This is a genomic window from Clostridium sp. SY8519 (genome assembly GCF_000270305.1).
Lineage (GTDB): Bacteria > Bacillota > Clostridia > Lachnospirales > Lachnospiraceae > SY8519.
Window position 1 is genome coordinate 677,501 of sequence record NC_015737.1, and the last position, 230,686, is coordinate 908,186.

Sequence of the window (230,686 nt, forward strand, 5' to 3'; positions counted from 1 at the left end):
AAAGAGCTGAAACCGGGCGACGCGCCTACTGCTGTATTCATGCTCACCGATGACGACAAACCGCTGGCAGCTTACGAATACTGCAACCTGCACGGGTTCTGGAAAGCAGATGTCTGAATCCAGGCATCGGTTCCCTGACCTCTGACAAAAAGAGACCGGAAGCGGATATCCCTCTTCCCGGGTGCTGTGCGAACTTATTGCATCCGGGCCGTCGGCCATCCTCTTCCGGTCATTTTTCTGTGCCGGTTTTCTTATTCCGGCATCCCGTGCCCCCGTTTCTTCTTTTCCGGTCTTTTCTTCCAATCTATTCTTCCGGCTTTTCTTCTGTGCAGATATTCTCGTGCAGCACGCGGGCCGGATTCCCTGCCGCCACCACATGATCCGGAATATCCCGGGTCACCACGGATCCGGCTCCGATGATCACATTATCTCCTATGGTCACCCCGGGCAGTATCGTCACATGTCCGCCGATCCACACGTTATTCCCGATGCGTACCGGTCTGCCGGTCATATAATCTCTGGCACGCAGCTCCGGATCCCTGTGATGCACCGCGGTATATATTCCGCACTGCGGGCCGATCAGGCAGTTATCGCCGATACGAATTTCAGCCACATCCAGGAACACACAGTCAAAATTAACGAAAAATTTCTTCCCCACATGAAGATTAAATCCGTAATCGCAGTAAAACGGCGGTTTAATGAAAATATCATCCCCGCAGGTACCAAAAATCTCTTTCAAAATCTTTCTGCGCGTCTCCGGCTCTTCTTCACTGGTGCGATTATACGCGCTGCACAGGCTTCTGCAGTGCTTTTTCGCTCCATTTATCTCTTCTCCTGAATTGAAAAACCACTCTCCTGCCAGCATTTTCTCCATTTCACTTTTTCTGTCTGCCATAGTTCCTCCTTGCGCGCCGGCACGATCTCCCGCACACTCCTCCGGGCTTTCTCTGAGGCTTGCTTCCGTCATCGGATGCTTCTTCCGGCGCTTTTGCATAACACAGTATAAAAAAAATAACCCCTGACCGCAAGCAGTGTCTTTTGGAAACACTGTTTGTGATCAGGGGCATTACTCAGAAGTATTCTGTCTCATCCACGTCGGCCATTCCGGTCGATGCCGGCAAAAACACAGCCTACTCCGCTTCCGCCAGCAGATCGCTGACCAGCGCAGGAACCTGCGCAAAATCAGCTTCTTCCGGATTCCACAGAGACCGCACGTTTGCCTCCGATACCCGGAATCCCGCTTCTGCCAGCTTAGCCTGCAGCAGTTTTACGCTTTCTCCGCTCCAGCCGTAGCATCCGAAGGCCGCTGCCTTCTTGTTCTTAAATTTCAGCTGTTTCAGGAACTCCAGCCATCCGGCAACAGAAGACAGATAACTGTTGGAAACCGTCGGGGATCCGACCGCTATCGCCTTCGATTTAAACACTTCTGTCATGACCTCATTTTTATCGGACTTGGCAATATTAAATACTTTCACCACTGTATCCGGACTCTGTCTGTGGATTTCATCCGCAATGGCATGGGCAATTTTTGCCGTGCCTTCCCACATGGTATCATAGGCCACCGTCACCTGGTTTTCCTGATAAGCATCCGCCCAGGCCGCGTATTTCTCCACGATCTGCATGGGATCGGTCCGCCAGATAGCTCCGTGGGAAGGGGCGATCATTTCAATATTCAGGCCAAATCCGCCGATCTCTTTGAGTTTTTTCGCCAGAATCGGCGCAAACGGATTCAGAATATTGGCAAAATACTTCATGGCTTCTTTGTTCAGCAGGCAGGAATCCGCCTTGTCGTTAAACAGTTCCTCCACTGCATAATGCTGGCCAAAGGCGTCATTGGAGAACAGAATATTGTCCCCGGTCAGGAAGGTTGCCATGGAATCCGGCCAGTGGAGCATCCGCATCTCCACAAACACCAGTTTCTTTCCGTTGCCGATGTCGATGCTGTCTCCTGTCTTTACCACATGGAAATCCCAGCCCCGTTTGCCATACTGTCCTTCGATGCTCTTTACCGCATTTGCCGTACAGTAAATGGGCGTGTCCGGAATCTCATCCATCAGCGCGGTAAGAGACCCGGAATGGTCACATTCCCCATGGTTTGCCACGATAAAATCGATCTTGTTCAAATCCACTTCTTTTTTCAGATTTTCCACAAAATCAAACCGGTGGGGAATCCATACGGTATCCACCAGCACAGTCTTCTCTTCTTCAATCAGATACGCGTTCTGGCTGGATCCGTTCAGGATCGAATAATCATCCCCGTGAAAGCTCTCCAGTTCCCAGTCCAGATATCCCACCCAGCTGACATTGCCTTTGACCTGTTTTCTCATGCCGTCTCTCCTCGCTTATGCCTCTTCAATGGCTCCTACCGGACATCCGTCCATTGCTTCTGCCGCAGCGTCTTCTTCTCCTGCAGGAACTTCTCCTTCGATGGCTACAGCCACACCTTCATCTGTCATGGAAAAAACTGCCGGGCAGGTGCCTGCGCACAGTCCGCATCCGATACAGTCTTCATTTACTCTGTACTTCATCATTTGCCTCCTTTGACTCAATAATGATACTAATGATTCTGCTCTATTCTGCGCGATTCCACCGGCGGTAGCTCTGTGAAGTGCCCTTACTCTGCGCCTTTCACTGCGGGACACCCGTGGTTTTCGCTGCACGGAACGAGGTTTGCGTTGCCGTTTCCCTTCGTTCTCATTCATCATACACAAACATTTCCCTTGATTCCGTATCTGCAGATACACTTTTTAGAATTTTTTTGTGTATAATAAAAATACAAGGAATCATGCCGCAAAGGAGGATCGGAAGCATGGATTATTTTTCACTAGAAAAAAGCGCGCTGTTTCGCGGATTTTCTGCCGCTGAACTCAGAACTGCCCTGGAATACGCGCCCCACCACATACAATGTTACGATAAGGAAGAGATTATCTTCGGCCAGCTGGAACGGGCCGACCGGCTCGGCATCGTCCTGGAGGGGCGGGTGCAGGCGCAGAAAGCTTTTCCAAACGGCAGCCAGATCAATGTCTCAATCCGCACGCCGGGTGAGATGCTGGGCCCCGCCGCAGTATTTTCAGCCAGCCGCAGATACCCCTGTGACGTCATCGCCCTGGAGCCGACAACCATCATGATGTTTCACCGAAAAGACTTCCTGCTTCTGATGCAGAAGGATCTGCGCATCCTGGAAAATTTTGTAACAGAAATCTCCTCTGCCACTTATATGCTTCAGCAGCGGCTGGAACTGTTTTCCTACAATGGCATCGCCCAGAAAGCCGCTTTCTGGCTTCTGATCCAGCACAGAAAAAGCGGAAAAACCGTTCTGCCCATCCCGGAATCTGTCACCAAATGGGCCATGCTGATGAATGTGTCCCGCCCTTCCCTGCACCGGGAGCTGAAGAAAATGGAAAACGCAGGGCTCATCCGCTGTTCCACGCACAGTATCGAGCTCCTGGACCCGGAGGGGCTGCAGGAATTGTTAAGCAGGTGAAACCCAAAAAAGTCCACCCGGAACACTCCGGGTGGACTCTGATGTCTGTATTTCTCTCTTATTATCGTTTGGAGAACTGAGGCGCACGACGCGCACCTTTGAGACCGTATTTCTTTCTCTCTTTCATACGAGGGTCACGGGTCAGATAGCCGGCTTTCTTCAGAACCGGTCTGTACTCTGCGTCTGCCTCCAGAAGCGCACGGGCGATTCCGTGACGGATCGCGCCTGCCTGTCCGGTATAGCCGCCGCCCTTTACATTGACCAGGACGTCAAATTTGTCTGCGGTATCTGTGGCTACCAGCGGCTGACGAACGATTACCTTCAGGGTCTCAAGACCGAGGTATTCGTCGATGTCTCTTTTATTGATTGTGATTTTGCCTGTACCAGGTACCAGGTAAACTCTTGCTACAGATTTTTTTCTTCTGCCTGTTCCGTAATATCTTGCAGTATTCGCCATGTCTATTTACCTCCTCACCGATTAAAATGTGATTGCTTCAGGTTTCTGAGCAGCATGTTTGTGGTCCGGTCCGGCATATACAAACAGCTTCTTGTACATCTGACGGCCCAGGGGTCCCTTCGGAAGCATGCCTTTTACTGCAAAGCCTACAACTCGTTCCGGATGTTTTTCCAGCATTTCCTTTAAAGTTGTCTCTTTCATACCGCCGACATATTCAGAATGACGGTAGTAAATTTTCTGGTTTAATTTTTTACCGGTTGTTTTGATCTTTTCTGCATTAACTACAATCACATAATCGCCGGTGTCAACGTTCGGAGTATACTCCGGTTTGTTCTTGCCTCTTAAAATCTTGGCAATTTCAGAAGAAAGACGGCCTAATGTCTGTCCCTCAGCATCTACTACATACCATTTTCTCTCGATTTTGTTTGGATTAGCCATGAATGTTGAGTTATTCATTGATAATTCCTCCTTGGAATAGCTGCAGTTCTCTGATATGAATGTCCGGACATATCCCGTCCCTGCAATCTGTTCGATATTTGCAAAGTGAATCGATTGTTTCATCGATCCCGTGTCTGCATCCCGCAGTGTCCGATGCTTGTGGAGAACATCGGATGCCTCCGGGCAGGCGGGTCCCAACCGCCTGTTCTATAAGAAAAGAATGCTTTTCATTGCATAAAAAGCACTCCGACACTTCGTCAGACTTAGATATTATAAAAGGTTCCCTCTTTCCTGTCAACCGTTTTTTTTCCCCAGCGGACTTTTCCCGCGGCGTATGCCGCCCGCTTCTGCGCATCCATACTACTCGCTCTTTTTCTTTTCCAACGGACGGCAGAGCGATGCCCGCTGCACCGCGCCGTCCCCGTAGCGTTTCCGGATCTGGTCCATGGCCCGGTCCAGTTTCTGTCTTTTTTCCACTTCCGCCGTATCAAAGAGGGACAGCTGTCTGCCCTCTTCCTTTCCGACCAGGCGGCCGGTGCCGATTCCAAGCAGGCGCACCGGCGAGCCGTCCCAGCTTTCCGCAAAGAGTTCACAGGCATTCCGGTAAATCACATCCGTTACATTGGTGGCATCCGTCAGGATCCGCTGGTGTACCGATCCGGTAAAATCCGAATACCGCAGGATCACAGACAGTTCCCCGGCCTGCACGTCTGCCTTTCGCAGCCGCCGGGCCAGCTTTTCCGCGATTTTCAGCAAAAACATATGGGCCGTTTCCGTATCCGTCACATCAAAGGGCGTGGTCATTTCATTGCTGTACCCCTTGCGCTCTGCCGGCCTGCCGATTCTGGAAGCGTCCTGTCCGTTGGCAAATTTCCACAGAACGGTTCCGTGTTTTTTCAGGGCGCCCCGCAGAATCGCCTCGTCCGTCCGGGCCAGTTCGCCGATGGTATGGATCCCCAGGGTCCGCAGTTTCTTTTCTGTGGATTTTCCCACGAAAAAGAGATCCCGTACCGGAAGGGGCCACATTTTTTCCTGTATCTCCTCGGGAAAAAGCGTATGCACCTTATCCGGCTTTTCAAAATCACTGGCCATCTTGGCCAGCAGACGGTTGCTGGATATTCCTACATTTACCGTGAATCCCAGCGTATCACGGATCTCGTTTTTGATGCGGTACGCCGCCTGAACCGGCGGCCCGAACAGCGCCCGGGTGCCGGTCATATCCATAAAAGCTTCATCGACGGAAAATTTCAGCACATCCGGCGAATACTTGTGCAGAATCTCATGAAAAGCGGCCGAGCACCGCTGATACAGCGCAAAATCCGGCGGCACAAGAATCAGGTTCGGACACTTGCGCAGTGCCTGGGCAACCGGTTCTCCCGTCGTGACGCCATAGGCTTTGGCCGGTATGGATTTTGCCAGAATAATCCCGTGACGCATCTCCCGGTCCCCTCCAATGGCAGCTGGAACTGTTCGCAGATCCGGCCCGGGTATCCCGTTTTGTATCCGGCGCATGGACTCCCAGCTGAGGTAGGCGCTGTTTACATCAATATGAAAGATCACCCGATCCATGCCGTGTCACTCCTCTGCTTCCTGCGGATAGTCAATTCCGATCATTGTCAGCCCCTGGGGCGGCGCGGTAGGACCCGCTTTTTCCCTGTCACAGGCTGCCAGAATGCCGGGAACCGCATCAGCTGCCATCTGTCCGCTGCCTACCCGGATCAGTGTTCCCGCAATAATGCGGACCATGTTATAAAGAAATCCGCTGCCGCTTACCCGGATGGTCACCACATCCTCCCGCCGGTCGACCCGGCAGGAATACAGGGTGCGCACCGTCGTCTCCACCTGGGCATGCACCGAACAGAAGGAGCGGAAATCATGAGTGCCTTCCAGCGCTGCCGCTGCCTGCCTCATGGCCTCCAGATCCAGGGGGCGGTAATAAAAATACGTATTCAGACGCCGGTTCGGATCCGGATATCTGCGGTTTAAGATCCGGTATTCATAGGTTTTCACACTTTCACAGTGTCTGGGATGCCAGTCTCCGGGCACACAGCAGGAGTCCGTCACCGCGATGTCCTCCGGCAGGCGCTGGTTCAGTGCCACCGCGTATTTGTCTGCCGGCATTTTCGCCTCCGTGTCAAAGACGGCGATATTTCCCTGGGAATGGACGCCTGCGTCCGTTCTGCTGGCGCCGGTCAGTCTCACATCCTGTCCCAGCAGACTCTTCAGTGCTTTCTGCAGCTCTCCTTCAATGGTCGGCCCGTTCTTCTGAATCTGCCAGCCGCAGTAATTTGTTCCGTCATAGGCTACTTTCAGCCGAATTCTCTTCATTCTTCGGTTTTCCTTTTCTTTCTTTACACAGGAAACGGCAGATCCCGGATCCGGAGCGCGATCATCACGCCCAGCGCAGCCAGAATGCAGCCGTATCCGATATAGTCACGCCGGGCATACTGCAGCGGATGCAGCTTCGTTCTTCCTGTTCCGCCGTGATAGCAGCGCGCTTCCATGGCCAGGGAGAGATCCTGGGCGCGCTGGAAAGCCGAGACAAACAGGGGTACCAGAATCGGCAGCATCCCCCGGGCGCGCCGGATCAGATTTCCTTCCTGAAAATCCGCGCAGCGTGCCAGCTGGGCTTTTTTGATTTTTTCCGCTTCATCCCCCAGAATCGGGATAAACCGCAGCGCAATGGACATCATCATGGCAATTTCATGAATCGGCGCGCCCAGGGCCGCAAATCCATGCAGCCCCGCTTCCATGCCGTCTGTCAGTTTGTTCGGCGATGTGGTCAGTGTCATTACCGAAGTCCCCACAACCAGAAGCACCAGACGTATGGAATAAAATACGGAATTGTGAATACTCAGGGGCGTAATCCGCAGAATACCAAACTGCCAGACCGCTGTGCCCCCCTGGGAAAACACCAGGTTGCATCCGGCTGTAATGGCGATTAAGGGCCAGATCGCCCGGATTCCCCGGAGATAACGCCGGGCCGGAACGCCGGATATTCCCATCAGCAGAACGGTAGCCGCTGCCAGAAAAAGGAATCCGATGATTCCGTGAAACAGAAACACACAGACAATATATAAAATTGCGCCTGCCAGTTTCACCCGCGGGTCCAGCCGGTGCAGCACCGTCTGTCCCGGATAATACTGGCCGATTGTAATATCTTTTAACATACTTCCATCCTACTGCCTGCCCAGCGCGGCAAGCACCGCTTCCTTTACCTCATCGAACCTGGTAAGGCCGGGATCCACCGGTACGCCAAGTTCTGCCAGCTCCCGCGCCAGATATTCCGCTTCCGGCAGGGCCAGATGAATCGCCTCCAGCTCCTCTTTATGGGAGAATACCTCCTTCGGCGTGCCGTCAAAAAGCAGGCGTCCTTCCTGCAGCACGGCTGCCCGCTCCGCGTATTCCGCCACGTCTTCCATGCTGTGGGACACCAGGACAATGGTCATTCCGCCCGCGTGGAGGCGGGTCAGCATGGCAAATAATTCTCTGCGCCCCTTAGGATCCAGTCCCGCCGTCGGTTCATCCATTACCAGTATTTTCGGATTCATGGCAAGCACCCCTGCAATCGCCGCCCGTCGTTTCTCCCCGCCGGAAAGTTCGAAGGGAGAGATTTCCCAGTATTGTTCCGGCAGATTTGCCAGGCGCAGCCCTTCCCTGGCGCGCTGCAGCGCCTCCTCTTCGGAAGCGCCCAGATTTTTCGGTCCGAAGGCCGCGTCTTTCAAAACGGTAGCCTCAAACAGCTGATATTCCGGATACTGAAATACCATGCCGATCATCTCCCGCAGACGGCGCATGGAGAAGTCTTTTCCATGGATATCCCTGCCGTCACAGAGCACCTGTCCGCCAGTGGGAAGCAGCAGTCCGCCGAGAATCTGCAGCAGGGTGGATTTGCCGGACCCGGTCTGCCCGATCAGGCACAGAAAGGTACCGTCTTCCACGGAAAGGCTGATGTCTGTCAAAGCCTGCTTTTCATAGGGGCCTCCCGCATCATACACATAATCCACATGTCTGAGTTCCAGTGCCATCCTCAATTCCTTTCTGCGGCAATCGCTTCCGCCAGTTCCTGTCGGGTTAAAACCGCCTCCGGCAGCGGTATTCCCGCCTGCCGCAGTTCGTATGCCAGGCGGGTCACCGGCGGAACATCCAGTCCCAGGGCAAGCAGGGCGTCCACCTGCGCGAAGATTTCCCGGGGGCTCCCGGACATGCAGACCTTTCCCTGATCCATCACGTAAATGCAGTCCGCCTCCACCACTTCTTCCATGTAATGTGTGATCCAGAGCACGGTAACCCCTTCTTCCCGGTTCAGCCGCCGGGCTGTCTCCAGGACCTCTTTCCGGCCGTTGGGATCCAGCATTGCCGTGGATTCATCAAAGATCATGCAGTCCGGCCGCATCGCCATGACCCCTGCAATGGCAACCCGCTGTTTCTGCCCGCCGGACAGCAGATTCGGCGAGTGCATCCGGTAGGCTTCCATATCCACCGTGCCCAGCGCCTCCGTGACTCTCCGGGCAATTTCTTCCGTGGGCAGTCCGATATTTTCCGGCCCGAAGGCAACATCCTCTTCCACTACTCCCGCAACCAGCTGATTGTCCGGATTCTGAAAAATCATACCCGCGTTCTGACGGATCTCCCACAGACAGGAATCGTCGGCGGTATCCATCCCATTCACAGTCAGCCGGCCGCTGTCCGGCTGCAGCAGCACATTCACATGTCTGGCAAAGGTGGATTTCCCCGATCCGTTGTGTCCGAGGACTGCCGCAAAGCTTCCCTGTTCCACCTTCAGGTTCACGCCGTCCAGCGCATGTACTTCTTCGATTACGTTTCCTTCTTCGTTCCGCCGCACAAAACGGTGGGTTACATTTTCCGCTTCAATATACGCCATCCTGGTTTCCTGTTCTGCTTTCTGTTCGGCACCCGGTTTCCTGTTCTGCTTTCTGCCCGAAAGCTCCTGTCAAAAGTAAACCTGTTCATACAATCTAATTAACAGTAATACCGTAAACCGATTCCGCTGTCAACCCCCTGTCCGGCCGCAAATCCTCCTTCTGTCCCGAATCCGCGCCTCCGGCAGGCGCGCAAAATGCCGCAGCCGGATTCGTTCTGTCCGTACTGCGGCATTTGTGTATTTTATTCAATATAATCTTCAAACCGGGTCAGATGCCCCTGCAGATTCATCTGGGAAAAATGATTCTGCCGCAGCGCCTCGTAAAGGACAATGGACACGGAATTGGACAGATTCAGCGAACGGGTATCCCCCATCATGGGGATCCGTATGCACTGCGCCCGGTGGTGCGCCAGGATTTCTTCCGGAATACCGCCGCTCTCCTTGCCGAACATGAGATAACAGTCCTCTTCATAGGACACCTCCGTATAGACATTCTGCCCTTTGGTGGTGGCCATATAAATTCTGGCTCCCGGATTCCGGTCCAGAAATTCCTGATAATTCACATATCGGGTGACATCCAGATCCTGCCAGTAGTCCATGCCGGCCCGCTTCAGCTCTTTTGCGTTGATGCGGAACCCCAGCGGCTCAATCAGATGCAGCCTGGTTCCTGTGGCTACACAGGTTCTGCCGATATTTCCTGTATTAAACGGGATCTCCGGCTCATACAGTACAACGTTTAAATGTGCCACGCTTATGCCTCCCGCAGTCTCCCTATAAAGGATTCAATCCGATCCAGCGCTTCCTTCAGGTTGTCCATGGAATACGCGTAGGAAATACGCAGAAAGCCTTCGCCGCAGTCGCCGAAGGCGGTGCCGGGCACAACTGCCACTTTCTCTTCTTCCAGCAGTTTTAACGCAAAATCATCGGAAGACATGCCGAATTCTTTGATACAAGGGAAGGTATAGAAAGCGCCGTAGGGCTCAAAGCACTCCAGTCCCATCTTTTTGAAGCGATGCAGCAGATAACGGCGGCGGCCGTTGTATTCGTCCCGCATATGCGCCACATCCTCGTCTCCGTCCCGCAAAGCGGCAACTGCCGCATACTGGCTGGTCGTCGGCGCGCACATAATGGCGAACTGATGGATCTTTAGCATCTGGCTGATGATCACTTCCGGTCCGCAGGCATAGCCGATTCTCCAGCCGGTCATGGCATGGGATTTGGACAGACCGTTAATATAAATCGTGCGGTCCTTCATGCCCGGCATGGAGGCAATGGATACATGTCCTGTGCCTGTATAGGTAAGCTCGGAATAAATCTCATCGGTAATGACAAAGAGGTCATTGGCTACGATCACGTCATAGATGGCATCCAGGTCCTTCTGTTCCATAACAGCCCCCGTCGGGTTGTTCGGGAAGGGAAGCACCAGGATCTTGGTCTTCGGTGTGATGGCATTTTCCAGCTCTTCCCGGGTCAGACGGAACTCGTTCTCCGCTTTCAGCTCAATGGGTACGGGTACAGCTCCCGCTAGTTTGGCGCAGGGCAGGTAGGACACATAGCTCGGCTGGGGAATCAGCACTTCATCCCCCGGATCCACCATGGCGCGCAGCGCCAGGTCAATGGCTTCGCTTCCGCCGACCGTGACAAAAATCTCATCCGAATAGTTATAGCTCAGGTTGTACTTTCTCTGAAGAAACGCCGCAATTTCCTGTTTCAGTTCTTTCAGGCCGGAATTGGAGGTATAGAAGGTCTTTCCCTGTTCCAGGGAATAGATTCCCTCGTCCCGTACAAACCAGGGCGTATCAAAATCCGGTTCGCCGACGCCCAGAGAAATCGCGTCCTTCATCTCGGTAACAATATCGAAGAACTTGCGGATCCCCGAAGGCTGTATCTCTGTTACTACTTTTGATAATGGGTTTCTCATGGGGTCATCAACATCCTTTCATCTTTTTTCCTGCCTACCATAACCGTGCCATGGTCTTTGTACTTCTTTAAAATAAAGTTGGTCTTGGTTCCGGTAATGCTGTCCATGGGGGACAGTTTTTCGGACACAAACATGGCTACTTCCCGCAGGCTTTTGCCCTCAATGGTAATCAGCAGGTCAAAGCTTCCGGAGATCAGGTAAACTGCCTTGACTTCCGGATAGTTGTAGATCCGCTCCGCAATGCTGTCAAACCCCTGACCCCGCTGGGGCGTGCAGCTGACTTCAATCAGTCCGGTGACCTGTTCGATGTTGGTTTTGTCCCAGTTAATCAGTGTATGGAAACCTACGATGATATTTTCTTCTTCCATCGCTTTGATTTCATTGGCTACGATTATTTCATCCTCTCCCAGAATGACAGCCAGTTCGTCAATGCCTACACGGCTGTTTTTTTCCAGATAAGACAGGATCTTCTCTCTGATCATTGACATATGCTTCTTCTCCTTATGCTGCTGTTATACGACTTTGTAAATTTCGTCTGTTTTCGGAGGTTCCAGAAATCTGCGCTCGTCTTCCTGCTCCAGAATCCGGTCATTTCCATCGGTTATCTTACCCACAACTGCTGCCGGAATGCCGGCTTTTTCCAGCGCGCGTACCAGTCCGGTGCCATCTGGTGCCGCCATCAGCATGCTGCCGCTGGAGATCAATTCATAGGGGTTGATATGGAAAAATTCGCAGATTTCCACCGATTCCTGACGGATCGGGATTTTTTTGAAATCGATTTCAAGTCCGACGCCCGATGCCTCCGCAACTTCCCAGAGGGCACCGAAGATGCCTCCTTCCGTTACGTCATGCATCGCATGGACGCCAGACTTCACCGCGATCGCGGCCTCCGGCACAACCGAAAGATACCGGTCAAAGCCTTTGGCTGTATTGATCAGATCCGCAGGATAGCGGGTCAGAAGTTCCGCTTCCTTCTCCTTGGCAAGGATGGACGTCCCCTCTAAGGCAATCCATTTGGTGATCACCACATCATCTCCGGGTACCGCGCCGCCGCTTTTGAGCAGTTTGTCTTTCGGCGCTTTGCCCACACCTGTCACGGAGATCAGCGGCTGATTCACCGCCCGGGTGACTTCGGTGTGTCCGCCCATAATCTGCACCTGATAGCGGGCACATTCTTCCTCCATCTGCCGCACCATGGCACGGATCTCCGCTTCCTCTGTCTCAGGCGGAAGCAGCATCGTCATCAGCAGGCCTACCGGTTCCGCGCCGGCTGACGCAATATCATTCAGAGTCACTAATACGGAAAGTTTGCCGATATCTGTCACCGTACCTGTAATCGGGTCTGTGGACAGCACAAATACTTCTCCCTCTGCCAGCTCAACTGCCGCGCAGTCCTCTCCGACGGCCGCGCCGGAGAGCACCTCCGCTCGTGTCGTATGCAGCTGTCGGAAAATGGAGCGTTTCAGCACGCTTTCCGGTAATTTGCCAATTTTCATCTCTGTCTCTTTTCTTTCTCTGCGGTTTCTGCCGCCGGTTCCGGCTGTCAGGCAGCCTTCTTGCCGGAAGCTTTTCCGCTGCCGGCAGATTTTTTCCCGGAGGAGCCGCTGCCGGAGGTCTTCTTTTCAGACGTCCCTTTGCCGGAAGTCTTCTTTTCCGAATTCCCCTTGCTGCCCGATGTCTTCTTTCCGGAATCTGCCGATTTGGAATCTTTTTTGCTGTCTGCCGGTTTTTTGCCGGCATCTTTGTCTGTTTTTTTCTTCGGATCAGTGTCCGGTTTCTGTACCGGCGCGTTTCTCCAGCGAGCTGCCGCCGCCCTGGCCGCGGACAGGCTCTGGGAGCCTACGGCCGCCCGCATGGCACTGCTGGCCTGGGGATTGGCGGAGGCTGTTCCCACTGCGTACGTGGACGGGGTCGAACGGTAGGTGGTGGAATTGAACTGCGTTCTGCTCGTTACCTTTCCGTTGACTTTGACCACTTTCCATAAACGGGCCGTGGCGCCGGAGCTTCCTCCGGATGTCAGGGAAACGGACCCCACCGGCGCGCCGCTGGCAACCAGCTTTGTGGCCGAAGGAATGGTTCCGGTGATCTGGCTTTCAAAGGACACCCTGCGGTTCTTCGGCCGTGTCTCCACCCCGTATACAGTGAAGGTAATCCTGGAACCGTCTGTTTTTCCGGAAATGTATACCGGATTCTTCTGATTGTTCCGGAATTTCATATCTTTGGATGTGCCTGCGATGGCCGCGTCCGCGGAAGCGTCCACATAATGCACCCGCATGGAATGGCCCGAGCGTTCCACAATCTCCAGCTCCGCGCGGATCACCGCGTTGTATAAAGTCGTGGACACCTGGCAGATCCCGCCGCCTACGGAGTCCACGGTTGTACCGTTTTCGAAGGCGTGGGCGATCTCATATCCGTTTTCTTTGGTAAAGGGCTGACAGGCCGCATAGACGGAAAAAGTTTCGCCCGGTTCCAGGAGGGTTCCGTTGATCTTTTTCGCCCCGTTGGCCAGGTTTGCCTTTCTTCCGGAGGGAGAAGACGAATAATCTGTGGAAAACGTTCCCAGCACGTCTTTGATTTTGCTCAGTTCTTCCCGGGAACCCCTGGGCTGTATGGTGACGGTTTTCAGCTCGATGGAAGGATTTTCCCTCCACCCTTTCGCGAAGCAGGCATCCACCGCCTGTACGGATCCGTCCGTATCCACGGACCAGCCCTTCTTCCCGCCGGCCACTGTCAGACGGCCTTTTTTCTCCACAAGGCGGTAGTTCACGGCCTTGCTGGTCAGGCGGCTGCCTGCCCGGTCAATCACGCGCTCCACCCGGTCGGGATCGGAAGCCAGCACGATGGGATATGTCTTTTTCCCGTCCTTCAGGCTGCGGATCTGGCGAAACCGTGTGAACAGACTGCCGGTTTTGCCATAGGACACCGCCTGTTTTACCACATCTGTATTCTTCCAGGACAGTCCCAGCTCCCCGGCTGTCGTCTTTATCTGCCTGCTGCCGGCCTGCAGCGTCACCGGTTCCTCCTGCAGTCCGTCCACATAAGTCCGGATCCTGCGCTCTGCCTCCTGTTCCGAAGTGCCTGCGGAAACCACGCGGCCAATCGCCACATGCTGACTGAGTCTGCCGCTTTCGCCGCTGTGCCTGTGTACATAGGAAGCCATGCCGCCTATACAGGCAGCGCCGGCCGCCGCTGCGGCAAGAACCACGCCAAGTACTGCTTTAGTGCTTTTTTTCATCTATTCTCCCGTATTTTGCATGAATCTGGTCAATCATCCGGGAAGCTTCGCTTCTGGTCAGATGATCAAGGTCCATATTAGTGTTTATTTTATGATACATTATCAGATGATTCAAGTCCCTTTTTTGCGGCGGCGTAATTGGCGTCTGCTTTTTAACCGCGTAACAGAGCGGCTTCGGCATAAAAATATCCGGATCTTCTGTTCCGTACTGTTCCTTCAGCCGCAGATAGATCCGTGCGCTGGCCATGGCGTCATCCAGCGCCCGGTGCTGCCGCTGCGGATGCAGGGAAAAATACTCCTCCAGCGCGCCAAGCGTTTTTTTCTGTTCTGCCGGAAGCAGGCGGCGGGCCAGTTTCAGCGTATCAATGCCTGTTCGTTCAAATGTCAGTCCCTGGTTGACCGCTGCCTGCTTCAGAAACGCGTAGTCAAAGATCAGATTGTGCCCGATCAGCGTACATTCTCCGGCAAATTCCAGAAATTCGCGGATTACCTCCTCCTGCTCCGGCGCCTCCGCCAGCATCCTGTCCGTAATCCCCGTCAGTTCTGTAATCTTCGTCTCCAGCCTGCGGTGCGCATTGAGGAAACTGGAAAACGTCTCTGTCAGTGTCCCGTTTTTCACGCGCACCGCGCCGATTTCGATGATTCTGTCTCTCGTTACACGCAGGCCGGTCATTTCCAGATCCACCGCGATATATTCTTCCTCTGTCCGTCCCATTCGTCCCTCTTTCCTTTACTGAAAGCTCTCACAGGCCAGAAAAACCGGGGGACCGAATCCCCCGGTTTTCCGGTCTGCCGGCAGTCCTCATCCCAGCAGCGGGCCGCCAAGCAGCACTTCCAGCGCATTGCGTATCAGAATTCCGTCTTTGGTCTTGCCGTTGTCTCCGCGGAACACAACGACCGCCTTCGGATAATTATCCCTTATCTTGCGCAGAGGCGCCAGAATCTGACTCTCTCTTTCACCAGTCAGATCTTCTGCCACCTGAATGTAATTTTTTTCTTCTCCCCGGGTTGCGATGAAATTCACTTCCTGGGATCCGATTTTTCCGTTGCACACCTTGTATCCCCTGCGGATCAGCTCAAAAAACACCTTATTTTCCAAAAGGCCCTTTCTGTCCTGTTCGCGGATTTTGCGGAGATAATTGTGGAGTCCGGCATCCGCGATATAATACTTGCTGAGTGTCTTTAAATACCGTTCTCCCGGTATGTCATACCGCCTGGATTCATAAAACAGATGGGCGTGCAGCAGCGCCTCGATGTAGATTTCCAGGGTTTTTGTGGCGTGCTTTTTCGGTCTGCTCCCGTCTTCGCTCTCTCTGGCAGCGTTCAGGTATTTGCCCACACCGGTGGCAGAGATATTGTGCCCGATATTGGCCGCCAGCACCGTAATAATGTTCCGCAGCAGAATTGGATCTGTGATTACGCGGCGCGCGCTCTGCTTCTCCAGTTCCTGAATATCACGCACTACAATGGTAGAATAAGCCCCCTCCAGCACGACTCTCGCCTTATCAACATCCAGCCCCAGGTCAACAAGCAGAGGAAACCCGCCGTACTTGATATACAGATAGTAGACCTCTTCCAGGTCATACAGCAGGTCATTGGTACCGCTGAACCTGCGTTCCTGCAGCGGCGCATCCGGATTCATGTCCCGGAAGCCGTGGGACTCGATAAATTCACCGAAGGACAGGGGCAGCACAGAGATCTCCTCATACAGGGCTTCTTCCTGCACCGCCTGCAGCTGGCCGGAATAGATGCTTTTATTGGAAGAAGCCAGGAAAATATCATAGGACGGATCTTCGGTCAGCACATTCACCGCCTCTTCCCAGCCGCGCACATGCTGGATTTCATCCAGCAGAAGAATCATATTCTCTTGCTTCTGCCGCGTAATATACTGGATCAGCTCCTTTGCCGACATGGCCGGAAAATCAATAGACTCAAAATTAATCCGTATGACCCGGGTCTTTTCCTGCCCATGCTCTGCCAGATACTGTTCCAGCAGACGCAGCACGCAGGTCTTTCCGCATCCGCGGGGTCCGGTGATAACCTTCAGCTTCCCGTTGCCCAGGCTGGCAATCAATCGTTTTGTGTAACTTTCCCTTTCCCGCAGTATAAATTCTTTCATCGCAATCCCCCACTGCTCCGTTGAAAAAATAAAATCTGTAACCTACTCGCTTTTGTGAATGTTTTTTGTTTATAATCAAAGTTATTAACATTCAAGTCATAAATTCTTATGTTAATTTCAAAACAATCTGGGATAATCAAAAATTTATATCCGATTTTTCTCATTTTTTACCTGGAGATTAATTTAATAATAAATGATTTTCCCATAAACTTCAACTGTCGCCGCTCCCGCAGCAAAGTTTCTCCTGTGAATTGGTCAAAAAAACGAACCGGCCAGCAAACCGCTGTCCGGTCCGATTGTTCAGAATTTTTCTTCTATACTCTTTTCCAGTCAGCGAACCTTAATCTGATCCACTGCCTCACGGATTTCGTCATCATTCATTTCCAGCATATCCGGAATTTCGATGATGCCTCCCTTTTCGGCTGCTTCCATTACTTTGGCATACAGGAGCACGGACAGCGCATGCGGCATCTGAATTCCCACCGGGAACAGTCCGCCGGATTCTGTCTGGATCACTACCTGGTCCATCTTTTTCGGTTCCAGAATGCAGCCGGTGCAGTTCATAAAAAACTGCAGCGGTTTATTTCCGTCTATCACAGTAAAAGTTTTCATAAAAAAGCCCCTTTCGGTATACAAAGAATTTTCCTGTCCGGTAGACAAGTATAGGACTTTTTCTGAAAAATGCAACTGGTTACTGTCCGGTCATTCTGTTTCCTTCCGAACATCTCCCTGCCCCGGTTTCTCCCTGATGATCTGCTTCGGAGCGGATCCCGTCCACCAGAATACCCACCACCTGATCCAGTGCTTCCTGGTAAGTAATCCCGTTCTGCACCAGTACGTCCTGCTGAAAAAAACGTTCCAGAGAGCTTTCCATCATGGTCTTGAATACCGGAATCGAAAACCTGCGCAGTACCCCGGACTCCATGCCTTCTTCCAGAAGGCGGATGGTTTCCTCCCAGTCATTTTCCAGGCGTTCCGTCAGATGACGGTAGATTTCCGGATATTTGTCCCGGAGGATATAGAGCTTCTGAAAGTTCAGACTGCGGTACCGTTCCGGCATGGCGCCTAGGAGCCGCCGAATCCGTTCCGCCGGATCGAGATCCGGATCCTGCAGTACCTGCTGTTCACTGGTTTTAATGGAATCAAACAGATAATCCACGGCCTCGTGATACAGGGTCATCTTGTCTTTCAATACAACATACAGGGTCTTTTTACTCATTTTCAGGGATCTTGCCAGCTGGTCCATGGTAAATTTCACACCGTATTCCTGAAACAGGCCGATGGCCGCCTCAATGATTTTCGCCTTCTGTGCATCCATGTCTTTTTCTCCCGCGCAGAAACTGAGCCGAGCTTTCCGGTTTCCTCATTTATGTTAGCATTCCCTCCGGCTTTTCGCAAGAATGCACCGGCTTCGCCCGCTTCTCAGATTTCCTCCGGTTTCGCCTTGTTCCCCGGCTTGACATCTGCCCTGTGCTGTTCTACTCTGAAAAAAAGCAAGGAAAGGAATCCGAATTATGAACCCACCTGTTATGGCAGACTGGCGAAATTCCAGCCTGTTTCTGGATATTCCGGATGCTGAACTCAAAAAAGCATGGTCTGCACTCCATGCCTTGGAAAAAAACTACGCAAAAGATGCCGTAATCTACTCCGCCGGCGATACGGTATCATCACTGGGGCTGGTGCTGTACGGGAGCGTCCGGATCGAATCCATGGATCTTCTGGGCAACCGGCGCATCCTCAGCCATATCCGTCCCGGTGATGTCTTTGCCGAAACCTATGCGTTCCAGGGGGACCTGCCCCTTTTAACAGACGCGGTAGCCAACGAGGACTGCCGGATTTTATTCCTGGAGACCAGCCGGAAAACCCTGTCCCGCTACCACGGCCAAATCTGGCACGAACGGCTGCTGATGAACCTGCTTGCCATTTCCAATCAGAAAAACTTCCATCTGGCCGCCCGCAGTTTCCACACGTCCCCTCACAACATCCGGGACCGGGTGATCGCGTTTCTGTCTTCCCAGGCGGTATCCAGCCACAGCAGTGAATTTGATATCCCTTTTGACCGGCAGCAGATGGCGGATTATCTGAATCTGGACCGCAGTGCCCTCTCCAAGGAGCTGGGACGCATGCGCAGAGATGGCCTGATTGATTTCCGCAAAAATCACTTCCGGATTCTGCGCATTCCTCACGCTGACTAGGCTTCCGGCTGCCGGTTTTCACCTCAGGACAGGATTCCGGCAGCCGGATTTCGCTTGGACCGGGCTTTCGGAAACTGGATTTCGCTTGGACCAGATGTTCCGGACGCCGGACTTCACTCGAATCAGGATTCCGGCAGCCAGATTTCCCCGGAATTTCCCGGAACCGTCAGACAGAGCCTTCCCTGTTCCGATCCTGCCGCCGTACCCCACAGCGCGCCGCGATACCGGCCAAAGCCCAGATCCGGAACATTGATTTCTGCCGGCGCATCATCGTTATTCACGGTTACCAGCACCGCTTCCCCGTCCAGATACCGGGCAAAAGCATACTGGCGATTCGTCAGATAAAGCTCCTGATACTCTCCGTAGGACAGCGCCCGGTTCTGCCGGCGGATCCGTCCCAGGGCCGCAATCAGCGCCGTGCACGGATTCTCCCGGACCGCATCCGCGTAATCGGACAGATTCAGCGCCGGACGCAGGGCGTCATCCGAATCCGGTCCCTTGCATCCTTCCAGGCCGAATTCTGTTCCGTAATAAACTGCCGGCACACCGGGCAGTGTGTATACCAGAATCTGTACCGGCGTGTAATGCGCCTGATTGTGAAGCATCGACATGATTCGATTGAAATCATGGTTATCCGAGAAATTATACAGTCCCAGTCCGGCAGTCCTGCTTCCTCCCATATCATACAGACGTTTCACGTTATGGGCGATTTCAAAATAATTGTGATCATTATGCGCAGAATACAGCGCTTTGTGCAGGACAAAATTGGTCACCGCGTGGAGATGTTCCGGATTGGCCCACCGGATATACTCTCCGCCAATGACCTCTCCCATCAGCCAGAAGTCCGGCCGGATCTGGTCTGCCTGCATTCTGAGTTCATGCATAAAGCCGAAATCCAGTACATTCGCCGCGTCCAGCCGCAGTCCGTCGATCGCAAACGTATCCACCCAGAACTGCACCGTCTCCTTGTGATAGCGAACCACCTCCGGATTGCACTGGTTCAGTTTGGGCAGCAAATTGTATCCGCCCCAGTTTTCATAGCTGAATCCGTCCCCGTACTCATTATTTCCGGAAAAATCCACATTTCGGTACCAGTCCCGGTACCTGGACGCTTCACGGTTTTTCTTCAGATCCTGAAACGCAAAAAACTCTCTGCCCGTATGATTGAATACGGCATCCAGAATCACCCGGATTCCCCGGCTGTGGCACTCTCTGACAAAAAGCGCCAGATCCTCATTGGTTCCCAGCCGTCTGTCCACTTTCCGGTAATCCGTGGTCTCATACCCATGTCCCACAGATTCAAGCAGCGGCCCGATGTACAGCGCGCTGCACCCGATTTCCACCATATGATCCAGCCAGGGAATGAGCGTCAGCAGCCGATGCTCCACCGGTCCTCCCTGATTCTGCTTCGGAGCCCCCGTAAGCCCCAGCGGGTAAATATGATAAAAAACAGCCTCTTCATACCATGCCATAATTCTGACTTCCTTCCTGTATGTTCTGATCGGCGTCTGCCGATTTCCTTCGTCTCTCTGATCCGGTCCGACTGACCGGTTAAAATTATAACATATTCTGGCGGCAGAATGTCTGTTTCCTTTCTTTTCACAGGTTCCGAAAAAAACACGCCGGCTTCTTCAGAAGAAACCGGCGTGTCCCCGTATCTTTACTCAAACTTATAAGTAAACAGCATATCCAGCACCTCATCCAGCAGCCAGCACCTGTCGTTTTTCACAATCTCATAGGGAAGCAGAAGTGTAAGGAACCTGTCATAGGCCGGTCCTTCCTGCTCATTCTCCCTGCGGAACATTTCCAGCGACGCAATGGACGCCGCCATCTCCTGTCCTTCCACCACATACAGATACGGCACGCCGGCAAACGCGTCCATCATATTTGCAACATCCGCGCCCTCATCCATGGAATAAATGGTATGGGTCACACCATTTAACGCAGTGAAATGGTACAGCGGCGCGCCGGCCCACTCCCGCTTGATTTCAATCAATTTGGTGATGTATCTCTGATCCGGGTAGGTCAGTACCACCGGATATTCCTGCACGCCGGTGTCTTCGATCGCCTCGATAATCTCCGGGTCCGCTTCCATATCTATGGCCATATGATTCCGGATCTTTCCTTCTATGTAATCGTCCACAGACGCCGTGCCGATCAGTCCGATCTGCGTCTCATTCCCGGAAGATACCTCGTAAATAAAAAAAGACGGCCGGTGGTACTGATACAGCTCTCCGCTCCGAATTTTCTCATTTACATTGTCCATGTCCAGATCGGTGACTACCGCCACATTGTCCTTATCCGGACGAAATGCCCTTACTGCCTTGATATCTGCCATGCTAAACTACCTCTTTCTGATACTCAGGTTTCCCGTTTATCTCTCTGCAAGGATATTATATACAATTTCATGGCAGATCGTTCTGTTCTGTTACGTCCTGTTTCATGCAGTATTTGCATAACTGTGCCGGCTGACTGCCGCGTTTCCGGTTCGTCAGCTGATCACAGGCACCCAGTCGGTCCACACACTGCCGGGACGCATCCCCTTGTTCCGATACCGCCGGCACTGCGGCTCCACCTGAATCATGGTCTGGGTCCCGGGAATTCCGGAAATCCCGGTGATATAATAGATGCTTCTGTCTTCTTTCCAGGCATCCAGCAGGTGCCTGGTGCTGAATCCGTTCTGCTTCAGGTATTCGGTAATTTCTGAGGTGTCCGTGTACTCCATCTTTTCCTCCCGTATCTGCAGTCTGCCGGCTTTCTCCGCCGTCCGGGCAGATCTGACGTATTTCAGCCGGAAACATATTCCGCCCCGGTTTTTTTCCTGCAACAGCGTATCACAGATTTTTTTCTGATTGCAGTCTTGACTTTTCACCGGTCCATGCATTATCTTATCCACTGCACGCGGTTCGGATCCTGTGGAACTCCATGTACAATGTGTCCATTTTCCGGATATCTTTCAGGACAGTCTGGCCCTTTTTCCTTTGCATTTTTTCATGCACAATAAAGGTGGCAGCTTCTGTCTGCCACAGCAACCCGTAAACAATCAAATTCCCGTGAGGTGATGTACATCCATGACAAAAGCAAAGACTGCCGGAACCGCCGCACTGCTGGTATCCGCTTTTTTCTGGGCAACTGCATATATTTTTGTCAAACAGCTGATTGCTGATATCCCACCCTGTTTTCTGCTGGCTGTCCGTTATGCCATCGCTGCCGCCATCATGCTGGCGGCCTATCTGCCGAAACGCAGGCTCCTGACCTGGAAAATGGTGCTTTCCGGTACGATTATGGGGATTTTTCTTTTCGGGGAATTCTTTACCTTTACCGTAGGGCTTCAGTATACCACTACCTCCCGTTCTTCCCTGCTGATCGCCTCCTATATCATCCTGCTTCCCCTGGCCTACTGGCTCATCCGGCGCAGGCGCCCCGCCCGGATTGATGTCCTGACCGCTGTGGTCTGCATGGTGGGCGTATGCTTTATCGTAGGAGGCAATCTGGGCGGATTCCAGATCGGTGATATCTACTGCCTGGCCTGCGCGATGTGCTATGCCATCTACATTGTAGTATCCGCCAAATACTCCCGGGAGTATGATACCGGTCTGCTGAATGCCATCCAGATCACCGTCACCGCGGTCCTCTCCATCTTCTGCTCACTGATTGTAGGGGATTATCACGGCGGCATCACCCTGCCTGCGTTTGGCGGACTGGTCTATCTGGCTGTCGTCTGCACCATTCTCCCCTTCTTCCTGTGCCTTTTCGGCATGAAACGTGTTTCTACCACAGCCAGCGGGATCCTTCTTTCTTTTGAGAGTGTCTTTGCCGCCGTCATGGGCGTCCTTCTTCTGCATGAACTGTTCTACTGGCAGCTGGGGGTGGGCGCCGGCATTGTCGTCTTTTCCTTCTTTCTGCCGGCAGTTATCCGCAAGGCAAAACCAAGGCTGTAATCCCCGGATCCGGCCTGACGCAAACACAGTTCACGCATCAGCCGGGCGCAGCCAGAGGGCTGACTCCTGTCAGAATTCCCTCCGGCTGCGCCCGGTTTTTACTGCATATTACTGATCTGCCGGCGGTCTCATTCCTCCTTTTTCTGAAAACTTCCGGTACAGACTGCCTGCCCGCCGATCATCACATGAATCCCATCCACCCGGCTTTCTGCCCTGCCCCAGAGATGTCCCAGCCGATGCATATGCTCCCCCTGGAGAATGCGCACCTGCGTGTCTGCCGCAAGGAATCCCCTGCTGTACAGCAGGGCGGTCAGTCCGGCATTGGCCGTGCCTGTGGCGCATTCTTCCGCAATTCCGTACAGAGGTGCGAAATTGCTGCAGCGGATCTTCCTCTCCTGCAGTTCTTCGATACAGCTCATATGCACCCCTACTGCCTGCAGCCGCCGGGAGATTTCACACACCGCCTCCGCGTCCTGCTCTGCCCGCAGCAGCGTCTCCTGATCCCGGACAATCATATGAATGTCCGGAATCCCTGCTGTAATCTTCTGCACCGGCAGCCGGTCTGCGTCTGCCAGATCTTCCGGCGTCAGTCCGTATGCCCGGCACAGTTCCGCCGTCTGTTCCCCTGTCAGCACTTCCTCCGGCTGCGGCATACCGAAATCGATCCAGATACGGTCCGGTTCTGCCAGAACCCGGTAACTTGCCTCCTGTGTTTCCAAAATCCACCGGCCCGGCGCCAGTATGCCCCGTTCCAGAAGCAGCGCAAAGGAAGCAACGGTTGCGTGGCCGCACATTTCGATCTCCCGCAGCGGGGTAAAATAGCGGATCCGAACGGTATTCGAACCAACGGACTGTACAAAGGCGGTTTCCGAATAATTCAGCTCTGCCGCCAGCCGCTGCATCGCCTCTTCCCTGAGGCCGCTGCCGCAAACCACAGGAGGCGCCGGATCTCCCGGCGCCTCCTGCAGTACAACGCCAGCCGCATTCCCCTCATCCGGAGCAGATGCAAATGCCTGCATTGTATAAACGTATGTCATTTTCTCTCCATCCATTCTCAGTCATCCGCTCTGCGGATCACTGCGTCTTTCCACATTTTTCTTCTGTATCCGGCCAGACCGTTATTCTTTCACATCTGCAGCCGGAACTTTTTCCTTGCCCACGACTTTACGGATAACAACCAGAACACCCAGCATAATTGCAACTGCAATGATCAGAGAAATCACCGGATTCTTCAGCAGTGCCGCGATCACATAGCAGATTGCGGATACCGCTGCTACTGTCAGCGCGTACGGCAGCTGTGTATTGACATGATTGATATGATTGGACTGCGCTCCCGCGCTGGCCATAATCGTGGTATCAGAGATCGGTGAGCAGTGGTCGCCGCATACCGCGCCTGCCATGCAGGCAGAGATGCCGATGACCAGCATTCTGTGATCGGTTGCCTGGAATACGGCTACTACGATCGGAATCAGGATACCGAACGTACCCCAGGAAGTACCGGTAGCGAATGCCAGACCTACGGCTACGGCAAAGATGATTGCCGGAAGCATCATCTGCATGCCTGCTGCCGAATGAGCCATCATACCTGCCACAAATTCCTTTGCGCCCAGAATATCTGTAATGGCTTTCAGGGACCATGCGAAGGTCAGGATCAGGATCGCCGGAACCATTGCCTTAAAACCTGCCGGCATACATTCCATGCATTCCTTGAAGGTCAGGGAACGGCGGCACAGGTAATAAATCAGGGTGATAATCAATGCCACGAAGCTTCCCATGGAAAGTCCCACGGACGCGTCACAGTTGGAGAACGCTTCGATTACAGATACACCGTCAAAGATACCGCCGGTATAAAGCATTCCGATGATACAGCAGATGATCAGCATGATAATCGGGAAAAGCATATCCATCACGTGGCCGCGTTCCGGATCTTTTGCCTGAACTTCTTCAAACTTCTCCTCGCCTGTGGTAAACAGATCGCCTTTGATGGCATTATCTTCATGCAGACGCATCGGACCATAGTCAAACCGCCACAGGGTAATGGCAATCATCATAACGATTGTCAGCAGTGCGTAATAGTTGTAGGGAATCGCGGATACAAACAGGCTGAATCCGTCTTCTCCCTCTACAAAGCCGGTAACTGCCGCTGCCCAGGAAGAAATCGGAGAAATGATGCAGACCGGTGCTGCTGTGGCGTCAATCAGGTATGCCAGTTTCGCTCTGGATACCTGATGTTTATCCGTAACCGGACGCATAACCGATCCTACCGTCAGGCAGTTGAAATAGTCATCAATAAAGATCAGGCAGCCCAGAAGCACGGTGGTCAGCTGCGCGCCGATCCTGGTCTTTATCTTCTTTGATGCCCAGCGCCCGAACGCCGCCGAGCCGCCGGTCTTGTTCATCAGGGCCACCACCATGCCCAGAATCACCAGGAAAATCAGAATACCAACATTGTAGGAATCCGACAGCACTTTTACAAAACCGCCGGAAAAAATAGTGGTCATCGTTCCTTCAAAGCGGAAATTGGATGCCAGCAGACCGCCGACAATGACACCGATACACAGGGAACTGTATACTTCCTTTGTGATCAGCGCCAGCGCAATTGCCACAATGGGCGGCACCAGTGACCAGAATGTGGCATACAGATGCGGCTTGGGCGCTGCCTCTTCCGTGGCTGCCATCGCAATGGCCGGACACAGCACAACAACCGCCAGAGCCGCCAGAAGCATGTAAAGCTTCCAGTTACGCCATATCGCGGGTTTTCCTGAGTTGGATTTTTTCCTTTTCATACATGACTCCCCTCTTTTGTGAGGATTGGGCAGAGACACTCCCCTTCTGTCCGCTCCCCTGCCTGCGTCTTACATTTCAATTCCCTTTCTGGCAGCGACCCCCTGGTCATACGGATGCCGGATCTTGGCGAAATGCGTCACATAATCGGCCAGCGCAAGCAGCTGATCCGACGGATTCCGACCGGTCATAACGACCTCCATGTCCTGTGGCCTGCTTCTGAGGAAGCGGCAGACCTCTTCTTCCTCTACCATTCCAAGATTGCACGCGTCAATGATCTCGTCCAGTACCAGCAGACGCGCCTGCTGTTTCCCGGCTTCCTCTGTAACGTCTCTGAAATGGTCTCGGTAATGCTGTCTGGCCTGTCCTTTTTCCTCATCGGTCATCTGAAATGTAAAACCATAGTGATTGGAATTTTCAAAAACAGTCACTTCCGGTATGTTTCGGAGAACCTGAAGTTCGCTGGAGGTATTGCCTTTCAGGAACTGGCTGAACAGGACTTTCTGACCGCTGCCGGCGCACCGGACCGCCAGTCCGACTGCCGCTGTGGTCTTGCCTTTGCCGTCTCCTTCATAGATATGAACATATCCTTTCATACTCTGCCTCCCGCTGTCTGCACGGCCTTCCTGCCTGCTGCTTCCGGCAGGCAGGAGCCGCGCTGTCTTCTATGCCTCCGGCCACCCTCTGTGACCGTTTTTTAATGAAACCCTCGTCTGACCATCTCCGTCACAGCAAAGGTCGCCACATCATCCGCGAATTTGCCTGCGCCGAATCCGGCGTCATAGCCCAGTTCCTTGGCCAGCTCATGCGTAATGCGCGCGCCGCCGCAGATCAGGACAAATTTGTCGCGAAGTTCTTCTGCTTCCAGCAGTTCCACCAGGTTTGTCAGATTCTTCACATGAATATCCTTCTGTGTAACCGTCTGGGATACTAACAGTACATCTGCGTGAAGCTCCTTCGCTTTTTCGATAAATTCCTCATTCGGCACCTGACTGCCCAGATTGTAGGCGTCGATCATTTCGTAGCGTTCCAGGCCGTAATGCCCCGCGAATCCCTTGCGGTTCATAATGGCATCAATTCCTACGGTATGCGCGTCTGTCCCCGTGGAGGCCCCCACTACTACGATCTTTCTGCCGAAATGCTCCCGGATAAAGTCATCCACCTCTTCCATGCCCATGGTCTCTTCTTCCACCGTCTGCACATGGATATTGGTATAGTCTACGGTGTGCACACAGCTCCCGTATACGATATAGAAGGTAAATTCCTGATCCAGGGTACCCTTGTAAGTAACGTTGATATCTTCCAGCCCCATCTGACGTGCCAGCTGTCTGGCGGCTTCTTCTCCTCTTTCGTCATTTTTTACCGGAAGTGTAAAACTGAGCTGCACTTTGCCATCGTTCATGGTGTCGCCGTAAGGTTTGATTTTCGTAAGATCCAGGGTTTTGTCAAAATCCGCCCGGTTCATATTATACAATCCGCTGCTCATACTCAAACCTCCTTTTTCATAAGTGCGATAAACGGGTTAAAGTATGCGTGATCCTTTACCACGACGCCATCCAGCCCCTTGCCGCCGTCCATGGGACGCCTGATATCCGCAAAGGTACCTTTTTCCAGTGTGGCGAACATTCCCTGCTGTTCGATCTGCGCCAGCAGGTCCGCTGCTTTGCGGAGCACTTCCTGTGCTCTGGACTGTATGATGCCGCCTTCCCGGAATGTGATCTCACTGCCGAAATCCTTCATGGTTCGGAAAATATACTGCGCGTTTTCGATGGCCAGCGCCCGGTCAGACATAAACGGCGTATGAATCGCCTCTGTCATCATACCAAGTAAATGAATCTTCTGTCCAGTCATAATCGTCACCATGTTGAATAATGCGTCCTGAATATGGCCGCGGAAGATATTTCCGGTCATAAATTTGGTCGGAGGCATGTATTTCAGCGGTGCGTCCGGGAAAATCTCCCGTGCCATCTGCGCCTGTGCCAGTTCCAGCAGGAATGCGTCTTCCACTTCCGGAGACATTTCAAACGCATGTCCCAGGCCCTGCTGCTGCGGCGGAAGTCCCGCCTCCAGCGCAAACTGCTCATTCAGGAACTGGGAAGCCAGCACGGTATGGGCTTCTTCAATAGCGTCTGCCGTGGTCAGATAATTATCTTCGCCGGTATTGATGATCACGCCGGCGTATCCGTTGATTACACGGGAAAAATACTGGTCAATCAGCGTCCGCTGCATATTGATGTCACGGAACAAAATGCCGTACAGCGCGTCATTCAGCATGACGTCTAAGCGTTCCATCGCGCCCATGGCGGCGATTTCCGGCATGCAGAGTCCGGAGCAGTAATTGCACAGCCGGATATAACGGTGCTGCTCTTCCCCTACTTTGTCCAGCGCTTCCCGCATCAGGCGGAAATTTTCCTGTGTGGCGTAAGTTCCTCCGAATCCCTCGGTGGTAGCGCCGTAGGGCACATAATCCAGAAGGCTCTGTCCCGTGGTGCGGATGACCGCGATAATGTCCGCGCCCTGTTTGGCCGCTGCCACAGCCTGGGTGATATCTTCGTAAATATTGCCTGTAGCAACGATCAGATACAGGTACGGACCTTCTTTGTCACCAAAAGAATCCAGATAATCATTTCTTTTCTTTACATTGGCTGCGATGCGTTCTGTCATGGCTTCTGCCACCGGCTGCACGGCTGCGCGGATTTCTTCTTCCGGATGCAGCGGCAGTTTGGTCAGATCCACTTCCCCGGCATCTACTTTTTCCGCAATCTGCTGCGGAGACAGTGACAGTTCTGCCATGGCATTGCCGAGATAAAAAGCGGCGCCGGTGGACAGCGCGTTACGCTCTGCCAGATGATCCACCACCACGTTCGGCAGCGGGACATCCACTTCATTCACTCCGTCAATCCCCAGGAGCCGGCATACGGCACGCTCTACTGTCACCGTTGTATGGTCATCGATGAATGCCTGTACATCCACGGCCACATTGTGGGCACTGGCGCGGGCCTGATCGATGAGCTCCTGATTTAACCCTAATTTACTCATATCTGTCATACTCCTTTCGCGTATCGCTCCTGAGTATCCGTTTTTCTGTCAGACTTTTTCACTAGTCCTGCGGAAACGCGCCAGGTCAGCCGGTTCAATGGTCATGGCCAGTCCCTGCTCCAGTGCGGCAACCCCTACCACATGGGCCTTCTGCTCCCCGCGGCATACCGGGCAGTTGCACTTGTTCTCATAATGTGTCGGTTCTGTGTAGGTCGTGATCACACCCTCGTAGTTTCGAAGGATCACTTTACCAGGTGTCTGGGAAATCACGTAATCCGGCATTACAGGAATCTTGCCGCCGCCGCCGGGAGCGTCTACTACGAAGGTCGGTACCGCAAATCCGGATGTGTGTCCCCGCAGAGCCTCCGCGATCTCGATTCCTTTGGATACCGGTGTGCGGAAATGCTCCAGCCCCTGGGACAGATCGCACTGATAAATGTAGTACGGACGCACACGGATGCGTACCAGCTCGTGCATCAGTTTCATCATTACGTGCACACAGTCATTGATGCCTGCCAGAAGCACGCTCTGATTGCCCAGCGGAATACCGGCGTCCGCCAGTCTCGCGCAGGCTGCCGCGCTCTCTTCTGTGATTTCACGCGGATGATTGAAATGGGTATTCAGCCAGATGGGATGATATTTCTTTAACATATTCACCAGTTCCGGTGTGATCCGCTGCGGGCATACCACCGGTGTCCGGGAGCCGATCCGCACAATTTCCACATGCGGAATCTTCCGCAGTTCGGAAATGATATATTCCAGCTTATTGTCATTGATCATCAGGGCGTCGCCGCCGGATAAAAGCACGTCTCTGACTTCCGGATGACGGCGGATATAATCCAGACATTTTTCGATCTGATTGTCCGGCACGCTGCAGTCATGCTGACCGGCAAATCTTCTTCTGGTGCAGTGTCTGCAGTACATGGAGCACTGGTCCGTAATCAGAAACAGGACGCGGTCCGGATAGCGGTGGGTAAGTCCCGGTACCGGAGAATCCGTGTCTTCATGCAGCGGATCGGTCAGATCCGCGTCGGATACATGCAGTTCCTTTTTCGTCGGAATCGCCTGTTTTCGGATCGGATCATCCGGATCATCCAGATCAATCAGTGACAGATAATACGGTGTAATCGCCATACGCAGAGTTTTCAGACACTCATGGATCCCCTCTTCTTCCTCCTGTGTCAGATTCATGTATTTTTTCAGATCATCTACCGTGGTAATCCGGTTGCGCAGCTGCCATTTCCAGTCATTCCACTCCACATCCGGAACATCTGCAAATAATCCGTTTTCTCTGCTTTTTCTCATAAAAATCCCCTTTCCTTCTCCTGTTTTTTATTCGTTCTGCTTTCCCCCGCAGCATCACAGGAACAGCTGCCGTTTCCCTGTTACGCGGTTCCCGTGATGCTGTGAAGGATCCCCCTCTGCCGGCTGCCGCCGGCCGGAATTATACGTATTTCCGGTCAAAAATCTCCCGGATTGCCGCATTTTCCCTCAGTTCCTGCAGTGTAATCTCCGCATGGCCTTTGGTATATCCGTTTCCGATGATCATGGTAATGTCTTTTCCTACGCCCTCTGCCCCCAGCGCCGCTTTGGTAAAGCTGGTTGCCATGGAGAAGAAATATACCACACCCCCGTCATGCACCGGAAGAATCGCTGACATTTCACAGTTGTTTACATTGACACAGCAGATGGCCACGTCATATTCTCTGCCGCCGTTGGCTGCCAGCGCCTTTTCCAGCACGTCCACCGGAAGCGCCGCGCTGGCCTGAAACGCCTCATGGCAGACGCCGATGGATTTCAGTTCATCAATTCCGTCCTGACTGTAATCCATGGCAACTACCCTGCCGGTAGGGCCGACACGCTTCATGGCTTCGTAGCAGCACAGCATGCCGGATTTGCCTGCTCCGCCCAGGATCAGGACACTCTGCCCGGACTGCACCAGTTTGGCGGTCTGTGCCGGCGCGCCTGCCACATCCAGCGCTGCCAGTGCCAGCGGCTCGCTGATATCCTCCGGCAGCTTGGCGTACAACGCGCTTTCAAACAATACGGCCTGTCCCACGATATCCACCCGGTCGATCTCCGGATGAATGGCTTTGATTTCGTCAATTCTTAACGGCGTCATGGACAGAGATACCAGAGACGCGATCTTATCCCCCTCTTTCAGATCGATATCCAGATCTTCCCCAATGTAAGATACCGTTCCGATAAACATGCCGCCGGATCCGGTGACCGGATTCTGCATTTTGCCTTTTTCTGCCACAATATCCAGGATCATGGTTTTGATCCGTTCCAGATCATGGTCACAGGCCTCTTCGATCTGTGTAAAGGACGCCGAATCGATATTCAGTGAAATCACGTCACAGATAATCTCGTTGCTGTAACGTTTTGTCATATCGTTATCGATTTTTGCCGCAGCCTGTGTCAGCACACCCTGCGGTTCAATCACTCTGTGAATTCCGTATTTATTCCCCTTTAATTCTGCCATTTTCAAGCTTCTCCTTTCCTGTTATCGCGGCAAAAGCCCTAAGATCTCCCTGGCTTCCGCCGGAGACGCCACTGCGCGGCCCAGTTCTTTTGCGATTCGTACCACTTTCTCAACCATGGCGCCGTTGGATTCGGCAAGAACCCCCTTTTCCAGATATACATTATCCTCAAATCCCACGCGCACATGGCCGCCCATCAGAATTCCCATGGTGATCATCGGATACTCTGCCTTGCCGACACCGGATACCGTCCAGGTGGAACCGGCCGGAATGCTTTCTGCCATAAACAGCAGATCCCTGGGTTCTCCTGAAATTCCCCCGTTGACCCCCATAACAAAATCAAAATGCATCGGCGCCTGGATAAAGCCTTTGCGGTGCAGGCGGATGGCCATATCCACCATGCCCTTGTCAAACACCTCCAGCTCCGGCTTAATCCCGTATTCCTTCATATTTTCCGCAAACGCGCGGATCATATTCTCGGTATTTACAAAGATCTCATCTCCGCCGAAATTGCAGGTACCGCAGTCCAGCGTCGCCATTTCCGGTCGCAGCGCCGTCGGAGCCAGCCGCTCTTCGTTGCTCATCCCCACTGCGCCGCCGGTGGATGGCTGAATAATCACATCCGGACACAGGCCGCGGATCGCTTCCATGCATTCCGCAAACCGCTCTCTGCTCTGAGTCGGCGTGCCGTCGTCTTCCCGCACATGCAGATGGATGATGGAAGCGCCTGCGTCATACGCGCTTTTTGCTTCCCGCGCAATCTCCTCCACGGTATAAGGAACCGCCGGATTATGTTCTTTGGTAACTTCCGCGCCGCAGATACAAGCGGTTATGATCAGCTTCTCCATAGGTTTTCCCCTCTTTTCCTTCTTTCGTTCTTTTGCCCTTTTTCCTTTCCCTCTCCTTTTTCTGTTCCGCTCTTTACTTTTTGCCCCTCTGTCTGTCCTTCAGCACCACACAGGTACCGCTGGCCCTGCATACCACAATCGGTTCCTCCAGCACATCACAGGCGGAATCGTTGATATCCGGACGGGGCGCAATCACTTTGCGGGCTTCAAATACCATCTTTCTGGAAGAGTTTCCTGTCTCAACGATCTCTCCCACTGCCTCGATATAATCTCCGGCATATACCGGCGCAAGAAACTCCACATTGTCATATGCTTTAAACAGTCCTTCGTCACCATCATTCATGATCAGAAGTTCTGTTGCCACATCGCCGAACAGGCCCAGCATCCGGGCGCCGTCCACCAGATTGCCTCCGTAGTGCGCGTCATGGGCACTCATTCTCAGTCGAATCATGGATTTCATCTTCTTTTTTCCTCCTTCATTTCCTTCATAATTTTCCTGTTATCAGAATCTTTGCGTTTTGTTTGAAATTATTTTATCAATTTCACGTTTTTTTCACATCTGCCAAAGTGGCTCAATATTGTATTTGAAAATGGACACTTTGGATAATCTTGCACGATTTTACTCTTTTAACGTGATACTGAGAAAAACCAGAGACGCGTGCACTGCCCTCATCCCGGATTTCTGCACAGTTTTCCAGACCTCTCCCTCGCTGGTTCCATGCCACGCCGGACGTGCCAAAAAAAGTGCCCTGCCGCCTGATTTTTCCATCAGACGGCAGGGCACTTTTCCGGGAATCCTCAGATTCCGTAATAATCATAAATCAGCATGGAAAGACTCAGAAACAGCCGGGAATAATAATCCTCATAATCCATTCCGGTCAGATCCCAGATGACCTGCAGACGGTTCTGCAGGGTGTGCCGGTGCACAAATAGGCGCTTGGCTGTTTTGGTGATATTGCCCTGTTCCTCGATCAGCACACGGAGTGTATGCAGGTAGTCGCCTTCTCCTTCCCTGTCCTTGCGCAGCAGGATCTGCAGCACTTCATTGCTCCGCGCGAAAATCTGATTGTCCCGGTACAGATCCGAAAACCGGCGCAGGAAGTCCACATGCTGATAGCGGCACACCCCACGCAGGGCACGGATCCCATGGAACATCTCGAAAATTTTCGTGCAGTGGCGAAAACTCACTTCCAGATCCCCCAGTTCCCGGACTTCATCCATTGCGGCAAACAGCTGGAGTTCCCGATTATCGGAAAGTTCTGTCAAAAGCACCTGCAGACTGCTGCCCATCACTTTCAGCTGTTCGGCGTTTTCCAGTGCCACGCAATACACGGCCTGTCCTCCGGATGCCGAATCTCCGATGAAGGTGCTGCTGTTCTGCATCAGAACGGTACGGATCCTGCTATAGGCCTCCTTTAGCTCAATCGTATCCTCCACGTATACATTTGCCGCGGAAACCGCCGTAAGCCAGATGATCTCATTGGAAAGATCCCGGTTCTTCCTGGCGTACAGGCAGCGTTCCCGGATAAAGGGCAGAAAATACCTGCTGTCCAAAAAACTATGATTGTCCAGCACAGTATCTTTGCTGATTTCGGTAATCAGGGTGCGCAGCACCTCGGAAAAACTGTATTTTGCCGGCAGTTCCAGAATCGGAAAATGATACTTGCGGCCGGCCTCCAGAAGATAGACCGGCACGGATTCCTGATAATAGCCGGTCTGAATCATCATCCCCACCACACCCCGGGACTTCATGCGTGGAATCAGGTTCTGATGCTGGCGGAAATCCCCCAGGTCATACCCGGTGGTCAGCAGCAGTTCCCCCGGCTGTACCATATCCGTGGAATCCAGGATTTCCTGCACATTGACCCAGCCGATCAGATTGCCCGCGCTCTCCCGCCCGGTCATAAGAACCGTACCTGGGAAAAAGTTTCGTTCAATGATGTCTTTGATGCTAAGCGCCATGCCCTTCTTCTCCTTCCGGTCCGGCGGCCGTGTTTCAGTCTGGCTGCCCTGTCCGGACCTGTTTCTTATATTCTGCCTCTTCCGTCCCTCCCGGGGAAGCAGTCTGCCGGTTCCGCCTTCTGCGGCTCTTCCAGACGGTCCATCACCGCATCCTGCAGGCCAAGCAGCCGGCAGATGCGAAAGGCGTCTTTCGGGCAGTCCGCTTCCCGCTCCACACGGAAAATGCCGTAATTCATGTGTTCCGCGATCACAGATACGGCGCGTTCCTCGCCGGCGGCCGCAATTTCTCTGCTCACCTGCCCCATATCCATATCACGCAGCCCCGCCACCTGATAATGCACCCGGGCATATTCCGCCACATGATCAAAATGGGTCACCAGAAGGGCGATCACCTTACATTCATTCAGATACCTCGTAACGGCACGCACCAGCGCGGCTCCTTCTTCCGGATTGGTCCCCCGCGCGAACTCGTCCATAATCAGGAAGCAAAACTGATCCGGGATACGGTCAATCATCTGTTTGACTTGCACAATCTGCGCGCCAAAGCTGGACAGCCCCCGTTTCACCGACTGGGTTTCCTCTGAAATAATCATGATATTGTCAAACAGCGGAATCCGCGCTTCCTTCGCATAAACATAAAAACCGCAGAGTGCCAGCCAGGTATTCAGGGCAATGGTCTGCAGCGCCACACTCTTTCCTCCCATGTTGGCGCCGGTGATCACCCCTGTTCCATACTCCAGCGCAATAGACAGCGGCGTAAATTCCAGCCCCTTCTCCCGCAGGACAGAGGCTACCCACGGATTTTCCGCGGTCCGGATCATCAGATGGCGCTCTGTAATCTCAGGGCATACACAATGTCTGCCGAATCCGGCTGCCCGCTGCTTTTCAAACAGCAGATCCAGCCGTCCCGTCATATCCGCGTTGGCCTGTATGGCATCAAAATACGGAAGCAGCGCATCGGTAAGCCGCTGCCGAACCGCGGCTTCTTCCGCCTCTTCCCGGATCACTTCCCGGGTACGGGCCTCCCGCAGTTCTTCCCAGCGCGCCCCATCCTGCCGCGCGGTCTCCATCTGACGCTCCAGCTGCCGCTTGCGCGTGCGAATCTCCGCAAGTTCCGGGGAATAACTGTCATAGACCGCAAAGGAGGGGATGCGTCTTCCGTCCGGATCCAGCAGATCCAGCGCTTCCCGGGTGTCTTTGTAACAGATTCCGCGGATTCCCGTCCTGCGCGTCAGCTGCCCCGCCAGTCTGCCTGCCTTGTCGGAATACAGCAGAAAATTCTTCAGTTCAAACAGTTCCAGATCTGACAGCACCATTTCCCGCCCTTTGCGCAGTGCCGGACGGATGTCTTTCATCTGCATAAAAGCCCGCTGAATCTCTGTCTTCAGGCTCCGGATCTCCTGTCCGTGTGTAATCAGACAGGTCAGATTGTACAGCTCTTCTTCCAGCTGGGCCTTCTGCTCCCGCGGATAGGGTTCCATCCGCCGTACCCGCTCCTGTCCGTAAGGGGAGGAGGGACTTAACCGGTTCAGAATATACTGAACTCCCATGGCTGTCTTCTGTTCCATACTGAGTTCCATTGCTTTATGCCTCCTTTCTCACATCATAAACAGGGATTTCCGGAATCGCCTGCTGTACCTGCGCCAGAAATCTGCCGCTGTCATAATGATGCCCATACGCGGAGTAAGGATTGACCGTAACTGCTGCCAGGTGAATCCGGGTTTGTACCGAAAAGTCCAATCCTTTTCGTTTCAGCGCCTCATAGGTCTCCCGGGACAGCAGGATCCGGCTGCCGTCCTTTACCACCATCTGCCGCCCCGAAAGATCCGGATTGGAACGGAGCAGCGGCCGGATCATCGCATCCGTCAGACCGCCCTGCACATAAATTCTCTGGGGCGCGTCCGTATCCCCTCTGCGGCCCCACAGTTCCTCCGGCGTCCGGCTGCCCTTTTCCTCCACGGTGCCGTCTTCCCGTATGGGAAAATATTTGCCCGTACGGCCCCGGATCTCCTCCGAAATCCGCAGTTCTGTCTGGGGCAGGGACAGGAGTTCACAGGTATACGCGGTATCCGCCACGGTCTTTTTCATGTCCTGGCTGTATGACGCGCCGGTACACAGAATCGCCGCGTCGCTGACCTGACGGGTGGAAATACTCTTGCGTTCCAGCGCTCCGTCCACCAGGATCTTTCCGCCGCCCTGTACACCGCGCAGATACTCCCGGATCTGCGCCATCTGGGACGTAAGGGACGGTCCGGCCGCCTGCACAAATCCGTCGCTGTGCGCACGCAGCACCACCACTTCCCCCAGCGGCGTGCAGATGCCTGTCGTATGCAGAATCTCCCGGGTCACATCGCAGAACTTCAGAAGATCTGCCGCTGTGGCTACCAGTGTTCCCCGATATACAAAAATGCCCGGTTTCACCGTATCTGTCACCAGATCGCTGCTCTCCCCATCCCTTCCGATGGATGTCAGCGCCACCGGAATCCGCGCTTCATGCAGTTCTCGGATCATCCGGTTCATTGAGGTGGTTTTGCCGGCATTTTTACACATTCCGATGAAAGCCACCGTCTCATAAGATGCAATCTGTCTGCTGAACTCTCCCATTTTTTCCTCCTGCTGCCGGATCTGCGGGACGCTGTCGGCCGTCCCTTTTTCTTTGGATTCCGTGATGCTTCCGACCGGTTTTCCCTTCGGATTCCGTGATGCTTCCGACCGGTTTTTCCTTCGGATTCTGCCGCAATTATCCTTGCGCCTCTCCCTTCGGCTTCTGTCACAGTTCCCCTTCGGCCTTTTCCTTCGGCTCCCGTTCAGCTTTCTGTCCTGTCCCCTGAAGAGATTTCCCCTCTCCTGCCGGATCCGGTGTCTTTCTGCCGCGCAGCATACGTTCCAGCGGCAGTTGGGACAGCAGAATGCCAAGGAACATCAGAGCACAGCCCGTCAGTTCCCGCAGCGTCAGTGCCTGTCCCAGAATGATCCAGCCAAACACCGCGCTGAATACACTCTCCAGGCTCATCAGAAGGCTCGCTACCGTCGGATTCAGATCCTTCTGCCCGATGGTCTGCAGCGTATAGCCCGCCGCGCTGCTCAAAAGTCCCACATACAGCAATGCCGGCAGCGCCCGCAGCACCGCGTCGGTTCCCGGACGTTCCAGAATCAGCATTGCCGCTGTGGCAAATATGGCTTCAAAGAAAAACTGAAGTGCCGAAAGCCGCACCGCGTCGGTGCGCGAGACAAAACGGCCAATCCCGATAATCTGCAGCGCAAACAGCACCGCGCTGAGCAGGGTCATTGCATCGCCATACCCCAGTGTCATTCTTCCCCGCATACACAGCAGATACAGCCCGGCTACACTCAGTATGACGCAGATCCAGATTTTCAGTCCCTGGCCTCTGCGAAAGACAAACAGACTGATCAGCGGAACCAGTACAACATACAATGCGGTAATAAAGCCGGATTTTGCAGTCGTGGTATGTGCAATCCCGATCTGCTGTGCCGCGCCGGCGGCAAACAGCAGAAATCCGCAGAGCAGTCCGCCGGTCCAGAGGGTCTTCCTGTGTCTGGCACGCTCCCGGTCCGGTACGGCCGCCGCTTCCGGGCTGCCTGCCTTCCCGTCTGCACTCCCCGGCTGTCTGCTGCTTCGTTTTTTCAGCTGATCCGTAAGAGCGATCACCGGCAGCATGGCTGCCACAGCAATCCAGCTCCTGCCTGCCAGAAATGTATACGCATCCACATATTCCGCGCCGATACTCTGTGCCGAAAATGCCGACCCCCAGATAACCGCCGCCGCCAGCAGGCAAAGAACACCGATCAGTTCCTTCTTCTGTCTTCTTCTGTTCCTGTTCATATTCTCCTCCATCTCTTCCCTGAACGCCGAAATCACGCCTCCGAACAGGTAAAAAATGCAAAAAAATCCCCTGCATCCAATCAGGCAATTCTTCATTGTCTGGTAACATGCAAAGATTCTGAAAAAAATATATACCAGCGGCAGCGGGAGAAACGCCCACTCCCTGTCTGCTGCTGTCATACGAAAAATATGCTGAATATGCTCAGCGCACCCGCAGCGCGATACCGAATCCGGCCGCAATCTCTCTGCAGCGCGCGATATCCTCCTGGGGAATGACCCCCACGACCGACATTGCCACATGGGGAACATACTGCTGTACACGCCGGGTATACCGAAGCAGTGCCTCATAAGCTGCCGGGCCGAACTTCGGGTGGCACAGCGCATCATACTTCTGTGCCGTACACTGATTCAGACTGACGGACACGGTGTCCACAAGCCCCTCCAGCAGGGGCGCGGTATCTTTCCCGTGGATCAGATCGCTTAATCCGTTGGTATTGATCCGGATCTGAAGCCCGGACTTCTCTCTGACATATGCGGCGGTCTCCAAAAGCTCTTCCAGCCGCTCGGTCGGTTCGCCATAACCGCAGAATACAAGCTCACGAAACGGTGTGGTGTCCCAGGCATCAAACAGGGTGCGGATCTCCGCCGCAGACGGCTCTCTTTTCAGCCAAAGCGACTCCGCGCTTCCCAGCCCTTCTGTCTCATTGCGGACACAGAACTCACACCGGCAGGGGCAGCGGTTCGTAATATTTGCGTACAGCCCGTCCCCGTAGCTGTAGAATACTGTGCCGATCTCTTCCTGCAAACTCATACAGATTCCCCCTTTGATTCTGTCTCTGTTTCCATCGATTCCGCAGCAGCTGCCGCCGGTTATTTTCTGCTGTATTCCGTCAGGAATTCCTGCTATCAGTGTATCACACTGTATACCGGATGTACACTTTTTTCGCAGGACTTCCCCGGCAGGCTTCCACGGCAGCCTGCCTCCGGTTTCATTCTTCCGGCTGCCGGATGTCCTCGATATTTTCAATGTCTTCCAGCCGGATCCTGCGGCCGCGGCGGCAGAGCAGCAGCCCCTGCCGGATATCGATTTTCTGTATATCCACCGCTTCTGTCACGGAACTGCCGCCCGCTTTCCTCGCATCCTGCTGAAACCAGGTAATCTCCGCCCGTACATAAGCTGCCGCGGATCCCTGCTCCAGCAGAAACCGTATCTGCTGCAGACAGCGATCCAGTTCTTCTTTGCGGCTGTCCGTCAGCTCCGGAGGCGCTTCTGTCAGACGTGCGGTCTCCCGGATGGCATCTTCATATCCGGTCAGCGCGGCAAATGGCAGGAACTGCGCGGCACGGTTTTTCCGCGTCATCTGCGGATGCGCCGCCGACCTGTGATGCGGCAGGCGCAGAATTCCCTCATAGCGGTCTGTTCTGCCCATAAACTCCTTCTTTCTGAAATTCCGGCACCTGGAAAAAATTCCGGTTATGCCTTATGTCCGCCGATCTGTTCATTTCTCTGAATCGCAGTGGCCCCTTCTTCCAGGTTCATCCCTTTCAGGATTGCGTTTTTTCCGAATTTTCTGCGAATCTCAAGAGACGCCAGCTGCAGCCGGTGTTCCCGGTCTCTGGCCCTGTCTTCCGCTTCCCGCTCCCGGCGCTTCTGTTCATAATCCGTAAACAGATCCAGCTGTTCATAATCTGCTTTCCCGCCGGCCTCTGCCTCATCCAGCACATGGCCGGCAGTCAGACAGACTCTTCGAATCAGACGCCGGGGATCCACGATCCGGTCATACAGTCCCAGCACCGCTTCTGTCAGTTCCCGGGAAGAGGAAGTCCGGTGCTGCAGACGGGCTGTTCCATGCGCATGCCAGGGCGCGCCCGATCGGCGCTTTCCCGCCGAAACAGCGCCGACAGCAGCTGCCCGCGGGGCAGACAGTTCCGCTGCAGATGACACAGCCGGCGGCTCCGCACGGTCATAGCCGATATACAAAACCGCCTGGTCCGTCACCAGGCCATGCTCCACCAGATCCAGCGCCAGCTGATCTGTCATCTCCTGAACCACAAGGCGCCCTTTTTCCCAGGCATACGGGCAGGGCAGCACCTGACCGGAACCCATGCTCTTCCTTTCCGGACGGTAGGCTTTGATATCCGCCATGGTACAGGACTCCCAGCCCCAGGCATGATCAATCAGCAGCTCCGCATTCACCCCAAACAGCCGATACAGCAGCTCCTCATTGTGGTACTGATCGGCTGTTCCCAGCGAACAGCGGGCGATATCCCCCATAGTATACAGACCGTTTGCTTCCAGCTTTTTCGCATAACCGCGGCCCACACGCCAGAAATCCGTCAGCGGACGGTGGCCCCAGAGCCGCCTCCGGTACGACATCTCGTCCAGCTCCGCGATCCGCACGCCGTCCGCATCCGGAGGCATATGCTTCGCCACAATATCCATGGCAATCTTGCCGAGGTAAAGATTTGTGCCGATTCCTGCCGTGGCTGTGATGCCCGTCTCCCGCAGCACATCCCGGATCATCGTCATGGCAAGCTCACGGGGTGTCATGGCATAGACCAGGAGATAATCCGAAATATCCATGAAAACCTCATCAATGGAATAGACATGGATATCCTCCGGCGCAATATACTTCAGATAAATCTGGTAAATTCTCGTGCTGTACTGCAGATACAGCGCCATGCGCGGAGGGGCCGTCACATAGTCCAGCGCCAGGGTCCGGTCTGCCTTCAGCTGATCCGCGTCAATGGAACTGCCGGAAAAGGAACCGCCTCCCAGCTGTTTCTTCCGGACTGCGTTCAGTTCCTTTACCTGTCGTACCACCTGAAACAGCCGGGGCCGTCCGGGTATGCCCCAGGCTTTCAGTGACGGCGATACGGCCAGACAGATGGTCTTCTCCGTCCGCGCGGGATCCGCCACTACCAGATTGGCCGTCAGCGGATTCAGCTGGCGCTCCACACATTCCACTGAAGCATAGAACGACTTCAGATCAATACAGAGATATGTTCTGCTCACAATATACGCCTCCCGGGGTCTGTATGCCGCCGGAGCCGCTGCGCCTCCTGCCGCAGGCTCTCCGGTATTTCCACAGACAGATGTTCTGCCTCACCTGCCTTCTGTCCCCTATTATAGAAGAACATATGTTCTCTTTTCAAGCTTTTCTGTGAAACAGCATAAAAAAAGAATACTGTTTTTTTACAGTACTCCTTTCACAAAAATCTCAATTCCGATAAACAGAAGGATACATCCGCCCAGGACAGACGCTTTTCCGGACAGCCGTGTACCGAAAATCCGACCCACAGATACACCGCCGACACAGATCACAAAAGTCACCGCCGCAATGATCAGAGACGCGGTCAGCGCCTCCCACCCGCCGTAACCGGCAATCGTAAATCCGACCGAAAGCGCATCGATGGAAGTGGCCACTCCCTGCAGAAGCAGCACTCCTGCCGTCAGCTTCCGGCTGACCGTCTCTCCTTCTTCCCGGCCGGCACGGATGCCGTCTGCCAGCATCTTTCCGCCGATTCCGGCCAGAAGGAGCAGCGCGATCCATGGAATAAATTTCTGAAACATCTGAAAATAAGCGGCAATCGTATGCACGCAGAACCAGCCGATCATCGGCATCAGAAACTGAAATCCGGCAAAGGTTCCTGCTATGACGCACTGTGTCCGCCGGCGCATCTTCGGCTGATGCAGTCCATTGGCCGCAGATACGGAAAAGGCGTCCATGGCAAGTCCCACGCCCAGTACGGCGCTGTTGATCAGAAATACTTCATCCATCTGTCCTTTGTTCCCCCGATCCTGTCATTGAATTCTGATTATAGAATCCGGCAAACCCCTTAGTCAAGGCTGACTGCAGGCGCCGGCGCCTCCCTCCTCCCGGACACGCCGTATGCTTCTCCAAGGGGTTCGCCATATGCTTCTGCTTGTGCATCCCGCCGGATTCTTCTATAATTAAGAAACAGAAATGGAAAGAACGAAACGAGGAGAGCATATACATTGGAAAATCGAACTTATGAAGAATGGATGAATCCGGGACACACAGACGAAATCCGAATCAAAAGCATCCGGATCGGCGACTGCATGGAATACGGCATCGGCTTCGGCCCGGATGCCGCCGAAATGAAAGTGGATGTGCAGGGGCGCAGCTATTACATCGGCTTAAGTGTCTACGCCCTGTCCGTCACCTTCACCATCTGTCCGGATGAAAGCCAGATCCGGATCCTGTGCGGCGCGGACGACAGCGAAGATCCGATTCAGGAACTGAAAGACAAGGGCGGCTACCTCTTTTTTATCCGCCGTTTTGCAGATTATCACGCGCTGGAATCCTTCAGTTTTTTCCCTGCTTTCCAGATTTTGCGGCACATCTGCAACCATGTGGATGACGACGCTGTCGTGGATCCCTATATTGCGTACGCGGAAGGCAAACTGCTCTCCGAGGTGGAGCTTCCGGATCTGCCGGATACAGACTGGGAGATCGAAAAACACGACGCCCGCTTTATGCGCTGAACAAAAAAAGGAAGGACTGAAACGCCGTCCTTCTCTGACCGACCCCGGATCTCTGGACATCCGGGGTCTTTTTCAGCTGTTTCTGCGGCTGACATACGCAATCGCCCGCAGCAGCACGTCCCGGTCTTCCGGAATCCGGATCCGTTCCGCGGCTTCCTCCAGCGGCACCCAGGCCGCATCCTCTACTTCCAGCGGAATCAAAGGCGTCTCTGTCCTTTCTGCAGTACCCGCAAAAAAAGTCACTTTTCGGGGAACCGGCCCATAGATACTGGGAACCGTTTCCGCAAATTCCGTGTCCACCCGGGCACGTACCCCCGTCTCTTCCAGGATTTCCCGCACAGCCGCGTCTTTTTCTGATTCACCGAAAAATCTGCGCCCTTTCGGAAAGGACCAGCTTTTCCTCCCTTGAATCATCAGCACCCGGGCGCCGTCTTCCGAGAAAACCACTGCACCGTAAGAGTTTTGCTCTTCCCGGTTCCCTGCCTCTTTCTCCAGGGCATGATACCAGTCTCCCAGACGCCGGGGCAGAGCGTTTCTGTTCTCTTCTGTCACCGGCACCAGCTCAGTCTCCCGCATGCGGACGATTTCCTGCAGAAACGGCGCATCCGCCTGCTGCAGAACCCCCAGCACCGGAAGTCCGCAGGTCAGCACACGTTTCACCGATGCCTGAAATTCCGGCACATCCGCCTCATGGGGGCCAAGCTCATCCATCAGCACCAGTCGGCGGCTCCCTCCGGGCAGCCCGCTGTATCGCGCTGTTTCTTCCGTGTGTGCCTCTTTCCTGTCTGCCGGTCTGCTGCCCGCGATTCTGTCCAGGACCCCGCAGCCCAGACGAATAAAGCGTTCCCGTATCTGCTCCGGCCGGTCAGCTTCTGCAGCGCTGCATGCGCCCGGCTTTCCGCACCGAAACAGATAATTGGTCCGGGACGGTTCTTCTTTCGCATCTGCTGAGAGCAGATGGGCGGTACGCACGCCCGGAATCACCCCGGACGCCAGTACCGTGCGAAATCCTTCCGGCCGGAGGCCTTCCTGCTCCAGAAACCGACGGATCGCGGTGGTCTTTCCGATTTTTTTCCTGCCTGTCAGAAACAGCAGCTGTTTCATTCTGCTTCCTCCCGATCGCTCACTCTGTCCCGCAGAAGCTCCCTGGCCTGCTGGAAAACCGCTTCTTCCGGCGCATGCATTCCCTTATTTCCGAGAATCAGATGCCTATCACCGGACGGAAACTTCTGATAAAAATTGAAATTCGGCGTAATCCCCGCCTTGTGGTAAGCCAGATAAAGTCCGCAGCCGGCATCATTGGACGAAAACCGATCCGCGGCAATCAGCACCCCGCCTGCAGCCAGCACACGCGCAAGTCTCCGCGCGTATTTCATATAGGCCCGCTGCCACACCCTGCATCTGTCCGGATAACTGTCCGCCGCTGCCAAACCGTCCGGTTCTCCCCTCATTTCATGGGAAAGCCCGGACACAACCACTGTGTCGCACAGATTCTTTTCTTCGATTCCGCAGATATCCTCACAGACAAACCGGATATTCGGAAGCTCCAGGCTGTGTGCCAGCTTTCTGGCGGCAGCAATGACTGCGGGATCTCTGTCGACTCCCAAAACAAACGCGTGGGGAAATACACGGGCCAGATAACAGCTCAGTACTCCCGTACCGCAGCCGATATCCATAATATCCGTTCCGATCCAGTTCCTGTGGCTGTCAATCCAGGCAGTCATCTGCGCGTAATAGTCCCGGGCATCCTTTGCTTCCGGAATGATTTTACTTACCTGATTCAGATATTCATTTCTGCTGTGCATCTGCTCCTCCTTTGACCGATGTGCGGTTTCGCTCTGTTCTGATGATTCGGTTCAGAGGTCATTGTAGCACGTCCCCGCAGGAGTACTCATGCAGGATATTCCTTCACTGATGCAAACACTGATGCAGCGGCCGGGCGGTGTCTCCCGGCTTCTGTCCCGGCCGAAACAGATTTCCGGCGGATCAGCCCACCAGCTTTTCCGCCAGGAGTACTGCGCACACGCCCAGCACAAGGCTCAGACACATATAAATCAGCGCGGTCGAAATCCTTCCGCTGCGGATCAGCTCAAAGCTCTCCAGAGAAAAAGTGGAAAACGTGGTAAATCCGCCGCAGATCCCGGTTTTCGCAAACAGCACCCATTTGGAACCCGGCAGGCTGTATTTTACCACAAGCACGGTAACCAGGCCGATCGCAAAAGCTCCAATCAGATTAATCAAAAACGTGCCCAGCGGAAATCCGCTTTCCTGCCTGGGAATCACTGCTCCCAGCAAAAAACGGCAAACTGCTCCAATTGCGCCGCCTGCTCCGACGGCAAGTACTTCATTCATATCTTACGATCCATCTCTTTCCCGCGCCCTGGTTCCGGACTGCTGTTTTCCGCAGCCGCCTGTTTCTGCCACAGGCCCTGTTCCGGCTTCTGTTCTCCGCGGCCTGCCCGTTTCCGTCGCAGGTCCTATTCCGGCTTCTGTCCTCCGCGGCCTGCCTGTTCCTGCTGTGCCCGCCGGCTCCGGCGCGTCTGTTCATATTCTTTCAGTGTGCGGATCACCTGCCCGGACAGCGGAAGCAGCGCGGTCATATTGAAGATGGTCATCAGGCCAATCCCCACATCACCAAGATCCCACACAAAAGTATACGCTGCCAGACCACCGATGAAAAGCATCGCCAGTGCTAAAATCTTGTACAAGGTCTGGGAAATCCAGTTGTCCCCGAACAGATATGCCACATTGGAACGGGCGTAATACAATACACCGATAAAGGTTGAAAAACTGAACAGGAACAGCACCGCCGAAATAAATACAATGCCCGCGCTGCCGAAATGATAGCCCATGGCCGCCTGCAGCAGTTCCATTCCCTGCAGTCCGTCCGTCAGATGCTGCGGCACGGTCAGCATCAGCATGGCGGTGCAGCTGCAGATGACAATGGTGTCAATAAACACGCCCAGGCCCTGCAGGAGTCCTGCTTTCACCGGATGATCCACATCTGCCGCGGCCGCCGCGCAGGGCGCGGATCCGGAACCGGCTTCATTGGAAAACAGGCCCCGTTTGATTCCGTTTAACAAAGCGCCGCTGAGGCTTCCGCCGGCAACCTGGCGAAAACCGAAGGCCTCCGAAAAAATCCTTTCGAATACCCGGGGCATCACGCCGATATTCCGCACAATCACATAGATGGTCAGCGCGAAATAAAAGGCTGCCATAATCGGCACAATCACATCCAGCACATGCACCGTCATATTCTTACGCAGTACAATCAGCGCCGCCAGACCGGTAATCACAATGGTGGTCAGAAGCGGCGGCACAGAAAACGCATTGGAAAATGCCGAGGTCACCGAGTTGCTTACCACCTGGCTGATTCCGCACCAGCAGAGAAGACCGGAGGCCGCAAAACAGACTGCCAGGATACTTTTTTTCTTTTTGGTGATTTTGGTATAAAAATCGTGGATATAGTACGCCGGACCGCCGCGGTATCCGCCGTACAGCGGATCTTTCGTTTTATGCATCTGCGCCAGGGTCCCTTCCGCAAAGGCTGTCGCGGAACCGATCATCGCCGTCACCCACATCCAGAACACCGCGCCGGCGCCGCCGACGGAAAGCGCTGCCACGACACCCACTAAATTGCCCATGCCTACGCGGGTGGCCGTGGATACAATCAGCGCCTCCAGGCCGGAAATGGACCGTTTCTCTCCCTGCCTGCGCTCCACTGATACCCGCAGCATTTCCGGAAACAGCCGGAAGGGCAGCCCCCGGGTACGGATGGTAAAGAAAATACCTGCCGGAATCAGAATCAAAATCAGCAGAGTAATCCCGATGGAATCTCCCCCCGGCAGCGGAATGCGAAACAAGTCGCCCCACAGGAAATTGTATACGATACTCAGTAATTTCATAATAAAAATCCCCCTCATTTACAATCAGTCTTCTGTTCCCCTGAAAATCCCTTTATTTTCGTGCTTTAAAGTCTAACACTTTAACTTTGAAAAGTAAACGAAAAAACACAGGAATCCCGGAAACAACAGTGGCCTGCCTGCGGTTTTCCATAAACAACGGCCGCTATCTATGCTATAATCGACAGGTAAAACCAACGATTGAAGAACCACAGGGGGAAGTATCCATGCCAGTATTTGATTTCAGCAATTCCGGTCCCGAGGACTCCGGCAGCAGCCAGTCCGTCTGCACCTATACCGTATTCCGTTCCAGTGAGCATACTGCTTCTCCGGAACAGCCGCTCCTGATACTCGACAATTCCGCCCAGGCCTGGGAGCACCATTCCAGCGGGATCTTCACCAATCCGGTGAAGCGCACCTCCTTTGAATTTGACCGGGAAGGGGGAACCGTCAGCGCGGACATTCTCCGGATTGACGCCCGTTTCACCAGTCTGCTCCGGTGGCTGGGCGAAAATCATATCCATGTCCGCCTTTCCGGCGAAAACCGTCCGGAGGGATTCGCCGTCTACAAAATCCGGGAGACCGCCTTCGGCAACACCAGCAAACTGTCCGCCGAGGACGGATTCCTCCAGTTTATGATCGAGCGGCTCTCCGCCAGTGACGCTCCTGCAGAGGAAACCGGCAGCGAAGAGGAAGATCCGCTGGGCGGCGATGACATGAAGCTGACCAGTATTCAGAGCATCACGGATTTTATCCACTGCGCCGGCCGTACCCTTCCGGACAATATCCGTCTGTGGGCCCGCCGGAATCTCGCCGTTGCCCGCTCCCACGAAGTCACCGCTGAAGAAAGACGGCACGCCCAGCGCGCCCTTTCCATCATGATGAATATCCAGTGGAAAAATAACTATTTTGAATCCATCGACCCCCGGGAGGCGCGGCGGATCCTGGACGAAGAGCTCTATGGCATGGAACAGGTCAAACAGCGGATTATCGAAACCATCATCCAGATCAACCGCACCCACACCCTTCCGGCTTACGGACTTTTGATCGCCGGTCCCGCCGGTACCGGCAAATCGCAGATCGCCTACGCGGTTGCCCGCATTCTGAAGATGCCCTGGACCACACTGGACATGAGTTCCATCAACGACCCGGAACAGCTCACCGGCAGTTCCCGTATTTACAGCAACGCCAAGCCGGGGATTATCATGGAGGCCTTCTCCGCCGCCGGAGAATCCAACCTGGTCTTCATTATCAACGAGCTGGACAAGGCAGCTTCCGGCAAAGGAAACGGCAACCCGGCCGATGTCCTGCTGACTCTGCTGGACAACCTGGGCTTTACGGACAATTACATGGAATGCATGATTCCCACGGCCGGGGTCTACCCCATCGCCACCGCCAATGACAAAAGCATGATCAGCGCGCCGCTGATGTCCCGTTTCGCCGTTATTGACATCCCGGACTACACGCCGGAGGAAAAGAAGATCATTTTCACGGATTACGCCCTCCCGAAAGTGCTGAAGCGTCTGAATCTGAAACCGGAAGAATGCGTCATCGGGCATGAGGCCCTGGACGCTGTCATTGACCGTTACCGCGACACCACCGGAATCCGCGACCTGGAGCAGGCCGCCGAACATCTGGCAGCCAACGCCCTGTATCAGATTGAAGTAAACGGTGTCTCTGCCGTGCATTTCACCGCCGAAGAGGTGCGTGCCCTGCTGGGCTGACCGTATGCCCCCCACGGATTCCGACAGCCCTGCTGCTTCCCGCTCCTGTCGGTTTGCCGAACTGCACCCGACGCGGCAGCACTGCCGTTTCCCGTCCCGCCGGTTCGCCGCGCTGACACCGGGTGCGGCAGAATTTCCGCTTCCCGCCCTGCCGGTTCGCCGGACGGCGCCGGACGCGGCAAAAAAACCGGCGCGTGAACGGGTCATCTCCGTACACGCGCCGGTTTTCTCTGTCTTTTTCCGGATCTTCCGGCATGGAAGCTCTGCATCGCTACTGATTGGACTCTTTAATATAGCGGTCCAGTACATCCACTGCCTTTCCGCTGTCAATCAGCTCTGCGGCCAGTTTCACCCCATCTCCGATATTCTCTGCTTTTCCCGCAAGATACAGCGCGGCTCCCGCATTCATCAGCACCGCGTTTCTCTTTGCTCCCGTGATCTCACCGCTCAGAATTTTCCGGGTAATTTCCGCATTTTCCTCCGGATCGCCGCCGGCCAGATCCGCCTTGTCGCAGCGGCTCAGGCCGAAATCCTCCGAGCAGATTTCGTAGGAAGAAAATTCCCCGTTTTTTAATTCACACACAGTGGTCGGCGCGCTGACGGAAATCTCATCCATTTTATCCTGTCCGTAGACCACCAGCGCCCGTTTCGCTCCCAGGGATTTCAGCACCCGGGCAATCAGCTCCACCAGATATTCATCATAGACCCCCAGAAGAAAATATTCCGGATTTGCCGGATTGGTCAGCGGTCCCAGAATATTGAACACCGTACGGAATCCCAGCTCCTTGCGGATGGCTCCCACATAGCGCATGGCCGCGTGATACTTCTGGGCAAACATAAAGCAGAATCCGGCATCCTTGAGCAGCCGCAGGCATTTCTCCGGATCTGTGTCCAGATTGGCTCCCAGCGCTTCCAGGCAGTCCGCCGTCCCGCATTTGGAAGAAGCGGCCCGGTTACCGTGTTTTGCCACTTTTACGCCGCCGGCGGCAATGACCATCGCGGAAGTCGTGGAAATATTGAAGGTATTGGCGCCGTCTCCGCCGGTGCCGACAATTTCCAGGACATCCATGCCCGGATGGGGCACCGGTGTCGCATGGGCACGCATGGATGCCGCGCAGCCGGAAATCTCATCAATGGTTTCCGCTTTGGAGCTTTTTGTGGACAGAGCCGCCAGAAACGCCGCATTCTGGGTCGGTGTGGAGATTCCGCCCATAATCTCATCCATGGCCGTGCGGGCCTCTTCATAGCTCAGATCTTCTTTGTTAACGATTTTGACAATTGCTTCTTTTATCATGGGGCCAATTAATTCCTTTCACTTTAACGTATTAGCACAGAAAATTATTTTAATATTTTACGCTTTTCCCTCCGGGCTGTCAACGAAACGCCGCTGCTCTCTTTCCGGCAGCCAGCAGCAGTCAATCGCCGGGCACTGTCCGCTCCGCGGCACAGGTTTCACAGCCCGGCGACAGGTCAGCGCTGCCGTCGAATCCGCCTTACTCGCTCCGCAGCACTGCCGACAGGTCAGCGCAGCCGCCAAATCTGCGTTACTCGCTCCGCAGCACTGCCGACAGGTCAACGCTGCCGCCGAATCCATGTTACTCGCTCCGCAGCGCAGTCACCGGATCACTTTTGGCTGCCCGCCGGGCCGGCAGCAGGCCGCTGGCCACGTTCAGTCCAATGCTCAGCGCCACCAACAGCACCGCTGACAGCGGCGTCATTCTGGCAGAAATATCCGGCTGATGAATCACCGTATGGATCACATAATTTGCCGGAAACAGCAGAAGCCTGGCGATTCCGACGCCGATTCCCCCCGCCAGCAGACCGGTGATAAAAGTTTCCGCGTTGAACACCTCGGAAATATTAAACCGGGAGGCGCCGATGGCCCGCAGAATCCCGATTTCCTTGCGGCGCTCAATGACGCTGATGTGGGTAATCACACCGATCATAATCGAAGAAACCACCAGGGAGATGCCCACCAGCGCGATCAGTGCCGTGCTGACGGTGTCCACCAGGTCCGTTACGGTAGAAAGAAAGGTTCCGGACAGATCGTTATACGTCAGCACTTTTGCCTCCTGGCCGCTGTCTTCCATCCGCTGATTATAGGCCTGTATCACAGACTGAATCTTTCCTTTGTTTTTAAAATCCTTCGGATAGATGGTAATGCTCTTGGGATCGCTGTCTCCGGCGTAACCCAGGGTATTCAGATTTTTCTCATAGGATTCTGTGGTATCCGACAGCATGGAGCGTACCAGATCCTTCAGTTCCTCCTGTGTCAGGTTCAGTTTTACCGCTTTTTTCAGCATGGCGGAATCTATGGAAACCAGATCCGCAAAGTCCGCCTGCTTAACCGCAGAAGCGATCTCTTTCCGGATTTGTGCTACGATTTCGGCGGAGGCCTGTTTCATGGCGCCTCGAATCTGCCGTTCCAGTTCCCGCTTCACCTGAGCGGTGATCCGGCCGCTCTGCCGCTCAAATTCTTTTTCCATTCCCCGGGTATCAATCTGCTTTTCGGCAAAATTCTCCATGATTTTCCGGGCTGAATCCGACTGCAGATAATCCGCGAAAGATTCGGAAGCATCCTGTGCGTCCGGCAGCAGTTTTTTCTCCGCATAATCGGCAAATCCGTCCGCCAGCTTTCCAGCCAGTTCATTGATTTTTTTCTCTGAAACAGAAATGGACGACGGATCCTTCACGGCCGCCTCTGCATTTTCCCTTACCACATCCTGTACAAATGCGGCAAGCGCCTTCTTCGCGCCGGAAGATTTCAGATAATCCCGAAACACGTTCCGCGCTTTATCAGCGGAAACTGTCAGCCTGCTTCCTTCTTTCGCTGCGTAGTCCTTCAGCAGCTGTTTCGTCAGATTTTCGATTTTGTCCCGGGTTATGGAAGCGGTCAGCGCGCCGAAGATCTTCTTTAAATCCTTCCGGGATAAAGAGACGGAATCCGCCAGTGCCTTCCGGTCCACATACCGGCTGAGATCCAGGTCTTTTTCGCTCAGTCCCTGCAGCTGACTGCCGGAAAAATTCATCCTGGAAGTATTGAGGGAAAACGCTTTTTTGAAGGTATCCATATCGATGCGAAACAGATGGCGGATCTCCGGTTTGTCCTTCTGTTTCTCCGCTCCGAAGGGTTTTCCGGTAAAAATATTGATCTTCGGCGTCTTTTTCTGCGCGGCCACCGCTTTGCTGCCTGCCGCCCGCCGGCGGCACCACTGGGTCAGATCATGGGTGTAATAAATGCCGGTATTCAGCAGCGCGTCCCTGCTGCCGCTTTTAAGCTGCGCCACCCCCGCGATCCGGATCGTCTGCCCGTGCTTCAGAATCCTGCGGCGCTGCTTCATACTGTCAGAGCGATCCGTCCAGATCCCGTTCTTTTTATCATAGACATAACCGTCACTGGCACTGGCCGCCCGAAAGGTAATTCCCATAAAATCCTGATAGGTATAGGTTTTATTCTCTTTCTTCTGAACCACATTTTTTCCCACCGCGATCTCATGGATGATTTCCTCCAGTTCCCCCGCGTTTTTCAGTCCCAGCGCATACAGCGCCGTATCGGTAATACTGCCGTCCTGTGCCAGCACTACCACACATTCGTTTTTGTTTTTCGGCCAGCGGCCCGCCTTCAGTTCGTACTGGCTGCTGTACAGACTGCTGTTCTGCGGCAGCTCATAAAATGCCAGCAGATTCACCATGGAGATTTCCATGGCGCTGACACCGATGGAATCCAGAGAGGAGATTGCCTGTTCCGGCAGCACCCGGCGGATCTTTGAGCCGCTGCCGCGGTAAATCTGCGGCGTCACATCATAGGTGTATTCAATGGCCCGCGCATAGGATTCCAGCCCGCTGGCGCCGCTGTCGATATAGGCTTTGAAGGATTTCAGGTCATTGGAGCCCAGACCGCCGGCAAACCGGCGGACGATCGGATTCTCTGTCACCCGGTTCTCCCGGCCCTGATCCACCTGATCCTGTCCCATAAAGGAAGAAATATAGCTGGAATAATTGATGCTGCTTTTGCTCAGCGTCACCGGATACTGCAGAACCGTACCCTCCTCAATGTCTCCGATGTAGGCATTCACCCCGTTTGACAGCGCCAGAATCAGCGCGATCCCGATGATTCCGATGGAACCGGCAATCGATACCAGGATGGTTCTGCCTTTTTTGGTCCGCAGATTGTTAAAAGAAAGGGCCAGTGCCGTTAAAAAGGACATGGACGCGTGTTTTTTTCTGCGTCCGGGCACCCGTCCCCCGTTTCTGTCTGTTTCCGCCGCTCTCTCCTGCCCCGGCAATAACACCGCTTCCGGCGATCTCTCCTGTCCCGGAAAATAGGGGTGCGTATCGCTCTGAATCTTTCCGTCCTTGATCTGTACAATCCGTGTGGCGTACTGTTCCGCCAGTTCGCCGTTATGGGTGACCATGATCACCAGACGGTCTCTGGACACTTCCTTTAACAGCTCCATGACCTGCAGGCTGGTTTCGCTGTCCAGCGCGCCGGTGGGTTCATCCGCCAGGAGAATCGAGGGATCATTCACCAGCGCCCGGGCAATGGCCACCCGCTGCATCTGGCCGCCGCTGAGCTGATGGGGTTTTTTATGCGTCTGATCGCCCAGTCCGACCCGTTCCAGCGCCTCGGCTGCCCGCCGTTTCCGTTCATTTCCCGGGATTCCGGATATGGTCAGGGCCAGCTCTACATTGGCGAGAATGCTCTGATGCATGATCAGATTGTAATTCTGAAAGACAAATCCGATGGTGTGATTGCGGTAGGTGTCCCAGTCCCTGGCCTTATATCCCCGGGTGGAACGCCCGCCAAGCAGAAGATCCCCGCTGTCATAGCGGTCCAGGCCGCCGATCATATTCAGCAGTGTGGTTTTTCCCGATCCGCTGGGACCCAGCACTGCCACAAATTCATGATCCCGCAGATTCAGACTGACGTGATCCAGCGCAGTCTGTGTCAGTTCTCCGGTTGTGTACTGTTTGCATAAGTCTCTGATCTGAAGCATGGCACTCACCTTTTTCCTCGAAAAACGACTGTCAAAACCGCCCGTTTCTTTACTTCTGATTGTAGACCTTTTACCCGGATTTGCAACCGAATTTGCCCGGCGGGACAGACAGCTCCCCGCCTTCCCGCAAAACCGTAAAAAGCGTCTGTCCTGTGTCCCGCCGGGCTGTTCCGGCTGCTTTCTGCCGCCGGAGGGCTGTCCGCCCGCCGGCTTTGTACACGGCCGCTGCTTCTGCTGCCGCTGTTACTTTCTCTGTTTTTCTCCCGGCATCTGCCATGCATGGTGATCCGTATGCAGAAGCTTATGGGAACGTTCGCTCAGCGGTGCGCCCAGATAATCCGCGTAAATCTTCCGGATCGACGGATTTTCATGGGAAAACCGCAGGTCTGTCTTCCGGTCAAAGGCATACAGAATCGGAGCCCGGGAAGCCGCCATCTCTTTTCCGTCATAGAAGGGCTGTCCGCCGCCGCCGACGCAGCCGCCCGGGCAGGCCATAACTTCTACAAAATCATAGGAAACCCGTCCCTTTTTCATCGCCTTCAGCAGACGGTCCGCATTGCCCAGCCCGTTGACCACGGCAATCTTTAATGGAATACCGGAAATCTCGAATTCCGCTTCTTTCCATCCGTCCATTCCCCGTACCGCGCAGAAAGCGTCCGGATCCGGATTTTCCCCGGTTGCCAGATAATAGGCAGAGCGCAGCGCCGCCTCCATCACACCGCCGGTCGCGCCGAAGATATTGCCGGCGCCGGACCCGAATCCCATCGGATCATCCAGCGGCACTTCTTCCAGCAGTTCCGGTTTGACATGCTGGGAACGGATCAGACGGACCAGTTCCCGGTTGGTCAGCACCACATCCACATCCGGATCCCCGCAGGCGTCATTCATAACCGGGATGTCGCTCTCCTGCTTTTTCGCCAGGCAGGGCATGATGGAAATGGAGAAGATCTTCTTCGGATCCAGTCCCTTTAACTGCGCCACATAGCTCTTGATCACGGCGCCAAACATCTGCTGCGGCGATTTCGCCGTGGACAGGTGATCCGTATACTCCGGATAATGGCTCTTTAAAAAACGCACCCAGCCCGGACAGCAGCTGGTAAACATCGGGAAGTCCCGTCTGCCTCCTTTGAGCCGTTCCAGGAATTCGGAGCCTTCCTCCATAATGGTAAGGTCTGCCGAAAAGTCGGTGTCAAAGACATAGTCAAATCCCAGAAACTTCAGTGTGGCGGACAGCCGCTCCATGCTGGCCTCCTCCGGAGAAAGTCCCAGCATTTCCCCCCAGGCGGCACGGATGGACGGCGCGATCTGAACCACCGTGGTGATCTCCGGATCATCCACCGCATTCACCAGACGGCCAATATCATCCCGCTCTTTCAGGGCGCCTACCGGACAGTGGGTAATACACTGGCCGCACAGCGCGCAGTCCGAATCCTCCAGGCTGTATACACCGCGCACATCCACCGCGGAACGGGCACCGGTCCCCACAATATCCCAGATCTGCGTGGCCTGGATCTTGTCACACACCTGCACACAGCGCATGCACTGAATGCATTTGGTGTAATCCCGGATCAGCGGGAAGGTCTCACTTCCTCTCTGCTCCGGAATATGCTTCTCAAAGGGCATCTCCTGGATATTCAGCTCCTTGGCCAGCTTCTGCAGGGAACAGTCTGTACTGCGGACACAGGTGGTGCAGTGGTCATTATGTTCTGACAGGATCAGCTGCACATTGGTCCGTCTGGTTTCCCGCGCTTTTTTGCTGGTGGTATGAATCACCATGCCGTCTTCCAGTATATTGTTGCATGCCGTAAACAGCTTTTCATGGCCTTCCACTTCCACCACACAGACTCTGCAGGCGCCCACTTCATTGATATCTTTCAGGAAACACAAAGTCGGGATCATAATTCCCACACTTGCCGCGGCGTCGAGGATCGTGGTCTTCTCCGGCACCTGTACCTTCTTCCCATCTATGACTGCATTTACCATTCCTGTTCCTTGCCTCCTTTTAAAATTCCGTATCCGAAGTGATCACAGTGCAGACACCGGCCGGACTCCTGATAAGCCTCTTCCTCCGACATCGCGCACTCCATCAGGCAGAAATCGTGAATCCGCTCCGCTGCCGGCCGCTCTGTCATCTCCACTCTGCCACGGGGATCATTGTCATTGAGCTGAATCACCGGCAGGTCGATTTCACACCGGATCTCGTGGTCATAGCCCAGATACTCATCAATATTGGCCGCTGCCACTTTGCCGCCGGCAATGGCCTGAATAACAGTGGCCGGTCCGGTCACACAGTCTCCGCCGGCAAAGATGCCTTCCGCATCCTTGACATCCGCGGAATCCAGCGCGTCAATTGTCCCTCGGTGCACCGGAATGCCGAATTCCTGGAAGGCGCTGGAGTCAATACCCTGGCCGATGGCCACCAGCACCCGGTCGCAGGCCCAGCGCTCTTCTGCGCTGTCTGCCGCTTCCGGCGCCGGGCGTCCGCCCCGGATGGCCCCTACTTTCTGCGGCTGTACCCAGAGGGCAGCCACCCTGCCTTCCGCGTCTTTTTCAATCCGCATCGGCGCGTTCAGTCCGCAGATCTCCACACCGTCCGCGATGGCGCCTTCCACCTCTTCTTCCAGCGCCGTCATATCCGCTTTTCTTCTGCGATAGGCCACGCGGACAGACTTCGCACCCAGACGGACCGCGGAGCGGGCCACATCCATAGCCACATTTCCGCCGCCGATGACTACGATATCCAGACCGGTAAAGTCCATGGGCATGCTGTCTCCAATAGAACGCAGCATTTCCACCGCGGAGATCACACCGGCCGCGTCTTCCCCTTCAATTCCGATCTTTCTGTCCTGATGCGCGCCGATGGACAGATACAGCGCGTCATTCTGTTCCTTCAGCTCCGCCAGAGAAATATCCCTGCCGATTCGAACGTCTGTCACCACCTGGAAGCCGGTGCTCTGAAGCGTCTCAATCTCCCGGTCCAGAATTTCCCGCGGCAGCCGGTAGGCCGGTATCCCGTAGCGCAGCATGCCGCCCAGCTGTTTTCTCTGTTCGTATACAGTAACCGTATGCCCCATCAAAGACAGATAATAGGCCGCGGACAAACCGGCGGGGCCTCCGCCTACCACAGCCACCTTTTTCCCGGTAGCTTCCGCCCGTTCCGGGATCACCGGATCTCCTTCCTGTTCCACCGCATAGCGTTTCAGACCGCGGATATTCAGGGCATCATCCACCATGGAACGGCGGCAGCGCGCCTCGCAGGGATGCTCACAGATCAGGCCGCACACCGCCGGAAACGGATTGTCCTGACGGATCAGCTGCACTGCTTCCGCGTATCTGCCCGCATGGATCAGGGAAATATATCCGGGCACATTGACGTGGGCAGGACAGAGGGACTGGCACGGCACCGGCTCCCGGCTCATCAGGGAACATCTGCCCTTCTGAATATGCTCCACAAAATCCTCCCGGAATCCCCTGACGCCCTTCAGCGCCATCCGGGCCGCCTCATAGCCGATGGCACAGTCTGCGCTGCAGAAGATCACCATGGCAGTCTTTTCGATCATGGCCAGTGTCTCCATGGTCCCTTTGCGGTTCAGCACCTGATTCACCAGTTCCTCCAGGCGCTGCAGCCCCACCCGGCAGGGAATGCATTTGCCGCAGGACTGGGCATGACTCATATGCAGAAACGCGGAAGTCAGTTCCACCGGACACAGTCCCGGCTGACTGGCCACAATCCGTCGTTCCAGATCTTTGTACAGTTCTTCCACTGTCTCCTGTGCCTTGTTCTTTGTCACAATTGTTAATCTGCTCATACGTGTGTTCTTTGCTCCTTCTCCTACTTTGTTGTTTTTTTGTCAATACATTATTTTTCTGTATAAATCAGGGAACGCCGAATCAGCGTTCCCCGATTGCTTCAGTAAAAGTTCTGAAAAAAAGTAAGGATGGTAAACTTTTTTGAGGATGGTAACTTTTTTTTCATTACTCTTTCTCTTTACAGGTTTTATTCTATGTTTCCCGCTCTGAAAAAGGAAATTCTGTTTGTGTATAACCGTCCGCACAATCCGCATAATCACTTAGCCCTAGCCGCTTGCCCCCCTTCCCTGCCCCTTGTTATACTGAAGACACCGGGAAGAAACTACCCTGCAGAAAGAAAACAACCCGTCATAATACTTATGGAGGATCAAAATGAAAACAGTTCATACCGTTACCGGTCCGGTTCCTGTATCCGAACTCGGGTCCGCGCTCATGCATGAGCATTTTCTTTACGGATACTGCGGCTACCAGGGAGACAGCACTTTGGGCGCCTTTCATGAAGACGAAGCCTTCCGCATCTGTCTGAAAGCAGCCGAAACGGCAAAATCCTACGGCATCAAAACCATCGTGGATGCCACCACCAATGAATGCGGCAGAAATGTGCGCTTTTTAAAACGCATCGCGGAAGCCGCTGATATCCATATTATCTGCTCCACCGGATTTTACTTTGAGCAGGAAAGCGCCTACGGCTACTGGAAATTCCGCAGTGCCTTCGCCAACATTGAAGATGAGATCGCGGAAATGATGATTACCGAACTTACCGAGGGCATTGAAGGCACCGGCATCCGGGCCGGCGTGATTAAGCTGGCTTCCAGCTTTCAGAAAATCACGCCCATGGAACAGCACTTTTTCCGTGCCGCTGCCCGTGCGCAGAAAGAAACCGGCTGTGTCATCATCACCCACACCCAGCAGGGCACCATGGGACCGGATCAGGCCCGCCTTCTGCTGGAAAACGGCGCCGATCCCGCCAAAATCGCCATCGGCCATATGTGCGGCAATCTGGACGTCGAGTATCATAAGCAGGTGCTTTCCCAGGGTGTATATGTCAACCTGGACCGCTTCGGCCTGGAAGGCGAACTTTTCCACACCCCGACGGACAGCCAGCGCGTGGACCTGATCGAGGCACTCATCGCTGCCGGCTATGAAGATAAGATTCTTCTGGGTCATGACAGCGTCAATGTCCAGCTGGGCCGTCCGAACATCATGACCGGCTTTATGAAGGAAGCCCTGAAAAACGCCAATATCGGCGATATCGGCCACCGGGTCATTCCGGATATGAAACGACGCGGTTTTACCGACGCCCGCATCCGCAAACTGCTGGAAGACAATCCCCAGCGTCTGTTCCAGGCCTGATCCGGCCGATTCCCGCAGCTGTCCGGCAGACAGCTGCTTTCTCTGTAACGGAATAACAATCAAGGAGGACAATCCATGAGCAGAAAAGCCATCTTCTGGTTTTCACTGTGGACCAGTGCATTTTCCGCACTCTTTTACTTTTTCTACAATTTCCTGCCCTTCGGTGTGGGATGGATGATGTTTGTCTGCCTGGGCGTATTCTTCGGCATGGGATTAAAGCCGAAAGATACCCCTGCGCTGCTTCTTTCTTCCTACTGCGGCATCGCCTGGGGATTATTTGATTTTCTTCTGATTTCCCTCTTTGCCCGCATGGGTATGAACGGCCAGGCATCCACGTTCCTGTCCATCGTCATCGGCACTACCATTACCATGTGCATTCACTTAGGGCCTCTGGGCAATACGCCGCTGCGGCATATGCCCATCATTTTCGCCGGGGTCTGCCTGACCTTTTCCCAGAATGGGAAAAATATTCTCGGTCTGGTGGTTACCTTTGCCTTCGGCCTGGCGCTCTGTGCGGTATGCTTTGCCGGACAGGCAGTATTTGTAAAAAAATTCCCGCTGGAACAGCAGGAACCGGCAGGATAAAAGATAAAGTGTTCGCTGTCTGCAGACAGATGCCCGGAGCACAGGAAAACGGCTCCGGGCATCTGTTTTTTATTGTTTTTCTATTTCTTTTCTGAAGGCTGACCGCCTCCATGCTTCCGGCGGATCCGGACGCAGAGCGCGGATCCTGCGCCAAGGGCCAGGAAAAAGATTCCGCATCCGATCTGACGGTTCGGCGTAATGCGCACTTTCTCTCCCTGATAGTCCACGTCCTGCTTCTGCAGGTCGGAGACATACGATTCATATTCCTTTTCCGTGCGGAACACCTGCCGGAAAGACTGGTTTTCTCCCTGGGTAACCGAATAAAACGTTCCGCGCGGCATAACCGCGGCGCAGATCAGCAGAGCTGCTGCAATCAGAAACGCCGCCACTGAATAGCGGAACCCGATTTTTTTCCTGACTGCCCGGACAGTTCCGAATACAATCATAAAAACAGCCGCTGCCGCTGAAAGAATGAGGCCGATCGCGTTTGCAATTAAAAAATTAAACATTGGTTATCCTCCCGTTGGTATTTCTACGTTTTTTATTATAAATAGACACATAAAAAATATACACAAAATCAGTATGCCTGGAATCCCTATCTGTATACTAAAATAAAAAAAGCATGGATATCAGTGATCGGGAAGTAACCGTCGGAAAACGCAGAGTTCGTGTATACTATCGTATAGAAGAATCCGGCAAACAGCGCCTTACTGATTTATTAGAAGACTATCGCAAAACTGCAAATGGAATCGAAAAAATCCTGTCCCGTTCACTTACCGATTACGAGGAAAACAAAGATGATAACTGAATAGATATCTGCCCTTGTCAACTACCCACGACCTAAAGGTCATGGGCTTGTAACTGCCCAGTCGTACTAACGACTTGCGTCTCCGACCTTTAACCCCAATAGATATTACTATCTAAAGTGGCGTTACATCATGGGGTGGCTGACAGCACCCTTTACGGTAGAGCTTGCTCTGCCGTAACTACGATTTTGTAGTTGTTGTTTGTACCAGGTACTAAAACTTCCCATGCAGTACAAACGTGGTGAACCTTAGTATATTTTACATAATGCTAGGATTTCACATTAAAACCTCATATATACTTTTCAAAGGACAAAGAGTGCCTCGTTCTGAGCCGGAACTAACGGTTTTCTCTTAAAATGGCTCAATATTATTATAACACAACAAGGCTCCTCCCACCACCTGAAGGTAGTGGGTTTCCGCCTATGGATACTGTCAAGTAATCGTTGGCAACCCACTCATACATTTCAACCGTACGTTCCGTCTTTATAAGGTGTGTATGAAAACACGCTGTGTTTTCTGCTCGCTGCATGCGCTTTTTCGCCCAGGCTCCTGCGCGAACTCGCCCTTTGGGCTCAAACATGCGCCCGCCTTCGCTGCTAGCATGCAGCTCCCTACGAAAGCCTCGCTATCGTTTTTCATTGCACACCATTATAACTTCCGGAACTGTTTAAAATCCTGCCATGGCCAAAAGTTTTCCCCGTTCCCCGGATGTCTTCCCTTCTAACGCAGTCATATGGCCAATAACCGGGTATTCGTATCCCTTTCCGATCTTCTTCCTGATCTGGCCTGCCTGCAGGATATCTCCTTTGATTTCTTCCAGTTTCTCTTTTTCAAATATCGGTATTCTCAGCTGCTCCGTTACTTCATAAAGCTTTCCGGAACATTTCTTCGCCAGGATCTTTGCCAGATGGTTACCGCCCTTGATGCTCCAGCTGGTATGGTTATGCTTCATTCTCCTGGCTATGACGCTCCAGATATGGTTCTCCATCGTCCCCATTTTTCTATAAATAAGTCCTTCCGGGCTTTCCGGGATTTCCAGCCCACGCTCCTGATATGGCAGTAGGCCATCCCTGTTGGAACGGAAGTAGCTGATCACTTCTTCCACCTTCTTTATGGATTCATCATCGTCCAGGCTGTCACGATATATTTCAAGATAAGCAAAAGTTTCCGCCACCTTATTCTCACGCAGCATTTCCATAACATCATGGATTGCTTTTGCATGGGGCAGGTTTTTCCGGATACTCTGGTTTCTGTGAAACGGATCCAGCTGGAACACCGTTTCCTTATCCTGCGTTTTCTTGATCCAGGAAGCTCCGTCACCATTCAGGAAGCGTAACTGAACCTCATCGAGGTTATACTCGGCAGCGATCATCGCCTCTCTTTTTTTCTGGAATTCGGAAGCCTTCTCAAATCCGGCAGTCACAACTTTTCCATCAAGAGAGTAGCGGTCGTTTCCCTCCGCTTTCCAACCATCATAGGCGATTGCTGCTTTCATTTCCGCTTTTGGGAAATGCCGTTTTTCTCGATCTTTTCCCTGAAGATTCAGCCATACACCATCAGCTTCTTCAAACAACACTGGAACTTCTTTTTCGCCTTTTACTTCTTGTTTCTTATTAGCTGCAACAAGTTCCCTCTCATCATTTTCCAGTTTTTCTCCAAGAGTCTGTATGATATTCCACACACCGGTATGGCTGATGGGGAGCCCTGTCATGTCGGAAACTTTGTTGGCACAATTCCGATAGGACATCTCTGTGATGGATGAAACCATGAGTTCCACACAATTCTCTGAAACCAGGCCGACACGGTTCATCTTCAGATTTTCATCCAACAGATAGACATAGTGATTTTCACCATACTCATCCCTGGTCCTGTACACATACCTGTCATAAGGCACGTCTCCATAGACCGTTTTGATAGATGTGTGGCGCGTCCCTTTGTCACGGAGTTCGGATGTATCTCTGCTGTCATGCAGGTATTTATCATACTGCTGGAGTATCTCTTGGGTCAGTGCGACGCCAAGGTCGCAAACAAATCTGAAAATCTCCTGCTCTAATTCCTTGAAAGTTACGCCCTTTTCCTCTATCATAGTATTCATCATACAGATCCTTTCGTATGTATTCTTAGCAAAATAAATACTAATGGTTTTCTGTATGATATGGAAGGGGCTTCGGCCTCTTCTTTTTGTTTTTGCCAACTAAAATTTTACTCTATGCCGCCTATGACAAACGAAAGGAGTTAATTTATGAAAAAACCGAAACAGGGACCGCCGCCCCACGACAGTCCCTGTTTCGGTTTTGAGAAATAGGTATATGTTATATATAGTAAAAGGTTGGATAATTACATGATTTACTGTGCCTTTGCTGCCTGCTCGTCAATCTCTTTTTCCATGCCGCCCACAGCAGCCACCACTTTGACACCGATGAGCATCAGTCCTCCGGCCAGGGCGATCAGCGCGAACACTACATACGGCACGGTATAGCCGCCGAATGCGGAGCGGAGGATTGCCAGCAGTACGAAGGAGCAGGATCTGACGATACCCACAATCATGTTCAGTACACTGTAGCAGATCGGGAAGTCTCTTCTTCCGTATACCAGCGCTGCCATAGACGGAGCGAAGTTGCCGTTGCCGCCAATGCCTGCGCCCAGCATTACGATGCCGATGACCATGATGATATTATTCGGGGACAGCAGCAGCAGAATGCCGATGCAGTACCAGATGCCGAAGAGAATCGATGCCTTCTTTGTACCGACCTTCTGATCGACAATTCCCCAGATGATCGAGCCTACCACGCCGATTACCGCAGCAATGGTAATGATATTCAGGGATGTCTGCAGGCTGTAGTGTTTTACGGTCATGAAGTAACCGGCAAGCTGAGACATGATTCCCACGGTTGCCAGGCCGAAGAACCCATAGGCGATTCCAAAGATCCAGGTCTTGGGATTTTTCAGCGCTTCGCCGTATCCAATCTCACTGCTTCCCTCCAGCGCTTTTTCTTCTTTCTGAATCAGCTTGGCGATCTCCGGATCATTGTCCGGATAGCATCCTGCTTTTTCCGGTGTGTCCTTGATAAAGATCGCGGTCAGAATACCAACGATAATAATCACACAGCCCATGATCGTAATTGCCACGGCAATGTTGGAACGGCTGCTGAGCTGATTTAAGATCTGGCTGATCAGCGCGCTGGCCAGATTCATACCGATGGTTGTAAAGCCCATGATGACACCCTTTTTGGTGGGGAACCAGTTGGTGCAGATGGACAGACCCAGGGTCAGGGCAAATGCATTGATCAGTGCCACCATGGCAACCAGGAACACTGCGTACAGCGCGATGGTCGGGGCGTTGCCGTAGCAGATCGTGGCAGCGCCGGCTGCAAACATGGTAATGACCATGACACGTTTCAGTCCGAACTTCTTCGCCAGTCCGCCGAAGATTACAACAATGAATAAAGCGATAATCGATGCCGGTGTGGAAATCGACAGGACCGCGTTGGGATCCCAGCCGCGGTAAGCGGCGATCTGCGGAACGATGATATTCAGTCCGTCTACTGTCATACCGGTCATAAAGAAGAACCATACGACCTGGTAGATCACTACGGTCCATCCCTTCCGACCGAAGTTGTACATTCCGGTAGAAGGCTTTGTATTTCCAAATGTTGGTGTTTTGTCAGCCATTATATTTCTCCTCCTGAATCAGATTCTCCCAAATTCCGATTTACTGTTTTGGCAGCGGGCTCGCAATGACCAGCATCGTTGCCGGATAATTCTGCTTATTCAGAATCTGCTTGCCTTCACCTGCCGCAAAATGCATGGATTCATGTTTCTTCAGAACGGTGATCTCCTCCCCGTTCTTATCCATAATGGTCATTTCGCCTTCAAGAATGAAATATACCAGTTCTACCGGCGGCTCTACATACTCGGTTCCGCCGCCCGGAAGGAAATGGGACATCCCCAGTGAGAACGCATTGCATCCGTTATCGGCGCCATGCAGACGAATTGCCCGCATGTCAAAATGTCCCGGCGCGTTATAAGCAAGGGACTTATTCACCTCAACTTTGTTCATTCCGTAAATCTCCTCTCAATCTTCGTTAGATCAACCACTTTTTCATCAGAAACGAATACAAGAATGCAAGGCCTTCATAAACACTCATATCTTTTCTTTACAGATATTCTAGCAATACGGGTTACCAAACGGAAATGCCGACTGAATCACTGGTTATAATCAAAACGCATAACCGTTTCTCCAAATTTTTCAGGTGATATTGTGCATTTTAAACAAAGCGCTTGCGTATCATCCGAAAAAAACAGCGGTATGAACGATGGTTCCGTTCAGACCGCTGTTTCCTATCAGTTATTATCTCTTCTCTGTTTTGTTACAGTTTGTGATGCAGTTTCAGGATATCGATGAGCATCTCATCCCGGTATTTGCTGCAGTGCGCATTGTCATGGCCGATATAATCCGGGAAATTCTTCATCATTTCATCGACTGATGCCTGGGCGATTTCGCCGTATTCCTTGTTCGGCATATGTTTCCAGTCTGCCATATCTGCCAGCCATTTGTCTCCGCCGTCTCCAAGCATCTCCATCATGCCTTTCAGTCCGCCCGGATTGCCCAGCTGCATGATCATGTTATGGCCGAAGATGGCCCAGCGGATACCGGGGCCGTATACCAGGGCCTTATCCGCGTCTTCCGCGGTGCAGACGCCGCGCATAACCAGGTCAATCATCTCACGGTATACTGCCAGCTGCAGACGGTTGGCAATAAAGCCCGGGCACTCTTTATTCAGTACTACTGCTTCCTTGCCGATGGACTGGTAAAAATCTTTGGCCAGCTGCAGATTCTCTTTGGATGTTTTCGGGGAATATGTCATTTCCACCAGCGGAATCAGATGGGGCGGATTGTAGGGATGACCGCCGACACAGCGTTCCGGATGCACTGCATTTGCCACAATATCAGAGATCAGCAGGCCGGAGGTGCTGCTGGCATAGATTGCGTCTGCCGGGCAGGCTGCCTCGATCTGGGCCAGTACCGACTGTTTGATCGGCAGACGTTCCGGTCCGTTTTCCTGAATGAACTGTACATCTGCCACTGCCTCTTCCAGTGTCGGATAGGTGGTGACACGATCCAGAATCGCCTGGCGGTCCGCCTCTTCCAGGGCGCCGTTTCCCACCAGTGTATCAATATTGCTGTTCATCTTGTCCTTTGCGGCATGCATAACGTCTTCCACCACATCAAACAGATGCACTTCCTTGCCTTTCATGGCAAACAGGAGCGCCCAGCTCGCGCCGATGACGCCGCATCCGATCACAGCTACTTTTTTAATATCTTTTGCTTCCATGCTTCCGATCCTTTCTTTCGTTTTTCAGCCACACGAATTGTAACGCTTACAGCAGCTCAAAGATACCGGCCGCGCCCATGCCGCCGCCGATGCACATGGTTACCAGCCCGTATCTGCCGTTGTTGTCCTGCAGATAATCCAGGGCTTTGCAGGTTAAGAACGCGCCTGTGGCGCCCATGGGATGACCCAGTGCCATCGCGCCGCCGTAGGGGTTTACTTTCTTCGGATCCATCTTCAGCTCACGGATGCAGGGAATTGCCTGTGCCGCAAATGCCTCATTCAGCTCGATGACATCCATGTCATCAATGGTCAGTCCTGCCCGTTCCAGCGCTTTCGGCACTGCGTGAATCGGGCCCAGTCCCATCATTGTGGCATCGCAGCCGGACACTGCGAAAGATACCAGCTTCGCGATGGGTTTCGCGCCGCATTTTTCTGCTTTTTCCTTTTCCATCAGCACCACAAAGGCTGCCGCATCGGAAGTCTGGGAAGAAGTAGCCGCTGTTACTGTGCCGCCTTTTTCCTCCGGAATGAAGCAGGTCTTTAATGTGGACAGTTTTTCCAGATTCGTTCCCTTCCGGATTCCCTCGTCTTCTGTCACAGTTTTTTCATTGCCGTTTTCATCTTTTACCGTCACCGGGATAATGGAAGGCGCCAGCTTGCCTGCTTCCTGGGCTGCTGCTGCCTTGGCATGGGATTCCACTGCCATCTGATCCATTTCTTCCCGTTTGATTCCGTATTTCTTAACAATGTTCTCAGCAGTAATTCCCATGGCCATATACGCGCCCGGCGCATGCTCATTCAGCCACGGATCCTGATATTCTTCCGGATACGGTTCAAAGGTATCGCTCATGTCTTCCACACCGCCGGCAATGATCACATCTCCCTGATTCATGGCGATGGCGTTGTTTCCGGTGGCGATGGCCTGCAGTCCTGAGGAGCAGAACCGGTTGATGGTATGCCCTGCCACATTCTCCGGAAGTTCCGCCCGGGCCACTACGCTCTTGGCAATGTTCATGGATGTGGTCTTGTGCTGTACCGCGCATCCCATGATTACGTCTTCGATATCCGCCGGATCCAGTCCCTCTACCCGGTCAATCACACCTTTCAGTACCTGCGCGGAATACTCAATGGGATGGGTATCCTTAAAAGATCCTTTGAATGCTCTGCATACCGCGGAACGGCCATACCCCACAATTACTGCTTCTCTGCTCATAAAAAAAGCTCCTCCTTCTATCTTCTCTTTATGAATCATTGATCTGCAAATACGGATCGTAGTTACAGAAAGTTTTTCTATAATGAATCCTATCACACCCCATTTTTTTGTTGAAATACTCCTTCCACGGGCTGTTATACCAAAACAGCATAACAGATCCCTTCGATTAGAACTCTGTATGTTTCTGTGCTATAATAAGTCATTGTGAAAGAATGAACGAAAGTGTCTGCGACAGACCGAACAAAAGTTGGAGGAATCACTTTATGGATGTTAATCGACTAAAGGAGTTTATCGTTCTGGCCGACTGTCTGAATTACAGCAAGGCAGCCAACCAGCTTTACCTGACTCAGCCGGTTTTAAGCAGGCATATTCACGACCTGGAAGAGACGTTCGGCGCCCAGCTGTTCGTCCGGGACACACACAAAGTGGAGCTGACCGACATCGGCAGGCTTGCGGCCGACGAGCTCAGCAATGTAGTCAGTGCCTACGACGCTGCCATCCACAAGATCAAACAGGCCAGCGCTACCGCCAACGGCTCCATCCGGGTAGGGTTCCTCGGTCAGGCAGTGAAGCCTTTCATCACACAGTTTACCCATTATTTCAAAGACCGGCATCCCCTGATAAAAACGGACTATCTGGCTTCCAACCTGGATCTGCTGATCGACGCAGTCAATAATGATGAGCTGGATCTGGCCTTTATCACACACCTGGATACCACGATGTTCAAAAATCTGGCCTACCGGCATGTGATGGATGACAAGCTCTGTGTCATCGTTCCCGTAGCCCACCGGCTCTACAACCGGGACAGCGTCTCCATCCGGGACCTGGACAACGAGCCCATGATCGCCTTCAACCCGGAGACCAATCCCCATACGGCGCTGTTTCACGAAAAACTGTTCAAAAAATTCAACTCCAGGCTGAATGTGGTGCACACGGTCAGCAATGTGGACTCCGGTCTGTTTTACACCAGTGTAGGATCCGGCTGTTTCATCATTCCCCGGCACCTGTCCGACCTGGCCAATGATATCCGTGTGATTCCCATCAGTGATCCGGATGCTGTGATTTCCCTGCATCTGATCTGGAAGAAAAGCAACACCAAGGATACGCTCCACCTCTTCATCAATGAATTTACCACCTTTTTCCGGGAGCAGGGAGAAGACCTGGCGGAACAGGCGGAAGCGTCATCCCTGTAACAAAAGAACAAACCGCCGGCTGCGGCAGAAGGAACTTCCGGGTACCCGTTTTACTGAGTTTTCAGTATATAAAGGGGCCCGGCAGATGCTCCTTTGCGGCAGCCGGCGGTTTTTTACTGACCTGTTATGGTTTTTCTCTTTTTTCCGGTTTACTCTTCCGGATCGATAAATTCATCGGAATCCATATAGGCCACGGCCTCCATGCCGGCGATTCGTCCGGAGTTAATCGCGTAGGACATGGTGGAACCCGGATTGTAGAAGCAGTAAGAGTCCGCGAATACGGTAGCGGTATCATTGCCGCAGGCATACAGCCCCGGAATCGGATCGAAGTCATCCTTCAGCACTTCCATATTTTCATTGACTTCCAGGCCGCCCAGGGAACCGTAGCCGGACGGAAAATGCCGCGCCACATAATACGGTGCTTTCAGGAGCGGTTTCAGGAACCGGTGATCCTTGGTAAATTCCCAGTCATAGCCCCGCTGGGAGCCGTTGCACATTTGATTGTATTCCTCAATGGTCTTTACCAGGTTTTTGTAATTGATTCCTGTGGTTTCACACAGCTCTTCTATAGTGTCAAATTTCCAGAAGTTCGTCTGTCCGGATTCCTGGTCATCCATTCCTTCGTGAAGAGCCGCCAGACCGGTGGCTTCAATCCCCTTGTGGTTCAGATACAGATCCAGCTCCTCGTCCCACTTGTCCATGGTTTTGATCCCGTGATGGTACGTGATATAATCCAGCCCGTGGGCTTTGTAATAATCCACGATCGTGGAATCGATAATGGTGAATCCGGTATGCCCCTTCTGCTGCAGCAGGGCGTTGCCGGTATAGGTGGTGTTGTCCATAATCTCTTCATTGATGAACCGCTTGCCCTGCAGGTTCACCATCAGGTTCGGCTGCCGCATGGTCTCTGAGAGGGTTTTGAATATGTCTGTCGTACCCGGCGTATTATAAGTAACCTCCATATTGATCTTCGCCTGTTTCGCGCCGATCTTCCAGGCCATATTCAGGCCATCGCCGTCGATTCCTGGAATACGGAAGGTAAACATATCCTTGCCCCATTTCCATCCCATATACTTGTAGATCATATCCACATTGTTCCCAATGCCGCCAGTCGCCACAATGACCGCGTTGCAGAGGCATTCGATTTCCTCTCCGTTCTCATCCACCGCACGGACGCCGCGCACCTGTCCTTTGGATCCGACTAAAATCTCTTTGACCGGTGTATTGAAATAGATTTCCGCGCCGATTTCACCGGCATATTCTGTCAGGATCCGGTTCATAATGGAGGCGGAGCGCTCCGAGGGTTTATTGGATCCCGGCGCCTTTACCATATGCTGGGTGCAGTGGGAATTTTTGAAATATTTGTATACACCGAGGAACTCCACCCCTTTGTCCTGCAGCCATGTAATGGTATCCGCGGACTGTTCAAACCAGCGGCGCACCAGCCGGGCGTTGGAACGCCAGTGGACATATTCCATGAAGAAACGGAAGGCGTCATCCTTGGTAAAATCATTGACCATCGCCTCTTTCTGCAGCTGTGACTCAAAGGCCAGCATGGCCATACCCATATTGGCCGCCCCGCCGCTTGTGCCTGATTTTTCAAAAGCTACCGCCACACCGCCTCCGGTGGCGTTTAAGGATTCCTGGGCCTGTGTCACGGCCGCCAGCCCTGACATGCCGCAGGCGATTACTGCTACATCTGCTTCCATCTGTTTCATGCGTTTGTCCTCCTTCTGCGTCTTCTTACACCGCCTTCCGGTACTGCCACAGCCGGTGTTTCTTTGATACACCCCTGGCATACCCGGTAGTTACATTTTTTTCTTGTTACATGCATGCGCCAGTCTTCCGGATGCTTTTTCAGCAGTGCCAGAATCTCCCGAGCCGCGTTTTCCGATAATACGCAGTCCGCGCATGTCCCGATGACCTGCAGCAGTTCCTCCAGCATCGGCAGATCATCCGAAGAGCCTGCGCCGTTTGCGATATCCCGCAGGATCAGCAGAATCTGCCGCATACCGTCCCTGCACATCACACCCTTGCCGCATCCGGCTTCCACGGTCCGTTCCGCGATCTGCCGCGCCAGATCCACCGGACAGATTCCCGTACCCTGCGCGGCTCCCGGCTCCGCCGTCTGCCGGCCGGCTGCACCGGCCTGGGCCAGCAGGTCCTGGAGCACAGCATCGCTTTGATTGCAGATTTTATCCACGTCTGTTTCCTCCCTTCTGATATTCGGTCCACAGTTTTACGGGATGCAGATCACAGCGCAGATCACACTGCAGGCAGCGTTCTGCCTCACAGACCGCCTGGCTGTCCGTAAAGGCCCGTTCCGTCTCTCCGCTGTTCAGACGGTCGCCGCATGCCACCGCGTCCGGATGTTCCCGTTTCCGGAAAGCAAATCCTTCTTCCCTGCCAATCTCCGGATTATGGGGTTCCCGCTGATACAGGACTTCTTCGATATCGCCGTTTCCGCCCAGATACCGGTCACATTCCGATGCTGCCTCCCGGGCGCCGGCAATGGCTTCGATCACCGACCGGGTGCCGGTTACCACGTCTCCGGCCGCAAACACCTGCTCCTGCATGGTCTGATGGGTGCCTTCCCGAAGTATCGGATAGCCGTAAGCATTCAGTTCTACGCCAAACCCTTCCGGAATATCTGTTTTCTGTCCCATTGCAAAAATCACCAGATCTCCGGGTTCCAGCGCTTCGGTACCCGGAATCTGCTCCACCCGGAGGCCCTCCGGCTCGAAGGAAAATCCGGAGATTTCCGCATAACGCAGACCTTCCAGGGCCTCCGGTGTTCCTGCCAGTTCCAGATTCACGGTGGAATTGTGCAGCACAATTCCCTCTTCCGTGCCCTGAAGGATCTCTTCCTCATCCGCAAGCATTTCCTCTCTGCTTTCCAGGCAGAACATGGACACTTCCGCGCCCAGACGCACGGCCGTCCTTGCCGCGTCAAAGGCTACATTTCCGCCGCCCAGCACGATGACCTTTTTTCCCGCACAGTCTGCGGAATCTGCGCCTTCCGCAGCCTGATACAGGAATTCTGCCGCAGTGATCGTATGGCCCTTTTCCGCTCCGGGAAGGGGCGCCTGCTTTCCCACCGGGGTTCCCATGGCCAGAACCACCGCGTCACAGGATGCTTTCAGTTCATCCAGGCATTCGATCCGCACCCCGGTCCGCAGTTTCACCCCGCTGTGGAGAATATCCCTGATTTCCGCCTGCACCTCCTCCCGGGGAAGCCGGTAGGCCGGGATTCCATACTGGAGATATCCGCCGGCCGATGCGTGCTGCTCGTATACCGTCACGTCATGCCCCTGCTTGCGCAGATACAGCGCAGCGGTCATTCCTGCCGGTCCGCCGCCCACCACGGCCACTTTCTTTCCGGTATCCGGATTCTGCCGAACGTTCGTTTTCCATGTTTCCTCTTTGGCTGCATTTACCGCGTAGCGCTTGATATTGCGGATGGACAGCGGATCGTTCAGGCCGTTCCGTTTGCAGGCAGCCTCACAGCGGCGGGTGCAGACGCGGCCCAGCGCTTTGGGAAAGGGAAGCTTTTCGTGAATCACAGCAGATGCCTCTTCTGCCCGGCCGGCTGCCGTCAGGCGCAGATATTCCGCAATGTCCGTATGGGCCGGACACTCTGCCCGGCAGGGCACCAGTCCGGTTCTGCCCGGAAGTGTTTTGTCAAAAACGCCCTCCGCGTCCTGCAGCGCGCCGGTGGGGCAGACTTCCACGCAGGCGCTGCAGAACCTGCAGTTCGCTTCCGCCAGCGCCCGGTCTTCCTCGGTTCCCACATAGATTTCCGCGTTTCCCTCTGCCTTGTTCAGCTTCAGGATCCCCACGCCCCGCACATCCCGGCAAACTCTGACACAGCGCTCACACTGAATGCAACGTTCCATTTCGCGGATGATCAGCGGGTTATTTGTATTGATTTTCGTAGTGGTCTTCGTGACCTCACGCATTCTGCCATGGACAGAATTGGTATACTGCATCATTGCCTGAAGCTCACATTTCAGATACATCTTGCAGGACGTACAGTCATGGGGATGCCCCGCCAGCATAAATTCCATGACCACCCGGCGGATATGCTCCAGATTCTCACTCTTTGTCGTAACTTCCATGCCCTCCTGCACCGGAAGCGTACAGGAAGTCACAACGCCTTCCTGCCCAGCGACTTCCACCACGCAGAGCTTGCAGGCCCCGATGCTTTCCAGATCCGGGTGGGAACAGATATGGGGAATATAGATTCCGGCCTGCAGCGCGGCTTTCAGGACAGAGGTCCCTTCTTCCGCCGTTACCGGAATTCCGTCAACGGTTACCGATACTTCCATCGAACAGCTCCTTTCTCCTTTTTTGCTGTCTGACTGCAGAAAAAAAGAAGGCATACTTTACAGACTGACGCCGCTGCCCCCGGTCTTGCTGAAAGACCGCGGAATCGCTGTGTCAGCCGGTAAAAGCAGCCCCGCTCTTTTCTGCTGTAAAATTGTCCTTCCGGCTGAGACGGCCGGTTTGCCGCTGTCTTTTTACTCTTCCATGACAGCGATGTCATCCGGAATGATCAGCTTCGGTTCTACCTGTTCCTGAATCTGTTCCGGCGTAATGCCCTGGCGCACTTCCCGCAGCACCAGTCCCTCCGGCGTCACATCGATAACGCACTGTTCCGTCACGATGTGATCCACGCAGTGCAGCGCTGTCAGCGGAAAGCTGCAGGTATTGACGATTTTCGGTTTTCCCTGTTTTGTCGTCAGTTCCATGGCCACAATGACCTGCTTGGCCCCGTTGCACAGATCCATGGCGCCGCCCATGCCAAACGCGCGCCCCGGACTTGCCCAGTTGGCCAGATCGCCCTGCTCGGATACCTGCAGACCGCCCAGTACCGTAGCCGCCAGACGGCCGCTGCGGATAATCGCGAAGGAATATGCGGTATCAAATACCGATGCGCCCGGCATCGGCACAAAGGGTCTGGAGCTGGCGTCTGCCGAACGGTCCGTCACCATCACATCGGTAGCGGTGTCACCCACACCGATCAGCCCGTTTTCTGTCTGAAACATGACGCCTTTTTCCGTATAGTCCGAACACAGACTGGGGATTCCCACGCCCAGATTGACCACATCACCGACCTTAAAATATTTTGCTGCGCGTTTTGCGATAAAAGCTCTGTTATCCATGATGTATCCCTCCTTTACGCCAGAATCATATCTACAAAAATACCGGGTACCCGCACTTCATCCGGCGCGATCTCAGAGATATCGCACAGATGATCGCACTCTACGATGGAAAGATCCGCCGCGGTCGCCACAATCGGGTGGGAAGCTGTGCCGGTGCCCCGGTAAGCCAGGTTGCCGATGACATCCGCCCGCCGGCACCGGGTAATCGCGATATCCGCCCGCAGCGGCTCTTCCAGCAAATACTGCTCGCCGTTTACCGTAATGATCTGCTTGCCTTCTTCCACTACCGTACCCAGTCCGGTTTTGGTCAGCACGCCGCCCAGTCCGGCGCCGCCGCAGCGCAGCCGTTCCATAAATGAGCCCATGGGCGCCAGTTCCGCCTGAATCACACCATTCATGATTTTCTCAGACGTTTCCGGATTGGTTCCCACATGTGTGGTTACCAGCCGGTCGATTCTGCCTTCATGCACCAGCCTTCCCACGCCTTTGTTCGGGTCGCCGGTGTCAATGGAATACACCGTCAGATGCTTTGCGCCGCTTTCAATAATGCACTCAATCAGACGCCAGGGATAATTGCATCCGGCCTGGCCGCCGATGGCAATCGTCTGCCCGTCCTTAAAACAGGAGATGATCTCTTCCCGTGTTTTTACTTTTCCTTTATCCGCACATCGATCCATATACTGCTCCTCGTTTCTCCTATTCCGCCTGTTTTTTTGTTTCTCTGTTTGAAAAAAGGGCTGTTGCAGTACAACAGCCCTATCATACGCATACTTACCGATTTGCGCCCATCATGATGTAGCTACCAGGCCGCCATCCGGGTAGATGGTGGTTGCAGTTACCATATCGGATGCTGATGATCCCAGGAACAGTGCCGGTCCGACTACATCGATTTCGTAACCGATACGCTCTGCCGGAAGAGATGCAGCAATACCGTTACGTACCTTTTCATCCGGAGGCAGAAGGCCTACCATCATAGGGGTATATGTGATTGTCGGTCCAATCGCGTTAACCTGGATGTTCGGACGAAGGTCTACCGCAAATGCCTTTGTCAGCATTTCAACCGCGCCTTTGGTGGTATTGTAAGCTACATTTCCCATACCGCCGTTGGCTACCACACGGATTCCGCGGACAGAACCGAAGTTGATGATCTTTCCATAACCATCTGCCGGTGTTTCCTTGCCGTGCTCGAAATCTTTCTCGTCATAGACTTTGCCGTCTTCTGTATTGTGTTCTTTCATCCAGTTGCCGAAGTAACGGTTGGTGTACATTAAAGATGTGATGTTTGTATTCAGCATTGCTTTCCAGAACTCGGTATCAATCTCCCAGGAGAACATCTTCTTGTTGATTCCCTGCGCGTTTACCAGAATGTCGCATCCGCCGATTCCTTCTTCGCTGACTGCATAGTCACGGGCAGCGATAACTTCTTCTTCCACACCTGCGTCGCATGCGTAATAGGTTACTTTTACGCCGTCCGCAGCTTTGGCTTTGATTTCCTCTACTGCTTTCTTTAACGCTTCTTCCCGACGGGACATAATGATTACGTCTGCGCCGTTTGCAGCGTAGCCTTCTGCGATTGCTTTGCCGAATCCGCCGGCGCCGCCGAAGATTACCGCTTTTTTGCCGGCAATATCAAACATTTTTGTTAAATCACCATCATATACTTTTGGCATGATTGTTCCTTCTTTCTATAAAAAAGCTGTTTCACAATAAAGCACTATGGGTATCTGCAGATTTTTATTTATCTGCCGGTTTCGGACGATACGGTTTGATCGTCTTTAATTCAAACGGGTTTTCTGCTTTTCCGGCTTCTACGTCCTTGAACCACTCAAACGGTTTGGTACGGAATCCGGCCCAGCTTTCCCGTGTCGGAGGCTGCTGCATCCAGTCGTTCTGATATCTCCAATCATTTGTCTGGCTGATGTACTTCTCATCCTGCTGGCCGGCGTTGGTATCACCCATCTCGCCTGCAGCCACACGCAGAAGAGAACCGTACTGCTCACTTACAGTATGCAGTTTCAGATCTTCTACGAAGAGTTTCTTCAGCGGGCGTTTTGCCAGGTTGGACATGATGGTACGGTTCTCGTACGGCATGGTCTTCCACATCCGGGCGATTTCCCAGGCACGGTCCAGTACAGTTCCCTTCGGAACGACTTCGCTGACCATACCCCAGTCAAGCATCTGCTGAGCGGTCCACTGACGTGCGGTCATTGTGTAGTAATTGCCGCGCTTGGTTCCGAAGAAATGCTGTGCCATCAGGCCCATGCCGTCGCCGGGTACCAGTCCGCCGTGTGCGTGGGGAACTTCCATCCAGGTATCTTCGCTTGCCAGTGTCACATCGCACAGCATTGCGGAATCCCAGTGGAATCCGGGTCCCGGAATCGCGCCGATGGTGGGTACATCCAGGTCGAATACCATGTTTTTGATCAGGTTGGTGTCATCAAAGTACTGATGCTGGAAACGCTCTTTCGGAAGTTCGGAGTAGGTCTCCCATCCGTTGGGGTCCGATTCTGTCATCCAGCTGTCGCCCAGATGGGTGAAAATGATGATCTCATTTTTGTAATCCAGAGAAATCACTCTGGTCAGCTGGCTGCAGGCACGGTGGGACATGCCGCTGTGGCACATCTGATGGTCATTGGTCTTCCATGTTACCTGAAGGATTCCGTCTTCCCTGTAAAGGTCCGCGAAATCCTTGAACCACTCTTTGTACTCTTCCAGTTCCGGAAGCTTCACATAATCTGCTAAAGGTTTGTTTGCCATGTTCCCTCTCCTTGTTTCTATAAAAAAAGTATTACTTTAGTTCCCGCTGTTTAGAATTTGTACCAGTCCGGTTCGTTGCTGTGTTCAAATTCATAGGGGTTTTTGATCTCTCCCCGCTGAACTTTCTCCCACCATTCGCCGGCCCGTTTCGGCATGCCGCGCCACAGTTCTTTTGTCATCGGCTGTTCCATATCTTTGGTGGCATAGCGATAATCATTCACACGGCTGATATATTTCTCATCCTGCTGGCTGGAATTTTCATCTCCCAGATCTCCGGCTGCCACGCGGAGCATGGAGCCATACTGTTCGCTGACGGTGTGGAGCTTCAGGTCTTCCACGAAGAGTTTCTTCAGCGGACGTTTCGCCAGGTTGGACATGATGGTACGGTTTTCATACGGCATGGTCTTCCACATCCGGGCGATTTCCCAGGCCCGCTCCACTGCCTGCCCTTTCTTCACCACTTCGCTGACCATTCCGTAATCCAGCATATCCTGCGCGGTAAACTGGCGGGTGGTCATCATGTAGTAGTTGCCCCGTTTGGTTCCGAAATAGTGCTGTGCCATCAGGCCCATGCCGTCTCCCGGTACCAGTCCGCCCTGTGCGTGGGGCACTTCCATCTTGGTGTCTTCTGTGCAGATGGTCACATCGCACAGCATTGCGGAATCCCAGTGGAATCCGGGTCCCGGAATCGCGCCGATGGTGGGTACATCCAGGTCAAACACCATGTTTTTGATCAGGTTGGTATCATCAAAGTACTGATGCTGGAAACGCTCTCTCGGAAGCTTGGAATAAGTCTCCCATCCGTTGGCATCCGATTCGATCATCCAGTTGTCACCGATATGTGTGAAAATGATGATCTCGTTTTTGTAATCCAGGGAAAGTACTCTGGTCAGCTGGCTGCAGGCACGATGGGACATGCCACTGTGGTGCATCGGTCCGTCATTGGTTTTCCATGTCACCTGAACGATACCGTCTTCCCGCTTCAGATCCGCGAAATCCCTGAACCACTCTTTGTATTCATCAAATTCAGGCAGTTTCACGTAGTCAGCTAAAGGCTTCGCCATAAGTGTTCCTCCTTGCTTTCACATTTACTCATTGTCAGAAAAAACGCTCTTTTTGAATTGATTATTGGTCATTTCTTAACCTGAGCACAGTATAGCATCAGCAAGATGTACAAGTGAAATTCCCCTTTGCCGCCTTGTTATGTCGAAACCGTATAACACGGTTTTCCGAAATGGCATAACCGGCATGTTTTTCGTTTCCGGTTCTTTCCGCCGGGTCCTCCGCAGTATAATAACAGCCCCCTGCCGGAAACATCCGCCGACAGAAGGCTGCTTATTCATATCCCTCTGTTTTTCCGTCTACAGGCTGGTGGCGCCCATATCCGCGATAACCGCGCTTCCGGAAATCATGCCGGAATACTCGGAAGCCAGAAACAGGGCGATGGCCGCCACTTCCTCTGCTGTGCCGAGACGGCGCTGGGGAATTCCTTTCAGGGCCTTTGCCAGAAATTCCGGATTGTCAAACATCGCCGCGTTAATATCCGTCTTTACATAGCCCGGGCAGATTGCCGTCGTGGTAATCTGATACCGGCTCCACTCCAGGGCCATGGTCTTTGTCAGATTCAGCACCGCTGCCTTGGATGCGCAGTAGGTAGACACCTGATTGGTGCCTTTCAGTCCGCCGATGGAAGCGATCTGGATGATACGCCCGCCGGTTCCCTGTTCTGCCATAAGTTTCGCCGCCTCTTTGGAAGCGAAAAACACGCTGCGCAAATTGGTGTCCATGACACGGTCGTAGTCCTCTTCTTCCATTTCAAAAATCGGCTTGGTCACCGCGATGCCGGCGCAGTTTACCAGAATATCCAGATGCTCATACTGCTCCACAACGGTCCGCATCAGCCGCCGGATATCCGCCACTTTGCTTACATCTGCCGCTACGCCAAGGGCGCTGCCGCCATGATTTCTGATCTCTGCCGCCACTTCCTCGCACTGATCCTGGTGTCTGCTGGTCACCACAACAGAAGCGCCGAATCCCGCGAACATCAGCGCGATGGCGTATCCGATCCCTTTGGTGCCCCCGGTAATCACTGCCACTTTCCCGTCCAGGCGGTAATCCGGCAGTTTCAGAGGCCATTTTGCCCCGTTCACAGGGATCAGCCCATGCTCTTTGCAGCAAAATACGTGGTGCCGTATTTTTCAGCTGCTTCTGCCTTCGCTGCTTCCAGCTGCTCGACCGTTACTTCTTCCAGTGCTTTTACCACTGCCGCGTGATCCAGCGGTTTCAGTCCGAGCATTTCCCGGGCTTCCGCGGAGGTAGCCACTTCATTGCCGAACGCCTTGACTGCTTTCGCTGCGCGTTCTACCAGCATCAGGTTCGTAGCCAGGATCTTCTTGCCGTCTTTATCCTTGCCGTATACCACGTTGTCTTCCATACCGATGCGGACATGTCCGCCGTTTGCCAGGGCAGAGAACATAACCGGCAGATGGCCTCTTCCGATTCCAAATGCGGACCAGGTCACTTCCTGCGGCAGATTACCTTCGGACTGCAGTCTCTGAATATAGGACAGCATCTCCTGTACGTCTCTGGGCTGCGCGTCCATACCGCCGACTACACCCAGGCAAAGCTGGAAATGAAGCGGCGCCTTGACGATGCCTTTCTTCCAGTACACGCCTACCGCACGGATCATGCCCAGATCAAAGACCTCAAACTCCGGCTTGATATTTCTCTCCTGATACAGTTTGCCCAGTGTGGTCAGGAATGTGGGAGAATTGCTGAAAATGCCTCCCGGGATTCCCCAGTTAAAGGAACCCGCGTCAAAGGTACCCATCTCGATTCCCGGCACATTTGCGTGATGCAGCATACGTACCGCATTTCCGTAAGGGGAATCATCCGATACCCGGTTATCACCGGAGGATGTGCAGTTGATGATCACATCGCAGTCCGGATACTTGGTGCGGATCAGTTTGATGGTCTGGTAAAACTTCACCGGATCCATCACGCCTGCGCCCTGGTCATCTCTCATGTGCAGATGTACGATGGCCGCGCCTGCTTTCCAGCATGCGTATGCTTCATCCGCTATCTCTTCCGGAGTCTCCGGAACATCATATCCATGGGGTGTAATCGCGCCGGTCAGCGCTGCTGTAAGAATCGTTTTTGCCATAATAAAATCTCCTTTCCAATACAGACTGCAGCTGGTGTTTCCTGCCTTCTCTTTCTTTATCCTACCGATTCATCCAGGCTTTTTCAATAGCTCAAACCCTAGTGTTTATGCGGGTTTCCGGCTTCGTTATGTCGAAAAAACATAACCGCGCGCACAGATGCATAACCACGTTTGCAAAACACATAACCCCATGGGTCTGCCGCCTGTGTGTCCCGGCAAAATCCATGCTATACTGAACAAAAAAAGCGGCGGCGCCGGATGTGTCCGGCCCCGCCGCGGTTTCAGAAAACTGCGCAGGAAAGAGAGGTTTGTTATGGAAGCTGTCACAGAATACAAAATGAAAAAAGGAACTGTTCTGGCCACAGTCAACGGATTTGTCGGAGAAGAAGATTTTTACCGGATGCACGATATCATAAAATCCACGCTCCAGCCGGAAGACTCCGGTTACAGCGTGGATTCCATGTGTATCGGCGGGTATTTTCAAAAAGACGGGATCAGTGTGCGCACCAGCAGCGAAAGTCCCTATGATACCCTCAGTTTTTTCTATGATCCCAGAGTTCTGTCGGTTGCCGCATCTATTGTGATACGACCGTAACTATTACAGTTTTTAACTCGCATAACGGTGAACACCCCCGTGTGCAAAGCACTTCTCAGTAGCATAACGATGAACACCCCTGTGCAAAATGTCTGCACACCCTGCATAACGATAGCAGTGTGCATCGTTAGGAGTGTATGAACTCGCCTTATCACAAAGAACCTACTTGGATTCATATTCCTCTTCATATCTCCACACAAAACTTCCGGCATGCTTCTGTTTTCCCTTTGCAGCATCCCGAATACTTTTAGAATTAATTCCTGTTTTTCTTACGGCCTCGGCCACAGATTCAAAACGCGCAATAACGTTCATATCATCATCCAACTGTAATATTGGCCGCCCGGTTTGCTTATTATCCTGTTCTTTCCCATTTGACTTTTCAGAATTCAAGTCAGCCTGCTTCTGCTTTTTCTCAAGACGTTCCTTGGCATTTTGCTCTTTTTCTCTTCGCTTCAATAACATCTTAATAGCAGTATCTCTGCGTGCGACCATCCGGCTGATATTTGTTCCTTGCTTACTTTCACGTGCAATTCCTTCATCCAAAATATCAATTTCATTATCATAATCTTTGAGTTTATGATATGCCTTCGCATATGATTCAAATAATACCGGAGCACAGTAACCTTGGAAGCGCGCTTTATCGAACAATTCGATTGATGCTTCAATATTACCTGCCTTCCTAAGTTCATCTCCTTTCTCCCAAAACGGAAAACCTTGATCAAATCCTTTGTCCCAATTATCTAAATTCCTAATCTCTGAAAGGCTGGTTCTGTTGTTTACCGGATGTATTTCCACTGAATCTCTGTCAATATTTTCTGCATTTACAGCGACATTTTGAACCTGGTAATCTTTACTGCGTACAACATCGAGGATGTCATTCACATCGTCCATGGACATCGCATTATTCATAATTGGGCCATTCTTATATTCGCCAATAAAACTCCTGTTGTATTTCAAATAGTCCAACGCAGACTTTGAAATAGCTTTGTATTCCTTGAAAATGTAATCGCCTAAAACTTCTATATCAAGCGGAGAAGAGAAAAACACTCTGACATAGTCAGAACCGCCCTCGGTCATTGTGCACGGCTCCTTTGCAAAGCTTTTAGTCGCCTTCAAATTGTTTGCAACAATAATGTATTTTCCTTTTTTTGCAAATTTGAATTTTATGATGTTGTAAAGATAGCATACGTCAACGTACCCGCTGCTGTTTTTATAAAAGCCTAGCAGATCTATATTGCCATTTCTTGATGCAATAATATTTTGGATTACTGCGCATACTTCCTTTTCCTCATCGGAAGGTCTGGATTTCTCCATTGCGATTCTGTTCTTTTCCTGTTCATCCCTTTTGACTCCCAGCAAATTCCAAAGAAGGGATCCGCATATCTCGGCATCGCTTTCAGCTCTGTGCGCGTTTTGATTAACCAGATCAAAATGTGCTGCCACAGTATTCTGCTTATAATTTTCCAATCCCTTAACCATGTTTCTGGACAATGACAATGTGTCAATATAGTATATTTCGGCATCGTACCCAAGTCGCTCGAGCGTCTCCGATAAAAAGTCCATATCAAATCTTGCATTGTGAGCGCAGATAGCTGTCGTCCCGGTCAAAGCATCCCCTAAAAATTCAATCAGCTTAGCGTAAACTTCTCTTTCCAAAGGCGCATTTGCAATCATCTGATCCGTAATATGATTTACTGCTGTTGCTGCCGATGGAATTCTGACCATCGCATTTACCAGCGTTCCAAACTTATCAACTGGAATTCCGTTTTCAAATATCACGGCTCCCACTTCTATTATTCGATCTCTTTCTGCACTTAAGCCTGTGGTTTCCACATCAAAAGCAATATATCTCTGCTCTATTGCGTTCCAAGCGCTATCATCCATTTGAACTTTATGGGCAGACACGAGGCCCCGTTTGGTAAAAGCGGGTTTTCTTTCATTTACCGGAGTGCTTCCCATTGCTGGTGATTGTTGAGAAACACTTGCCTCTTTAGCCTTGTTTTTTCGACCGAATAATTTGTCCAATAATCCCATTCTGTTTTTCTCCTCAACTTTCAATCTATTGATAAACTGTTGTCATCGCATAAATCAATGTCTTGTTAAACGGCATCAAGTCAATGTTATGAACAGATATATTTTAAAACATTTATACTATCACGCGCAACGAAAACACCGCAGTTCTTTCGAACTGCGGCAACTCTGAAAGTATATGCTTACGCTTCAATTTCCGTTCCGTTCCGGAATGTGACGCTGATCTTCCCGTCCCTGTGAACCGTGACGTATTCCACCATGCTTCCCCAGAGAGCGTCATCAAACTCCGCGATTACGCCTTTCCGTGATTTCAATTCCCGGATGAATTCCGCCAGACGCTCGCTCTGCGTCTCCTTCTTCCGAATCCTGTCCGTCACTTCATCGTATCTTTGCTTCTTCTCATCGTACCTTCGGACGAGATCGTCGTACTTCTTCTGATAATCATTCTGATTCTGTGCGATGCGGGCATTCTCCGCAACAAGACTGTCCGTCATTTCCACGATTACGGAAAGCTCGTTTTCCAGACGGTTCTTCTCTTCCTGCAGGCTGCCTGTGTCGCACAGGGTCTTCCGGATCAGCTGCGCGTTTGCCAGGATCTCTTTCTTCTCCTTCACCAGCTTGTTATACGCCGAAACAAACGCCGCTTTCACATCTTCCTTTGTCACGAAAGGCGTCTGGCATTTTTCGCCTTCGTACTTGCTGTTGCAGCGGTAGACCTCTTTCCGATATTTGTCTCTGGAATGCCAGACCTTGGATCCGTACCACCCGCCGCAGTCTGCACATTTTATCTTGCTGGAAAAGATACTGATTCCGCTGTACCTTGACCGGCCGTGTTTCCGCCGTTCCAGTTCCGTCTGCACCAGGTCGAAAACCTGCGGAGAAATAATCGCCTCGTGGTTTCCCTCCACGTAGTACTGCGGTACTTCTCCCTCGTTCTTTTTCATCTTCTTCTGCAGAAAATCAACGGTGAACTCTTTTTGAAGAAGCGCGTCTCCCTTGTATTTCTCGTTGGAAAGCATCCGGCGAACCGTCGACTGGTTCCAGACGTCCTTTCCGCTCGGAGTTTTGATGCCCCGGTTCGTCAGTTCCTTCGCGATGGCGTTCGGCGTAAGACCTTCCAAAAACAGCCGGAAAATCAGACGGACCGTCTTCGCCTGCTCCTGATTCACCACAATCTTCCCGGTCTCTTTGTCCTTGTCCAGCCCGAGAAACCGGCTGTAGGCAAAGCTGACTTTTCCGTCCGCCATTCTTTTCCGCTGTCCCCAGGTGACGTTTTCCGAAATCGACCGGCTCTCTTCCTGCGCAAGGCTCGACATGATGGTGATCAGAAGCTCGCCCTTGGAGTCCAGCGTCCAGATGTTCTCTTTTTCAAAATAACATTCCACGCCTTTTTCCTTCAGCTCGCGGATGGTTGTCAGACTATCCACCGTGTTCCTCGCGAACCGGCTAACGGACTTGGTGACGATCAGATCAATCTTTCCGTCCAGGGCGTCGCTGATCATATGTCGGAAGCCCTCGCGCTTTTTCGTGTTGGTTGCGCTGATGCCCTCGTCCGTGTAAATTCCGGCGAACTCCCAGTCCTCGTGACCTTTGATGTAATTCGTATAGTAATCGACCTGCGCCGCATAACTTGTCGTCTGGTCTTCATGATCCGTGGACACCCTTGCGTAGCCCGCCACTCGCCGTTTCGTCTTGCTGTTGATCGGTGCGGCGGTGAACCTACTGATGGTGGCCGGAATTTTCTTTACCTGTCTTGACAATCCGTATCACCTCTCTTCTCTGATTCCCTCGCCGTGCGAAGTTCCGCCTTTTCAGCTTCCGTATGCCGATATGTTTTTCTCTTTTCCCGGTAAGTCCGCTCTTCGGTTCTTCCGTCTTTAAAACAGAAAATGACCGTTCCGTGATCAATCATGGCGTGATCCAGTTTCTCATCCATGATGGTTTCGTCAAACTCCGGTATTCCGAGAACTTCAGCCGTAAGCTGCTTCATGGTTTCAACCCTGATCGATTTGTTTCCGCAGGATGAACTGTGCGGGCAGCGAAGATAGGAGCCGTCCGTCCCGTCCCTGTAGGCTTTAGTCTGACGGCGGTAGTTCATTCCGCACGCGGCGCATTTTACAAATCCGGTAAATCCGCCGCCTTTCACAATTCGAGTCCTGCGGTTTCGTCTCCGCTCACTGACCTGCCGTCTCATCTCTTTCGTCCAGCAGTCTTTATGACTTGTATTCTCCCATCTGCGTTCAATGATCCGCCCGTCCTTCATGCGGAATTTCAGAAGACCCTGCTCGGGAACGTCGATGCGGTCCACCTTTTCGGAAAACACCTTCTCGCTGAATTTCTCCAGCCCCAGCACGGCTGCGCATTCACGTTTCAGATACCGTTCCGGAATGCTGCCGCGAACCGGACACTGACTGTTCTTTTTCCCTTTCGAACCGCAGATCCAGTAAACAAGGTCATCGCCAAGTTCGGACTGGTTTGCCCTGTTCTTTCTTTTGTGTCTCGTATAGCTTTTTCCGCAGTGCGGGCATTTGATTTTCCCGGTAAAACTGGTGATGTTCAGGCTCTTGTTCGCAAGCGGTCCGAGTTCTCTGCGCCGCGCAATCTCATCCTGCACGTACCGCCAGGTTTCCATGTCAATGATCGCTTCGTGCGTGTTCTCGATGAAATACTGCGGAAGCTCGCCTTTATTCTTTTTCCTTTTCTTTGTGATCGGATCTTCAACGTATTCCTTCTGAAGAAGGGTATTCCCGGTGTAGGTGATATTGGTAAGGATATGATGTATCTGGGAATCATGCATCACATTCCCTCTCACGGAACGAATTCCTTCCGCATCCAGTTCCCGCTCGGTTTCAAGCCTTGACTTCCCGTCCAAAAAGTTCCGGTAGATCCGCTTGACGACCGCAGCTTCTTCCGGCACGACCTTAAGCGTGTCTCCTGCCCAGCGGTATCCGAGAATGGGAAGCTTTGCCGTTGGGATGCCCTTCTCCATCCGCTTCTTAACGCTCCACTTCACGTTCTCCGATATGCTCCTGCTTTCCTCCTGCGCAAAAGAGGCAAGTATTGTGAGCATCAGCTCCCCGTCGCCGCTCATGGAACTGATGCGTTCCTTTTCAAACCGCACCTCCACGCCGATGTCTTTCAGATGTCTTACCGTTTCCAGAAGATCAACGGTGTTCCTGGCGAACCGCTGGATGGACTTTGTGAGGATGATATCGATCCCGCCGTTCTCTGCGTCTAGAATCATCCGCTGAAATTCCGTCCTTTTTACAATCCCCGTTCCGGAGATGCCGTCGTCGGCGTAAACCCCGGCGTATTCCCAGTCCGGGTTCTTCTGAATCAGCGAACTGTAATAGCTGATCTGTGCGGACAGGGAATGATGCAGCCGCTCAGTTTCCATCGAAACCCTGGCGTAGGCGGCAACCTTTTTCTTCTCTTTCATAACAGGCACCGCCTGCCTGATCTTTGTTATTTTCGCCATTGTATCAACTCCTTTCCGCTACCATACATCCCTCTGAACCGGCGTTAAGTCAACGATCATTCCGAAAATAATACGCCGAAAACAGGCTTGTATTTTTCAAGAAATACGGCATTTATTCGCTGGTATTCCTCCCCGGAAATCAGACCGTTTTCCAGCATTTCCCGAGCGATGCGCATGGTCGTCTGGTACAGTTTTTCCGCCCTGAATTCCTTATCGCCCATTTCCGTGCCCTCCAAATCGGTCCTTGATGTAGCATTCGTGGCTGCAGTACTTTCTTCTGCTGTCGCCGTAGAGATGAAATTCCTTTCCGCAGGTCGGACACACAAAATAGTAGACCTTCTTACGTTTCACCTGGTCAAGATGGCTGTTCCACCAGGCGTTTCTGCACTTGTCGCAGCAGAAGCGTTTTCTCTTCCGCTTTGCGATCTGCCGGATTTCCCTTCCGCAGTTCTCACAGTGCGTTACTTCTCCCGTGTATTCGACGGCCGGCTTCGGCTTTTCCGCGATCTCGTCCGCGTTTCTCCTGCAATAGGACTTCACGGTATTCAGCGGAATCTCCAGCTCCTTTGCGATCCTGCCGTACCCGTATCCTTTCCGGCGAAGTGTCCTGATTTTGGATTTCTGATTTTCCGTCATTTTCATCCGCTCCTTTCCGGGGACTCATCCTTTCCCCTGTTCCTTGGCGAAAAAATCAACCCCCTTCGTGATGCGGGTAATTCTTTCAACAGCTATGTAGCCGAAGAGCCGGAATTTCCGATTTCGGCGCAAAAAAAGAAAGCCTGACCGCACTCCGTCATGGGAATGCAATCAGGCTCAGAGGTTTTCCGGTATTCAGTTGATTCTTTCCGCTTTCCGCTTCAGGAGCGTCATCAGTTCGTCCGGACTCGTGTTGTTCCATTTGGTATCGTTTTTGATCTGAGTCCCGATATGAGAAATAGAGAAAGCGCTAGTGAATCTTATTTCACCAGAAGATTCACTTTCTTCTGCACGGCATCGTAGTCATATCCGGCTTTCTTGAGCTTCCGTTTCCGGGCATTACCGTTTCCCCACTTTCCGGCGATTACTTCCCGGGCAATTTCATCCACAGATTTCTTCTTGGCAGAAGCACTCTTATCGTACTTCGGTCTGGCATATCCTCGGATATATCCCCAGCCGACCGGGATGGTGCGGTAACCGACCGCGTTCTTGTGATTTCCTTCGATCACTGTAATCTTCCCATTCTTCACTTTAGTCACAATTCCGATGTGAGTGGAGCTTCCGTCATTCGGCTGCGCATGATCGTTCCAGTTATACAGGATGATATCTCCGCGCTTCGGCGTGATTGTTCCGTCCTCCTGCCAGATGCCTTTTTTCTTAAAAATTGCCACATGCTTTTCGCAGCTGATTTCCGTTCCGATGAGGTCGGTCATTTCCGCCTTGATTGCGGCAGCGGAAACAGCAGCATCGCACCATGCGTCCGTATATTTCATCCTGTAGCCGCGGGCGAGCGGCTTATGGCTGTTGTAGATATCGATGATCTTTTTGTATTTCCCATTCTTCTCAGAGTATCCAAGCCATCCCTCCATCACGGAAATGATGGCGTCCGCGGTCTTCTTCCCATTCTTGGCTTCTACCTTCTCGGCCTTTGTACCTGTATTCTTATCCGCATCCGGCTTCGGATATCCGTTCAGACCTTTCTTTCTGATAATGGCCGGATAATCCACATAGGAAAGATCCATGTCCGCGTTTCCGCTGATGCCGGACACCTTTCCACCGGAAGAATACTGCCAGATTCCGTACTTACCTCCGTAGGTACATTTGCTCGCGTACTGTGCGACCCAATGCGCAAAGGAACCGAGTTTCGAATCATCCAGCCGATCCTGAAATCCGGAGTAAGCGGATGCGTAGATTCCGGCATAGTAATCGGCCGCCTCCAGCTCCCTGCAGAAAGCAATCGCGGCCTTTGTGGTTCCGGATTTCTTCGATGCCGGCTGCGCCTCGCAGTCAAAGTAGACCGGGTATTCCAGCTTCTTTCCCTTAAGCATTTGGATGAATCTCTTCGCGTCTGCTTTGCCTGCCTCCGCTGTCACGCACTTCGGCCCCGCAAAGTAGTACGCACCAACCGCGATGCCGTTTTTCTTCGCGCCTTTGTAGTTCGCTTCCCACCGGCTGTCCGTGTAGAAGCCGTCATCCGAGCCGCCGGCCTTGATGATGGCAAATTTTATGCCTGCGGCTTTTACCTTCGCCCAGTTGATATTTCCCTGCCAGTGGCTGACATCAATTCCTTTAATCTCCATTTACTTATCCTCATTGTCTGCTCTGTCGTGGAGCTGTTCCAGTACGTCTCTCAATTTCTTCGGAATCGGAAGACCGAGATGCCCAGCGTTTTCCAGAAGCGATACGCCTTCGTTTGAGATGTAGAAGAAGATCACCGCTGTCCGTACAACTGATCCCGATTTCACAACGTAGATGTCGATCAAATTCGCAATACCGACAAGCAAAAAAATAAGGACCTTTCTGCAGATCCCTTTAAATCCTACGGCGAATGAGAGCCTGTGATCCTCAAGTGCACACATCACACCGGTGATATAATCAATGACCACGCATGCGATCAATAAATAGATCAAGCCGTCACATCCTCCCAAGTAGTATCCGATCCAACCGCCAAGGCCGGTCAGGACAAGCTGATTGATTCCCCAGAATTCCTTCATAAGTTGCTCCTTTCTGTTAAGCCGTCCGTTTCCAGACATAAACGACAAGATACGGCGGCATGTTGTTATGCGAGACTCCGCCGCCTGCACTTCCTGTGGTAAAGGAATGCGTATGTGAACCGGCGCTTGCGGTTTTCGATCCATGCGTATAATTCTCGGAACTTTTTGAACGCGGGAGCTTGTAACCGCTACCCGAAAGACCTCCCGAGTAGCCTTCTGCACCGGTGTCTCCATCGGTGGTAAGATGCACATACTTACCGGACCCGTAGCTGTGACTGTGAGACCCATCGCTGTCTGTACTTCCGCTGTGCTGATGGGAAGGAATTTCAGAGATGTTAAGCGTATGAAAAGCTTCACCTCCGGTGTCTCCTGCGGAATAACCTCCTCCTGCCGCAAGCAGGAATCTTCCTTCAATCATCTCCCATGTTCCGCCAAAGAGAGTTGCGGGCGATGTGCTGTTTACCGACATATAAATGGAGCCGACCGGATAGATAAGATTGGCAATACCGGTAATATCGGAAGGTGTGATGTTATCCGCACGGAAGTTACCGAAACCGCAGTACAGCTCATCACTGTTTGCCGCGGTTCCGCCGAAGGCAACACCTGTTCCGTCTGTCCGGACGTCCATGATGTAATATTTTGAGAAAATCCGGACTTTTGTGGATTGCGCTTTTGTATATCCGTCTTCGATCGCGCCATAGATGTCCCATGCGTAATCAATTGACAGAGAGACTTCGCAACTTAAATCGCTGAAAGCAGCGCTTGACGGCGATAGACTTTCCGAAAGCTTTGTCCATTCTGTTGCGCTGGTTTCTTTCGCATAGAAAGTAATCGTTCTTGATGCGCTGACTGAAGCAGACTGACCGTTAACCAGGAGAGTAACATTGTCCGGATTGTCAGATGTTCCGTTACGATATGCAACAAGAGTCAGCGCGCATGCTGTTTCTGCTACAGTGACAGGGTAGGTATCTCGAAAAATAGCGGTATTCCCATTCATTTCATAAAATGTGAAATGGGTCAGATTCTTTCCGCAGTCTTTGAATACACTGGTTGGGACAGTAATGATTGCGCTGGTGCCTGTAAATGTTGTTGTGTATCTTAGCACGCCATCCGGATCGTAGAACTCCAACTTGTAGGCGGATGATTTTGAAAACTGGAAATCTCCGCTTTTTCCGTAGGTCAGCTCTGACGGATAACTGTTGAGGGAAGCAAAAGTTACGTAGGTCAGCTCTGTTGCCGACATGAGGTCCGGTTTAGTGGTAATACTATATGAGGATCCCATAATTTCGCTGCTTTTCTTTTCGCTATAGGAAAGTGACGCGTTGGCGTAATCCGAGATATCGTCATATCCGGTCTTTGTGCCTGTCAATGTCAGAAGGCATTTCATGCTGGTTCCGATTGTCACAGTCTTTGATATGCTCGTGCCGGCGGCATAGATTTCTGCGGTGACAGAACGGCTTTTCGATGAAGATCCATAGAGACTGTATTTTAACGTTGCAACAGTTTTTCCATCCGCTAAGGCAACGCCGGTGACTTCGCACAAGAGATAACTGCTTTTGGAAAGTGTTCCCGCACCGTCCGCTAAGAAGCCGATGTGCGAAAGCATTAATTTTCTACTATACAAGGCCATAGAGATTCCCCCTTAATTCAGCTGAAGTGTCAGATTTCCGTTTTCCCGGTTGGTAAATGTAAATTTTCCGATCTGAAGCAGCGGGGTGGCTCCCCCGAGGCTTGCGCGAATCGAACCGTCCGCATCGATGATGTCGAAGCTGTCGGTATCAATCCGGGCATGTGTCTGATTGGTTTCCCCAATCACCGCTTCTTTTCCGAAAGATGCGAAACGCACGGATTTTGTCCGGCTGACGGTGCCGGAAGTGTTCGTATAGGTGATAAGGTTTACATCGAAACTTCCGTCTGTGTTGACCAGTGCGGCCGGCACTATTACGGAATTTCCATCCGTCAGCGTGGAAGCATCCGGTACCATGCCGCATTCAATGCCATCGTCGGTCTTTCGAATCAGTGATGAAAATTTAACATTCACCTTATTGGCTGCATTCCGGGCACTAGCAGCATCCGTCTTTGCCTGATCTGCCTGAGCGGCAGCCTGTTTTGCTGCAGTACCCGCAGTTCCGGCGGCGTTAGCGGCATTTTCCGCAGCGCTTCCTGCTTTGTCTGCGAGATTTTTTGCGCCGTCTGCCGTTCCCTGCGCCCGAACAGCGGTGACTTTCGCCTCCTTCGCATGCTCTTTTGCGTCGTTTGCTGCAGTATCATCTGTCGGCGGAGAGGAAAGGTTACCAGTGATCCATGCTGACCCGCCGGATACGCGAAGAGTGACGGTGTCGCCAACCTTTGCATCAATCGATCTCTGTACCGGCGTCTCGCTGATGCCGCCCGGGATATGTACCCATGCGATGTCATCTTCTGCTTTTGTTACGGTTGCCTGCGTGTCATAGGGCTTTGTGCTATGTCCCTGATAGGTGAAAGCTTCTTTTAAATTACGCTGCGCAATGTGCTGTTTTATGTTCATACTTCAATCACTTCCTCTGATGTTTTCCCGGCAAAGCCGAGCGTGATGTTCTGGCTTCTAATTTCGAATGTCCCGCTGATCTTTTCCTCCGGGTAATTCAGCCGAATCAAATCACCGGGAAAGATGTCCGGTACATAGCGTCGGTCATACGAAATCGTTCTCGATGGCATCTGTTCTTCCTTAAGCCTTCGCTTTGCGTAAGAGAGAAGCGTTTCTCCCTCCCGGAGCGTGCAGTTGGTTTCTTCCATCCAGATTTCCCGGCCGCGAGAAGCAATGGAGTACCTGCTCTCCGGATCTTCATCCCTTGCCACCGCATAATCGGAGCCGGAGACCGCCCGAAACACATTCGGACAGGAATACCAGTCGTACTGATCGGTGACGGACGGCTCTAAGATGTCAAAAGAAGCCGCGTCAAAGGTGACTGCGACTTCCGTGCTTTTCGGCTGAATGGTAATGTTTCCGTTTCCATGTATCCGGATCTTCCATCCGGTGGCGGTGAGGATCTTGCTCGCCATGGAAAGATTCGTCTCGCCGTCCTCGGCGACAATGGCGGAGGACAGGGCCGATGCGTTCTCCGCTGCCGTTACCGGAGCTGCCCCGACGGAAAGAAGATCCTTCACAAGCTTTGCGCCGTTTCCGTTCTTTGGCGCGTACCAGCCTCTTGGAAGCAGCCGGTCCGCGGCAGGCTTTAATACCGAGTAGCAGGACGCCGGATAGCTTTCCCGCTTCCCGGTGAGTTTCCGTTCCGGAGCTGTGGTAAGACCGGTAAACAACGGAATGCGGGACTCCGAGGAATATTCCTGTCTGGCGTTCATCCATACCCGAACCCAAACCTCGCCGTCCTCTGGGACTTCCGTCAGGTCCAGATCTGCAGACTCCATCAGAAGATCTGTATTTCTTGTGATCGTTCCTGCTGTCAGCCTGTGATGAGAAATGTCTCTCCAGGAAACCGGATCGACGATTGTAAGGTCATACGACGCGGTAAATCCTTTTGAATAATCCATCTCATACCTCCTCCTGCAGTTCCTTCCATTCCGATAACGTCATACCGTCGAATCCTTCCGCTTCGACCTTCTTGATATCCAGTGAAAACGAAACGGAAAGCGAATTGTATTCCCGGCTTTCACTGACTTCGACATCCGCGGCAAAGCTTGATCCGTCGGAGGTTCTGACGTGGCAGATGCCGGCGTAGTCTGCGAGCCTTCGCATGGTCTGAATCAGGTCGCTGTCTTGAATCCGGATGATATCCGTGCTGACAGAAAGATCGCGGGTGACGCCTTCGTTCCAGTCTCCGGTGATCGAGCCGCCAAGGTACCTTGTCCGCTCGAAATCCTTCTCCCAGGAGTGATCAAGCTTCACATTATATGGGAGAACCGCCCGATCTCCGTCAAAGTCAATGACGAGAGCCGTTTCATGTAAGACATCTCCATCCTCGTCGCTGTAGTCCGTCCACGCCGGGATATTTTCCGCTGTGATGTAATCGCCGTTTGCTGTTCGCATCACGACACGATGTCCGCAGCTGTCTCCGAAGGCCGGATACGGATCGACGTAGGTTTCTTCAAACACCGCGTCGGAAACAATCAGCTCCGGCTTGTCCGAGGACAGCCGGTAAATATCGCAGACATCGGTATCCAGCGCACCTTCGGGTTTGATCGGTGTGATGCTTGCGATCAGATTATTCTTATCTACAGACACAGAAGCCGTAGGAATCAAAGCCTGATGCGCCCAGTGAACTTCAAATGGGAGATAAGCGGTATCGAACCTGCCGAGTCCGTCTTTCACAGTAGCCACGATCTTCCAGCCGGACGGAGAGATCGAAAAGTGCGGAAGCGGAATGTGCGGCATCGAGATACTGAAGTGAAACAATCCTTTGATCCGGTTCACAATACCGCGGATTACGGAAAGCGCGGTCTGAATCGGATGCACCATCGCGTTCTTTACGGCGTTAAACACTGAGGCCGTCACCGACCGTATTGCGTGCCAGCCGCGGGACACCACGTTCCTGACTGCGTTCACAACAGATGAAATTACCGCCTTGATCCGGTTCCAAACGGACTTCGTCACGGAGAGCACGCCGTGAAATACGCTGCTGGTGACGGATTTGATGCCGTTCCACGCCCGGGTCACGATGGATTTGATCGCGCCGGTGACCGAACTGAAAATTCCCTTGATGGCATTCCAGACTGTACGAATAACAACCCGGATCCCGTTCATGATTGTGGTAATTACGATCTTGATCGCTTTAAATACAGTCTTCGCTATGGTCAGGTAGATATCGAAGTACGCTCGAAAGACTGCCGCAATCGCAGTAAGCACGGTAACAAAGAACTTCTTGATTCCGCTCCAGACAGTGGTGATTACGGATTTGATTGTTTTCATCACCGAGGTGATGATCTTTGAAACTGCAGTGAATACCTTTTGCGCAGTCGCCTTGATCTTGTCCCAGTTTTTATATAACAGAACGCCGACCACGATCGCAGCAGCAATCGCGGCAATCACCAGTCCAATAGGACTGGTCAGAAAACCGATTGCTTTTCCCATCACACCAGCCATGCCGCCTGCATCAGAAAATGCCTTTGACAGTTTTCCGCCCAGCGTGATCATCTTTCCGATGCCGCCGCTGATGGTTCCAATTGCCATTCCAATTTTGCTGATGCCGACCAGAAGAGGGCCGACGAGGGCAGCGATCACGGCGATCTTTACGATCATCTGCTGGGCCCCTGGAGAGAGCGTCTGAAACCATGTGTTGAACGCCTGCAGCTTCTGATTTAACGTATCAAGCATGGCACATATAGCAAGTGATATCTTGCGGAATTTGAAGTATTTATCCGAAGACTTTTTGTACGAACAAAAGCCCCTGGTCGAGGCTTTCCGGCAGTTTCCTTTAGCAGTTTGCCGCGGCTCCGGCTGCTTTCCTTGCGTTCGTCTGTGCGATCTCCGCCTGTTCAAAGGCTTCGAATTCCTCGTCGGTAAGTTTGCCGTCTGCCAGGCCCCACAGTGCTTCGTGCGCCTGCATCGCGCAGTCCGCTGCCGTCTTCGCGGTATCCGCCATGTTCCAGGCGGAAGTCTTTCTTCCTTCTCTAGCGAACCGCTCTGCGGCCTTCATGTAACGTTCTGCTGTTTTTGCGCTTGCTCTGCATCCCTGCGCCGCTTCTGCTCTTGTTTCGTAAAGCTTCATTTTTATTATCCGCCTTTCTAGCGAAAGGCACCGATGGGGTTATGAAAACCGAGGTGCTTTCGCTCTTTCTACTTTTCTCAATTCCTGATATCCTTTTCTTGCAAGACCGGTACACTACAGAGCACGCCGAGGTGAGTGGCGGGGCGGTATAGCGGCCTACCCCGCATTTTTATATGTTGCCGGTCATCCTTAAGGCATCAATGAATGGCGCATTCCGTAGCCCGTAAACTTATCTCTTTCGAAGTTGTCTCGATTTTGCCGGATGACCAGTCACTACCGCTCTTGCATCTACAAAATATCAGGAGGTGTTTTATTGGCTTTTAAAATTTTTCGTTTCAATTGTTGTGGACTTGACATCCACAAAACCTGGATCTTTGCCTGCATCGGCATCACCGATCCCAATGGTCGGACAGTGTATAAAGAAAAAAGATTTTCTTCTTTCTCCAGAGGTCTGCGGGATCTTGCCGCATGGCTTGCCTCTTATAACTGTACGGACGTGTGCATGGAATCAACCGGCAAGTACTGGATTCCGGTATTCAATATCCTTGAAAAGACATGCCATGCTGTTGAATAGCAGCAATTGTAATGCTGATGCGCAATGATTGAAGCGCGCGGGTCCAGGCCTGGTTCCCGTTACGGCGGTTTACGCCCGGGACCCGGAAGGCGTTCCCGCCTGCATCAAAAAAGGAGGCGTACGAACGCCTCCTTTTTTGATGCGCAGCAGAATTACTCGCCCGCTTTTTGTACAGACACTTTGACGGTCAGCTTGACCTTAGGATCCGATTTCAGCCGGAACGTAATGGCAGCAGTTCCGGGCTTTACTGCCTTGATCAGTCCATGTTTATTCACCGATGCGACGGAAGGTTTGCTGCTTTTCCAGGTAAACGATGAATTATCAATGTGGGCATCGGACCAGGTATGAGGGCCGCTGTAATTCACCCATAATTCCAGGGAATGATCCCATGAGGGGTTTCCGGTATAAAGAGTGACGTTTTTGGTAGTACAGCTGAAATATTTCTTCTTCAGATCGCTTTTTTTGGTCGATATCGATTTGGTATATTTTTTTACGGAAGAAGACTTCAGCTTCTTCTTTACTGATGTCCGGCTGATCTCCAGAGTATATGACTGCTGATAACTGTACCAAGGATATAATTTGCCATTGAAAAGACTATCCTGCATGTATACTGCGCCGATGCCGATGCTGCGGGCACCGGGAAGCAGAATTCCCTTCTTGTGAGACGGAGAATCCATCCACTCATCCACAATCTCCTTGGCGCTGATCGAGCCATAGGTCGTTTCAAGGCAGTCCTCATAATTGATCCGTTTGTTGACCGTGTGTGCATACCTTCCGTCGGGACGCCTGTGCGGACTCGTGTAGGGAACCATAATATTCAGCTCCGCACCGCGGGTGACGGCAGCCTCGGTCAGTTCCGTATCGAGTTTTAAGGCAGAGAGATGGTGCTGTTTCCGGTACTTGTTTACATACTTCAGGATTTCCTGCGCCCTTCCGTTATCCTGAGCGACTTTTATCTTCAGTTTCCCGGTTCCTGCGGCCCATGCCGTGGTTGTGGTCCCCGGAATGCCGCACAGGATGACTGCGCTCCATACTGCGGCAGCTAAGCAGACAAGAATTCGGTGCCATCGTTTTTTCGCTGAAATCTCCATTCCTTATCCCCCTTATCGTAGAGCATTTCCCCGTGAGCCAGATCTCTCCTCCCGAAAAAACAAAAATGCAGAGGAGAAATCTGTTCCAGTTCCCATTTTACCACAGGATTAGAAAGGAAAGGAACTTTATTATGTGATTTCTACCTTTTTTACAGATTTAATCATAAAAATCGCTTATTCACCGTATCCAATTATGCTTAAGGAAGCTAATGATTCGAGCTGTCCGTGGTTGCAGCTTTGGATATCCAGACAGCGGCCGAACGTATGATTCAGTAAAGCAAGGCAATCCGATCCCTCCGGACGAAAGAGCCAGTCATATACCATCTTGCAGATTTCATTGATATTTTTCTTAAAGGAGGCAAAAAACGGGCTGATCTCGGCAACGATATCCCCTAATTGCGAGGAATGAATCCGTGCTGTCGGTGCATAAAACAGATCGTAATTCCGTTTCCATGCGGAAACAAGAACCCGGTTTTTGGAGATTCGATGCAGCTGCTTTTTTATCTGCTCAGAATATGATCCATAATCCTTTTCGGTAAGTTCAGCAATGTAGATGTGGTGCTGCTCTGTATGGGCAAAGGTTCGGTCAATGGAGGAATTGCTCAGCGAGCACAGGTAATGTTCGATCTTGCTATAGTCATCTGAATAATTCTCCTGTGCAAGCCGCTGAAGCTTGTTCCAGAGAAAGTCCTGATAATCATTGAATGGTTCGGAATTTAAGAAGGATCCCCATAAATATTTGTTCGTAAGAGAAACATCATAGGAATCAAAGTGATCCAGCACGGAAGTCTTTGAAGAATCGGGGATGCCAGCGCTGCTTACCAGATCCAGGATGTCTGAGACGGATGGATGCAAAGGAGATTTTGACAGGATGTAATTCAGGCTGTTAATGGTTGTCTGCATCAGACTGAGCTCATTGCGGAGCTTTTTGAGGTGAATGCTGAGATAGTAATTGATGGTTGCCGGATTCGCCATAATGGAACGTATATCAGCAATTGAAACACCGGCATTCCGCAGACAGCGAACGGTCTGCAGCTTCCGGCAGTCTTCTTCTGTAAAAATAAAATAGCCGTTATGCTTGTTCGATACCGGAGAGATCAGACCTTCCTGAATGTAATAATGAATCGATCTTTTGCTGATGCCCGTTTTACTGCAAACTTCTGAGATTTTCACGGAAATGCCTCACAATATGACGTTTCATGGATCATAGTCTACTAACGAAAAGCATACAGTAACTGTACACTTTTTCCGTGAGAATTTCAATGAATCAAGGAAAATGAAGCAGATAAGAGCCAAGACAGGGCGCTGCGAGACGGCCTGGGCCATGAGAAAAGGGCAATTGACTGTCACATTATGTCACGTGTTACAGTGATGGTAATCAAATATGTCTGCATTTCTTGGAAATGAGGAGGTATTACCATGTATGACAAATTGTTTGAGCCGATAAAAATACGTGGCATGGAGATGAAAAACAGAATTATCTTTCCGGCCACAGGAACAAAATTTTCAGGCAATGCCAGCTATGTGACCGACCAGCATATCGCTTATCATGCAGCAAGAGCAAAAGGCGGCAGCGGACTGAATATTGTAGAGGTTGCCAGTGTTCATACCCCGAGTGCTCCGCGGCATTTTCTGTCTATCTCTGAAGACAAGTATATTCCTGGCCTCAAGAAGCTGGCAGATGCCATTCACACAGCGGGCGGCAAGGCAGGGATTCAGCTCTGGCAGGGCAGTCTTGCCGTGGGGCTCGATAAGACGGCACAGATTCTGGTTCCCAGTGATATGCCGGTCAGCCCGGAGATTACTTTGCCTGGAATGACTCTGGAACAAATCCACGAAGTGATCGAGTGCTATGGGAAAGCGGCGGAGAGAGCAGTCAAGGCAGGATATGATTGCATTGAATTTCATTGCGCACACAATTATCTTCCTCATACCTTCCTTTCGGGCGGAATCAATCATCGTACCGATGAATATGGCGGTAGTTTTGAAAATCGTGCCAGATTTCCTCTGGAAGCCATAAAGGCGATCCGTTCCCATATGCCGGATGATATGCCGCTTTTCATGAGAATTGATGCACACGATGATTTCCTGCCGGGTGGACTTACCATTGAGGAGGTCATTGAATTCTGCAAGCTGGCGGGTAAGGAAGGTGTGGACGTTCTGAATGTTTCCCGAGGGAATGTCATTACTCCGGCCAATATGTATGAAATACCGCCGCTTGACATTCCCAAGGGCTTCAATATTGAAAATGCAGCCAGAATCAGAAAAGAGACGGGGATGCTGACCATCGGTGTCGGACGCCTGAATGAGCCGGATATCGCGGAGAAAGTACTGGAAGAAGATAAGGTAGACATGGTAGTGATGGGCCGCGCCCAGTATGCAGACCCTGAATTTGTGAATAAGGTCCGCGAAGGAAGAACAGATGAGATCACCTATTGTGTCGGCTGTGATCAGGGATGTCTGGATGCTTTTGCCAATCCGGACTGCGCTCATGTTACCTGTCTGATGAATCCGGCAGTGGGAAGAGAAAAGGAATTCGAGATCAAGAAGACAGATCATCCCGAGACGGTGCTTATTGCCGGAGGCGGTATCGCCGGACTGAAGGCAGCGATTACCCTGAAGCAGCGCGGGCACAATCCGATCCTCTGCGAGGCCACCGATACCCTGGGCGGACAGTTCCGTACCGCGGGAATGGCGCCCAGAAAAGGGGAGATGAAGGCAGCAGTTGAGCGTATGGCGAAGCAGGCTGCGGCGCTGGGAGTCGATATTCGTCTGAACACAAAAGTAACTCCGGAAATGATTGCCGAGATCAAGCCTCATACGGTATTCAATGCAATTGGATCCGAGCCGCTGATTCCGGAATTTCCCGGAGTAGATAAGCCGTTTGTCACGAATTCACATGATGTACTTGATGGAAAATCAGAAGTGAATGGCAATATTGTCGTGATTGGCGGCGGAATGGTCGGTATGGAGGTCGCCGAATATCTGGAAGCAAGAGGGAATAAGGTGACCATTCTTGAGATGCTCCCGCAGATCTGTGCAGACCTTGGCATGGCGAGAAAGTATTATCTTGACGTCCATCTGCCGAAGCTGAACATCACTCCGGTCACAGAAGTAGCCGTTACCGCGATAGAAGATGGAAAGGTGGTCGGGAAGAAGGGGGATAAGACGATAGAATTCCCCTGTGACTATGCGGTCATTGCTGTCGGCTCCAGATCCAGGGATGGCAAAGCTCTGGAAGAGGCGGCTTATGCCAATGGCTGCGGGTATATGGTCATCGGTGATGCGGGAAGAGCAAGGAGGGCACTTAATGCCACAAAAGAGGCAATGGAGGCAGCCTTCACTTTTGATCAACCAGAGGTGCATGCGGATGTCACCAAGCCGAATAAAGTGGTCTTTATGACCGGAGCATCAGGCATTATGGGGCAGGAGACGCTGAAACAGCTCCTCGCCAGAAATACCCGGTTTACGGTAAAAGCACTGGTAAGGCCTTCGGAGAAGAACAGGAAATTGATGAAGAAGTACGCCTGCCCTACGCTTCAGATTATCTGGGGTGACATGGCAAACTACGAAGACATCAAAAAGGGTGTGGATGGTGCCGATTATGTCATCCACATTGGAGCAATGGTCTCCCCTGCAGCAGACAAATATCCGGAGAAGACTCTCTATACCAATATCGGGTCGACTCTGAATATTATCAAGGCCATTAAAGAGCAGCCTGACCCTGACAAGGTACACTTTGCTTATATCGGAACCGTTGCGGAAACGGGCTGCCGCATCTATCCCATCCACTGGGGAAGAGTCGGAGACCCCATTAATCCGTCCATATTTGATTATTATGCTCTTTCCAAGGTATTCTCGGAACTTGCTGTCTTCGAATCCGGGCTGAAGCATTGGGTATCGATTCGGCAGACCGGCCAGCATCCCAGCGCAGAGGGCGCCGGGGAAGAGCCGATCATCTGGCATCAGGCGCCGAACAATGTGCTTGAGTGGAGCACTTCGATCGAATCCGGAATCTGCATGGCAAATCTGTGCGAAGACTGGGTTCCGGAGAGCTTCTGGAGAAAAGGGTATAACCTCAGCAGCGGCAAAGAGTACAGGCTGGCAACGTGGGAACTCATGGATATCAATCTGAAACCTTTTGGAATCGGACTGAAGGATGTCATGGATGTCAGAATGATGGCACCGTATAATTTCCATGGTCATTATTTCAGAAGAAGAAGTCGCAAAAGTACAGGGATGGATCCGCGCCGTGGCGGATGCCATGCACCGGGACCCGCAGGAATAGGCGGTCCCGGCGCCGGATCTTTCCCTTTTTCTTTTCCGGATCAGTCCCGGTCGGAAGTCAGATGCCAGATATCTTCGTTGTACTGCGCAATGGTACGGTCGGAAGAAAAGAACCCTGCGTTGGCGATATTCACCAGTGTTCTCCGGGCCCATTCCCGCTTCTTTGCGTAATCACGGATGGCCTGTTCCTTCACCTTGCAGTATTCCGCGAAATCCGGGAAGGTCATGAACCAGTCTTTGCCCACCAGTTCATGGAACAGACGGTTCAGATTCTCCGCGTCCCCGGTTTCCAGCATTTCCGGACCGGTCAGAAAATCTACGGCTTCCTTCAGCCGTTCATCCGCCTGGTAATAGTCTCTGGCGCAGTAATCCCCCTTGGCATAGTGGGCAATTACTTCATCGGAACTTAAGCCGAAGGTATAGATATTCTCCGGTCCCACAAAGTCCGCGATCTCCACATTGGCTCCGTCCATGGTTCCGATGGTAAGGGCGCCGTTGATCATATATTTCATATTTCCGGTGCCGGACGCTTCCTTGGACGCCAGGGAAATCTGCTCAGACAGATCAGCTGCGGGAATCAGATTCTGGGCCGCCGTCACGTTATAATTTTCAATCATCACTACATTCAGGTACTTCCGCACTTCCGGATCCCGCGCAATGATATGGCTCATGCACAGAATCGCATGGATGATATCTTTAGCAATCGTGTAAGCCGGAGCCGCTTTGGCGCCGAAAATTACAGTCACCGGCTGTTCCGGTTTTTCTCCGGCCTTGATGTCCAGGTATCTGCGGATAATCCACAAAAGGTTTAACTGCTGCCGTTTGTACTCATGCAGACGCTTGGACTGCACGTCAAACAGCGTGTCCGGATTCACTTCCGCTCCCTGATGGTTTCGGATCCAGTCCGCGAACTGCTGCTTTTTCTGCTGTTTTACCTCGGTCAGCTGATCCAGGAACTCTGTATTATCCTGCAGATCCAGCAGTTTTTTCAGTTCGGAGGAATCATGCATCCAGCTGTGTCCGATGCGCTCCGTGATCCGCGCGCTCAGTTCCGGATTGCAGACGCGCACCCAACGGCGGAAAGTAATGCCGTTGGTCTTGTTATTGAATTTCTCCGGATAGATCCGGTAAAACGGCGCCAGCTCGCTTTCCTTCAGAATGTTGGTATGCAGTTCTGCCACACCGTTGACCGAATGGCTAAAATGAATGTCAATATTTGCCATATGTACATTCTGGTTTTCGTCAATGATCTGTACAAAAGAATCTTCGTATTTGCTCCGCACCCGCGCGTCCAGCGCTTCAATCACCGGGATCAGATGGGGTACCGCTTTCTCCAGATAATGCTTCGGCCAAGTCTCCAGCGCTTCGGCCAGAATCGTGTGGTTCGTATATCCGCAGACATCTGTCACGATCTGCACTGCCTCATCCATATCGATGCCCCGCTCTGTCAGCAGGCGGATCAGTTCCGGAATCACCATGGTCGGATGGGTATCGTTGATCTGTACTGCCGCGTAATCCGCCAGATCATGGAGGTTGCTTCCCCGCTCCTCACATTCTTCCAGCATCAGCTGTGCCGCGTTGCTGACCATGAAATACTCCTGGTATACCCGCAGCAGACGGCCCTGCTCATCACTGTCATCCGGATAAAGGAACAGCGTGATATTTTTGGCAATGGATTCCTTGTCGAAGGCAATGCCGTCCTTGATGCTGCGCTCATCTACGGAATCCACATCAAAGAGGCGCAGGCGGCCGCATTTGCCGTGATAACCGGTCACCGCGATCTCATACATGACGGATTCCAGTGAAAATCCGCCAAACGGCACCCGGTATTTCCGGTCGGTCCGGCGCATCCAGTTCTCTCTGCCCCATTTCAGCCAGTAATCCGGCGTCTCATACTGCTTGTGGTTCAGGAATGACTGGCGGAACAGTCCGCAGTGATATGCCAGGCCCACGCCGTCCGCCGGGAGCCCCAGAGTCGCCAGACTGTCCAGGAAGCAGGCAGCCAGACGGCCCAGTCCGCCGTTGCCCAGCGAGGGTTCGTATTCAAATTCTTCCAGTTCTTCCAGACTTCTCCCCGCTGCCTGCAGCTCGCTGCTGACCTGATCATACAGCTGCAGGTTGATCAGATTGTTGGACAGCAGTTTTCCGATCAGGAATTCCGCTGAAATATAGTACAGTTTCTTTTTTCCGGTATTGTATCCTCTGACTGTTGCCGCATCTACCGTCAGTTCCAGCAGCGCGTTAAACAGCTCCAGATCGGTACATTCCGCAATCGGTTTCTTCGTATAAAATTCAATTCTGTTTAATTCCGACATAGCAGTTCTCCTTTTTTACAGTTTGTCGGTTACACCTGTAGTATAATCGGAAGTATACCGCATTTTCTTGCAAAAAACGCCTGTAAAATAGTACAATACTATCATGACACAGGATCTGACCTGCATGCGGCAGCATCTGCAGGAGCCGGGAAAGGAAATCCGCCATGACCTTAGAAGAATTCAGCCAGTACCGGGAAACCCAGCTGCATGAGCAGCCCGGTTTTGCCTACAACACCTATCTGTGCACCATCCCCCTGGATTTTCCCCGGGTGCGTCTGCACTGGCACGAACAGACAGAACTGATTTACATAAAAAAAGGATCCGGCACCGTTTCCGTGAACCTGATCCCTTATCCCGTCAGCGCCGGCTGCATCGTCCCCGTGATGCCCGGGGAGCTGCATGCCATTGAAGGCAGCGCCGACGGTCCGATGGAATACGAAAATATCATCTTTTCCCTGTCCATTCTGGACAGTACCGCGGAAAATGACTGGTGCCGCCAGCATATCCTGGATCCGATCCGGCGGGCATCCCTGCAGATTCCGCGGCCGCTGCGCCCCGGAACTGATTTTCACACAGAGGTGGCCCGGGCGCTGGATACGGCAGACCTCGCCTGCGCCAGACGGGATCCGGGCTTTTCTCTGATTGTAAAAAGCCAGCTTTTTCTGATGCTGCACGCCTTTTACCAGTATCGCATTCCCGCTGCTGTGCCGGAGGCATCTTCCGCCCGCACCCGGGTGCTGAAGGATGTGCTGGAATGGATCCGCCTGCATTACAGCGAGCCGGTCACCGTGACCGACGCGGCGAAGGCCGCCGGATACAGTCCCTCCCACTTTATGCGGGTCTTTAAGGCAGAAACCGGTCAGACCTTTATCTCTTATCTGACCGATTACCGCCTGACTGCGGCTTCCTACTATCTGACGGAAACCAGGGATCCCATCGGCGCCATTGCCAGCCGCTGCGGGTTTGACAATTTCTCCTATTTCATCCGCCTCTTCCGGAAACGCTATGGCGTCTCTCCCAGGGATTACCGGAAATAGTCCGTTTATTCCGGAACGATTTCGATCCAGTAGCCGTCCGGATCCTTGATGAAATAGATTCCCATCTCCGGATTTTCAAAGCAGATGCACCCCATCGCTTCGTGATGTCTGTGGGACGCCTCCATATCTTCACTGGTAAGCGCCAGGTGGAAGCACTCCTCCCCCAGGTCATAGGGTTCTGTGCGGCCCTTGTTCCAGGTGATTTCCAGCCGGAATCCGGTCTTTCCGTCGCCCAGGTACAGATTCGTAAAGGATCCGTCCGGCGCGTCAAAACGTTCCACCGGTTTCAGTCCCAGCGCCTCCTGATAAAAGGCCACTGTTTTGTCCAGGTCTCTTACGGTAAATTTCACATGGTTAAAATACATTTGTGTACTCCTTTCTGGTTTCCTCTTTTTCTTCTAAATCTTTTGCTTTTTCGAACCTTTCCCATCGTTCGTTATGCCAGCAGCCGAAACCAGCGGTTTTTGCTTTCCAGCATTCCTTCATCCTTCATGCCCCGGATCTCACGGGTCATGGCAGCCCGGTCCACCCGCAGATATTCCGCCAGCTTGCTTAAAGTCATGGGAATCCGGAATTCCTCATCGCCTGCGATATCTTCCATCATACGCACATACTTCAGATAACACAATATTTTCTCCCTTGTATTGCGCTGATTCAGCACAGACAGGTGAAACGACATTTCCTGGGTCTTCTGTGCGGTCATGATAAACAGATTGCTGATCATCTGTGTGTGATGGCTGCAGACATGTTCGCAGGGGGTAATCACATGCTCATAATCCAGAAAAATCACCCTGCAGTCTTCCTCCGCGGTTACGATATACTCATAGTTTGTCAGCGGCAGCGTAAACATCTCCCCGAATACATCTCCCTGCTGAAACCCTTCCAGCTGAAACATCTCACCGTCTGCGCCCAAAACTTCCAGCCGCGCGGCGCCCGTTTCCAGAATGCCGATGTGCATCGGCTGATTTGACGCGTCCGGATAGCTCAGGATCACCGAGCCCCGCTGATACTGCTTTTTCTTCGGGAGAAAGCAGGGAATGATCTGCTCTAAAGATTCTTTGCTGATGTCGTCCAGAAATTCCCGTCGCTTCATACCGTTCCTCCTTCGCTGCTCCGTGCTCCGCACTCCCTCCCCCGCTCCATCCTCTGGCTGGGGCTTTTTCTCTAAATTAATTACACGGGATGCTCCGTGCTCCGCACTCCCGCATCCCTCCCACCATTCGGATTCCGCGGGGCCCCTTCCCCGCTTCTTCCTCATGGTGGGGCGCACCTTGTATACTTTGTCCAGCTTCATGCAAGCATGAGCTGGACAAAGTATACAGGTGCTGTAATTAATTTATATCATATTGATGCAAATATCACAACTTCTGTTTTTCTGACAACTTATAATCCTGTCATAGCATTTACAAATGATATTTATTATTGCCCGGCAATTAAGCACTTTATCTTTATTATTTTTTATTATTAAGGAGGTAATTGTTATGCTGTTTCAGACTTCCAAAGAACACGAAGCTCTCCGCGCAGAAATACGCGCTTTCGCGGAAAAGGAAATCGCCCCCATCGCGTTCCGCCTGGACAAGGAAAATGAATTTCCCACAGAACAGGTGAAACAGATGGCCGAACACGGCTGGATGGGTCTTCCTTATCCGAAGGAATACGGCGGCGCCGGCGCCGATGTCATCAGCTATGCCATCGCAGTGGAAGAACTGGCCCGCGTAGACGGCGGCACCGGTGTCATCCTCTCCGCCCACACGTCTCTCGGCACCTATCCAATTGCCGCATACGGCACAGAAGAACAGAAGAAAAAGTATCTGGTTCCCCTTGCCAGCGGACAGAAACTGGGCGCCTTCGGCCTGACCGAGGAAAATGCCGGTTCTGACGCCGGCGGCACGGAAACCACTGCCATCGACAAGGGAGACCATTACCTCTTAAACGGAGGAAAAATCTTTATCACCAATGCGCCGAAAGCAGATATCTATGTGGTATTTGCCGTTACCACACCGGATATCGGCACCCGCGGCATCTCTGCCTTCATCGTAGAAAAAGGATGGAAGGGATTTGAATTCGGCGATCACTATGACAAGCTTGGTATCCGCTCTTCCTCTACCGCGGAGCTGATCTTTAATAATGTAAAAGTTCCGAAGGAAAACCTTCTGGGCAAAGAAGGCCAGGGATTCAAGATCGCCATGTCCACCCTGGACGGCGGACGCATCGGCATTGCCGCACAGGCACTTGGTATTGCCCAGGGCGCATATGACAAGGCGCTGGAATATGCCAAAGAGCGTGTGCAGTTCGGCGAACCCATCGGCGTGCACCAGGGCATTTCCTTCAAACTGGCGGATATGGCAACCAAGCTTCAGGCGGCGCGTTTCCTGATCTATTCCGCTGCGGAACTGAAAGAAAATCATGAACGTTACGGCATGGAAGCCGCTATGGCCAAAATGTATGCCTCCGACGCTGCTGTGGAAATCACAAACGACGCCCTGCAGATCTTCGGCGGCTCCGGCTACCTGAAAGGCATGGAAGTGGAACGCGCGTTCCGGGATGCCAAAATCACCACCATCTATGAAGGGACCAACGAAATTCAGCGCGTGGTCATTGCCGCGAACCTGCTGGGAAAAATCAGCAAAAACACCGGCGGCGGCTCCCGCAGCGTAATGAAAAAACCGGCGCCTGTTACCGGCATCCGCAAAAACAGGATCTTTACCGAAGGCGAAGCCGCGGATAAGGTCAATGATCTGGTGGCGGCCCTCAAAAGTGATGGCTACGATTTTTCCGTCGGTATTCCGGCAGATACGCCAATCCCGCAGGCAGAACGGGTGGTCTCCGCAGGAAAGGGAATCGGAGACAAAGCCAATATGAAACTCATCGAAGATCTGGCCCATGCGGCAGGCGCTGCCATCGGTTCTTCCCGGCCGGTTGCCGAGACACTGCAGTATGTTCCGTTAAACCGCTATGTTGGTATGTCCGGCCAGAAATTCACCGGAAATCTGTATATCGCCTGCGGAATTTCCGGCGCGAAACAGCACTTAAAGGGCATCAAAGACGCCTCCACCATTGTGGCCATCAATAAAAACGGCAACGCGCCGATTTTCAAGAACTGTGACTACGGCATTGTCGGAGATGTAAACGAAATCCTTCCGCTGCTGACCAAAGCCCTGGGCACCGGCAAGAAAGCCCCGGCAGGCAAGATGATCAAGATGAAACGTCCGCTGCCGCCGAAACCGGAACCCATCGGCCCGCGCTACATCTGCTCCGGATGCGCATACGAGTACATTCCGGAACTGGGCGACGAAGAAGCCGACATCGCTCCCGGCACCCTCTTTAAAGATCTTCCGGCTGACTGGGTATGCCCGGAATGCGCAGAAGACAAAGACCACTTTATCGAAGCCGGCATCCGCGGCCTGTAAGCAGCGCCCGGTATACACCATTTGACTGTCCCGGCTCACGGGATACAGAAAGGAGTCATCTATGTACAACGTACGAAAAATCACTGATGATATCTACTGGTGCGGCGCCAACGATCACCGCCTGCACTTATTTGAAAATATTCACCCGATTCCCCAGGGCGTATCCTATAACTGTTACCTGCTACTGGATGAGCATCCGACCTTATTCGACACCGTCGACTGGTCTGCCTGCCGGCAGATGATCGAAAACCTCCAGTATCTGCTGGGCGACCGGCCGCTGGAATATCTGGTCATCAACCACCTGGAGCCGGATCATGCGGCATGTATCGAGGAAATTCTCCTGATCTGGCCGGATGTCCAGCTGATCTCTACAGAAAAAGGATTCATGCTGGCCCGTCAGTTCGGTTTCTCCGTAGACCGGCAGACCTGCCATACGGTCAAAGAAGGTGACACCTTCAGCTTCGGCAAACACACCGTTACCTTCGTGGAGGCACCTATGGTACACTGGCCGGAACCCATGGTTACCCTGGATCTGACCGACGGGGTGCTCTTCTCGGCAGACGCGTTCGGTTCCTTCATCGCCAACGACGGCAAAATGTTCGCGGACGAAGTGAACTATGACCGGGATTACATCGACGAAGCCCGCCGTTATCTGGTCAATATTGTAGGAAAATACGGTCCCCATGTGCAGCTGCTGCTGGGCAAAGCAGCCTCTGTACTGGATAAAATCAAGATCATCGCTCCGCTGCACGGCCTCTGCTGGCGCAAAGATCTGATGTACTTTATCAATAAATACGACCTCTGGTCACGCTACGAACCGGAAGAAAAAGGTGTTCTTATTGTATATGCCTCCATGTACGGCAACACGGAATCCGCTGCGCAGGCTCTGGCTTCCCGCCTCTGTGAAAAAGGCGTCACCAACGTAAAAGTATGCGATGTATCCAACACCCATGTCTCCTACCTGATTTCCGATGCATTCAAATACTCCCATCTGGTTCTGGCATCCGTCACCTATAATCTGAACATCTATCCGGTTATGTTCGATTTCCTTGACGAAATGCGCATGCTGAACCTGCAGAACCGCACGGTAGCCATTGTGGAAAACGGCTCCTGGGCCTGCAAATCCGGTGATTTGATGCAGAAATATATCGATGAAAATATGAAAAATATGACAATTCTAAATGAGCGTCTTTCCCTGGCTTCCACCCTGTCTGCGGACAAATCCACGGAACTGGAACAGCTGGCAGATGCCATCGTGGAATCTGTTCAGGCAGAATAACATCTGTCTTCTCTGTTTCGGCCGGCCTCGTTCTTACAGACGGGACCGGCCGGAATTTTTTGCATGACAGGCCTTCCGGTTCCCATGCTTTCAGCATAAGATTCTGCCGTTTACGCCGTAATTTTCCCCTTTTTCACTTTTTGTTCTACTTTTTATAGAATAATTAGCACATTTATATTGACTGACTGGAAAAAATGCGCTAGTATAAAATCAAACAAAAAATCCTATTGATTTTTTGCAATTCCCGGCTGATGAGTTCTGTACATGAGTCACGATTGCAGAAAGAGAGCAGACTGCCGCTTTACTGATCATCAGAGGGTTGGCAGTTTTTCTGTTCTCCGATCTACAGATTTCCGCCGGTACGCGTTTTTCTGTATCTGCATCCGCCGGCAGTTTTCTGCCCGTACCAAAGGTGCTCATCCCGGACAGCTTCCGGAAGACAGATGCCCTGCGGACAGCAGTTCTGCCACAGACTCCCTGCAGATGAAAGGACGGTGAATACCTATGACACGCAATCTGTACGATGTACTGGGCATTTCCAAAAATGCTTCAGACAATGATATAAAAAAAGCTTACCGCAAACTGGCCCGCAAATACCATCCGGATGCAAACCCCGGAGACAGGCAGGCCGAGGCCCGTTTCAAGGAGATCGGCGAGGCCTATTCCATTCTTTCCGATCCGGAAAAGAAGAAACTCTACGACCGGTTCGGTTCCGCACCCTTTGAATATGGAGGCGATCCGAAGGACTATGAGAAAACCCATTCCGGCTTCTTCCACGGCGGAGCCGACGGCACCTATGGCAGCAGCGGATTCGGCAATGGCGGCACACGGTTCTATTCCTCCGGCCCTGACGGAAACGGCGGCTACCGCACCTTCCACTTTGAAGGCGGTGATGCCGAGGACATCTTCGGAGATCTCTTCGGCAATATGTTCCATGGGAATAACGGGCGCCACGACCGCAGCTGGTCTTACCGCGCCAGCAGCCAGGGACCGGACTTTGACCAGTTCCGCTCCGGCTTCCGGAACGCAGGTCAACCGCAGTCCTATGATCTTCATTCGGATCTTACGGTTTCCTTCGATGAATCTGTCTTCGGCTGCAGCAAAAAGCTGCGCTTCCAGACGGAACAGGGGCCGCAGATCCTGGAAGTCACGGTTCCGGCAGGAATCCAGGACGGCAAGTCCATCCGCCTGCGGGGCAAAGGCCGCCGCAGGAGCAACGGCAGCTACGGAGACCTGCTGCTGAAAGTCCACGTAGAGGAAAAGGCCGGCTACACCCGGAAGGGCAGCGACATTTACACCTCTGCCCGGATTCCATTTACCACAGCTGTTTTCGGCGGGGAGGCTTCCCTTCCTACCGTATACGGACCGGTCAAATGCAAGATTCCGGCAGGGATTCAGTCCGGCAATAAAATCCGCCTGAAAAACAAAGGCACACCGGTACCGGGCAAACCGCTGGAACACGGCGATGAATATGTCACCATTGAGATCGATGTACCGAAGAACCTGACCCCTGAACAGAGGCGCATTCTCCGTGAATTCCAGAATGCCAGTGTTCCGACTGCTTAAGCGCTGACGCGCAGGAAGCAGCTGCGCGTTTTATAAAAGAAGCGTATCCCGCACTCCCTTTTCTGCCGAGGCAGAAAGGGCTGCGGGATACGCTTCTTTTTGTGACAAAGTATCAGGCTGTATCGCAATCAGAGAAACTTCCAGATACGGCCCTTCGGTCGCTTATTGTGATTCCGGCGTGTCCCCGGATTTTTCCTTCAGGCGCAGACCCTGCGACAGAAACAGTCCGGAAATCGTCAGGACAATTCCCACACCCGACCAGAACGTAATCCGCTCATGCAGCACAATCACTGCCGCCAGCACCGTCACAACAGGAATCAGATAAATATAGACGCTGGTTTTTACCGCTCCCAGCCGGATTACCGCGTAATTCCAGGAAACAAAGCAGAGGGCAGACGCGCCTACCCCCAGGAAGATCAGATTTCCCAGAACCACCGGCTCAGACAGGGCCGAAAGATTGGGATGAAAGCCGAAGATCTTCAAAAAAGGCAGCATAAACAGGATTCCGTAAAGAAACATCCTGCGGGTCGCCTGGACGGTGGGATATCCGAAATCCCCAATGATCCGGCTGACCACAGAGTAACAGGCCCACACCATCGTGGAAAGGATCACAAGCAGATCCCCGGCCAGATGGAAGCCCATTGCCGCCCCCTGAAAGGTAATCAGTCCGATCCCGAAAATGGCCACCGCAAAACCAATAAAAAATCCCGGCCGTCTGGCAGTAGGATCCTTTAAGATAAACAGAGCAAAGATTGCGGTAAAAAACGGAGATACCGCACCGATCACGCCCACATTGGAAGCAGAAGTCATGGTCAACGCGATATTTTCCAGCAGGTAATACATGCAGACGCCGGTCAGGCCCGCCAGCGCAAAATACAGTTCATGTTTCCTGCACTGCAGTTTCAGCCGTTTCGGGCGAAGCAGAAACAGAACGCCCAGCGCTATGACATAACGCAGCAGCAGAATCTCCACCGGCTGAAATTCCTTCAGCAGGATTTTCGTCGAAATATAAGTCGTACCCCACAGCAGAATCGTGACCAGCGCAGCGAGATGGCCTTTCCGCAGATCTCTGTTTGTTTGCAGTTGCATATCTGTTCCCTTTCTGTATTCCATCAAAAAACGGCAGCCAGAATAGCCTGACTGCCGGTAGGTGCTCACCCTTATGCGGGATTATATCATGTTTTTCTTTGTCAGACAACCGGAAAGTGGCCGCCCCGACGTCTGCCTGCGCATACTGCGGACTGTAATATGCCGCACAGGCTGCTTTCCTGTAAAAATCTGCGCATTCCTGTAATACTTACAGCTGCGGGCCGGCGGAAATCAATGCCTTGCCTGCTTCGTTGCCCTCGTATTTGTGGAAATTCCGGATAAATCTGCCTGCCAGATCTTTTGCCTTGGCATTCCACTCGTCCGGGCCGGCGTAAGTGTCTCTCGGATCCAGGATTCTGCTGTCTACTCCCGGCAGCTCCGTCGGTACTTCAAAGTTAAAGTACGGGATCTGCTTGGTCGGCGCCTTCAGCACATCCCCATTTAAAATCGCGTCAATGATTCCGCGGGTGTCCTTGATGGAAATCCGCTTTCCGGTTCCGTTCCATCCTGTATTTACCAAGTATGCGCGGGCACCGCTGACTTTCATCTTTTTCACCAGCTCCTGCGCGTACTTTGTCGGATGCAGCTCCAGGAATGCCTGTCCGAAGCATGCGGAAAAGGTAGGCGTCGGCTCGGTAATGCCCCGTTCCGTACCTGCCAGCTTTGCGGTAAATCCGGACAGGAAATAGTACTGGGTCTGCTCCGGTGTCAGAATGGAAATCGGAGGCAGCACGCCAAAGGCGTCCGCAGACAGGAAAATGACATTTTCTGCCGCAGGGCCGTGGGAGATGGGTTTTACGATTTTTTCGATATGGTCAATCGGATAGGATACACGGGTATTCTCTGTCACGGACTTGTCCGCGAAATCGATTTTCCCGTCAGCGTCCAGTGTGACATTCTCCAGCAGCGCATTCCGCCGGATGGCGCCATAGATATCCGGTTCCGCGTCTTTGTCCAGATTGATGACCTTGGCGTAGCATCCGCCCTCAAAGTTGAAGACTCCGCTGTCATCCCAGCCATGCTCATCATCCCCGATCAGCAGACGCTTGGGATCTGTGGAAAGGGTGGTTTTGCCTGTACCGGACAGACCGAAGAAAATAGCCGTATTTTCGCCATTCAGGTCTGTGTTGGCGGAGCAGTGCATGGATGCCACGCCCTTCAGCGGCAGGTAATAATTCATCATGGAGAACATACCCTTCTTCATTTCTCCGCCGTACCAGGTATTGATGATGACCTGCTCATGGCTGGAAATATTAAATACCACTGCCGTTTCGGAATTCAGTCCCAGTTCCTTATAATTCTCCACCTTTGCCTTGGACGCGTTATATACCACAAAATCCGGTGTAAATGACGCTTCCTCCTCCGGTGTGGGCTGAATAAACATATTTTTTACGAAATGGGCCTGCCATGCCACTTCCATAATAAACCGGATCCCCATGCGGGTATCTTTGTTGGCTCCGCAGAATCCGTCCACTACATACAGCTTCTTATTGGAAAGTTCTTCTCTGGCAATCTCTTTGACCGCCGCCCAGGTCTCTTCCGATGCGGGATGATTGTCATTCGGATATTCCTCGGAAGTCCACCATACGGTGTCCTTGGAATTTTCATCCATAACAATAAATTTATCCTTTGGCGAACGGCCGGTATAAATACCTGTCATGACATTGACTGCTCCCAGCTCACTGACCTGTCCTTTGTCATATCCGGTCAGCTCCGGCCTGGTCTCCTCTTCAAACAACTGCTCGTAAGACGGATTATATACAATCTCTGTTGTCCCGGTAATTCCATACTGGCTCAAATCGATGTTGCCCATTTCCTTAAAAACCTCCTGGCTGTTCATTATTTTGTATTAATACCCTATAGTTTACCTTAATTTTGTGCAATTGTCATTAAATCATTTTAAAATCCGATGTATTTTTCATCATTATGTCATTTTTTTAACAGACTTTTTCGGAATTTCTTTTCTTCCCCGCACATCTTCATCAAAAAATGCTGTTTTTGTATTTTTATACAACGAATGCCGCTGTACAAACACCAATGATCAGCATTCTGCGTCCCGCGCATCCATCGCGCCGATCAGCCCTTCGATCCATTCCCTTCTCTGCAGCGCATTCCGCCATTCAGCCGGGATATTTTCCCCGCCGTAATAAAGCCCCGCCGGACCTCCGGCCACCGCGGCTGTCGTATCCGTGTCATCGCCCAGATTCACGGCCTTCAGCAGACAGGAGCGGAAGGAATCTGTCGTAAGCAGACACCACACTGCCGCCTCTATGGTATCAATCACATAGCCGCTGCTTAAAATCTTCTCTTCCGGGATCTTTTCCGCTGCATCCAGGCTGCGAATCCGCGCAAAGTGTTTCAGTTCCTCCTGGTTCTCCGGATTTTTGTCATAATACCGGAAACCGGCATCCAGTCCCGCCTGCAGAAGTTCTTTCAGGCTGCCCTTTTCCCGGTTTTGCACAATGCTTCGTACCATAAAATAATAGAGTCCGCTCGCAATCCCCGCCCTGCGGTGTCCATGGGTCAGTGCCGTCACCTGCTGCACCGTTTGCAGTGCCTGCTCCTCATCCAGTTCCTTCTTCTGCTCCTGCCGGATCAGAAACAGACATACCGGAAGGATCCGCATCAGCGCCCCGTTGCCGTTTGCATGCTCATCGGTCCTGCCGCAGGTATGCCAGTCCCCGCTTTTCTGATATGCCTCGATCGCCTCACTGCAGGTGCGGCCGATATCAAAGGCCCTGCCGAAGGGTGTATAGCTTCCCTGCGCTTTCCAGGCCGCAAAACAATCCATGATATCCTTCGGGACTGCTGCCTGCCTGTTCCGCAGACTGTCCAGCGTGGCCAGCGCCATACTGCTGTCATCCGTCCACGTGCCCGGAGGCATCTGGTAGGTGCCGTATCCTTCCATGGCAGTTACGCCGCCTCTTTCCCGCAATTCCTCCCGGGTGCAGAATTCTGCCGGACAGCCCAGCGCGTCTCCCGTCACCAGTCCCATCATTCCATCGTACCAAATGCTTCTCATCATCCCTGTCACCTCACATATAGCTGCTCGTTTTTCCGAAACAGTTCTCCTTTCCTCCGGAAGAGGTGCTCTTTTCCTTCCGGAACAGGTGCCTTTCTTTCGGAACAAATGCCTTTCCTTCCCGGGAATCAGACGGCTGCTTCCCGGATGCTCCGGTTCCAGTATAGCACATCTTAAGAAAATCCTGTCTTCCCGGTCTTTCCGCCGGCGCATTCTGAATCACCTGTACAGGGTTTCTTGTTCTTTCCTGCTGCACATGGTACAATTTTTGAACAGTATTTCAGGAGGTTTTTCATCATTATGGCAGACTATATTATGGCGCTTGATGCCGGCACTACCAGCAGCCGCTGTATTCTCTTCGACCGCTCCGGCCGGGAGTGCGGTATGGCACAGCAGGAATTCAACCAGATTTTTCCCCAGCCCGGCTGGGTCGAGCACGACCCGAATGAAATCTGGCAGACCCAGCTGTCGGTTGCCCGGAAAGCCATGAATCAAATGCACATCACATTCCGGGATATTGCCGCCATCGGCATTGCCAACCAGCGGGAAACGGTCATCCTGTGGGATCGGCGCACCGGCCAGCCTGTCTGCAACGCAATCGTCTGGCAGTGCCGCCGCACGGCTGATGATGTGGAACGAATCAAAACAGAACATCCGGAATACCCGCAGATCTTCCGGGATAAAACCGGACTGATTCTGGATCCTTATTTTTCCGGCACCAAAATCCGCTGGATCCTGGATCATGTCGACGGAGCCCTGGAAAAAGCGCAGCGCGGAGACCTCTGTTTCGGCACCGTAGACAGCTGGCTGATCTACAAGCTCACCAAAGGCCGGGTGCATGTGACTGATTATTCCAATGCTTCCCGCACACTTCTTTTTAATATTCACACCCTGTCCTGGGATGAAGAACTCTGTAATATTCTGGAAATCCCCGCTTCGATCCTGCCGGAGGTCAAACCCTCCAGCTGTATATACGGAGAAACGGACCCGGAATTCTTCGGCGGACCGATCCCCATTGCCGGCGCTGCCGGTGACCAGCAGGCCGCCCTGTTCGGCCAGAACTGCCTGCGCCCCGGAGAGGCAAAAAACACCTACGGCACCGGATGCTTTACTCTGATGAACATTGGAAACATTCCGCTGCTCTCCGCCAGCGGTCTGCTGACTACCATTGCCTGGGGACTGAACAATGAAATCACCTACGCCCTGGAAGGCTCGGTCTATGTGGCCGGAGCCGCCATCCAGTGGCTGCGGGACGAAATGGATCTCATCGATTCCTCTTCCGACTCCGAATACTTTGCCACCCGTGTTCCGGACACCAACGGCTGTTATGTGGTCCCCGCATTTACCGGCCTGGGCGCGCCTTACTGGGATCCTTACGCCCGCGGCGTCATCACCGGGCTCACCCGCGGCGTCAGCAAATGCCATCTGATCCGCGCCACCCTGGAATCCATTGCGTTTCAAAGCTATGACGTGCTCCATACCATGGAGGCTGACGCCGGCATTCGGCTCCGCACCCTGAAAGTGGACGGCGGCGCTTCCAGGAACAACTTCCTGATGCAGTTTCAGGCAGACATCGCGAATACCGAAATCCAGCGCCCCAGATGTGTGGAAACTACCGCGCTGGGAGCTGCCTGTCTGGCCGGTCTTGCTGTTTCACACTGGTCCTGTACGGAAGAAATCACCGACAACTGGACCCTGGACCGGGCTTTCCTGCCGCAGATGTCTTCCGACCGGCGCCGCCGGGAGCTGGCAGGCTGGAAAAAAGCTGTATCCGCCTCCCGGGGGTGGGCAAGGGAATACTGATTTTACGGGAACTGCGTCTCCGAACATCCAAATAAACCGCCGGATCTGAATATCCAGCAGAAGCACTGGAACTTCAGGCACCGGCGGTATCTCTGATTGGATCGGATATATTTTAGGTCATGATCAAATATAACGAATTGGTAAGGCAAGCAGGTTTTCTCGTAAATAGGTCTTTTTCGCAATTAAGCAGAGTATTATGCCCATTCCTCTTTTTTTATCCGGTATCTTATCAAGCACTTGATTTGTTGCCCCCATGCTTGCCTTTGGATTTCCAGACATTTTTATTTCAACAGGATACAGCACTCCATTTTCTTCAATAATCAAATCGATTTCATTTTCTCCGGATGCCCGTCTGTCTTTACCTCTATAGATAGAAAATATAAAACCGATAATATATGTCGTACACATACCTCCGGCTAATCCCCAGCCTGATTGTGTTTTAGTCGAGCTGCCGCAGCATAGCAAGCGACTGTTGCATATTGACACTTTCGATTAGTCGCTGCATGTCTAATCGACATCTCTATCCAAAAAACCTCACACGTTCCCCTATCTCTTCCTTTGCTTTCGGATCCGGCTCCGCCGCAATCCCGCCAAACGGCATCTGCGCAATCAGTTTCCAGCTGTCCGGCACGTCAAACATCTCCTTAACCACCGCGTCAATGACCGGATTGTAATGCTGCAGATTCGCGCCGATCCCATTCTCCCGCAGCGCAGTCCAGATGCTGAACTGAAGCATGCCGTTTGCCTGGTTTGCCCAGACCGGGAAATTGTCCGCATAGGCCGGCACCTGCTCCTGCATTGCTTTTACCACATCCTCATCGCAGAAATAGAGAATGGTTCCGGCTGCTGCCTTAAACCCGTCAATCTTTTCTCTTGCAACCTTTCCGCCGAACACATCATAGATCCGGTCCCACAGCTCATCCTGTCTGCTTCCCAGTGCAGTGACGATCCGGGCGCTCTTCATGTTAAAAGAGTCCGGCACCAGTTCCGTCACACGCTCCAGCAGCTGTTTTACCTCATCTGCTGATACCGGGAGTTCCTTATTCAGCTGATAATAACTTCTTCTTTTTTCTAATCCATCGGATAAATGCATCGTTGGTCTCCTTTCCATTGCGGATTGTCATTGCTATTCGTTTCCTTTCATTATACAGGAAAATTTTTTCCGGTGTCTGCGGTTTTTCCGGCAGTTTCATCCGTTTTTTGCAATTCTGTTGTTATTTTTGTACTTATTTTCTTTTGCTGTTTTTCCAGCTCCGGCAATTTTTTTCTGTTTTTTTGTAAATATCTGCGCCGCTTCTGTCTGCCTGCTGCTCCCTTTGGATTTTTTCAGCCGAACCGCCCGTGATTTTTCCTTCTCCTGCGCCTGCGTGCCCGGAAATTTCTGCCAATCCGCATAAATATTCTTCCAATGCGGCACAGCTCCTTTTTCTATAATTGAAAGAAATAAGGGTTCTGAAAGAAATGATAAAAGCGGAATTGGAGGTAAGAGAAATGAACTCAATGGAACGTGTATTGAAAGCACTGAATCACGAAGAAGCGGACCGTGTGCCGGTATACCCCCTGCTGGCCGGTGTATCCCGCCACCTGATCGGCGTAAACTGCAAGGAATGGTCCACGGACGCAGAGCTCTGCGTAAAAGGACTTTTAAAAGCAAAGGAAGATTTTGATCTGGACTGTATCGTTACCCTGATCGACCTTTCCCTGGAATGCGATGCCTGGGGACAGGAACTGGTGTATCCGGACAATGAGCCGGCGCACCCGAATTACAAAAATCAGGTCATTGCCACAGAAGACGACTATGACAAAATTCAGTATGTGGACTATCGGAATTCCGAGCGTATGATGATGCATATCGAAGTCTGCCGCCGGCTGGTGGAAGAAGCGAAAGGCGAGTATCCGGTCATCGCCTTTGTTTTCGGCCCGCTGGGCATCCTGTCCATGCTGCGCAATCAGGAAGAGATGTATGTGGACTGCATCGAACAGCCGGAAACGGTATACGCAGCCACCGGGCGGATTTCCCAGACCCTGAAAGACTACTGCCATGCCATCATGGAAACCGGTGTCCAGGGCATCATGTTTGACACGCTGTTTGCATCCGGTTCCATCATGAGCAAAGAAATGTGGGACGAGCTGGAAGGCGACTGGATTGAAGAGCTTTCCAACCAGGTGCGGGAAGACGGCGGTCTGGTCATGATCCACAACTGCGGCGGAAATATCTATTTTGACGCCCAGATCAAACGGATGCAGCCAGCGGCCATCTCGTTCCTCTATCCGCCGGATGACTGCGCGGACCTGGCAGAAACAAAAGAAAAATACGGCGATGTCACCACGCTGATCGGTGCCGTGGCTCCTACCACAGTCACTGTGGGCAGTCCGGAATCCATCGATGCGGAATGCCGCGGGAATATCGACGCCATGGCAAAAGGCGGCGGCTTCATGCTTGCCACCGGCTGTGAACTGATCTCTCCGGATGCTTTTGCAGGCGCCCGGCAGATGGTGGAAATCGCAAAAACCTACGGTGTGTATCAGCACTGACCCCTGTGAAACGGGCCGCTCCTTTATCAGCGGCCCGTTTTGCCGCATCTGGGCAGATGCGGTCCGTCATGCTTTTTTCTCCTGCCCGTCGGCCGAAGATTCAAAATCACCACTGAAGAGAGAATGAGAACCATTCCGATAAATCTTCCTGCTCCGGCCGGTTCATGATAGGCCAGAATTCCCAGGCAGGTGGCAACGACCGGCTCGATGGCTGCGATCACGGATGCCTGGCCTGCGTCAATCCGCTTCAGACCAGACGTATAGGAAAGAAACGGCAGAACGGTGCACAACACACCGATTCCCAGGGACTGAAGCAGAAGATCCGGCTGCAGAAATATCCCTTCCCGTTTTTTCACAGGAAGAAACGGCAGAGATCCGGCTGCAGCAAAAATGAACGTATAGACTGTGATTGTCAGCGAATGATACTGCCGCATCATCAGATGCTGGCAATTCCGGTTCCGAGAAAAAGCCATAGATCCTTCCGATGAATCTTCAGCATGGATTTATCACGGATCAGGACCAGTATGAGAAATACAGCCGCCGCGAAAGCGGCCTTTTAATTGTCAATACTTTTATTATATTAAATTTCAATTTGTCTTTCGCTGTGCTACAAAGGGATCTGTCTGCCGTCTGCAGGGGAGGAATCTTCAACTGCTCATCTCCTCCTTGAGCCTTTCCTCTGCCTTTGCTACAATGCAGTTAACCGCACAGTTTTCCCAACACAGGAAATACGGTTTACCGGAGGTTCCCATGACACTGACTCAGTTAAAATATATCGTAACCATCGCCGGCGCAGGCACCATCAGCGAAGCCGCCAAACAGCTTTTCATTGCCCAGCCCAGCCTGACCGCTGCCGTAAAAGATCTGGAAAAAGAACTGGGCATCACCATTTTTCACCGAACCAATAAGGGTGTTCTTCTTACCGCAGAAGGAGAAGAATTCCTCGGCTACGCCCGTCAGGTCATAGAACAGACCAGCCTGCTGGAAGAGCGATACTTCGGCACCGGGCCGGTCCGCCGGCAGTTCTGCGTATCCACACAGCACTATTCTTTTGCTGTGGAAGCCTTTGTGGATCTGCTGAAGCAATACGGCAGTGACGAATATGAATTTCACATCCGGGAAACCCAGACCTACGAACTGATCGAAGATGTGGCAAAATTCCGCAGCGAAATCGGCGTCCTGTACCTGAACCGCTTTAATGAGACCATCCTGCGCAAAACCCTGCGGGAAAATGGTCTGAGCTTCCACCGGCTTTTCGTGGCAAAACCCCATGTCTTTGTGGGATCCGCCAGTCCCCTGGCGCAAAAAGCCCTTGTTACCCTTGAAGATCTCTCCCCCTACCCCAGACTCTCCTATGAGCAAGGGGAGCACAATTCCTTTTACTTTTCTGAAGAGATTCTCAGTACACTGGAAAGCAGGCAGGACATCATGGTTTCCGACCGCGCCACACTGTTCAATCTTCTGATCGGCCTGAACGGCTACACCATCTGCAGCGGTGTCATCAATGAAGAACTGAACGGAAAAAATATCACCGCCATCCCTCTTGCGGTGGATGACTACATGGAAATCGGCTATCTCACCCACCGAAAAGCCGGTGTCGGAAGCATTGGAAAAAAATATATCGAAGCGCTGAAACGGTATGCACCGCAGGATCTTTCCGGCGTGTCCTCTGACCGCAGATAAAACTGTCTGTTTTTGTTTTTGCCATAGTCTTATCCTATATCAAACCACATTTTTCTCATATTTTACAATCCGCCTCCCGCCCGATATCCTGTATACGTACTTGAAAACACCATATTTCTTTCAGGAAGAAACCTTGCTTTTCATAAAAAAATATTTCATTTGCGGGAGGATTTACTATGAGCAATTTATATACACCATTTCGTTATGACCAGGTTGGCAGTTTTCTCCGACCGGAAAAAGTAAAGATCGCGAAACAGCAGTTTGCCGATGGCCGGATCAGCCGGCAGGAACTGGATGCCATCCTGGATGACGCCATCCTGGATCTGGTCGAAAAGCAGAAGCAGGTCGGCTATCACGTAATCACCGACGGCGAATTCCGCCGGACATACTGGCATCTGGATTTTATGTGGGGATTTGAAGGCGTCGGACATGCCAAAAACGGCTCCGGCGTTCAGTTCAATGCGGAACTGGCAGAAATAGAGGATACCTACCTGACCGGACGAATCAAGGCAAAACCCCATCCCTTTGTAGACTATTTCCGCTATCTGAAGCAGTTTGAAAATGAAACCACCGTAGCCAAATATACCATTCCGGCCCCGGCGCAGACATTCCAGCAGATGATTATTCCGGCCAACTATGAAACCACACGCAGATTCTACCCCGATGATGAAACCCTGATTCAGGACATCGGGCTGGCGTATCAGGATGTGATTCATCAGTTTTATCAGGCCGGCTGCCGCAATCTGCAGTTTGACGACTGTACCTGGGGCGCAGTGGTCGGTGACGCGGCAAAACAGCGCTATCGCTCTCTGGGACTGGATATCGAAAACGTCAAAGCAAAGCTGCTCCAGGTCAACAATCTGGCCTTGGAGGCAAAACCCGCAGACATGGTGATCAATTCCCATATCTGCCGCGGCAACTACCATTCTACCTTTTTCACCAGCGGTCCTTACGATTCCGTTGCTGACTACGTGTTCGCGCAGGAGCATGTCGATGCCCTTTATCTGGAATACGATGATGCGCGTTCCGGCGGATTTGCTCCCCTTGCAAAAGTCAGCCCGGACAAGAAAGTGGTCCTTGGTCTGATCACCACAAAATCCCCGAAACTGGAAAAGAAGGAAGACGTCATCGCGCGGATCCACGAAGCGGCAAAATACATTCCGCTGGATCGTCTGTACCTCAGTCCGCAGTGCGGTTTCGCATCCTGTGAGATCGGAAATAAACTGACGGAAGAAGAACAGTGGGCAAAACTCCGTCTGGTGCGGGAAATTGCAGAGGAAGTCTGGGGATAACAACGCAATAACGCTTCTGCGAAAAATCACCCGCCATAAGGACGAAACTTTTCTACGTCCTTATGGCGGGTGACATGTTTCAGGCAATCTCCCGGCATTTTCCGGGTATTCTCCTATCATTTTCCGGTACTTTCCGGGCATTTCCCGATTATTTTCCGGTACTTTTCCCGGCAGTTCCTCTTCGATCCCATTTTCCCGCTCTCTCTTTTTCCTCTTCAGAAAAAGTGAAAAAGCGCGGCAGATTTACTTCAGTTCCTGCTGCATTTTGGGAAACAGAAGATTATTTTCGCAGTCCACGTGTTTCTTGATATGGGCAAAAAGCTCCGCCATTTTACGGTAAAACGCCTGAATTTCCTCCGGATCCTTCTGGTCCGGCAGAAAATATTCTGCTGCCTGATTCATTTCCTCGATTTTTCTTTCTGCTTCGCCATGTTCCAGTTCCATCTGCGCCGTCAGGAGTTCCACCCGACCGGAATCGGTACCCGCCGTCAGTGGAAACACTTCCGCCTCTTCTATCGCAAAATGCTCCGTAAGCATCGATCTTAATTCCACAAACAGCGCATACACATGATGATACTGTTCTTTCCGCTGTTTTCGCGGAGGCACCTGCTGCCATGCATCATCAATGGACGCAAGCATTTCCCGCTCCGGCTGGTGATACTGTTCTATGATGTATTCTGTCAATCTGCTCCCGCTCATGCTGCGCAGGCGTTCTTCCTCTGCCCCTGCTTCCGCATACTGTTTCTTTAAATGAGCGATCATTTCACCTGTAATCATCTGTTTTTCCCTCCACAGCTATTTTCACATCACGGAGATTCTGCTCCTCGGGCTTAGTATAGCAGAGTCAGAGGATGCTGTTTGTTGCGGAGGGCACATAATATTTCTGTCATTCTGAGAAATATTTATTTCAAGATATTCCTCCCAGGCATCCGACTGCCATAAGCGATTTCGCATCAGTTACTCCTCCACAAGCTCATGCTGTACAGTATCGCCTTTCCTTACATCTTGGATCCTGCGCTTTAACTCTGCTGCCTCTGCAGGTGTAAAGCCATTCTCGTCTCGAAGTGAAAAGCTCATACTCTGATCACGAACAGCCTGCTTTACGAGGGCAAGGGTTGCGGAAGACATTGTCAGACCGAGGGACTCACAGAGAGCGCTGTATGCCTCTCTGGTCTGCCGATCCATCTTAAATGTGAAATTTGTCATCTCAGCGGCGGAGTTTTCGTTTCGCTTTTCCTGCCATGCGACGCAGCTTCGTAAGTATCCTACTTTCGTATTTTATTTTCTCAATTTTAGTTTTCTCAAATGTTTCCTGCTCATCGAGCGAAATCACCGTTTCCGGAGGATCCGGCGGCGTATCCGGATATTCTGCCAGAATATCATTCACATTCGGAAGAATCGGCTGATGCTCACGCTGTTCCAGTGTATGAATCGCGCCCAGTATGTAATCTGCGGATCTCATTCTCTGCTCTTGTAATATTGCTTCCACAGCGTCATAATCGATATCTTCCATCTGCATGGCACGGTCCCTATCACTGTCCCGTTCTGCGGACAGCAGACGTCTCCAGCTCAACTGAAACAGCTCAAGAACGGAATCTATTTTATCGCCGGAACGATCGCCGGCAAAAAACTGCTTATGCATGAGAATCGAAAAACAGCACGCGTGGAAAGAATTGGTAAAAATATACTCCGCGTGATCCAGATACCAGAGCCATTCTTCAATTCCAATGTCATACACCACGGAATGCCTTACTCCTTCGACCAAATCCGCATGATCCAGATACTGCCCCAGCTCTATGACCTGCAGGTCATTTTTTAACGCAAACTCACATGCTTCACGGACAAGTTCGGTCGGGCGCTCCATCACAATATAGATGAGAAGGTATTTCTTCTCTGGCATATGCACCGGCTCCGGCGGAAACATCATTTCCCGGTAGTAAGAGACATCATTCAAGAGCACCGGATCCAGAACCAGAGGAATCTCCGCCCCTGTAATTCGGCTGATATATTCCTGAAAACTTTTTTCACGTGCTGAAAGAAAATCAAAATCAGAGATCAGTTTCAGGAATTCCTTTTCCTGCGCAATGGTGTATCCTGTTGCTCCGCGGCTCGGGGAATATGCTATTTTTTTCTTTCCCTTCATGGCGTTCAATGCCAGGAAGAATCCTTTTTCAAAACCGGTTACCTTATTGCGCTTCCAGATGACGTCTGTTGCGCAGATATAGCAGTCAAAGCCCGTATCTTCCTGATTCAGCGTTTTATGTGTATAACATTTCGGAGTTTTTTTTGTGTAATACTTCTTCTCAAACGCTTTGAACCGATCGTGCCGTTTTTCCTGCAGATAGAACAGATCTTTCCATTCCTTCAGCGCAGTCAGCTGGCGTTCTTTATTTTTGTATGGATTTTCGATGTAAAAGAAAAGCGGATGCCGGATGTCAAATTTTCCGTAATAACGGGGCTGATAGTCAATGATTGTGGTCTCGATCCCGTGTTTTTCCAGAAAATGCTGGAACGCGACGGTATGAATCGGAGATGCAAAATTTAATACACGCGTATGCATACTGATTGAAATTAATCCAATCTTCATTTGTGTCCTCGCTGAGCAGTTAAAATTGAGCAAGCCGGCATAACATTCGCAGAACGTCTCCGTTTCCCCGCTTATCCGGTTTGTTTATGCCATTAGTAATCCAAAAGGCTTTTGCGCAGTTATGCGGCAGTTTTCCGTTTTTTGCCATGTTATGATCTGCTAAGAATATAAATCCCATCTGTGAACAAACTGTGATCAGCGTGTAAGAAATTCATATCCTGAAGTTTACAGTCTGTAAACAAATTGTGATTAACTTGTAAAAATTCATACCCTGAAGTTTTCTGTAACCCGGCCTGTCAAAATCTTTTCCTGACTGCCGGTCAATGAAAATGGATTTTTCATCAATTCCAGCTTCTTTTAAGGCTGAAATCTGTCTGGCCAGATTCTGATCCTTACTGGATACTCTGGCATATCCGAACTTATGCACTGTTTTCACGCTCAAAATGCTTCTGCCCTCCCTGTCGTTTTTCCTGAAATATCTGATTTCCTTCGATTCCATATCTTTATGTTACCTTCCTGTTTGTCAAGAAAGCAAAGCGCAGAGGGGAAGCACAGAAAAAAATATCCCGCACCCTTTGCATAGCAAAGGATACGGGATATTCTCAATTTCTCAGGAGTCCGTGCTGTCTGTTTTATCTGCTGCCAAAATGTTCCTTCGCAAACTCCATATCCTGTACAAACTCCGCCGTACCGACATAGTTTCCTTCTGCGTCCCGTACAGCCATATACTTCACCAGCATCGTGCGTCCGCCCTTTTCCATCCATACCGGCACGCAGTCCTGTCTGCCGTTCCGGAAATCCTCTATGATCTGGCGAACCATCGGTTCGATCTTCGGCGGATGGCAGGAAAACACCTCACGGTCGATCGCCATTCCGGGACGTTTGAACACTTTCGGTCCTTCGTTAAAGAATCGATTGATGTTATCCGCATCGACAAAAGTGATCTCCATGGGAATCGTATTCAGAAGGGCCGTCAGCTGTTCCACGGTCATGTGCCCTCCGGGCATCACAACCTCGCCCGCATACGAAGGCGCATCCGAACGGGTTTTTTCTGCGTCATCCCATACCTCGCTTTCCACACCGAAGCACACGGCATAATCTTTCGCGTCACGGTAAATACTCTTCCACTCTTCTTCCGTAAAGTTGTCCGCACAGATCGGGAATAAAATATTCTTCTCTTTATAGACCATTTCTTCCGCACGTTTCAGTACGGCTTCCACTCTGGCCTTCCATGCATCTCCGCGCTCCTCTTCGTTTTCCAATGTCCGCAGCTCGTCGCGGATTTCATCATCCACGGTCCACATCACATCGGAAGGGCCGGAGATATCGTATTTTACCTTAAGCAGCGGATAAAGCAGATCGCCCTTCTTTGCGTAATGAATGGAAAGTTCACGGATTTTCGAAAGCAGCGATGCATCCTCTGTTGACCGGAATGTATCCAGCAGCGCAGCAAATGCCTGATTTTCTCTTGTCAGCGTCTGCAGCGGATGGCCGGAAATTTCCTCCAGGGCAGCCGCCCGCGCATTTCTGGCATCGGAGGGTTCCTGTCGGCCGGTTTTCTGCTTCTGGTCCTGTTCTGTTTCCCGGCTCTGTTCGCTTTCTGTTCCCTGTTTCTGATTCTGCCTCTGCAGCGACTGTTCCACCGCCTTTTCCGCATTGGCAATCTGCTCTTCGCGGGTCGCTCCGTGAAACAGCGCCGAGTGAATATCGCAGAGTTTCTGCACTTCGGAAAGAGGTGTGCCTTCCTTCATTAATTCCTGTTCGGCTTTCATAATCTCCGCCGCATCCACCTGTTCGAATTCCCGCACAAAATCTGTGCGGACACTCTCCAGGTCTTCCCCTGCTCCAAGGCGGCGCAGATAGGCTTTCAGCTGTCCGGTACGGTCATCCGCTTCCGCTGCCGGCTGTGTCTCACCGACAGCTTCGGACATGCTGTTTTCAGGAAATTCTCCGGTCAGCTCAAACCCGTTTTTCATCAGTGCCGCTGCAATATCTGCCATGGAGATATTTTTCATTTTGGCGCCTTTCGGAATCGTCATGATTTTTCCTACCGAGTGAAGCACAGGTTTCTTTGTAATCTCAGTGAAGCCGAGCTCTGCCATAAGATCAATCAGTTCCGGGTATTCTTTCGTCAGTTCAAAAACGGTGCGTGTCAAATCTATTTTTTTGGTCATATCTGTAATTCCTCCTTGCTTTTACGGGAAGTTTAACATAACGCATCTGTAAATTATGTGGTAATAACCACATTTTATTTTTTTATCCGCAAATCAAGTCGGTCCATTCAGAATCTGTTCTTTCTGTCCGAGCAGAATCTGTCATTTTGAAAGGGCTTTTCAAAGAATTTTCTCCGGATAGATCCAGAACAAATATATCAGGGATCAGTTCCCCGCCCTCACACAAAGCCATGTACCGCGCGCATCTGCCTGGATATCCGTAAATCCGGCCTGTGAAAGAAGTTTCCTCAGCAGATCTGCATCATACAGTCTCATGCCGTCAATTATTTTTGAGAACTTTACCGCTTCCTTATCATGTCCGTTGGATTCGTTGCAGATAAAGAAAATCCCGTCTGACTTCAAAACCTTGCGTATGCCTTCAAATGTTGTCTCAGGTTCCGGCCAAAAATATACGGTCTCGAAAGCCGTCACAAGATCGAAGGTACCCGCAGCAAAAGGAAGGGCGCTGACATCACCCTGCAGGATTTCACAGCGTTCGTCCCGGATTGCCTTCCGATTCACTTTTCTGGATTCCGCTGCGCTCACTTCGGAATAATCCAGGCCTGTGACATGACCGTTCGGCACTTTCTCCAGCAGGCGGCGCACATTTGCGCCTCCGCCGCAGCCTGCATCCAGAATCCGCGCATCCGGAGCAATATTCAGATGGTCTAGCCCCCATTCCGCCAGCTTTGCATGGGATCCTCCATTCATCCCTTTTACCATCAGTTTTCCGCCGAATCCGACCGGCTTTCTGGTATTCTGAAAAAATGACATGCCTTGTACCTCCTATTCATTAGTTTCAACTAACTTCATGGTGATTTTTTAGAGAAACCCATTAAGAGTTTCTCCTTAACACAGAAGTATTCTGCATTGTATTTAAGCTTAGTTTTCCGTTAGTTCATTAACTATCTCTTTAACTGTCTCATATTTTACCAATGAGCAAGTGAAAGCGCAAGCTCTCTGTAACAGTTCCTGCGTGTTCTGCTGATGGTATATTGCAAATAAATGGGCAGCTCCTTCATGGAACTGCCCATTCAATGTCAAAATATGCGATTGCTTTTTGTTTTCTATGGCAAAACGGCATCTTTTAATACAGCTTTGCTCCCGCCGGAATATGATCATCCACCAGAAGCAGATGCAGTTTTTCTTCGCCCTCTTCCTCATGAACCGCGGAAAGCAGCATACCGCAGGAGTCAACCCCCATCATGGCTCTCGGCGGAAGGTTCACGATGGCAATGGCCGTTTTCCCAACCAGTTCTTCCGGTTCATAGAATGCATGGATCCCGCTTAAAATTGTGCGTTCCGTGCCGGTTCCGTCATCCAGGGTGAACTGCAGAAGCTTCTTGGATTTCGGTACTGCCACGCAGTCTTTGATCTTGACCGCACGGAAATCGCTCTTGCTGAAGGTGTCAAAATCCACCATCTCCTCAAACAGTGGTTCCACTTTTACCTTGGAAAAGTCAATGACTTCCGGCTTCTCCTCTGCCGGATTGGCAAGGAATCCCTTTGCCTTGGAAGCCTTTGTATCGCTGTCCAGGGACTTCATCGTGGGGAAGAGCAGCACGTCACGAATGGCCGGTGAATCCGTCAGCAGCATCACAAGACGATCAATTCCATAGCCGATACCGCCTGTCGGAGGCATGCCGATTTCCAGTGCGTTCAGGAAATCTTCATCGGTATGCTGCGCTTCTTCGTCGCCTGCTTCTGCCAGGGCATCCTGGGCCTTGAAACGTTCTCTCTGGTCGATGGGATCGTTCAGCTCGGAATAGGCATTGGCCATCTCCCGTCCGTAGATAAAGAGCTCAAAACGCTCTACCAGAGAAGGATCTGACGGTTTCTTCTTGGTCAGCGGTGAAATTTCGATGGGATGATCCATGATAAATACGGGCTGGATCAGATTTTCCTCACAAAATTCTTCAAAGAACAGGCTGATAATATCTCCGCGCACGTGATGCGCTTCAAATTCCACGCCTTTTTCTTTGGCGATGGCTCTGGCTTCTTCGTCTGTCTGAATGGTATTGAAATCCACGCCGGCGTATTTTTTCACTGCATCGATCATAGTCAGACGTTCGAAGGGTTTGCCCAGATCAATAGCAGTTCCGTTGTATGTAATAGTCGTGGTGCCGCATACTTTTTCTGCCAGATAACGGAACATCTTCTCGGTCAGATCCATCATGCCGTTGTAATCCGTGTATGCCTGATACAGTTCCATCAGGGTAAATTCCGGGTTGTGGCGGGTATCAACACCCTCATTCCGAAACACACGGCCGATTTCATAGACACGCTCCAGTCCGCCGACAATCAGACGTTTCAGATACAGCTCCAGAGAAATGCGGAGCTTCACGTCTTCATTCAGTGCGTTATAATGGGTCTCAAAAGGTCTGGCTGCCGCGCCGCCCGCATTGGACACCAGCATCGGAGTCTCCACCTCCATGAAATCCATGCCGTCTAAGAAATTACGGATTTCTTTGATAATCTGAGAACGCTTGATAAAGGTATCGCGCACGTCTGGATTCATGATCAGGTCTACATATCTCTGCCGATAACGGGTATCGGTATCGGTCAGGCCGTGGAACTTCTCCGGCAGCACCTGAAGACTTTTGGCCAGAAGTGTCACCTCTGACGCATGTACGGAGATCTCACCGGTCTTTGTTTTGAAGACAGTTCCCCGGATGCCGATAATATCGCCGATATCGTATTTTTTGAAATCTGCGTAGGATTCTTCTCCGATTTCATCCCGGGCAACATATGCCTGAATATCGCCCTGTTTGTCACGAACATTGCAGAATGAAGCCTTGCCCATGACACGCTTGAACATCATGCGGCCGGCAACGGATACTTCCCTGCCCTCCAGCTCATCGTAACGGTCTTTAATCTCCTGGCTGTGATGGGTCTGGTCATACTTTGTGATTACAAAAGGATCCTTCCCTGCCTGCTGCAGATTCGCGAATTTTTCACGGCGGTTTTTCAGGATCTGGTTCAGATCCTGTGGCTGTCCATTGTTCTTTGCCATCTCTCGATCTCCTTCTTTAATGAATATTGTTCCGTTCCTGCCTCTGGTCCTGTCAGTGGATTTATTTTAACAGATTGCAGCAGGATATGCAAAATCAAGCACGCCTTTTGGCGTGCCTGAAAGATCTGTCTTATACTCTCTGGATATCCAGAACTTTGTACTGAAATACACCGCCGGGTGTTTCCACATTTACCATATCGCCTACCCGGCTTCCCAGCAGCGCGTTGCCTACGGGAGATTCGTTGGAGATACGGCCCTTCAGACTGTTGGCCTCGGTTGATCCGACCAGCTGATAATCCAGCTCTTCGTTGAATTCCACATCCAGGATTCTGACCTTGCAGCCTACGGATACGGTGTCTGTGTCACCGCTGTCTTCGATGACTTCCACATTCTTCAGCATAGCTTCCAGCTCATCGATCCGGGCTTCGATATCACGCTGCTCATCTTTTGCCGCATCATACTCCGCGTTCTCGGATAAGTCGCCCTGTTCCCGGGCTTCCTTGATCTTCTGAGCGATTTCTTTACGTTTTACATTTTTCAGGGTGCTGAGTTCTTCTTCTCTTTCCTTCAGACCCTGTGCTGTTAATAATGTCTTTTCTGCCATGTTACGGTTTCCTCCGAATCACATTTCTGTCTGCCTGCAAACATCTGCCTCACACGGGATACACCCGTCACGGCTTCATCTATCAACAATTTCAACATTATAGTCGTTTCAAATATTAATGTCAACCAACTCCGGCAGTTTCAGCGGTTTGCACGAAGCAGAAGGTCCTCCAGTTCCTGAATGGTCTCCACTTCATTCATTTTTCCCCTGAGCCGGGAGGCGTTTCGGCAGCCGCTGAGGTACCAGCCTGCGTGTTTGCGCATTTCACGGATGCCGATATAGTCTCCCTTTTCCCGGATCAGCATACGGGCATGCCGCAGCAGCATGGCGCTGATTTCCTCATATCCGGGCTTGGGCAGATCTTCGCCGGTCTCCAGTTTGTGCAGAATCTGGCGGAAAATCCATGGATTTCCCTGTGCGCCCCTGCCGATCATGAATCCGTCGCAGCCGGTCTGCTCCTTCATAGCCAGTACATCATCCGCGGACAGAAGGTCGCCGTTGCCGATCACCGGAATGGATACCGCTTCCTTTACCTGCCGGATAATATCCCAGTCCGCCCGGCCGGAATAATACTGCATCCGTGTCCTGCCATGCACCGCCACGGCAGCCACGCCGCATTGCTCGGCTATTTTCGCGATTTCCACGGCGTTTACATGCTCGTCGTCAAATCCTTTCCGGAATTTGACGGTTACCGGTTTGCGGCTGGCCTTCACCAGCGCTGTCAGAATCCGTTCCGCCAGTTTCGGATCCCGCATCAGGCCGGATCCTTCCCCATTGTTGACCACCTTCGGCACCGGGCACCCCATGTTGAAGTCCAGAATGTCAAAGGGCCGGTCCTGAATCTGCGCCGCGATCAGCCCCAGAATCTCCGGATCGGAGCCGAACAGCTGCAGCGAAACAGGATGTTCCCGCGGATCAATCGCCATCAGTTCTTCTGTTTTTTTGTTTTTATAATAAATGGCCTTGGCGCTCACCATTTCCGTGCACAGAAGGCCTGCGCCCTGCTCCTTGCAGAGCAGGCGGAAGGGAAGATCTGTCACTCCCGCCATGGGCGCGAGTATCAGGTTATTGTCCAGCGTAACATTTCCTATTTTCATAATGGTTGCTTCTGCCTCTTTCCAGCGGTGCGCGGCAGTCTGCCTGCGTACCCGCAGACAAAAGCACAGCCTCCTGTGCTGTGCTGTCTTCTCGTTTTTGGTTATCTGCTGTGCTGCCTGCTCTGCTTTTGGTCCTGGTTATCTGCTGTGCTGTCTTTTCTGCTTTTGGTTTATTTCTGCTTTTCGTAGATCATCCGCATGCCCTTCAGCGTAAGCATCGGATCATAGATATCAATGGCATCCGTTTCCTTTTCAATCAGAACCCCGAGACCGCCGGTGGCTACCACTGTGATATTGTCGAAACCGGCTTCTTTTTTCATCCGGTTGATGATGTATTCACTCTGGCCGATCTGTCCGTATACCAGGCCGGCCTGCATGCTGGCGATGGTATCCTTGGCAAGGATTTTGCGGGGTTTTTTGATTTCGAATTCCGGAAGTTTTGCCGTTAACGACCACATCGCCTGTGCGGATGAGCTGATGCCCGGCGCGGTAACCCCGGCAATAAACGAACCGTCCGCGTCCACCAGATCAAAGGTAGTGGCTGTGCCGTAATCCACAACAATCACCGGCCCGCCGTACAGGCCGTATGCCGCTGCCGCGTCTACGATACGGTCGGCGCCGATGGCGCGGGGATTCTTGGTGGCAACCCGAATGCCTGTTTTGATGCCGGCTTCCACAATAATCGGCTGGGAATGGAAATATTTGACACAGGCACTGGTCAGAGAGTGCATGGCATTCGGCACAACGGATGCCACAATGATGGCATCGATGGTTTTTACCTTTACCTGATTGTGCTCCAGCAGATCGCAGATAATCATGCCGTATTCATCTGAAGTACGGGGCTGTTTTGTGGTCATGCGGAATGTGGTCACCAGTTCCTCGCCGTTGAACACTCCCACTGTAATGTTCGTGTTGCCGATATCGATTGTCAGTAACATATCTTTCTTTTCCTCCCGGCCCGTATGGTTCTCTCCGGCGCAGGCATACTGCTCTGCAGCCTCTCCCCCGGGAGCGGGCCTGTTTTATTTATTGATCCTGCAGAAGGTCTTCCGGCGGCACTTCACCCATACAAAACACGCGGTAGTACAGTTCCAGGCCTTCCAGAAGTTCCTTTCTGTCCCGTTGGATCTGCTTGATCTTCAGCACACTTCCGATCTCATCATAAAGAAGGTCTTCCTCATTGGCTGAAGTCTCCAGTTCCAGTGTGCCTTCCGGTGTAAAATACAGGGTAAGGATCCCGCCTACATCCTCTGTGAATAAGACACACATGATCTGCAGTTCTTCGCGGATCCCCTCCGGCAGCCGTTCAAACTCCGGATTCAGATAATATTTTTTATTATATGCACTGGCCGCGCACAATACAACCTTTTCTTTCATCGAATTGTTTTTGTATCCTCTCTGATACGATGATCTGTTTTGATTCGTTTCCTCTGCGGAAATTCGTTTTTCTCCACGTTTGTAAATATTTACACATATCCGTAAATTCCACGGACCGATACTTCCCCGGAAAACACTTCTCTGGTACCGTTTTCCGTCTCCACCAGCAGATCGCCCCGGGTATTAATGCCCCGGGCAACACCGGTATAAGCTCCGTGGGGATCCAGCACCCGCACTTCCCTGCCGCAGTTTAACAGATAACTGTTGTACTCTTCCTGAAGCGCGCGCAGGTCTTCATTCCGCAGAAAACGTTCATAATACTCTTCAAATGCCTCCAGCACGTTGCTGATCAGTTCCGCGCGGCTGACTTTTTTCCCGGTTTCCCGATAGATGGAAGTTGCTGTATCCTTCAGGTCTTCTGAAAAAGCCTCATCCAGCACATTGATCCCGTCTCCGATTACGATATGGTTGATGCAGTCCGGTTCCGCGCTCATCTCAGTCAGGATGCCGCAGATCTTGCGGCCGTCGGAAACCACATCATTGGGCCATTTGATTCCGCAGGAGAGTCCTGCTGTCTTCCAGATTCCCCGGCGGATCGCCATGGCCATCACCAGCGTAAGCATCGACGCGTTCACCGGGGACAGGTCCGGACGAATCAGCAGGCTCATCCAGACACCTGTGCCCCTGGGGGATATCCAAGGTCTGCCCCGTCGGCCCCTGCCTGCGGTCTGCACTTCCGCAATCACCAGCGTCCCATGGGGTGCGCCGGACTCTGCCAGTCGTTTGGCTTCGTTGTTGGTGGAATCGATTTCCGCGCAGACATACAGTTCACGTCCCGCCCAGGCCGTATGCAGATGGGATTCCACCTGTGCTTTCGTCAAAAGATCCGGTTCGCCCAGAATCCGATAGCCTTTATTTCGGACTGCCTCGATTTCATACCCCTCTTCTTCCAGGCCGCGGATTGCCTTCCATACGGCAGTCCGGGACACTCCGAGCTGTTCGCTGATATACTGGCCGGATACAAAATCCGCGCCGAAAAGCAGCTTCAGTACTTTCTCCTTCATACAATCTTTCGCTCTCTTTCCATCTCTCCGGCAAATACAGATGTTCTCTCCGCAAACACAGGGCGGGAAGGTCTCTGACCTTCCCACCCTGCATATTCGTCAGATCGCCCGGATGCCGACCCGAACGGCGCATCCTCTGCCCTTTCGGCTGTCGGCAGCTGTTGTGTGCTCTCCGTTATTCGCCTAATGTCGCAAGCATGACTGCCTTGATGGTATGCATACGGTTCTCTGCCTCATCAAATACAATCGACTGCTCGCTTTCAAAGACTTCGTCCGTGACTTCCATCTCTTTCAGTCCGTATTTTTCGGCAATCTGCGCACCGATTCCGGTATTGCAGTCATGGAACGCCGGCAGACAGTGCATGAATTTCACCTGCGGACCGGCTGCGTCCATCAGTTCCCGGTTCACCTGGTACGGGAGCAGATCCTCGATTCGCTCCTTCCATACTTCATCCGGCTCGCCCATGGACACCCAGACATCTGTATAAATCACATCCGCGCCTTTGACACCTGCTTTGGCGTCTTCTGTCAGTGTAATGCTGCCGCCGTTTTCCGCCGCAATCTGCTCACACTGCGCCACCAGCGCCGGATCCGGGAAATATTTTTTATTGCTGCAGGCCACAAAATCCATGCCCAGCTTGGCGCTGACTACCATCAGGGAATTGGCCATATTATAACGGGCATCTCCCATATAGGCAAGTTTGATCCCTTTGATTTTTCCAAAATGCTCCCGGATCGTCAGCACATCCGCCAGCATCTGTGTCGGGTGAAATTCGTTGGTCAGACCGTTCCATACCGGCACGCCCGCGTATTTGGCCAGTTCTTCCACAATATCCTGTCCGAATCCGCGGTATTCGATTCCGTCATAAATACGCCCCAGTACTCTGGCAGTGTCCGCAATGCTTTCTTTCTTGCCGATCTGAGAGGCACTGGGATCCAGGAATGTGGCATGCATGCCCAGATCATAGGCAGCCACCTCAAAGGAGCAGCGGGTCCGGGTACTGGTTTTTTCAAAAATCAGGGCGATATTCTTACCCTTTAACGTATCATGCGGAATTCCTTTTTTCTTTTTATCTTTCAGATCTGCGGCCAGATCAATGAACTGCATGATCTCCTCCGGCGTAAAATCCAGAAGTTTCAGAAAATTTCTGCCTTTTAAGTCTGACATGGTTACTTATCTCTCCTTTTTACTCTGTTACATTTTTACTGTCTGCGGCCACTTCCACCACAGATTTTGCAAGGCCCGCAATCCCCTGGATCTCGGACGGTATAATAATCTTGGATGCCTTGCCGTCTGCCGCCCGCGCAAATGCCTCCAGGCTTTTCAGGCGGAGCACGCTCTCATCCGGCGCGGCTTCTTTCAGTGCCCGCAGTCCGTCTGCATTGGCCTGCTGAATCCGGACAATGGCTTCTGCCTGACCTTCCGCCTCTTTGACTGTCGCTTCTTTCTTCGCTTCTGCCCGCAGGATTGCGGCCTGTTTCTCTGCTTCCGCATCCAGGATCGCGGATTCTTTCTTTCCTTCTGCCACAAGAATGGTAGACTTTTTCTCGCCCTCCGCCCTGAGAATCGCTTCTCTTCGTTCACGTTCGGCTTTCATCTGTTTTTCCATGGCATCCTGAATGGCCTGCGGCGGGATGATGTTTTTCAGTTCCACCCGGTTGACCTTGATGCCCCAGGGATCCGTGGCCACATCCAGTGTGGAACGCATCTTTGTGTTGATGGTTTCACGGGAAGTCAGGGTTTCATCCAGTTCCAGGTCGCCGATGATATTCCGCAGCGTGGTGGCTGTCAGGTTTTCAATCGCTACGATGGGGCTTTCCACACCATAGGCATACAGCTTCGGATCCGTGATCTGATAAAAGACCACCGTATCAATCCGCATGGTGACATTATCCTTTGTGATCACCGGCTGCGGTGCGAAATCCACCACCTGTTCCTTCAGAAGCACTCTCTTGGCTACCCGGTCGATAATCGGTGTTTTAAAATGAATGCCCACATCCCAGGTGCCCTGATAGGCTCCCAGACGTTCCACCACATAAGCATGGGCCTGCGGCACAATCTTAATGCATGAAACCAGGATGGCTACAATAATGATTACTATGATCAGAATGATGATTGGCATAAGCGGCTACCTCCTGTCCCTTGTGCGTGTCTCTAACCGGCAGTTGGATTCTGATGTTCTGCTCTGCAGACCTTCAGTGTCACTCCTTCGACTGCCTGAACTCTGATTTCTGTGTTTTTCTCAATGATGTCGTTCTCGTCTGCGGACGCGGCTGCCCAGTCCATGCCGCGCACTTCCACACGGCCCTTTCCCTGGATATTGTTAATATCTTCCTTTACCACGCCCTTCATTCCGATCAGACTGTCAACATTTGTGGCGGTGCGCCTGCGGTTGAACCGTTTCAGTGCCAGAGGCCGGAACAGCACCAGCAGCACGACAGACACCCCTGCAAACAGCAGGATCTGCACGGCGATCAGCACATGGGCTGCCGCACAGATCAGTGCCACAGCTGCCCCGCCGGCGAACCAGATGGTGGTCAGGCCGACGGTGGCAAATTCGGCAATCAGCAGGATCACCAGAACAGCCAGCCAGAACCATACCGGATTGGCATCCGCTCCAATAATTCCTCCCATATCTCCTCCTTTCTGCGGCATCTGTCTTATGCTCCGCATGGCTGTCCGTATCCTCCGGAACCACCCGGATAACCGGATCCTTCCTGTTACAGACGTTTCCTAAGGGCTTCGCCCATTTCCTCATAGCCCGGCTTGCCAAGAAGGGCAAACATATTTTTCTTATAGCTCTCCACGCCCGGCTGGTTGAAGGGGTTGACTGCCAGCAGATATCCGCTGACTCCTACAGCAAACTCGAAGAAATAGAACAGTTCTCCCAGCGCGTGTTCATCCATCTGCGGAATCTGAACCACAAGGTTCGGTGTATTTCCGTCCGTATGGGCCATAAGTGTTCCCTGCATTGCGCAGGTATTGACGAAATTCATGCCTTTGCCGGCCAGATAGTTCAGCCCGTCCAGATCCTTCTCTTCTTTTTTGATCTGCACATCCACACCCGGATCCTGGACATTCAGCACAGTTTCAAACAGGATCCGGCTGCCGTCCTGGATATACTGCCCCATGGAATGGAGGTCTGTGGTCAGATCTACCGATGCCGGGAAAATTCCCTTCTGATCTTTGCCTTCGCTTTCGCCGTATAACTGTTTCCACCATTCCGATACATAGTGCAGGCGGGGCTCGTAATTAGCCAGAATCTCCACCTGTTTTCCTTTGCGGTAGAGTATATTGCGCACTGCGGCGTACTGCAGGGCGTCATTTTCCTCAAAGGCATGGTTCAGCGCCCGCTCCCGTCCGCTGGCCGCGCCTTCCATCAGCTTCGTGATATCTGCGCCGCTGACTGCGATGGGCAGAAGGCCTACTGCAGTCAGTACAGAGAATCTGCCGCCGATATCATCCGGCACGACAAAGGTTTCATATCCTTCTTCGTCTGCCAGGCCCTTCAATGCGCCCCGGGCCCGGTCCGTCGTCGCGTAAATGCGGGATGCCGCCTCTTTTTTGCCGTATTTTTCTTCCAGAAGTTCCTTGAAAATCCGGAAAGCCACTGCCGGTTCTGTGGTGGTTCCGGACTTGGAAATCACATTAACCGAAAAATCCCTGTCTCCGATCACCCGGATCAGATTGCTCAGATAAGAAGCGGAAATACTGTTGCCCGCGAAATAAATCTCTGGCGCGTTCCGCTCTTCCTTCGGCAGATTGTTATAGAAATCCGGCCGCAGGAAATCGATTGCGGCACGGGCGCCCAGATAAGAGCCGCCGATTCCGATCACTACCAGTACTTCCGAATCTCTGCGGATTTTTTCTGCTGCAGCCTGGATCCTGCTGAACTCTTCCTTATCGTAATTTACCGGAAGATCGATCCAGCCAATGAAATCATTTCCCGCGCCGCGGCCGGATACCAGAAGCTCCTTTGCCGCTTCCACGGTATTTTTCATATATGTTACTTCCTCTTCGCGGATAAATGGTGCAGTTTTTGAATAGTCAAATGTCACATGTTTCATAATACGCTCTCCATTCCGTCGCCAGACGCCGGCGACCTGTTACTGCCTTCTCCTTATCCATCAGTATAGCAAAAAAACATTGGCAAGGACAGAATAAACTTCTGTGTTTCTTTTTCTGCGCTTTTTCTTGATGTACCGAATCCATAAGAGTATAATTTTTCAAAGAAACTGATCAGTCCCGGCACAGTACCTTCCGGGCAAAGGAGAATGTCTGCTATGAAAAAAATCATATTAACCGGCGGCGGCACAGCCGGACACGTCACACCGAATATCGCGCTGATTCCCCGTCTGAAAGAACTGGGATATAAAATCTATTACATCGGTTCCTACACCGGTATGGAAAAAAAGCTCATTGAAGACCTCGGCATCCGCTACTACGGCATCTCATCCGGCAAACTGCGGCGCTATCTGGATCTGAAAAATATTTCGGATCCCTTCCGGGTGGTGAAAGGCTATGCCCAGGCACGTACCCTGATGCGCAAGATCCGCCCGGACGTGGTATTCTCCAAAGGCGGCTTTGTCAGTGTTCCCGTGGTTCTGGCCGCCAAACACAAACACATTCCGGTGATTATCCACGAATCTGACCTGACACCGGGACTGGCCAACAAACTGGCTATTCCGGCCGCAAGCAAGATCTGCTGCAATTTCCCGGAAACCATCCCCCATCTGCCGGAAGGACGCGCCGTACTCAGCGGATCCCCCATCCGCCAGGAGCTGCTGGAAGGCAGCAAAGAGCGCGCCTGCCAGTTCACCGGTCTCACCAGCCGCAAACCGGTGATCCTGATCATCGGCGGCAGCCTGGGATCCGTATTCTTAAACAATACCGTCCGCCGCAATCTGCCGGAACTGCTGAAAAACTTCCAGATCATACACCTCTGCGGCAAAGGCAACCTGGATCCTTCCATCCGCTTCGAAGGATATGTGCAGTATGAATATATCACCGATGAGCTGGCAGACCTGATGGCCCTGGCCGATCTGGTGATTTCCCGGGCCGGCGCCAATGCCATCTGCGAACTGCTGGCTCTCCATAAACCGAATATTCTGATTCCGCTGTCCAAAAACGCCAGCCGCGGTGACCAGATTCTGAATGCCCGCTCCTTTGAAAAGCAGGGATTCAGCTATGTGATTGAAGAGGAAGACCTGACCGACAACAGCTTCCTGCGCGCAGTTTCAGAAGTATGGAACGAACGGGAAGCCTATCGTGTACGCATGGCCAACAGCCGTCAGCTTGACGCGATTACCACGATCACCGACCTGATCGAAGAAGAGGCGGCCAAAGGCAGGAAAAAGAAATAACATAAGTAAACAGCCGGGCATGAAACCCGGCTGTACCGTTATTTTTTCTGCGAAAATATCCATGCTCCCGTGCATTCCTGTCTGGAAGCCTCTGCCGGCAATCAGCACAAATGAGAAATACCGCTGATAATTCTCCGCATCAGCTTCGTCCGCTGGAACGGCGTCATCAGATAGTATCCGTCCACATAAGGCGCAATCTCTTCCGCGATCCGGCAGGAAATCTCACAGGCCAGATTTTCCGCCTCTTCCCTGTCCTTACCGACATAACGCGCGATAATTTCCTCCGATACATGGATTCCGTTGACTTCACTTTCCATAAACCGGGCATTGCGTTCACTGACAACCGGAATAATTCCGCCCAGTATTTTGCCGGATAGTTCTTCATGGGCACGGATCAGATTTTCCTTCGCCTCTTCCGAAAGCACCGGCTGGGTCAGAAATCCGACCATCCCTGCTTCCTCTTTCTTTTTTGCCCGCTTCAGCTCGCTGTCAAAATTCACAGCGTTGATATTCAGCGCGCCAAAGACACGGAACGGATCTTCAAACAGCTCTTCGTTCAGCGACTGCAGATACGCCGCCATCTTTACGGAATTAAACTGAAAGACAGAGGGAATCTCTTCCCGCTGCGCAGTGGGGATCGGATCCCCGGTAATTATGAGCACATTGCGGATCTGTTCCGCATGCGCTGCTAAAAGCAGGGCTTTCGCCGCATTGATATTCCGGTCCCGACAGGTCATATGGGGAAGCACATCCAGATTCAGCTCCCGTTTCACTTTACAGGCAAGCAGTGTACTGTCCATCCTGGCCTGGGCGATCGGGCAGTCTGCAATGGTCATGGCATCTGCGCCTGCCTCCTTCAGGTCTCTGGCGCAGCCCATGAATTTCTCCAGATTGGTGTCTTTTGGTGAATCCAGCTCAACCGCGATCACCTTTTTCCCCTGACTGATTTTTTCAAAGAACGGATTTTCCGCCCGGACTGCCGGCTCCTTTGCCGTCCCGTGCGCCGGCTGGCGCAGGAGTTTCGGAACGCGCTGACCGGACAGACGGCCTACCACCAGTTCCATATGTTTCGGTGTGGTACCACAGCATCCGCCGATGATACGAACTCCGCTGCTTACGAAATCCGCAGTCTGTGACGCGAAATATTCCGCGTTGCCGTCATAAAACGTACGGTTGCCCCGCATCGTCGGATATCCCGCATTTGGCATGGCGAACAGTTTCATGTCTGTTCCGCCCAGTCTGCCCAGCAGTTCTCCCATATGCCTGGAGCCGCAGACGCAGTTGAGTCCCACCACATCGCAGAGCCCAGTGTCGCTGATTTCTGTCATCAGTTTCTTAAAATAGAATCCTTCTCTGGTATAACCATCCGGAAATGCCGCATAGGATACCAGAATAAACGCGTCCGGCACCCGCTCCCGGATAAACTGCAGGGCTTCCGGAATCCCTTCATTGCTGCAGTTGGTTTCCATCAGAAAATTCTGCGCGCCGCAGCGGATAAAGATCTCCGCCGCCTGACAGAAGGCTTCTGCCCGTTCCGGCGCGTCATTTCCCGGTGCCGGTCCGAGATCCGCGAATACATATGCCTTTCCGGCAGCAGCCTCCTGTGCCAGACGGTACCCTTCTTTAATCACTGCCTCCTGATCGGCTTTTCCGAGATTTTCCGGATAAGCGCCGAAGGTATTTGTTTTCAGGGCTCTGCACCCTGCCTCCAGATACTCCCGATGGATTGTGAGCACCCGCTCCGGATGATTGATATTCGCTGTTTCGCAGGGAAGTTTCTCTTCGGGATACTTCTCTGTGTAATAGGTGCCGAAAGCCCCGTCAAAGACAAGCACTTCCTGTTCAATGGATTCTCTGATGTTCAAAACTCTTCTCCTCCGTACGCAGATTACCTGCTATACATTTCCCACATATACATAAGTCAGATACTGCTCCGCAATTTCCGCATAATGATACAGCAGACGAATCGGCGTAGGCTGCGTCTGTTTCGACTGATACATGGGGAAAAAGCGGTTCACATGCAGCGGCATATTCGGATCCGCGGATGCGATCCACCGGCACATTTCCCGGAATTCATCCTCCGAATCATTCAGTCCCGGCACAAGAAGGAAGGTCAGCTCCACATGGGACCGGGTTCTGGCCAAAGCAATAAACTGTTTCACCGGTTCCAGCGAACCGCCGAGCCGTGCGTATCCCTCTTCTGAAAAACATTTCAGGTCAATATTCATGGCATCGATCCAGGGCAGAAGCTTCTTTAAGATCTCCCGGGACGCGCTGCCGTTTGTCACCAATACATTATACATGCCTTCCTCATGAATCAGCCGGGCAGTTTCCAGCACATATTCATACCCGATGGTCGGTTCATTGTATGTATAGGCAATCCCGATATTGCCATATTTTCGCAGGCGCAGAGCTTCCTCCAGCAAATCCTGCGGTTCTTTTCGAAAAGTTACTGTTTCCGCCTCCTGCTCCGATGCCATGGAAATTCTGTAATTCTGACAGAATTCACAGCGCAGATTGCATCCGAAACTTCCCACGGACAGAATTTTGCTGCCGGGATGGAACCGGTTCAGCGGTTTTTTCTCAATCGGATCCAGCTGCATGGCAGTCAGATCCCCGTAACTGATGGACACGATCTCGCCCGCAATATTTTTACGGGCCAGACAGCGTCCTGTCTGACCCTCCGCAAGACTGCAGGCATGCATGCATACCCGGCAGGTTTTTTTATCCGATCCAAACAGTGTCATGTCCGATCCCCCTATACGTGGCGGACCACCTCAAACCGATAGATATCCACCGGTGTCCCCGGCATAATGTTTGCCTTTTGCTGCGCGATTTCCAGCTGCTCCTGCACGCTGTCCACGCCGGCAAGATTCGGCAGCAGGAGTCCCTGGGACATTCCGTCGCTGACAATCACGCCGTATCGTTTTTCATCCAGTTCCTCCGGTCCCTTCACATGCTCCAAGGGTCCCAGCACATCCACACTGTAGAAAATGGCCGGCAGCTCCTCTCTGGTCACCCGGTCAAACCGCATGTCATAAGCGCCTGCGCTGATGGCATTCTCGATAATCTCCTGCGCCACATTGCCGCGTACCGGTGTGGCCGTTCCGATGCATCCCCGCAGTTCTCCATTCATATGGAGAGAAACAAAGGCGCCGGCTCTTGTATGCAGCAGCTCCTCATCCAGATCTTCACTGACCGGAAGAAGTGTTCCCTCTTTGACATAAGTCTCCAGCGCCTGCTTTGCCAGACGGACATAGGGATCTTTTTCCCGGGGATCAAAGGCACATACACCGTAGCCCACACCAAAAGGGCCTTCGTAAGACAGTTTTCTGGCAGTCACTGCAGTATCCTGCAGCATGCCTGCAAGAATCAGGAAGGTACGGTGTCCGCATTCCGCTGCTTTCCGGCAGAATTCCGGAGACAGGTTCTGCAGGTCCTCCAGTTTTCCGCCGGTGAAAATCTCCATGACTTTCCGGTCGTATTCCGGGGCTTCCGCAGCATACCCGTAAGGGCCTTCCTGTTTCAGCTTATGGGACAGATCGCCGCTGGCGATTACCACTGTCCGCCGTTCCAGCTCTTCACACATGTCCCGGATGCAGGCGCCCAGCGCCATATGCCGGTCATAGGACAGCCCGGAAATTCCGATACGCACTACTTTATATTCACTATATTTCTGATTGATAAAATACAGCGGAATCATGGTTCCATGATCCAGTGCACTGTGCTGCTGGCCATCTGTACCTGCCGGAATTCCCAGCTCCTGCGCGTGTCTGCAGATCGCGTCCCGCAGCTCGGTATCATATTCCGCATGCACCTTTACCTGCGGCGCCCCGAACTGTCCGAAATTCCCGTCTCCGGATTCTCCCGGCGCAATGTGAAAATAGTCTCCGTACATCTCCACATGGGAAGAAATCAGTACAATGGTGTCCGGACGGATGGCCGCCACTTCTTCGGCCACCTGCTGATAGGCGGCGATTGTGTCTGCAATACCCTGTTCTCTGCCTTTGCCCACTTCCGGTATGATCAACGGCGGATGCGGCACCGCGTAGCCCTCTGTTACAAAATTACTCATAATTTACAATAGCCCTCTCTTCATTCCTGCCTGGCAGTTATTTGTTCATATCCAGAAGATCACGGATTTCATCAAACTGTGCCTCTGTAAAACTCTCATGGTTCCAGCAGAGCTTTTCTCCGTTTCCGTCATTCTCGTATCGCGGAATCAGGTGCAGATGAAAATGGAATACAGTCTGTCCCGCAATTTCCCCGTTGTTCTGCACCAGATTAAAACCATCTGCATGCAGACGCTCTTTCATCACAGCCGCCAGTTTCTTTGCCAGAACAAATGCTTTGGCCGCCACCTCGTCCGGCAGTTCAAAAAGATTCGCATAATGATCCTTTGGAAGAATCAGCGCGTGCCCTTTCGTCGCCGGATCCGCGTCCAGAATTACGTTAAAAGTGTCATCCTGATAAATGGAACGGGTCGGGATCTCTCCGTTTGCCAGTTTACAGAAAATACAGTTGTCGTCTTTCATATTTGTGTACGTACGCGCTGTGCGCGTACTTCCTCCTCTCTGCGGTCACTTTCTGTAAGAAGGCTCTGCCTGCCTTACTGTCTTTTTCTATTCAGTATAGGAGTTTCTCCGGGAAACATCAAGACCGCGGGGCGCCATCAAAATTCCCAGCAAAAAGCCGAAAATCAGGCCGCCGATATGAGCGGCGTTATCCACATCCGCAGTCGTAAATCCATAATACAGGCTGAGCGCAAGCATGATCAGGAAACGGCGCAGATCCATATCGCGGAACCGGCCGTGGTTGCGCAGGATAATCCAGAGCAGTGCGCCGATGATGCCGAAAATGGCGCCGGAAGCGCCCCCGGATACCGCCGGGCTGTCCTGCTGAAGCATCCACCAGGAGGACGCCAGGCTGCTGAAAACGCAGACCGCCGCATAAAACACCGCATATTTTATCCTGCCAAAGGCTTTCTCCAGATAGGAGCCCAGGCAGAACAGCATGACCATGTTGTTCACCAGATGACTGATTCCGAAATGCAGAAAGGACGATGTAAGCAGACGGTACCACTCTCCGCTGTCAAAGACCGCATCCGGATACATAGCGCCGTGCAGATACATAAATGCTCCATCCTCGGTGTCTCCAAGAACAGATAAAATCAGGAATATCACTGCATTAAGCAGGACAATTCCCGTATTCACCGGCGTCAGGTAGGGATATTTCTCCCGCGGGCGCTGTCTGATCTGATTGTTTCTTTCCTCATACATGAGTGCAGAGTAACACGCAAATCGCCTCCTGTCAAACGGAATCCGGCCGCCCTTTCCTTAGGCCGTCACAGTTCCCCTTTCATCACAAATACTTCCGTACCGAACATCAGCCGGTCGTTCTTTTTCACCGGTACCGGCGTGTGAAAGGGAATCAGATCGCCGTTCAGCCGTGTTCCATTGGTGCTGTTCATGTCCTGCACACAGATCCCCTGCTCCGGATCAAGTATAATCCGGGCATGGACCCGGCTGACTGTTTCCGCCTGCAGAATACCATCTGCCCCGCCGACCCGTTTGCCGATCAGGTAGGGGAAATGATCCACACACAGATCCTGCTCTTCCCCGTTTCCCCGATAAATCAGGCGAATCTCCCGGCTGTGTTCCGGCTGCTGCACAAGTTCTGTCACCGCCTCCTCAGAGAACGGCTTTTCCTCTGCCATTGGAAACTTTCCGCAGTCTCCTTCTGCTGAACTCTCATACATCCCATAGACAGTTCCGAAAAAGCCGTCTGCCGGTCCGGATCCGTAAATCGGTGCTTTTTCCTCTGAAACAAATCGGCCGCGCCGTTCCCTTCTGCTTCCCCTTTTGTCTGCTTTCTGTCCTCTTTTTTCCGTTTTCTGCGGTTCGCTGGTCTCTCTCTGTCTGATCCGGTGAATCCGCTCCGCAATCCCGTTGCCCGTGATCCGATCCCGGCGTTCCTCCTGTCCCGTGATTCCGCTTTCCCTTATCTGGTCCTGACGTTCTGTCTGCCCCGAGGCTCTGTATCTCCTTTTCTGCCTCTGGCTTTCCCCTTTTCCCAAATCCGTGTCCATATATTCTCCGCTCCCGGACGGAATCTGTTCTTTTTCTCGAAATGACGGAACCTGTTCTTTTTCCCGAAATACGGTTCGATACCGATCCGTTTTTCTGTTTTCCTTCTGCTCTTCTGCGGCTGCGCCGCATCCACGGATACAGCCAAACAATTCCTCTCTTCCGCAGCTGCCGTCCGCACACAGTTCATACAGCTGGTAGGCCATGCGCACACCGGCCTGATCCGAATGATCCAGATGATTCAGCAGAAGCTCCAGCAGCGGAGCCATTCCTTCCGCGTTTTCCTTCTGATAGCCCGGAATGAGACAAAAACGCATATCCTTGCTGCGCCGGTCAAAGAAAATCAATTCCGGGCGAAAACAAACCGCCCTTTCTTCCAGCATATAGTTCTCCAGCGTAAGCTTCAGTTCCGCCAGACTGCAGATCATACGCTTTACCAGATCCGCCCGGACCGGGCCGTTCTGCAGCACGGTTTCCATTGCCTGCAGGCCGGTAATGTCATACCAGTATTTCTTCTTCCCGTTTTCGCTGATTGGCCGAAAAGGAATCAGTCCGCGGATTTCGTTATTCTGAAGCATCTCCCACTCATATACCGCATACGGATACTCCGCCTCTGCCATAACCAGGTAACTGTGGGAAGCGGTTCTTTCGTATTCTATCTTCACAGCTCAGCTGACACCTCCTTTTCATTCCTGCTTCCGGTTCCCGGATGCTCCCTCTCCGTCTGCTGCTCCGGACGCCTGTTTCACCAGATCCTTCCTTGCCTGGCTGCTGCGAAACAGCTTTACCGAATCTATCTTCTGTGCCTGCCGGATGTCCGCTGACGCCTCCTCCACCTGTCCGTACATACCAATAGACAGATGCAGTACCCAGCACATCAGAAGAATCAGAACCGGCATCAGAATCGCAGCCTCAACAGTCAGGCTCCCGGAAACATGCCCCCTTTTTTTCTGCAAAATATCCTATCCTCCTATCCAGGCTGCCAGCACACACCAGGCGTGTACGCCGCACAGACACGGAATAAACGGAATCCGGTCCTGCAGCCTCTTCTTTTTCCGCAGCAGCAGCATTCCTCCTGCTGCTGCGCCCGCCAGCGCAGCTCCGCATAACAGTCCCAGGCTGCGCGCCGTTCCCAGATAGATGCCGCAGATCCCCAGCACCAGTCCGTCACCGGCCGCGATTTTTCCCCTGCTGATCCAGGAAGCCAGCAGCAGTATGCCACCGATGCCCGCTCCGCCGGCCAGTTCTTCCGGGGAAAAGGGCGCAGCCGCCAGATACCATGCGGTTCCGCATCCGGCTGCCGCCGCGGCAGCCCAAAGATTCACCGTCTGCTCCTTCCAGTCCTCCCATGCCAGGAGGATCAGCCAGACCAGCAGTACCGTCAGACGAAGGCTCTGTTCCATAGGTCTCCTCCACATCTCATTTTCCATATTTATTTGCCGCAGCACCCTTTGCAGGCATGCCGCGCTCCTGTTTCACCGGACCGGACTTTGAAAATATTCCGGGACAGATGTCTGCATTCCGGATCTCCGTGATATTCTGTCCCGTAATCTGTAATATACACTGCGGCGCTCCCCTTCTTCACACAGCCGCAGCGGTAATATCTGCCGCCGTCCTTATTGCGGAGGCCGGATACCTGCTCCCTGCTGACCGTCCGGACCGTGAGATCAAGATAGCGGCAGGAAAGGGACTTGTGATATGCGGATCCATACTGCGTGACATACATCCAGCCGCTGTCTGCTCCATTATCCGCTTCCTCCGAATTTCCGGTCCATTTTCTGGCGCGTACTCTGACTTTTACCGGCAGTCTGCGGATCTTCCAAAATGAAATCGGCAGTTTGACAAAATATTCTGCCTGCAGATCTACATAATCCCCGCTGAAATCACTTCCCCGGTAGGAAATCCCCTGGATGCCGCCTGCGATACAGTCTGTCCAGCAGCCTTCTGTCCGCAGATAACGGCCCGTCGCAGCCCGTACCGCGGCAAGAGACGCGGCCTGCACCAAAAAATCCCCTTCGCCGCCCTGCTCTTTTTTCTGCTGCCGGCCTTCTGCAGTATTTCCCGATTCAGCAGATTTTGCGCTCGTTTCCGCGGATGCATCTCCAGTCTTCTGCGGGCCGTATACCGCAGCCACCCGCCGGGCTGACACATGCAACGCCTCTGTCACTTCCTGTTCCGTCTGCAGCAGTGGAAACAATCCCAGCCACACCAGCATGGCAAACAAAAACAACGGAAATGCCATCGCGGCCTCCACCGTAAGACTTCCGCGGATTCTTCTTTTGCCTCTTTTCATCTGTCTTCCTTCTTCCGCCCCTTCTCCCTGAAACTTTGTTTTTGTCCTCTGATCATTTTTTCTTTTCCAGTATGCATCCTGAAGATACAGCTCCGTGCCTTTGTGCAGTTTCGTCCGGGCTAAAGACGATATTTTTTTCTGATACTGCAGGACATTGAGAGAGATTTTTCTGCTTTTGATTCATGAAAAGATAAACAAGTAAGAATTATGGCCGTTCCGGCCATCTGGCGTACTTCCGACCATACGCCGATCAATTATGTGCTGTGCTGCACAAAAGCACGGAGCTGTATCCTCAGCTAAGATAGGAGAGTTCTCTCTGATTTCGGAATTTATAGATCCCGGGGCTGTTCTGTCCGATCCACACGTACTGCCAGAAAACCGGACGCGCTTCATACACAAAGCGCTCCTCCATGCGGCTGACCATATGGTCCATCTGCACCTGTTCTCTGCCTTCGATCAAATCCATGCACCGGTAAGTAAGCGCCTCCTCCTTTTTCGTCCACAGCAGCAGAAACAAAAACTGCGAATAATCCATCTTCCGGTTCCATCCCCGATCTCCGGATGCGCCTGTCTGCCCTGTGCTGTGTCCGGATGTTCCGGCCGCTGCCGACGGCTCTCCGCCAATCTGGTACAGATCTGTCTTCCAGTCCGTCCCTGTCTTGATCGGCGCGATCTTCCCTCCGCTCATCAGAATCCTGACATCGCTGATGGATTCCGCATAGGCCCAGGCCAGAAGTATTCCGTGTTTGACCGGTTCTTCCAGTACCGGCAGCATCGCCGCGGAAGAAATTGCCAGCGCCAGGCTCTGCGCCTCTGCCAGACGCTTCGCGTCCCTTAAAAGGAACATATAGTTTACGCCCTCCCGCATCAGCAAAAGCTGACGCACTGCGGATTTCAGATTTTTTTCATCTGACGCTTTTCCGGACAGGAGATACTCCATTTCATAGTCCAGGGCGCCTGCTCCCGTAACTGCGGAAGCTGACGGAAACTTCTGGCTGAGGTACATCCGGAACAGTATGCGGTCCGTCATCCGGCCGGCGGAGGACGTTCCGTAATTTCCGCTGCTGCGCCCGCGATGCGATACCAGCGTCTCTGTGCGGATCATCTTCTGTGATATTTTCTGATCCGGCATTACCAGAGCCAGCACCCCATGTTTTTTCATTTTCTTCATCCAGGTAATCGGATTCTTCTGAAGCAGTCTTTTTCTCTCCCTCTCTGACATTGCCGGCATCTTCTGGCCGCTTCCTGCCGTTTTTTTCTCATCTGCGGCTGCAGTATCCCCAGGTGTGAAATCGTCAGAAGAAGAGCTGCCAGCCCCTTTCTGCTGATCACGGATTCTGCGCAGAGTCTGATCCGCCTCCTGTTCCATCGCCTGCATCTCTGTTTCGGATTTTCCCCGAAACTCCCCGGACTCCAGAAGTTCCCTCAGCTGTTCTATCGTTTTCTGCGGCAGCGTCTGTTTTGCCTGCAGCACTGCCTGCCGGCGAAACGGCGCCCCGCCGTCATCGGTGATCAGCTCATATCTGCTTACATTTGCCTCTGCCAGCCGCAGTTTCATCAGATAATAATTGCCGGAGGCTTTTCCCGGTTCTTCATAATTGCCGGCGATCAGCGCCTTCTGGCGTTCTGTCAGGGAAGCCACGCCGGCCGGCTGTCCGGACGGAGCCTCCCGGCAGAGTATCCCGTAATCCTTCCAAAGTCCCGGATGATATTCTGCCAGCAGGCCGTCCGCTGCCTGCATGGTACAGAGTTCCGCGCCGCTTTTCAGGCTGCTTACCCTGGCCAGCTCAAGAAACGCGAACACCGCCGACAGAAACAGGGTCAGGCTCAGCACAAGAAATACTGTTACACTGCCCTTAACAGAGCCGGCGCCGGAGGATTTTCTTCTTTTCACAGTCCTCCTGCCTTTTTGTTGATTCCGGAAAATGTCTTGTTCACCAGCGCTGTCAGCTGATTTTTAAATATGATAATCAATCCGATCAACACCACCAGAATTAATATAATCTCCACGACTCCGATTCCGCTTTCCTCTGTGAAAAAACGTCTGATTTCAGCACTTCTCTTCTTCATAAACTGCTCCTTTCCCCTTTCCGTATCTATTTCTCCGATTACGCGCCTGTACCGGGTCACAGATTCTGAGACGCAGGCACAAGTACAGTTACCAGAACAGTCACAAACATCAGAAGCATCGGCCCCAGCAGGCGGCTTCCTGCTTCTTCCCCCTGCCGTCTGGCGTTTGTCTGGCGAAGCGCCAGGGCTTCCCTGGCTTCCTGCTCCAGAATCCCACAAATATCCCTGGTTCCCTTTTCAATATTCTGCGAAAGCAGGGAGGCGAATCTCCGGTAGCACTGCAGGCCGATCCGATTGCCGAACCGCTCATAGCTTTCCCGCTCGCCCCGTCCGTCACAAATCTCCCGATAGGTCACGGTCATTTCCTCCAGGTACCGCTTCTCCTCTGTCTGGTGCGTCTGTATCAGGCAGCGGTAACTGCGCACCATTTTTTCCCAGGCACCGAAAACCGTCATCCCGCTGCCGAGAAGCAGTGACATCTGATCCACCATCTGCGGGTACTCCCGCTGAAACTGCGTATCCCGCTGTTTCTTTGCTTTTCTTTCCTGTTCCATGCTTCTGAACCTGAATGCGAATACCATCGCGGTCCCCAGCAGCGGAAACAGGATCCATCGGGAACTGTTTTCCTGACTCCAAGTGATCCGGTGTCCGTTTACCTGTGCCGGCAGACGGACAAATGATTTCTGCCTGTCATTCTGTTCCCGGGCTGCCGCGGAGGCCCGGACTTCCTCTTCCAGCTGCCTGCGGGTGGACTGTTCCCCTTTCACCAGCAGCAGCTGTTTCCGCTCCAGCAGGCGCCAGTCTTCATAGGAAAATTCCGCTGTCAGTGTCACCGGCCTGCCTTTTTTTGTCAGTTCCCCGGTCTGCACTTCTCCCTGGGCATTGATTGCCGAAAGATCATCGAAGGAATAAGTCACCTGAACCATTCCGTCCTGCAGCTGATCCGGAAGATTTAAATCCTGCGACACTTTCTCCGGAGATTCATTGCTGCCCAGATATTCTCCCTGCCAGGTGTCCCTGGCCTGTTTTAACAGTTCCATGGCTGCAGATTCATCCAGCACCTGCGGATGAATCTGCAGCGTCATTTCCTTCTTTTTCCCGCCGTCAATCTGATAAAAAATTCGCTGTTCCCGGCTGTCACCCCCCGGTGCGTCTCTCGCAATTCCCTTTCCGGGAAAATCCCCGGCTGTCTGCCGTTCGGAAACTGCCGCCGCTGCCCCAAGCGCCAGAAACAGTAGGAAAATAAAAACTCCCTGCTTCCGGCTCCTTCCTTTTCTGTCTTTGACCACCGCAGTTCCTCCCCTCTTACACCTGGATATCCACAATCCGTCTGGCCCATTCCGCCGCTGCCAGATAACCGGTCAGACATCCGGTCATGGCAACGGTCCCGATGGCCGTATGATACAGTACCTGCGCATACTCCGGTGAACTTACTGTGAGAAACAGCAGAATTCCCGGCACCAGCACCAGCAGCATTTTCTGTTCCAGTTTTCTGGCAGTGACCACCGTCTGAATCTCGGTCAGGATTTCCTTCTTTTCCCTCATCCGCCGCAGCGTAACACGGATCATTTCCGTCAGATCCCCGCCGCTGCGTCTGGCATAGCGAAACATCTCCGCAAAGCTGCAGATGTCCTCAATCCCTGTCTCATAGGCGAATTCCAAAAGCAGCCGTTCCAGCGGCTCATTCATCCGTACCTGTTTATTCATTCTGGCAAATACCTGTGTCATAAATCCGGATGGTCCGCACACTTTCTCCAGCTCTTTCTGTGCTTCCACCCAGGCCATTTCCACTGAATATCCCGCGGCCAGGGCTGCGGAAACCGCTTCCATCCCTGTGTGAAATTCCTCCGCGATCACTGCCTGCCTCCGGCTGCCGCGAAACTGTTTCCGCACTTTTCCGATATATGGAATCAGCACAATGCCCCAGAGCAGCCCGAACACCGACCGGTAAAACAGAAATGCCGCCCCTGCGGAGGCGCCGGCTGCCAGAAGCAGATCTCTAATCCTTTCCCTGTTCCACTGCGCGGAATGCCTCTTCCAGCCCTTTGGCCCTGAGTTTTTCTCTGTGAAGGAGCCTGCCCTGCTGTTCCCACGTTCCGTATATTTTTCCATGACGCTCCCCTTTCTCCGTAAAATGCAGCAGCGGGTGCAGCACAATCTCTCCCTGCTCCATTCCCGCAATCTCCTGCACATCCAGCAGTTTTCTGCTGTGATCCCGCAGCCGGCCAAGATGCACCATCAGATCCAGCCCGTGGCTGATCTGCCCGCGGACGGCCGGGATGGGCAGCTCCAGGCCCCCCATCAGTGTCATTGTTTCCAGCCTCGAAAGCATATCCGCTACACTGTTGCCGTGCCCGGTGCTCATGCTTCCGCTGTGTCTTGTATTCGCATCTTTACAACAGAATTTTTCTTACGTCTTTTGAATTTGAACGGTTGGCTCCAACCCGGAGAAATCCCTTAAACACGGCAACGATAACAGTTTTCTGTTATCTGATGTCCGTCTAGGAGGGATTTAATTGCTATCTTCTACAGCAACTATTCTTAAAGAAGCTCCACACATTTATCAAAATATTGTCTGGTCCTTTGATCAATTCCAATTCATTGTAAATAGTATCCTCTCACTGTCAGGCATGATTTATGTAAAAGGCAGGGAAGAATACACAATGATAAAAGGTGTAAAGGGTCCGGAAATCTTTCGGATAAAATCAATTTATCCGAAAACACCACTGCCCGAAAGCCCAGTAAAATCAAGGCCTGAAGGGGGTGGTGTAAATTCGGGTATCCCCATGGGGAATACCAGTTTTACACCAAAATGTTCCATGCTTCCCTCTGGAAAGATCGTTGCCTCCCGCAAACCGTTTCTCCTGCCGTTTGATCAACAGGTAAACAATGGTATTGGCTCTGATATTGAGTCTTTTCAAGCCATCCAGTCGGATGCCCTTTGTATCAATATCGGTTTCGATACGGAATTTGAGGATGACAGTCGCAACACATCCGGTACTCAGGACTGGGAAAAGGACCGCCGTGTCCTTTCTCTTCAGGCGTCTGTACAAATTGGCAGCACTCTGATCCGGTATTTCTTTCTCGTGGATCCGAGATACCAGACCGTTACAAAAGACGGCGGTAGGATCCCAATGGCTTACATGCTTTCAGATATATTAAACGATCTTCAGCAGTCATACTTTCCTGATCTTCCGAAGATACACCGTAATAACATTCCGAAAAAAACGCTTCCTCGTGATGGATATACTTTTAAACTCGTTGACTATAAGGCTCCTGTCATCAAAGCCATTACAATACCAATCACTTTGATCTGTCACACAGGAAAAGCTGATATATCTGTCTTTCGCCGTTCTAAATACGATATCAATCTGTATCCGAAACTTGCGGAGATCCAGGGTGGTTGGTGTACGACGGAGCATTGCTATTTCAGAGCTGGAGCCGATCCCAAAAACGATTATTACTGGATCTGCGACTTAACCGTACGGGATACGCTATCGCTTACGCCTGCTGAAAACAAGAGCCTTTGTGCTATTGGCAAGGTCATCGGACATCCGAAGGTGGATCTTCCCGAAGGGGCTATTGAGCATATGGCTGACTTCGCTGTCCATGATCCCTGCTACTACTACGAATATGCGATGAACGACGCCGATCTGGTTGTTGGATTCTGTTCTTCTCTTTTTGGCTGTAACAGGAAACTGCCTATAACACTCTCATCCGCAGCGGCGTCTTCAATGAAAAAATATATGAAACAGTATTTCGGAGTCGGAAACCAGGCAGAATTCGATCTTATCTACAGGGGGCTGATGATGTTAGATGAAGGTATTATTCCCTCAAAAGATGATGTACTAAAATTTTTGAAAGCTACACGTTACGTCCCAATCAATGTGGACAGCCGTCTTTTCAACGAATTCTCGGAAGAAGCTTATACAGGTGGTTTCAACGCTTCCTTCTTTTTAGGATGGATTACTGACAAAACTACCGATTTTGACCTGAAAAATGCTTATCCGACTGCAATGGCAAATGTCGTTGATGTGGATTGGACAAAACCTTTACGGGATCTTCCCCGTGAATACTATCTGACCCGGCAGGATGTGACCAGTCCTCTCATTCCCATGGTGGCCTATGTGGATTTTGAGTTTCCCGAAGATTGTTACTGTCCCGGCATTCCCGTCCCTGCAAGAGGCCTTAAGATCTATCCCACCACCGGATACAACGTATATGCCTGCGGTGTCGATATCTACCTGGCTCTTCAAATGGGTGCAAAGGTAAAGTGCCACCGAGGTTTCGTTGCCCAGATACTTGAACGCGAAGATGGTGCTTCCAGATCTCTCGCTTATGCTGTCAGCCGTCTCGTCCGTGACAGGGCAATTGCCAAGAAGACTTACCCTGACGATCCTCTGGTAGAAAAATCTCTTAAGACAATGGTCAACAGCTGTTATGGCAAGACTGCTCAGAATGTTAGTCCCAAAACCCGGTATAACGCCAAGAAGATGGGACGCGTTGATGCTGAACCATCTGCTGTAACAAGTCCGTACCATGCCTGTTATACAACAGCTCTTGTCAGGGCGATGCTCATTGGATGCATCAACCAGCTTCACGATATGGGCTATCACGTATACAGTGTGACAACAGATGGATTTATCACAGATGCTCCTGAGGATGTCCTTGTTGGAATTGATGCCTACGGTTTCTCTCGCATCTTTCAGGAAGGCAGATACACCCTGAATGGTACCCGTGCCGATATTAAAGAAAATCACGTCTGGGAAGCAAAGCATTACAACGATACTTTTCTTAATATCACAACCCGCGGTAATGTAGCGGTCAACGACAAGGGCGTTCTTGCTCATAACTCCTATACGACTGGCGAGGTCAAAGACAGCCGTGCAGACAGGGATGCTTACCTTATCGCCGTTCTTTCCCGGGAAGGCCGGATAAAATGCAAGACGAAGGTCTGGACAGAGTTTGCTGAGATTGTAGAAAGAAAGCACGATTTCCATGTTACTGAGATTATACGTGAGCTTTCCATGAATTTTGATTATAAACGCTGCCCCATTGTAAGCACTGCCGTTGATACCCCGGTCCATTACGAAGCGGTAAACGGCCAGATTATTGATACCGTCATTGCGGAATTTGACACCCGTCCCTTTAGGGATGTTGAAGAATTCCTGAATTATCGGGACTGCATGAAACACGAAGACTGCGTCAAAGTCGTAAAAGACCTGAAACGCGTGAAGGCCAAATCAACGATCGTAACAGATGGGTATCTCGGGAACGATCCCGACTGGACTATCCTCCGCAGCATCATCATGGGATACAGGAAAAAGATCTATGACATTCCTGCTCTGGATGGTCTCAAAGGAAAAGACAGATATGCCCTGATCAATTCCTGGAATATCTCCGAAAAGCAGTTTACCAAAGATGACTGGACGAACTGCGGAAGGTCTTCTCTTCAGGCAAAAATGCTTTCCTACGAATACGTAAAAGATACTCTGGCAAGAATTAATGAAATGCCTGTTTCCATTGATAACAGTGAAACAGCTTCATCTATCACAGGAGGTAACCATAATGATTGATTTTGATAATAATACAAGTATCACGTTGTCTTCTAATGAATCCTTTCCGGTGGAAACGGTCTCACCGGAAGAAGTTCCAACCGATCGCAAAACTGTCGGAAAATACAGCCAGGAAGAGTTTCGGTCTCTTCCTATTAACGTGCAACTGGAGCTTTGCACCAAGTACTTAATCGAGACACCAGCCGATTCCTATGACGCCGATAACATGTTTCAATTCTCCAGGACGACACTGAAAAACATGTGTGAGCACGATCTGGGTTTTAAGAAGGTATATATCGCTACTGATGCTTCTTCTGGTTCTGATGGTTCACCAGATGGTGATGTTCTTTATATCGACTTTGAGCAACGTGAGACCGTTGCCCGCAAGTACAACTTAAGCAAAGACACAGCGGATCTGTTGGACCAGCTGTTGACCGATCGATCCGGTCGTTCTATCGGAAACCAAGCGAAATCCCGGATCGTTGATGCCCTATTACAAAAAGTAATAAAAGAAAAATTGGACTTAAAGACAGCCGGAAAGTTTTCTGTTGTCATCAAGCCCTCCGAGCCAAGGCGCCTGCTTTAAGTCTGGTACTCGGATCAATAATTGTGTTTGTTCTCCTATTTTAATAACGAAGAAACCCGGTTATTGATCCCTCGGAAAGAACAACTGACCTATTTATTGTATTGCCAGAATGTTTAAAAGTTTTGTCTGTTGTTCCTTCCGTTGTACCGTACAACAACATTTGTTGTACCAGTGTCTGGTCTAAACAATTTGTTGTTTATCTCCTCCACTGGTCGAAAAGTTATATTTGTTGTCCGGTACATTTGTCCAACAGCTCCTGCTCTTGTCTCCCGTGCTTATACAAAAGCTGACGCTTTTCTCCAAGCACACGAGCCAACAGCCGTTCCTGTTGTCCAAGCCGTTCGCCAGCAGTGGCTTCACGGCAAAACCATGCAGAGCCCATCCCGGGACGCCGAAGCTCCTAAGCCCGGTCTGTTCTCTACAGCAAGCTACCGATAGTGGATAGCCTTCGGCTCTCCCCTATCGTACACTCACAGCCTTTCAGGCTGTTCGCTTAGCTTGCAAGGGCTCTGCCCCTTGACCCCGGCGGAGGGCTCCCGCCTCCGACACCTCCGGGCACATGATTTCGATCAGTCAGTTTCAAAGACGTCCCCCGGACCTCTTCTCGCTTCCCGATCTTGTCATTAGGGACCTCCGGCCCCTGCACCCCGGGCCGCTCCCGGCAAAAGATCCACCGTATCTTTTCTCCGGATCGCTTGGGGACACCCCTGCACCCCGTTTCATTTTCACAATTTCTGAAAGGAGAACCAACGTGAGAAAAAGAAATTGTTCCCTTCTCCTCCGCGCCACACCAGCTGAGAGAGACACCATAAAACAAAAAGCTGTGGATGCCGGTATATCGCTACAGCAATATATGCTGCAGTCCTCTCTGTATGGAAAATCCCCATCCGCGGAGGAAATAGAAGAATTAAAAACATTGTCGAAAATCCTGGCAGATTATGATCTCCAGTTAAAGGGGATCGGCACAAATATAAATCAAACAGCCTATGTCGCCAATTGCAGCGGTAAAACGCCTGACGCGGAAGAACTAACACGTCTGGGCGTGGAAGTACAAAATATCCGAAAGGAGTGTGGCAAATTATGGCTATTACTAAGATCATTACTGGCCGGCAAGGTGCGATGAAAACCCACGGCTCTCTTCGCAATTGTATCAGGTACGTTAGCCGACCGGATAAAGTCAAGGATCATTATATTGCAATGACCGGACCTGCCCCCGAAGTTCTTACAGAGGATTCTGTCTACAGATCATTCCTTGCTGAAAAGAAGATGTGGGAAAAAGATAGTGGGAGAATGTACCGCCATACCGTCCTCAGCTTCCATCGAGACGAACCAATCACACCGGAAACCGCTTTTGAAATCGGAAAGGTCTGGGCGGAAGAAGCATATCCCGGCTTTCAAACACTGGTAAGCGTCCATCAGGATAAGGAACACACACACATCCATCTGGTCACGAACTCTGTCTCCTATATCGACGGGCTCAAACTAAGCCAGAGCAAAGCTGATCTATACAAGATGCGGAATTTAACGGACCGCCTCTGCAAAGAACACAACTTATCCATTACCCGCAAGGGGCATCACTTCGATGGCCGTGAAATAGAACGTGGAGAGATCCACAGCTACAACAAGGACGCTTATAACCTGATTGCCCACAATCCGGGGAAGAGCTACCTGGTCAGCTGCGCACAGACCGCTATGGCTTCCCTGGAAGGCTGCACCAGTCGGGAAGAATACTGTACGCGGATGCAGGAACAGGGGTGGACTGTAAACTGGTCCGACAAACGTAAATATATTACCTACCAGGATCAGGACGGGCACAAAGTGCGTGACCGCAAAATCAATAAAACTTTTAATCTGGACGTCGGAAAGGAGGGGTTAAGTCATGAATTTGAACGAAATTGTGAACTCCAGCGCGCCGAGCAACGAGTCGAAGACGCCGAACTCGAACGATATTATGAGAGACTCGAAGCTGAAGAATTTGATCAGGAAGCAGGACGAGACTATTCAGGTTCTTCAGAAAGAGATCAAAGATCTGAGAAATCAAAAACAGCAACAATCATCCGAAATTCAGATGCTGCAGAACAAAGTGCAGAGTCAGAGCGACAAGATCGTGAAGCTGAACGAATCCGACAAGATTTTGAAAGACAACGAGCTGCTGAAGAAGCAGAACGAAAAGCTAAAGCAAGAAGCAGAGACCGCTCGGAACGAAGCAGATAGTACGCAGCAATGGTATTATTCCAAGGCTCGTGCTTTAACAGAAAAAGAAAATACTGTGGAACGGTTAAAACGGGAGCAGGAATACGAAATCCTGCGTCATGCGCAGGAGATCGCCGACCGGCAGGTTTTCCAGATCAAAGACGAGCTGGAATCCGAGCACCAAAAAGCACTGCGTGAATTCAAGGAAAAGGCAGCTTCCCTCAAAGAGGAAAATGACGAGACAGTGAAGTCTGCATCTTTTATTCTTGTAACGGCTGTACTGGCTATTATCACCGCCATATTCGTGTCAGATACAATGATTGCTGATATTATTACCGCTTGCAAAATACTCTTCCACCCTGTCTTAGTGACCGGATATAAAGCCTTGATGGAAATTTCAGGTGTCCGAAATATTGTACTCTTTGCGCTGTCTGCTGGATTGTATATTGTTGTAATCAGTTTCTTGTATGAATTCTTTAAGCAAAATATCGAGCTCTTTAAGCCATACTTTGACGATGTGACACTGTTTCTGACCACGGCGTTTTTTCTCTTGTCTGAGTTGATCATGACAACCTTCCACTTCGCTAATATCATCGGCATTTGGGCACTGGCCTGTGCCGTCTATCTCACGCTCCGGATCATTATCACGGAACGGAAAAAGAAGAAACAATCATATTAATTAAGAATATACGATGTACAACAAAAGGAGACGAATATGACAAAAACAAAGATGAATGTTATTATCGCGGCGAAAGAAGAGCTGGCAGAAGTTGAAGCACAGCTGGCATATGCCGACAGCCTGCCTGACAGTATCTTTAAACAGCGATACCATCAGCAGCTGCAGATTATAAGAAACAAATTAACGAATACCATTTCAAAGTGCCAGAGATCTGACCCGGCTTAATCGGGCGTGTGAATAATTCTCTGTAAATAAGATTTTCTATGATAATTATTGAGGGCTGGACGGCAGAACCTGCTGTTCAGCCCTTGGTTACTATCTAACAGAAATCCACAGGCATGTCAAGGGCACCCGACTCCGTCAGGCGTGCATTTCAACCTTTACCTGCCAACGGATTTTTGTTATTCAGGCATCCGTTCCGGATACATGATCGATAATTCTCCGCGGACTCTGCCCCAGTTCCGGATCGGCATCGTCCATTTTTTGCATATTTCGAAGGATGATAAATATAAAGCTTTTAGCAAGGCTTGGGAACTCGGGAAAACGCTGCGCTGCCGGTTCAGTCGGCGGAACGACGAATTTAAGGATTCGATCGCATTTGTCGTATAGAAAGCCATCCGCACGTCTTTCGAAAATTTAAAAATAGGCGAAATCGCATCCCAGTTTTCATGCCAGCGGTTCATGGCATGGGGATACTGACCGGACCATTTTTCTGTTACGCGGTCAACCTGCTCCAGCGCGGCCTTTTCATCCGCAGCTGTATAAATCGTCTTTAGGTCCTTGGCAAATGCTTTCATGTCCTTGTTCGCGACATATTTCAACGTATTACGCACCATATGGACAATACAGCGCTGCTGTTCTGTTTGAGGAAAGGCAGTGCTGATGGCATCCTTAATTCCCGTCAGACCATCGGAACAAAGGATCAAGATATCCTGTATCCCACGGTTTTTTAAGCTATTTAATACACTCAGCCAGTATTTGCTGCTTTCATTTTCGCCAATCACAATCGTTAGGATTTCTTTTTTGCCTTCATCATTGATTCCCAAGACAACATAGGCAGCAAGTTTTCGTATCACGCCGTCATCACGAACAGAAAAATGAACCGCATCAATAAAAACGATCGGATATACTGCGGAGAGCGGCCGGTTCTGCCATTCTTCAATTTTGGGCAGCAACTTGTCGGTAATATCAGAGACCATGCCTTCACTCACCTCGAAGCCATAAATGTCTTCGATCGTATCCGAAATCTGACGTGTGGACATTCCCTTTGCGTACATGGATATGATTTTTTCATCGATTGACGAAATATCTTTTTTACGTTTCGGAAGGACTTTAGGGGAAAAGGTGCTTTGCCGGTCCTGTGGGACATCTACCTCAAACTCACCATATTTACTGCGGACGCCTTTGGACTTTGTTCCGTTTCGATAATTTGGTTCGGAAGAACGCTCATACTTTTCGTAGCCAAGGTGGTTGTCCATTTCAGCTTCCAGCATTTCCTGGATCGTTCCGGACAGCAGATCTTTCAGGGCGTCCTGAATATCATCCGCTGTTTCGATATCGTACTCTTCAAACAGTCCCTGGATGATATTTCTTTTGTTTTCTGTCATGGGTTTCGGTTTGTAGACATTTCGCTTTTTGTTTGCCATAATCAAAGGCCTCCTATAAATTTGATTTTATCATAGAAGACCTGGATAATACGATTAAGTATTCATTTTTACAGAGATTATTTCATAGGCTCGCTTAACCACCGGGTCTTTTCTTATGCTTCCGTCTCGGAAAGCCTCTGAAACTCCAGCATATCACGCATCATATCCCGCTTTCCCAGCATATAGGCTGCTTCCTCCGATGCCTGCCACTGATCGTACAGATGGTTCAGAATGAGCTGATATTTCTCCCGCTGTTTCTCCGAAAGACCAGAAACAAACGATGCTTCCATTTCGCTGTACTTGCTATTTTTCTTCTTTGCCCTGGATGGCAAATAAGGATGCATGTCTGGATATAAGGTTTGAAAATTAGACATAATAAAATTCTCCGTTCATTGATGTCTGTACTGTATCGCAAAACAGAGGATTTTGGTATGTGCAAGTGTAACGAAATTCCGGTACGCGTTCTGATTCGGAGTCGTTCCTTTATGGAAACGGAGACAGCCCGACATCGCTTGTTTTCAGCGTTTCTACAATGTTCTTATCGTATCGGCAATTTTCACAAACCGAATAAAAATTAATCTTTCATCTGCCTTTTGTATTTGTAGTAAGTGTTATGAGACACACCTGCCAGTTGCATCACTTCCCTGTCCAACAGAGTGCCTCCGAAGTCTTTGGCGTGTTTTTGGATGATTTTCTTTGCAGCCACTTCTTTCTTGGTGGTAATCTTAATCCCCGGTTTTTGACCGATCTGCTTCCCATGGATCCTGGCTGTTTCGATCCCTTCCTTCGTCCGTTGTCTGAGATCGTCTACTTCCTGTTGAGATTGTTGAAACGCCAATCTTATCTGTTCTTTGACCAAATCGTGCTGATAATCATTTAAGGCTGATATGATTGCATTCACAAGCGTATTCTCTGATTTGTTCGCTGTATTCGTTTCAAATTTCGGAATGCTGCGCTGCATGGATTCGCGGAAAACATCTGTGTCAATATGATGTTGCTTGAGAAAGATCAGACGAACATTTTGACTGTCTAACTTCTGATAAAGCTCATACCCGTCTTCTGCGTTTCTGCTCATACGGGACACGCTGTCAAACACAACGGTATCTCCCGATCGCAATTCTTTCAGAAGCCTGTCAAATACCGGGCGTTCTATCTTCGTACCCGTATAGGCTTCTTGCATGATGACTGCTTCCGGGAATTCTTTTTTGATATTCCGGATCTGCCGGTCTATGGACTGCTGTTTGGTTGACACTCGGCAGTACCCATATATTCTTGGTTCTCTCATGTCTTCATTCCTTTGTTTATATTAAATTTAACGACCGTTAAATATGGTATTATTCTTTCTTTTCCATCGCCGTCTATATTATACCATAAATAATATAATATTAAATTTGGTATATTTGAGATATAAAAAGAGACCAACCATTTGGCTAAGGCTGGTCTCATTACCGTTTTCCCTTAAAACAATGTCCTGTCTTCTTTTGGTTTCCTGAAATAGTCATCCAGGAACGACCGAAGGATTTTCTCCACAGCGGCTGTTTTCGTCACACCAGTTTCCTCACAGAACCGATCCAGATCTTCATAAACAGATGATTCCAGTTTGATGTTTAACACATGAGCGTCTTTCTTCGGTCTTGGCATATCAATCCCTCCCGAATAATTCTTCCAGCTTCTCTTCCAGAGTACCATCTTCAGCGTATGGAAGAGCATCCAGAAGCCTGAAATTATGCTTCTTTATTTCGATCTCATCGCTAAATCCAAGAATGTAATTTGTTGCTATCCGGTAAATAATTTCCGTCGGTGCCAGCCCATATACCTGGTCTGCAAAGATATGCTGAAGCCGTTCAACCGGATCCTGATACAGTTCTTTCATCCGGTCACTGTTATACAGCCGTTTTACAATCTCTGTGATATACAGACCTGACTTCATATACAGGTCAATGAAGGTCTTGTCATCCTGATCAAAACATCCCGGATTCTCTTTCTCCAGGAGATCCACCATCTCCTTTACTACTTTCTTCGGCGTAAAGATCTGGTTTGTCTTCTGTGGCGGAATATAATCGAAAATATCTTCTTCATTTGTCTCGTTAAAGTAATCTGCCAGTTCCTTCTTCTTGCGTATGAATTCCTTCACGGAATCATTGAAGACAACCGGGTCAAACAGATGCCCTTCGAACTGCTTCTCTTCTCCTGTCTCCTTATCCTTGTACAAACCTCCATCCCGCAGGAACAGGAACTGATCCAGGGTAATGCTGGTAACTTCCTTGAAGACATCCGGAGGGATAATCCGGTCAAAGTTTTCCAGTGTCACATCGTGATCAGACGCATATGCCATCAGGAAGGACGGGATCGTCCGGGCAAAACCTCGCAGATGTGCACGTACCCCTTCCATAATCTCATCTTTCTGGTGTTCTTTCCGTCCTGTTTGAACTGTCTTAACGATCTCCTGGCCTGCGTCTTCCACAAATGTTTCAGCGCTTTCCTGCAGCACATCTTTTAATCGGTTTGTAATCTCTTCCTGCTTCTTTATAAACTCTTCATGGACAGTCTGGACCGCTTTCTCATCGGTTGGATCTTTTAATTCCTGCAGTGCTTTATCCCGCTCTGCTTCCGCCTTTCCCCGTTCGATCTCAGTCTGGTCAAATGCCTTTTGTACCGTGTGACGGGCTTTTTCTTCCAGCTGTGCCTCGATCCGTTTCCGGTCAGATGGGCGCATATCTGTACCGTATTCCGCTTTTGCTTCTTCAACCAATGGCTTTATTGCCTGTTTTACAAAAGCGTCCTGCAGCCGTTTGATCGCTGTATCTACAGGTGCCTTCTGGTCAAGCTTGTCATGTATCTCTTCCATAGTATCGGAAACACTATCGCTTACTTCTTCGGAAATATCGTAGATTTTCCCACCGAACAAGTCTTTTGCTTCCTTGGAAATATCATTATCAGGAATCTCTACTTCTCCCTTTTCATTGATATTTAACCTTTCCTTGTCCTCTGTAGAAGGCTCTACGGGGCTTCCTTCTGCTTGTGGTGGAATACTTATAATGATATCAATGACTTCCTGTGGAGCTGAGAAGATATTCGTAATATTCTGGAACAGGAAATTAGACATGAATCCACGCCGTACCACTTCCTGGCACCTGATCTTCCTCGGAATAGAAAGAACCTTCTCTGCATCCAGTTCTATCATTTCACCGGCATCATCTTCGCCGATCACAGGCAGGAAGTTCAACAGTGTACGGATATGCTTCTTTCTAAGATCCATATCTCCGTTTCCGTTTGCCGTGTCTCCTGATAAATCATTGGCATATTGTTCCACGATTACAAGCGTCCTTGCCGGGTCGAAGTCAAAGACATAGCAGTTCTCTTTCCGGGCATATTTCCTTGTTTCCTTATCGTAGAACATGCATGGATTCTGCGCACGGAATGCTGCCTGCATATACAAAGACGGTGAATGGACGTTGGAAAGCATTAATACAGCGGTCCATTCCGGGATTGTAACGCCTGTTGTAAGCTGTCCTACAGACAGTGTTATTGTCTTATCATTTTCCCGGATCGCTTTCGTAACAGCATCAAATGACTGCTTTAATTCTTCACCTTCATCCTCATCCAATTTGTTATCCCCGGCAGCAAGGACGATCTTATACTGGCTGAATACCGGGTGCTGTTCCAGCTTCTTTGCCAGTGCTTTCGCGCTGTCTACACGGTTCAACAGCCACAAAGTATGTTTCAGCTCATTGCGCAGCTTATCCGTGGAAAATGGGTACTTTTCCCCTTTTGTCAGGGCATCCAGGAACTTATCTACGGATGAGTCATGTACAAAAGAACCATGCCCATTCGTCTCGAAGAACTCATTCAGATCGAAGGCATATTCTTCCGTTTCTCCGTTGATTTCAATACCCTGACGCAGTTCATCCTTTATAATTTCTGACATCTGATAGGTAAACAGATTGAGCTGTGGAAGGTTTGCATATGGATTTTCCCCTTCGCCATCCCATTCCTGTTTTGCTTTCTGTTCGTCCGCGTACGTCCAGTTATAGATGGCGTCTTCCGGGAACTTATCGTTTGCCAGTGCTTTGAACGGCGTTCCGGATAAATGCAGCGTAAACTTCCGCTTGATCTGGTCAAACGCCAGATCTGTCTTGTATGTATCAACACCTTCATGTGCTTCATCGATGACAAGCACATCCCAGTCCATATTTGCAACTTCCCGGAGCTTTTCATATTTTCCACCAAAGGCTTTTGCACCTTTTAAATCCTGAAGGCTGACAAATTCAATACAGCCCATGAATTCGGAATCATCCGTACGGGAAGCACGGTCTACATATTCCTCGCGGGATACAACCAGAGGCTTATCTTTAATACCTGATACATTGCTGACAAATACATAACCGGATTCTGTTCCAAGGAATTTCGCATAGTCAGCGTACCAAGAATTGGCAATTGCCGGGCGGTTCGTTACAACCAGTACGTTAACAGCACCGATCTGCTTACAGAAGTCATACACGGACAGTGTCTTTCCGAACCGGGGCTTCGCGTTCCATAAGAACTCCCCGCCTTCATGGTCTCTCCGGTATGCTGCAGCCTGGCTGACTGCTTCATCCTGCTCTTTCCGAAGCTTATAGGAAATTGTTTCGGTACCTTTTACAAGGCCGTGGGATGACCGGAAATCGTAGAACATATTTCTGGAAGCATTTCCTGTGATATGGAACCATTCCGTCCCTCTTGTCCTCTCAATCCCGTTCTTCTGAAGATATGCATGAAAATCAGAATCATGGAAAATTTTTCCAGACCCATCATCATAAATGGCGTTTCCCATCCACTCCAGCTTGTATTTTATATCCGCTGTATGCATCTGCTGGTTCAAACGTTTTTGTACATCCTGTTCTGTATACCCGATCTTCGTCCATCCATCATGGCGATGGATTTCCGGTGTTGTATATGCATAGATCATGGGGACAACCGGCTTGGCTGTCTTGATCATGTCTGTTACATTACTCATTAATCCATCTCCTTTACGTGTGTTTCGATAAATTCTATCTCTTCTTCTGATAAGCCGTATTTTTTATACAACTGCAGATCGATATTATGAATAGATTCAGACCAATTGATATCAGCATTTTCAGTAAAATCTTGTAATGGAATTTTAGACCATGTAGCTTTAGACTGGTTATTTTGAGTAGTTTTCATTATACCAAGCAAAGCCCTTGCAAACTTTGTCTTTATGTATTTCGATAATGATACCGCTTCGTATTTTGTATCAAACTCCCCTATACTTAAAAAGGTCTGTGTATGGACAGCCTCAGGTCCTAATATTATAGGCTCACTTAGTATTTCACCAAAACTCCCTGATCCAATTGCACCAGCCATAAGAACCTTCCATTTATGAAGATTACCCTGGTCTTTAAAATATGTTCTTTTCGCAAATAAAATAATACGTTCATTCCTCTTTCGACCAAATACTTTTACATCACCCTCTAAATAATCTGCATGAAAAATTTCTGGGTATCGCTCAAATACACTGGATGCAACAGCCTTTGCATGCTGTTTATCTGTACGGCCAATCAAATCAGGATGCTCTGTAAATAACATATCTGTAAAACGGTAACTATCTGGACTATGAACAAGATCTCCAATATTAGTATTTATATATCGTTTAACTTTGTCATATACATTTCTCAAATTCTCCGACTGAATAAATACACCAATAGATCCAAAATCTTTCAGTCTGTCATAATATGAGATCACAACGCCACCTTTTATATCCACACCAGAAAATACGGACGTACTATCTTCGACATATTTCAATACTTTAAAATGTTCATCATTTAACATTTTCTTGTTCCAAGCTTTTGGTGTAGCACCAGCCTGTGTCAAGAAACGCGCAGGCGTGATAAGTTCAGTAACATCAGCTATCAAAAAAGCATTATCCATAAAAACGTTATATACAGGCTTCGCCTGATTGTTTAATCCAACATTTGCACTTTGGTATGGCGGATTTCCGATACAAATATCAAACAATTTTTTCTTTCCCATATCTTTCTCCTTTAATCTTCCTTCAATTCATGAAAAACCAGGGAATTCTTGCTTCTCCAGTTCGTGATCCTGCAGTACACAGAGGTTGTTTCTTCTTCGACCGGATTCAGAAGATCCGATATCGTGTATTGATGGTTTTCCTGTCTTTTTCCTGCATACGGTACCGTATCGGTGAGACCATCCATCTGCCAGAAATTCCATGCGATGATGTTGGAAACCTTTTCCAGCTCCTTCTTTGTTGCATCCCTTCCAAGTCTTACACGGATGTAATCGGAAAACGTCAATACCAGATTGCAACGTGCCAAGAGCAGGTTGTCTCCCTGATATTCGTATCCATATACGCTCTCAAACGCCCTGTACGTCCATTTCAGCCAGTCTTTTTCATTTGTGGTATTTTCATTGACGATACGTAGCTTTCGGTCTAACATCCCGATCCGGCGTTTTGGAGGCAGAATCAGTTCACCGGTTGAAGCATCATACCGGGAAACGATGTACGGGGCTTCGCCGCATGTGATTTCCAGGCGTCTGGAATCCACGTAATGCTTCCAGGACTTTGACGGCTTATCCGGAAACCGGACAGGGTCTTCTACTACCACCCAGTCATGGTCTTTTTCTATGTTAAAGACGTCCTTTCGCCCGAACCACTCTTCATCCGTGAAGTTATTCATTTTGTTACAGAGCCAGGCGGGTGTAAAAACCTCTGCTTTCTTTCTGGTCCGGTCAGCCTGTTCCGCATCTTCCTTTAAGATACGGGGCTGCACATTGATCGGATCCAGCCCGAAGATGTCTTTCGCATCCATGCACCGGTCAGCAGCATACTGTTCTCCAAGACTGAGGTAACTGTCGGTCGCATATACGATATTCTGTTTTGTCGTTTTATCCTCCAGAAGCCTGTGAAAAACAAGGTTCAGGGGATAGTTCTGCAGATCGATTAACAAAGCCTTCTCCTTTGTAGTATATGTATACTTCTATTTTATCAATATGATGTAGACGTTTCAACATAATTGTATCATATACAGAACATCCGTTAGAATTCACAAATAACAACAACTTATTTTCAGAATGATCCGGGGAAGCATATTCCGTAAAATCAGGATGTTGTTTTCAGATTTTACATGTCAACTGACAGATGCCGTCTTATTTTTACGTCTTCTATTCTTATCAAGTCTGGTTTCCGATATAAAATCCAAGTCTACCCTGAGATAACACACCGGGCAAAAAAAAGCTGACCGCAAACGCAGCCAGCTAAAGTCCTAATCGTTTTCCAATTCATTATCCAGTTCTTCTAACCGTTGTTTCAGACGTTCCCTTGCCCTCAATTTATCCTCTCGTGTCGGCTTTAATGTTAATGCTTTCGGAAATGTCCATTCCCAATCCAGATATTTTTTCTTTACATCATCAGCAACAGCAGAAACAGCCATATCACTTATATCATTTACGAGCAATTGCTGATCATACCATTTCGATATGTATTCATTTAAATGACCGGAATCATCTTCATTAAAACGCATATACACCCGATCATTCAGTTTTTCTAAAACAAGCCCGTGTTGTTCTTCTAATTCAAATAATGTATACATAACCCCTATATAACTGAAATGCTCCGGATCAGCCAAAGCCAACGGTTCAACTCCTAAAACAGAAGCTATATCCTTTAAACGCTCATTTTTTGGTTTTCGCTGTCCATTCTCATATTTTTGCATCATGTCCGCCGAAATACCAATCTTTTCAGCAAGTTCTTGCATAGACAAACCTTTGGCAACGCGAATACGTCTGATTCTGGACCCAACACGAGCACCCTCTGTTTCGTCTATATAATCTATTGGATCCTGTCCGAAAGGATTATACACAAAAAAGCTCATTTCTAATTTCCTCTCTCTTCTTATGAACACATATCTTTTTCGATTTTAACACAGATACAGACGCCCTGATTAGGAAATAAGCACAAATGGTGTAAATAGAACATTATTTTATAATTTGTTCTTTACAGTTACGTCTTTATATATTATTATCATAGTATGGAAAGAACGTTTTTATATATTTTGTTCTTATTTGATAAGGAGAACGGCACTTATGAAACAAATGTTTGAACATTATCCTGAGCTGTTAGATGTCAACACTGTCGCTGATATCCTCGGTGTAACGCCTGTAACTGTTCGGAGACACATTCAGGCAGGAAACCTGCCAAGTATTAAAGTCGGAAGACTTATTAGGATACCAAAGCATGAGCTTTGTGAAAGTTTGGAAGGAGGACGAGTCCATGCAAAAGAAGGTTGAACTTAATCTTGAGATTTTACTTCTGAATGATTTATACAACACCGGCGTCATCGACCAGGAGCTGTACGAGAAAGCACTTTCGAAGCTGAATAGCACAATGACGGAGGCAGCCTGACATGCGGGCTGCTATCTATCACTTTACAGACAAATCAGCGAAACGACCGATCGTCTATCAGAAGCAATTGACAGCATTAAAGGAATTCGCAGAATCCAAAGGCTTCGACGATGTAGACATATATTGTGATAAAAGCTTACGAAGAACGGAGCATAAGGAATTCGACCGCTTTATGTCTTCTTGCAGCGAATACGAAGCCCTGATTACAAAGGATTTTTACCATATCTCCAGGAACACCCAGCAATCAATGAAAATTATGAAAGATCTGCTGAACAAAAACGTCCCTGTTTATTCAATGGAAAACGGTCGTTTTTTCTGGGAAGAAGTTCCTGTCGATCAGCCACTCCGAGTCGCAACATATACAACACACTTCGGGGAGCCACACGAGATTAAACAGGTTGTCGAAGTACGAAACGATATTTTTAAGTTGTATGCGAATAAACGGACAAGCTGGATTATTACAGATCAATACTACGACGAGACGCTGTACAAGAAGGACGCCGAACAAATCCAACTGAAAAAGCTTATTGCAAACAAAGACCTGTATGACCTGCTACTGGTCCATAACTTAGGCGATGTGCATTGGCGGACAGCGAAATTTTGTAAGATCCGGGAGCAACTGCAATTAGACATTTACTCCCTGCAAAACGGATTTCTCAAATACACCACGGAGGTACCATGAGTTACGCATCAGAAATTTCCCGCAAACTAAATACAGGATCAGGAACAGTAACAGCCGTCATCTATGCCAGAGTCTCCACTGAGAATGAAGGTCAGAAGGACAGCTGTGCCAACCAGGTTGAAATGGCATTGAACTATATCCGGCAGCATCCCAACATAACTTTAAAAGGCACTTATGTAGACGACGGCATTTCGGGTAAAAATGATTTCACGAGACCTCAGTATACAGCAATGCGGGCAAAAATCGAAACAGAACACATTGATTTGATTATTACCAAAGCACTGTCCCGTCTAAACAGGGATCAGCTCAATTCTTTAGAACTGCGATCTTTCCTTGTAGAACACAAAACAACCGTTTTTACATTAGAAGACTTAAGCATTCAAGATTTCGAAGACTTCAATTCTGAATTCATGCACTCTTTCAAATATTTGATAGACGCACAATTCGTTCAACAGCAAAGTCTTAATGGAAGGAAAACTCAACAGCTGCGCTGCGAACGTAAGGAGCTTTCCTCAAAAGATGTCTGTTTTGGCTACGACTGGAATCCTGGAACCAAAACCATAACCATCAATGAAGAACAAGCCGAAACGGTCCGATGGATTTTCGAAGAATTTGTATTCCATAACGGAGTACCAGCAACGATCCACAACCAGTTGCATGAGAAAGGTATCGAATTATGCGAAAAAACTGTTTCGAACATCATCCGCCGGGAAAAGTATATCGGCAAATTCTATATAAACCAGCGTTCCACCACTTTAGGAACCGGGAAAAAGAAATCCAAACGCTACCGTCTCCCGAAGGAGCAATGGGTGCTGGTGGAGCGTCAGGATCTCGTAATCGTGGATCCGGATATCTTTGCAATGGCCCAGCGTATACACAAGGCCCGACAAACCGTGTTTGGAAAGCCAGAGAAGCCGAACGGACAGCCCCACTACATCGGAAGGCACAAATACGCCGGAAAGATCTACTGTTCAGAATGTCACAAATCATATATTCATGCTTTTGCGGACAGAGCCCATACAAAAGATATTTACAGGCTATGCAACCATTCAAGCTGTTCAACACCGGATCGGGTATACGAATCCGACTTAGACGCAATCATCAGCCACGCCTTAAAGACAATTCTTACAGAACAAACCTCCGTCTTCGCCAACCTGGAGAAAGTGCTAGTTGAGTGCGTGACAGCGTCCCAGAACAATAAATCCAAAATAACGGATATGCAGAAACAACGTAAGCAGTTGCAGAAAAAGATCGATGCATTGATTGAAACCATGGCTGAGGGCGGTTTAACGGAAGAGTCAAAGGAACTGATCAAAATCAAGATGAATACCCTTTCTGAGAAAGTGACCAGACTTTCCGAAGAAATCGTAAACACACAGGCATCACAGCTGGACGACTCTTATGTCGATACCAAACTGGCAGAAATCAGAACAGCGATCAGCAAGCTGAAGAATTTCACGGTAATCGACCGCGACAGAATTCTAAATTACATTGACAAAATCATTGTCCTGCCAAGAGGAGATCTCGAGATCTTGCTGAAAACAGGACATGTAATAACAGCAACAAAACAACCTATTAACCAGGATTTCTCCAATACAAAAGATGTAGTAAAGATCGGAAGACGAGATGTCCGGTATTGAAGGCCTTTATATGGACTCCCTATGTTCCCATCATGCAGAAATACAATATCTGTACTTAATACACAATGTATATAACGTTATTATCTTGCCATTTCACAGTTGCAAAAAGAAAAGAGAACCTTTCACAGCCCTCTTTCATATCGACTTTCTCATTCATTTGTCATACTCAACAGTTTGTCAACCAATGTCTCTAAACTTTTTCCCAAAAATGAGACAAAGTCTGGTATTGCACCAAATGCCATCCCAATTATTATCATTCGACCACATTCTCTTGCAGATTCCAATGCAAATCCATAGCTCAAAACACCTGTCAGAATAAATATAATTGATAAAAAGTAAAGCAAAATATTTCCCAACATCATAGGAATTTTTAATAACCAGCAAATCAATGTCATTACTACAAGAATCAAACATAAAAACACTTTTATTATGTACTTAACCAACATTTTTAATCCCTCACTTTTTTATCTTTCCGGACAGCAAGAATCCCGCCATCCGGACTTCCATTTTTTTGCTATCCGGACTTCCACTTTTTTGCTATCCGGGCTGCAAAATTCTTGCTATCCAATACAGTTCATTATCCTTTCGTGTATATCATTTCCGTCAAAATCATCTCTTCTGCATCATGACAAATGGTATTCATCCTCCTAGTCCATTCCATGTTGTCCTGTCTTTTTAATTTCTCTGTAATTCCTTGTTTCTCCATCATTTGTTTTACTAATTGTTCTTCCCTATCCCTTGCTTCTGCATCAATCTGATTCAAATGCTCAACAAGTTTTCCTTGTAACAACAATATTTGATATTTTGCCTTTCTGTGTTCCTGTAAATAGCTTTTACGAAGCATCCCATATTTCCCATATGTTGGTTCAATATCTGTAAGTGCCAATTCCGGCAAATAATAATCACCACATAACATGTAAGTAAGTCCATTTTTCTCATCGTAAATTTCGTTCTGCATAAAATATTCTCCTTTTCTTCCTATAATTGGTCGTACATCTTCAACAGTGTTTCCTTTTTCATTTGACTATATTTCACTTGTAATTCTTCATATTTTTTCTGTAGATTCTCATATTCGTTTTTCGGAACACTATCGGATAATTTCTGTTCTAAACTCTTAATCCGTGCTTCCTGTGCTTTTGCAATAGCATCGCTTTTAGGATTTCGCAATATCATTCCCTGTTGTTTTTCCTTCAATTCCATCATGACCTGTTTCACATTCGGATTATTATAGAAAAAACCTCTGGAAAGTCCTGTTAATTTTGTAAGTTCAGCAACTGAAATTTTTATATTTTTTCTATACATTGTTTCAATAGCTGTTATTGCTGTTTCCGTCATTTCCGCACTTTTTTCTTTTGCCAGTGCTACCATTTTATCGTGTTTCTGCATTTTCCTTTTCCCTCCTGTATTGTGCTAATAATTCATTCATTTCATCTCGTACAGCCTTTGTATCCTCCGCTAATGCTTCGTTTCTTAACCGCCGATAATGTGGTATGGTTCGTGTATCCTTATGCCCCAACAGCCTTGCAATGCTATCATCATCTAATTTCATTTCTGTAAGTTTTACTCCAAAAGTGTGTCTAAAACGATGTGTACGAAACTCAAAATAATTTCCATTATCATCCCTGATATCATTTTCATAAATCATGATATTTACATGATATTTCAGCATTGAATCTGTATATAATTTCCCATTATCTTGCAGAAAAATATATTCTGAATCTGGATGGTTCTTTTCTGAAACTTCTATTGCTTTTCTAATCACTTCTGCCAGCTGATCGCTGACTGGTCTTTTGTATTTCCTTGTTTTCTGCTGGAGAATAGTTATAAAATAATGCCCAGATTTCTCAGATAAGCAATCCCTTCGCAAAGTCAACGTATCCTCTATTCTTGTACCGAGCATCTGATGTATTATTAGACATCTTCCTAACTGGGGCTTTAATTTTGTTAATGCACTATTAAATCTCCTGATTTCTGCATCTGAATACGCTTCTGGCAAAGCGTTGTCATATGCTCTGCAATCACTGGACAGAAAAAGATTGCATAAATTTTCTATTTCCAGTTCCCGCCCAATTTCATCCAGCAGATTATCCAAAACCGACAGTTCTGTTGTGTAACTGACTGATGTAAGACCGGTATCCGTTTTTATATAAACCAGATAATCTTCTATCATATCCCTGCTAATTTCTGTAAAATGCTTTACTTCTGGAAACCGATCATACATAAATCTAGCAAACCGACGGAATCCACACAATTCGCCTTTTATACTACCCATTGCTTTTGTCTGGCAGTGGCTATACAATATTCTCTTTATTATCTCTTTAAATTCTCTCTGCCTAATCTCACGAAAATCTAATCTATATCTTCCACGAATCGGATTACTCCTTGGCACAATATCCAGCTTTCTCATATCCCATACATCTTTTTCATTTTCTGGAATATCTGCTGTTTTACACTTCACAACATACTCATAATACATTTTCAGAAAAGAAACCTGAGCGCTATTTTGTTGCTCAACATTCCGCCTATCCGGTCTATTTCTTCTAACGTACAGTGCCAATCCTTTTTTATATAAAAATGCTTTATAGCTTCTCTCCAATTCTTCCCATTTTTTATCAGTAATGCTGCTACAGCTTGTACACTTCTCATTCAGAAATTCTTTCAACAGATCAAATCTGTAAATATCATTTACAGCTGTTGATAATGATAAACGTCTACATCTATCATCGATATACCCATAAATCTCATCCTGTATCTTTTCATTATGAATCTCTGATATGTAGTACACCCTGTTTTCCTTCCATTTCAGCCCAGCCAACTGTTTTTCTGTAGCTTGTTGATAACAGTCATAAGAAATCAAATTAATATTACCTTTCATCATCTTCTACTCCTTTCAATTTAAATGACTGATTTCTTGAAAAATATTTATCTTCAGCCGATACAATACGTTCCGGCATGAAATCAATGTACTGTTTTGTCATATTCTCACTTGAATGTCCCAGATAATCTCGTACCCCTTGTATAGAAACTCCATTTCCGTACATTGAAGTTGCAAGGTTATGTCTGTAATCGTGTGCTCTAAAGATATAATCTCCACAGGCAATCCCACGAGCCTTACACTCCCGAATCATCTGATTTGAAAATGTCTGTCCATTAAATGCACCACCTTTTTTATTTTTGAATAAATACTCCCCATTTTTTATTCCGTACTTTTTTTCATAATCGTTCACCAGTCCAACCAATAAACTCGGAACAGGAATGACTTTTTCCCTCCGCATTTTGCTTTGATATATGCGCATCCAATTCTCATTGCCTTGTGAATAAAAGGCTCCCGATTTTATTGTACAAACCTCGCTTTTCCTAATTCCTGTGCAAAACAAAATCAAATACATCAACTGTAAATGCTCTGGGAATGCCGGCAGCTCCTTAATCAGATGAGCAATTGTTTTTTCTGGAACACTTCTTTCGTTGTGTTCTGGAAAACCTTTTTTTAAAAATCGTTCCGGATAAAACTTCAACACTTCAATATTTTTCATTTTCAAAAACTGTAGAAATGTATGTATATGAGTTATATATCGGTTAAACGTGGAATATTTAATATCGGACACATCCAAAATAGATACATAATCCGCTATATCTTGTATCTCCAGTTCAGTTACTTTCTTACTCTGTCCATCCAGATATTTTAAAAATTGTGAAATAAAACTTATTGTATTTCGGATATTTGATAAAGACAGATCAGATATCCCGACTAAATATTTTGCGTATAATTGTAAATACCAACGATTTTCTTTTTCGTAAATATTAATAAATGAAAGGCTTTTAACAGGTGAACTGGCATTGATTCTTGATTTATCGAACTGAAACCTATCCATATACCAGATACACGCTTGCCAATTTATCTCTGAATCTGTTAGAAATAACGTTCTTCTCGCAAACTCAACAATCTTAGAAGCCTGTTTTTTTATAATTTCTGACTCCTTGTTTAAATACAGATAAAATCTGTTTTCATCTGCCTGTTCCATTTCTTCAATATCATCTATTCCGTACTTATCGCAAAACCGTACAAGTGCTTTTAATGGTTCTAAAAAATATCTTCGATGTCTTTGTACCTTATCCATATTCAGAATTTCACACAACAATATTTTTGTCTGTCGCACCAACTGTGATGAATGTATCCTCGTTAAGTCCCATAACAAATCATTCTTATCGACCACCTGACGGAAAGATTGTGCTTTCTTCTTATTGGGGACATACAGCAAAAACAATTTGTCTTGCTTAAAAAACTCCTGTTCTACAGAGAAAGGATTCCCTTGTGAATAGACATCCGGCATATTTTCTATTTTTAAACGATCAAATAAGCTCATTAATTCCGCTTTATATTTTTCTGAAATATCCTCTTTTTCAAGAGACTCCATATACATTTTTCTCGTTTCATAGTTAATATCTGCAGTACACTGTATATCTGTATACTGAAAAAATTTGTATAACCGGTTATAGTATTTTGCTTCTCCATTTGTAACTAAAGATATTTCTTCCTTTAATTTCTCAGATATTTTTTCCTGATATAACTTCGGAACAATTTTTAATACTGCCAAGGTAATCCCTCCTTCCTTTTACAGAAAATCTGCAATTTGGTATAAATCTTCATTATTTGAGTAGTATTGATCTGTCGCTTCTATCAATCGTTCATTATTTTCACCCAAGTATTTAATGGTAGTTTCAACTTTCTTATGCCCCAGGGCAAAACGAATGTCATTCAAATCCCATCCTTCTTTTCTTCTTTCCTCCGCAAAATAGTGTCGGAGCTGATGCGGATGGGAATTGATATCCGTTTTTTTGGATAGTCTTTTCAACATGCTATACACAGAATCCGCATCTAATGGCTCTCCTTTGTTTTTTCCAGTCAATTTTGTAAATAGATACTCCGAGTTCATCAGACTTTTTCGATTATCAGAAATGTACTTAACCAAGAACTCAAAAGTTGTATTACTTAACAAAGCCATTCTATATTCTGCATTTTTTGCTCTTGCCAAGTTGGTATTGGATTCACGATACCTTACCCGAACCGTCCTTCTTTCAAAATCAATATCTTCGGTATAATGGATTCCCAGAATTTCCCCTAATCTAAGACCGGTTTCTGCCATCATTGCTATCAGCAATCGATCTCTATCATTCGTACAGGCATTTATCAGCTCCTGTATTTCTTCGGATGTTATTTCTTCCAGATTAGGTTCTTCTTCTTTGAAGAAACCTTTAAACGAATTCACTGCATTTTGATGATTTACTCCCATACTGTCAAAATACGATACTTTTTTTACTCGTAAGACTTTAAGCATTGGTAAAACATCTTCCAGTGCCAAAAACTGGTAGTATCTGAAGACTGCACCAAGATACATATTGCAGGTCTTATTGCTCGTCTGTGTATTATGCTCAGTATGCTTTCCACTCTTAACCCAATACAAGAAATCAATAAAATGTTTATTCTGCTCTGAATAGGATAGCAATGTAATCTCATCCAATCCTATCGTTTGCTCCTGCAGATAATTGTAATAATATGAAAGTGCGAAGGCTGCGGATTTTACAGTATTCGGAGAAGCATTAATCTGATCCAGATGCTTCAAATACTTTGATGGAAGGATTTCAATTTCTTCAATATCAGAAATAATCAAAAAACGTGGTCTATTATCTTTCAAAACCGAAACAACCCTATATTTCAATCCACAGCCCTCCTTCCTTTCTTTTGATTCATTTGACTTCTTTGACTTCTTGATTTACATTATACACAAAGATGTCAAAATGTCAATTACGTTTTTGACTTCTTTGACTTTTATAAGAACATCAATAAAACATTTTTTGATTTCTTTATGTTTTAAATTGATTTTTAGGGATATAATTGATAAGATAAAATACAAGAAGTCAATTTATACAAAGTCAAAGAAGTCAAGAGGAGATTTGAATGAGCGAATTTATATCAAATTCAGGCACACTAATAAATCCTGACAGCGTTTACGATCAGGAAAGATTCATCAATATACTTCAAATCATTTTACAGAAAAAAACGCAAAAAGAATTATCTGAACAAACAGGCTTAAATAATGCAACCATTTCACGAATGCTCAACGGTGCCCGATCTGGAAGACCATATAAAAGCACTATTGATAAAATTGCAAAAGCCATTGATGATCCAGAACTTATCCAAGAATTATATGATGCAACGGGATATTCTTCTAAGAAAATACGGGAACGAAAAAAGATAATTGCAGACAATGGATTTTCTCTGGATCTCTCTACTGTTCAGGTGCATGAAAAATTTTTTTCTACCTTAATGCGTGGACTTTCCATGATGACAAGTCTGCATAAAGTTGAATGGACAATAAAATCCGGAACACCCAGATCATACGATTATTTAATTGAATTAAAAGAGGGAAATATAGATTATTGGTATATTAGATATGTAGATAGAATTACTTCTGATAAAGAAAGAGAAAAAGCCTTAACTGCCATTTATGGAGAATTTGCAAAATTAAAATTGGGCGGAAAAATCAAAGTTTCTTGCGCCACTCCTTCTTACGAAGATTATGATTATTTTGTTACAATTCCGCCATATCAATTAAATACAAATGCTTCAATTATACATTTTGATTCTGAACTCGAAAGATTTGCAGACGAAACCTTTTTAGAGACAGCTTTACCACTTAAAGAAAATATTCCTGTTAAGGATTTTTGTAATCTTACCGAATCACTGATACTATAACTTTTTGATTTTATCACAGAGAGAGTTACTTATGGCTCTCTCTTTTTTAACACTTCCTCCTCCCACGTTCCAACTCATTATGGCTAATCATTTTCTAAAGCAAGATCCACCTGTGTTTAACAATATTGTCTTTCATCACAATATTCTCTCATCAGGTTTTCATCTTGCTAGGGATTCCCCAAACCCATTTTTCTATTTATGGCGAGGTCTCAGTATACACTAGAGCAAGATCCACCCCGGTAATACCATATCGCTATTTTAGCAATATGATATTTTCCGGACGTAGGATTCTTGCTGAGGATTGTGCTCCCCAGTTCCTCACATTCAGCATAAATATACACTTGGTTCCCCGAATTTTTCCGGTCACAACACAGGGATATAAAATAGACTAAATATCTCTATATCCCTGTGAAATCACTATGTGATTTTAAAAACAGCAAGGACAGGAAGTGTGGATACACTTCCGCAAAATTGCCAATTTCGGAGCCATATCCAAAATTGAAAAATACATAAAAAATCAAAAATCCGAAACCTTCCTTAATATCCAAATTTATAATTTTTGCAGATTACCAAAAAACCAATATGAAAATTTTACAAATTTTGTACCACCTGTAAAATTCCCATATTGGTTTTCATTCAACTTTTATGGATTTGGAATATTCTATATTTTCCAAATATTCTGTGCATTAGCTAAGAGCCATTCTGCACGATTTTCTATTTCATCTTCGTTCCAATCATTTTTTTGAAGTACGTCATGTAATGTATAAAGTCCGCTCGCACACAAAAGTAAACCTGGTTTATTTTGTTCCTTTCCCGCCTTTTTTACATTCCATGCAGCATCACGTATAGATGCATTTAAAGCTTGCGGAATAATCGCCAAATTCCCCAATGTCAGTAATAGAGAATCCCTCTTTTTTGCATCATCTTCTGTCGCGCAAGCTCCCCAATTATTTCTCCATTTCTTTGGCATTAAATGTTCCAAACTGTAATTATTAAATCCAAGCAATGCTGTAGAACTATTGTCTGAACGAATTTTACTTTCTAACAAATAAATAATTCCTTTTGATTGCAGATTAAGACTCGCTATTATCTGGTTGGCTAAACCTTGGATAAACCGGAATCCCACCGGCTTGACTACACACCCTTAGCTGGGCGCACAGCTGGAAGTTGTACTTATCTATTCTTTTCAGTAGTATCCCATTTCGAGCCTTTCTTACAAACATAGAAATCACAGCAGTCTCCACCGGTTGCCAGTGTTTTTGTCCGATGCAGCACCCCGCTCATCATGTCCACAGAAATATAATCCATCTGACACATGTAAGGAACAAGTTCACTGTGTCCCAGTTTTCTGCCAAGTTCACATAGACCACACTGGCGATAAATTGTAGTGTACTCATCGCCATCTCTGCCGGGGATAGTTTCCGTAACCCAGTTATATGGACTGCTACTCATTCCATTAGCAATTTTATCTTTCTCTGCTTTTTTCTTCTGATAATCCAAAGAAAACGGATTTTTACCGCTAAAGGCTTTCTTGATAATCGGTGCGCCCATTGTTGCAGTAACCATTTCAGAGAAAAGTTTTTCACTCATTTTATTTGGGGCTGTTTCATAAACAGCCATCCAGACAGCGCCGCCGCTTAACGATACACGAAGCGGATTTTTCATCATGTCGCCAATCTCATCCAACTCAGAAATGATTTGTTTATAACGCTCTTTGCTTTTCTTTTTCCACTGTTTACAATCAACATCCGGCGTTTTTTCTTCCAGCAATTCAAGTGTGATGTCATCAATATTTATTAAGCCGACAATTCGCTCATATGTTATGAAGTCATTTTTCAAAATATCTGAAACACTGATATATTTTTTACCATATCCATACTTGGAGGAATCTGCGTTAATGCCATTTTGAAAGTTCATTATATCAGAGAGCTTGACGAATTTTGAATGCTCAACTTCTCCAAACAGATCAATTGTAGAATCATCAAAAATCGCTTGAAGCAATCCTCTTTTATACTTCTTGAGAGCTTCGACCAGCTGAGCTTGTGCGGCTATTCTTGCATCAAGAACACTGAACAATTCTGAAACTTTTTCCTGCTCAGAAACAGAGGGAATCAGCACCTTTATCGTCTTGATCTGAGGGTATTTCAAATTCCATGTGTCCGATGTCATACCTTGGGAGTTCTTCCTGAACTCATTGATCAGGTTCGTGCTTTTAAAAAATGCCGCAAAATAGCCATTGCTGATCTCTTGCTTTGGCATAAGAACTGTATATGCAGGACTGACAATACCGTCGCACGGAGAAATTCCATTTGCACCCTGCCACATACGCATGGAATTATAGACCATGTCCTGTGCTGCTGATAGGTAGCCACTCAGTAATACCCTCAACAATTCCAAGAAAAATAACTTTTAAAATTTCTATAAAATCAAGTACCATTATTTCAAATCCTCCTTTTTAAAATGATGAAAGGTCATAAGAAAACCAACTGCTGATACAAGAATAATAATAGATACAGACAGCAGTGTAGGATAGCCGGTACTCTGAAGTTTACCCTGCACCAAGAAATAGGTGGCTGTCCACGGATACAACGCTCCCCATTCTTGATTTGAAAGTGCGGCACTTCCCATGACAATCACGGCAGAGCCAATCATCGGGGCGACAAATCCTTTTGTTTTCATAGCAACAAACACAAAAGGAGAAACTGTTAAAAACATCAGGATACTGCCAAACAAAAACTTGGGGAGCCATACTATTGCCACTAGTAAGCTATATCCCTCCAATGTAAAGACAGCGTCATATAGCCCACAAACGATAAATATACCTGCCCATGTTACAAGGGTTAGCATAACAATCCAAAGAAGCAGGGTGCAAAATTTTCCAATTAATAGTTTTGTCCTTGAAATGGGTATGGGCAATATGGTTTTGAGGGTGCTTTCTGTGTACTCTCTGCTAAACAAGTAAGCTGCAATTGCCACATATATCATAATGTTTACCAGCAGCATGATATACAGTACACTGTCGCTGTATATGTCAGACAAGGTAAAGATAATCTCCGGCTTATCAAAATGTGTTTGCAAGGCTTCTATTAACATCAAAAGTGGGGTAGATAATACCCCTGCCACACTAATTAGCACCATTTTTGAACGCTTTAGTTTTAATAATTCACAAGAAATAAGATTAAGCAATACCGCCACCTCCAATCAGTTTAGAAAAGTAGTCCTCTAAGTTTTCCTCACTATCATTTATCCTTGTCACGAGCAGTCCATTTCGTGCAAATTCTCGATTGATTTCTCCAACACTTTGGCTAAAGTCATAAATTCTCACCGTACCGTCCTGCACTGTAAAATCCGTCATGTGGTAGTGGTTTTCTAAAATCTTTCCGGCTATCTCACTGTCAGATAAATCAAATTGAATGTATTTTCGATTCCTTTTGTGAAGCTCGGATATATTCACTTCCTCTACTAAATGCCCCTCGTGCATAACGCCGATAATATCTGCTATCTGTTCAATCTCGCTTAAAACATGGCTTGAGATAAAAATGGTAATGCCATGATTGTGACTAAGTTCAGATAAAAATGAGCGTATTTCAACTATTCCAATGGGGTCAAGTCCGTTAATCGGTTCGTCAAGTATTAAAAGCTCCGGCTCGTGCATAATGGCGGCGGCAATACCAAGCCGTTGCTTCATTCCGAGGGAATAATCGGAAAAGACTTTTCTTTTCTCCTTATGCAGCCCCACAACTTCAAGAGCTTTTTCTACTCCACTTTTAGATACTCCCCCTCGCAGTTTAGCGAGAATTTGCAAATTCTCATACCCTGTTAAATTACTGTAAAATCCCGGTGTTTCGATAATAGAGCCTACTTTGCTATAAAGGGTATGGATATTTTCCTTATAGTTTGTGCCAAACAAGCGTACCGTTCCCTCCGTTGGGAAAGCAAGCTGCAACATCATTTTCATTGCTGTGGTTTTGCCTGCTCCGTTTCTGCCGAGCAAACCATAAATTTTGCCCTTTGGCACATGAAGATTTACCTTATCGACAACGGTGGCTGTTCCGTATCGCTTCGTAAGATTTTCTGTTTCAATGATATAATCCATATTTGATTCTCCTTTCCGTGGGTTGCTGTTCTTGTTTTCGCTGACCACAATCTTATTATCCACGAGTATTGCATAGAAGCCAAGAAATCTACCGTCACAATGCCGACACAATAGATGTCAGCACGAAAAAAGCTCCGACACTTATCGTGTCAGAGCCTATTTTAAAGGGTTTATGACATTTTACTTTGTTTGGGTTTGCTTTATCCAGACAAATATTTTAGCAACAAATAGCAGAAACATAAGGGCGGTTACATAGGGTTGTCTTGCCGCAGCGAAGAAGCAGATAAAAAGCGTACTCAGCACGAGAGAGCATTTTGTGATTATGTTGCTCCATGATTCCTTTTCAAAACAAACACACATCAGTTTCGCTATCCCAAGTGCAATCAAAACAATAAAAACAATCCAATAGATTGCAAGATATATTGGGGTAGTGTCTGTAAATGAAAGTAGATTGACAGAATAAATATATCCGTCAACAAGGTTACCATACAACGGCAAAAGTATAAAAGTAACCGCCATCATATCTAATATTCCATAAATGAAACTGTAAATTTTTTTCAAGTTGGAACGATTTTCAGTTTCGGCAAGTGTAATCAGTTCTTCGCCCGATAGCAGTTCATCTATGGTCACAGAAAAGAATTTAGAAATACACTTGAGCGACTCAATGTTAGGGTAACCCTTGCCGCTTTCCCATTTTGAAATGGCTGTTCTTGATACATATAATTGCTCCGCAAGTTGTTCCTGCGTTAAGTTCTTGCCAGCTATCGTTATATCGGTGCAGTGACAGAGCTTTTGAAAACGTTGCATCAGGATCAGGATTATCATTGCGTCCATCGTTATGCGGCAAAGGCACTGGCGATTGTTCCGCATAGTGCAGATATTTATTATTGGCTGATTCATGCGATACATAAGCAGGGACACACTGAGATTGCCAGAAGTGAGTTGCGGACAGCTAAGCATAGACTACTTGATGAGGATTATGCGACGCTGGAAAACAGACTGGCTGTGGAAGCGAATATGACGTAAGAAATGCCGGAGGTGCAGTTATCCCTCCGGCATTTTCGTCCCTTACAAATTCTTTAGGTTAGAATCGATGATGGGGTAAACGAAAAAGCAGTTTTGACATTCCAGTGAACTGCCCCTTCGTTTACACCATTTTCGATTTGACCTCATTGAACAAAGTGAGCGTCCGGGTAGTCATTACCTATGGACTTTCAATCTTTTGTACTTACCTGTGATTATACAGGATTTTCTGTGCAGAAGCTACAGAAATCAAGTATTTTCAGATAAATAGGTACGACAACAAAACCTCAAGCTTTGAGGCTTTAGAAAATGTATGAAAGAATAAGCTTTTAACATCTTTGTGGTATTCGAAGCTGTGGTTTTCCAAGATGCCCGCCACAGGATTTACACACACAAATGTTTATCTCATAAAGCTGTTTTAATATTTCTGGTATCTCCTTACCTCGAAGCTTCGAGAGATACTTTTGGCATCCAAGGAGATTCCGGCATAAAGTCAGCTTCTTGTGTTTGCTACGGGAACAAAGAAGTCCGTAATGCCGAATCCTGACAAAACGTTTTGGCGGTACGTGCATCAGAAACCGTCGTATAAATTCAACACCGGAAAGAGTCAGTTCTTTCCATTGTCCTTTGTTCCGGTAATCCTTTACAGAAAAAGTAACGTTTTCATCGTCCATACAGATGATGCGGTGATTGCTGATGGCAATCCTATGGGTATACTTTCCAAGGTAGTCAATCACAGACTGTGCGCCGTTAAAAGTTTTCTTACAATAAGGAATCCATTCCGCATCATAACAGAAATCAATCAGTTCTTTGAACACATAATGGTTACTGTATTTTTCGGCAGTTCCATGAAACTTAAGTTGATTCGTATTCCAGAGATTTTTCAACTCATCCATATATTTTCCACGAAAGACTTTGGAGATAGCCCATATAGGAAGAAAAAACTCAGTACCGTTGTCTTTCCATTCGTTTTTGGATGTCAGACCACCGCCGAGCAGTATTGTATGGATATGGGGATGAAAGTTCATTTCAGATCCCCATGTATGCAGGATGCAGATATAGCCGACAGCAGCACCAAGGTGCTTTGGGTCAGCAGTCAGTTCACTGATTGTAGCAGAAGCTGCATGATACAGGGTGTCATATAACAGTTTCTGATTATTGTAAATGATTGGATTCAGAATGTCAGGAACTGTAAATACCAAGTGGAAGTAGGGTGCATCAAGCACATCCTCTTTGCGGGCATCCATCCACATTTCCTTTGGAACAGCCTGACACATGGGACAACAACGGTTGCGGCAGGAATTATAGTGAATCTGAACAGCACCACAGTCTTCACATACACTGACGTTTGCACCATAGGCTCCGGTTTTGCAGTTCAAGATGTTCCGGGCAACTTTTGCCTGTTCCGGAGAAGGAGAATACTTTTCAAGGTATGCCGAATAAAAACACCGGAAAATATCCTGGACGGTGGGCTTATTCATAATCAGCACCTTCTTTCCTGTCAAAGGGACTTTGGATTCCCATGAGGGATTTGTTGCTGACATGAAGATAAACTTCCGTGGATTTTGGGTCACGGTGTCCAAGCAGTGCCTGAATATTCTGCCGTTCTACTCCCTGCTCCATCAGATGAGTTGCAAAGCTATGACGGAGACAGTGTGGAGTTGCTTTCTTTGGAAGTTCAGCATCGGATACTGCCCGTCGCATCACTTGCTCCAGTGTACTGACTGTCAGGTAATTACCAGTAAATTTATTAGGAAACAGGATCCCACGGGGACGTCCTTTCTCAAACCAGTATTGTGTAAGGATATCCAGACACCGTTTAGAAAGAATTGTATAGCGGTCCATCCTGTTCTTCGTATCTCGGACATGGATCTGCATATTTGAACGGGAAATATCATCATAATGAAGGTGGATCACTTCAGAAACCCGCATCCCGGAAGAATACATCGTTGCAAACATGGCTCTATATTTGATATCATCAACAGCTTCTAATAGACGGTCTATTTCATCAACAGTCAGTACGGTCGGAAGCTTATGTTCTAGGATCATACGTGGAACTGTGATGTCATCCCAAAGGATATGCAGGACATTTCGATAGAAAAAACGGATGGCAGAATTGTAAAGATTCAGAGTTGTGGCTTTCAGTCCTTCCTCTTTTTTTGCAAGCAAAAAAGCCCTGACATCCTGACAGGTAAGTTCTTTGGGATTCTTATTCTGATATTTCAGAAAGTAAGAAACATAGTTTTTATAGCAGTTGATGGAACGCTCTTTGAGGTTACGGATTTTTCCGGCTTCCTCAAGCTGTTCTAAATATTTTTCATACATAATAAAATCCTCCATGTAAAATCAGTAGTAATCAAAACACTGCTTTACACGGAGGTGCATTTGGGTCATAAAACCGCTTGCCAACCAAGCGGAAGGGTGGTATTCTTTTCATAGGCAGTGGGAAGGTCGATCCTGTTTGATTGTTATTTTGTGGTGATTTAACAATACTACTTTTAGGACTTGCTTTCCACTGTTTTTTATTATAGAAAACAGAAAATCGCTATGCCACAGCCTTGGCAGGCCATCGCGCAGCGATTTTGTTCAACTTGAATTTGTATGGCTCAACTCCTTATCGACCGTCCATAGCTCGTTTATAAAGTAGACCTTCTTTTATAAGTAACAACAGAAAAGCCACTGTTATTGCATATGGTTCTCTCGCAATCGCCAGATACAAAACAGTAATAATACTAAGCCCTACAGACAAAAAAGTAATCACCTTTTTTCCCTTTTCAAATTTGAAATTGACCATTAAAATATTCACAATTCCAATAATCGTTAATGCGATAAAAAGACCCCAGTATGTCATACGAATCCAAATTTCATTATCTACATACTCAATAAGACTTACTGAATAGATATATCCATCAACCGGTTTGGAATACAATGGAAGAAAAATAAGCATCAAAGAGAGCAAATCGGTAAATCCAAATAACAAGTCACATAGACCATTGAGATTTGACTTGTTTTCTTTTTCAGCAATCAAAACCAACTGATCTCCGGATAACAGCTCATCAATGGACACAGAGAAATATCTGGATATTTCCTTTAATGAATCTATGCTCGGATATCCTCTTCCGGATTCCCATTTTGAAATTGCAGTTCTTGAAACAAATAATGCCTCGGCTAGTTCTTCTTGTGTCAAACCTCGGCTCTTTCTTAATTCCTGAAGCTTTTCATGGAATTCCACCTCCTTCACCTCCTTTTTTATTTCACTTTTTTATTGTTAGCATAACTACTGCCTTATAAACAGTAAATAATCCGGCACTTAACAATACACCACCCACAATATCCGTAAACCAATGTACTCCGGAAATCAATCTGCCGATAACCATGAATACAGAAAAAGCGATTGCTAGAATCGTTATGATTCTTTTCAATGTAGAACATGACATTCTTCGCTGGATCTGTTCAACCAAAGTCGGCATCACGCACAATACCAGTAGAGTCGTTGAAGAAGGATAAGAAGCCTCCATAATTCCATTGATTAAAATTGGTCTGTAATTGATTGGGATGATCTCAAAAATGAAGTATGCCAGTATCACTATAACATAATAAACTCCCAGGATAATGATATCGGGATCCACTTTGAAGAGACTTCTTCTCTTTATTAACTGAACCAGTCCAATACCTGCAAAAATCAGGCATACAACTAAAGGAATCAGACCCATCCAATCGGTAATCGTATAAATTGTCATATTAACATTTGTTAAACGATGAAACCAGCAATTGAATGTTGCAAATCCAATATTCGTTGCATTCTGCCCCAGTGGCTGCACGTCTACCATCTGAATCAAAGCTGTCCATATTGCAAACGCTATAATAAATATACCTCCTAAAAATAAAACTTGTTTTCCATTCTTTTTCATCATTATACGTCCTTTCTATATTGGTTTGTCTTTTCGACGATTTCACCTTATCAAAAAGCGTAAAATGACGCAAGAATCGCTCTTTCACATGTATGACACGATTCGTATCATCCCCACAAATGCGTGATTTTCTGTATATTTTCCTGAATACCTATTCCTACAAATTTCGATTGAACAAAATCGCTGCGCGATGGCCTGCCAAGGCTGTGGCATAGCGATTTTCTGTTTTCTATAATAAAAAACAGTGGAAAGCAAGTCCTAAAAGTAGTATTGTTAAATCACCACAAAATAACAATCAAACAGGATCGACCTTCCCACTGCCTATGAAAAGAATACCACCCTTCCGCTTGGTTGGCAAGCGGTTTTATGACCCAAATGCACCTCCGTGTAAAGCAGTGTTTTGATTACTACTGATTTTACATGGAGGATTTTATTATGTATGAAAAATATTTAGAACAGCTTGAGGAAGCCGGAAAAATCCGTAACCTCAAAGAGCGTTCCATCAACTGCTATAAAAACTATGTTTCTTACTTTCTGAAATATCAGAATAAGAATCCCAAAGAACTTACCTGTCAGGATGTCAGGGCTTTTTTGCTTGCAAAAAAAGAGGAAGGACTGAAAGCCACAACTCTGAATCTTTACAATTCTGCCATCCGTTTTTTCTATCGAAATGTCCTGCATATCCTTTGGGATGACATCACAGTTCCACGTATGATCCTAGAACATAAGCTTCCGACCGTACTGACTGTTGATGAAATAGACCGTCTATTAGAAGCTGTTGATGATATCAAATATAGAGCCATGTTTGCAACGATGTATTCTTCCGGGATGCGGGTTTCTGAAGTGATCCACCTTCATTATGATGATATTTCCCGTTCAAATATGCAGATCCATGTCCGAGATACGAAGAACAGGATGGACCGCTATACAATTCTTTCTAAACGGTGTCTGGATATCCTTACACAATACTGGTTTGAGAAAGGACGTCCCCGTGGGATCCTGTTTCCTAATAAATTTACTGGTAATTACCTGACAGTCAGTACACTGGAGCAAGTGATGCGACGGGCAGTATCCGATGCTGAACTTCCAAAGAAAGCAACTCCACACTGTCTCCGTCATAGCTTTGCAACTCATCTGATGGAGCAGGGAGTAGAACGGCAGAATATTCAGGCACTGCTTGGACACCGTGACCCAAAATCCACGGAAGTTTATCTTCATGTCAGCAACAAATCCCTCATGGGAATCCAAAGTCCCTTTGACAGGAAAGAAGGTGCTGATTATGAATAAGCCCACCGTCCAGGATATTTTCCGGTGTTTTTATTCGGCATACCTTGAAAAGTATTCTCCTTCTCCGGAACAGGCAAAAGTTGCCCGGAACATCTTGAACTGCAAAACCGGAGCCTATGGTGCAAACGTCAGTGTATGTGAAGACTGTGGTGCTGTTCAGATTCACTATAATTCCTGCCGCAACCGTTGTTGTCCCATGTGTCAGGCTGTTCCAAAGGAAATGTGGATGGATGCCCGCAAAGAGGATGTGCTTGATGCACCCTACTTCCACTTGGTATTTACAGTTCCTGACATTCTGAATCCAATCATTTACAATAATCAGAAACTGTTATATGACACCCTGTATCATGCAGCTTCTGCTACAATCAGTGAACTGACTGCTGACCCAAAGCACCTTGGTGCTGCTGTCGGCTATATCTGCATCCTGCATACATGGGGATCTGAAATGAACTTTCATCCCCATATCCATACAATACTGCTCGGCGGTGGTCTGACATCCAAAAACGAATGGAAAGACAACGGTACTGAGTTTTTTCTTCCTATATGGGCTATCTCCAAAGTCTTTCGTGGAAAATATATGGATGAGTTGAAAAATCTCTGGAATACGAATCAACTTAAGTTTCATGGAACTGCCGAAAAATACAGTAACCATTATGTGTTCAAAGAACTGATTGATTTCTGTTATGATGCGGAATGGATTCCTTATTGTAAGAAAACTTTTAACGGCGCACAGTCTGTGATTGACTACCTTGGAAAGTATACCCATAGGATTGCCATCAGCAATCACCGCATCATCTGTATGGACGATGAAAACGTTACTTTTTCTGTAAAGGATTACCGGAACAAAGGACAATGGAAAGAACTGACTCTTTCCGGTGTTGAATTTATACGACGGTTTCTGATGCACGTACCGCCAAAACGTTTTGTCAGGATTCGGCATTACGGACTTCTTTGTTCCCGTAGCAAACACAAGAAGCTGACTTTATGCCGGAATCTCCTTGGATGCCAAAAGTATCTCTCGAAGCTTCGAGGTAAGGAGATACCAGAAATATTAAAACAGCTTTATGAGATAAACATTTGTGTGTGTAAATCCTGTGGCGGGCATCTTGGAAAACCACAGCTTCGAATACCACAAAGATGTTAAAAGCTTATTCTTTCATACATTTTCTAAAGCCTCAAAGCTTGAGGTTTTGTTGTCGTACCTATTTATCTGAAAATACTTGATTTCTGTAGCTTCTGCACAGAAAATCCTGTATAATCACAGGTAAGTACAAAAGATTGAAAGTCCATAGGTAATGACTACCCGGACGCTCACTTTGTTCAATGAGGTCAAATCGAAAATGGTGTAAACGAAGGGGCAGTTCACTGGAATGTCAAAACTGCTTTTTCGTTTACCCCATCATCGATTCTAACCTAAAGAATTTGTTAATTTATTTTAACACAAAATATAAGTGGTTTGTAGAGAGAAAATATATCGTGTTTAATTTTCATACAAAAAATTTGTAACACCATCATATTACCAATAAAAACTTGTAAAAACCTATATCGCTTTATAACACCACTGTAATACCGTGAAAAACTGAATGAAACCGACAACAAACCAGTCGTAATACCTTCGTCGGCTATGTTGACAGAGCAACTACAAATGCCTGTTCAACCAATAGCTGACGGAGGTATCTTTGATTTTACGACATTTTGCAGGCGCACTTGTTTTTGCAACAAACAGCGAAAGCAGGTGGGCTTCAACTTATGTTCCCTTTTTTCTTTCTGTTCTGCTGATTCCTGTTTTTCATTTCCGTCCGGTATCTTGTATTGCTTCAGGAAAGCATCATAAATCAGACCAACAATATCGCCAGCCTTAATAGAAACTTCCATCTCATGAGATAACTTTTTTACATCCTGCTTTACCAGAAAATCAAGGAGCAGATACTTGCTCTGCAATTCAACCAACGCTATTTTAACAGGTTCCGGTACCCTGGCATTCATATCATATATCCAAATATCCGAAAAATTACAAGTTATGATCCATCTTGCTTTTTCATCATACGGAAGATTGTCATTATAGCGTTTCGCCTGTTCATATGGTGTTAAATCCACATCTCCAGAGTTATGTATTTTCTGATCAAGTGACTTTCCCAGACTTTTCTGTTCAATGATGACATGTGTTTCCGGGATATATACGTCAATCCGCTTTGTATTCCCATTTACAATTACTTTCTTCTCAAAATTTACACGCTCTGTGGGATTTTCCATCCCCATTACATTGGATAAAAATTCCAGCCAATAAGAACGACCATCTTCATCCTCATTGCCACGTCCCATCCATCTATTGATAAACTGGTGAGCCGCTTCTCTTTTTTCAGCGTCTGTCATGCTTTTTTCCTCCTAAATAATCGTGCATTCACAAATCTTTCTCCGACTATTTTTACATATCATATCCACAGTATATCATAAAATTATTACAGAACAGCATTCATATATCATTATTCGTATTTTGTCTACACACAAGGAACTTCTACCGCCAAATCATAATAATATTGATACATGATCATGTTATCTTTTGCTTCTATATACACTCTCTGAGCTTCTTTCATCAAGTTATTCCAAATATCTTTCCATTCACTAGGAGCCGAATCTAAAAACCACATATTATTAAATGACATTTCTATCGTCCCCCATAAATCATCTTCTTTACGCTCAGTTTTTATATTCATCTGCATATTTCGTGCAATTTCCAATGCATCTTTTTGTAAAAAAGTGAATTTCACTACTTTTTGAGGATCTGGAACTTTCTTAAAACGACGCATATGAGCTTCTGCCTTTTTAATAATTGTTTCCAATTGTTCATCATGCCATTTTTTATCCTCTAGTATCTCTTCTTCTGACATTTGCGCTTTTTCTTCATTAATTACTCTTTGCATTTCTTCCAATTCACGCTGTGCAATATCATAATATTTCTTTTCAATCACCATAATCTCCCAACTCCATAAAAAAAAGAAACAGTCAACATTTTCGTTACAACTGTTTCCTTTATTTTTGAAGTCCCCGGAGCATTTGTATCACTACATTCTGTTCTTTTTCATCAAGATTATTCCAAATATTCAGAACCTCTTGTTGTGATTCTGATAAGCTTACTGGAACATCCATTCCGGCAAAGAATTGTGCCATTGTTACTCCCAGTGCATCACATATCTTTTCTACAGTAGGCATAGTTGGTAAACTTTCTTTAGCAATAATTTTTCCAATCGAAGATTGAGATATACCAGTCAATTGTGACAGCCGATATTTACTCATATCACGTTTTTTACATAAAGCTATAATATTGTCCGCAATATAATCCTCTGTGCGCAAGTAAATACACCTCTTTCCGATAGTAGTTACCTTAATTGTAACTAGAAATCCGCAAAAATATTAGAGATGTATCTTACAAGTATTTACTAAGGGAAACAGTAGTATTAAAACAAAAAAAATAGAACTATATAAAATTGTATTCCATTAATGTCAGCTTATTATCTAAATGCTCATATTCTCTTTGTATTTCTTCAATTTTATCATATAGTTTCAGCACTGTCGAACCCTTTATCATTTTATTTTCTTGGCACATCTGCCGGAATTTTTCTTTGTACTCCCGCAGTACTCTTCCTTTTTCCTCTAATTCCTCCAGTGTTTTGATTTCTTCTTTATCTGCCATGTATTTTCCTCCCAGACATAATTTTTAACACATAAATGATAACCCTTTTTTCGCTGTTGTTCAATTACAACTTATCGCCTTTTTCTCCCATCAATCGACAATCTTCTTTTTGCTATATACATATGATATACTTCTCTTTATACAACCAATTGCTGTTGTATAGCTCACCATTTTTTTCTATCTACAACACAAAAAAGTCAAGTTGTGATGGAAAGGAGGTGAGGACATGGAAATAAATTATGCACTTATAGGCAAACGTATAAGAGAAACCCGCAAACAACGAGGATTATCTGCCGAGGAGCTGGCTGAAATTGCTGATCTTTCTACTGTTTATATAAGCTATATAGAAAATGCCAAGCGTAAACCCAGTTTAGAATCTTTAATCAAAATTAGCAACGCACTTGAAATTACTATTGATGAATTACTCTATGGGAACTTGTTATACAATCCTACGGAATATCAAACTGACATTGATTTATTAATGGCAGATTGTACCAGCACTGAAAAACGTTACATATTCGAGGTTCTTTCAGCCATAAAAAACATTTTACGAATCAATGATTGGCATCTATCCTCAAAACACAATTACGATGCTGATAACCCGAATGATTATTAAATCATTCAATAACAATCAAATATCTATTTCTACATAAACCATCCGTTAATCACTTAACCGATGGTTTATGTCTTTTTCAATCCAAAAATTCTATGATAGTTATATCAACTATAAAGGATGTCGCTATTGATGAAAGAAAGTGAAGAACGAAGCAGTAATATTGATGAACAGAAAGCCAGAATCCGGCAAAGATACAAAGGTATTGATCCAGAAGAACTGGAAGTAATTCCGGCACTTCCACCAGAGGATATTTTTAAAACAGAAAAAAAACTACGAGTAGCTGTATATGCAAGGGTATCTACGGATGATCCACGCCAAACATCCTCATATGAATTACAGAAAAATCATTATCAGGATGTAGTAAATAAAAATCCGAATTGGATGCTTGTAGAAATATATGCCGACGAAGGCATTTCCGGCACTTCGCTTCAACATAGAGATGCATTCAAAAAAATGATTGAAGATTGTGAAGGCGGAAAAATTGATTTAATCATAACAAAAAGTGTATCCCGATTTGCAAGAAACGTTGTTGACTGTATCCGATATGTACGAGAGCTTTCTTCACTCCGTCCACCCGTCGGTGTATTTTTTGAAACAGAGCATTTAAATACTCTTGATCCCAAAAGCGAAATGATTCTGTCATTCATGTCAACACTTGCGCAGGAAGAAAGTCATACCAAAAGTGAAATTATGAATTCTTCCATTGAAATGCGTTTTCGTCGGGGAATATTCCTTACACCTCCTCTGCTCGGATATGACCAAGACGAAAATGGAGATCTTGTAATCAATCCACATGAAGCTAAAATTGTGCAGCTTATTTTTTATATGTATCTTAATGGAAGCAGTACTCAACAAATTGCTGATTCTTTGACAGAACTCGGTTGTAAAACAAAAAAGAATAATGATGTCTGGTCATCCAGTACCATACTACAAATCCTTCAAAATGAACGCCATTGTGGGGATGTTCTGGCGAGAAAAACATGGACTCCGAATTATCTTGACCATAAATCAAGGAAAAACAATCAAGACCGTAATCAATACAGAAAAGTCGGACATCACGAAGCTATTATCTCCCGAGATGATTTCATAGCTGTTCAAAAATTAATTACAAATGCGAAATATGGAAATAAAGAGATTTTACCAGAATTACATGTGATACAAGAAGGCTCTCTAAGTGGATTTATAAGCATTAATCCAAGATGGTCTGGATTTAAATCCAGAGACTACTTTGAAGCATCTCAAAGCGTCCTTAAACCGGCAAATATGAATGCACCTGATACAATTACTGCTTCCGCCGGTTCCTTCGATTTAAGAGACTATGAAGTTGCTAGAGGACAATTTTTCTCCTCGGTTGGTCGGATTTCTGTTTCTTTTTCATATAAACAGATCTCTTTTAACAAAGATGCTATACGGAAATTTCCAAACATAAAATTTGTCGAAATGCTAATACACCCGAGTTCAAAACTACTTGCTATTCGACCATGTTCCTCTGAAACAAAAAATAAAGTGCAGTGGTCACGTCTCAAAGATGGTCAACTTATTCCAAAACCAATTTCCGGTGCTGCATTTTTGCCAACATTATACGAGATATTTAAGTGGGACAAAAAATGCAAATATAGAATATTAGGAGTTGCCCACCAAAAAGACAATGAAAATGTCCTTATTTTCAACATGGACGATACAGAAATACGAATCCCGACAAGTACCAACGACGTATCCACCCCCAATAACAACACGCCTGATACAATATCTGATTCTAAGAGTGTGTTAGCTTATCCTGCCGACTGGATGAATAGCTTCGGTAATAATTACTATACTCAGTCTCAAGCGCCAGAATTAACAGAATTTACAGCGGACAAAAACTGGCAAACTGCTTCAGAAAGTAAACCTTATAAAGAACCCGAGCTACAAACCACTCCCAAAGAAACCATTATACAAAATATAAAGAATATTATTACAGAAATTAAAGGAGACACCCAATGAGCGAGCAACCTATAAATCAATGGAATTTGACTACTGAACCTTCTGATATGATGAAAATCAACACACCTATGCCAATAACAGTCGCACCCAGCCCCTCAAATCAAATGGAAGTCATTGACGATGATTCTTTCAGCTATGACGGTTATCAAGTTGTACGTGGCGAATTCTTCGCTCATATTTATGAACCTTCGTTTACGTTTAATAACTACAAGGTATCTGTAAATACCGCCTGCATAAAAAAGCTACCCAATGTCGAATATGTGCAAATATTAGTCAATCCCATTGAAAAAAAACTGGCTGTCCGTCCCTGTCGAGAAGAAGAAAAAGACTCTTTTCGTTGGTGTTCCTCTGGAAAAAAGCGTTCGCCAAAACAAATCACCTGTCGAATTTTCTTTGCTAAAGTGATATCTCTCATGGATTGGAATCCTAATTATCGGTACAAGATTCTCGGCAAACTAATTCGTTCTGGCAATGAAATACTGTTCATTTTCGATTTAACTTCACCTGAAATATTTCCTCGTACACTAAAAGACAATGGAACTGTAACCACTGCTAGGACACCTTCTTATCCTGAAGAATGGAAGAATCAATTCGGTATTCCAGTGGAAGAACATCAGAAATCAATGCAAGTCAATATATTTGAAGGCTACGCAGTATTTGACATACAAGAAAAGAAGAAGGCAACTGATAAATCCATAGAAAAAGCAAAAGAACCATCAACAGCAGAAAGTGAGGAAAAATCCTATGAACAACAAACACTCTTCCCATCCACTAATATGTATTGACTTTAAAAAGAATCGTATACGAATCCACCGCAATACACTCCGTCAAATTGGTAACCCAGAATATATTCAACTTCTTGTTAATCCTGATCAAAAAATGATAGGTATAAAGGCTAGTTGTGCAGAGGATAAATTGGCACATAAAGTTAAGGATTATTTTGTCATCAATGGTAACAGTTATGAATTGTACAGCCGAGAATTACTATATTCACTTTCCCAGCTTAACCTTTCTTGGGAGAAATTTAACATTTTTCGTTTAGAAGGCAATATTTACACAGATAAGAAAATAGCTCTATTTTCCATGGATAACATCATCACAAAACTGCCACAAACAGAATTCAAATCAGAAATAATGGGAGATGAGTATGCGCAATTATAGTATATATACATTAAAAACAAAACTAGAATTCACCAATTTGTATCAATATCTCAGTGAAAAAGATTATAAACAACTTGAACAACAGATATTATGTCATTCCTATCACACCCCCATCTGCACATGGAATGGTATTGTCATTAATGGTATAGAAGCATATGAATTATTTCGTAAACACAGTATTCCTTTCCGAATAAAAAGACTCCATTTTTCCAGTAAAGAAGATGTAATTTCATGGATATGTACTGACCAACTTAAACGAGAGGATTTAACCAATATCAATAAAAAATACCTGATTGGGAAAAAATATGATGCTGAAAAAATTTTAGTTTCAAGACAACTTTCATCTACGAATAAATCTCATATTTCCGGTGCAAGCATCGCAGCAAAAAAAATATCCGAAGAATGTAATGTAGCAATAGCTACCGTTTACAAATATTCTGCTTACAGTAGTGCACTAGATATAATTGATGAAAAAGTTCCGGATCTTGTCAAACGAGTTCGTTCTGGTCAGCTCTGGATTTCCCAAGCTAATATTATTGAACTTTCAGGATTATCAAAAGAGCAGCTTTTAAGTCTAAATAACTACCTTCTTGCCGAAAAGATAGAACATCTCAGTTATCATGATATGAAAAGGGAATTACTGTGGAATAATTACGCCAAACCGATATTAAAAAAAGAATCTTCCGTTTCTATTCCATCTATACGCAATCTGCCACAATTTGATCCAGATGCGGAAATTGCAAGTCTTACGTTGACGATTCCCTCATGGAACAGTTCTATCGAAAGAGTATTAAAAGTTTCAGATTTTAAAATTGCATCTGATACAGCAAAATATAAGCTTAAATATCAGCTTATGTGCCTAATATCAACCACAAATAATATTTTGAAAAAATTGGAGGAAATATAATTATGGATGGAAATACCGAAGATTTACAAAAGTTTGTTCCCCAAGTGCATTTTGAGCAAATACCTATTAAAAATTTATGTTCAAATCAAGATTACCAACGTAATCTTTCTATCAAACACGTTCAGCGTGCTGCAGCTAATTTTGACCTTTATCAGATAAACCCTGTAAAAGTAAGTAGACGTGATGGGATAAATTATGTGTTCAATGGACAACACACTATAGAGATTGTTGCTCTTGTATCTGGATCAAGAGAAACTCCTGTCTGGTGTATGGTTTATGATGATCTTGTTTACACCCAAGAAGCAGATATTTTTGCAAATCAGATGAAATATGTCAAATCGCTATTACCTTATGAAATATTCATGGCTAATATTGAAGCTGGTAATGATAGAGAACTTATTATTCGTGACCTTGTTGAATCATATGATCTCTCTATTACTTCTTCCTCTCGCCCCGGAGGTATATGTGCTGTATCCACTTTAATTAATATCTATGAAAAATATGGTTTTCACACTCTTGATCGTGTTTTACGCCTTTGCGTTGCCACATGGGAAGGTGCGCCTATGTCCTTTAGCTCCAATATGCTTAATGCTATTGCCCGTCTGGATAATGCTTATGGAGAAACAATGAAAGATGACACATTTAAAGAAAAAGTAGGACGTGTCTCTGTCAGAGAAATCAGTCGTACTGCCAGAGAACGTCGTGCCGGTTCATTAGGGTTTGCAGAAGCTCTTTTACTAGAATACAATAAAAAATCCAAGTATTCACTTCCTTTTGAGAAATTATACACTCATAAAACGCCCAAAAAAAGAGAACAATCAACTGAAGATGAATCCGGTCAAAGTTCCACTCCAGAAGGTCAGTTAGATTTATTTTCTACGGATCAGAACAATGCTCAGGCTCTGCCAAACGAATAGCGCAGAGCCTTCAGCCTTCGTTCTATCCATACTTTCAAAAGAATACCCTACTTTAAGACTCCCTTTCATGCAAGCACTATTTTATCTTATTCCAAATTCATCATCCGCTCCATCCGCCACCTTATATATGAATACCCATTCCAAATATTTGCTTTTACCGGATACTCTTTCCTGTAAACAAATACAGTGTGATATTTAACAAAATGCATTCTACACCAGTTATGTATATCCTTCATATATATGTTATTTATACCGTTCACCCACTGTTCTAAAGACCATATGTCTTTATCTGACAATAACTCCATTATGAACAGTACATTATAATATTGAATGACACCTACTCTCTTTCTTTCCTCTATTAACCTTTTACACAATAACCTATACTTAATGTTCATATCGTTCCTATGCCCTCCCTCTAATCTATATTTTCCATCTTTATATACGTTATATATATAATTGTTATATAGTACATATAATCGCCTGCAGCATATCCAGAGTCTCTCCGCCTCTGCATTCGCCCACGATGATGCGATCCGGACGCATGCGCAGGGCTGTGCGAATCAGATCCCGGACAGTAATCGGATCCGCCTCGCCGCTTCCTTCGCCCCTGGTCTCCAGGCGAACCAGATTCGGCACATGCTTCAGCTGCAGTTCCGCCGCGTCCTCGATGGTAACCACCCGCTCCTCCTCCGGAATATACCGGGACAGCGCATTTAAAAACGTGGTTTTGCCGGAACCTGTGCCTCCGGATACAAACAGGTTGTAACCGGCCTGTACTAAAATCTCCAGCATCCGGGCCGCCTGCCGGGATATCGAATGCATGCGGATCAGGCGCTCCATGGTGATGGGATCTCCCGAAAATCTGCGGATCGAAAGGCTTGCGCCGTCCAGGGACACCGGACGCAGTATAATATGCACACGGGAACCATCCGCCAGACGGCTGCTGACAATCGGACTGGCCTCATTGACCCTGCGGTTCTGCTTTCCCACAATCGTCTGTATGATATTCATCAGCGTCTCCTCGGAATCAAATGACTTTTCCCAGCGATACAGACGGCCTTGCTTTTCATAAAAGATCTTCCGGTACCCGTTGACCAGTATTTCGGTGATCTCCGGCTGATCCAGCAACTCCTGCAGAATATCCAGCTTGCGGAAGGAGTTGAACAGCTGCCGTTCCATGTGGGCTCTCCGCTCCAGCGAAAGGCTGTGCTGTCTGGCATACCCCCGGACTTCCCGGCTGATCATATGCCGCAGCTCTTCATCCGATATCTCCCGGGTCAGATCCATCCGGGCAAAGATCTCCTGCCGGATCCTGCGGAATTCTTCGCGGTCATCTGCCGCCTGCCGCCGGTTTCCTTCTTCCCGGCGCGTTTCTTCCCTGCCTCCCATATCTTTCTCCTTTCCCAGGCTTTCCAGGCTGTTTTTCTCTCGGTTTTCTGCCTGTATCCCTTTCTTCCCGGTCCCTTTTTCTGTTCTCCGCCTGTATTCTTTTCTGCCCGGTCCGTCTATATGTTTCCTGCCCTCTCCTCTGCCTGCTCCAGCAGGCCGCGGATCTTTTCGCCCAGGCTCCCCTGCTGCCATTCCTGCAGCGTCCATTCGCCGCCTCCCGCCATGGACAGGGGCGGAAGCTGTACCCGGATCACCTGTCCCGGGGCGGCTCCCGCGGAAATGCAGAACCGCTCCATCTCTGCACCCACACAGTCCCCTGCCCGGCCCGGCGGCGTCACACAGAACACCCGGCAGTGTCCGGACAGAAAAATCTCTGCCCCCCTGGGAATCTGTTCCATAAGAATCACCAGTTCCTCATACAGGCCGCTTTCGCCGGCCGTGCGCAGAAGCTGCCGGAGATCATCCGGTGTCAGTTCGCTGACCGCCGTCGGGTTCTCTGCCGGCAGAACACAGGACAGGCTGCCCAGCCGGCTGGTATATGCTTCCATCTGCACTGCCCCGTTCCGCATCCCGAGCACCAGATCCGCCAGGTCTTCCTCCGGTTCCAGTCCCAGAAGCGTCCGCATACCGCTGAACGAAGACAAATCCAGAAACAGGACCGGGCAGGTCCCATTGCGGATCTGCGCGAAGGTCAGCGCAAATGCCAGCAGTTCTCCTGCGCCTGCCGCGCCCAGCACCAGCCACAGCCTGCGGTCCGCAGGCTCCGGCACAGCAGGACGGCTTTCCTTCCCGTTCTGATAAATGCGAAAAATTCTGCGGTAAATCGTCTCGCAGGACTGATAGGCATAAATCCTATCCTCCGTCTCCCTGCTCCGGTCTGTCACCAAAGGGATCCGGAGCACCCGCTGCTTCTGTGTCCGGGACATACTGAGCTGTCCCAGTACCTCTTCCGGCGCCGCAAGCACATGCACCCATTCCCCCTCCTGCCCGGAAAGGCTCCAGTCTCCTTCACCGTACTCCCCATTTTTTGTATGCGTTTCCCCCTCTTCCTGCCCGCGGTACCGGATATGTACCGAGACCCTGTCGCCCAGGCGGTTTTTGGCATATACCGCAAGTCTGCGCAGATATTCCGGCTCCATTCCCATCAGAATCAGATTCAGCTGTGCCATATGTCACCTCCAGATCAGTGCCTGCAGCAGGTAGCCTGCCAGGACAGCCACGCAGAAATGCAGACGCCGTTCCGGATCTTTCGCTCCGCCATAGGGCGTCAGTTCCCCGGTCCGGGCCGTTTCCCGTATCCAAATAAATAATTCCAGAAAAGACGCGGCCAGAATCCGCCGCTTATGAAGTCTGACAGCACCGTATCCCGCTGCCAGTATGAGTGAAAAAAAGATGCAGTGAAAAAGGACTCTGCTGCCATTGATACATCCGACAGCGGCCAGAAGTTTCAGATCGCCCGCGCCGAAGGCATGCGCGCGGAAGAGAAGCCAGCCGGCGGCCACGGGAAATGCAGACGCCAGAATGATATCCGGAATCCCCCGTGGAAATCCTGTCATCATCTGAACCGAAATCCCCGCCAGAAACCCTGTGAGCACCAGCGAATTCGCCACCCGGCCATACAGAACATCCGACCGGGCCGCCAGAAGCAGCAGCGCTGCCGACGGTATAAAATAAATCAGTCCCCCATAGAAATCCCCCCGTTTCTCCTGTGGATTGCCCTGATTATAAAACCGGGTTCTTCCCCTTGTCCAGCACCGTTTTTGCTGTCTTTTCCGGCTCCGTCAGAATGCCCAATCTCCCTGTGTCCCCCTGAAGTTTCCCGTAAACAGCCCCCTGCCGCGTCATACAAAAAACAGCCGATGCCTCGCATCGACTGTTTCTGAAAATCTTTGTGAAATCTGACGGGGCTTTCCGGCCGCCGCTCCACGCAGAGTTACGATTTCTGGTATACATAGTAAATATCCCCGGAATCCCGGAACATCTGCGCTGCATCCTTCATCGTTTTTGTAATATATTTCTTTGCCGCCGGATCGTAGAAGGTCACATTGGCACTGGTGTATCCGCAGATCAGCACCGGGCTGCGGTCCAGAATGGTATACACCGGATAGTTATATCCCAGATAATAGAGCACCTCATCCAGTGTGCATCCGGTCAGGTTAAAGACATGACCGCTGCCCTGGGATTCTGTAAGCAGTTTCAGCGCATCGGTGCCCCCGGACAGCTTGGCGTCGGTATCCTCTGCCGTGGTGCCCATGGCCGCCAGCATAATGTTGACTGCCTTGGCTTCCGCGCTTTTTCCGCCCGCTTTCGGCAGGGCCATAGGATTCTTGCTCAGATACTTCGCACGGCTCCAGACGCAGTTCTGGCTGCTGTCAGTCACCACGCCTCCATAACGGTCCGCCAGCTGCACGGCTGCCGAAATATCCGCTGTGGCTTTTACCACTTTTCCCTGGGCATATACATAGTAGTTGCTGGCAAAAATACGCTCATCCACTGCGATATCCACAGATCCTCTGGCTGCTGCCAGCTCCGAGGTCCGGACGCTGCTCTTTATGGACGCGCTGACCGGTTTCAGCAGCTTCAGACGGACGATTTTCTGATAGGGCTTAAGGGATGCCGTCTCCACGGTGATCTTTTCCTTGGTCACCAGCTCATTGTTCGTGATCGTCAGGGGCGCCGTCTTTACATAGGCATGGTTTTTATATTTTACACTGTTTAATGTAATCACGCCCTCCGAGGAAATCTCCGCGTCTTTAAACCATACCCCTTTCTGCTGATAGGTCTTCAGTACTTTGTTGTCTTCGGATGTGTCCACAATCCGGACCGTGGATATCGGAAGAAACGTCTGCCCCTGGGCCAGTCTGCTCCTGTCGCTTTCCGCCGCTTCTCCGTAAATGCAGTCCGTCCCCAGAAATCCCAGCGGGCGGATATAAGCCCCGTTCTCCGGCCTGATATCCGTGGTCCTGCCGGTCTCAAAATCAGTAATATGCATCACCGTCGGCGCTGTACCCTGCGACGACTCGGTCCATGCCAGATACCTGCCGTCCTGTGATGTTCTGGCTGTGGCGCTGCGCATAGTCTGAATAAACTCCGTTGCTTTTTTTGTATTCAGGTCCATTTCATAGACTTTGCTGCCGCTGCCGAAATAGAATTTCTCCTCGCCGGACACATACATCAGGGAGCCTATTTTTTCCTTCATCTGCTGGAAGGAACTGCTCTGCGGAATAAACAGCATCTCCTCCACCGCGTTCTCCACGATATCATAATGGCAGACGCTGATCCCCACCTGCCCCTCATGGGCGCCCCGGTTCATGTATCCATAGACAATAAAATCCACACAGCCGCTTTCATCAATCCGGATGATCCTGATATCATGTTCGCCGTAATTGTCCCGGATGTCCGTATCCTTTTCCTTTCGGAAACTGAACACCCTGGAGTACTGATTGCTGTCTTGATTGTAGATCCACAGCTCCCCCTCCTGGACAAAAGCGACAATATTGGAGGATTCATTCGTGACATAATCCACATCCATGCTGCGGATCCCCAGATTCAGATACTGGCTGTCCGCTTCCGCCTCTCCGGAAAAAATCCGGTTGGCTGTCCGGGAAAAATCCACCAGATACGTCCTGCCGGAATCATAGCGCACCCGGTAGTACTCACTGACATTGTAATATTCCAGGCCGCTGTCTCCCTTGTGTGTCACCATATAATTTACGGTAAAGCAGCTGTAGGAATTGAAAATCTCCTTCACGGACACATCCGCGTCGGTCACCTGACGGACAGCAAATCCGTTCCAGGCCACCTGTGCCGCCGTATCCTTAAGCGTAACGGTCTGTAGAGTCTCTTTTCCCGCATTGGCGGCCGTATCCAGGTAGGAGGCCAGTTCATTTCCATTGGATCCGTCCATGGATTTTTCGTGAAACATCCGGACAAATTTCAGCAGTTCGGGGAAATGGGCATTCGGGTAATTTGCCACCCGCAGATAATAATACCGTGTGCCTGCGGCTGTCTTTACTGTAATGACGGCCGTATAATTCTTTTCATCCGTCATGCTTCCGGACAGATCAAAGGCGGCGGTTACCGTATCTTTCCCTTTCTTCTGCGCCGAAGCCTGCACTTCCCCGATGGTCTCAGTTCCGTCCGATGTCATGACCGTGCAGGTCAGCTGGCGGATCTGATTGCCGTAGGTGTCAATCCGCACCGGCAGCTGATAATTGCTGTCCAGCTGGGCGATATCATCCCGCATAGCCGCTGCGTTCATCTTCTGCGCGTAACCGTGGAGCTGATTCAGCGCGCTGTCGCCGCTCATGGTATATACGACCGGAAAGGAGGCATCTCCCATCGGTTCCGTTTCTGTTGTTTTCTCATGATTCACCGTCAGCCAGGAGACCGCCAGGGCTGCCAGGAAAACTGCCAGCAGAATGAGAAAGGATTTTACTTGTATTCGCATGTGTTCTGTCCTGTATTCCTTCGTGTAAATTCACACAGCCCTGCGGATTTCCTGTGCCGCGGACTGCTCCGTTCCATTGTAAAGCCTTTTTCCCGCGTCAACAACCGCTTTTCCTTTCCTTTTCCATTGCAAATGTATTAAAAATTATTAACTTTCTTTTTCCCATTTCTTCCGGATTTTCTGCCCGGATTCAATGAATTTGTACATCTTTTCTTTATCTCTGCTTTATCCTTGGATATTTTCACCGATATTTTACATTCATGGCAGTTTTTCTTTAGATGTTTTTGCTAATACATGTTGGATTTTACAAAATACAGTGTTATAATTATGTAGCGTGGTGAAGTCACTTGACTTCTCAATAAACTGAATGATGAACTTAGGAGGGACAGCGAAATGGCTAAAACAAAAGTTATTTCTGCAAAAGAAGCTGCTGCACTTGTAAAAGACGGCATGACTGTCATGGTCGGCGGCTTTATGACAAACGGAACTGCAGAATCTATCATCAAAGAGATTGCTGCTGCAGGCGCAAAAGACCTTACCGTAATCTGCAACGACGGCGGTTTCCAGGGTGTTGGTACCGGACGTCTTCTGGCAAACGGCCAGATCAAGAAGCTGATCGCATCTCATGTAGGCCTGAACAAGGAAGTTGCTGAGCGTATGAACAACGGCACTCTGGAATGTATTCTTCAGCCGCAGGGTACTCTGGCTGAGCAGATCCGTGCCGCAGGCGCAGGCTTAGGCGGCGTTCTGACCCCTACCGGCGTAGGCACCATCGTAGCCGACGGCAAGGAAACTGTTACTGTAGACGGTAAAGAATATCTGTTAGAGAAGCCGCTTCATGCGGATGTAGCGATCATCCAGGGATACAAAGCTGACGAAACCGGCAATGTACGTTATCTGGGATCCGCCCGTAACTTCAATACCATCATGGCTTCCGCAGCTGATACCGTTATCGTAGAAGTAGAAGAGATCGGTCCTGCCGGCTGCATCGGTCCGGACTACGTTGAGACTCCTCACATCTATGTAGACTATTTAGTAAAGAAGGAGGACTAATCTAATGGAAAGAAGCGAAATCAAACCATTCATTGCAAAACGTGTTGCTAAAGAACTTCATGACGGTGACGTTGTAAACCTTGGTATCGGTCTTCCTACAATGGTTCCGGATTATCTGGATCCCAGCGTAGAGCTTACGCTGCAGTCTGAGAACGGCTTCATCGGCCTCTCTGCAGTAGACGAAAGCGATCCGGAAGCGCCTTACATTGTAAACGCAGGCGGACAGCCGGCAGGTATCGCCAAAGACGGTATGTTCTTTGACTCTGCCACATCTTTTGCTATCATCCGCGGTGGTCACGTAGACGCAACTGTACTTGGTTCCCTCCAGGTTGCTGAAAACGGTGACATCGCGAACTGGATCATCCCGGGCAAGATGGTTCCCGGCATGGGCGGCGCTATGGACCTGGTTGTCGGTGCGAAAAAGGTTATCGTTGCTATGGAGCATACCCAGAAGGGCAAACCTAAAATCTTAAAAGAGTGCACCCTGCCTCTGACCGCAAAAGCTCAGGTTAACCTGATCGTTACCGAGATGGGTGTTATGGAAGTAACCGACAAAGGTCTGGTTCTGACCGAATACAATCCGGAATTCACCGTAGAGCAGATTCAGGACGCTACCGAAGCTAAACTGATCATTGCTGACGATCTGAAACCGATGTGCTGATCCCTTCGCTTTCCGCGAAAGAATCAACCGACGGAATGGAAAAAGCCATACCGAAGCAGCCGCTTCGGTATGGCTTTTTTTCTGACTTTTGCCGCATGCGGGTTGTTTTCCCGGTCGGCCCGCCGGCAGTGCTACTGCTGGGGATGCGCTTCCAGCCAGGCGATGATGTCGTCGCTTTCATACAGCGGCTCCCCGTCGATAAACAGGCAGGGCACCTGCTCCTTTCCGCCGTGTGTGATCAGATAGACGCGGTCTTCCTCATTGGTATGAATGTCATGAAGCTCCACATCTGTACGGCCGCTCTGGCCGATTGCCCGCAGAACTCGTCTACAGTACGGACAGGTTTCAAATTTGTATAAATCAAGTTTCATTTTGTGCTCCTTTCCTGCAAAATTTTCTGTTTAGCAGTGAAGCTTCACTGCTTCCCTTCTCCCTGTATTCTAACAAAACTCCGCACAATAGAAAAGACTTGTGTTACACTGAAAGCAAATTCCATGAAGGGAGTGTAATCTGATGATGAAAAAGAAACTGACACTTGCCATGCTGATCTGCGCCGCTGCCGGCCTGATCCTGACTTCCTGCGGACAGCCAAAAGATGACACCAGACACACCCTTGGCAGAAGCATCCGTTCGGAAGAAAGCCTGCACCAGCCTCCCGCATTCATTTCTGCCGAAGGGACCACACTGGAGACCAGGATCCGGGTCCCGGAGGGATACACCCGCGTTCCCGCAAAATCCGGAAGCCTGACCGCCTTTCTGCGGGTCTATCCGATGAAAGAAGACGGCAGTCCGGTCCTTCTCTACAACGGCGCCGAAAAGAGGAATCAGAGCGCCCACGCCGCCGTCTTCCGTCTGCCTCTGGAAAAATATGACCTGCAGCAATGTGCGGATTCTGTCATGCGGGTCTATGCGGAGTATTTCCACAGCACAAAACAGGACAAACGGATCCGGTTCCACTTTGTCGATGGTTTTCTCTGTGATTACAATACCTGGAAAAAAGGCGGCCGTGTGTCCTTCCGCGGCGACACTGCCCGCTGGACATATTCCGCTAAAAAAAGCAATTCCTATAAAAGCTTTGTCTCCTATCTGCGCACAGTCTTCGCCTATGCCAGCACCCTGTCCCTGGAAGAAGAATCTTCCCCCACGAATCTGACCCATCTGCAGACCGGTGACATCTTCCTGAAGGCCGGAAGCCCCGGCCATGTAGTTATGGTTGTGGATATCTGTGAGAAAAACGGAAAAAAAGCCTTTCTGCTGGCCCAGGGCTACACACCTGCCCAGGAATTTGAACTTCTGAAAAATCCGAAGCACAGGGACGATCCCTGGTACTATGAAGATGAGATTTCCTATCCGCTGCGTACACCGGAATATACCTTCCCCAAAGGCTCCCTGCGTCACCTGAATTATTGAGCCGCACCCTGACTACGCAAGCACATGTATTGCGCAAACACTCGAGACAGTCTGCTACTGCTGAAACCGCTCCGGATCCGGCAGCTGTCCCTCCGCGGCGTTCACCAGTTTGCCGGCTGCCCGGGCGGCTTCCACCAGATCCAGGATCCGCCGGTTGATCGTTCCTATCTGCGCGCCGCAGTAGATCACCTGCCCGCAGCTTCCCACCAGATCCAGGGCACGCTGATAAGCCGTATCCCCAATCGGCATAAAGGGCTGTTCCAGGACGACTTCCTCCGCCAGCAGCCGAGCCAGCGCGTAATCCATATCATTCGGATACAGGATTCCTGCCGCGAAGGGAATATTCTCCTTCTGCAGTCTGCGGTACATCCGTATGCCGCTGCCGCCGGAAGAAATCACCAGTGCCCGGGGGGCGCCGGACTCCGGTTTTGGCAGTTCGATGCTGCCGAACATGGGATCGAAAAATCCATTGTCAATCTCATACAGTTCCCGGATCGTCTCTTCCCGGAAAATCTCCTCCGGGCTCCCGTACCGGTCGATGGTATCCCCATGCACACAGATGATCTTGTCCGACACTTTTTCCGCCAGATCAATCTCATGCAGCGTCATCAGCACCGTAATTCCCTTTTCCCTGGCCATCCTCCGAAGAATGCTCAGCAGCTCCAGTTTGTAATGGATATCCAGAAAAGAAGTGGGTTCATCCAGAATGATGATTTCCGGCTCCTGACAGATGGCCCGAGCCAGCAGAATTCGCTGCCGCTGTCCGTCACTGATGGCGTTGAAATCTCTGCCGGCCAGTTCCGAGGCATTCACGGCCGCCAGCGCGTCATCCACCTTCTGCTCATCCTCCCTGCTCAAAACACCCATGCGTCCGGTATAGGGATAGCGCCCGGTAGCCACAATGTCCGCGCAGGTCATCAGATCCGGTTTCATCCGCTCTGTCAGCACCACTGCCAGCTTTCTGGACAGTTCCTTGTAAGACATTTCATGCAGATCCCTGCCGTCAAAAATGACTTTCCCCCGGATCAGGCTCAGCTGACGGGTCAGACTCTTTAAAATGGTGGATTTCCCCGCGCCGTTGGGGCCGATCAGAGTCACAATATCCCCCCGGTGAATATCGATACAGATATCGTGAATCAGTGCTTTTTTATTGTATCCGACGGACATGCGCTCCATCGAAATATACGTATCGCTGTTCTTTCTGTTCATACTGCCGTCCCGCATCTTACTTATGTCTCCGTCCTGCCCGCCGGTGAATCATGATGTAAATGACAATCGGCGCGCCGAAAACGGAAGTAACCGTACTGATATTCAGTTCCACCGGCGCAAACGCCAGGCGCGCCACCAGGTCACAGAACATGCAGAACACCGCGCCGCCGATGAAATTGCCCGGAATCACCACCAGGGGTTTTGTGGTACCAAGGGCTCCTTTGACCAGAAACGGCACCGCGATCCCCACAAAGGAAATCGGTCCGGCAAATGCTGTCACCGTCGCGGACAGAATGCTGGACAAAAGGATCAGGACCACCCGGAATACCCGGATATTCACTCCGATGCTCTGGGCGTAATTTTCTCCCAGCTGATAGGCACTGATGGGTTTTGCGCACAGCAGCGTCAGCAGAAAAGTCACCGCGATCACCACTGCGCCGATTCCCACATTGTCCCAGCTCATGCCGGAAAAACTTCCCTGAGACCAGCCATGGAGATTGACGATATCGGAATCGCTGGCAAAGGTAACCACAAAGTCCGTAACAGCCGAACAGATATACCCGATCATAATGCCGGCCACCAGCAGCGCCGCCATATTGCGGATCTTTCGCGCAATCAGCAGAATAAATCCGATGGACAGCAGGGACCCCAGAAAGGCCGCCACAATATACGTATAGGAATTGACGGTAACGCCATGCATCAGACCCACAATCATCACCAGCGCCACCACCATCTTCGCGCCGGAGGAAATGCCCAGCACATAGGGCCCCGCGATGGGATTCTCGAAAAACGTCTGCAGCAGAAAACCGGACAGCGACAGCGCGCCGCCCAGAATGGCTGCCATGAGAATCCGCGGCAGGCGGATAGTCCATATGATATTGACTTCTTTGGCATCGCCGGTTTTCGTCAGCAGCACATGGAAAATCCTGCTCACGGGAATATGCACATTTCCGGAATTAATATTAATGACAATAATCGCCAGAAACGCGATGGCCATGCAGATAAAAACCAGCAGACAGCGGCTGCGCCGCCGGAAGTTCTCAGAATGAAAACTCGTGGCGGCGCCTGCGGGTGCTCCTGGTTTTCTGTCAGATGCAGATTTCATACATTCTCTCCAGATGGTTTTTTACTGGCAGCAGCGGCTGCCGGGCCGCGGAACGCACTGCGGCAAATTGGTTTTTACGGAAATTACTGCAGTTTCGTTAAAAACTGAAGATCCGAAGGACTGTCTTCTGTAAACAGCCTGTGGAAATCCAGAATCATATTTCCTACGATGTCGGTCCGCTGATACATGGAACTGCCGGTAATCCAGCATCTGCCGTTTTTCACTGCCTTCATGTTTTTCAGGACCGGATCCTTCTGCAGCAGATCCTTCAGGGTCTTCACAGAGCTGTCAATACTGCCATTATACACGATATAATCCGCGTCGGAAGCAATATCATAAAATTTTTCCACAGTCATGGGCACCGATGAGCTGCCGGATTTGTCTGTGGCATTTTTGAAAATATACCTTCCGCCGGCCATCTCGATCATAGTCGGAACGTAATCCGTGCTGCTTCGCACCACGGCTTTTCCATCTGTGGAAATATAGAAAAAGGCCACTGTCTTTTCCGTGTTCTTAAAGTCTCTGATGCTTTCAATCTTCTTTTCCTGCTCCGCAAAGAAAGCATCTGCCTCCTTTTCGTGACCGGTCATAACGCCGTAGAGCTTGATCCATTCTGTTCGTCCCAGCGGATTGCTCTCATAGCTGGAACGGTCCACCAGCACCGGAATGCCCAGATCTTTAATCATTTCCTGCACTTCCGGCGTGTGGTAAATCATCGTGGATTCAATGGCCAGATCGCAGTTATTGCCCAACAGCATCTCGTAATCCGGCTGATTGTACTTGCCCGCGTATTTCATTTTTCCGCTTTTTAACGCCTTTTTCGGCGCGTCAAAGGACCAGCCCTTCTCATCCAGCGAGGTCATGGTTACCGTATCCAGCGCGTTCATCGAGGCAAACAGTGCCATGGACGCGGTGGCCGCCAGATAAATGTTTTTCGGCTGCTGAATCACTGTAATCTTGCTGTTCAGGCCCGCCGGCGCTTTTTTGCCTTCCGGCACCAGAAGGAATTTTCCCTCTTTTTCAATCTGGATCAGCGCATATCCGCCTTTGTACTTGTATACCTGATACTGTGTGGCATAATCCAGTTTTACCGTGGACTGATAAGTAAGCCCCTGAATCTGCGGTGCCTTTTGGGCTGAGGCAGAAGTTTCTGTCCCGGCAGAAGATCCGGCTTCCGCGGAAGATTTTCCGGACTCTGCCGATGATGCGGAAGTGACCGATGTCCCGCCGGTGGAAGATGTGTCGGTACGGCTGCTGCCGCACCCCGCCAGCACGCCGGTTACTGCGATACATACGGCGAGCAGAACTGCCGCGCCCTTTTTCATTCGGTTCATAATTGCCCCCTCTGTCTGATGATTTCTCAGGATTTTAATATCTTTTTCTCATAAGCGGCAAAGATCTGATCCGCCTCGTCCTCACAGCCATACAGCGCACCATAGACCTTAATCCACTCTGCTTTGGCCAGCTTCGCTTCTTTCTTTTGCTGTTCCGGAGATTTCTTCGTCTCCTTCTTCTGGCTGCCCGCAGTGCTCTTCTTCTGACCGTCCGCAGCGCTCTCCTTCTGACCGTTCTGCGCTGCCGCGCCTTTCTCCGCGTCATCCGTAAGGATCCGTTTTTCCTCCTGGTCGGACCGGTCAATTACCACCGGCGCGCCAAGGACGGTAAACCGCCTGATATACGTCTCTAATTCTGCCTTTTTCTTCTGAATCTCCGCTTCTTCCGGCGTCAGCGCGCCGGTTTCGCTCTGCTCCCCAGACGCCTGTGCGGAATCTGCAGACGTGCCCTCCTGCTGCGCGGTATCCGCGCCTTCGCTCGGTCCGGCCGCACTGCCGCTTCCCAGGGCTTCACTGCTGTCTGCTGCATTACCGCTGTCCGAAGCTTCACTGCTGTCTGCGGTTTTGCTGCTGCCCGGAGTTTTACTGCTGTCTGCGGCATTCTTTTCCGTTTCTGCTTTCTCCGGCAGAACGGAAGAAGGAAGAAGGGCCAGGCTGGTCTTTGTCTCTACCAGCACGCGGTAATCCAGATCCGACAGTTCTCCGGCCAGCTGCATCTTTTTCTTTTCCACTGCCTGCTGCAGATCCCTGTCTTTCAGCTGATCTTCCTTCATTCCCAGCGCGGCAACATAATCTGTCCGTTTCAGCTTCTTCAGGAACCCATTGGCTGCTTCCGAAGCAGAAAACGTCCGCTTGGAGGGAACCTTCACAATGATGTAATCTTTATCCAGTCCCGCAGGCACTTCCGTACCTTCCGGCACCAGCAGATAATTCACCACATTATGCTGATACAGTTCCTCCGTAATTTCCGTCTGGGACTTCGCAATGGGCTTGCCTTCTTCATCGTACTCCACGGCGCTTTCGGAAGAAGCGCTGTCCTTTGTTCCGGCATTCCCGGTTTTGACCTTCGTCTGTTTTGATTCCGTTTCGGCAGTTCCGGATTTTGTTTTTGTCTGATTTGTTTCTGTTCCGGTTTTTCCGGATTTCGTTTCTGCCTGTTTCGTTTCTGTTTTCTTTTTTCCTGTCTTATCTGTCTCCGCTGACTTCTTCTCTTCCAGCCCGGTATCTTCTTTCTGATTGATGGAGAGCAGTCGGATTCCGTTTTTATAACGATAAATCTTGAAATAGCCGGCGTATTTCACCTCGGTCTGTTTCGACTTTTTGCTGTCTTTCTCCGCTGTCAGACCCAGAATCTCAGGCGCCTGATCCGTCAGCTTGTTTTTCACCTCTGCGGCATCCTTCTTCGCTTCTTTGGCAGCTTTTACCGCTGCCTTGCTGTCTGCTTTCGCGATGTAAATCGAATACCGGATCCAGTGAGGCTGTGACATGGCCGTGGTGCGTCCGATCACTGTATTGTTGGCATTCAGATTCACCGGAATCGTAAAGGTGGAATTGCCGCCTCCGCTTCTGGAATAGGTTCTTCCATTGGCCTTCAGCAGATCATAGCTGGAACTGGAAAATACAATGGTGGCATAGGCCTGGCCGCCCCGCACAGTAATTTTATCACAGCGGATATAGGCCAGCCGGCCGGATCCTCCGGACCAGCTGAAGGAATCTGGTGTATACACGCCGTCCTTCAGTCCGGTTCTGCTGTCCACGGAGGATGTGCTCTTGCTGGAATCATCCTTCCATTTGGATTCCTTTGCCTTCTTTTTATCGTTTTTAAAAGATGTCTGCTTCCCTTTCGTCGCGTATCCGGATCTTTCGGAAGAAGCGGTTTTCTTTTTCTTCTTGCTGGGAGCCGCCGAGGCTTCTGCCGTCTTTTTTGCTCCGGAACTGTAGAAGATCATGGTATGCGGATACCACTTGTTCTCCCGTTTGGAATGGGCAGAAACCGTCAGTTTTTTATCCAGACCGGACACCGGCACCGTGTAGGTGTAGTAACCATTGGACACTTTATAGCGGGACCATGCTGTTTTCGATGCCTTCGCTGCTTTCGCCGGACTGCCCATATACAGATAATCATAGCCTTCTCCGGTCAGGGCGAAGGAGGCCGACATTTTGCCGTTCTTCTTCACCGTCAGGACGGCATACTTGACACTGGATTCTTTGGGCGCAAGATAGAACATCCGGTTATCTGTCGCTGCCCGCACCCTGTAGGTCCCCGGTTTCAGAGTTTTTTTACCGGTGGGCACCGTAATCTCCGGATTCTTTGTTTTTCCGGATGTCTGACCGGAAGAACTGCCTCCGGAGGGTTTATTTTCTTCCGTATCGGTGATTTTTTGGGAATTCTTACTCAAAAATGTGGAAACCACATACGATATGTCTTTTCCTCCCATCTTGGTAGTAGTAGCAACGATCGTTGTATCTCCGTTCACTTTAACCGGGATCCGGAAAGACGAAAGCGTCCCTGGCTGTGTACTCGGCGGATATTTCAAGCCGTTGGCATAAACCTGTGTAATAGACTCGCTGGAAAACACCAGGGTGGCATACGCCTTTCCTCCGCTGACTTCCACCCGTCCGCAGCTGATCGTTAACTTACCGATTCCTCCGGAAAACCGGAAAGCATCCGGTTTATAGACGCCATCCGGCACATCTGCAGCATTATCCACGGCTGCCGTCCGGCCGTCTGCGATGGGTTCCGCCAGCGTGATTTTACAGGTGTAGTTAATCCAGCGATTTTCTTCTGTCATTGCTTCCGTACGTGCCGAAAAATGCATGATGTTATTCAGATCCACCGGTACTTTGGCCTGCTGATCGCTGATGGCATAGACGTCTGTACCCATGGCGCCGGTATCCTTGTTGTACAGTGCCGGATCCTCTTTATTTGAGGCGGTTTCCCCCATATAAAAATGGGTCATATTCTGACTGGACGTTTTAAAAATCGCGTATGCCCTGCCATTTTCCACTAAAACCGATGTGCAGCTGATCTTTGCCTTGCCGGTGGCGCCGCCAAATATAAAATCAGATGCCGCAAGGGAATATTTCCCGTCCGGCAGCGTGGTGCTGTTGTCAATGCGTGAAGTGCCCCGAACCGTTACCGCTCCTGCATTTTCATCCTGTCTGGAAGCCGGAGCCTTGGAGACAGTTTTCTTCTTTGCGGAAGAAGCGGCTTTCTTCTTTGCTTCCACCTCATCCTTCCCGTCAGTTTCACTGTTTTTCTTTTGGGATGATACTTTCCCGGAACCACTGTCTTTCTCCGCGGTTTCACTTTTCGACGCGCTGTTTTTCTGAGCCGCCTCTTTTTCAGACGAGGTACTGCTGGCAGAAGTTCCTTTCTCTGCCTTTTCCTTCCGCTGCTCCTGACTGCTGCCGGTTTCTGTCTTACTGTCTGCGGCGGCCGAACTGCCTGCCGTCTCTGCTTCTTTGGATGCACTGCCGGCTGTGGAATGGCCTGCCGTATGACTGCTTTCTGCCGCAGCTGTTTTCTCTGCGGGCTCTGCTGCTGATGCTGCGGCTTCCTGCTGTCCGGCTGCATGCTCGCCGCCGGCCGTATCCCCGGCAAAAGCTGTCATCGGAGTCCCTGCGACGGATGCTGCCAGCATAGCGGTCAGTACTTTTACTTTCCAGTTTTTCATACGTATCCCCTTTTCTCTCCTGTTTCGCTGTTTTCTGCTAAACGCACAACGCACATGCAGAACTGCAGCCGTGCCGCAGTTCTGCATGTACATCTGTGTAAGGTCACGTTATCCTCTGTCCGGTATCGGATCTGACGGTCTGGTATCCGCCGGTCTGATGGGGTTAGCGGGTTTTGGCGGATTTTGTTTTGGTGTATTTTGTGCTGTATGTCTTTTTGCCGATCTTCGTGTTGGCTTTCACTTTCACCTTTACCACATTTCTGGATTTTGCTTTCAGTGTCAGGCTGCCGCTTTTCACGGTTTTGTATTTCCACTTCTTTGCCTTGCCGACTTTGTAAGCAACGGTATAATTCTTGGCGCTTTTTACTTTTTTAAAGGTCACTTTTACCGCTTTTTTCTTACTTTTCACTTTCAGCCCGCTGACTTTTTTGGCCTTGAATGCGCGAATTGCCTTTTTCTCAGCCGCTTTCTTTGCTGCCGCTTTTTTTGCGGCTGCCTCAGCCTCTGTGGTCAGACCGGCGGAAGAGATTTTTACTGTCATATCATACCAAATCTGTTTTCCATGAAGTTTCCCTTCCTCCGTGACAAGCAGAGAATGCCCATTTCCATGATTTGCTTCCAGATTCCTTTTCGAGCACTTTGCAAAGGATAATTCGGTATCCAGCGAAGAAACCTTGAATGTATAGGTTGCATATCCGGCACTGTCCTCCACTTTTGGCGCCCAGGCGGATTCATCCGCTGCTGCTGCCTGCTCTGCAGTTCCCGGATACAGGTATGCATATCCACTGCTGTTCAGACGCAGTTTTACCGTATACTCATTCCCATTTTTCACAGTCACTTCACAGGTGTCATGATCAACATCCGCGACTGAGATCATCTGTGTATTACTAATCTGAATGCCTGTCCGATACACCCCGTCCACATATTTTACCGGAGCTGCTGCTGTATGCACACTCCCGGCACTCCGGGCGGACGCGGACGCGCTGCCTGCCGCCAGAGCCGGTGTTGCCGCTGTAGCTGCAACCAAGGCAGCTGTCATAAGTACTGTCATTATTTTTTTCTTTTTCATCTGATTCGTCCTTTCCTCAATGGGCTGTTGTTCTATCTTTCTCCCACCGGTGCATGCAGCATTCTTTACGCGCAATTACCGTGTTTTTGCCGATTTCGACTTCGCATATTTGGTGCTGTATTTCTTTCCGCCGATTTTCGTGTTTGCCTTTACGGTTACTTTTACTTTTTTCCTGGATTTTGCTTTCAGCGTCAGCTTCGTGCTCTTGATGGTTTTATATTTCCATTTCTTTGCTTTGCCGACTTTATAAGCAACCGTATAACTCTTGGCGCCCTTCACTTTTTTAAAGGTTACTTTTACCGCTTTTTTCTTTCCCTTTACTTTCAGACCGCCGACTTTTCTGGCCTTGAACGCACGGGCTGCCTTCTTTTCCGCTGCTTTTTTCTTTGCTGCGGCTGCTTTCTTTGCTGCGGCTGCCTTCTTTGCCTCTTCCGCTTTCTTTGCTGCGGCTGCTTTTTCGATGGCGTCTTTCACGTGTGACACATAGATCTGCTGAACTTCCGAAATTTCTCCCAGTCCGTTGATCTGCGGCATCACGGCAAATCCTTTATTTATAAATCCGGTCTTCCAGGAATCCTCATCATCCCCAGCCATATCATTATTGGCATGGTCGCCGGCTACCACCATCAGCGGGCGAAGCACCACATTTTTATACTTCTTGTCGTCCTGTACTTTTTTGATTGTGTTTTCCAGAGACGTGGATTCCGGCTCTCCTTCTACCGTTCCTACAAACACGTTTTTGTATCCCAGGGAATCATATACCTGCTGCATTACTGTGTAAGTGGCTTTCGCCTCGTGGCTGGTGCCGTGCCCCATAAAGACAAAGGCCGTATCTTTTGCATCGCTGACAGACTGAAAACCTGCCGACTTTGCCGCTGCAGAAGCTATATTCTGTGCCACTGCCTTTCGGTCCGCGTCTGTATTCAGCAGCGGTTTGGCAATCGTCACTGTCATGGATCCTTTATTGTCCTTCACGTCATTCACCAGAAGATCATACTCGGTACCGCTCATCAGAGTCGTCGGCTGAATAATCACTTCTTTTACCCCGGCTTTCTTTGCCTGCTCCAGGGACTCCCGAATCGTATTGATGTGTTCCTCATCTCTTGCCAGGATGTGGTTGATAATTACCTGAGAAGTAAATGCCCGTCTGACATCATACTTCGGATACGCTTTGGTGATGGCCTTCTCAATTCCGCCGATGGTCTTGATCCGGCTGTCCGTATAGCTGGTGCCGAAACTTGCTACAATGATCTCCTTGTCCTTGGTCGGCGCTGTATTTAACGGGTTGTCTTTCGACGCGTCCCCGGTGCTTACAAAGTAATCTGCTCCGCCTGCGCCCGGATATTCATAACCTTCCGGTATCTCCGGTACAGCAGCTTTTTCTTCTTCGGAAAGCTGATTGTAGGCATATTTGGCCAATTTAGCCATTTTCTCTGTAATGACCTGCTGGGCCTTCTGTTCCGCCGGTGTTTTTTTCGGATGAATATAGATCTCCCCGATCAAGCCGGCTACCAGCATCGGGCAGTTGTTCTCATTAATATATTTTTTTCCGTCCTGCTCCGTCATAGCCGCAATCTTTCCGGTAATTTTCTTCACATTCGCCGCTGTAATCTCTGTCTTCTGCTCCTTATCGATTACGGGTTGCCCCGCTGCCATCGCCGGCACCCCAAAAGATGTAGCCATCACCGATGCTGCCAGAATTACAGTAAGCGCTTTTTTGAACTTCATGATCTCTCCTCCATTTTCCCTGATGCAATACCTGCAGTTATCCATCAAAACCAACCCCCGGCCGGTCTGGTATCCGTCCCTAACCCCCGGCTGACACGAAACCTGCGCAGACAGGCTCCGCCGCTGGACGGCCCAAGTCCGCCTGATCCTATGTTATAAAAGAGCTTCAGCAAAGGCTCTTATAACATAAAAACACCCTCCTTCCGGCTGGAATTCAGGTGTGCAGAAAACGTCTGCCGATCAGACACCGCTGACGGCAAACTTATGGCACACTTTTCCGAAAATACGCCATGTTCTTTTCCATCCAGCAGGTTTCCTGGCTTACAGATCTCTGCGCACCTGACCCTTCTCAAAGAAACAAGCCACAGACATGTCATGTGACAGACTTCCTTCAATGGGATCCCTCAGGTGTGCTCCCTGTTTACAGTGGTCGGACCGTCCGGGATTCTCACCCGGTTCCCTATTATCCGCCGCCCTTAGAGCAGCGGCACTGGTCGGACATTAAGTTTTGATTCGTATAATAAAATATTATCATCTGCACCATGCAGAGTCAACAAATGCGGCGGCTTTTTCTTCCGCTTTCGTATGCCGATTCTGCATAGTGCGATTCCTATATCTTTATCTGTTTCTTTTTTCCTGCTGTATCAAACAGAGCAGCATAGAACTCATTTTCACTTCTCAGCTTCTTTTCTTAATAATACCTGCTCCCAGCAGCGCCGCAGCCAGAATCAAGGCGATCCTGCCCAGCATCCATGCTCTGGTTCCGGGTCCGCCGGCTTCCGGCAGCACATAAGCCGTTGTATTGTAAAAGGTCATTGCTCCATCCAGCTTTTTCCAGCTGCTGTCATAATAAGTAATCGTACTTTGCAGGTCAGAGGAAATCTCAATTTTCACATAATAGACGGATTTGTCATATGCAATATGCTCTTCTTTTCCCTGCTGCTCCGTCAGTTTATAATAATAGGTTCCCGGCGACAGTTTCGGAATGGCAAAGGAAATTTTTCCGTCTGCGTCATTTTTTGCAGATACCGCCGACGCTCCGCTCAGCATATCGCCGTTCCGATCCACCGGAACCGCCTGGAAGGTAAATGCTCCGTCTGTCAGCGTACCGCCCAGCAGGACCTTCCTGGCGCGAATTTCGGCGGCTGTCGTTTCTGTCAGCGTATTGGTCAGCGTATAATGCGCCTCCGAAACCGTGATGTCCCTGGCATCCTGATGTGTGGTCACCGAATGCAGCGCGTAAGCCGCAATCTTTGTTCCCCCAGAAGTATCGGAACCGAAGTTTTCCATCAGATACCGGTTGTATCCGTCGGTTTCCATTCCAGGGCATTGCATCCGTCTTTCTGTGCTTTTCCGCTGTCACACTTTGTCCGGACGGCTCCGACGAAGCCGCGGCATCTGCCGACGGCACAGCAACCGCCAGTACCAGAAGAAGCATGGCGCAGCAGATGCTCAGCATTCCGGCGGCCTTCCCTTTCTGCCATAACCGGAAGTGTTTTCCCCTGTTTCTTCGTATGTGATTCACTTCATCATCCCCTTTTGGATCCTGCACACTTTGCCATTTTTATCATAATATAACATAGAATCAAACTTTTTTGAATTAGTCAAACAAAAAGTATGCTACTTCTTATTGTCATTACTTTTTGTTTTCAACCGCAAACAATTCCATGTTAGACATTTCCGGACATCCGCCTATAATAGAGTCAACAAAAAGAAATTCACAAATACAGGTTTCATCTTATTTGTTATTTCCTGAAAATAAACAATTTCAGAGAAAGGGGTTTTTACTATGAAAAACACAAGAACACAAGGTATCGTTGAATTAATTCTCGCTGCAGTCGCAGCACTGTTTCCGCTGATCTTCCGTTTCAGCTTTGATCTGACACTGGCAAATCCGGGCTTTAATGTACTGGTAGCTGTCTGCCTCCTGATCGCAGCCGTACTGGCCAGGGTCGCTGTCGACACACTGACCGGAACTTTCCACAGACCGACACCGGAGCATCAGCATCACCTGTCCGGACGCAGCAGTCTCGCGTAAGCGCGGAACCGATGCAGCAGGCAAACGGAACGCCGATGCCGGATCCACGGATCCGCGCAAAGGATTTCCCATTTCGGAAGAAAGGGCACAGCCGGGTATCTCCTCGGCTGTGCCCTTTCTTTTTCTCGTTCCTGTTTTTTCTGAATGTTATCGAGAAAATGCATCATACGCAAACAAAAGATATGCATTTTCGCAGATGACAAACAACTATTTTTTTATATAATAATTGTATAAATATACTCCTTTGTACACAAAACGAATGGAACACGCACCGGTACTTGTCGTTTTTCAAAGTAAAGGCGGTGGTAAAAATGAAGAAAAAGAACCTGTTTGCCGTCACGCTCTGTCTGATTCTCACGGCAGCCTGCTGCATCCCGGCGTTTGCCGCGGAAACCCGGCAGGAAAAAACCTGTTTTACCATGTCAAAGGAAGATCGGGAAGGGATCCTGTCCGCTGAAAAAGCTATTTTATCGGATGCCAATGCCATATTGGAAGCGGAAGACGCTTCCGCCAGCCCGGTGAAGAAACTGAGCCTGGATGAATTTGTAAAAGTATACACAAATACGGACGTTTTTTCCCTGAAGGATGATTCCGCAGGCAGTCTGCAGCAGCTGCTGAAAGCTTCTGACGCTGAGAATCATTATATTTATGAAGTGATCTTACATTCCGGGAAAACCAGCCTGGAAGTATGTCTGGAGAAGGGAAAGCCACTGACAGACAGCGAGAAAGAAAACCTGACAGACAAGGAAATCAAAGACTTTCAGCATAAAATCGGCACCTGGTACTGCACTTCTGTAACGGTCCATCCGGATCCTGTGATCACCGAAACCGTGAAACAGGCCGCTGATTCCGTAAACGGCGATCTGATTGCTGTCGATTCCCTCCCGGGGCTGCACGGCGCCCTCGCAGTCTCTGTGGAACACGGGAAAGCCACGAAGCTTTTTCCATTATCCGGAACGCTGGTATCCTATGATGCAATCAAGGATGCTGTTGATCAAAAGCTGATCACAAAGACAAACACCGGTTACAGCTACAGCAAAATCAAGACTCTTGCGAACGCCGACTACCGGAATGTGTCTTCGGAACAGTCCGGCGGCGGGACAGATGCTGCTTCCGGCAGATCCGCTTTTCTCCCGGGAATAACTGCCGGTATCCTGTGCGCGGCAGGCGTTATCGTCGTACTGGTACTCTGGAAAACGAGGAAACAGAAGGGCGCACGGTAAAAAGCTTCCGGAAATTCTCCGGAAAACGGAAGATCCGTCATTCAAACAGGAAAAAGAAAAGGAGCCCTTCCTCTGTGGATGGCTCCTTTCCGGGGATCTGGGGCAGAAACAGATCCCTTTTTTCTATTACAAATCTTTTTTTCTGTACAGATCCCACTTTTGCTGTTACAGATCGATGCATACAGATCTCTGCAGGCTCTTTCTTCGCAGCGAATCAGTTTTCTTCCGGCTTTGTCTCTGCCGGATCCACATCCGGGCAGATTTCCAGCCCCAGCTCCTGCAGCTGTTTTTCATCGACTACATTCGGCGCTTCACACATCAGATCAGACGCGTCTTTTACCTTCGGGAACGCGATGACATCCCGGATGGAATCCGCGTGTACCATATGCATCACCATACGGTCCAGTCCGTAGGCCAAACCTGCATGGGGCGGCACTCCGTACCGGAAGGCGTTTAACAGGAAGCCGAACTGCTCCCATGCCCGCTCTTTGGTGAATCCCAGCACCTCAAACATTTTCTCCTGGATATCATTCTGATGGATACGCACGCTTCCGCCGCCCAGTTCGGTTCCGTTTAATACGATATCATAGGCCACGGCCCGCACGCTGCCCGGATCGGTATCTACTTTCGGCCAGTCTTCTTCCATCGGCATGGTAAACGGATGGTGCATTGCCAGGTAGCGGTTCTCCTCATCAGACCACTCCAGCAGCGGGAATTCCGTCACCCAGAGGAAATGGTACTGATCCGGATCCATCAGACCCAGTTCTTCCCCCATCTTCAGGCGCAGCGCTCCAAGCACTTCCCATACAATCTTATTCCGGTCCGCGGCAAACAGCAGAAGATCGCCGGCCTGTCCCTTCATAGCCTGAATCAGCTGCTGCATTTCCTCTTCTGTCATGAATTTGGAGAAAGAGGATTTCACGCTGCCGTCGGACTTCAGCTGAATGTAAGCCAGTCCTTTGGCGCCGTAGCCTTTGGCAAATTCCACCAGCTTGTCGATCTGCTTGCGTCCCAGATCGCCCTTGCCGGGCACCGCGATGCCGCGTACGCTGCCGCCGGCCTCCAGCGCGCCGGTGAACACGCCGAATCCGCAGCCCCGTACCACGTCGGAGACATCGGTCAGTTCCATGCCAAAACGGGTATCCGGCTTGTCGGAACCGTAGCGGTCCATAGCCTCCTGCCAGGTCATCCGCGGGAACGGAATCGGAACCTCTACGCCGATGGCCTCTTTGAAGACATACTGCAGCAGACGTTCGTTCACATCCATGACGTCTTCTTCATTGACAAAGGAAAGCTCCATATCCACCTGGGTAAATTCCGGCTGCCGGTCTGCCCGCAGATCCTCGTCCCGGAAGCACTTGGTGATCTGCAGATACCGGTCATACCCGGAGCACATCAGCAGCTGCTTAAACAGCTGGGGAGACTGGGGCAGCGCATAGAAATTGCCCGGATGCACACGGCTCGGCACCAGGTAGTCCCGGGCGCCTTCCGGTGTGGACTTGGTCAGCATGGGAGTCTCAATCTCCAGGAAGCCTTCCTGCATCATAAACTGGCGGATCAGAAAGGTCACCTTGCTGCGCAGCATCAGATTCCTCTGGATATCCGGCCGGCGCAGATCCAGGTAACGGTATTTTAAGCGCAGTTCATCCTTGGTCTGGAGATTCTCTTCAATCGGAAACGGCGGTGTCTCTGACTCCGACAGGATGCGCAGGGTCTTTGCGATCACTTCGATTCCGCCGGTTTTCAGATTTTCATTCACTGCGGCGGAACGCTTCTGCACCTGGCCTTCCACCGCGATTACAAACTCATTGCGCAGGGTATAGGCTTTCTGAAAGCCCTCTGCGCCTACGCTGTTTTCATCAAATACAATCTGCAGAAGCCCGGAACGGTCTCTCAGATCCACAAAAATCAAAGCGCCGAGATTTCTCCGTTTCTGCACCCAGCCCATCACGGTGACTGTTTCGCCGATATTGGCTTCGGATACTTCTGTACATCTATGGGATCTGTGCAATCCCCGCATGGATTCTGCCATGGTCATCCTCCTGTCAGTCATTGAAAAATTCTACGATTTCCTGATAGCCCTGCTCGTTCAGCTGCTGTTTCTGGAATTTTTTATTTTTATTCATATGCACCATCAGCACCTGATTGCCGGCCGCCCGCTCCTTCTGTGCCTGGGCGATGACCTCTGTCAGACGCTCCGCCGGATAATTTTTCTCAATCAGATAAGCCTTTTTCGTCCCCTGTGACGGCACCTGGAAATCATTCTCCAGAAGCAGCATGATAATCCGCTCAAATCCGATGGAAAATCCGCAGGCCGGCACATCATGCCCGGTGAAATTGCCTACCATCCGGTCATAACGTCCGCCGCCGCCGCAGCTGCCGCCGAACTGGGGAATCGCGATTTCAAAGATGGTACCGGTGTAGTAAGACATGCCCCGCACCAGGGTCGGATCAAATACCATCCGGAACTCTGCCTGTCTGGCGGTCTCCACACTGGAAATAATCTCTTCCAGGCTCTGTACCACTTCCGCTTCCAGATAGTCTCCCAGGGCATCCTTCAGATACTGCAGTCCGTTGTCCGCCGCCTCAATGCCGCCAAACAGCTGTACATAGCGCGCGATGGCCGCCGGATCATAACCGGCCTGCTCCAGTTCCCGGGATACGCCCTCCAAGCCGATCTTGTCCATCTTGTCCAGAATAATGAATACGGTGTCGTAATCTTCCTCGGCAAATCCGCTGTATGCCGCCATGGCTTTCAGGATCCGGCGTTCGTTAATCCGGATCTCAAAATCCCGGAATCCGATGCGGCCCAGGGTGGTGGTGGTGGCCAGGATCAGCTCGATTTCCGCCAGATTGGTGGGTTCTCCCAGAATATCGATATCGCACTGCATGAACTGACGGTAACGGCCTCTCTGGGGACGGTCCGCTCTCCACACGTTGCCCATCTGCAGCGCTTTGAAGGGAGAGGGCAGGTCATTGGCATGGTTGGCATAATATCTGCACAGCGGAACGGTAAGGTCATAGCGCATACCGCAGTCTACCAGATCCATCTCTTCCTTTGCCTCCGCGAGTTTCAGCTTTTCTCCCCGTTTCAGCACTTTGAAGATCAGTTTTTCATTTTCTCCGCCCTGCTTGCTGTTCAGATTGGCGATATTTTCCATACAGGGGGTCTCAATCTGTGTAAACCCAAATGACTGATAGGTCTCCGTTATGATATGCATGACATAATTACGGATCTCCATCTCCTTCGGCATGATATCTTTCATGCCGGTTACCGGCTTTTTCTTTAATGCCATCCCAGTTCCTCCATTTTCCTGCGCTTTCGTTCTATCATCTCATCGATTCGTTCGAGATAATTGGTAATATCCTTTACATTTTCCACCCGTTCAATCCGGGCGGACGCACCGGTCTGCCGCCGGACTTGCGCTGTATTCGGCAATACAAACTTCGTGCTGGCGCCGGCACCAAGTGCCATTATAGTCTGTTTTTCTTCCATTATCAAGATATTGTACAGGCCCTCGCAGCCCCTGCGGGCGTAGCCGACGTTTTCAAAATTTCCCGCCATATTTTTCTGGCGGTACAGATAGTAGGGCTCCAGCCCCATCTCCCGGCAGGCATCCGCTGTCAGCCGGATGGTCTCCCAGGTATTGTCGCTGCGGAATCCCCGGTAGTCTTCTTCCTGTATCCGCAGTCTGGCCGCCCGCTTGATGGCCAGCGAGTGAACCGTCAGGTTGTCCGGCTTCATGGCTTTCATTTCTTCCATCGTCGCCCGCACATCGTCAATGGTTTCTCCCGGAAGTCCCACGATAAGGTCCATATTGATATCATCAAAGCCCATCTCCCGCGCCAGGGCAAATGCCTCCCGGGTCTGCTGCACCGTGTGCCGTCTGCCGATAAGGTCCAGGGTCTCCTGTTTCATGGTCTGGGGATTGATGCTGATTCTTGTCACCGAATGCTGTTTCAGTACGGCGAGTTTTTCCCGGGTAATGCTGTCCGGTCTGCCGCCTTCCACACAGAATTCCCGGACATGGCTCAGATCAAAGGTCTGCTCGATCTTCGTCAGCAGCCGGTCTGACTGCTCCGGGGTCAGTGTGGTAGGTGTGCCGCCGCCGATGTATATCGTGTCTAAGTGATGTCCGGTCACTGCCTGTGCCGTAAAGTCCATCTCCTTCTCCAGACAGTCCAGATAGCGGTCCACCTGATCTGCCCACCTGGTCAGCGGGTAGGATGTGAAGGAACAGTACGCGCATGTGGTCGGGCAGAAGGGAATCCCGATGTACAAACTGTATCCGTTGGCATAATCCATGTCCGCCAGCAGCTCCTCTTCTTTCCGGGCCACTTCTATGGCCAGGCCGATCTTTTCCTCGGAAGCAAAATATTTTTCCTTCATGTATGACCGGATCCGGGCTTCGCTTCTTCCTTCTTCCATCATCTGAAGGGGGATCTTTGTCGGGCGAATTCCCGTCAGCGTTCCCCAGGGCAGCGTCCGTCCGGAATAGGCACAGAGCAGTTCATAAAGCTTTTGTTTCAGCCGGTTTTTGGTTTCCTTTCGGTCCGAGAAGTTCACCGCTGTGCTTCCGGACAGCTCGGTTTCCTCCCCGGAAGCACCTGCGTGAAACGCAAAACGGATGCTTCCAGGAAATTCCTGAGAAGCATCTTCGTCGGCATGCTCATATGTAACTGTCATACGGAAGGACACCGGGTCTGTTTTCCGGCAGTCCCGGTCTGAGACATACACATCTTCCCCGGGATAAAATGCCTTCACCAGGGAATGTATGTCATATTCGAAATTCGGTTCATTCAGCTTAACTGTAATCATATCTGTTCCTTTGCGGCTATCCGAGATACGGATTGTACTGTCTCTCATAGCCAATGGTGGTGCGCCGTTCGTGGCCCGGCAGCACTTCTGTATCTCCCGGCAGTTCCAGCAGTTTTTCCTTGACGCTTCTTACCAGGCTGCTCATGCTGCCCCCCGGAAAATCCGTCCGTCCGATGGATCCGCAGAACAGGGAATCCCCGCTGGCCAGTACCTTATTGCCTTCAAAATAATAGCAGCAGCCTCCCGGCGTATGCCCCGGCGTCAGCAGCACACGGATGGTAAACCCGGCCAGTTCCAGCACCTGTCCATCCCTGACGTAAATATCCGCGGAAAACTTCCGGGGATGTCTGCTCCAGAGTCCCGTCAGATTCATCTGCGGATCTTCCAGGGTCTGTTTTTCTGCTTCATGGGCATAGACCGGGATCTGGAATTCCTCCTTGATCGCCTGTACCGCGCCCACATGGTCAAAGTGCCCGTGGGTCAGAAGCACTGCTACCGGCGTCAGCTTCTCCGAACGGATCCGGTCAATCAGAAGATCCGCCTGGGCGCCCGGATCCACAATCAGGGTCTCCATGGTCTTTTCGTTCACGATAAAGTAGCAGTTGGTCATTACCTCGCCTACTGTATATTCCATCACGCGCAGATTGCCTGCCATACATCTGTCCTCATCTTTCTGTATCTCTGTCCGGGCGAATCCTTCGCCGCTGTTTTCCTGCGTATCACCCGCCGGTGGAGCGTTTGATATCAAATACGCTGTCTACCTGGCGGATCTTTTCAATCAGTGCCGACAGCTCATCTTTTCCCTTGGTCCGGAAGGAAATATCGATGGTGGCAACACCTTTTTTGCTGGTACGGGAGCTGATGGTCGCAATATCGATCTCCCGCTCGGTAAATATCTTGGAAATGTCTACCAGAAGTCCCATCCGGTTGTGTCCGTATACGGTAATTTCCACCAGATAGCGTCCCTCGGAATTCTGCTCTTCCTCTGAGCCTCTGGCCCATTCCGCCTCAATGAGCCGGTCCCGGTCCCAGCTGGGCATTTTAATAATATTAATGCAGTCGGTCCGATGGATCGATACACCTCTTCCTCTGGTAACAAATCCCACGATTTCATCTCCGGGCACCGGACTGCAGCACTTGGAAAAGTGCACCGCCACATCCGACAGGCCTTTGATGATGATTCCGCTCTGGTTTTTCTTCTGGTTCTGTTTGTCCCGTTCGGTGACCCGGGCCGCTTCTTTGCTGTCTCCGGAATGGGCTTCCAGCACAGAGTCGTCGGTCTGCACACGGGCCCGGGCTACTTTGCGCTCCTCCTCCATCAGCCGGTTCACAATCTGCGCCTCGGTCAGTCCACCGTGCCCCACGGCTGCCAGCACGGAATTCCAGTCTTTGAATCCGTATTTTTTCTGAACTTTTTCCTGGTACGCGTTTTTGTTCAGAATGGCTGTGCTGTATCCCTTGCCTTTGCAGTAGATATTCAGCAGTTCCTTGCCCCGTATGATATTCTCTTCTTTGAACTCGTTGCGGAACCACTGGTTGATCTTGTTCTTGGCCTGCGTGCTTTTGACGATATTCAGCCAGTCCCGGCTGGGGCCTCTGGAATTCTGGGAAGTCAGGATCTCGATCCGGTCCCCGTTGCGGATTTCGTAATCGATGGTCACTAACTTGCCGTTGACCTTGGCGCCGATCATCTTGTTGCCGACAGCGGTGTGGATGCTGTAGGCAAAATCAATCGGTGTGGAGCCCTTGGGAAGGCTCTTGACATCCCCGTTGGGCGTAAAGCAGAAGACAGAATCCGAAAAAAGATCCAGGTCACTTTTCAGCAGACTCATAAATTCGTGATTGTCTGACATATCCTGCTGCCACTCCAGGATCTGACGCAGCCAGGACAGTTTTTCCTCTTCGCCGCTGATTCCGCCGCCGTTGTTGGCTTCTTTGTATTTCCAGTGGGCGGCAATACCGTATTCGCAGGTACGGTGCATTTCCTCCGTACGGATCTGGATCTCAAAGGGCTGGCCGTTGGGGCCCATCAGTGTCGTATGCAGCGACTGATACATGTTGGGCTTCGGCATGGCGATGTAATCCTTGAAGCGCCCCGGCACCGGCGTGTAATGCTCGTGGATCACACCCAGCGCCGCGTAGCAGTCTTTGACATCCTTGACAATAATCCGGATCGCGAACAGATCATAAATCTGGTCCAGTGTTTTGTCCTGATTGACCATCTTTTTGTAAATGCTGAAGAAATGCTTGGCGCGTCCGTAGACGGTTGCTTCGATATCCGCTGCCGCAATGGTGGATTTTACCTGTTTTACCAACGCGTCCACATAGGCGTCCCGTTCTTTTTTACGCAGGGCGATCTTTTCCACCAGATCATAATAGGCTTCCGGTTCCAGATATTTCAGAGAAAGGTCTTCCAGTTCCACTTTAATGGAGGAAATACCGAGACGCTGCGCGATGGGCGCATAGATTTCCATCGTTTCCCGGGCTTTTTCCTTCTGTTTCTCCGGTTTCATGAACTGGAGGGTCCGCATGTTGTGCAGGCGGTCCGCCAGCTTGATGATAATGACACGGATGTCCTTTGCCATGGCCAGAAACATCTTTCTGAGATTCTCTGCCTGTACCTCAATCTTGTCCGCGTCATAGGACAGCTGGTTTAACTTGGTGACGCCGTCTACCAGCAATGCCACTTCATCATTAAAATCCTCTGCCAGCTCCTCCAGCGTCATGCCTGTGTCTTCTGCCACATCGTGAAGCAGTCCGGCGACAATCGTCTCCTTATCCATCTCCAGATCTGCCAGAATGATGGCAACACAAAGCGGGTGAATGATATACTCTTCACCTGATTTCCTCACCTGCCCTTTATGAGCGTTGGCGGCAATGTGATATGCCTTTTCAACAAGGGATATATCCGTGGACGGGTGGTAGCGCCGAATGCTACGGATCAGTTCCTCATGCAGTTCTTCCGGACTGACAAAATCCTTTGTGGAGCGGATTTTGTCAGATTCCAGTGTGTCCGCAGACACCAGTTCTTCCAATTCTTTAAATTCTTTCTCTCTCATCAGCCTCACCTGCTTATTCATCCAACAATTATACATAGTAATCCATGGATTTTCAATCAGGCTGCAAAAAAAAGACAAGTTTTCTCCACATCTCGGCGGGCACCGGCCGAACCGCCGGGAAACAGGCAGGGCGCGGCACTTCCTCCGCCCCTTTCAATCTTGAATTTCACGCCGGTTTTCGCTAGAATAGGGACTGTACCAATTCATAGAAAGAACGAGGTAATTACTATGGCTCAGAATCCAATTGTAACCATCGAAATGGAGAACGGCGATATAATCAAAGCAGAACTTTATCCTGACATTGCTCCAAACACAGTCAACAACTTCATCTCCCTGATCCGCCGGGGATTTTATGACGGTGTGATCTTCCACCGCGTCATCCCCGGCTTCATGATCCAGGGCGGCGATCCGGAAGGCACCGGCATGGGCGGTCCCGGCTACAGCATCCGCGGAGAATTCACCCACAACGGCTTCCAGAATGATCTGGCCCACGATCCCGGTGTCCTGTCCATGGCCCGTACCATGGCTCCGAACTCCGCCGGCAGCCAATTCTTCATCATGCATGCCAAAGCGCCCCATTTAGACGGGGAATATGCCGCCTTCGGCAAAGTTACGGAAGGCATGGATGCTGTTGACGCCATTGCCAACCAGGAACGGGATTACAATGACCGTCCCCGGAACCGTCAGATGATGAAGACTGTTACGGTAGAGACCTTCGGTGTGGAATATCCGGAACCGGAGCACGCATAAGTCTTTTCTCTGCAGGCGTTTTTTCGCCCGGAGCATGCGCTGCGGACCTGGCCTTTGAAAACAGATTCATAAAAAACTTCCGCCCCGAAAACGGAGCGGAAGTTTTTTATCTGCCGCCGGCAGGCGGTTACCAGGATTTTTTCTTTTTTCTTCTTTTCTTTTCCCGTGCTTTGTCTTTTTTCCCCGCGAACAGCGCAAACAGGAGCACGGATACCAGGGTTCCGATCAACGCCCCCGCGATTACGTCCGACGGATAGTGCACCCCCACATACAGACGGGAAAATGCAATGAGAAACGCCAGGGCCAGGCAGGGGACTCCAAACCATCGCCGGGTTCCCTTAAAGATCATCACGCCCGCCGCAAATGACGCCGCCGCGTGTCCGGAAGGGAACGACCAGTCTTTCTGTCTGCTGATCAAGCGATGCAGGCCTGCCACTGTTTCATAGGGACGTACCCGGGCCACGGTATTCTTCAGGCCCAGGTTCACGATACAGAAGGTGATGGCCAGCGCCAGCAGGGACAAAAAACCGATTCTTCGGGTGCGCCGCGGAATCAGAAGCAGCACCGACAGCACAATCCAGAGGATTCCCTGATTGCCCAGCGTTGTAATAAATTTCATGGCCGGAGTCAGCCACTCCGTCCGGAGGTGGTTCTGGATCATCAGGAGAATCCATCCGTCAAACTGCTGCAGGTACTGTAAAATCTCACTCATAAATCAAACTGTCCTTCTTCTGCCCTCCGGGGCTTAGAATTTGAAAACTGCCACGCCGTAAGCCGGAAGCGGATAGGCAAACGAATACTCTCTGCCATCACATTCGGAAGCCTGGGCGGTATAGGTTTTCTGCCGTTTTTCCCCGCTGCCGCCGTAGGCCGCGTCATCACTGTTTAAAATCAGCTCATAGCGTTTCTTTTTCGGTACGCCCACCCGGTAATCCGGATAAGCCACCGGTGTAAAGTTGCATACAAAAAGCAGGCTGTTCCGGCCGGTCTTTCCATGGCGGACAAAGCTGTAGATGCTGCGGTAGCCGTCGTCCGCGTTGATCCACTCAAAGCCTTCCCAGTCATGGTCCATCGTATACATCGACGGATACCGGCGGTAAATGTGGAGCAGGCTTCTGTAAAAGTCGTGGAGCTGCCGATGGGGTGTTTCCTCCAGCAGATACCAGTCCAGTTCCCTGGTTTCGCTCCATTCCCGCAGCTGTCCGAAATCCTGTCCCATAAACAGAAGCTTCTTGCCCGGATGTCCCATCATAAACGCATAGCCCACCATCAGGTTGCGGAACTTGTCCTGCTCGGAACCGGGCATCTTGCTCAGCATGGATTTCTTTAAATGCACCACCTCGTCATGGGAAAGCACCAGGATATATTTTTCACTGGTATTGTAGCTCATGGCAAAGGTCATTTTATGGTGGTTATCCTTCCGGAAATACGGATCCAGCTGCATATAGTCCAGGAAGTCGTGCATCCATCCCATGTTCCATTTGTAGGTAAAATTCAGTCCGCCGTCTTCCGCGCTGCCCGTCACCTGCGGCCATGCGGTGGATTCCTCCGCAATCATCATGACCCCGTGGTTCCGGCCGGTAATCAGCGTATTTAAATGTCGGAAAAATTCGATGGCTTCCAGGTTTTTGTTCTCGCCGTAACGGTTCGGCACCCACTGACCGGGCTCTTTTCCGTAATCCAGATACAGCATGGAGGCCACCGCGTCCACACGCAGGCCGTCTACGTGATATTGTTCCACCCACAGCAGCGCGCTGCCGATCAGAAAATTCTGAACCTCTGTACGGGAATAGTCGAAGATTTTTGTACCCCAGTCCGGATGCTCCCCTTTTCGCGGATCCGCGTATTCATACAGTGCCTGTCCGTCAAAATCCGCCAGGCCGTGGGCGTCCTTCGGAAAATGTGCCGGTACCCAGTCCAGAATGACACCGATTCCGTGCTTATGGAAATAATTTACCATCCAGGCAAAGTCCTCCGGTGTGCCGTATCGGGACGTCGGCGCGTAGTAGCCGGTGACCTGATACCCCCAGGAACCGTCAAACGGATACTCGGAAATCCCCATAAGCTCCACATGGGTATATCCCATGTCTTTGACATACGCGGTCAGCTCCTGCGCCAGTTCCCGGTAGGAGTAAAATCCATCCTCTTCCGTGCCGGGATGGCGTTTCCAGGATCCGGGATGCACTTCGTAGATCGCCAGCGGCTCTTCATAGACTGCCGCATGTTCCTTGTCATCCCGCCTGGTCATCCATTTTTCATCGGTCCAGGTGAATTTGCTGATATCCGCGATCCGTGAGGCAGTGCCCGGCCGCAGTTCCGCATAGTTCGCGTAAGGATCGGCCTTGTACAGTTTGCGGCCGTCCTGTGTCACGATTAAATACTTATACATCTGTCCCGGACGGGCTTTGTCGCTGAACAGCTCATAGATCCCCGCCGGTTCCAGACGACGCATGGGATCCGCCGTTTCATCCCATCCGTTAAACTCTCCGATCAGATAGACTTCTCTGGCATGAGGCGCCCACACATCGAAAACAACGCCTGTTTTTCCTTTCTCTCTGTGCGGATGGGCGCCAAGCTTCCGGTATATTTCATAGTGGGTGCCGCATCCAAACAGATACATGTCATATTCTGTGATATTGCTCATTTTCTCCCCCGTTCTCTCCCTCGGTACTCACGGAAGTCATCAGTTGTTTTCTTTCTCAAAATTCTGTTCCCGCAGAATCAGAAAATCATTTTCATTATAGCGTTTCGCGAAAAAGCGGCCGAATTTCTTTTTGGATTTTCCGCTTTCCGCGCTTTCAATGGCTTCGTCCACAATATCCTTGACTTCTGACAGGCTGGTGGCATGTTTCGCGGACAGAATATTGCTGATGCGGTTGTACATCGCGAGGACGCCCATTTCATCAATGGCGCACTCCATCTCCTTCGCATAGGCTTTGCCGAATTCCACCAGTTCCCGGATGCCGAATTCCGGGACTGCGATCCGCGCGGTGAATTTGTTCGCGAATCTGGTGCTGTGAGCCAGAACCTTCTCGATTCCCTCTTCCGTGTCCTCCAGGATCACGGTCAGACCGCGGGTATCCTTTTCCATGGCGCTATCGATCTGCTCCACTGTCTCCTGCCGCAGATCGCCGGCGTGTTCGATGATCAGATAACCGCCGTCCAGCTGCGGCAGCAGGTCTTCAAATCTGCGTTTTCCGTTCAGGGACGCTGCGCTGATCTTTCCGATCTGGGATTCTTCATCTTTCCGCAGCTCCTGAATGGTCTTGATCAGGCTGGTGGCCAGTACGGTTTTTCCGGTTCCCTCCACGCCGCTGATGGTGATATTTCCACGCAGGGAAGTGATGGAATTGCCGGACTTTTTCTGCACTTCTTCCAGTGCCTCATGGATCTGTGTCGGCATGGTTCTGACCTTCAGGAAGTAGGAAAAACGCTCCTGCTGTTCTTCGGTCAGATCACTTAACTGATCCGTTTCATCCAGCACCACTTCTTCCAGCGGGTTGATGACCTCGGCACGGAATTCCTCCGGAAGTTCCTCCCTGCGGGTTTCCGCGGTATCTCCTGCTGCTTCACCGTCCGCTGCCTCCGGCTCGCCTGCCTGTGCATCAGATTCCTCTGTGTCTGCTTTCGGTTCCGCAGAAGCTTCCGGTTCTGCCGGCTGCTGCACAGCTGCGGCCCTCTCTGCCCCGGTTTCGTTCCGGCTGCCTGTACTGTCGCTTTCTGTCCCTGCGGTCTGTTCCGGATCTGCCCCGGCGTCAGAAGTTTCTGCTGTTTCCACGGCATCCGGTTCGGATACTTCTGCTTCTTTTTCGGAAGCTTCCGCATAAGCCGCTTCCGAAGCCGCTGTCTCTGCCAGAAGGACAGCTTCCAGATCCGTCTCCGCGGACGCTTCCGGTTCCGCCTGGTCGGTTTCTTCCGGTGCAGTCTTTCCGGTTCCCTCCGGGGCGGTCATCTCAGCTTCTTCCGGTGCGGCTTCTTCGGTTTCCTCCGGGGCGGTCTCACTGGTTTCTTCCGGAACAGTCTCCTGGGCTTCTTCCGGAGCAGGCTGTTCCATCTCTGTCAGATCTCCGTATTTCTCCGCGTTCTCCGCCGCCTGTCCGGCTACGGCCGCTGCAGCACTCTGCGCAGCTTCCCGGGCTTCCTCTGCCGCCTGGGCCGCAGCTTCCGCAGCTGCTCTGGCCTCTGCTTCGGCAGCGGCATGGGCTGCTTCCTCCGCGGCTTTCCGGTCTGCTTCCTGCTGGATTCTCTTTGCTTCCGCCATCTTTTCCGCTTCCAGTTCCGCGGCTTTGCGGGCTGCGCGCTGCGCGGCTTCTGCCTGTCTGGCTTCTTTTTCTGCCCTGACTGCCGCCCGGGCCATTTCTTCCTCTGCGGCTTCTTTCGCAGCCAGTGCCTCTTCCGCTTCCGCGGCTGCCTGTTCGGCTGCCCGCGCAGCTTCCCGGGCTTCCTCCGCCGCTCTTTCAGCCGCCTGGGCTGCATGCTCGGCCTCTGCGGCGCGCGCCCGCTCTGCAGCCGCACGTTTTTCCGCTTCTCTTGCAGCATGTTCCGCCTCCGCAGCAGCACGCTC

210 protein-coding genes, 2 pseudogenes and 1 riboswitch (2 of these 213 cut by a window edge) are annotated in these 230,686 nt (G+C 49.9%); of the genes and pseudogenes, 47 read left to right on the plus strand and 165 right to left on the minus strand.

All coding sequences use genetic code 11. From position 1 onward, the window contains the following. A protein-coding gene (locus tag CXIVA_RS03175) for a desulfoferrodoxin family protein (RefSeq protein WP_013976582.1) crosses the window boundary here: on the plus strand, positions 1–117 show its end. The gene continues 258 nt to the left of window position 1, outside the view; the window shows 117 of its 375 coding nt (coding positions 259–375); its start codon lies beyond the left edge, outside the window; the stop codon is at positions 115–117. A gap of 187 nt (positions 118–304) precedes the next feature. Here the strand turns inward: CXIVA_RS03175 and CXIVA_RS03180 are convergent, their stop codons facing one another. The 3 genes from CXIVA_RS03180 to CXIVA_RS03190 form a co-directional block, all read right to left on the minus strand. Further along, entirely contained in the window at positions 305–895 is a 591-nt protein-coding gene (locus CXIVA_RS03180) for a sugar O-acetyltransferase (RefSeq protein ID WP_013976583.1), read from the minus strand. Between the two features lie 235 nt (positions 896–1,130). Then, entirely contained in the window at positions 1,131–2,327 is a 1,197-nt protein-coding gene (locus CXIVA_RS03185; RefSeq protein ID WP_013976584.1) for a flavodoxin domain-containing protein, read from the minus strand. Positions 2,328–2,342: 15 nt separating this feature from the next. Further along, entirely contained in the window at positions 2,343–2,528 is a 186-nt protein-coding gene (locus CXIVA_RS03190) for a ferredoxin (RefSeq protein WP_013976585.1), read from the minus strand. A gap of 281 nt (positions 2,529–2,809) precedes the next feature. On the opposite strand from CXIVA_RS03190, the gene CXIVA_RS03195 reads away from it, so the two are divergent. Further along, entirely contained in the window at positions 2,810–3,484 is a 675-nt protein-coding gene (locus CXIVA_RS03195) for a Crp/Fnr family transcriptional regulator (RefSeq protein ID WP_013976586.1), read from the plus strand. Between the two features lie 61 nt (positions 3,485–3,545). Here the strand turns inward: CXIVA_RS03195 and rpsI are convergent, their stop codons facing one another. The 16 genes from rpsI to CXIVA_RS03275 all read right to left on the minus strand — a co-directional run bounded on the left by rpsI (position 3,546) and on the right by CXIVA_RS03275 (position 17,857). After that, positions 3,546–3,941 carry a 30S ribosomal protein S9 gene (rpsI, locus tag CXIVA_RS03200; RefSeq protein WP_013976587.1) on the minus strand — a complete coding sequence of 132 codons (396 nt, stop codon included), beginning with the start codon at positions 3,939–3,941 and terminating at the stop codon, positions 3,546–3,548. Between the two features lie 21 nt (positions 3,942–3,962). Next, complete coding sequence (gene rplM / locus CXIVA_RS03205) at positions 3,963–4,397, minus strand: 50S ribosomal protein L13 (RefSeq protein WP_013976588.1); 435 nt, start codon at positions 4,395–4,397, stop codon at positions 3,963–3,965. A gap of 342 nt (positions 4,398–4,739) precedes the next feature. Continuing rightward, complete coding sequence (locus CXIVA_RS03210) at positions 4,740–5,948, minus strand: DNA polymerase IV (RefSeq protein ID WP_013976589.1); 1,209 nt, start codon at positions 5,946–5,948, stop codon at positions 4,740–4,742. A 6-nt stretch (positions 5,949–5,954) separates the two neighbouring features. Further along, positions 5,955–6,707: a tRNA pseudouridine(38-40) synthase TruA gene (truA, locus tag CXIVA_RS03215; protein WP_013976590.1), complete on the minus strand. Its 753-nt coding sequence runs from the start codon at positions 6,705–6,707 to the stop codon at positions 5,955–5,957. Positions 6,708–6,730: 23 nt separating this feature from the next. Next, positions 6,731–7,549, minus strand: coding sequence for an energy-coupling factor transporter transmembrane component T (locus CXIVA_RS03220; protein ID WP_013976591.1), 819 nt, complete (start codon positions 7,547–7,549; stop codon positions 6,731–6,733). Between the two features lie 9 nt (positions 7,550–7,558). Further along, positions 7,559–8,407 carry an energy-coupling factor transporter ATPase gene (locus CXIVA_RS03225; RefSeq protein WP_013976592.1) on the minus strand — a complete coding sequence of 283 codons (849 nt, stop codon included), beginning with the start codon at positions 8,405–8,407 and terminating at the stop codon, positions 7,559–7,561. Positions 8,408–8,409: 2 nt separating this feature from the next. Beyond that, complete coding sequence (locus CXIVA_RS03230; protein ID WP_013976593.1) at positions 8,410–9,264, minus strand: energy-coupling factor transporter ATPase; 855 nt, start codon at positions 9,262–9,264, stop codon at positions 8,410–8,412. A gap of 242 nt (positions 9,265–9,506) precedes the next feature. After that, on the minus strand, positions 9,507–10,013 hold the full coding sequence (trmL, locus tag CXIVA_RS03235; protein ID WP_013976594.1) for a tRNA (uridine(34)/cytosine(34)/5-carboxymethylaminomethyluridine(34)-2'-O)-methyltransferase TrmL: 507 nt from the start codon (positions 10,011–10,013) through the stop codon (positions 9,507–9,509). Positions 10,014–10,015: 2 nt separating this feature from the next. Then, a complete protein-coding gene (locus CXIVA_RS03240) occupies positions 10,016–11,185 on the minus strand; it encodes an aminotransferase class I/II-fold pyridoxal phosphate-dependent enzyme (RefSeq protein ID WP_013976595.1) in 1,170 nt (389 codons plus the stop codon). Continuing rightward, positions 11,182–11,664: an Lrp/AsnC family transcriptional regulator gene (locus tag CXIVA_RS03245; RefSeq protein ID WP_041728303.1), complete on the minus strand. Its 483-nt coding sequence runs from the start codon at positions 11,662–11,664 to the stop codon at positions 11,182–11,184. The genes CXIVA_RS03240 and CXIVA_RS03245 overlap by 4 nt, the downstream gene beginning before the upstream one ends. 33 nt (positions 11,665–11,697) lie before the next feature. Further along, positions 11,698–12,681, minus strand: a complete 984-nt coding sequence (locus tag CXIVA_RS03250; protein ID WP_013976597.1) for an AIR synthase family protein — start codon at positions 12,679–12,681, stop codon at positions 11,698–11,700. 47 nt (positions 12,682–12,728) lie between these two features. After that, a complete protein-coding gene (locus CXIVA_RS03255; RefSeq protein WP_013976598.1) occupies positions 12,729–14,420 on the minus strand; it encodes a VanW family protein in 1,692 nt (563 codons plus the stop codon). Continuing rightward, positions 14,404–15,135 (minus strand): 3'-5' exonuclease, encoded by a 732-nt coding sequence (locus CXIVA_RS03260; RefSeq protein WP_013976599.1) that lies wholly within the window; start codon positions 15,133–15,135, stop codon positions 14,404–14,406. Before CXIVA_RS03260 ends, CXIVA_RS03255 begins: the two co-directional genes overlap by 17 nt. Before the next feature lie 87 nt (positions 15,136–15,222). Continuing rightward, a complete protein-coding gene (locus tag CXIVA_RS03265) occupies positions 15,223–16,539 on the minus strand; it encodes an ATP-binding protein (protein ID WP_013976600.1) in 1,317 nt (438 codons plus the stop codon). 330 nt (positions 16,540–16,869) lie between these two features. Beyond that, entirely contained in the window at positions 16,870–17,151 is a 282-nt protein-coding gene (locus CXIVA_RS03270; protein ID WP_013976601.1) for a hypothetical protein, read from the minus strand. A gap of 79 nt (positions 17,152–17,230) precedes the next feature. Next, on the minus strand, positions 17,231–17,857 hold the full coding sequence (locus CXIVA_RS03275; RefSeq protein WP_013976602.1) for a TetR/AcrR family transcriptional regulator: 627 nt from the start codon (positions 17,855–17,857) through the stop codon (positions 17,231–17,233). Positions 17,858–18,053: 196 nt separating this feature from the next. Between CXIVA_RS03275 and CXIVA_RS03280 the strand changes: the two genes are divergently transcribed. Beyond that, entirely contained in the window at positions 18,054–18,734 is a 681-nt protein-coding gene (locus CXIVA_RS03280; RefSeq protein ID WP_013976603.1) for a Crp/Fnr family transcriptional regulator, read from the plus strand. A 122-nt stretch (positions 18,735–18,856) separates the two neighbouring features. Here the strand turns inward: CXIVA_RS03280 and CXIVA_RS03285 are convergent, their stop codons facing one another. The 3 genes from CXIVA_RS03285 to CXIVA_RS14000 all read right to left on the minus strand — a co-directional run bounded on the left by CXIVA_RS03285 (position 18,857) and on the right by CXIVA_RS14000 (position 21,459). Next, positions 18,857–20,206 carry an alpha-amylase family glycosyl hydrolase gene (locus CXIVA_RS03285; protein WP_013976604.1) on the minus strand — a complete coding sequence of 450 codons (1,350 nt, stop codon included), beginning with the start codon at positions 20,204–20,206 and terminating at the stop codon, positions 18,857–18,859. 188 nt (positions 20,207–20,394) lie between these two features. Next, entirely contained in the window at positions 20,395–21,072 is a 678-nt protein-coding gene (locus tag CXIVA_RS03290; RefSeq protein WP_013976605.1) for a DUF1015 family protein, read from the minus strand. Between the two features lie 153 nt (positions 21,073–21,225). After that, a complete protein-coding gene (locus CXIVA_RS14000) occupies positions 21,226–21,459 on the minus strand; it encodes a hypothetical protein (protein WP_013976606.1) in 234 nt (77 codons plus the stop codon). Between the two features lie 346 nt (positions 21,460–21,805). Here CXIVA_RS14000 and CXIVA_RS03300 point away from each other — a divergent pair, with 346 nt between their 5' ends. Further along, on the plus strand, positions 21,806–22,675 hold the full coding sequence (locus tag CXIVA_RS03300) for a DMT family transporter (RefSeq protein WP_013976607.1): 870 nt from the start codon (positions 21,806–21,808) through the stop codon (positions 22,673–22,675). A gap of 128 nt (positions 22,676–22,803) precedes the next feature. Here CXIVA_RS03300 and CXIVA_RS03305 read toward each other — a convergent pair whose 3' ends face one another. From CXIVA_RS03305 to CXIVA_RS03385, 17 genes are all read right to left on the minus strand, one after another. After that, positions 22,804–23,712: a PhzF family phenazine biosynthesis protein gene (locus CXIVA_RS03305; RefSeq protein WP_013976608.1), complete on the minus strand. Its 909-nt coding sequence runs from the start codon at positions 23,710–23,712 to the stop codon at positions 22,804–22,806. An 81-nt stretch (positions 23,713–23,793) separates the two neighbouring features. Beyond that, positions 23,794–25,461, minus strand: a complete 1,668-nt coding sequence (locus CXIVA_RS03310) for a Na+/H+ antiporter NhaC family protein (RefSeq protein WP_148267775.1) — start codon at positions 25,459–25,461, stop codon at positions 23,794–23,796. A 69-nt stretch (positions 25,462–25,530) separates the two neighbouring features. Continuing rightward, positions 25,531–26,055: a cob(I)yrinic acid a,c-diamide adenosyltransferase gene (locus CXIVA_RS03315; protein WP_013976610.1), complete on the minus strand. Its 525-nt coding sequence runs from the start codon at positions 26,053–26,055 to the stop codon at positions 25,531–25,533. 101 nt (positions 26,056–26,156) lie between these two features. Continuing rightward, entirely contained in the window at positions 26,157–26,945 is a 789-nt protein-coding gene (locus CXIVA_RS03320; protein ID WP_013976611.1) for an OAM dimerization domain-containing protein, read from the minus strand. Between the two features lie 2 nt (positions 26,946–26,947). Beyond that, positions 26,948–28,507: a lysine 5,6-aminomutase subunit alpha gene (locus tag CXIVA_RS03325; RefSeq protein WP_347475638.1), complete on the minus strand. Its 1,560-nt coding sequence runs from the start codon at positions 28,505–28,507 to the stop codon at positions 26,948–26,950. Positions 28,508–28,546: 39 nt separating this feature from the next. Further along, complete coding sequence (gene ablA / locus CXIVA_RS03330) at positions 28,547–29,803, minus strand: lysine 2,3-aminomutase (protein ID WP_013976613.1); 1,257 nt, start codon at positions 29,801–29,803, stop codon at positions 28,547–28,549. A gap of 139 nt (positions 29,804–29,942) precedes the next feature. Further along, on the minus strand, positions 29,943–30,983 hold the full coding sequence (locus tag CXIVA_RS03335; protein ID WP_013976614.1) for a hypothetical protein: 1,041 nt from the start codon (positions 30,981–30,983) through the stop codon (positions 29,943–29,945). A gap of 21 nt (positions 30,984–31,004) precedes the next feature. Beyond that, on the minus strand, positions 31,005–31,829 hold the full coding sequence (locus tag CXIVA_RS03340; RefSeq protein ID WP_013976615.1) for a 3-keto-5-aminohexanoate cleavage protein: 825 nt from the start codon (positions 31,827–31,829) through the stop codon (positions 31,005–31,007). 73 nt (positions 31,830–31,902) lie between these two features. Continuing rightward, the gene (locus CXIVA_RS03345; RefSeq protein ID WP_013976616.1) at positions 31,903–32,289 is read right to left on the minus strand and encodes a hotdog fold domain-containing protein; all 387 of its coding nucleotides are present in this window, start codon (positions 32,287–32,289) and stop codon (positions 31,903–31,905) included. 338 nt (positions 32,290–32,627) lie between these two features. Continuing rightward, positions 32,628–33,791: a PucR family transcriptional regulator gene (locus tag CXIVA_RS03350; protein WP_013976617.1), complete on the minus strand. Its 1,164-nt coding sequence runs from the start codon at positions 33,789–33,791 to the stop codon at positions 32,628–32,630. 65 nt (positions 33,792–33,856) lie between these two features. Further along, entirely contained in the window at positions 33,857–35,371 is a 1,515-nt protein-coding gene (locus tag CXIVA_RS03355) for a hypothetical protein (protein WP_013976618.1), read from the minus strand. 4 nt (positions 35,372–35,375) lie between these two features. After that, the gene (locus tag CXIVA_RS03360) at positions 35,376–36,395 is read right to left on the minus strand and encodes a hypothetical protein (RefSeq protein WP_013976619.1); all 1,020 of its coding nucleotides are present in this window, start codon (positions 36,393–36,395) and stop codon (positions 35,376–35,378) included. Positions 36,396–36,561: 166 nt separating this feature from the next. Continuing rightward, a complete protein-coding gene (locus CXIVA_RS03365) occupies positions 36,562–37,635 on the minus strand; it encodes a DMT family transporter (RefSeq protein ID WP_013976620.1) in 1,074 nt (357 codons plus the stop codon). Positions 37,636–37,837: 202 nt separating this feature from the next. After that, positions 37,838–38,446: a TIGR04100 family radical SAM protein gene (locus CXIVA_RS03370; protein WP_013976621.1), complete on the minus strand. Its 609-nt coding sequence runs from the start codon at positions 38,444–38,446 to the stop codon at positions 37,838–37,840. Between the two features lie 178 nt (positions 38,447–38,624). Then, positions 38,625–39,065, minus strand: a complete 441-nt coding sequence (locus tag CXIVA_RS03375; protein ID WP_013976622.1) for a hypothetical protein — start codon at positions 39,063–39,065, stop codon at positions 38,625–38,627. A gap of 44 nt (positions 39,066–39,109) precedes the next feature. After that, positions 39,110–40,654: a DNA methylase gene (locus tag CXIVA_RS03380; protein ID WP_148267776.1), complete on the minus strand. Its 1,545-nt coding sequence runs from the start codon at positions 40,652–40,654 to the stop codon at positions 39,110–39,112. 177 nt (positions 40,655–40,831) lie between these two features. After that, positions 40,832–41,416 carry a manganese efflux pump gene (locus tag CXIVA_RS03385; protein WP_013976624.1) on the minus strand — a complete coding sequence of 195 codons (585 nt, stop codon included), beginning with the start codon at positions 41,414–41,416 and terminating at the stop codon, positions 40,832–40,834. 219 nt (positions 41,417–41,635) lie between these two features. On the opposite strand from CXIVA_RS03385, the gene CXIVA_RS03390 reads away from it, so the two are divergent. Beyond that, positions 41,636–42,145: a hypothetical protein gene (locus tag CXIVA_RS03390; protein WP_013976625.1), complete on the plus strand. Its 510-nt coding sequence runs from the start codon at positions 41,636–41,638 to the stop codon at positions 42,143–42,145. 72 nt (positions 42,146–42,217) lie between these two features. Here the strand turns inward: CXIVA_RS03390 and CXIVA_RS03395 are convergent, their stop codons facing one another. The 4 genes from CXIVA_RS03395 to CXIVA_RS03410 all read right to left on the minus strand — a co-directional run bounded on the left by CXIVA_RS03395 (position 42,218) and on the right by CXIVA_RS03410 (position 46,050). Further along, positions 42,218–43,249, minus strand: a complete 1,032-nt coding sequence (locus tag CXIVA_RS03395; protein ID WP_013976626.1) for a nucleoside-triphosphatase — start codon at positions 43,247–43,249, stop codon at positions 42,218–42,220. Continuing rightward, the gene (locus CXIVA_RS03400; RefSeq protein ID WP_013976627.1) at positions 43,246–43,950 is read right to left on the minus strand and encodes a class I SAM-dependent methyltransferase; all 705 of its coding nucleotides are present in this window, start codon (positions 43,948–43,950) and stop codon (positions 43,246–43,248) included. Before CXIVA_RS03400 ends, CXIVA_RS03395 begins: the two co-directional genes overlap by 4 nt. A 181-nt stretch (positions 43,951–44,131) precedes the next feature. Beyond that, positions 44,132–44,497 (minus strand): fluoride efflux transporter CrcB, encoded by a 366-nt coding sequence (gene crcB, locus CXIVA_RS03405; protein WP_013976628.1) that lies wholly within the window; start codon positions 44,495–44,497, stop codon positions 44,132–44,134. A gap of 125 nt (positions 44,498–44,622) precedes the next feature. Continuing rightward, positions 44,623–46,050 (minus strand): alanine/glycine:cation symporter family protein, encoded by a 1,428-nt coding sequence (locus CXIVA_RS03410; RefSeq protein ID WP_013976629.1) that lies wholly within the window; start codon positions 46,048–46,050, stop codon positions 44,623–44,625. A gap of 224 nt (positions 46,051–46,274) precedes the next feature. Here CXIVA_RS03410 and CXIVA_RS03415 point away from each other — a divergent pair, with 224 nt between their 5' ends. Then, positions 46,275–47,771, plus strand: coding sequence for an AAA family ATPase (locus CXIVA_RS03415; RefSeq protein ID WP_013976630.1), 1,497 nt, complete (start codon positions 46,275–46,277; stop codon positions 47,769–47,771). Between the two features lie 271 nt (positions 47,772–48,042). Here the strand turns inward: CXIVA_RS03415 and trpD are convergent, their stop codons facing one another. The 4 genes from trpD to CXIVA_RS03450 all read right to left on the minus strand — a co-directional run bounded on the left by trpD (position 48,043) and on the right by CXIVA_RS03450 (position 56,577). Then, positions 48,043–49,065 (minus strand): anthranilate phosphoribosyltransferase, encoded by a 1,023-nt coding sequence (gene trpD, locus CXIVA_RS03425; RefSeq protein WP_013976631.1) that lies wholly within the window; start codon positions 49,063–49,065, stop codon positions 48,043–48,045. A 301-nt stretch (positions 49,066–49,366) separates the two neighbouring features. Then, positions 49,367–52,768 carry an ABC transporter ATP-binding protein/permease gene (locus CXIVA_RS03435; protein WP_013976632.1) on the minus strand — a complete coding sequence of 1,134 codons (3,402 nt, stop codon included), beginning with the start codon at positions 52,766–52,768 and terminating at the stop codon, positions 49,367–49,369. Positions 52,769–53,011: 243 nt separating this feature from the next. Further along, positions 53,012–54,751 carry a [FeFe] hydrogenase, group A gene (locus CXIVA_RS03445; protein WP_013976634.1) on the minus strand — a complete coding sequence of 580 codons (1,740 nt, stop codon included), beginning with the start codon at positions 54,749–54,751 and terminating at the stop codon, positions 53,012–53,014. After that, positions 54,745–56,577 carry an NAD(P)-binding protein gene (locus CXIVA_RS03450; protein ID WP_013976635.1) on the minus strand — a complete coding sequence of 611 codons (1,833 nt, stop codon included), beginning with the start codon at positions 56,575–56,577 and terminating at the stop codon, positions 54,745–54,747. The genes CXIVA_RS03445 and CXIVA_RS03450 overlap by 7 nt, the downstream gene beginning before the upstream one ends. 373 nt (positions 56,578–56,950) lie before the next feature. On the opposite strand from CXIVA_RS03450, the gene CXIVA_RS03460 reads away from it, so the two are divergent. Both CXIVA_RS03460 and CXIVA_RS03465 read left to right on the plus strand, forming a co-directional pair. Further along, complete coding sequence (locus CXIVA_RS03460) at positions 56,951–57,931, plus strand: phosphotriesterase (protein ID WP_013976636.1); 981 nt, start codon at positions 56,951–56,953, stop codon at positions 57,929–57,931. A gap of 75 nt (positions 57,932–58,006) precedes the next feature. Beyond that, positions 58,007–58,516: a DUF1097 domain-containing protein gene (locus CXIVA_RS03465; protein WP_013976637.1), complete on the plus strand. Its 510-nt coding sequence runs from the start codon at positions 58,007–58,009 to the stop codon at positions 58,514–58,516. Between the two features lie 80 nt (positions 58,517–58,596). Here CXIVA_RS03465 and CXIVA_RS03470 read toward each other — a convergent pair whose 3' ends face one another. Beyond that, on the minus strand, positions 58,597–59,025 hold the full coding sequence (locus tag CXIVA_RS03470; RefSeq protein WP_013976638.1) for a hypothetical protein: 429 nt from the start codon (positions 59,023–59,025) through the stop codon (positions 58,597–58,599). Between the two features lie 113 nt (positions 59,026–59,138). Between CXIVA_RS03470 and CXIVA_RS03475 the strand changes: the two genes are divergently transcribed. Beyond that, entirely contained in the window at positions 59,139–59,324 is a 186-nt protein-coding gene (locus CXIVA_RS03475) for a hypothetical protein (RefSeq protein ID WP_013976639.1), read from the plus strand. Between the two features lie 665 nt (positions 59,325–59,989). On the opposite strand, the gene CXIVA_RS03480 is transcribed toward CXIVA_RS03475, so the two are convergent. The 5 genes from CXIVA_RS03480 to CXIVA_RS03500 all read right to left on the minus strand — a co-directional run bounded on the left by CXIVA_RS03480 (position 59,990) and on the right by CXIVA_RS03500 (position 65,871). Further along, positions 59,990–61,417 (minus strand): ISLre2-like element ISClsp4 family transposase, encoded by a 1,428-nt coding sequence (locus CXIVA_RS03480; RefSeq protein WP_013976641.1) that lies wholly within the window; start codon positions 61,415–61,417, stop codon positions 59,990–59,992. Positions 61,418–61,668: 251 nt separating this feature from the next. After that, complete coding sequence (locus tag CXIVA_RS03485; RefSeq protein ID WP_013976642.1) at positions 61,669–62,994, minus strand: MFS transporter; 1,326 nt, start codon at positions 62,992–62,994, stop codon at positions 61,669–61,671. 40 nt (positions 62,995–63,034) lie between these two features. Continuing rightward, positions 63,035–63,382 carry a cupin domain-containing protein gene (locus CXIVA_RS03490; RefSeq protein ID WP_013976643.1) on the minus strand — a complete coding sequence of 116 codons (348 nt, stop codon included), beginning with the start codon at positions 63,380–63,382 and terminating at the stop codon, positions 63,035–63,037. 310 nt (positions 63,383–63,692) lie between these two features. Beyond that, positions 63,693–64,658 (minus strand): 3-hydroxyacyl-CoA dehydrogenase NAD-binding domain-containing protein, encoded by a 966-nt coding sequence (locus tag CXIVA_RS03495; protein WP_013976644.1) that lies wholly within the window; start codon positions 64,656–64,658, stop codon positions 63,693–63,695. A 46-nt stretch (positions 64,659–64,704) separates the two neighbouring features. Then, positions 64,705–65,871, minus strand: coding sequence for a thiolase family protein (locus CXIVA_RS03500; protein ID WP_013976645.1), 1,167 nt, complete (start codon positions 65,869–65,871; stop codon positions 64,705–64,707). Positions 65,872–66,134: 263 nt separating this feature from the next. On the opposite strand from CXIVA_RS03500, the gene CXIVA_RS03505 reads away from it, so the two are divergent. Continuing rightward, positions 66,135–67,064 carry a LysR family transcriptional regulator gene (locus CXIVA_RS03505; protein WP_013976646.1) on the plus strand — a complete coding sequence of 310 codons (930 nt, stop codon included), beginning with the start codon at positions 66,135–66,137 and terminating at the stop codon, positions 67,062–67,064. Between the two features lie 149 nt (positions 67,065–67,213). On the opposite strand, the gene CXIVA_RS03510 is transcribed toward CXIVA_RS03505, so the two are convergent. The 10 genes from CXIVA_RS03510 to CXIVA_RS03560 all read right to left on the minus strand — a co-directional run bounded on the left by CXIVA_RS03510 (position 67,214) and on the right by CXIVA_RS03560 (position 78,149). Next, complete coding sequence (locus CXIVA_RS03510; protein WP_013976647.1) at positions 67,214–68,782, minus strand: FAD-binding protein; 1,569 nt, start codon at positions 68,780–68,782, stop codon at positions 67,214–67,216. Next, positions 68,779–69,267 carry an NADH-ubiquinone oxidoreductase-F iron-sulfur binding region domain-containing protein gene (locus tag CXIVA_RS03515; RefSeq protein WP_013976648.1) on the minus strand — a complete coding sequence of 163 codons (489 nt, stop codon included), beginning with the start codon at positions 69,265–69,267 and terminating at the stop codon, positions 68,779–68,781. The genes CXIVA_RS03510 and CXIVA_RS03515 overlap by 4 nt, the downstream gene beginning before the upstream one ends. After that, positions 69,260–71,392, minus strand: coding sequence for an FAD-dependent oxidoreductase (locus CXIVA_RS14465; RefSeq protein ID WP_013976649.1), 2,133 nt, complete (start codon positions 71,390–71,392; stop codon positions 69,260–69,262). The genes CXIVA_RS03515 and CXIVA_RS14465 overlap by 8 nt, the downstream gene beginning before the upstream one ends. A 192-nt stretch (positions 71,393–71,584) precedes the next feature. Beyond that, positions 71,585–72,229: a succinyl-CoA--3-ketoacid-CoA transferase gene (locus tag CXIVA_RS03530; RefSeq protein WP_013976650.1), complete on the minus strand. Its 645-nt coding sequence runs from the start codon at positions 72,227–72,229 to the stop codon at positions 71,585–71,587. Between the two features lie 14 nt (positions 72,230–72,243). Continuing rightward, complete coding sequence (locus CXIVA_RS03535) at positions 72,244–72,906, minus strand: 3-oxoacid CoA-transferase subunit A (protein ID WP_013976651.1); 663 nt, start codon at positions 72,904–72,906, stop codon at positions 72,244–72,246. A 111-nt stretch (positions 72,907–73,017) separates the two neighbouring features. Further along, a complete protein-coding gene (locus CXIVA_RS03540) occupies positions 73,018–73,899 on the minus strand; it encodes an SDR family oxidoreductase (protein ID WP_013976652.1) in 882 nt (293 codons plus the stop codon). Positions 73,900–73,963: 64 nt separating this feature from the next. Continuing rightward, the gene (locus tag CXIVA_RS03545) at positions 73,964–74,986 is read right to left on the minus strand and encodes an enoyl-CoA hydratase/isomerase family protein (RefSeq protein ID WP_013976653.1); all 1,023 of its coding nucleotides are present in this window, start codon (positions 74,984–74,986) and stop codon (positions 73,964–73,966) included. 50 nt (positions 74,987–75,036) lie between these two features. Then, on the minus strand, positions 75,037–76,050 hold the full coding sequence (locus CXIVA_RS03550) for an enoyl-CoA hydratase/isomerase family protein (protein WP_013976654.1): 1,014 nt from the start codon (positions 76,048–76,050) through the stop codon (positions 75,037–75,039). Positions 76,051–76,347: 297 nt separating this feature from the next. Next, positions 76,348–77,136 (minus strand): SDR family oxidoreductase, encoded by a 789-nt coding sequence (locus CXIVA_RS03555; protein ID WP_013976655.1) that lies wholly within the window; start codon positions 77,134–77,136, stop codon positions 76,348–76,350. Positions 77,137–77,141: 5 nt separating this feature from the next. Continuing rightward, positions 77,142–78,149: a 3-keto-5-aminohexanoate cleavage protein gene (locus CXIVA_RS03560; protein WP_013976656.1), complete on the minus strand. Its 1,008-nt coding sequence runs from the start codon at positions 78,147–78,149 to the stop codon at positions 77,142–77,144. A gap of 313 nt (positions 78,150–78,462) precedes the next feature. Here CXIVA_RS03560 and CXIVA_RS03565 point away from each other — a divergent pair, with 313 nt between their 5' ends. After that, the gene (locus tag CXIVA_RS03565; RefSeq protein WP_013976657.1) at positions 78,463–78,744 is read left to right on the plus strand and encodes a hypothetical protein; all 282 of its coding nucleotides are present in this window, start codon (positions 78,463–78,465) and stop codon (positions 78,742–78,744) included. A 162-nt stretch (positions 78,745–78,906) separates the two neighbouring features. Here the strand turns inward: CXIVA_RS03565 and CXIVA_RS03570 are convergent, their stop codons facing one another. The 12 genes from CXIVA_RS03570 to CXIVA_RS03625 form a co-directional block, all read right to left on the minus strand. Then, entirely contained in the window at positions 78,907–80,778 is a 1,872-nt protein-coding gene (locus CXIVA_RS03570; RefSeq protein WP_013976659.1) for an exonuclease domain-containing protein, read from the minus strand. A gap of 179 nt (positions 80,779–80,957) precedes the next feature. Next, entirely contained in the window at positions 80,958–82,535 is a 1,578-nt protein-coding gene (locus CXIVA_RS03575; protein WP_013976660.1) for a recombinase family protein, read from the minus strand. Then, positions 82,520–84,253, minus strand: coding sequence for a recombinase family protein (locus tag CXIVA_RS03580; RefSeq protein ID WP_013976661.1), 1,734 nt, complete (start codon positions 84,251–84,253; stop codon positions 82,520–82,522). The genes CXIVA_RS03575 and CXIVA_RS03580 overlap by 16 nt, the downstream gene beginning before the upstream one ends. Before the next feature lie 56 nt (positions 84,254–84,309). Further along, complete coding sequence (locus tag CXIVA_RS14165; RefSeq protein ID WP_013976662.1) at positions 84,310–84,474, minus strand: SHOCT domain-containing protein; 165 nt, start codon at positions 84,472–84,474, stop codon at positions 84,310–84,312. Then, positions 84,464–84,889 carry a hypothetical protein gene (locus CXIVA_RS03585; protein WP_013976663.1) on the minus strand — a complete coding sequence of 142 codons (426 nt, stop codon included), beginning with the start codon at positions 84,887–84,889 and terminating at the stop codon, positions 84,464–84,466. Before CXIVA_RS03585 ends, CXIVA_RS14165 begins: the two co-directional genes overlap by 11 nt. A 320-nt stretch (positions 84,890–85,209) precedes the next feature. Continuing rightward, positions 85,210–86,529: a GH25 family lysozyme gene (locus CXIVA_RS13735; RefSeq protein ID WP_013976664.1), complete on the minus strand. Its 1,320-nt coding sequence runs from the start codon at positions 86,527–86,529 to the stop codon at positions 85,210–85,212. Then, complete coding sequence (locus CXIVA_RS03600; protein ID WP_013976665.1) at positions 86,530–86,943, minus strand: phage holin family protein; 414 nt, start codon at positions 86,941–86,943, stop codon at positions 86,530–86,532. 16 nt (positions 86,944–86,959) lie between these two features. Beyond that, the gene (locus CXIVA_RS03605; RefSeq protein ID WP_013976666.1) at positions 86,960–88,573 is read right to left on the minus strand and encodes a hypothetical protein; all 1,614 of its coding nucleotides are present in this window, start codon (positions 88,571–88,573) and stop codon (positions 86,960–86,962) included. A gap of 12 nt (positions 88,574–88,585) precedes the next feature. Beyond that, positions 88,586–89,470 (minus strand): hypothetical protein, encoded by an 885-nt coding sequence (locus tag CXIVA_RS03610; protein WP_013976667.1) that lies wholly within the window; start codon positions 89,468–89,470, stop codon positions 88,586–88,588. Continuing rightward, positions 89,467–90,474 (minus strand): hypothetical protein, encoded by a 1,008-nt coding sequence (locus tag CXIVA_RS03615; protein WP_013976668.1) that lies wholly within the window; start codon positions 90,472–90,474, stop codon positions 89,467–89,469. Before CXIVA_RS03615 ends, CXIVA_RS03610 begins: the two co-directional genes overlap by 4 nt. Position 90,475: 1 nt before the next feature. After that, positions 90,476–92,179, minus strand: a complete 1,704-nt coding sequence (locus CXIVA_RS03620; RefSeq protein WP_013976669.1) for a hypothetical protein — start codon at positions 92,177–92,179, stop codon at positions 90,476–90,478. Positions 92,180–92,354: 175 nt separating this feature from the next. Next, entirely contained in the window at positions 92,355–92,648 is a 294-nt protein-coding gene (locus CXIVA_RS03625) for a hypothetical protein (RefSeq protein ID WP_013976670.1), read from the minus strand. A 313-nt stretch (positions 92,649–92,961) separates the two neighbouring features. On the opposite strand from CXIVA_RS03625, the gene CXIVA_RS03630 reads away from it, so the two are divergent. Continuing rightward, complete coding sequence (locus CXIVA_RS03630; protein ID WP_347475639.1) at positions 92,962–93,222, plus strand: transposase; 261 nt, start codon at positions 92,962–92,964, stop codon at positions 93,220–93,222. Positions 93,223–93,374: 152 nt separating this feature from the next. Here CXIVA_RS03630 and CXIVA_RS03635 read toward each other — a convergent pair whose 3' ends face one another. Then, positions 93,375–94,313, minus strand: a complete 939-nt coding sequence (locus CXIVA_RS03635) for a CAP domain-containing protein (protein ID WP_013976671.1) — start codon at positions 94,311–94,313, stop codon at positions 93,375–93,377. A 174-nt stretch (positions 94,314–94,487) separates the two neighbouring features. Continuing rightward, the gene (locus tag CXIVA_RS03640) at positions 94,488–95,486 is read right to left on the minus strand and encodes a MerR family transcriptional regulator (protein ID WP_013976672.1); all 999 of its coding nucleotides are present in this window, start codon (positions 95,484–95,486) and stop codon (positions 94,488–94,490) included. A gap of 246 nt (positions 95,487–95,732) precedes the next feature. Here CXIVA_RS03640 and CXIVA_RS13740 point away from each other — a divergent pair. Continuing rightward, a pseudogene (locus tag CXIVA_RS13740) lies at positions 95,733–98,183 on the plus strand (FAD-dependent oxidoreductase); the annotation flags it as partial. A gap of 458 nt (positions 98,184–98,641) precedes the next feature. Here the strand turns inward: CXIVA_RS13740 and CXIVA_RS03645 are convergent. Continuing rightward, complete coding sequence (locus CXIVA_RS03645; protein WP_013976673.1) at positions 98,642–100,915, minus strand: glycogen/starch/alpha-glucan phosphorylase; 2,274 nt, start codon at positions 100,913–100,915, stop codon at positions 98,642–98,644. A gap of 164 nt (positions 100,916–101,079) precedes the next feature. On the opposite strand from CXIVA_RS03645, the gene CXIVA_RS03650 reads away from it, so the two are divergent. Continuing rightward, positions 101,080–101,952: an AraC family transcriptional regulator gene (locus CXIVA_RS03650; RefSeq protein WP_013976674.1), complete on the plus strand. Its 873-nt coding sequence runs from the start codon at positions 101,080–101,082 to the stop codon at positions 101,950–101,952. 5 nt (positions 101,953–101,957) lie between these two features. On the opposite strand, the gene CXIVA_RS03655 is transcribed toward CXIVA_RS03650, so the two are convergent. Next, positions 101,958–102,317, minus strand: a complete 360-nt coding sequence (locus CXIVA_RS03655) for a VOC family protein (protein ID WP_013976675.1) — start codon at positions 102,315–102,317, stop codon at positions 101,958–101,960. A 71-nt stretch (positions 102,318–102,388) separates the two neighbouring features. Next, the gene (locus tag CXIVA_RS03660; RefSeq protein ID WP_013976676.1) at positions 102,389–103,045 is read right to left on the minus strand and encodes a Crp/Fnr family transcriptional regulator; all 657 of its coding nucleotides are present in this window, start codon (positions 103,043–103,045) and stop codon (positions 102,389–102,391) included. Positions 103,046–103,433: 388 nt separating this feature from the next. Between CXIVA_RS03660 and CXIVA_RS13745 the strand changes: the two genes are divergently transcribed. From CXIVA_RS13745 to CXIVA_RS03680, 3 genes are all read left to right on the plus strand, one after another. Next, positions 103,434–105,362, plus strand: coding sequence for an acyl-CoA dehydrogenase family protein (locus CXIVA_RS13745; protein WP_013976677.1), 1,929 nt, complete (start codon positions 103,434–103,436; stop codon positions 105,360–105,362). Positions 105,363–105,423: 61 nt separating this feature from the next. Next, positions 105,424–106,641, plus strand: a complete 1,218-nt coding sequence (locus CXIVA_RS03670) for an FprA family A-type flavoprotein (RefSeq protein ID WP_013976678.1) — start codon at positions 105,424–105,426, stop codon at positions 106,639–106,641. A gap of 504 nt (positions 106,642–107,145) precedes the next feature. Beyond that, a complete protein-coding gene (locus CXIVA_RS03680) occupies positions 107,146–108,207 on the plus strand; it encodes a J domain-containing protein (protein ID WP_013976680.1) in 1,062 nt (353 codons plus the stop codon). 162 nt (positions 108,208–108,369) lie between these two features. Here the strand turns inward: CXIVA_RS03680 and CXIVA_RS03685 are convergent, their stop codons facing one another. The 3 genes from CXIVA_RS03685 to CXIVA_RS03695 all read right to left on the minus strand — a co-directional run bounded on the left by CXIVA_RS03685 (position 108,370) and on the right by CXIVA_RS03695 (position 112,321). Then, entirely contained in the window at positions 108,370–109,296 is a 927-nt protein-coding gene (locus tag CXIVA_RS03685; RefSeq protein WP_013976681.1) for a DMT family transporter, read from the minus strand. 208 nt (positions 109,297–109,504) lie between these two features. Beyond that, entirely contained in the window at positions 109,505–111,109 is a 1,605-nt protein-coding gene (pckA, locus tag CXIVA_RS03690) for a phosphoenolpyruvate carboxykinase (ATP) (RefSeq protein ID WP_013976682.1), read from the minus strand. Between the two features lie 228 nt (positions 111,110–111,337). Next, a complete protein-coding gene (locus CXIVA_RS03695) occupies positions 111,338–112,321 on the minus strand; it encodes an ADP-ribosylglycohydrolase family protein (RefSeq protein ID WP_013976683.1) in 984 nt (327 codons plus the stop codon). A gap of 297 nt (positions 112,322–112,618) precedes the next feature. On the opposite strand from CXIVA_RS03695, the gene glpK reads away from it, so the two are divergent. Continuing rightward, on the plus strand, positions 112,619–114,121 hold the full coding sequence (glpK, locus tag CXIVA_RS03705) for a glycerol kinase GlpK (protein ID WP_013976684.1): 1,503 nt from the start codon (positions 112,619–112,621) through the stop codon (positions 114,119–114,121). Positions 114,122–114,244: 123 nt separating this feature from the next. Here the strand turns inward: glpK and CXIVA_RS03710 are convergent, their stop codons facing one another. The 3 genes from CXIVA_RS03710 to CXIVA_RS03720 all read right to left on the minus strand — a co-directional run bounded on the left by CXIVA_RS03710 (position 114,245) and on the right by CXIVA_RS03720 (position 115,622). Beyond that, a complete protein-coding gene (locus CXIVA_RS03710) occupies positions 114,245–114,529 on the minus strand; it encodes a hypothetical protein (protein WP_013976685.1) in 285 nt (94 codons plus the stop codon). A gap of 112 nt (positions 114,530–114,641) precedes the next feature. Continuing rightward, positions 114,642–115,214 carry a nitroreductase family protein gene (locus tag CXIVA_RS03715; protein ID WP_013976686.1) on the minus strand — a complete coding sequence of 191 codons (573 nt, stop codon included), beginning with the start codon at positions 115,212–115,214 and terminating at the stop codon, positions 114,642–114,644. A gap of 96 nt (positions 115,215–115,310) precedes the next feature. Further along, positions 115,311–115,622 carry a hypothetical protein gene (locus CXIVA_RS03720; protein ID WP_148267778.1) on the minus strand — a complete coding sequence of 104 codons (312 nt, stop codon included), beginning with the start codon at positions 115,620–115,622 and terminating at the stop codon, positions 115,311–115,313. On the opposite strand from CXIVA_RS03720, the gene CXIVA_RS03725 reads away from it, so the two are divergent. Further along, a complete protein-coding gene (locus tag CXIVA_RS03725) occupies positions 115,622–116,656 on the plus strand; it encodes a uroporphyrinogen decarboxylase family protein (RefSeq protein ID WP_242822907.1) in 1,035 nt (344 codons plus the stop codon). The two genes, CXIVA_RS03720 and CXIVA_RS03725, sit on opposite strands and share 1 nt — an antisense overlap. 26 nt (positions 116,657–116,682) lie before the next feature. Here the strand turns inward: CXIVA_RS03725 and CXIVA_RS03730 are convergent, their stop codons facing one another. Next, positions 116,683–117,129: a DMT family transporter gene (locus CXIVA_RS03730; RefSeq protein ID WP_050979212.1), complete on the minus strand. Its 447-nt coding sequence runs from the start codon at positions 117,127–117,129 to the stop codon at positions 116,683–116,685. 277 nt (positions 117,130–117,406) lie between these two features. Here CXIVA_RS03730 and CXIVA_RS03735 point away from each other — a divergent pair, with 277 nt between their 5' ends. Both CXIVA_RS03735 and CXIVA_RS03740 read left to right on the plus strand, forming a co-directional pair. Continuing rightward, positions 117,407–118,339: a LysR family transcriptional regulator gene (locus tag CXIVA_RS03735; RefSeq protein WP_013976690.1), complete on the plus strand. Its 933-nt coding sequence runs from the start codon at positions 117,407–117,409 to the stop codon at positions 118,337–118,339. A 176-nt stretch (positions 118,340–118,515) separates the two neighbouring features. Beyond that, positions 118,516–119,631, plus strand: coding sequence for a 5-methyltetrahydropteroyltriglutamate--homocysteine S-methyltransferase (locus CXIVA_RS03740; RefSeq protein WP_013976691.1), 1,116 nt, complete (start codon positions 118,516–118,518; stop codon positions 119,629–119,631). A gap of 243 nt (positions 119,632–119,874) precedes the next feature. Here the strand turns inward: CXIVA_RS03740 and CXIVA_RS03745 are convergent, their stop codons facing one another. The 15 genes from CXIVA_RS03745 to CXIVA_RS03820 form a co-directional block, all read right to left on the minus strand. Further along, positions 119,875–120,408 (minus strand): hemerythrin domain-containing protein, encoded by a 534-nt coding sequence (locus CXIVA_RS03745; protein ID WP_013976692.1) that lies wholly within the window; start codon positions 120,406–120,408, stop codon positions 119,875–119,877. Positions 120,409–120,838: 430 nt separating this feature from the next. Next, positions 120,839–122,218, minus strand: a complete 1,380-nt coding sequence (locus CXIVA_RS03755; RefSeq protein ID WP_013976695.1) for a polysaccharide pyruvyl transferase family protein — start codon at positions 122,216–122,218, stop codon at positions 120,839–120,841. Positions 122,219–122,429: 211 nt separating this feature from the next. Beyond that, positions 122,430–122,717 carry a recombinase family protein gene (locus CXIVA_RS03760; protein ID WP_013976696.1) on the minus strand — a complete coding sequence of 96 codons (288 nt, stop codon included), beginning with the start codon at positions 122,715–122,717 and terminating at the stop codon, positions 122,430–122,432. Positions 122,718–122,850: 133 nt separating this feature from the next. Then, complete coding sequence (locus CXIVA_RS03765) at positions 122,851–124,392, minus strand: DUF438 domain-containing protein (RefSeq protein WP_013976697.1); 1,542 nt, start codon at positions 124,390–124,392, stop codon at positions 122,851–122,853. A 204-nt stretch (positions 124,393–124,596) separates the two neighbouring features. Further along, entirely contained in the window at positions 124,597–125,205 is a 609-nt protein-coding gene (locus CXIVA_RS03770) for a class I SAM-dependent methyltransferase (protein WP_013976698.1), read from the minus strand. Positions 125,206–125,518: 313 nt separating this feature from the next. Then, the gene (lysS, locus tag CXIVA_RS03775) at positions 125,519–127,444 is read right to left on the minus strand and encodes a lysine--tRNA ligase (protein WP_013976699.1); all 1,926 of its coding nucleotides are present in this window, start codon (positions 127,442–127,444) and stop codon (positions 125,519–125,521) included. A 130-nt stretch (positions 127,445–127,574) separates the two neighbouring features. Beyond that, positions 127,575–128,048 (minus strand): transcription elongation factor GreA, encoded by a 474-nt coding sequence (gene greA, locus CXIVA_RS03780; RefSeq protein WP_013976700.1) that lies wholly within the window; start codon positions 128,046–128,048, stop codon positions 127,575–127,577. A 140-nt stretch (positions 128,049–128,188) separates the two neighbouring features. Continuing rightward, the gene (gene dusB / locus CXIVA_RS03785; protein ID WP_013976701.1) at positions 128,189–129,145 is read right to left on the minus strand and encodes a tRNA dihydrouridine synthase DusB; all 957 of its coding nucleotides are present in this window, start codon (positions 129,143–129,145) and stop codon (positions 128,189–128,191) included. Positions 129,146–129,315: 170 nt separating this feature from the next. Beyond that, positions 129,316–130,083 (minus strand): type III pantothenate kinase, encoded by a 768-nt coding sequence (locus CXIVA_RS03790; protein WP_013976702.1) that lies wholly within the window; start codon positions 130,081–130,083, stop codon positions 129,316–129,318. A gap of 88 nt (positions 130,084–130,171) precedes the next feature. Beyond that, complete coding sequence (locus CXIVA_RS03795; protein WP_013976703.1) at positions 130,172–130,522, minus strand: DUF6145 family protein; 351 nt, start codon at positions 130,520–130,522, stop codon at positions 130,172–130,174. A gap of 89 nt (positions 130,523–130,611) precedes the next feature. Then, the gene (locus CXIVA_RS03800) at positions 130,612–131,586 is read right to left on the minus strand and encodes a biotin--[acetyl-CoA-carboxylase] ligase (protein ID WP_013976704.1); all 975 of its coding nucleotides are present in this window, start codon (positions 131,584–131,586) and stop codon (positions 130,612–130,614) included. Positions 131,587–131,761: 175 nt separating this feature from the next. Then, positions 131,762–132,754 (minus strand): ornithine carbamoyltransferase, encoded by a 993-nt coding sequence (argF, locus tag CXIVA_RS03805; RefSeq protein WP_013976705.1) that lies wholly within the window; start codon positions 132,752–132,754, stop codon positions 131,762–131,764. Positions 132,755–132,773: 19 nt separating this feature from the next. Then, positions 132,774–133,709 carry an SPFH domain-containing protein gene (locus CXIVA_RS03810; protein WP_013976706.1) on the minus strand — a complete coding sequence of 312 codons (936 nt, stop codon included), beginning with the start codon at positions 133,707–133,709 and terminating at the stop codon, positions 132,774–132,776. A gap of 32 nt (positions 133,710–133,741) precedes the next feature. Next, a complete protein-coding gene (locus CXIVA_RS03815; RefSeq protein WP_013976707.1) occupies positions 133,742–134,221 on the minus strand; it encodes an NfeD family protein in 480 nt (159 codons plus the stop codon). A gap of 86 nt (positions 134,222–134,307) precedes the next feature. Continuing rightward, positions 134,308–135,657: a glucose-6-phosphate isomerase gene (locus CXIVA_RS03820; RefSeq protein WP_148267779.1), complete on the minus strand. Its 1,350-nt coding sequence runs from the start codon at positions 135,655–135,657 to the stop codon at positions 134,308–134,310. A 213-nt stretch (positions 135,658–135,870) separates the two neighbouring features. On the opposite strand from CXIVA_RS03820, the gene CXIVA_RS03825 reads away from it, so the two are divergent. Beyond that, complete coding sequence (locus tag CXIVA_RS03825; protein ID WP_013976709.1) at positions 135,871–136,950, plus strand: undecaprenyldiphospho-muramoylpentapeptide beta-N-acetylglucosaminyltransferase; 1,080 nt, start codon at positions 135,871–135,873, stop codon at positions 136,948–136,950. 101 nt (positions 136,951–137,051) lie between these two features. Here the strand turns inward: CXIVA_RS03825 and CXIVA_RS03830 are convergent, their stop codons facing one another. The 14 genes from CXIVA_RS03830 to CXIVA_RS03895 form a co-directional block, all read right to left on the minus strand. Further along, positions 137,052–138,815 (minus strand): bifunctional homocysteine S-methyltransferase/methylenetetrahydrofolate reductase, encoded by a 1,764-nt coding sequence (locus CXIVA_RS03830; protein ID WP_013976710.1) that lies wholly within the window; start codon positions 138,813–138,815, stop codon positions 137,052–137,054. A 30-nt stretch (positions 138,816–138,845) separates the two neighbouring features. Further along, positions 138,846–139,697 carry an AmmeMemoRadiSam system radical SAM enzyme gene (gene amrS, locus CXIVA_RS03835; RefSeq protein WP_013976711.1) on the minus strand — a complete coding sequence of 284 codons (852 nt, stop codon included), beginning with the start codon at positions 139,695–139,697 and terminating at the stop codon, positions 138,846–138,848. A gap of 11 nt (positions 139,698–139,708) precedes the next feature. Next, positions 139,709–141,025, minus strand: coding sequence for an AmmeMemoRadiSam system protein A (gene amrA / locus CXIVA_RS03840; protein WP_013976712.1), 1,317 nt, complete (start codon positions 141,023–141,025; stop codon positions 139,709–139,711). A 37-nt stretch (positions 141,026–141,062) separates the two neighbouring features. Next, entirely contained in the window at positions 141,063–141,485 is a 423-nt protein-coding gene (locus CXIVA_RS03845) for an HIT family protein (protein ID WP_013976713.1), read from the minus strand. Between the two features lie 87 nt (positions 141,486–141,572). Further along, positions 141,573–142,229 carry a rhomboid family intramembrane serine protease gene (locus tag CXIVA_RS03850; protein ID WP_013976714.1) on the minus strand — a complete coding sequence of 219 codons (657 nt, stop codon included), beginning with the start codon at positions 142,227–142,229 and terminating at the stop codon, positions 141,573–141,575. 65 nt (positions 142,230–142,294) lie between these two features. Then, entirely contained in the window at positions 142,295–143,701 is a 1,407-nt protein-coding gene (locus tag CXIVA_RS03855; RefSeq protein WP_013976715.1) for a DUF6382 domain-containing protein, read from the minus strand. A gap of 21 nt (positions 143,702–143,722) precedes the next feature. Then, positions 143,723–143,992, minus strand: a complete 270-nt coding sequence (locus CXIVA_RS03860; protein WP_013976716.1) for a TadE family protein — start codon at positions 143,990–143,992, stop codon at positions 143,723–143,725. 6 nt (positions 143,993–143,998) lie between these two features. Continuing rightward, positions 143,999–144,439 carry a prepilin peptidase gene (locus CXIVA_RS03865; RefSeq protein WP_013976717.1) on the minus strand — a complete coding sequence of 147 codons (441 nt, stop codon included), beginning with the start codon at positions 144,437–144,439 and terminating at the stop codon, positions 143,999–144,001. A 29-nt stretch (positions 144,440–144,468) separates the two neighbouring features. Continuing rightward, on the minus strand, positions 144,469–145,329 hold the full coding sequence (locus CXIVA_RS03870) for a TadE family protein (RefSeq protein WP_013976718.1): 861 nt from the start codon (positions 145,327–145,329) through the stop codon (positions 144,469–144,471). A 292-nt stretch (positions 145,330–145,621) separates the two neighbouring features. Next, positions 145,622–147,223, minus strand: coding sequence for a DUF5702 domain-containing protein (locus CXIVA_RS03875; RefSeq protein ID WP_013976719.1), 1,602 nt, complete (start codon positions 147,221–147,223; stop codon positions 145,622–145,624). Then, positions 147,220–147,399, minus strand: a complete 180-nt coding sequence (locus CXIVA_RS03880) for a Flp1 family type IVb pilin (protein WP_013976720.1) — start codon at positions 147,397–147,399, stop codon at positions 147,220–147,222. Before CXIVA_RS03880 ends, CXIVA_RS03875 begins: the two co-directional genes overlap by 4 nt. Before the next feature lie 56 nt (positions 147,400–147,455). Next, on the minus strand, positions 147,456–148,688 hold the full coding sequence (locus CXIVA_RS03885; protein ID WP_013976721.1) for a hypothetical protein: 1,233 nt from the start codon (positions 148,686–148,688) through the stop codon (positions 147,456–147,458). A gap of 16 nt (positions 148,689–148,704) precedes the next feature. Then, positions 148,705–149,511, minus strand: coding sequence for a type II secretion system F family protein (locus tag CXIVA_RS03890; protein WP_013976722.1), 807 nt, complete (start codon positions 149,509–149,511; stop codon positions 148,705–148,707). Continuing rightward, positions 149,399–149,710, minus strand: a complete 312-nt coding sequence (locus tag CXIVA_RS03895; protein WP_242822908.1) for a CpaF/VirB11 family protein — start codon at positions 149,708–149,710, stop codon at positions 149,399–149,401. Before CXIVA_RS03895 ends, CXIVA_RS03890 begins: the two co-directional genes overlap by 113 nt. Before the next feature lie 205 nt (positions 149,711–149,915). On the opposite strand from CXIVA_RS03895, the gene CXIVA_RS03900 reads away from it, so the two are divergent. From CXIVA_RS03900 to CXIVA_RS03925, 6 genes are all read left to right on the plus strand, one after another. Beyond that, positions 149,916–152,975, plus strand: coding sequence for a DNA polymerase (locus tag CXIVA_RS03900; protein WP_041727598.1), 3,060 nt, complete (start codon positions 149,916–149,918; stop codon positions 152,973–152,975). Beyond that, positions 152,968–153,540 (plus strand): hypothetical protein, encoded by a 573-nt coding sequence (locus CXIVA_RS03905; protein ID WP_013976725.1) that lies wholly within the window; start codon positions 152,968–152,970, stop codon positions 153,538–153,540. The genes CXIVA_RS03900 and CXIVA_RS03905 overlap by 8 nt, the downstream gene beginning before the upstream one ends. 751 nt (positions 153,541–154,291) lie before the next feature. After that, positions 154,292–154,663: a plasmid mobilization relaxosome protein MobC gene (gene mobC / locus CXIVA_RS03910; protein ID WP_013976726.1), complete on the plus strand. Its 372-nt coding sequence runs from the start codon at positions 154,292–154,294 to the stop codon at positions 154,661–154,663. After that, the gene (locus CXIVA_RS13750) at positions 154,621–155,754 is read left to right on the plus strand and encodes a relaxase/mobilization nuclease domain-containing protein (protein WP_013976727.1); all 1,134 of its coding nucleotides are present in this window, start codon (positions 154,621–154,623) and stop codon (positions 155,752–155,754) included. Before mobC ends, CXIVA_RS13750 begins: the two co-directional genes overlap by 43 nt. Then, entirely contained in the window at positions 155,648–156,412 is a 765-nt protein-coding gene (locus tag CXIVA_RS13755) for a hypothetical protein (protein ID WP_013976728.1), read from the plus strand. Before CXIVA_RS13750 ends, CXIVA_RS13755 begins: the two co-directional genes overlap by 107 nt. Positions 156,413–156,448: 36 nt before the next feature. Beyond that, the gene (locus CXIVA_RS03925; RefSeq protein ID WP_013976729.1) at positions 156,449–156,637 is read left to right on the plus strand and encodes a hypothetical protein; all 189 of its coding nucleotides are present in this window, start codon (positions 156,449–156,451) and stop codon (positions 156,635–156,637) included. Between the two features lie 176 nt (positions 156,638–156,813). Here the strand turns inward: CXIVA_RS03925 and CXIVA_RS03930 are convergent, their stop codons facing one another. The 8 genes from CXIVA_RS03930 to CXIVA_RS03960 form a co-directional block, all read right to left on the minus strand. Beyond that, positions 156,814–158,058, minus strand: a complete 1,245-nt coding sequence (locus CXIVA_RS03930; RefSeq protein WP_013976730.1) for an IS256 family transposase — start codon at positions 158,056–158,058, stop codon at positions 156,814–156,816. Positions 158,059–158,171: 113 nt separating this feature from the next. After that, positions 158,172–158,432 carry a dehydrogenase gene (locus tag CXIVA_RS14005; RefSeq protein ID WP_013976731.1) on the minus strand — a complete coding sequence of 87 codons (261 nt, stop codon included), beginning with the start codon at positions 158,430–158,432 and terminating at the stop codon, positions 158,172–158,174. Between the two features lie 200 nt (positions 158,433–158,632). After that, positions 158,633–159,343 carry a recombinase family protein gene (locus CXIVA_RS03935; RefSeq protein WP_013976732.1) on the minus strand — a complete coding sequence of 237 codons (711 nt, stop codon included), beginning with the start codon at positions 159,341–159,343 and terminating at the stop codon, positions 158,633–158,635. A 173-nt stretch (positions 159,344–159,516) separates the two neighbouring features. Further along, the gene (locus CXIVA_RS03940) at positions 159,517–159,699 is read right to left on the minus strand and encodes a RepB family protein (protein ID WP_013976734.1); all 183 of its coding nucleotides are present in this window, start codon (positions 159,697–159,699) and stop codon (positions 159,517–159,519) included. A gap of 1 nt (position 159,700) precedes the next feature. Then, positions 159,701–163,054 carry a DEAD/DEAH box helicase family protein gene (locus tag CXIVA_RS03945; RefSeq protein WP_013976735.1) on the minus strand — a complete coding sequence of 1,118 codons (3,354 nt, stop codon included), beginning with the start codon at positions 163,052–163,054 and terminating at the stop codon, positions 159,701–159,703. After that, the gene (locus CXIVA_RS03950) at positions 163,054–164,088 is read right to left on the minus strand and encodes an Eco57I restriction-modification methylase domain-containing protein (RefSeq protein ID WP_013976736.1); all 1,035 of its coding nucleotides are present in this window, start codon (positions 164,086–164,088) and stop codon (positions 163,054–163,056) included. The genes CXIVA_RS03945 and CXIVA_RS03950 overlap by 1 nt, the downstream gene beginning before the upstream one ends. Before the next feature lie 11 nt (positions 164,089–164,099). After that, positions 164,100–165,026, minus strand: coding sequence for a hypothetical protein (locus CXIVA_RS03955; protein ID WP_013976737.1), 927 nt, complete (start codon positions 165,024–165,026; stop codon positions 164,100–164,102). Positions 165,027–165,341: 315 nt separating this feature from the next. Next, complete coding sequence (locus CXIVA_RS03960; protein WP_013976738.1) at positions 165,342–165,950, minus strand: helix-turn-helix transcriptional regulator; 609 nt, start codon at positions 165,948–165,950, stop codon at positions 165,342–165,344. A gap of 211 nt (positions 165,951–166,161) precedes the next feature. On the opposite strand from CXIVA_RS03960, the gene CXIVA_RS03965 reads away from it, so the two are divergent. Genes CXIVA_RS03965 through CXIVA_RS03975 form a run of 4 tightly spaced genes read left to right on the plus strand, consistent with a single transcriptional unit; the run spans position 166,162 to position 168,802 of the window. Further along, positions 166,162–166,365, plus strand: a complete 204-nt coding sequence (locus tag CXIVA_RS03965; RefSeq protein WP_013976739.1) for a helix-turn-helix domain-containing protein — start codon at positions 166,162–166,164, stop codon at positions 166,363–166,365. Continuing rightward, positions 166,349–166,480 carry a hypothetical protein gene (locus CXIVA_RS14470; RefSeq protein WP_013976740.1) on the plus strand — a complete coding sequence of 44 codons (132 nt, stop codon included), beginning with the start codon at positions 166,349–166,351 and terminating at the stop codon, positions 166,478–166,480. The genes CXIVA_RS03965 and CXIVA_RS14470 overlap by 17 nt, the downstream gene beginning before the upstream one ends. Position 166,481: 1 nt before the next feature. Next, complete coding sequence (locus tag CXIVA_RS03970) at positions 166,482–167,162, plus strand: recombinase family protein (protein WP_013976741.1); 681 nt, start codon at positions 166,482–166,484, stop codon at positions 167,160–167,162. After that, on the plus strand, positions 167,159–168,802 hold the full coding sequence (locus CXIVA_RS03975) for a recombinase family protein (RefSeq protein WP_013976742.1): 1,644 nt from the start codon (positions 167,159–167,161) through the stop codon (positions 168,800–168,802). The genes CXIVA_RS03970 and CXIVA_RS03975 overlap by 4 nt, the downstream gene beginning before the upstream one ends. 149 nt (positions 168,803–168,951) lie before the next feature. Here CXIVA_RS03975 and CXIVA_RS03980 read toward each other — a convergent pair whose 3' ends face one another. The 6 genes from CXIVA_RS03980 to CXIVA_RS04005 form a co-directional block, all read right to left on the minus strand. After that, complete coding sequence (locus CXIVA_RS03980; protein WP_013976743.1) at positions 168,952–169,248, minus strand: hypothetical protein; 297 nt, start codon at positions 169,246–169,248, stop codon at positions 168,952–168,954. A 131-nt stretch (positions 169,249–169,379) separates the two neighbouring features. After that, entirely contained in the window at positions 169,380–169,760 is a 381-nt protein-coding gene (locus CXIVA_RS03985; RefSeq protein WP_013976744.1) for a TnpV protein, read from the minus strand. Positions 169,761–169,780: 20 nt separating this feature from the next. Next, positions 169,781–170,188, minus strand: a complete 408-nt coding sequence (locus CXIVA_RS03990; RefSeq protein ID WP_013976745.1) for a DUF6262 family protein — start codon at positions 170,186–170,188, stop codon at positions 169,781–169,783. After that, the gene (locus CXIVA_RS03995) at positions 170,172–171,680 is read right to left on the minus strand and encodes a tyrosine-type recombinase/integrase (protein ID WP_013976746.1); all 1,509 of its coding nucleotides are present in this window, start codon (positions 171,678–171,680) and stop codon (positions 170,172–170,174) included. The genes CXIVA_RS03990 and CXIVA_RS03995 overlap by 17 nt, the downstream gene beginning before the upstream one ends. Continuing rightward, positions 171,667–173,397, minus strand: coding sequence for a site-specific integrase (locus tag CXIVA_RS04000; protein ID WP_013976747.1), 1,731 nt, complete (start codon positions 173,395–173,397; stop codon positions 171,667–171,669). Before CXIVA_RS04000 ends, CXIVA_RS03995 begins: the two co-directional genes overlap by 14 nt. Positions 173,398–173,415: 18 nt before the next feature. Next, the gene (locus tag CXIVA_RS04005; RefSeq protein WP_013976748.1) at positions 173,416–174,519 is read right to left on the minus strand and encodes a tyrosine-type recombinase/integrase; all 1,104 of its coding nucleotides are present in this window, start codon (positions 174,517–174,519) and stop codon (positions 173,416–173,418) included. 239 nt (positions 174,520–174,758) lie between these two features. Here CXIVA_RS04005 and CXIVA_RS04010 point away from each other — a divergent pair, with 239 nt between their 5' ends. Beyond that, positions 174,759–175,556, plus strand: coding sequence for a helix-turn-helix transcriptional regulator (locus CXIVA_RS04010; protein ID WP_013976749.1), 798 nt, complete (start codon positions 174,759–174,761; stop codon positions 175,554–175,556). Between the two features lie 661 nt (positions 175,557–176,217). Here CXIVA_RS04010 and CXIVA_RS04015 read toward each other — a convergent pair. From CXIVA_RS04015 to CXIVA_RS04060, 10 genes and pseudogenes are all read right to left on the minus strand, one after another. Beyond that, positions 176,218–176,604: an HNH endonuclease family protein gene (locus CXIVA_RS04015; RefSeq protein WP_013976750.1), complete on the minus strand. Its 387-nt coding sequence runs from the start codon at positions 176,602–176,604 to the stop codon at positions 176,218–176,220. Between the two features lie 125 nt (positions 176,605–176,729). Continuing rightward, entirely contained in the window at positions 176,730–177,902 is a 1,173-nt protein-coding gene (locus CXIVA_RS13640; protein WP_013976751.1) for an L-2-amino-thiazoline-4-carboxylic acid hydrolase, read from the minus strand. Then, positions 177,901–177,993, minus strand: a pseudogene (locus tag CXIVA_RS13760) (undecaprenyl-diphosphate phosphatase); the annotation flags it as partial. The gene CXIVA_RS13640 and the pseudogene CXIVA_RS13760, both read right to left, overlap by 2 nt. Then, positions 177,993–178,742, minus strand: coding sequence for an ABC transporter permease (locus CXIVA_RS04030; protein WP_002576323.1), 750 nt, complete (start codon positions 178,740–178,742; stop codon positions 177,993–177,995). The gene CXIVA_RS04030 and the pseudogene CXIVA_RS13760, both read right to left, overlap by 1 nt. Beyond that, positions 178,735–179,652, minus strand: coding sequence for a bacitracin ABC transporter ATP-binding protein BcrA (bcrA, locus tag CXIVA_RS04035; RefSeq protein ID WP_002576324.1), 918 nt, complete (start codon positions 179,650–179,652; stop codon positions 178,735–178,737). The genes CXIVA_RS04030 and bcrA overlap by 8 nt, the downstream gene beginning before the upstream one ends. Positions 179,653–179,832: 180 nt before the next feature. Continuing rightward, on the minus strand, positions 179,833–180,459 hold the full coding sequence (gene bcrR / locus CXIVA_RS04040; RefSeq protein ID WP_041728366.1) for a bacitracin resistance transcriptional activator BcrR: 627 nt from the start codon (positions 180,457–180,459) through the stop codon (positions 179,833–179,835). A gap of 545 nt (positions 180,460–181,004) precedes the next feature. After that, a complete protein-coding gene (locus tag CXIVA_RS04045) occupies positions 181,005–182,156 on the minus strand; it encodes an IS91 family transposase (RefSeq protein ID WP_041727604.1) in 1,152 nt (383 codons plus the stop codon). Further along, positions 182,149–183,000: a site-specific integrase gene (locus tag CXIVA_RS04050; protein WP_013976755.1), complete on the minus strand. Its 852-nt coding sequence runs from the start codon at positions 182,998–183,000 to the stop codon at positions 182,149–182,151. The genes CXIVA_RS04045 and CXIVA_RS04050 overlap by 8 nt, the downstream gene beginning before the upstream one ends. A gap of 289 nt (positions 183,001–183,289) precedes the next feature. Further along, the gene (locus CXIVA_RS04055; protein WP_013976756.1) at positions 183,290–183,907 is read right to left on the minus strand and encodes a helix-turn-helix transcriptional regulator; all 618 of its coding nucleotides are present in this window, start codon (positions 183,905–183,907) and stop codon (positions 183,290–183,292) included. Between the two features lie 22 nt (positions 183,908–183,929). Further along, positions 183,930–184,589 carry a phosphatase PAP2 family protein gene (locus tag CXIVA_RS04060; RefSeq protein WP_013976757.1) on the minus strand — a complete coding sequence of 220 codons (660 nt, stop codon included), beginning with the start codon at positions 184,587–184,589 and terminating at the stop codon, positions 183,930–183,932. Positions 184,590–185,021: 432 nt separating this feature from the next. Here CXIVA_RS04060 and CXIVA_RS04065 point away from each other — a divergent pair, with 432 nt between their 5' ends. Next, entirely contained in the window at positions 185,022–185,873 is an 852-nt protein-coding gene (locus CXIVA_RS04065) for a site-specific integrase (protein ID WP_013976755.1), read from the plus strand. Then, on the plus strand, positions 185,866–187,017 hold the full coding sequence (locus CXIVA_RS04070) for an IS91 family transposase (RefSeq protein ID WP_041727604.1): 1,152 nt from the start codon (positions 185,866–185,868) through the stop codon (positions 187,015–187,017). Before CXIVA_RS04065 ends, CXIVA_RS04070 begins: the two co-directional genes overlap by 8 nt. Before the next feature lie 509 nt (positions 187,018–187,526). Here the strand turns inward: CXIVA_RS04070 and CXIVA_RS04075 are convergent. The 4 genes from CXIVA_RS04075 to CXIVA_RS04090 all read right to left on the minus strand — a co-directional run bounded on the left by CXIVA_RS04075 (position 187,527) and on the right by CXIVA_RS04090 (position 189,564). Further along, positions 187,527–188,246 (minus strand): type IIL restriction-modification enzyme MmeI, encoded by a 720-nt coding sequence (locus CXIVA_RS04075; protein WP_013976758.1) that lies wholly within the window; start codon positions 188,244–188,246, stop codon positions 187,527–187,529. A 125-nt stretch (positions 188,247–188,371) separates the two neighbouring features. After that, the gene (locus CXIVA_RS04080; protein WP_013976759.1) at positions 188,372–188,845 is read right to left on the minus strand and encodes a hypothetical protein; all 474 of its coding nucleotides are present in this window, start codon (positions 188,843–188,845) and stop codon (positions 188,372–188,374) included. 58 nt (positions 188,846–188,903) lie between these two features. Then, positions 188,904–189,224, minus strand: coding sequence for a helix-turn-helix transcriptional regulator (locus CXIVA_RS04085; RefSeq protein ID WP_013976760.1), 321 nt, complete (start codon positions 189,222–189,224; stop codon positions 188,904–188,906). 124 nt (positions 189,225–189,348) lie between these two features. Next, the gene (locus tag CXIVA_RS04090; RefSeq protein WP_013976761.1) at positions 189,349–189,564 is read right to left on the minus strand and encodes a hypothetical protein; all 216 of its coding nucleotides are present in this window, start codon (positions 189,562–189,564) and stop codon (positions 189,349–189,351) included. Between the two features lie 226 nt (positions 189,565–189,790). Between CXIVA_RS04090 and CXIVA_RS04095 the strand changes: the two genes are divergently transcribed. The 6 genes from CXIVA_RS04095 to CXIVA_RS04120 all read left to right on the plus strand — a co-directional run bounded on the left by CXIVA_RS04095 (position 189,791) and on the right by CXIVA_RS04120 (position 195,148). Then, the gene (locus CXIVA_RS04095; RefSeq protein WP_008374249.1) at positions 189,791–190,180 is read left to right on the plus strand and encodes a helix-turn-helix transcriptional regulator; all 390 of its coding nucleotides are present in this window, start codon (positions 189,791–189,793) and stop codon (positions 190,178–190,180) included. Positions 190,181–190,309: 129 nt separating this feature from the next. Next, a complete protein-coding gene (locus CXIVA_RS04100) occupies positions 190,310–192,163 on the plus strand; it encodes a recombinase family protein (protein ID WP_013976762.1) in 1,854 nt (617 codons plus the stop codon). Next, positions 192,160–192,948, plus strand: coding sequence for a hypothetical protein (locus CXIVA_RS04105; RefSeq protein WP_013976763.1), 789 nt, complete (start codon positions 192,160–192,162; stop codon positions 192,946–192,948). Before CXIVA_RS04100 ends, CXIVA_RS04105 begins: the two co-directional genes overlap by 4 nt. Next, complete coding sequence (locus CXIVA_RS04110; protein WP_013976764.1) at positions 192,908–193,324, plus strand: hypothetical protein; 417 nt, start codon at positions 192,908–192,910, stop codon at positions 193,322–193,324. Before CXIVA_RS04105 ends, CXIVA_RS04110 begins: the two co-directional genes overlap by 41 nt. Then, entirely contained in the window at positions 193,311–194,231 is a 921-nt protein-coding gene (locus CXIVA_RS04115) for a hypothetical protein (RefSeq protein ID WP_013976765.1), read from the plus strand. Before CXIVA_RS04110 ends, CXIVA_RS04115 begins: the two co-directional genes overlap by 14 nt. Positions 194,232–194,233: 2 nt before the next feature. Next, positions 194,234–195,148 (plus strand): DUF6551 family protein, encoded by a 915-nt coding sequence (locus tag CXIVA_RS04120; RefSeq protein ID WP_013976766.1) that lies wholly within the window; start codon positions 194,234–194,236, stop codon positions 195,146–195,148. Positions 195,149–195,607: 459 nt separating this feature from the next. Here CXIVA_RS04120 and CXIVA_RS04130 read toward each other — a convergent pair whose 3' ends face one another. The 4 genes from CXIVA_RS04130 to CXIVA_RS04145 form a co-directional block, all read right to left on the minus strand. Next, complete coding sequence (locus CXIVA_RS04130) at positions 195,608–196,537, minus strand: ATPase, T2SS/T4P/T4SS family (RefSeq protein WP_013976768.1); 930 nt, start codon at positions 196,535–196,537, stop codon at positions 195,608–195,610. Between the two features lie 116 nt (positions 196,538–196,653). Next, positions 196,654–197,706 (minus strand): NADH dehydrogenase FAD-containing subunit, encoded by a 1,053-nt coding sequence (locus CXIVA_RS04135; protein ID WP_013976769.1) that lies wholly within the window; start codon positions 197,704–197,706, stop codon positions 196,654–196,656. A gap of 3 nt (positions 197,707–197,709) precedes the next feature. Further along, positions 197,710–198,216, minus strand: coding sequence for a prepilin peptidase (locus CXIVA_RS04140; protein WP_083834961.1), 507 nt, complete (start codon positions 198,214–198,216; stop codon positions 197,710–197,712). Between the two features lie 254 nt (positions 198,217–198,470). Beyond that, a complete protein-coding gene (locus CXIVA_RS04145; protein ID WP_013976772.1) occupies positions 198,471–200,987 on the minus strand; it encodes a hypothetical protein in 2,517 nt (838 codons plus the stop codon). Between the two features lie 393 nt (positions 200,988–201,380). Here CXIVA_RS04145 and CXIVA_RS04150 point away from each other — a divergent pair, with 393 nt between their 5' ends. Together CXIVA_RS04150 and CXIVA_RS04155 are read left to right on the plus strand one after the other, a co-directional pair. Then, a complete protein-coding gene (locus CXIVA_RS04150; RefSeq protein WP_013976773.1) occupies positions 201,381–202,040 on the plus strand; it encodes a CoA transferase subunit A in 660 nt (219 codons plus the stop codon). 4 nt (positions 202,041–202,044) lie between these two features. Then, positions 202,045–202,701, plus strand: a complete 657-nt coding sequence (locus CXIVA_RS04155) for a 3-oxoacid CoA-transferase subunit B (protein WP_013976774.1) — start codon at positions 202,045–202,047, stop codon at positions 202,699–202,701. A 131-nt stretch (positions 202,702–202,832) separates the two neighbouring features. Here the strand turns inward: CXIVA_RS04155 and CXIVA_RS04160 are convergent, their stop codons facing one another. Beyond that, on the minus strand, positions 202,833–203,072 hold the full coding sequence (locus CXIVA_RS04160) for a glutathione S-transferase N-terminal domain-containing protein (protein ID WP_013976775.1): 240 nt from the start codon (positions 203,070–203,072) through the stop codon (positions 202,833–202,835). Positions 203,073–203,214: 142 nt separating this feature from the next. Here CXIVA_RS04160 and CXIVA_RS04165 point away from each other — a divergent pair, with 142 nt between their 5' ends. Beyond that, complete coding sequence (locus CXIVA_RS04165) at positions 203,215–204,111, plus strand: DUF4846 domain-containing protein (RefSeq protein ID WP_013976776.1); 897 nt, start codon at positions 203,215–203,217, stop codon at positions 204,109–204,111. Positions 204,112–204,165: 54 nt separating this feature from the next. Here CXIVA_RS04165 and CXIVA_RS04170 read toward each other — a convergent pair whose 3' ends face one another. The 8 genes from CXIVA_RS04170 to CXIVA_RS14085 form a co-directional block, all read right to left on the minus strand. Continuing rightward, positions 204,166–205,320 (minus strand): ABC transporter ATP-binding protein, encoded by a 1,155-nt coding sequence (locus CXIVA_RS04170; RefSeq protein ID WP_148267781.1) that lies wholly within the window; start codon positions 205,318–205,320, stop codon positions 204,166–204,168. A 16-nt stretch (positions 205,321–205,336) separates the two neighbouring features. Beyond that, complete coding sequence (locus CXIVA_RS04175) at positions 205,337–206,425, minus strand: iron ABC transporter permease (protein ID WP_050979217.1); 1,089 nt, start codon at positions 206,423–206,425, stop codon at positions 205,337–205,339. An 83-nt stretch (positions 206,426–206,508) separates the two neighbouring features. Continuing rightward, complete coding sequence (locus CXIVA_RS04180; RefSeq protein WP_013976779.1) at positions 206,509–207,759, minus strand: ABC transporter substrate-binding protein; 1,251 nt, start codon at positions 207,757–207,759, stop codon at positions 206,509–206,511. Positions 207,760–207,785: 26 nt separating this feature from the next. After that, positions 207,786–211,436, minus strand: a complete 3,651-nt coding sequence (locus CXIVA_RS04185; protein ID WP_013976780.1) for a hypothetical protein — start codon at positions 211,434–211,436, stop codon at positions 207,786–207,788. A gap of 163 nt (positions 211,437–211,599) precedes the next feature. Continuing rightward, positions 211,600–212,505 (minus strand): hypothetical protein, encoded by a 906-nt coding sequence (locus CXIVA_RS04190; protein ID WP_013976781.1) that lies wholly within the window; start codon positions 212,503–212,505, stop codon positions 211,600–211,602. A 75-nt stretch (positions 212,506–212,580) separates the two neighbouring features. Further along, positions 212,581–214,233, minus strand: a complete 1,653-nt coding sequence (locus CXIVA_RS04195) for a sirohydrochlorin cobaltochelatase (protein WP_013976782.1) — start codon at positions 214,231–214,233, stop codon at positions 212,581–212,583. 288 nt (positions 214,234–214,521) lie between these two features. Then, positions 214,522–214,743: riboswitch (cobalamin riboswitch) on the minus strand. Between the two features lie 168 nt (positions 214,744–214,911). Beyond that, the gene (locus tag CXIVA_RS04205; RefSeq protein ID WP_013976783.1) at positions 214,912–215,553 is read right to left on the minus strand and encodes an FctA domain-containing protein; all 642 of its coding nucleotides are present in this window, start codon (positions 215,551–215,553) and stop codon (positions 214,912–214,914) included. Beyond that, positions 215,523–215,717 carry a hypothetical protein gene (locus CXIVA_RS14085; protein WP_041727610.1) on the minus strand — a complete coding sequence of 65 codons (195 nt, stop codon included), beginning with the start codon at positions 215,715–215,717 and terminating at the stop codon, positions 215,523–215,525. The genes CXIVA_RS04205 and CXIVA_RS14085 overlap by 31 nt, the downstream gene beginning before the upstream one ends. A gap of 305 nt (positions 215,718–216,022) precedes the next feature. Here CXIVA_RS14085 and CXIVA_RS04215 point away from each other — a divergent pair, with 305 nt between their 5' ends. Together CXIVA_RS04215 and CXIVA_RS04225 are read left to right on the plus strand one after the other, a co-directional pair. After that, complete coding sequence (locus CXIVA_RS04215; RefSeq protein WP_013976784.1) at positions 216,023–216,271, plus strand: hypothetical protein; 249 nt, start codon at positions 216,023–216,025, stop codon at positions 216,269–216,271. A 311-nt stretch (positions 216,272–216,582) separates the two neighbouring features. Next, positions 216,583–217,494: a hypothetical protein gene (locus CXIVA_RS04225; protein ID WP_013976785.1), complete on the plus strand. Its 912-nt coding sequence runs from the start codon at positions 216,583–216,585 to the stop codon at positions 217,492–217,494. Positions 217,495–217,708: 214 nt separating this feature from the next. Here the strand turns inward: CXIVA_RS04225 and aspS are convergent, their stop codons facing one another. The 5 genes from aspS to CXIVA_RS04250 form a co-directional block, all read right to left on the minus strand. Then, positions 217,709–219,526, minus strand: coding sequence for an aspartate--tRNA ligase (gene aspS / locus CXIVA_RS04230; protein WP_013976786.1), 1,818 nt, complete (start codon positions 219,524–219,526; stop codon positions 217,709–217,711). Positions 219,527–219,539: 13 nt separating this feature from the next. Then, positions 219,540–220,790, minus strand: coding sequence for a histidine--tRNA ligase (hisS, locus tag CXIVA_RS04235; RefSeq protein ID WP_013976787.1), 1,251 nt, complete (start codon positions 220,788–220,790; stop codon positions 219,540–219,542). After that, positions 220,781–222,313, minus strand: coding sequence for a coproporphyrinogen dehydrogenase HemZ (gene hemZ, locus CXIVA_RS04240; RefSeq protein ID WP_013976788.1), 1,533 nt, complete (start codon positions 222,311–222,313; stop codon positions 220,781–220,783). Before hemZ ends, hisS begins: the two co-directional genes overlap by 10 nt. A 16-nt stretch (positions 222,314–222,329) precedes the next feature. Next, complete coding sequence (locus tag CXIVA_RS04245; RefSeq protein ID WP_013976789.1) at positions 222,330–222,968, minus strand: MBL fold metallo-hydrolase; 639 nt, start codon at positions 222,966–222,968, stop codon at positions 222,330–222,332. Positions 222,969–223,032: 64 nt separating this feature from the next. After that, the gene (locus CXIVA_RS04250) at positions 223,033–225,372 is read right to left on the minus strand and encodes a bifunctional (p)ppGpp synthetase/guanosine-3',5'-bis(diphosphate) 3'-pyrophosphohydrolase (protein WP_013976790.1); all 2,340 of its coding nucleotides are present in this window, start codon (positions 225,370–225,372) and stop codon (positions 223,033–223,035) included. Between the two features lie 228 nt (positions 225,373–225,600). On the opposite strand from CXIVA_RS04250, the gene CXIVA_RS04255 reads away from it, so the two are divergent. Then, the gene (locus tag CXIVA_RS04255; protein WP_013976791.1) at positions 225,601–226,122 is read left to right on the plus strand and encodes a peptidylprolyl isomerase; all 522 of its coding nucleotides are present in this window, start codon (positions 225,601–225,603) and stop codon (positions 226,120–226,122) included. A 127-nt stretch (positions 226,123–226,249) separates the two neighbouring features. Here CXIVA_RS04255 and CXIVA_RS04260 read toward each other — a convergent pair whose 3' ends face one another. The 3 genes in view from CXIVA_RS04260 to CXIVA_RS13295 are tightly spaced (at most 39 nt apart) and all read right to left on the minus strand, a layout consistent with a single transcriptional unit that may run on beyond the window. Continuing rightward, on the minus strand, positions 226,250–226,834 hold the full coding sequence (locus tag CXIVA_RS04260; RefSeq protein WP_013976792.1) for a phosphatase PAP2 family protein: 585 nt from the start codon (positions 226,832–226,834) through the stop codon (positions 226,250–226,252). A 33-nt stretch (positions 226,835–226,867) separates the two neighbouring features. Further along, positions 226,868–228,766, minus strand: a complete 1,899-nt coding sequence (glgB, locus tag CXIVA_RS04265; protein ID WP_013976793.1) for a 1,4-alpha-glucan branching protein GlgB — start codon at positions 228,764–228,766, stop codon at positions 226,868–226,870. Positions 228,767–228,805: 39 nt separating this feature from the next. After that, positions 228,806–230,686 carry the 3' portion of an ATPase gene (locus tag CXIVA_RS13295; protein WP_013976794.1) on the minus strand. 1,272 nt of this gene lie beyond the right edge of the window, so the window shows 1,881 of its 3,153 coding nt (coding positions 1,273–3,153); the start codon falls outside the window, past its right edge; it ends in the stop codon at positions 228,806–228,808.

Excerpts from the sequence above, each read along its gene's own strand:
- CXIVA_RS03180 (WP_013976583.1), bottom strand. The coding sequence starts at position 895 with ATGGCAGACAGAAAAAGTGAAATGGAGAAAATGCTGGCAGGAGAGTGG.
- CXIVA_RS03185 (WP_013976584.1), bottom strand. The coding sequence starts at position 2,327 with ATGAGAAAACAGGTCAAAGGCAATGTCAGCTGGGTGGGATATCTGGAC.
- CXIVA_RS03190 (WP_013976585.1), bottom strand. The coding sequence starts at position 2,528 with ATGAAGTACAGAGTAAATGAAGACTGTATCGGATGCGGACTGTGCGCA.
- CXIVA_RS03195 (WP_013976586.1), top strand. The coding sequence starts at position 2,810 with ATGGATTATTTTTCACTAGAAAAAAGCGCGCTGTTTCGCGGATTTTCT.
- rpsI (WP_013976587.1), bottom strand. The coding sequence starts at position 3,941 with ATGGCGAATACTGCAAGATATTACGGAACAGGCAGAAGAAAAAAATCT.
- rplM (WP_013976588.1), bottom strand. The coding sequence starts at position 4,397 with ATGAATAACTCAACATTCATGGCTAATCCAAACAAAATCGAGAGAAAA.
- CXIVA_RS03210 (WP_013976589.1), bottom strand. The coding sequence starts at position 5,948 with ATGGATCGGGTGATCTTTCATATTGATGTAAACAGCGCCTACCTCAGC.
- truA (WP_013976590.1), bottom strand. The coding sequence starts at position 6,707 with ATGAAGAGAATTCGGCTGAAAGTAGCCTATGACGGAACAAATTACTGC.
- CXIVA_RS03220 (WP_013976591.1), bottom strand. The coding sequence starts at position 7,549 with ATGTTAAAAGATATTACAATCGGCCAGTATTATCCGGGACAGACGGTG.
- CXIVA_RS03225 (WP_013976592.1), bottom strand. The coding sequence starts at position 8,407 with ATGGCACTGGAACTCAGACATGTGGATTATGTGTATGATGCGGGAGGC.
- CXIVA_RS03230 (WP_013976593.1), bottom strand. The coding sequence starts at position 9,264 with ATGGCGTATATTGAAGCGGAAAATGTAACCCACCGTTTTGTGCGGCGG.
- CXIVA_RS03240 (WP_013976595.1), bottom strand. The coding sequence starts at position 11,185 with ATGAGAAACCCATTATCAAAAGTAGTAACAGAGATACAGCCTTCGGGG.
- CXIVA_RS03250 (WP_013976597.1), bottom strand. The coding sequence starts at position 12,681 with ATGAAAATTGGCAAATTACCGGAAAGCGTGCTGAAACGCTCCATTTTC.
- CXIVA_RS03255 (WP_013976598.1), bottom strand. The coding sequence starts at position 14,420 with ATGAAAAAAAGCACTAAAGCAGTACTTGGCGTGGTTCTTGCCGCAGCG.
- CXIVA_RS03260 (WP_013976599.1), bottom strand. The coding sequence starts at position 15,135 with ATGGGACGGACAGAGGAAGAATATATCGCGGTGGATCTGGAAATGACC.
- CXIVA_RS03265 (WP_013976600.1), bottom strand. The coding sequence starts at position 16,539 with ATGAAAGAATTTATACTGCGGGAAAGGGAAAGTTACACAAAACGATTG.
- CXIVA_RS03270 (WP_013976601.1), bottom strand. The coding sequence starts at position 17,151 with ATGAAAACTTTTACTGTGATAGACGGAAATAAACCGCTGCAGTTTTTT.
- CXIVA_RS03275 (WP_013976602.1), bottom strand. The coding sequence starts at position 17,857 with ATGGATGCACAGAAGGCGAAAATCATTGAGGCGGCCATCGGCCTGTTT.
- CXIVA_RS03280 (WP_013976603.1), top strand. The coding sequence starts at position 18,054 with ATGAACCCACCTGTTATGGCAGACTGGCGAAATTCCAGCCTGTTTCTG.
- CXIVA_RS03285 (WP_013976604.1), bottom strand. The coding sequence starts at position 20,206 with ATGGCATGGTATGAAGAGGCTGTTTTTTATCATATTTACCCGCTGGGG.
- CXIVA_RS03290 (WP_013976605.1), bottom strand. The coding sequence starts at position 21,072 with ATGGCAGATATCAAGGCAGTAAGGGCATTTCGTCCGGATAAGGACAAT.
- CXIVA_RS14000 (WP_013976606.1), bottom strand. The coding sequence starts at position 21,459 with ATGGAGTACACGGACACCTCAGAAATTACCGAATACCTGAAGCAGAAC.
- CXIVA_RS03300 (WP_013976607.1), top strand. The coding sequence starts at position 21,806 with ATGACAAAAGCAAAGACTGCCGGAACCGCCGCACTGCTGGTATCCGCT.
- CXIVA_RS03305 (WP_013976608.1), bottom strand. The coding sequence starts at position 23,712 with ATGACATACGTTTATACAATGCAGGCATTTGCATCTGCTCCGGATGAG.
- CXIVA_RS03310 (WP_148267775.1), bottom strand. The coding sequence starts at position 25,461 with ATGAAAAGGAAAAAATCCAACTCAGGAAAACCCGCGATATGGCGTAAC.
- CXIVA_RS03315 (WP_013976610.1), bottom strand. The coding sequence starts at position 26,055 with ATGAAAGGATATGTTCATATCTATGAAGGAGACGGCAAAGGCAAGACC.
- CXIVA_RS03320 (WP_013976611.1), bottom strand. The coding sequence starts at position 26,945 with ATGAGCAGCGGATTGTATAATATGAACCGGGCGGATTTTGACAAAACC.
- CXIVA_RS03325 (WP_347475638.1), bottom strand. The coding sequence starts at position 28,507 with ATGACAGATATGAGTAAATTAGGGTTAAATCAGGAGCTCATCGATCAG.
- ablA (WP_013976613.1), bottom strand. The coding sequence starts at position 29,803 with ATGAGAAAAAGCAGAGAAAACGGATTATTTGCAGATGTTCCGGATGTG.
- CXIVA_RS03335 (WP_013976614.1), bottom strand. The coding sequence starts at position 30,983 with ATGGCAGAATTAAAGGGGAATAAATACGGAATTCACAGAGTGATTGAA.
- CXIVA_RS03340 (WP_013976615.1), bottom strand. The coding sequence starts at position 31,829 with ATGGAGAAGCTGATCATAACCGCTTGTATCTGCGGCGCGGAAGTTACC.
- CXIVA_RS03345 (WP_013976616.1), bottom strand. The coding sequence starts at position 32,289 with ATGAAATCCATGATTCGACTGAGAATGAGTGCCCATGACGCGCACTAC.
- CXIVA_RS03350 (WP_013976617.1), bottom strand. The coding sequence starts at position 33,791 with ATGGCGCTTAGCATCAAAGACATCATTGAACGAAACTTTTTCCCAGGT.
- CXIVA_RS03355 (WP_013976618.1), bottom strand. The coding sequence starts at position 35,371 with ATGGAACTCAGTATGGAACAGAAGACAGCCATGGGAGTTCAGTATATT.
- CXIVA_RS03360 (WP_013976619.1), bottom strand. The coding sequence starts at position 36,395 with ATGGGAGAGTTCAGCAGACAGATTGCATCTTATGAGACGGTGGCTTTC.
- CXIVA_RS03365 (WP_013976620.1), bottom strand. The coding sequence starts at position 37,635 with ATGAACAGGAACAGAAGAAGACAGAAGAAGGAACTGATCGGTGTTCTT.
- CXIVA_RS03370 (WP_013976621.1), bottom strand. The coding sequence starts at position 38,446 with ATGAGTTTGCAGGAAGAGATCGGCACAGTATTCTACAGCTACGGGGAC.
- CXIVA_RS03375 (WP_013976622.1), bottom strand. The coding sequence starts at position 39,065 with ATGGGCAGAACAGACCGCTATGAGGGAATTCTGCGCCTGCCGCATCAC.
- CXIVA_RS03385 (WP_013976624.1), bottom strand. The coding sequence starts at position 41,416 with ATGGATGAAGTATTTCTGATCAACAGCGCCGTACTGGGCGTGGGACTT.
- CXIVA_RS03395 (WP_013976626.1), bottom strand. The coding sequence starts at position 43,249 with ATGAAACAGCTGCTGTTTCTGACAGGCAGGAAAAAAATCGGAAAGACC.
- CXIVA_RS03400 (WP_013976627.1), bottom strand. The coding sequence starts at position 43,950 with ATGCACAGCAGAAATGAATATCTGAATCAGGTAAGTAAAATCATTCCG.
- crcB (WP_013976628.1), bottom strand. The coding sequence starts at position 44,497 with ATGAATGAAGTACTTGCCGTCGGAGCAGGCGGCGCAATTGGAGCAGTT.
- CXIVA_RS03410 (WP_013976629.1), bottom strand. The coding sequence starts at position 46,050 with ATGAAATTACTGAGTATCGTATACAATTTCCTGTGGGGCGACTTGTTT.
- CXIVA_RS03415 (WP_013976630.1), top strand. The coding sequence starts at position 46,275 with ATGCCAGTATTTGATTTCAGCAATTCCGGTCCCGAGGACTCCGGCAGC.
- trpD (WP_013976631.1), bottom strand. The coding sequence starts at position 49,065 with ATGATAAAAGAAGCAATTGTCAAAATCGTTAACAAAGAAGATCTGAGC.
- CXIVA_RS03435 (WP_013976632.1), bottom strand. The coding sequence starts at position 52,768 with ATGCTTCAGATCAGAGACTTATGCAAACAGTACACAACCGGAGAACTG.
- CXIVA_RS03445 (WP_013976634.1), bottom strand. The coding sequence starts at position 54,751 with ATGGTAAATGCAGTCATAGATGGGAAGAAGGTACAGGTGCCGGAGAAG.
- CXIVA_RS03450 (WP_013976635.1), bottom strand. The coding sequence starts at position 56,577 with ATGAGCAGATTAACAATTGTGACAAAGAACAAGGCACAGGAGACAGTG.
- CXIVA_RS03460 (WP_013976636.1), top strand. The coding sequence starts at position 56,951 with ATGAAAACAGTTCATACCGTTACCGGTCCGGTTCCTGTATCCGAACTC.
- CXIVA_RS03465 (WP_013976637.1), top strand. The coding sequence starts at position 58,007 with ATGAGCAGAAAAGCCATCTTCTGGTTTTCACTGTGGACCAGTGCATTT.
- CXIVA_RS03470 (WP_013976638.1), bottom strand. The coding sequence starts at position 59,025 with ATGTTTAATTTTTTAATTGCAAACGCGATCGGCCTCATTCTTTCAGCG.
- CXIVA_RS03475 (WP_013976639.1), top strand. The coding sequence starts at position 59,139 with ATGGATATCAGTGATCGGGAAGTAACCGTCGGAAAACGCAGAGTTCGT.
- CXIVA_RS03480 (WP_013976641.1), bottom strand. The coding sequence starts at position 61,417 with ATGAATACTATGATAGAGGAAAAGGGCGTAACTTTCAAGGAATTAGAG.
- CXIVA_RS03485 (WP_013976642.1), bottom strand. The coding sequence starts at position 62,994 with ATGGCTGACAAAACACCAACATTTGGAAATACAAAGCCTTCTACCGGA.
- CXIVA_RS03490 (WP_013976643.1), bottom strand. The coding sequence starts at position 63,382 with ATGAACAAAGTTGAGGTGAATAAGTCCCTTGCTTATAACGCGCCGGGA.
- CXIVA_RS03495 (WP_013976644.1), bottom strand. The coding sequence starts at position 64,658 with ATGGAAGCAAAAGATATTAAAAAAGTAGCTGTGATCGGATGCGGCGTC.
- CXIVA_RS03500 (WP_013976645.1), bottom strand. The coding sequence starts at position 65,871 with ATGAGCAGAGAAGCAGTAATTGTGGGGTATGGCCGTTCCGCGGTATGC.
- CXIVA_RS03505 (WP_013976646.1), top strand. The coding sequence starts at position 66,135 with ATGGATGTTAATCGACTAAAGGAGTTTATCGTTCTGGCCGACTGTCTG.
- CXIVA_RS03510 (WP_013976647.1), bottom strand. The coding sequence starts at position 68,782 with ATGAAACAGATGGAAGCAGATGTAGCAGTAATCGCCTGCGGCATGTCA.
- CXIVA_RS14465 (WP_013976649.1), bottom strand. The coding sequence starts at position 71,392 with ATGGAAGTATCGGTAACCGTTGACGGAATTCCGGTAACGGCGGAAGAA.
- CXIVA_RS03530 (WP_013976650.1), bottom strand. The coding sequence starts at position 72,229 with ATGGATAACAGAGCTTTTATCGCAAAACGCGCAGCAAAATATTTTAAG.
- CXIVA_RS03535 (WP_013976651.1), bottom strand. The coding sequence starts at position 72,906 with ATGGATCGATGTGCGGATAAAGGAAAAGTAAAAACACGGGAAGAGATC.
- CXIVA_RS03540 (WP_013976652.1), bottom strand. The coding sequence starts at position 73,899 with ATGCCAAAAGTATATGATGGTGATTTAACAAAAATGTTTGATATTGCC.
- CXIVA_RS03545 (WP_013976653.1), bottom strand. The coding sequence starts at position 74,986 with ATGGCAAACAAACCTTTAGCAGATTATGTGAAGCTTCCGGAACTGGAA.
- CXIVA_RS03550 (WP_013976654.1), bottom strand. The coding sequence starts at position 76,050 with ATGGCGAAGCCTTTAGCTGACTACGTGAAACTGCCTGAATTTGATGAA.
- CXIVA_RS03560 (WP_013976656.1), bottom strand. The coding sequence starts at position 78,149 with ATGGCAAAAACGATTCTTACAGCAGCGCTGACCGGCGCGATTACACCC.
- CXIVA_RS03565 (WP_013976657.1), top strand. The coding sequence starts at position 78,463 with ATGGAAGCTGTCACAGAATACAAAATGAAAAAAGGAACTGTTCTGGCC.
- CXIVA_RS03570 (WP_013976659.1), bottom strand. The coding sequence starts at position 80,778 with ATGGGATTATTGGACAAATTATTCGGTCGAAAAAACAAGGCTAAAGAG.
- CXIVA_RS03580 (WP_013976661.1), bottom strand. The coding sequence starts at position 84,253 with ATGGCGAAAATAACAAAGATCAGGCAGGCGGTGCCTGTTATGAAAGAG.
- CXIVA_RS14165 (WP_013976662.1), bottom strand. The coding sequence starts at position 84,474 with ATGGGCGATAAGGAATTCAGGGCGGAAAAACTGTACCAGACGACCATG.
- CXIVA_RS03585 (WP_013976663.1), bottom strand. The coding sequence starts at position 84,889 with ATGACGGAAAATCAGAAATCCAAAATCAGGACACTTCGCCGGAAAGGA.
- CXIVA_RS13735 (WP_013976664.1), bottom strand. The coding sequence starts at position 86,529 with ATGGAGATTAAAGGAATTGATGTCAGCCACTGGCAGGGAAATATCAAC.
- CXIVA_RS03600 (WP_013976665.1), bottom strand. The coding sequence starts at position 86,943 with ATGAAGGAATTCTGGGGAATCAATCAGCTTGTCCTGACCGGCCTTGGC.
- CXIVA_RS03605 (WP_013976666.1), bottom strand. The coding sequence starts at position 88,573 with ATGGCCTTGTATAGTAGAAAATTAATGCTTTCGCACATCGGCTTCTTA.
- CXIVA_RS03610 (WP_013976667.1), bottom strand. The coding sequence starts at position 89,470 with ATGAACATAAAACAGCACATTGCGCAGCGTAATTTAAAAGAAGCTTTC.
- CXIVA_RS03615 (WP_013976668.1), bottom strand. The coding sequence starts at position 90,474 with ATGGATTATTCAAAAGGATTTACCGCGTCGTATGACCTTACAATCGTC.
- CXIVA_RS03620 (WP_013976669.1), bottom strand. The coding sequence starts at position 92,179 with ATGATCGTAAAGATCGCCGTGATCGCTGCCCTCGTCGGCCCTCTTCTG.
- CXIVA_RS03625 (WP_013976670.1), bottom strand. The coding sequence starts at position 92,648 with ATGAAGCTTTACGAAACAAGAGCAGAAGCGGCGCAGGGATGCAGAGCA.
- CXIVA_RS03635 (WP_013976671.1), bottom strand. The coding sequence starts at position 94,313 with ATGGAGATTTCAGCGAAAAAACGATGGCACCGAATTCTTGTCTGCTTA.
- CXIVA_RS03645 (WP_013976673.1), bottom strand. The coding sequence starts at position 100,915 with ATGTCGGAATTAAACAGAATTGAATTTTATACGAAGAAACCGATTGCG.
- CXIVA_RS03650 (WP_013976674.1), top strand. The coding sequence starts at position 101,080 with ATGACCTTAGAAGAATTCAGCCAGTACCGGGAAACCCAGCTGCATGAG.
- CXIVA_RS03655 (WP_013976675.1), bottom strand. The coding sequence starts at position 102,317 with ATGTATTTTAACCATGTGAAATTTACCGTAAGAGACCTGGACAAAACA.
- CXIVA_RS03660 (WP_013976676.1), bottom strand. The coding sequence starts at position 103,045 with ATGAAGCGACGGGAATTTCTGGACGACATCAGCAAAGAATCTTTAGAG.
- CXIVA_RS13745 (WP_013976677.1), top strand. The coding sequence starts at position 103,434 with ATGCTGTTTCAGACTTCCAAAGAACACGAAGCTCTCCGCGCAGAAATA.
- CXIVA_RS03670 (WP_013976678.1), top strand. The coding sequence starts at position 105,424 with ATGTACAACGTACGAAAAATCACTGATGATATCTACTGGTGCGGCGCC.
- CXIVA_RS03680 (WP_013976680.1), top strand. The coding sequence starts at position 107,146 with ATGACACGCAATCTGTACGATGTACTGGGCATTTCCAAAAATGCTTCA.
- CXIVA_RS03685 (WP_013976681.1), bottom strand. The coding sequence starts at position 109,296 with ATGCAACTGCAAACAAACAGAGATCTGCGGAAAGGCCATCTCGCTGCG.
- pckA (WP_013976682.1), bottom strand. The coding sequence starts at position 111,109 with ATGGGCAACATCGATTTGAGCCAGTATGGAATTACCGGGACAACAGAG.
- CXIVA_RS03695 (WP_013976683.1), bottom strand. The coding sequence starts at position 112,321 with ATGATGAGAAGCATTTGGTACGATGGAATGATGGGACTGGTGACGGGA.
- glpK (WP_013976684.1), top strand. The coding sequence starts at position 112,619 with ATGGCAGACTATATTATGGCGCTTGATGCCGGCACTACCAGCAGCCGC.
- CXIVA_RS03710 (WP_013976685.1), bottom strand. The coding sequence starts at position 114,529 with ATGTGTACGACATATATTATCGGTTTTATATTTTCTATCTATAGAGGT.
- CXIVA_RS03715 (WP_013976686.1), bottom strand. The coding sequence starts at position 115,214 with ATGCATTTATCCGATGGATTAGAAAAAAGAAGAAGTTATTATCAGCTG.
- CXIVA_RS03725 (WP_242822907.1), top strand. The coding sequence starts at position 115,622 with ATGGAACGTGTATTGAAAGCACTGAATCACGAAGAAGCGGACCGTGTG.
- CXIVA_RS03730 (WP_050979212.1), bottom strand. The coding sequence starts at position 117,129 with ATGGCTTTTTCTCGGAACCGGAATTGCCAGCATCTGATGATGCGGCAG.
- CXIVA_RS03735 (WP_013976690.1), top strand. The coding sequence starts at position 117,407 with ATGACACTGACTCAGTTAAAATATATCGTAACCATCGCCGGCGCAGGC.
- CXIVA_RS03740 (WP_013976691.1), top strand. The coding sequence starts at position 118,516 with ATGAGCAATTTATATACACCATTTCGTTATGACCAGGTTGGCAGTTTT.
- CXIVA_RS03745 (WP_013976692.1), bottom strand. The coding sequence starts at position 120,408 with ATGATTACAGGTGAAATGATCGCTCATTTAAAGAAACAGTATGCGGAA.
- CXIVA_RS03755 (WP_013976695.1), bottom strand. The coding sequence starts at position 122,218 with ATGAAGATTGGATTAATTTCAATCAGTATGCATACGCGTGTATTAAAT.
- CXIVA_RS03760 (WP_013976696.1), bottom strand. The coding sequence starts at position 122,717 with ATGGAATCGAAGGAAATCAGATATTTCAGGAAAAACGACAGGGAGGGC.
- CXIVA_RS03765 (WP_013976697.1), bottom strand. The coding sequence starts at position 124,392 with ATGACCAAAAAAATAGATTTGACACGCACCGTTTTTGAACTGACGAAA.
- CXIVA_RS03770 (WP_013976698.1), bottom strand. The coding sequence starts at position 125,205 with ATGTCATTTTTTCAGAATACCAGAAAGCCGGTCGGATTCGGCGGAAAA.
- lysS (WP_013976699.1), bottom strand. The coding sequence starts at position 127,444 with ATGGCAAAGAACAATGGACAGCCACAGGATCTGAACCAGATCCTGAAA.
- greA (WP_013976700.1), bottom strand. The coding sequence starts at position 128,048 with ATGGCAGAAAAGACATTATTAACAGCACAGGGTCTGAAGGAAAGAGAA.
- dusB (WP_013976701.1), bottom strand. The coding sequence starts at position 129,145 with ATGAAAATAGGAAATGTTACGCTGGACAATAACCTGATACTCGCGCCC.
- CXIVA_RS03790 (WP_013976702.1), bottom strand. The coding sequence starts at position 130,083 with ATGTTACTGACAATCGATATCGGCAACACGAACATTACAGTGGGAGTG.
- CXIVA_RS03795 (WP_013976703.1), bottom strand. The coding sequence starts at position 130,522 with ATGAAAGAAAAGGTTGTATTGTGCGCGGCCAGTGCATATAATAAAAAA.
- CXIVA_RS03800 (WP_013976704.1), bottom strand. The coding sequence starts at position 131,586 with ATGAAGGAGAAAGTACTGAAGCTGCTTTTCGGCGCGGATTTTGTATCC.
- argF (WP_013976705.1), bottom strand. The coding sequence starts at position 132,754 with ATGTCAGACTTAAAAGGCAGAAATTTTCTGAAACTTCTGGATTTTACG.
- CXIVA_RS03810 (WP_013976706.1), bottom strand. The coding sequence starts at position 133,709 with ATGCCAATCATCATTCTGATCATAGTAATCATTATTGTAGCCATCCTG.
- CXIVA_RS03815 (WP_013976707.1), bottom strand. The coding sequence starts at position 134,221 with ATGGGAGGAATTATTGGAGCGGATGCCAATCCGGTATGGTTCTGGCTG.
- CXIVA_RS03825 (WP_013976709.1), top strand. The coding sequence starts at position 135,871 with ATGAAAAAAATCATATTAACCGGCGGCGGCACAGCCGGACACGTCACA.
- amrS (WP_013976711.1), bottom strand. The coding sequence starts at position 139,697 with ATGACACTGTTTGGATCGGATAAAAAAACCTGCCGGGTATGCATGCAT.
- amrA (WP_013976712.1), bottom strand. The coding sequence starts at position 141,025 with ATGAGTAATTTTGTAACAGAGGGCTACGCGGTGCCGCATCCGCCGTTG.
- CXIVA_RS03845 (WP_013976713.1), bottom strand. The coding sequence starts at position 141,485 with ATGAAAGACGACAACTGTATTTTCTGTAAACTGGCAAACGGAGAGATC.
- CXIVA_RS03850 (WP_013976714.1), bottom strand. The coding sequence starts at position 142,229 with ATGTATGAGGAAAGAAACAATCAGATCAGACAGCGCCCGCGGGAGAAA.
- CXIVA_RS03865 (WP_013976717.1), bottom strand. The coding sequence starts at position 144,439 with ATGGAACAGAGCCTTCGTCTGACGGTACTGCTGGTCTGGCTGATCCTC.
- CXIVA_RS03870 (WP_013976718.1), bottom strand. The coding sequence starts at position 145,329 with ATGAAAAGAGGCAAAAGAAGAATCCGCGGAAGTCTTACGGTGGAGGCC.
- CXIVA_RS03880 (WP_013976720.1), bottom strand. The coding sequence starts at position 147,399 with ATGAAGAAGAGAAGTGCTGAAATCAGACGTTTTTTCACAGAGGAAAGC.
- CXIVA_RS03890 (WP_013976722.1), bottom strand. The coding sequence starts at position 149,511 with ATGGAAAAATATACGGAACGTGGGAACAGCAGGGCAGGCTCCTTCACA.
- CXIVA_RS03895 (WP_242822908.1), bottom strand. The coding sequence starts at position 149,710 with ATGACACTGATGGGGGGCCTGGAGCTGCCCATCCCGGCCGTCCGCGGG.
- CXIVA_RS03905 (WP_013976725.1), top strand. The coding sequence starts at position 152,968 with ATGATTGATTTTGATAATAATACAAGTATCACGTTGTCTTCTAATGAA.
- CXIVA_RS13750 (WP_013976727.1), top strand. The coding sequence starts at position 154,621 with ATGGCTATTACTAAGATCATTACTGGCCGGCAAGGTGCGATGAAAACC.
- CXIVA_RS03925 (WP_013976729.1), top strand. The coding sequence starts at position 156,449 with ATGACAAAAACAAAGATGAATGTTATTATCGCGGCGAAAGAAGAGCTG.
- CXIVA_RS03930 (WP_013976730.1), bottom strand. The coding sequence starts at position 158,058 with ATGGCAAACAAAAAGCGAAATGTCTACAAACCGAAACCCATGACAGAA.
- CXIVA_RS14005 (WP_013976731.1), bottom strand. The coding sequence starts at position 158,432 with ATGTCTAATTTTCAAACCTTATATCCAGACATGCATCCTTATTTGCCA.
- CXIVA_RS03935 (WP_013976732.1), bottom strand. The coding sequence starts at position 159,343 with ATGAGAGAACCAAGAATATATGGGTACTGCCGAGTGTCAACCAAACAG.
- CXIVA_RS03940 (WP_013976734.1), bottom strand. The coding sequence starts at position 159,699 with ATGCCAAGACCGAAGAAAGACGCTCATGTGTTAAACATCAAACTGGAA.
- CXIVA_RS03945 (WP_013976735.1), bottom strand. The coding sequence starts at position 163,054 with ATGAGTAATGTAACAGACATGATCAAGACAGCCAAGCCGGTTGTCCCC.
- CXIVA_RS03950 (WP_013976736.1), bottom strand. The coding sequence starts at position 164,088 with ATGGGAAAGAAAAAATTGTTTGATATTTGTATCGGAAATCCGCCATAC.
- CXIVA_RS03960 (WP_013976738.1), bottom strand. The coding sequence starts at position 165,950 with ATGAGCTTTTTTGTGTATAATCCTTTCGGACAGGATCCAATAGATTAT.
- CXIVA_RS03965 (WP_013976739.1), top strand. The coding sequence starts at position 166,162 with ATGAAACAAATGTTTGAACATTATCCTGAGCTGTTAGATGTCAACACT.
- CXIVA_RS14470 (WP_013976740.1), top strand. The coding sequence starts at position 166,349 with ATGCAAAAGAAGGTTGAACTTAATCTTGAGATTTTACTTCTGAATGAT.
- CXIVA_RS03970 (WP_013976741.1), top strand. The coding sequence starts at position 166,482 with ATGCGGGCTGCTATCTATCACTTTACAGACAAATCAGCGAAACGACCG.
- CXIVA_RS03975 (WP_013976742.1), top strand. The coding sequence starts at position 167,159 with ATGAGTTACGCATCAGAAATTTCCCGCAAACTAAATACAGGATCAGGA.
- CXIVA_RS03980 (WP_013976743.1), bottom strand. The coding sequence starts at position 169,248 with ATGTTGGTTAAGTACATAATAAAAGTGTTTTTATGTTTGATTCTTGTA.
- CXIVA_RS03985 (WP_013976744.1), bottom strand. The coding sequence starts at position 169,760 with ATGCAGAACGAAATTTACGATGAGAAAAATGGACTTACTTACATGTTA.
- CXIVA_RS03990 (WP_013976745.1), bottom strand. The coding sequence starts at position 170,188 with ATGCAGAAACACGATAAAATGGTAGCACTGGCAAAAGAAAAAAGTGCG.
- CXIVA_RS03995 (WP_013976746.1), bottom strand. The coding sequence starts at position 171,680 with ATGATGAAAGGTAATATTAATTTGATTTCTTATGACTGTTATCAACAA.
- CXIVA_RS04010 (WP_013976749.1), top strand. The coding sequence starts at position 174,759 with ATGAGCGAATTTATATCAAATTCAGGCACACTAATAAATCCTGACAGC.
- CXIVA_RS13640 (WP_013976751.1), bottom strand. The coding sequence starts at position 177,902 with ATGGTCTATAATTCCATGCGTATGTGGCAGGGTGCAAATGGAATTTCT.
- bcrA (WP_002576324.1), bottom strand. The coding sequence starts at position 179,652 with ATGGATTATATCATTGAAACAGAAAATCTTACGAAGCGATACGGAACA.
- bcrR (WP_041728366.1), bottom strand. The coding sequence starts at position 180,459 with ATGCAACGTTTTCAAAAGCTCTGTCACTGCACCGATATAACGATAGCT.
- CXIVA_RS04045 (WP_041727604.1), bottom strand. The coding sequence starts at position 182,156 with ATGAATAAGCCCACCGTCCAGGATATTTTCCGGTGTTTTTATTCGGCA.
- CXIVA_RS04050 (WP_013976755.1), bottom strand. The coding sequence starts at position 183,000 with ATGTATGAAAAATATTTAGAACAGCTTGAGGAAGCCGGAAAAATCCGT.
- CXIVA_RS04060 (WP_013976757.1), bottom strand. The coding sequence starts at position 184,589 with ATGATGAAAAAGAATGGAAAACAAGTTTTATTTTTAGGAGGTATATTT.
- CXIVA_RS04065 (WP_013976755.1), top strand. The coding sequence starts at position 185,022 with ATGTATGAAAAATATTTAGAACAGCTTGAGGAAGCCGGAAAAATCCGT.
- CXIVA_RS04070 (WP_041727604.1), top strand. The coding sequence starts at position 185,866 with ATGAATAAGCCCACCGTCCAGGATATTTTCCGGTGTTTTTATTCGGCA.
- CXIVA_RS04075 (WP_013976758.1), bottom strand. The coding sequence starts at position 188,246 with ATGACAGACGCTGAAAAAAGAGAAGCGGCTCACCAGTTTATCAATAGA.
- CXIVA_RS04080 (WP_013976759.1), bottom strand. The coding sequence starts at position 188,845 with ATGGTGATTGAAAAGAAATATTATGATATTGCACAGCGTGAATTGGAA.
- CXIVA_RS04090 (WP_013976761.1), bottom strand. The coding sequence starts at position 189,564 with ATGGCAGATAAAGAAGAAATCAAAACACTGGAGGAATTAGAGGAAAAA.
- CXIVA_RS04095 (WP_008374249.1), top strand. The coding sequence starts at position 189,791 with ATGGAAATAAATTATGCACTTATAGGCAAACGTATAAGAGAAACCCGC.
- CXIVA_RS04100 (WP_013976762.1), top strand. The coding sequence starts at position 190,310 with ATGAAAGAAAGTGAAGAACGAAGCAGTAATATTGATGAACAGAAAGCC.
- CXIVA_RS04105 (WP_013976763.1), top strand. The coding sequence starts at position 192,160 with ATGAGCGAGCAACCTATAAATCAATGGAATTTGACTACTGAACCTTCT.
- CXIVA_RS04110 (WP_013976764.1), top strand. The coding sequence starts at position 192,908 with ATGAACAACAAACACTCTTCCCATCCACTAATATGTATTGACTTTAAA.
- CXIVA_RS04115 (WP_013976765.1), top strand. The coding sequence starts at position 193,311 with ATGCGCAATTATAGTATATATACATTAAAAACAAAACTAGAATTCACC.
- CXIVA_RS04120 (WP_013976766.1), top strand. The coding sequence starts at position 194,234 with ATGGATGGAAATACCGAAGATTTACAAAAGTTTGTTCCCCAAGTGCAT.
- CXIVA_RS04130 (WP_013976768.1), bottom strand. The coding sequence starts at position 196,537 with ATGGGAGGCAGGGAAGAAACGCGCCGGGAAGAAGGAAACCGGCGGCAG.
- CXIVA_RS04135 (WP_013976769.1), bottom strand. The coding sequence starts at position 197,706 with ATGGCACAGCTGAATCTGATTCTGATGGGAATGGAGCCGGAATATCTG.
- CXIVA_RS04145 (WP_013976772.1), bottom strand. The coding sequence starts at position 200,987 with ATGCGAATACAAGTAAAATCCTTTCTCATTCTGCTGGCAGTTTTCCTG.
- CXIVA_RS04150 (WP_013976773.1), top strand. The coding sequence starts at position 201,381 with ATGGCTAAAACAAAAGTTATTTCTGCAAAAGAAGCTGCTGCACTTGTA.
- CXIVA_RS04155 (WP_013976774.1), top strand. The coding sequence starts at position 202,045 with ATGGAAAGAAGCGAAATCAAACCATTCATTGCAAAACGTGTTGCTAAA.
- CXIVA_RS04160 (WP_013976775.1), bottom strand. The coding sequence starts at position 203,072 with ATGAAACTTGATTTATACAAATTTGAAACCTGTCCGTACTGTAGACGA.
- CXIVA_RS04165 (WP_013976776.1), top strand. The coding sequence starts at position 203,215 with ATGATGAAAAAGAAACTGACACTTGCCATGCTGATCTGCGCCGCTGCC.
- CXIVA_RS04170 (WP_148267781.1), bottom strand. The coding sequence starts at position 205,320 with ATGAACAGAAAGAACAGCGATACGTATATTTCGATGGAGCGCATGTCC.
- CXIVA_RS04175 (WP_050979217.1), bottom strand. The coding sequence starts at position 206,425 with ATGAAATCTGCATCTGACAGAAAACCAGGAGCACCCGCAGGCGCCGCC.
- CXIVA_RS04180 (WP_013976779.1), bottom strand. The coding sequence starts at position 207,759 with ATGAACCGAATGAAAAAGGGCGCGGCAGTTCTGCTCGCCGTATGTATC.
- CXIVA_RS04185 (WP_013976780.1), bottom strand. The coding sequence starts at position 211,436 with ATGAAAAACTGGAAAGTAAAAGTACTGACCGCTATGCTGGCAGCATCC.
- CXIVA_RS04190 (WP_013976781.1), bottom strand. The coding sequence starts at position 212,505 with ATGAAAAAGAAAAAAATAATGACAGTACTTATGACAGCTGCCTTGGTT.
- CXIVA_RS04195 (WP_013976782.1), bottom strand. The coding sequence starts at position 214,233 with ATGAAGTTCAAAAAAGCGCTTACTGTAATTCTGGCAGCATCGGTGATG.
- CXIVA_RS04205 (WP_013976783.1), bottom strand. The coding sequence starts at position 215,553 with ATGGAAACCGACGGATACAACCGGTATCTGATGGAAAACTTCGGTTCC.
- CXIVA_RS14085 (WP_041727610.1), bottom strand. The coding sequence starts at position 215,717 with ATGGCAGAAAGGGAAGGCCGCCGGAATGCTGAGCATCTGCTGCGCCAT.
- CXIVA_RS04215 (WP_013976784.1), top strand. The coding sequence starts at position 216,023 with ATGAAAAACACAAGAACACAAGGTATCGTTGAATTAATTCTCGCTGCA.
- CXIVA_RS04225 (WP_013976785.1), top strand. The coding sequence starts at position 216,583 with ATGAAGAAAAAGAACCTGTTTGCCGTCACGCTCTGTCTGATTCTCACG.
- aspS (WP_013976786.1), bottom strand. The coding sequence starts at position 219,526 with ATGGCAGAATCCATGCGGGGATTGCACAGATCCCATAGATGTACAGAA.
- hisS (WP_013976787.1), bottom strand. The coding sequence starts at position 220,790 with ATGGCATTAAAGAAAAAGCCGGTAACCGGCATGAAAGATATCATGCCG.
- hemZ (WP_013976788.1), bottom strand. The coding sequence starts at position 222,313 with ATGATTACAGTTAAGCTGAATGAACCGAATTTCGAATATGACATACAT.
- CXIVA_RS04245 (WP_013976789.1), bottom strand. The coding sequence starts at position 222,968 with ATGGCAGGCAATCTGCGCGTGATGGAATATACAGTAGGCGAGGTAATG.
- CXIVA_RS04250 (WP_013976790.1), bottom strand. The coding sequence starts at position 225,372 with ATGAGAGAGAAAGAATTTAAAGAATTGGAAGAACTGGTGTCTGCGGAC.
- CXIVA_RS04255 (WP_013976791.1), top strand. The coding sequence starts at position 225,601 with ATGGCTCAGAATCCAATTGTAACCATCGAAATGGAGAACGGCGATATA.
- CXIVA_RS04260 (WP_013976792.1), bottom strand. The coding sequence starts at position 226,834 with ATGAGTGAGATTTTACAGTACCTGCAGCAGTTTGACGGATGGATTCTC.
- glgB (WP_013976793.1), bottom strand. The coding sequence starts at position 228,766 with ATGAGCAATATCACAGAATATGACATGTATCTGTTTGGATGCGGCACC.